Genomic DNA, 223026 nt, shown 5'->3' with positions numbered 1-223026 from the left:
TCCCAGGTACCGGATGCCGTAGCGCATCACCGGCTGCCCGTCCGCGTCCAGCGCCGGGATGCCGTTGTGCGTGGCCGCCTCATAGACCTCCGGATCGACCGGGAGCGTCAGCAACTCGCCGATCCGCCAGGGAGCGCACGCCAGGAGCTGCACGACCCGGAGCAGCAGAAGATCCCGATTGGAGAGGTCCGCAGTCGGGATCGAGCCGAGGGCCGCCAGGGCGGCCTCGCTCGGCAGCTTCGTGTCGCGGGCCGCTTCCGCCTCCGGAGAGATCCTGGTCTTTTGGTCCTCGTGGGCGAAGGGGTTGGCGAAGTCGATGCGCCTGCCGGCAATCCCGCGATCGCTGACGAACTTCGCAATACGGGCGAGGTAGACGCCGATCCGATAGGGAACAGTGCCTTCGGCCACGTCCCGCCTCGCGAGTTCCGCCGCCCGACGGAAATCCTCGGGCTCCAGCAGACATGGGTCTCGCGCCTTGTCCGCCAGGGCGGCGTAGAGGTAGCGGCCGGCACGGATGGCGTTGCCGTGCCCGCTCATGTTCAACTGTGGGCTGGCGGCCTCATAGAGCCGCACGTACGCCTTGATGAACCCGGCGAACGGTTCGAGCATCGGCTCGGCCACGAACGCTGCGTTCCGCCCCTTCATCGAGCTCGCGGTGAACCAGAGGGTCGTCGTGGTGCTCGCGCTCCCGCCGCTCCTCCGCGTGCCTCCGGCCCCGACCGGCCAGCCGGTGGCATCGAAGTCCAGGTCGGTCCCGAAGGCGTGGCTCCTCCGAGCCGCATCGACCATGCGACGGTAGTTCTCGTCCGGCGTGCGGCTCCAGAACGGGACGATCTCGGCGTCGCTCATGAGGGACTTCCGATCTCCTTCGCCCGCTCGGCTTGGATCAGGGCGCATCGATGGACGACGTCGGCGACCGCGAGGATCAGGTCGTCGTTGAGGGCGATCATCCTGGGACCGAGACCGGCGGCCTGCCGCTCGGCGCGTTCGGCCGCGAGCGAGCGCAGGACGTGCTCGTGGGGAGCGTCGATCCAGGGCTGGAAATGGACGCAGACGTAGCAGGCTCGCGGCGCGGCGAGGCCGCAGAAGGCGAAGTTTCCGCAGGTGCCGACCCCCTGGAGGTCGGCGTCGGGGCCGTCGGCATGGAAGATGCGACTGGCCCGGTCCCCACCTCTCGTGGCCTCGTGTTCGCCCGCGACGAGCTTGCCCATGAAGGCCTGCGCGAGCGGTGCAAGATCGAGCGCGACGGCGGCATCGAGCTTCTCGACGATGTCGCCTTTGAGGTTCACGTAGCTCTGCACCGACTGCAGATCGGTGTGGTCGAGCAGGTCGGCGACGGCTCGGGGTGAGGCGCCCTCGCGCAGGAGACGGGTGGCGAAGAGGTAGCGGAAGCGGCGGGGCGTCATGCGCAGAGGTTCGCCGGTGCGGGGCGAGCGCACGTCCAGTGCAGCGACGGTTTCCGTGACGATCAAGCTGATCTCGCCAGCGGTCGGATGCATCGCGTAGGTGCGGCGGACTCCGTCCAGAAGCTCCGCCCGCGGCTTGCGTCGTGGGAACATCGGCAGGGCGAAATCGGGGGCGGGCCAGCCGAGCCGGGCGCGTGCGTCTGCATTCGCCTGGAGTACCTTCCGGACGACCCCGAGTGCCCGCGCGTCGAGCTTGCGGCTACGGAACTGGGTCCGGACGTCGGCGTCGCGCTTCTTCATCCGCGGTATGCGCAGTTCGGCCAGACCGTCGTCCCGGACGACGAGGTCCTCCTCCCGGAGCAGTGCCAGCTGCCGCGGGTTCGCGCCGAACAGGATGCAGAGCCAGACGATCGCGAGGCTCGAAGCCGGCAGGGTGTCCCGCTCCAGGGCCGCCCTCAGCGCGTTCAGCAGCAGCGTGGTCTCGACGTCGTCCAGCGGACCCTTGTCCGGATCCCGCGACCGGACGGCGGCTGCGGCGGGTCCGGTCTTGATCACGGTGTTGCGCAGGTCGATGGCGGCCTGCCTGTCGAAGGCCGGGCAGCGGGTCGAGCACCACGCGAACCATGCGCGCATGTGCACGAGCCTGAGCTTGTGCCAGCGCTCCTCGTCCCGCGCCTGGAAGAACGCCTGTGCGTCCAGCGTGCTGGCGGAATCGCGGGCGTTGGCGAGGCACTGTTCGGCGAAGACGGAAAGCCGGCCCGCGACCTTGATCGTATCGAATGCGTTCCGGACGTGGCTGGGCGACCTGGAGCAGATCAGCGAGACGACGTAGTCGGCGGTGGCTTCGAGGATCGTCGACGAGGGGATGGAGATCTTCGACCAGTCGAGCACGATGCGGGCGGTCGCCTCGTGGATGTGCCAGAGGGGTCCGGAACAGTCGACCTGATGTCCAGCCAGATCGACGATCCCATGGCGCGGCCTCGGGAGGAGCGTCGCCTCCCGATCCTCCGGGGCCTGCGGAAGCGCGGCGGTGGCGGTCATGAGCGCGACGATCCGGAGAAGCTGAGTTCCTGAAGCTTGTGCAGGTAGGCCGCGCCCTGCTCGCGGATGTGGCGCTGGGTGTAGTGCTCGCCCTGGTTCGAGGTCTTCGACCAGCCCATCAGGAAGCGCCTGGTCTGCGCCTCGATGCCCGGCCGCAGCTCCTCCGCTTCGGCAAGCTCGGAGAAGCGGTCGTTCCAGGTGTGTCGCAGGAGATGGGGGACGAGGCCGTCGGGGACGTCGGGAGCCGTCCTCAGCTTCCGGAAGATCGCGTGGATGGTCTCCTCCGCGATCGGCAGGCCTCGCTCCGACACGAACACGTAGGGGTTCCGCTTCGAACCGGGATAGACCCTCGGATCGAGCCGCTCCTTCGTCAGCCAGTTGTTGAGCGCGTACGCCGAAGCGCGAGAGAGGGGCAGCGTCCTCGCCGCGGTCTTCGTCTTCGCCTTCCTGCGCCGGGTGTCGTCCGGGTCGTTGTCCCGCCGATGGACCGTGACGACGGGCTGCGATCCCGACAGCATCAGGTCGTGCCTCTTGATGCCGCGCAGTTCGCCGAGGCGGATCCCCAGCTCGTAGAGCAGGAACACGATGAGGAAGTTGCGCTGCTGGTGCCTCGCCTCGAACGGGTTGCCGGCCGCCCCGGGGAGGATCGCCTCCAGGATCGCGACGGTCTCGGCATCGTCGAAGCCCTCGCGCGACACGGTGCCGGCGGAAGGTAGGAGTTCGGTCATCTGCGTGACGAACGCGTCGAGACGCATGGCGCCCTCGACGTACATCGGAGTTCCGCGGACCAGCCGCTGCAGCGCATGGCCGCCGCACCAGCGGACGTAGGCGGCGACGGCCCGGCATCTCCCGATCCAGGCCCGATTGCAGATGACGCGGACGGTGCCGTGTCTGGGACGTCTGCGACCGTTCCGAACGGCGACGTCCTCGCGCAGCCATTGCCGGATAGCGACGACCTCGTCGGTTCCGAGGAACTCCAGGGAGCGGACCCTGTCGGCGAGATCAACGCCGGCTGCGTCGGCCCAGGCATGGGCCTGAACGATCGCGGCAGCGGCGTGCCTCTGCGTCGCGAAGGCGCGTCCGCCGTCGCGCAGGACGACCGACAGGTAGAGGTTGGGCCACCAGACCGGTGCCGCGTCCGCATCGAGCACGACGGCGACATCCTCGCCCCAGCTCATGCGCTGCTGGGTCGAGCGCCAAGGGCGAGGCTCGCGCGGGCCTGCAAGAGTGACGGCACCATCCATGCCGACCACGGTGTACGCGGGACGGGCGGGAGGCAACCGATGGGCGCAGTTTACGTCAAGCGTGCGTAACCAACTGCATATAAAGAGAAAATAGCGACAGTTTACGAGACCGTGTGACGACGGCGTCGGGCCCGCCGCCTGCGCGTACCGGGAGCGGCCAGGTGGTGCCAAGTTGCGGGACGTAACCGGCATTCGGTCGGGAAGTCATTGTCGCGTATGAACAATGCGCGGCAGTTTACGAGACGGGTCGGCGTATGCGTCGCGCCTTCCGTCATCCTCGAGCCGCCTCGCCTCCGGCCAGCAACAGTTTACGCGCCGGAGGGATGGAAATCCTCGCAAGCATCTGACGAAACTCGGGAAGCCCCGCCAGTTCACGCGGAGCGCCGGAGGACGGGCGCCGCGCGCGGCGCCCGTCCTCCGGCGCTCGACAGCCCGTCCGCAGTTTACGCGATGCCGCCGGCATCCAGGCATCAACATACTGAAAAACCTGATTAATTCCTCGCAGTTTACGCAATGCAACACATTACGGTCGACCAAAGGGGTTTCGACAAAAGTTTACGCCGGCCGAAAGGGGAAATTTCCCTTTCCGAACCGGCGCTTGAAGTATTCAGTTTACATATTAAAGTAGATTACGGTCTACCAGCGGTAGATCAGGCTGCCGATGACCGTCGCGGGCGCGCCGCGGTAGCAGAACCCGGCCTGGCAGGTCGTGTAGCTGCGGTCGAAGATGTTGGACGCGTTGATCTGCGCGCGGAAGCCCCTGTACTTCGGGTCGAGGGCCGCGAAATCGTAGGCGACCAGCGCGTCGAACAGGGTCACGGTCGGGTTGCGGACGGTGTTCTCGTCGTCGGCGAAGCTCGTCCCGGCGTAGCGGATGCCGCCGCCCAGTTGCAGGCCGGCCAGCGGCGAGCCGGGCGCGAACTGATAGGTCCCGAAGGCGGTGAAGCTGTCGCCCGGGATCCCCGAGAGGGCGTTGCCGTCGATCGGCCGCCCGGTGACCAGGGAGGTCTGGCGCAGATAGCGAAGGTTGAGGTGGGTGTAGGACAGCGTCAGGTTGGTTCCCGGCGCGAAGTTCGCCGTCAGCTCGGCCTCGAACCCTTTCGACTCGACCGACCCGGTCGCGACCTGATTGGCGATGTTGTTGGGATCCTGCCGCAGGAGCGACGATTGCACGATGTCGAACCCTGAGAACGACGTCGTGATGTTGGTGTTCGGGATGGCCGCCTTCACGCCGGCCTCGATCTGGTCGCCGGTCGCGGCCTTGAACGGGTTCCCGTTCACGTCGACGCCGACCTGCGGCGTGAAGGTCGTAGCGTAGCTGGCGTAGGGCACCAGGAAGTCGGTGAGCAGGTAATTCAGGCCGATGCGGCCCGAGAAGGCCCGATCGGTCTGGTCGGCGACCGTGCCGGCCGTCCGGTCGCTCGTGTTCTGGAAGACCCAGTCGTGCCGGCCGGTGAGGGTCAGCACGAAGCGCCCGAGCTTGGCCTGATCCTGCAGGTAGGCGCCGATTTGATCCTGCGCCTGGCTCTGAAAGTTCGTGTAGCGCGGCCGGGCGATGACCTGCTGCCCGTAGTTCAAGGTCAGGAGGTTGAGGTCCGGCGCGGCCCCGAAACCGAAGGCGCGCGTGTAGTCGTAATGGGCGTAATCGACCCCGCCGATCAGGGTGTGCTGGATCGGACCGGTGGTGAAGCGGCCCTCGAGCTGGTTGTCGAGGGAGATCTGGCCCAGCGTATCCAGGTAGGCGCCGGCCGTCCGCGCGCCCAGGGTCCGGGCCGGGTTCAGCCCCGTGATCGAGGTGTAATCGTAATCCGCGCGGACGTCGTAGTAGCGAAAGTTCTGGCGGAAGATCAGATCCGGCGAGAACCTGTGCTCGAAGGCGTAGCCGACGCGATACTGCTGCTGCTTGTACTGGTTGAGCGCCGGATCGCCGGAGTAGAAATTGGTCACCCGGAAGCCCGGATCGTTGTAGAAGAAGGACGTTCCCGGCAGGCGCGACTCGAAATACTCGCTGAGGAAGGTGAAGCTGGTGTCGGAATCCGGGCGCCACGTGAAGGACGGGGCGATGAAGGTGCGGTCGTCGTCTCCGCCGGGCAGGTAGGTGTTGGACTGGCGCTTCACGCCGGTCACGCGGTAGGCCATCGTCCCGTCGGTGCCCGCCACCGGGCCGCCGATGTCGAAATTGCCTTGGAAGCGGTCGTAGTTGCCGGCCTGAAACTGCACCTCTCCGAAGGGTACGAAGACCGGGCGCTTCGAGGTCGAGTCGACGATGCCGCCGGGCGAGCCGAGACCGTAGAGGCCCGAGGCCGGCCCCCTCAGGATGGTGACCGCGTCCAGCCCGTAGGGCTCGCTGCGCGGGATCGTCAGGCCGACGGCATTGAGGCGCAGGCCGTCGCGGAAGATGCCGTTGTAGGTCGCGCTGAAGCCGCGGATGTAGAAGGCATCGTAGCGGGGATCGAAGCCGAACACGCTGCTCGACACGCCCGGCGTGTAGGCGATCGCTTGGGCCAGATCCTGCACGTTGCGGTCGTTGAGCTGCTCCCGGGTGACCACCGAGACCGATTGCGGGGTCTCGAGCAGGGGCGTGTTGGTCTTGGTCGCCGCGGGGCTCACGCGCGCCACGTAGCCGGTGGCGCCGGAGGGGCCGCCGCCGCCGCCGCTGGTGGCCGCGCCGCCGCCGTCGCCGCGGCTGACATTGCCGCCGCCGCCGACGCCCGTCGGGGCCGCGGCGGCCGGGCGGGCGGCCTCCACGGAGATCTCGTCGAGCTGGACGGCGGCGCCCTGCGCGGCGGCCGCCGGGACCAGGGCGACGGTGGTCAGTGCGGTGGTGGCGAGGAGCAGACCGGACGGAGCGGAACGAAACGACATCGGGAACCCACGAACGCGCCTCTACACGGCGCCCGGGGCTCCCGTACCATCGATCACGGCCGCTCGATCAAGCCGAAAACGTGTTGTAAATCACACACTTGGAAGCGTTCAAATCTACAATCGTTCGCGCCTAGAACTCGAGCGGGGGCTCCCGCAGGGCGGTCGCCTCCCGGGTGCAGGCGGCCTGATCGGGAACCGTCCCGGGGCTGGCGAGGGCGCCGCGAAGCTCGGCGCGGGCCTTGTCGAGATCGGCGCGGAAGGCCGCGTCGCCCATCAGGGCGGCGAAGACCGCGGTGCCGGTCAGGCGTCCCGCGGCCACGTCGCTGAGCCAGTGCACGCCGCAGACGATCCGGCTCTCGCCGTAGGCCCGGCCGCGGGCCAGGATCGGGGTCGCCTTCTCGGGCACCAGGGACGCGAGGATCAGCGCGTAGGCCCAGCCCTGCGTGGCGTGGCCCGACGGGTAGCTGAAGCTGTCGGCCAGGGCCTGGCTGCGCTGCACGCAGATCGGCGCCTCGTTGCCGACGAACGGGCGGAGGCGCCGGTAATGGACCTTGGGTCCCCGCGTCGCCCGGGCGAGATCGAGGCGGGCGCGCTCCAGGAGGTTGATCACCGCCGGCACCCGCGCCTGATCGATCCGGGTGCCGAGCACGCAGGCGAAGTTCTCCAGGACGGCGGCGGCGCCCTCGGATACGTCGTTGGCGGCCAGCTCCCAGCGCGGCGACCCCTTGAGGGCGCGGGTGCTGTTGAAGGCCGCCCGGTCGGCCTTGTCGAGGGGCGCGTCGTGGGCCGGCGGGGAGGGCAGGAACTGGACGGCGTCCGGCACCGCCGCGTCGGCCAAGTAGGGCTTCACGGCCGGCTTGCCGGGCTTCAGCGTGTCGGCGCCGAGGGACGGGGCCGCGGGCGTTGACGGGGGGGCCGAGGAGGCAGGGCGGGGGGAATCCTCGGCGCGGGCCGCGACGGCCAGGAGGAGGGCGAGGGCGGCCGGGGCGAGGAGGGGCAGGGACGGCGTGCGCAGCATCGGATCCGGGACTCTCTCGGATGGAATCTGCGGGGCGCGCCCGCTGCCGGAGGAACGGCTCAGCCGGCCCGTTCAGTCCCTGCACAGGCGGCCCGATCTGTCCAGCGTGCGGCGGCCGAGGCGCCTTATGAACCGCTGCATGTTGTAGGTGCGCATTCCGATCGGCGCGCGGTGCGAAGCGTCGTCAGAGCATGGCGATGCCCGGGGAAACGCACGTCGACAACCTCCGATGCAAGCCCGAGGCAAGTTTGCTCGGCAACACTGACCGGTAGATGTTCTATCGCGGGCAGCGCAAAGCGGCACTCTGATGATTGACACCCAGAAGGAGGATCACCGCCGCGAAGAACTTGGGTCCCTCTACGTCATCACGGCGCATGAATTCAATCATGTCGCGAGATCGACGCCGATAGACAGGAAGTTTTTCGACAGAGACCTCCCCGCGAAATTCTATTTCGTCGATAAAACCGGCGCGCCACGCGATTTTCGGAGCGCGTACATCGAGGAACGCATCCTCAATCCCAGCATCATTGACGCCGGGAGCAGATTTATCGCGGAATGGTCGTTCCTTCTCACTGAATTCGAGAAGCCTTTCGCGCAGTATCCGTTCTTCGTCGTGTCGTCACGGTTCTTCGAGAAGAATCTGTCCCTACCCCTGGAGCTTCAGACGTTGCTGGCGTTCGCCTTCCCGTGCCTGAAGTGTTACGGATGGGGATATCTACCTTCGTACGATCGAAAGGCCAATTTTCAAGATCTCCAATTCTACAAGGAAGTTGGCTATCTCGGCATCAAGGATGAGGGAATCGCTTTTCTCGACGGGCTGTACGGCGTGCGCTTCGTCGATCAGTACCGCATGATTTCCGACTTTTTCTGCAACTATATCGGCTTCCAATCGCGTGAACATCTTATCGAGTACGTCAAATTCTATCTTCCATTGATACGAAGATTTTTTGACGCAGACTGGAACATCGTTCGACAGCCCGAACTCTACGTGCGCAGAACAGGGACGTATCGGAACGAGAAGCCATTCACCTTCCTTCTGGAAATGGCGTCCCATCTGTTCTTCTACAAGAATAATCTGAGGTTCTGTGGCGTCAGCTACGACGGCATTCACGAAGTCGACGAGCGCGAAACGATCATGAGGCCGATCATAACGTGGGATCAGGCGGGATGACCGGCTAGAACCTTTCCGGGAGCCCTCGAACGGATTCAGCCTTCCCGGATCGCGGCGGCCACGGCGTCCGGATGCTCCTCGTGCGGGCTGAGAGCGCCGGGGATCGCGGCGCCGGTCACGCGGCCGCCGGCGACGAGGGCGTCCATCTCGGCGCCCGAGCGCCGCGGGGCGCCCGCGGGGCGCAGCACCAGGGTCGGCGGCAGGCCGTCGCCGAACAGGGCCAGGAAGGCGTCGCGGCTGCCCACCGGGTCGAGGCCGCCGGTGACGAAGGCGGCGGTGCCGAAGCGGCCGTTGCGCTGGCGGGTGATGGCGTGCTTGTCGCGGACCACCGCCGGGGTGACCCGGGCCGCGTCGCCGTAGACGTGGGCGCGCATCATCCGGCCGATGATCGGCGGGCTGATGTTGATCCGGTAGAGTGCCTCGCCGAGGAGTGGGGTCTCCACGGCCCGTCGGATGCGCGGGAACCAGTGCGCCCGCCCCGGCATCGCGGTGGGCAGCGGTCCCCGCCAGGTCGGGGCCACCAGGACCAGCCGCCCGAAGGCCCGCGGGTGGCGCCGCGCCGCCGCCACGAGGTAGCCGGCGGCGTGGCCGGCCGCGACGCCGAGGGCGTAGGGGCCGGGCGCGGCCGCCAGCAGGGCGTCCAGGAAGGCGTGGAAGGTCGCCGGGGCGAGGGGCACCCGCGCCCGCGGCCGGGCGCCGAAGCCCGGCCAGTCGGGGACGAGGCAGCGGTACTCCGTCCCGAGGCGGCCGGCGAGGCCGCGCATCTCGGCCCGCGCCGAGATGGTCGACAGGGCCGGGAGCAGGAGCGCGTCCGGCCCCGCCCCGATCCGGTCGCAGGGGGTCGGCACCGTCCGGCCCGCCACCGTCAGGGTCAGCTCGGACGTCTCCATCGCGCTCCCGCCAGGTCCCGGATGAATCAGGTGCGCAGCAGCTCGTTGATGGCGGTCTTGGACCGCGTGCCGGCATCGACGCGCTTGACGATCACCGCGCAGTAGAGGCCCGGGCCCGGCGTGCCGTCCGGCAGCGCCTTGCCGGGCATCGTGCCCGAGACGACCACCGAGTAGGGCGGCACCCGGCCGTACATGACCTCGCCGGTGGTCCGGTCGACGATCTTGGTGGAGGCGCCGATATAGACGCCCATGGACAGGACGCTGCCCTGGCCGACGATGACGCCCTCCGCCACCTCGGCGCGGGCGCCGATGAAGCAGTCGTCCTCGATGATCACCGGATTGGCCTGGAGCGGCTCCAGGACGCCCGCGATACCGGCGCCGCCCGAGATGTGGCAGTTCTTCCCGACCTGCGCGCAGGAGCCGATCGTCACCCAGGTGTCGACCATCGTGCCCTCGCCGACATGGGCGCCGAGATTGACGAAGCTCGGCATCAGCACGGCGCCGGGGGCGATGTAGGAGCCGCGGCGGACGAAGCAGCCCGGCACGGCGCGCAGGCCCGCGGCGCGGAACTCGGCCTCGCCCCAGCCGGCGAATTTCGACGCGACCTTGTCCCACCAGGGCGCGCCGCCGGGGCCGCCCTCGATCGTCGCCATGTCGTTGAGGCGGAAGGAGAGCAGCACCGCCTTCTTCAGCCACTGGTTCACCACCCAGTCGTGGTTGCCCGACTTCTCGGCGACGCGGGCCTTACCCGAATCGAGCAGCTCCAGGGCCGCTTCGACCGCCTCGCGCACCGCGCCCTTGGTGGCGGTCGACACGTTGGCGCGGTCGTCCCAGGCGGCTTCGATGGTCTGGGCGAGATCGGAATGGGCGAGATCGGAATGGGGCTTGCCGGCCTGGGACATGGGACGGGTCAGAACTCTTGCGGCGGGAGCCCGTGCTTACAAGCGGCCACCGGAGCTGTCACCTGAGGAGATGCCGTCGATGACCTCGAGCAGTTCGCGCACCTGATCGAGATCGGTCACCAGCCCGGCGAGGTCGTCCGCCAGGGTGTCGTGGACGGCCCGCGCGGCGGCGGGGAACTCCTCCAGCACGCGGCGCATCAGCATCGGGGTGATCCGCATCACCGCGGCGCTCCCCTCGGCCCGGGCCTCGGTCGGGCGCGTCCCGCGCACGAACAGGGCGAGCTGGCCGATCAGGGCCGAGCGCCCGGCCCGCACCGGCTCGGCCGTCGGAACCCGGGGCTCCAGGCGGATCGTGCCCGCCATCACCACGAAGCCGCCGTCGGCCGGATCGCCGCGGGCGAAGAGCAGGTCGCCGTCCGCGAGGTCGCGCCGCTCGGCCGCGAAGGTCAGCAGGCGCAGGGCGTCCCGGTCGAGGAAGCCGAACAGCGGCGCGGCCGCGAGGATCGCGATATCGTCGTCGAGCCCCAAGAACGCCTCACCACCCTGCGCATACGCGAACCCGCCGGATCGCCTACACGTAAAGCTTCAATTCGTCAGGGCAGCAACTTGTATCCGCCGCCCTCGGTCACGAGGATCGCGGCGGTGGCGGGGTTCGGCTCGATCTTCTGGCGCAGCCGGTAGATATGCGTCTCCAGCGTGTGCGTGGTCACCTGGGCGTTGTAGCCCCAGACCTCGGCCAGCAGGGTGTCGCGGTTCACCACGGCCCGGCCCGCCCGGTAGAGGAAGCGCAGGATCGCGGTCTCCTTCTCGGTGAGCTTCAGCTTGGAGCCGCGCTCGCCGACGAGCAGCTTGGCACCCGGGCGGAACGTGTACGGGCCGATCTGGAAGACCGCGTCCTCGGAGGCCTCGTGGCTGCGCAGGTGGGCGCGGATCCGGGCCAGCAGGATGCCGAACTTGAACGGCTTGGTGACGTAGTCGTTGGCGCCGGCCTCCAGCCCCTCGACGTGGTCCGCCTCGGAATCCTGGGCGGTCAGCATGATCACCGGGCCGCGGAAGCCGGCGGCGCGCATCCGGCGCACGGCCTCGCGCCCGTCGAGGTCGGGCAAACCGACATCCATGACGGCGAGGTCGATCCGCTCCGCGGCGACCCGCCGGATCGCGTCGGTGGCGTTGGCCTCGGTGAAGACTGTGAACTCGTCGCAGAGATCGAGCTGCTCGGTCAGGGTATCGCGCAGGACCGCGTCGTCGTCGCAGATCAGCAGGCGGTAGACATTCGGCATCGTCCGGGCCCCAATGCGTGCTGCGGGAGGGGCGAGGGCCGCCTGCCGGGTGCAGCATGCGATGATGTCAGATCTCGGCAGGATCGCGCGACGACCCTACCCAGGCTTGTGTTTCCGCATCCTTTCGCCGCCGTGACAAGCGCCCCGGCGAACGGGCTGCGGGATCGGGGGCGCGCCGCTCCGGGACCACGGCGGCGGTCCCCGCGGCGCGGCGGGGGGCTGGCGCGCTCCCGAATCCCGGCTCGGCGGCCCGGGTTCAACCGAGAGATAGAGCATCCTTTGTGGCCGGAAGTTGCCTTGTGCGCAATTTTTCACCGGTTCGAAGTACCGATCCCGGGCATAAGGCCCCGGGACCGGGCGGATTCGGGAGGACGGAGATGCGGCGGCCGAGCAGGGGACCCATCCGCCTGACCCTGGGGGAGATCCGCGTCCGCGCCCTCGTCGGGGACCGGCGGCGCGGGCAGCTCCTCGTCGGCCCGGCGGTGATTCCCTGCGCCCTCGGGGCGGGCGGGATCGTCGGCGACAAGCGCGAGGGCGACGGCGGCTCGCCGCGCGGGCGCTTCCGCCTGCGCGGCGGCGCGTACCGGCCCGACCACCTCGCGGTCCGGCCGCGCACGCTGCTGCCCCTGCGGGCGACCCGCCCCGACGACGGCTGGTGCGACGAGAGCCGGGACCGCCGCTACAACCGGCCGATCCGCCTGCCGGCCCCGGGGATCAGCGCCGAATCGATGTGGCGGGGCGACGGGCTCTACGACGTGGTGATCGACCTCGACTACAACCGCGCCCCGATCCGGAAGGGGCGGGGCTCGGCGATCTTCCTGCACATCGCCCGGGACGGCTACCGCCCCACGGAGGGCTGCGTCGCCCTGGCCCGGGCCGATCTCCTGCGCCTGCTCGGGCGCCTCGGGCCGCGGACGCACCTGCGGATCGGCTGAGGCCCGGGCCCAGGTTGAGGCCCGGGCCCAGCGTCAGGCCTTCCGGGTCCGGGCCCCGAAGATCGCGGTCCCGACCCGGACATGGGTGGCGCCGAGCTGGATCGCCGCCGGGAAGTCCGCGCTCATGCCCATGGAGAGGATCGGCAGGTTGTGCTCGTGGGCGAGCCGGGCCAGCAGGGCGAAATGGGCCGAGGGCGGGTCGTCCGCGGGCGGGATGCACATCAGGCCCTGGATCGCCAGCCCGTGGGTCTCCCGGCACTCCGAGAGGAGGGTGGCGAGCTGGTCCGGGAGCACGCCGCCCTTCTGCGGCTCCGCGCCGGTGTTGACCTGGATGAGCAGCTTCGGGGTCCGGCCGGACCGCTCGATCTCCTTGGCCAGGGCCGCCGCGAGCGACAGCCGGTCGAGGGAGTGGATGACGTCGAACAGGGCGACCGCCTCCCGGGCCTTGTTGGATTGCAGCGGCCCGACGAGGTGCAGCTCCACGTCCGGGAAGCGGTGGCGGAGGGCCGGCCACTTCGCGGTGGATTCCTGGACGTAGTTCTCGCCGAAGACGCGATGGCCGGCCTTCAGCGCCGGCAGGATGCCCTCGGCCGGGACGGTCTTGGAGACCGCCACGAGTTGCACTTCGGCCGGGTCGCGCTCCGAATCCTCAGCCGCGCGGGCGATGGCGGCGCGCACCTCGGCGAGCCCGGCCGCGACATCGGCCTGACCGACGGGAAGCTTGTCCGTCCTCTGTCCCATCCCGTCGGTCGGAGGGGCGTTCGTGCCGGTCGTCGCGTCGTCCATGGCGTGCCTGTCCTGTCGCTGCCGGGCGTCGGTCTGCGTGGTATGAGCCTCGGCGCGCGTCGTCGTCGCGCCTGATCCCCGCCGACCTATGCGTTCGCGCGCCCCGCGCAAGCCCGAATCGCGCGCCGCGTTGACCGGCTGCGGCGCAGATATGCTATCGCGGCGCGACCGTGCCGTGGTCATCCTTCGGAATGACCGACGAGCCCCTGACGCAGCCGGATCCATGACCGCCAGCACCGCCCCCCAGCCCGTCGAGCGCTACAACGCCAAGGATGCCGAGCCGCGCTGGCAGGAGGCCTGGGCCGAGAAGCGGCTGTTCGAGACCGACAATGCCGACGGCCGCCCGAAATACTACGTGCTCGAGATGTTCCCCTACCCGTCGGGGCGCATCCACATGGGCCACGTCCGCAACTACGCGATGGGCGACGTGGTCGCCCGCTACAAGCGCGCCCGCGGCTTCAACGTGCTGCACCCGATGGGCTGGGACGCCTTCGGCCTGCCGGCCGAGAACGCCGCCATGGAGCGCAAGGTCAACCCACGGGACTGGACCTACGCCAACATCGCGTCGATGCGCGACCAGCTGAAGGCCATGGGCCTGTCGCTCGACTGGAGCCGGGAGATCGCGACCTGCGATCCCGACTACTACAAGCACCAGCAGCGCATGTTCCTGGACTTCCTGGCCAAGGGCCTCGTCACCCGCCGCACCGCGAAGGTGAACTGGGACCCGGTGGACCACACGGTGCTGGCCAACGAGCAGGTGATCGACGGCCGCGGCTGGCGCTCCGGCGCCCTGGTGGAGCAGCGCGAGCTGACCCAGTGGTTCTTCAAGATCACCGACTTCGCCGAGGACCTGCTGACCGCCCTGGACGGGCTGGACCGCTGGCCCGAGAAGGTCCGGCTGATGCAGAAGAACTGGATCGGCCGCTCGGAGGGCCTGGAGGTTCAGTTCGCCCTGGCCCGGCCGGTGGCCGGCGCGCCCGAATCCGTGACCGTCTACACGACCCGGCCCGACACGCTGTTCGGCGCCAAGTTCCTGGCGATCGCCGCCGACCATCCCCTGGCCGCCGCTCTGGCCGAGGGTCGGCCGGAGCTGCAGACCTTCATCGAGGAGTGCCGCCGCACCGGCACCGCCCAGGCCGCGATCGACACCGCCGAGAAGCACGGCTTCGACACCGGCCTGACCGTCCGCCATCCCCTGGACCCGTCCTGGGAGCTGCCGGTCTACGTGGCGAACTTCGTGCTCATGGAGTACGGCACCGGCGCGGTGTTCGGCTGCCCGGCGCACGATCAGCGCGACCTCGATTTCGCCAACAAGTACGGGCTCGGCAACACGCCCGTGGTCTGCCCGGAAGGGCAGGACCCGGCGAGCTTCGTGATCACCGACACCGCCTATGTCGAGGACGGGCGGATGATCAACTCGCGCTTCCTCGACGGGATGCGCACGGACGAGGCCTTCGAGGCCGTGGCCCGGCGCCTCGAAGGGGAGGGGGTCGCCCGGCGCAAGGTCCAGTTCCGCCTGCGCGACTGGGGCGTCTCCCGGCAGCGCTACTGGGGCTGCCCGATCCCGATCATCCACTGCGACAGCTGCGGCCCGGTCCCGGTGCCGGTGGCTGACCTGCCGGTGAAGCTCCCCGAGGAGGTGTCGTTCGATCAGCCCGGCAACCCGCTGGAGCGCGACGCGGCGTGGCGGAACGTGCCCTGCCCGCATTGCGGCGCGCCGGCCCGGCGCGAGACCGACACGATGGACACGTTCGTCGACTCGTCCTGGTACTACGCGCGCTTCACCGCGCCCTGGCTGGCGGACGCGCCCACCGACCGGGCCGTGGTCGACCGCTGGCTGGCGGTGGACCAGTATATCGGCGGCATCGAGCACGCGATCCTGCACCTGCTCTACGCCCGGTTCTTCATGCGGGCGATGCGCGAGACCGGCTGGGCCGGCGTGGCCGAGCCGTTCGCCGGCCTGTTCACGCAGGGCATGGTCGTCCACGAGACCTACAAGGACGCGGCCGGCGCCTGGGTGCCCCCGGCCGAGATCCGCTTCGCCACCGAGGAGGGCGAGCGCCGCGCGTTTCACGTGAAAACTCAGGCGCCGATCGCGATCGGCCCGATCGAGAAGATGTCGAAGTCGAAGAAGAACGTGGTCGACCCCGACGACATCATCGCGAGCTACGGGGCCGACACGGCGCGCTGGTTCATGCTGTCCGACTCGCCGCCCGAGCGCGACGTGATCTGGACCGAGGAGGGCGTGCAGGGCGCTGCCCGGTTCGTCCAGAAGGTCTGGCGGCTGGTGAACGCGGCCGGGCAGGCGGCGGGCGACGGCGCCGCGGACCTGACCCTGCGCAAGGCCGCCCACCGGGCGCTCGCCTCCGTGCAGGACGATATCGAGCGGCTGCGCTTCAACCGCTGCGTCGCCCACATCTACACCCTGGCCAACGCCCTGGAGGACGGCCTGCGCGGGCCGGTCTCGGCCGGTGCCGCCCAGGAGGCGGCCGGCATCCTGGTGCAGCTCATCGCCCCGATGATGCCGCACCTCGCCGAGGAGTGCTGGTCCGTCCTCGGCCGCGGCGGCCTCGTCGCCCAGGCGCCCTGGCCCGAGACCGAGGCGGGGCTCTTGGTCGAGGACGAGATCACCCTGCCGGTTCAGATCAACGGCAAGAAGCGCGCGGACGTGACCGTGCCGCGGGACGCCGACGCCAAGGCCGTGGAGGCCGCGACCCTGGCACTGGAGGCCGTCCAGAAGGTGCTGGAGGGCAAGGCGCCGCGGAAGGTGATCGTGGTGCCGGGGCGGATCGTGAACCTGGTGGTGTGATCCGGCGTCCGGTTGATGGCATCGATCTGACCGTCTTTGCGAGCGGATCGAAGCAACCCAGCGGCACGACGCCCACCGAGGTCGCGCTACCCTGGGTCACTTCGCTTCGCTCGTGATGACGGAGCGCGTGACGCCGGCCGAGAGCCTCCTCGGGACATGGAGAGAACCCCGGATCGTGAGGTTCCGCTCGATCCTCTGTCCGTCCGTAGATCCGATCGTGAGGTGCCTGCCCCGGCAGGCCTCGAATGAGGGATCCAGTCGGCCGCACGAGCCCTGAAAGGGCTCCTTCGAGGCTCCTTCGAAGCTCCTTCGAAGCTCCTTCGAGGCGCCTTCCGCTCGCACCTCAGGACGAGGTGTGCGGGTTCGATGGCCGCCGATAACTCATGGCGCCGCCAGATCCGGATCCTGTCCGCTGGCCTCCAGACCGCGCCGCACCAGCCCGTCCCGCTTCGCCCGCGCGACGAAATCCGCGAGATACGCGGCGCCGGCCGGATGCCCGACCGGCGTTCCCATCGCCTGCGGGATCTCCATGAAGTGCCCCGGCAGCAGCCGCACCTCCGGGTGCGCCGCCGCGTAGGCGGCGAGGGGCTGGTGGACGCCAGCCGCGACGTCGAGCCCGTCCCGGGCGAAGGCCGTGACCGCCTCGGCCGAGGTCGGGGCCCGCACCAGGGTCGCGTGCTGGAGGGCGCGGGTCAGATACAGGTCGTAGGCGCTCCCGCGCCCGACCGACACGCGCACGCCGTCGCGGTCCACCGCCTCCAGGGACCGGATCGGCGAGGCGGCCGGCACGAGGTAGCTGCCGGCGATCAGCACGTAGGGCTCCGTGAAGGCGATCCCCTCGGCCCGCTTCGGGTCAATCGCCAGGAAGCAGATGTCCCAGGTCCCGGAGCCCGCCGAGCCCGAGACCGCGCCGGCTCCCGGGAAGGTCACGAACGCCACCGGCACGCCGAGTCGGGCCGCCAGCGCCCGCGCGAGGTCGACCGAGACCCCCGCGGGCCCGTCCGGTCCGGCCTGCGCCAGCACCGGGTTGCCGAGGTTGATCGCCGCCCGCAGCGTGCCGGTGGGGGCGAGGTCGTGCAGGACCGTCGGATCGGGCGCCATCGGTTTCGTCTCCGCGTGGACGGCGGCGGGGAGGAGCATGAGGAGGAGGGCCGCGCGGATCCGCATGATGGTCGCTCCCTCTCAGGCGCGCCGCGCCGGACCGGTCGACGCGGGGGCGCCGTCCCGGGCGGGACGGCGGCGCCGGCGGGCCAACATGTTGAGGCCCTCGACGCCGGCCGAGAAGGCCATCGCGGTGTAGATGTAGCCCTTCGGCACGTGCGCGCCGAACCCCTCGGCGATCAGCGTCATGCCGATCATGATCAGGAAGCCGAGGGCCAGCATCACCACGGTGGGGTTCCGGGCGATGAAGGCCGAGAGCGGCTCGGCGGCGACCAGCATCACCACCACGGCGACCACCACCGCCACCATCATCACCGGCACGTGCTCGGTCATGCCGACGGCGGTGATGATCGAGTCGATGGAGAAGACGAGGTCGAGGAGCAGGATCTGGCCGATCGCCGCGCCGAAGCCGATCGTACCCCCGGTCACGCCCGGGATCTCGGGCTCCGGATCCACCGTGTGGTGAATCTCCTTGGTCGCCTTCCAGAGCAGGAACAGGCCGCCGCCGATCAGGATCATGTCGCGCCAGGAGAAGTCCTGGCCCAGCACCGAGAAGACCGGCTCGGTCAGGTGCACGATGAACGCCACCGTGCCGAGCAGCCCCAGCCGCAGGATCAGCGCCAGCCCGATCCCGATGCGCCGCGCCCGCGTCTGATGCTCGGGCGGCAGCTTGTTGGTCAGGATCGAGATGAAGATCAGGTTGTCGATGCCGAGCACCACCTCCATCACCACGAGCGTGGCGAGGGCAGCCCAGACGGCGGGCTGACTGGCGAGCTGGAGCAGATCGGTCACGGGCGCGGTGCCTCGCTGGTCGGAAACAGGCGGCTCCCGAGGGCCGTCAGGTCGAAGGGGGCCGGTCCGCGCACCGGTTCGGGCGCCAGGACCTGCAGGATCTTCGGGAAGACCTTGAAATGGGCGGGCGTGCGCGTGGTCAGCTCGCCGTCGGTGTTCACCGGCCGAGGCCTGCGGGTCGAGAGCCGGATCTCCTGGGTGTGGAACGCCCGCACGTCGGCGGCCCGCCCGTGCGTGCCCCGCCGCAGGGCGGGCAGCAGCGCGAGGAGCCGCCACCAGTGCTTGATCTCCAGGCTGTAGAAATCGAGCTTGCCGTCGTCGACCGCGGCACTCTCCTCCACGGTCATGCCGCCGCCGTAGTGGCGCCCGTTGCCGACCGAGACCTGGATCGTGGTGACCTTCTCCACCACGCCGTCGTGCTCGATCGTCACCGTGAAGGGCCGGACCCGGCGCAAGACTCGGACGGCCGCCACCGCGTAGCCGAGGACGCCCCAGGTCTTCTTCGATTCGGACGTCAGCTCGCCCGCGAGCTCCGCCGAGAAGCCGATGCTCGCCACGTTGAAGTAGTAGTGGCCGTTGACCCAGCCGAGATCCACCGGCCGCGCCTGCGCGGTCGGGATGAAACGGGCCGCCGCCAGGGGGTCGAGCGGCAAGTTGAGGGAGCGGGCGAGGTCGTTCGCCGTGCCGAGCGGCAGGATCGCGAAGGGCAGGCCGCTCGCCACCAGCGCGGGCGCGGCGTAGTTCATGGTGCCGTCGCCGCCGCCCAGGATCACGAGATCGACCGCGCCGGCCCGCTCGCGGATCACGTCGCGGCAATCGGCTTCCGGCGGCGGCTCCTCCGGCTCGATGCCGCCCGCCCGCAGGATCTCCCGCACCTCGTCGAGATCCAGGGCGCCGTTGCGCGCCTTGGCGTTGCAGAGCAGCAGGGCCCGGCGCGGCTGCGTGCTCATCGCGCGCTCCAGGGAAGCGGGCCGGAGGGCGACTCGGTCTCAGGTCGGGCCAAGGGAGCCTCGGTGCACGGGGGAGCGGGCAGTCTGGAACGCGGTAGGGGAACCCGGGACCGGCCAAAGGCCAAGTCTGTCCCCGACTTGGTACCCAAACGCACGAACGCAACCCCATCATCCCCGCAATTCCGGGCTGGTCGCCGTCGCGGAGTTCGGCAGGATGTGGGCGCGCCCGAGCCCTTCGTGGAACCCCCGACCCACGCGGGCGCGTTCTCCATGATGCCCGCCCCGGCCGCCAGGAAGGCACCGATGTCCGCCACACGTCCCGTCCGTCCCCAGGCCCTCGCCCTCGGCATGCTCCTGCCGTTCACCCTCGCGGGCGGTGCCGCCGCCCAGAGCGCCTGGGTCGACCCGCCGCCCCGGGCCGCCGCGCAGGCGCAGGGTTCCGCGCAGGGTCCGGGGAAGGAATCGGCGCAGGAGGCGGCGAAGGACGCGGCGAAAGCGCCGGTGCGCGCCACCGAGCCGGTCCGGCAGGCCGCCAGACCCGAGCCGGGCGAGGACGCCCTGCCGAAGGCGGCGGCCACGCGGGCGCCGGGCCCGAAGCGGGCGGCCGCCCTGGAGCGTCCGCCGGTCCGGGAACACCTGCACCACCCCGCGCGCCATCCGCACCGGCTCGCCGAGACGCCGGCCGCGACCGCCCCGGCGCCGGGCGCGTCGGCGGAGCGCGTGGCCGCCGCCCGGGCGTTGACGACGAGCTATCTCGCCACCGTCTCGGGTCCAAGCGACACCATGGTCGGGGCCGCGACCCAGTACTACGCGACCCGCGTGCGCTTCTACGGGCGGCCGATCACCACGGCGGCCCTGGTCGCCGAGAAACGCAGCTTCGTCCAGCGCTGGCCCGAGCGGCGCTACGAGCCGCGGGCGATGCGCGCCGCCTGCGACACCGAGACCTGCACGATCCGCACGATCGTCGATTTCCGCACCGCCAATCCGGGCCGGGGCGCCGTGTCCAGCGGCGAGGCCGAGTTGGTCTTGGAGGTGGGTTTCGCCGGGACGCGGCCCTACATCCTCGGCGAGACCGGTCGCGTCCTGCGGCGGAGCATCCAGGCTGGAACCCTGGCCGCCTCGCCCGGCAAGGCGTAAGAGCCGCGCGTCGCGGTCGGCCACCCCGCGGCGGGCACGGGCTCGCGCGGGGTGTGCGGCGGCCCTACAAGAACGCCTGCAAGGGCGGCTAAAAGGGCGCCCGCGAGGGAAGCGTGCGGCGGGGCGCGTCGCGGGATCGGTCCTGCGGGTGGGGCGCCCGCGGGCGCCCTTCGTCGGGAGGCGCGATCGAGCTTCCTTCGCGCCGCGCGTCGGTGATGCCGGGATCGGGTGAATGACGTCTTCAACGGTGGTGGAGCAACAGGAGACGGAGCCGGCCCGGCCGGTTCTCGACAGTCCCGGCCGCCTCGCCCTGCGCGAGACGATCCGGGCCGAGATCGCGCGCGCGCGTCCGCGCCCCGTCGCGGTCCGGACCCTGGAGCTCCTGGCCGAGGCCGCCTGCGCCCCGGACGAGCCCGGGACCGGCCTCCGCGTCCTCGACCGCCACGGGGCCGCGCGGCGGCGGGAGGGCACCTCCGAGCCGATGACCCTCGCGGACCTCGTCGCGGAGCTGCGCGCGCGCCATCCCGCCCTGTTCCTGCCGCCGGAGCCCGAGCCCGAACCGGCCCCGGCGACCACCGAGGAGGCCCGGGACTCGTCCCTGCTGAGCGGCGCCTACGAGATGAAGGCCGCGACCGCCCGCTTCGTCGGGACCCAGTCCGAGCGAGCGCGCTCCCTGGCGGAGCGCTCCTCCGAGCAGGGCCGCGTGCTGGCGCAGACCGCCGCCGGCCGGTTCGCCAGCCTGCGGACGAACCTGCGCGGACGCTTCGCCCGCCCGCCCGTCGACGCGGAGGCCGGGCCGGCCGCGGGCGCGGATCCGGCGGCGGCCTGGAACAGCGGTCCCGGACGGTTCGGCGAGACGCTGCGCGACGGCCTCGGCCACGTGCGCGACCGCCTCAGCCTCGGCGGGGGCGGGATCGATGACGGCGCGCGCCGGCAGCGTCGGCTGCTCCTCGGCGCCGTCGCCGGCACCCTGGTGGCGGTGCTCGCCGCGGGGCTCGTGCTGGACCGCTCCGCGCCGGAATCCGGGCGCCCCGCCGCCCCGACCGCTTCCCGCACGGATTCCCGCGCGGAAACCCCGAGCGGCGCCGCGCCGAACGCGCGGCCTGCAGGTCCCCCGGCCTCGGCCCCCGACACAGTGACGCCGCCCCCCGAGACAGGCGGCGATCCCGAGCCCGACGCGCCGCTGCCGCCGAACGCCGTGACCGGACAGGCCCAGGTGATCGATACCGCGACCCTCAAGGTCGGCGGCAAGGTCGTGCATCTGTTCGGCGTCGAGTGGGTGCGGGGCGGCCAGGCGGAGGAGCTGGCCCGGTACATCGGCAACCGGTCGGTGACCTGCCAGCCCGCCCCCGGCAGCGCGAACATGAACTGCATCGTGGACGGGCGCGATCTCTCCGAGGTGGTGCTGTTCAACGGCGGCGGCCGCGCCGCCCCGGAGGCGAGCCCCGAACTGGTCGCGGCCGAGGACCACGCCCGGAGCGAGCGGCTCGGGGTCTGGAAGCGCTAGCCGGATGCCGGCCGAACCGTTCGGCACGACGGCGCACGGCCGACCGGTCGGCCGCCACACCCTGAGCCGGGGCAGCCTGCGCGTCGCCGTCATCGAGTACGGCGCGGCCGTCACGGCGATCGAGGTGCCCGACCGCACCGGCCGTCCGGCCAACGTCGTGCTCGGCCTCGACACCCTGGCGGGCTACGAGACCGTGAGCCCGAGCTTCGGCGCGATCGTCGGGCGCTACGCGAACCGCATCGCGGGCGGGCGCTTCAGCCTCGACGGGCACGACTACCGGCTGCCGGTGAACGAGCCCCCCAACACCCTCCACGGTGGCCCGGAGAATTTCGGCCGGCGCCTGTGGCGGGCGGAACTCAGCGACGCGACGCGCCTCGTCCTGAGCCGCCGCTCGCCGGACGGGGAGGAGGGGTTTCCGGGCACTCTCGACGTCCGCGTCACCTACAGCCTGCCCGCGGAGGGCGTGCTGCGCGTGGACTACGCCGCGGTGACCGACCGGCCCACGGTTCTGAACCTCACGAACCACAGCTACTTCAACCTCGCCGGCGAGGGGGCAGGCAGCGTCCTCGGCCACGTCGTGCAGGTCGAGGCGGACGCCTTCGCGCCGACCGACGCGACCCAGATCCCCACCGGCGCGCTGCTGCCGGTCGCCGGGACGCCGTTCGATTTCCGCGCGCCGCGGGCCCTGGAGGCGCGGATCCGCGCCGGGGACACACAGCTCACCTACGCCAAGGGCTACGACCACACCTTCGCGCTGCGCGGGGCCGCCGGGACGCTGCGGCCGGCCGCCGCCTGCGTCGATCCCGGCAGCGGGCGGCGGCTCGACGTCTGGACCACGCAGCCGGCGCTGCAGCTCTACAGCGGCAACACCCTCGACGGGCGCCTGATCGGCCCGTCCGGGCGGATCTACCGGTCGGGCGACGGCGTCTGCTTCGAGACGCAGGGCTTTCCGGACGCGCCGAACCAGCGCGGCTTCCCCTCTGCGGTCCTGCGGCCGGGCGAGACCTTCGCGGCCGCCACGGAGTTCCGGTTCTCGGTCGTGTGATGGTCGTGTGACGGCCGCGGCGCGCTCAGGCCGCCGCGCGATCGAGCGCCCGGGGCGCCGGGATCGCGGCGGCCGGCGCGGCGGGATCGGGACGCCGCGCCTCGCCGAGCGCCAGGAGGGCGGCCTTCACGGCGTCGAGTCGCGACGGCTCTCCCTCGGCCATCCCCTCGGCGGCGGCGACCTCCTTCAGGTACTCGTCCCAGGCCCAGCGCCGCAGGATCTCCCGCTTGCAGCTCGGGAGCAGCCGGGGATGATCGCGCAACGCGGCCGGGGTGTCGAACACCGCGGCCGGGTTGACCAGGGCGCGCTCCAGGTCGGGCAGGCGCGCGGCCGCCGGGCCGGGCGGGATGGCGTGTCCGATTCCGATCGTCCCATCTTGCATGGTTGCCTCCCTGGAGGAGCGCGCTCAGCCGCCGAAGAGGCCGAGGTGCGCCGCCGATTGGACGGCGAAGCTCGCCGCGAAGGACAGCAGGGCCGCGTCCCAGGCGGTCAGGTGCCGGGCGTTGGCCGGCGGACCGGCCCGCGTGATCGCCCGGCCGAGCCACGCGAAGCCCGACAGGCTCAGCAGGGCCGCCAGCACCCAGGGCAGGGCGGGCGCCGGGCAGGGCGCCGCCAGGGCGAGGCACAGGGCCACGGACAGGAGCCAGCGGCCGAGCACCGTGCCGTCGGTGCTCCGCGCCGGCCCTCGGCGCCGGCCACGCCGCGACCGGGGCAGGAGCCCGTGCCCACCCCGCAGGTCGAAGGTTGCCATCGCGCGCCTCCCCGGCTCAGTTCAGCAGGGGCTCCGGTCCGGCCGGACCGCGCTCCCAGCGCCGGAAGAGCGCCGCGGGGACGGGGGGCTCGGGCGGCGGGGCTGCGGGCGGTGCCGAACCCTCATCGAGCGCCTGGAGCGCCTCCAGGATCGCGCTCAGCGGCACGGGCTCGGCCCGGCAGCCCGGCAGGCAGCGCAGCGTCGGGCAGGACTCGACCGCGCGGGCGTCGGAGGCCCAGGAGGCCAGGATCGCCCGCTTCTCGGCCCGCGATAGGCCGGGATAGCGCAGCACCTCCCGGGGATGCCGGAAGACGTCGCCCGGCGCCACGAAGGCCTCGAACGGCTCGACCGCCTGCGGCCTCAGGCTGGCGGCCGCCACCGGACCGACGCGCCCGATCTCGGGACGGAGCGCGGGATGGACGGGGCTGGTATCGATCGGCTGCATGCGACCCTCCTCATCGTGAGCAAAGGCTGGGGCGGCCGGCACGCCCGATCGGGCCGCGCCGGCCGTCGCGTCATGCGTTCGGGTCCGCGACCGCGCAGGCGGTCACCCCCAGGGTCGGCCCAGGGCCCGGCTCAGTGCTTGGCGGCCGGCGCGCCGGTGCCGTTGATGGCGATGCGCCGGCGGCGCTCCGGCGCCTCGGCCGCGCGCGGCAGCGTCACCGTGAGGACGCCGTTGCGGAACGTCGCCTCGGCCTTGTCCTCCTCCACCGGCACGGGCAGGGCGATCGACCGCTCGAAGCGGCCGTAGCTGCGCTCGGAATAGCCGCGGCCCGTGTCGGTGGTCTCCGCGCGCTTCTCGCCCTTCAGGGTCAAGACGCCGTCCGCGATGAGCAGCTCGACGTCCTTCTCGTCGAGGCCGGGAAGCTCGGCGGAGACGCGCAGCGCGCCGTCCGCCTCCGCCAGCTCGACATGGGGCCAGCCGAAGCCGCGGCCCGCGAGGCTCGGCATCCCGCCGAACCCGCCGAACACGTCGTCGAACAGGCGGTTCATCTCCCGGTGCAGCGTCAGGAAGGGGCTGGCCGGCTCCTGCGACAGGGCGGCCGGCGCCGGGGCGGGGGTGCGGTTCCAGGGAATCAGATCTCTCACGCTCATGATCCTCGCTCCATCGAATGCGGTGCAGTCGTGGGAACGGGCCCGCGGGTCCGCGGACCCGTGAGGGATGTCATCCGTGTCGACAGGGGTGCCCGGGCGCGCCGCCCGGGGCACCGGATCAGGCCGCCATTCAGGCCGCCATTCAGGCTGCCATTCAGGCTGCCATTCAGGCCGCCTTGGCCTCGCGGGCGATCTGCGCCGGGGCGTTGTCCTGGCCGGACGCGGCCGTCGTGCCGCCGATGGCGATGCGGCGGGGCTTCAGCGCCTCCGGCACCTCGCGCTTCAGCGCGACGGTGAGCAGGCCGTTCTCCAGCGACGCGCCCACGACCTTCACGTGCTCGGCCAGATTGAACGTCTGGCGGAACGTGCGGGCCGCGATGCCGCGGTAGAGATAGTGCTTCTCACCCTCCTGGGCGGCCTTCTGACCCGAGACGAGGAGCGTGGTGTCCTGCTGGGTCAGCTCGATCTCGTCGGGCGTGAAGCCCGCGACCGCCATGGTGATGCGGTACTGGTCCTCGGCCACCTTCTCGATGTTGTAGGGCGGCCAGGCGGCCGACGGCTCGACGCGGTCGGCCTGGTTGATCAGCTCGAACAGGCGGTCGAACCCGATGGACGACCGGAACAGGGGCGAAACGTCGTACGTCCTCATAACCACATCCTCCGACGAGCAACGTGACTACAAGCAGCGCCGGACACCGTGCCCGGCGCCCTCAGAGCGAGCCCATTTCCAGGCCTCGCACGCGCGTAACGTGCGGGCGAAGGGTCGGTTCCGTGCCGCGCGAAATTTTTCGGGTTGGGCGGGGGCTGGCCGAATACGGTGATCCGATCCGCGCGGCCTCTCCCGCTGAGCTGCCGGCTGCACGCGCTCGCGGTCTCTCTGTCCCTGAGATCGAGAGCGCGGGTCCCCTCTCCCGTGCGGGAGAGGGTGGGGGTAAGGGACGCGAAGCTTCAGAAGACGGCGCGCCCCGTCCGCGCGTCAAACGCGTGCCCTGTCCGGAGACTTCCCATGCCTCCCCCCAACACTCTCCCGCTCGGGAGAGGGGGCGCGTCGTGCTCCGTTGCAGGGCGCACCGCGAACACGCGTCGGCCGCACGAGGGAGGGGGTGCCGCGGACGCGGCAGGCCTCGCTCTCAGCCGACCGCCTCCTCCACGAGGATCTCGCGCTTGCCGGCGTGGTTGGCCGGGCCGACGATGCCCTCGATCTCCATCCGCTCCATGATGGAGGCGGCGCGGTTGTAGCCGATCTGCAGCCGGCGCTGGATGTAGCTCGTCGACGCCTTCTGGTCGCGCAACACGACCTGCACGGCCTGGTCGTAGAGGTCGCCGCCAGCCTCGCCGAAGGAGCCCTGGTCGAACACGGCGCCGTCGAGTTCGAGTTCCGCGGCGCCGGCCTTGCCCTTGCCGCCGCCCTTCTCGGTCGCGCCCTCCTCGTCGTCGGCGGTGACGGCGTCGAGGTAGCTGGGGCGGCCCTGGCGCTTGAGGTGGGCGACCACGCTCTCGACCTCGCTGTCCGAGCAGAACGGCCCGTGCACCCGCGTCGTGCGCCCGCCCCCGGCCATGAACAGCATGTCGCCCTGGCCCAGAAGCTGCTCGGCGCCCATCTCGCCCAGGATCGTGCGGCTGTCGATCTTGCTCGTCACCTGGAAGCTGATCCGGGTCGGGAAGTTCGCCTTGATCGTCCCGGTGATCACGTCCACCGACGGGCGCTGGGTCGCCATGATCAGGTGGATGCCCGCCGCGCGCGCCATCTGCGCCAGGCGCTGGATCGCCCCCTCGATGTCCTTGCCGGCCACCATCATCAGGTCGGCCATCTCGTCGACCACGATCACGATGTACGGCAGCGGCGCCAGGTCCATCGCCTCGTCCTCGTACACCGCCTCGCCGGTGTGGCGGTCGAAGCCGGTCTGCACGGTCCGGGTCAGCACCTCGCCGCGCGCCGCCGCCTCGGCGACCCGGGCGTTGTAGCCGTCGATGCTCCGGACGGCGATCTTGGCCATCTTCTTGTAGCGCTCCTCCATCTCGCGCACGGCCCACTTGAGGGCGATGACCGCCTTCTTGGGGTCGGTGACGACCGGGGAGAGCAGATGCGGGATGCCGTCGTAGACCGACAGCTCCAGCATCTTCGGGTCGACCATGATCAGGCGGCACTCCTCGGGCTTGAGCCGGTAGAGCAGCGACAGGATCATGGTGTTGATCGCCACCGACTTGCCCGAGCCGGTGGTGCCGGCGACCAGGAGGTGCGGCATGCGCGCGAGGTCGGCAATGATCGGCTCGCCGCCGATGTTCTTGCCTAAGCACAGCGCCAGCTTGTGCTTGCTCTCGGCGAAGTCGGTCGAGGCCAGGAGCTCGCGCAGGTAGACCGTCTCGCGCTTGGCGTTCGGCAGCTCGATGCCGATGGCGTTCCGGCCGGGGACGACCGCGACGCGGGCCGAGACCGCCGACATCGACCGGGCGATGTCGTCGGCGAGCGCGATCACGCGGCTGGACTTGGTGCCGGGGGCGGGCTCGAGCTCGTAGAGGGTGACGACCGGGCCCGGCCGCACCGCCAGGATGTCGCCGCGCACGCCGAAATCGCCGAGGGTCGCCTCCAGCAGCGTGGCGTTCTGCTCCAGGGCATCGGCCGAGATCAGGCTCGCCTGGGACGGGCCGCGGGGGGCCGCCAGCAGGTCGAGGGCGGGCAGGGCGTAATCCTCGGGACGGACGGGCGGCGCGGGCGCGCGCCGTGCCGGCACGGGCGCTGCGGGCGGCGGCGCCACCCGGGACGCGGTCGGCTCGGCCCGCGGCGGGACCGGGCGCTGCGGCGCCTCGAAAGCCTCCGGATCGTCCTCCGCGTCGGCCGGCGGCGCGGCGCGGCGGCCCGGCGCCGCGGGGGCGTCCTCGGACGCGTCGAAGACGGGCTCGCGCCGGCTCGCGCCGGCCTGCCGGCCCTCGGGCAGGTGCTCGGCCCAGGGGAGATCGGCGTCCGTGAAGGCGCGGCGGGCCGCGAGGGCGGGCGATGCGCCGTCGATCGGCTCGGCCCGGCCGGCGCGCCACGCGGCGATCCGGTCGGCCGCGGCGCCGCGCAGGCCCATCAGCCCCTGCGCCAGGGCGCCGACACCCACGAGGCCGAGGCTCGGCTCGTCGGAATCCTCGCGCTCGTCGCGGCCCGAATCCCGGCCCCGCGCCGGCGCGCGCCGGACGGGGTAGGGATCGTCGTGCAGGCTGTCCTCCTCGACGGCGCCGAACCGGCAGGCGCCGGTCAGGCTGAGGATCGCCACGGCGGCGTAGCCGAAGCCGACGAGGTGGGCCGCCGCCGACGAGACCGCGCCGACGATCACCCGCGCCATCGACAGCAGGCCGTCGCCGGCCACGCCGCCGAGGCCGGTGGGCAGCGGCCAGCGGGTCGTCGGCGGGAGCGCGCTCGCCACCGCGCTCGCGGCGCAGAAGCCGATGATCCAGAGGGCGATGCGCAGCCCGCCCTCGGGCAGGTTGCGCTCCCGCATCAGCCGGATGCCCCAGAGCACCGGCGGCAGCACGAAGGCCAGGGAACCCAGGCCCAGGATCTGCATGGCGAGGTCGGCCACGACGGCGCCCGGCTGGCCGAGGACGTTGTGGGCGGCGTGGTCGGTGGCGTGGTTGAGGCTCGGGTCGTCGATCGACCACGTGGCCAGGGCCACGGTCAGCGCGACCGCGCCGGTGAACAGCACGAAGCCGCCGAGCTCCGTCAGGCGCTTGCCCAGGAAGGGGCGAACGCTGTCGACGAAAGTCTCGTAGGGCGATGCGGGACGGCGAAGCGAGCGCATGCGGGACCGGACGCAGGACGGGGACTTACCCCCGAGGCTAGGCACGACCCCCTTAACGACCTGCTAAGGTTGAGGAAGGCTCACCGGCGCCCGGCCGCGCATCCCCAGGCTGTCGCCGTCCGCGCCCACGGGTGCAAAATCCGCCCCACTGTGGCACAGGAGCGGCCATGAACATCGACGGCCAGCCCTACCGCACGATCTTCCCGGACCCGGACGGCCTCAGCGTCCAGGTGATCGACCAGACCCGCCTGCCCTTCGCGTTCGAGCTGAAGCGCCTCGCCACGCTGGAGGACGCCGCGGTGGCGATCCGCACGATGATCGTGCGGGGCGCGCCGTTGATCGGCGTCACGGCCGCCTACGGGCTGGCGCTCGCCATGCGCGCCGACGCGTCCCACGACGGGATCGACCGGGCGGTGGCGACCCTCGCGGCGACGCGGCCGACCGCGATCAACCTGCGCTGGGCGCTGGACCGGGTCTCCACCAACCTGCGCCAGGTCGCGCCGGACGAGCGCTTCGCCCGCGCCTTCGCGGAGGCCGGCCGCATCGCCGAGGAAGACGTGGCGAGCTGCCGCTCGATCGGCGCCCACGGCGGCCAGATCATCGCCGACCTCCACGCGGCAAGGGGCGGCGACCGGCCGGTCACGGTCCTGACCCACTGCAATGCCGGCTGGCTGGCGACAGTGGACTGGGGCACGGCGCTCGCGCCGATCTACGCCGCCCACGAGCGGGGCGTGCCGGTCCACGTCCTGGTCGACGAGACCCGGCCGCGCAGCCAGGGTGCCGCGCTCACGGCCTTCGAGCTGAACGGCCACGGCGTGCCGCACACGGTCATCGCCGACAATGCCGGGGGCCACCTCATGCAGCACGGCGGCGTCGATCTCTGCATCGTCGGCTCGGACCGGACCACGGCGAGCGGCGACGTCTGCAACAAGATCGGCACCTACCTGAAGGCGCTGGCGGCCCACGACAACGGCGTGCCGTTCTACGCCGCCCTGCCGTTCTCGACCATCGACTGGACCCTCGACGACGGGGTGAAGGAGATCCCGATCGAGGAGCGCGACGGGCGCGAGGTCACCCACATGACCGGCCGGCTGCCCGACGGCGGCTTCGCCACGATCGAGGTCGTCTCCCCCGGCAGCCCGGTGGCCAACCCCGCCTTCGACGTGACGCCGTCGCGCCTCGTGACCGGGATCATCACCGAGCGCGGCATCTGCGCGGCGAGCCGCGAGGGCCTGTACGAGCTCTACCCGGAGCGCCGCCGGGCGGCGTGAGGCCGGATTCTCCCGCAGCCGCGGCCGCCCGGCGCAGTATCCGGGTCTTCCCGAACGCGGTGTGACCGAAAAGGCAGCCTCGGGGGCAATTCGCGCCCCGTATCCGCGCGGCCGCTTTCGCGGCTCGACGGTGTTCGGCAGAACGGATGCCGGAGCGTCGTGGGGAAGAACAAATCTCGACGGCGGATGGACTGATCATCCCAGTCCGATCTCGACACCTTCGAGGTGGCCGCGATGGCGAAATTTCATTTCGTCGAGGATTACGAGGCGTACGTCCGCCAACTGATGCGCGACTTGCCCCTGGATGAGGCGATGAGCGTGGCGGTGGGCGGCGACTACGACCGCATCGGCGCGATCGAGTGCGAGATCCTCCAGCATTTCGGGCTCCGGGACGGCCAGTCGGTGGTCGATTTCGGGTGCGGCTCCGGGCGCCTGGCGGTGCATCTCGCCCGCACCGCGAGCGTCGCGTATCTGGGCCTCGACGTCGTCCAGGACCTGCTGGACTACGCGAAGCGCCGCTGTCCCAGGGACTACCGCTTCGCCCGGAACACGGCGCTGTCGCTGCCGGTCGCCGACGGCAGCGTCGACCTCGTCTCGGCCTTCAGCGTGTTCACGCATCTCCTGCACACGGAGTGCTACATCTACCTGGAGGAGATGCACCGCGCCCTCAGGCCCGGGGGCCGCGTCGTGGCCTCGTTCCTCGAGTTCAGCATGGCCTCGCACTGGGGCGTCTTCACCAAGACGGTCGGCGAGCAGCGCACCAGCACGGTGCCGCACCTCAACACGTTCATCGAGCGCAGCGTCTGGCAGACCTGGGCTGACCATATCGGCTTCGACAGCGTGACGTTCCTCGACGGCACGGCGGCGCCGTGGCCGTCGGGCGTGTATCTGGGTCAGTCCCTCGCGGTGCTCGGCAAGGCGCCGGCCTGAGGCCCGCTCACGGCTCCCACTGGTGGAAGACCGCGCTGTCGAAGGCGAAGACCGCCTCGCCGCGCTGGTTCACCCCGGTGTTGCGCGCGAAGGCCAAGCCCCAGCCCGGCCGCGACGCCGAGGCACGCTTGTCGGTGAGCTTGGCGCTGAACCGGACCGTGTCGCCCGCGTAGACCGGCTTCAGCCAGCGCAGGTTCTTGAACCCGGGGGAGGGGCCCGCCTCCGGGACCGGCCCGCGGGTGGCCGTGTAGGCGGCGTCCCGGGCGCGGGTCGTGAGCATCCGGTTCATGTAGGCGGCGGTCGTGTGCCAGCCGGAGGCGCAGAGGCCGCCGAAATGGCTGCGCTTGGCCGCGTCGTGGTCGAGGTGGAAGGCCTGCGGGTCGTAGGCCCGCGCGAAGGCCACGATCGCCTCGGCGCTGAACGGGTAGGCGCCCAGCTCCCGCACGGCGCCGATCTCGGCGTCCCGCAGGAACGGCAGGATCTCGGCATCCTCCGGCTCGGTGACCGGCCCCGGCACGCCGATCTCCACGGGACGCGGGGGCAGGGGATCGGTGCCGCGGCGGGCCAGCATGAAGGTGAAGCGCTGGGTCAGGACCGTCTCGCCGCGCTGGTTGGCGAGGGCGACCTCGGCGGTCAGGAAGCCGAGGCCCGGCTTCGAGGCCGAGTCGCGCAGGCCCGCGACCCGGAAGGTCAGCGTCAGCGCGTCCCCCGGCAGGATCGGCGCGAGCCACCGCAGCTCGTCGATGCCGGGCGCGCCCAGCGACGAGCCGCCCCGGAACGGCCCCTGCTGGAGCAGGCGCATGCCCAGGGCCGCCGTGTGCCAGCCCGAGCCGATCAGCCGGCCCGCGAAGGTCGTCTCCGCCGCCGCCTCGTCGAGGTGAAAGGGCTGAAAGTCGAAATCCTTCGCGAAGCCCACGATGTCGTCGCGGGTCACCGTCAGCGGCTCCCCGACGATCACGTCGCCGACGGAGAAGTCTTCCAGGGCGGGATCGGGCATGGCGGGCTCGTCACGTTGATCAGTGGGGCAGGCGATCGGGATCGCCGTCTTTGCGAGCGGAGCGAAGCGATCCAGGCGGCGCCGCGCTCACCGGGGTCGCGCTGCCCTGGGTCGCGTCGCTGCGCGCGCGATGACGGGGTGAGGCCGACCTCAGTTGGCGAAGCGGAAGTGCAGCACGTCGCCGTCCTGCACCACGTAATCCTTGCCCTCCAGCCGGAGCTTGCCGGCGTCCCGGGCCCCGGCCTCGCCGTTGAGCGCCGTGTAGTCCTTGAACGCGATGGTCTCGGCCCGGATGAAGCCCTTCTCGAAATCCGAGTGGATCACCCCGGCCGCGCCCGGCGCTCGGGTGCCCTTGGTGATCGTCCAGGCGCGGGCCTCCTTGGGGCCGACCGTGAAGTAGGTGACGAGGCCGAGCAGGTCGTAGCCGGCGCGGATCACCCGGTTCAGGCCCGGCTCGGCGAGGCCCACCGCCTCCAGGAACTCGGCCTGGTCGGCCTCCGGCATCACGGCGATCTCGCTCTCGATCTTGGCCGAGACCACCACCGCCACGGCGCCCTCCGCCTTGGCGCGGGCGAAGACCGCGTCCGAGTAGGCGTTGCCCTTGTCGGCGTCGCCCTCGTCGACGTTGCAGACGTAGAGGACGGGCTTGGCCGTCATCAGGCCGAGCGACTGGAACAGCTTCTCCTCGTCGGGCTTGCGCTCCACGAGGCGGGCGGGCTTGCCGTCGCGCAGCAGCGGCAGGGCGCGGTTGACGAGGTCGAGGGTCTCCTTGGCCTCCTTGTCGGCGCCCTTGGCCTTCTTCTCCAGCGCCTGGGCGCGGCGCTCCAGGCTGTCGAGGTCGGCGAGCATCAGCTCGGTCTCGATGGTCTCGATGTCGGCGGCCGGATCGACCTTGCCCTCCACGTGGGTGACGTCGCCGTCCGTGAAGCAGCGGACCACGTGGGCGATGGCGTCGACCTCGCGGATATTGGCCAGGAACTGGTTGCCCAGGCCCTCGCCCTTGGAGGCGCCGCGCACGAGGCCGGCGATGTCCACGAAGGTCAGCCGCGTCGGGATGATCTCCTTCGAGGAGGCGATCCGGGCGAGGTCATTCAGCCGCGGATCCGGCACCGCCACCTCGCCGACATTCGGCTCGATGGTGCAGAACGGGTAGTTCGCCGCCTGGGCGGCCGCCGTCTGCGTCAGCGCGTTGAAGAGGGTCGACTTGCCGACGTTCGGCAGGCCGACGATGCCGCATTTGAAGCCCATGGGTCAGTTCCGTCGCAGCGCGTCGTCGGGCGACGCGCGGAATGGGTTGATGAGAATCGGGCCCGCGAACACGACGCCGCGCGCCCCGTCCTCGGTCGAGCGCGCGCGACACCGACGCGCCGGGCCGCGGCGGCCGGGAGGCAATCGAACCGCCGACAGCCGGGCGCGACGCGCACCGCCTTCATCGGACCCTCTCGCCCGCCCCGATATCCCGTCCCCGTGTGGGCGTGTCAATTTCTGGCGCCCAGCGTCTTCACGTCGTCCCAGCCGCGGCCGGCCATGGCGAGGTGGACCTTGTTCTGGAAGCTCGCGTCCTCGCCGGCGGCGAGCAGGGCGGCGTGGTCGGCCACCGCCCGGCAGAGATCCTCGACCCAGGGCAGCTCGGCCTTGCCGAAATCGTTGAGCACGTAGGCATGGACCAGCGCCTTGTCGCCGGGATGGCCGATGCCGAGCCGCACCCGGCGGTAATCGTTGCCGCACTGCGCGGTGATCGAGCGCAGGCCGTTATGGCCGGCATTGCCGCCGCCGAGCTTCACCCGGAGCTTGGCGGGCGCGAGGTCGAGCTCGTCGTGCAGCACGATCACGTCGGCCAGCGGGATCTTGTAGAAGCGCTGCGCCTCCGAGACCGCGCGGCCGGACTCGTTCATGAAGGTCGAGGGCTTCAGCAGGATCGCCCGCTCGGTGCCCAGCACCACCTCGGCGGCCTCGCCCTGGAACCGGTGGCGGAACGGGCTCGCCCGGTGCTGTCGGGCGATCGCGTCGACGGCGAGGAAGCCGATATTGTGGCGGTTGCCCGCGTAGCGCGCGCCCGGGTTTCCGAGGCCGACGATCAGCCGCATGGTCTGCATCCCTCTCAGGCCGCGGTCTGTGCCACGCTTCGGCGCGGGACGCATCCCCGGCCGTGCCCGGACCCGTCGCGCGCCTTCCGGCCCGCGCCGCGTCTCCCCGTGCGCCAGCGCACGGCGGCGGTCGAACCCGGGGCAGAGTATCTCCGTTGAGAGGTCACATTCGGCCAAGCAAAGCCGGAGCGATCAAGACCGCCGCCCAGCGCATCGCGACGACGATCTTCCTCACTCGACACGGTTGACCGGATGACTTCCCGCTGAAGTCATACGAAGACACTCGGAGATCATCATGACCGTTCGCATGCTCGCCGCCGCCGCCCTGGTCGCCGCGGTCGCCACGCCCGCCCTCGCACAGGGCCTGGACTCAAAGCACTCGCCCTACCCGGCCTCGGCCTATTCGGGCTGGGTCGGCAACGCTCCCGTCCTGTACCGGGACGCCGCCGGCCCGGCCCGGCCGACCGCCTACCGCTACAGCGGCCCGCATGCCGGCGGCCCGGCCAACGCCCTGCCGCGGTTCTGACGGGGGGCCGTCCGTCAGGACGGCAGGACGGGCTGACCGGCCCGCGCCGCGGTCCCGTCGCTCGAAGCCGGGGCCCCGCCATCGTCTCCCGTCGCGGCCCGGATCTCCCCGGGCCGCAGGGTCCCGACCAGAAGATCGACCTGACTGACGAGGCGCACGAGCGACTGTCCGCGATCCAGCGCCGGCCGCTCGGGCACGGGCCTGTCGGCGCCCAGGGCCGCCAGGGTCGCGGTGATCCAGGCTCGCCAGGGCTCCGCCTCGGGGGCGGCCGCCTCCGGGGCGTGCCGCAGGACGATCAGCCGGGCGCTGATCCGGCGCAGGGTCGCGTCGGCCACCAGGGCGGATTCCACCTCCGGGTGGCTGCCGGCCCGGGGCTGCTGCAGGGCGCGGGAGAGCGCCGCCTCCAGATCGTTGAGGGCGAGGCCGGCCTCGCGGCTCTGCGCCGCGATCGCGGTCTCGCGGCCCTCGCCGGGCGGCGCGCGCAGCACCGCCTCGGCGAGCCCGGCCTGGGCCTTCAGCGCCCGGCGCAGCTCCTGCCGGACCTGATCGGGCTCCCAGATCGGCCAGAGCACGAGGCAGCTCGCCACCGCGATCACGCCGCCCAGCACCGTGAAGCCGCCCCGCATGGCGACGATCTCCCAGGAGCTGTGGCCGGGCTCCAGCAACTCGACGAGCAGCACCACGAGGGGCGTCAGGCAGGTGACGAAGAACCCGTACGAGATCTGGCGCGCCGCGAAGCCGACGATGCTGAGCACGAGGATGAGCCCGGCCTCCGCCAGCGGGCTCGTGGCGTAGTAGGCGAGCACGGCCCCCACGAGGCCGCCCAGCACCGTGCCGCCGATCCGCTCCAGGGCCCGCTGCCACGTCGCCGCGTAGAAGGGCTGCATGGTGAGCACCACGGTCATCACCAGCCAGTGCGTGAAGGCGCCCGCGTAGGTCAGGGTGGCGGCGAGCGCCGGCGCCGCGACCGCGCTCGCCCGCAGGGCGTGCCGCAGGTTGGGCGAGGCCAGGGTGAAGTTCTGCGCCAGCGGCCCGACGTAGCGGGTCCAGCGGTCGAGGCTGCCGCCCTCCGTGATCGTGCCGCCGGGCCGGTAGCCCTCCGGCGTCGACAGCTTGGCGCCGAGCCGCACGCGCCCGGCGATCCGGTCGGCGAGGCGGGCCAGGGTCGGGTCCTCCGACAGGCCGTCGGCCACCCGGGCGATGGAGTGCTCCAGGCGGCCGAGGTCGAGGTTGACGTCGTCGCGGATCGCCCGGGCGATGGTCACCAGCAGGGGGCGCAGGCGCCGCAGGAAGACCTTGGCGAGCGCCCGGCGGCGCGCGTCGGGCCGGCTGTCGATCAACTCGCCCACGGCGATCAGCGCGGCGAAGATCTGCTCGGCGCTCTCCAGGCGCAGCAGGGCCTGGGCGGTGCGGTCCGAGACCCGCTCGCGGGAGCGGGCGAGGTCGAGGATCATGGTCCGCGCGGTCTCGATGCTCGCCCGCACGCCGCGGCGGTGGCCCCGCGCGTGGCCGTCGAAGGCGGCCGTGTCGGGCTCCGGCAGGGCGACGAGCCGCTCGAGGTCGCCGCAGAGCCGGGCGAGATTGTGCCAGACCTCCGCCACCGCCCGGTGGGCCGGTCGGTACGGGTGCAGCCGCCAGATGACCAGGGCCAGGAAGGTCGCCCAGAGACCGCCGGCCGCGAACATCGCCGCGGTGACGGCCGCCTGCGCGACGTCGAGCGGCCGGTCGAGAGCGATGCACAGCACCACCACGAGCACGTTGCCGGCCGACTGGGCCTGCACGCTCCAGACGCGCGCGTACGAGCAGGCGAAGATCAGCGCGCAGGCGACCGGGACGACCACCGGCAGGCCGAGGGGCTGGATCAGGCCGAGGCCGGCCCAGAGCAGGCCGCCGAGGAACGAGAAGGCGGTGAGGACGCGCAGGCGCGCCCGCATCGGGCCGCCGTTGTCGCAGAAGCAGGCGAGGTTGGCGGCGAGCGCCATGGTCAGCAGCGGCGACCACTGGATCCAGATGTTGAGGAGGATGACGACGCCGAACGCGAAGGCGGCGCGCACGCCCTCCACGAGCCGCACGTTCCGGAGATCGAGGCCCGTGGGCAGGCGCCGCAGATCGCCGCCCGGCCGGCTCAGGCTGCCCCGGCCGGCGGCGAGGCGGCGGCGCCGAAGACGTCCGGGGGGCGAGGCTGTGGGACTCGGCGCGGTCAAGCTCGGTCTCCCGACGGGGGCGCGGCGCCCCGGCATGAACCGCGCTCCGGCCTGACCGGATCCGCGGCGGCGCGCAACCCCGGCCCGCTCCCGGCGCCAGATCGCTAAGGCGCGTCCGGCGCATCGCCGCTGGGCAGTCTCTCCATCCTCGGCCCGATCCGGGACGCCGCGCCGGTCCTCGGCCCGCGCGCTTGACCCTCGGGCGAGCCCGTGGCTTCTGGGGCCGCCTGGCCCCGACTCCGTAGCTCAGCTGGATAGAGCAGCCGCCTTCTAAGCGGCAGGTCGTAGGTTCGAGCCCTACCGGGGTCGCCAGGTCATTCCGCGTGGCCCTGTCATCAGGCCCTACGGCGCGGCCGGCGCGGCGGGGTTCGCCGCCTCCTGCCGGTCCGGCAGGCTCCGCTTCCAGCGTGCCCGCAGGACGGCGGGCCGGAGGCCGTGCCGCTCCTCCAGGAACTCGGCGTCCGTGATCCGGTCCGTGCGGAAGTGCCGGAACGCCCCGCGCAGCTCGCACCAGCCGGCCACCATCCGGGCCTGATCGAAGAACCCGACGATCACCGGCCAGATCACGCGCCGGCTCGGATCGCCGCGGACGTCGCGGTACTGGATGCGGATCTTGCGGCCCTCGCGGATCCAGGTCCGCGCGCGGGCGACGTCGATCCCGTCCGCGGCCTGCGCGAAGGCCGTCGGCGTGCCGATCGACGGATCGGCGATGAGCGGGCGCAGGCGCTCGGGGACCACGGCGGTGATCTTGGCGATGAGATCGCGCGCCGCCTTGGCGAGGACCGGCTCGCCCCGTCCCGCGACCCACTGCGCGCCGAGGACGGCCGCCTCGATCTCGTCGGGCGTCAGCATCAGCGGCGGCATGTCGAACGCCTCGCCGAGCACGTAGCCGAGCCCGGCCTCACCCTGGATCGGCACGCGCTGGCCGACGAGGTCGGCGACGTCGCGGTAGACCGTGCGGACCGAGACCTCCAGCTCTCGGGCGATCTCGGCGGCCGTCACCGGGCGCGGCGAGCGGCGCAGGATCTGGATGATCTGAAACAGCCTGTCCGCACGCCGCATCCACCGACTCCTGCTGACAGAATGCTGTCAGCAGGGCGTCCCTACAAGTCCTCCCGCCACGGCCATCCCGCGCGCCGTGCCGACAGGAACCGCGCCATGATCACCCTGTACCACGCCCCGCAATCGCGCTCCTCGCGCATCGTCTGGCTCTTGGAGGAGATGGGAGTTCCCTACACCATCGCGCCGGTCTCGATCTTCCGGCCGATGACGGGCGAGGGCGTGCCGGACGCCACCAATCCGCATCCCGACAAGCGCGTCCCGGCCGTCCTGCACGCGGGCGGTCTGGTCACCGAGTCCCAGGCCATCGTGCTCTACCTGGCGGAGACGTTCCCCGAAGCCGGGCTGGCGCCTGCGGTGGGCGCCCCCGAGCGCGGCGCGTACCTGACGTGGCTGGCTTGGTACGTCGCCGAGTTCGAGCCCGCGCTGTTCGCCGGCCTGACGGGCGAGCTCGCGGGATCACCGCAGAAGCGCCGGAACCACGCGGCGGTGGTCGACCGCCTGGAAGCCGCCCTGGCGCGCGGCCCCTACGTGATGGGCGCGCGGTTCTCCGGCGCCGACATCCTGATCGGCAGCGCCCTGGGCTTCGGCCGCGCGGCCTTCCCGCCGAGCGCGGCCCTCGATGCCTATCTGGACCGCTGCCGGGCGCGCCCGGCCGCCCTGCGCGCCGCGGCGAAGGACGGCGCGTCGGGGCCGCAAGCCGCCTAGCGCCGACGGGGCGCCGCTCGCGATTCCCGGGCGGCCGGGAGCGGCCCGCGCGCGGCGATTCCGAGCGGCTCCGGCGACCGCAGGTGTTCCGGGACACGCCGGGCCCGAAAGCTTGGGCGTACATCGGGATCACACCGCGAACACAGTCGCGAACCCGATGGAGACGACGATGACCTGGACCAACCGCATCGCCTTGGTGGCGACCCTGATCGCCGGCGCGGTCGCGCTCGTGACCTACGCGCAGGCCCTCAGCCTGCCGGCCCATTTCGCGTGAGCGAGACGGCCCCGGCGGCACGTCCGCTGACCGTCGCCGCCTGAACGCGCGCCGAACGGTTCCGCGGTGCAGCGTGACTCTTCGCACCGCACGCGCCCGGCCGATCCGGTATCGTCATTGCAGACGAACCGACCGGGTCCGGCTGAGGACCCGCCGCTTGATGAAAGGAGTGCACGACATGGTCCTGAAGGGCTTCTCCTACGCGATGATCGGCGCTTTCCTGGGCGGCCTCGCGATGACGGTGACCGGCTCGGCCGGGGTGCTGATGGGCTTCTGAGCCGCGGCGGCCCTCGGGGCCGCCCGGGCAACGGACTGCCCGAACGGACGGCGTGAGCGGCGGGGCGAGAGCCCCGCCGTTCCCGTATGCGGGGATCGGAGCCGCCGATCCCGGCCGCTCCGCCCCGGTCAGGCCGTTTCCTTGCGGGTGACGACGAGCGCCCAGATCGTCGCCGGGATCCATCCGATGATCGTCAGGTGGAGGATGATGCAGAGGATGCCTTGGAACACCTTTCCGCGCAGGAACATGGCGAGCCACGGCGCGAGAAAGCAGATGAGGATCATGATCATGGGGGCAACGGGTCTCCGCGTTCGTGAGCGAACACGGATCGCGGCGGCTGGTTCCGGACGGCCGAGCTTCCGCCGCGGCCCGGCCTAGGCGTCGGACCGCGCGCTCAGATACGCCCTGAGACGCGAGGCCCGACCGGAGCCGTCGATGCACTCGATCCCGCCGCCCGTGTTCAGCGTGTGGAGGCAGCTGCCGGGCCAGGCCGGGCCGGGCTCGATCCGGTCGAGGATGGTCTGGGCGAACCCCTCCGGGTCGAGCCGGTCGATGCGCGCCAGCGACAGGGCGCGTCCGTAACCGTGGGCGCAATCCTGGACCGGCCGGATCAGGACCCCGTCGCGCGCGACGATCCGGCCCGCGGGCCGGGCGAAGGACGGGTCGACCAGCACGGGATTGGCCGGATGCGGCGCGTACGGCCCCCGGAAGTCGGGCGCGGACCAGAGATACAGCGCGTCGTGGTGGCAGCCCGATCCGGGCGGGGCGCCGACGGGCGCGTCCCGGACGGTGGCGAACATCCACCAGCGGCCGCCGTGCTCGAGGAGCGTCGCGTCGCTCGCGACCACGCCGGAGAGGAGCGTCGCCTCTTTCACCCAGCCGCCCGGATAGCGGGTCGCCCGGTAGAGATCGACCGTGCCGGCCGCGGAACTCTCCGGCACCATCCAGACGGAGCCCGCGCGCGCGAACACGAACGGGTAGGAGAGGTGGTGCGGCTCCTCCAGCACCGGGACGGGCGGCCCCTCGGGCCCGTCCGGCCCGAAGCGGACCGCCGAGATGATCGCCTTGCCGGTCGCGTGCGGGAACTCCTCCACGAAGACGTGGGTCGTCCCGTCGACCGCGAGGGGGAACGGGTCGGCGTAGAAGCGCCGCCCGTCGTCGGGCAGCACCTGCCAGCCCTCCGCGGGATGGCGGCCCAGCGCGACGAGGTCCGGCCCGCGGAGGGTCCGCCACCCGGTGCGCCAGTGTGGGGCGTGGTAGCACAGCCTGTACAGGCGGCCGACGAGGCTCCGGGCGACGAGCCGCGCCGGCCGGGACGCCAGGATCCGCGCCGGACGGGCGGGCGCGGCCGCGGCGGGCGTCGCCGCGAAGGCGCGGCCGTCCGACCGAGCCCGCAGGGCGGCGACGACGAGCGTCGCCGTGCGCGACAGGGCATCCTCGAACGAGACGGCGATGGAACCCCGGTAGTCCGAGCCGAGGCGACCCGCGGCGACGACGGTGCCGCCTTCGAGGAGGTCGAGATGCGGGACCCGGCCGGCGAGCAGGCTCGCGAGCAGGCCGGTCTCGCCGAGGCCGCCGTCGTAGGCCACGCGCCAGACCGGGCAGGAGGCGGCCGCGTCGCCGCACAGGTCGAGCACGAGGTCCGGGGTCCCGGGACGGGTCCAGGCCGCGAGATCGGCGGGCGGCACGGGCCGCGACCCGTTCGGCGCCAGCCGGAAGATCAGGGCTTCCAGGCGGAACAGCAGATCGGCCTGTGCCGGCCACCCGTCCGGACCGGGCGCGGCGTCGACGCTCACCGCCGCGATGCCCGGCAGGCCGGACAGCCGGTCCAGCAGCGCGACGTGCCAGCGCCGCGGGTTCGCGCCGTCGAGGCGAACTCTCACATGCATGGCGCCCCGGTTCCCATCGCGCGGTCGTCGCGACGACGACTGTCGAGTCCATCTATTTTCCCGTTGGTAACAGGAGTCATAACTTCGGATCGAGGCCCGGGACGCGCGGGTGATCGGACCCTCGATCGGGATCCGCGGGATGAAAACCTGTCTCGCGGCGGCGGGGGCGTTCCGGCACCTTGCCGGGTTGCCCAGGCCGGTGTCGGGATCCCGCGAGAGCGATCGGGATCGCCGACGCGCCGTCCGGCAACCGACCGGCACCGGGTGTGGCGTGCCCGTCACACCCGGTGCCAACCCGACATCTCGATGCAACCAAAACGCTGCCGCGTTGTTGTCGCGCTCACCCGCGTAATGCGCGCTGTATTTCCGCGCTTCGTCGCGTCTTGAAGGATGCTTTACTCTGGCATTTCGGGCCTTCGACAGGCGGTGTGACCTCAAAACTACAGCCATTTCCCCCGGTGATCGGTAGCCACACCGCCAGATCACACATTCGGGGAACCGACATGACCAAGCTCCTGGCCTCGCTGGCCGCCTTCACGGCCCTCACCGCCGCCGCCTCGGCCGCCGACCTTCCGCGCCGCGCCGCCCCGCCGCCGGTGTTCACCCCCGTCCCGGTCTTCACCTGGACCGGCGCCTACTTCGGTATCAACGCCGGCTACGCCTTCGACGCCAGCGACCGCAACACCGGCAACACCTTCGCCGTCCCCTTCCCCTACGCCGCCCCCGGCACCGTCGCCTCCTTCCGCAACCGCAGCCAGGACGGCTTCTCCGGTGGTGGCCAGATCGGCTACAACTGGCAGATCACCCCCGGCTCCGGCCTCGTGATCGGTGTCGAGGCCGACGCCCAGTACCTCGACTTCGGCCGTAACCGGAACAGCGCCTTCATCTCCGGCGCGCTGGCCCCCGGCTACTACGTCACCGACCCGCGCGGCCTCTCCAGCCTCGACTTCTTCGGCACCGTCCGCGGTCGCCTCGGCTACGCCTTCGACCGCACCCTCGTGTACGGCACCGGCGGCTTCGCCTACGGCTCCGGCAGCGCCGACCGCTCCTTCGGCGGCTATGCCGGTAACGACAGCTTCCGCACCGGCTACGCGGTCGGCGGCGGCATCGAGTACGCCCTGCCCACCGACTCGTTCCTGAACTTCTTCCGCTCCTCGGCCGTGACGCTCAAGGTCGAAGGCCTGTACGTCAACCTCGACCGCAACACCCGCAACCAGGGCGCGTTCGTCATCAACGCCGCCAACAACTTCCCGGTCGTCTACAGCGGCATCGGTCGCCGCTCCGACGAGTTCGCCGTCGTCCGCGCTGGCCTGAACTACAAGTTCGGCTCCTACTGAGATCGACCAGCGACGGTCGGGTGCGACGCTCGCATCCCGACCGTCGCACCCGACCCGACACGCGAAGGGGCCGCTTCCCACAGGAGGCGGCCCCTTCGCCGTTCGGGCGGGCCGAACGCGGCCCGCCGTCCTCGCGAGCGCGGCGGCGCGGAAGCTCGACGGCCGGCCGACGATGCGGCCGGCTCGGGATCGAGCCTCAGCCGATCGCCCAGAAGAGCGGCAGGGCGCCCGCCAGGAAAAGCGCGGAGGAGATGAGCACGGCGACGCGCTCGCGATGGCGGAGGATGAGGGCGTGGGGCTGGGCGAACATGGGATGGCGGAGCTGAGGGAGCCGGATCGGAGGTGCGCGGTCACGCTGGCATCCGAACCTTGACGGATCGGGGGCAGGTCGCGTCATCCACAGGCGGTCGTCGGCGGGTGTCGCGGCCGTGCCACAGAGGCCGGCGGCAGGGCCGCCGCTCGGCGCTCCGCACCGGTACCGCGACGGGCGTCCGGGCGTTCGGGCCGTCGCCGGATCGCCGGGGCGTCGCGGCGCGCCTCAGGCGACAGCCGAGTCGGGGCGGCCGGGCGGCACGAACGTTTCGGACGCGTCGATCTGCGCGGCGAACCGCTCGATCGGCTGCGGACTGCTGATCAGGTAGCCCTGGACCTCGTCGCAGGCCTCCGCGGCCAGGAAGCGCATCTGCGCCTCCGTCTCGACGCCCTCCGCCACGACGCTCATCCCGAGGCTGCGGCCGAGCCCCAGAACCGCCCGCACGATCACCGCCGCCTGCGGACTGACCTCGACATGGCCCACGAAGGACCGGTCGATCTTGATCTTGTCGAAGGGGAAGGCCTGCAGCGTCGCGAGGGACGAGTAGCCGGTGCCGAAATCGTCCATCGCGATGGACACGCCGAAGGCCTTCAGCCGGCGCAGGATGCCGAGCGCCCGCGCCATGTCGTTGATGATCAGGGTCTCGGTGATCTCGAGTTCGAGCCGCGTCGGCGCGAGGCCCGTCTCGGTCAGGATGGCCAGCACGCGCTCGGGCAGATCCGCCTGCTGGAACTGGCGCGGCGACAGGTTCACCGCCACCTTCAGCGGGTGCGCCCAGCGGGCCGCCTCGCGGCAGGCGGCCCGGAGCACCCACTCGCCGAGCGGCAGGATCAGCCCGCTCTCCTCCGCCAGGGGGATGAAGGCGTTCGGCGGCACGAGGCCGCGGGTCGGATGCTCCCAGCGCACGAGCGCCTCGAACCCGAGCAGCCGGCCGGTGGCGGTGCTCACCTGCGGTTGATAGTGCAGGATGAGCTCGTCGCCCTCGATCGCTTGGCGCAGGTCGCGCTCCAGATCGCGCCGGGCCGCCTCGGCCGCGTCCATCGCGGGCTCGAACACCCGGTGGGTGTTCCGCCCCTCGGTCTTCGCCCGGTACAGGGCGAGGTCGGCCCGGCGGACCAACGTCTCGCTGTCGAAGCCGTGGCCGGGTGCCCGGGCGATGCCGACGCTCAGGCCCACCTTCAGCCGCCGCTTGCCGAAGGGGATCGGCGCCTGGACGGCCGCGATCAGGCGCGCCGCCAGGGCCTCCGCGCGGGCAGGGTCGTCCGCATCGGCCACCAGCACGGCGAACTCGTCGCCGCTGAAGCGCGCCACCATGTCGTCGGCCCGCAGCACCGCGCGGATGCGATGGGCCACCGCCCGGAGCAGGAAGTCCCCGGCCGCGTGGCCGAGGCTGTCGTTGACGGCCTTGAAGCGGTCGAGGTCGAGGCACAGCACCGCGCAGGTGCCGCCGTTCAGATGCAGGTCGGCGAGCCGGATCTCGAGCCGCTCGTAGAACAGGGCGCGGTTGGGCAGGTCGGTGAGGCCGTCGTGGCGCGCCATGTGGGCGACCTGCCCCTCGGCGGCCTTGCGGGCGCTGATGTCGATCTGGGTGCCGATGAAGCGCACCGCGCGGCCGTCGGCGGCGCGCGCCACCACCTTGCCGCGCGTCATCATCCAGGCCCAGGAGCCGTCCTTGCGGCGCATGCGATGCTCGGACATGTAGGTCGGCGCCCGCCCGCTCAGGTGCTCGATCAGGGCCCGCTCGGCCGCGCCCGCATCCTCCGGGTGGAGCAGGGCCCGCCACGTCCGCGCGTGGCTCGCCAGTTCGCCGGGCTCGTAGCCCAGGACCCCCCACCAGCGGTCGGAGGACCACGCCTCCCCGGTCGTGAGGTCGCAGTCCCAGAGCCCGTCGCTGCCCGCATCCTGCGCCAGGGCGAGGCGGGTCTCGCTGACCTGCAGCGTCTCCTCGGCCCGCTTGCGCGCGGTGATGTCCGTGAAGGTCCGCACCGCACCGCCGTCGGGCAGCGGCACGGTGCGGATCTCCAGCACGGTGCCGTCGGGGCGCTCGCGCTCGTAGGTGTGGGCGCGGCACTCCAGGCCGCCCGCGGCCACCCAGCGCTGCAGGGTCTCGCTCGCCTTCCCGAACTCGCCGCGCGCGATCTGGTATTGCCGCACCGCCTCGAAGGTCGGGCGGGACCGCATCAGGTCCGGCGGCAGGTCGAGCAGCGCGAGGGCGCGGGCATTACAGACCTGAACGACGCCGGCGGCGTCGATCATCATCAGTCCCTGATCCATCGTGTCGAGAACGGTGTCGAGGAGCTTCGCCTTCTCCCGCAGCGCGACCGTCCCACTGTTCATACCCGGGGATCCCAATCGTCCGCCTGGGCGAACATTCTGCTGGACGGTGCGAGGTCCCACCGGCGCGGACGGTACCATCGGGGAGCTTTCCGGATTCTTTCCGGAGGCCCGCTTTCAATCGCTGCGTGCACTTCCGGGCGGTTAGCCGGGACGAGGCCGGGACCCGGATTCCCGAGGCGCCTTGCCGGGCCTTGCCGGGCCGCCCGCGGAGCCCTCTGATAGGCGGCGCGCAGCGGGGAGCGGGCCATGGCCGTGAGGCGGATCGTCACCAACATCCGGACCACGCAGGTCGAGGCGGCGCGGTCCTTCTACGCGGAGGTGCTCGGCCTGGAGGTGGTCATGGATCACGGCTGGATCCTGACCTTCGCGGCCCCCGGAATGTCGGCGACGCCGCAGATCAGCGTGGCCAGCGCGGGCGGCTCGGGCACGCCGGTTCCCGACATCTCGATCGAGGTCGACGACCTGGCGGACGTCCTCGCCCGCGTGAGGCGGGCCGGCTTGCCCGTGCTGTACGGCCCGGCCCGGGAGCCCTGGGGCGTGGAGCGGTTCTACGTCCGCGACCCGTTCGACCGGCTGGTCAACATCGTCGCCCATCGTGCGTGAAGCCGCGCGAGGCCGTCCGTGAGGCCGGGCCGGCCGCTCACTCGGCCTCGTCCCGGACCAGGGAGATGCAGGTCCGCACCATCTCCTCGAGCCGCAGGTCCTTGGTGTCCCCGATATTGGCGGTCTCCTCCAGACAGCGCATGAAGTACGCTGCGTCCAGCTTGGGCGACAGCGTGTGGAAGGCCCGGCCCATCCGGGTCGAGAAATCGATCTTGTCGGTCGCGCTCGCCCGCGGCCACAGCGAGGCCTTGTCGTCCACGGTCAGGCGGGCGGCCTCCGCCGGCAGAGTCGCGCAGGCCAGAGTCACTAAGACGATTATAAGCTTGGTCTGCATTGTAAATCTCCGATCCAGCGGCATAGAACTGCGCGACTCTTCGCAGCGGTGACGGTCGACGGACGCGCTGCTCCTGCGACTGGATGGGAGAAGCGATGCGCGCGATCCGTCTTTCCGGCCCGATCTCGGCCGGCCTCCTGGGTCTTCTGACGGCCCAGGCCCACGCTCAGGCGCAGCCCCCCGCACAGCCCATCCCGCAACACCCGATCCAGTCCCAGGGACAGCCCCCGATGCAGGCGCAGGACCCGGCGTCCGCCGATCCGCGGCGCAATCAGGCGGCGAAGCTCGCGGGGCTCGCCGGTTTCGTGAACCTCGAATGCCCCGGCCTGCGCAGCGATCCGGCGCGCCTCAAGCAGACCGTCGAGGCCCTGGGCGTCGACGCGGCGAGCCTGGAGACCGGCGACCTGCACCTGACCGCGACCCGCTACATCGCGGCCTACCAGAAGGACGTCGCGGCCAATTGCCGGAAGGCCGAGGCGACGTTCGGGCCGCAGGGATCGATCGTTCCCGGCCTGATCGTGCCGCGGTAGCCCCGGCCCGCTGACGGCGGTCGTCGTCACACCGGGCGCCCGTCCCGCGACAGGGCGATGCGCAGGAGGTCGGCTAGGCTGCCGGCGCCGAGCTTCTGCTTCATGCCCGAGACGACGGCCGACACGCTCCGGTGGCTCATCGACAGGCTGTCGGCGATCGCCTCGTTGGACTTGCCCGCCCCCAGCAGCGACAGCACCTGAACCTCCCGCGCGGTCAGGCGTGCCAGGGGCGATTCCAGGAGCCCGGCATTCAGCATCGCGATCTTGGTCGCGACCTCGTGCGGCAGGTAGCTGTGCCCGGCCGACACGGTCGCCAGCGCCTCGTGGAAGCGCGTCACCGCCGTGTCCTTCAGGACGAAGCCGTGCGCCCCGCCCTCGATGGCCCGGGCGACGATCACCGGATCGTCGTGCATGCTGAAGGCGAGGATCCGGGTCGCCGGCTCGAGGGCCCGCACCCGGCGGATCAGCGACAGGCCCGACAGCCCCTGGTCGCGGAAGCCCAGGTCGGTCACCACCAGCCCGGGCCGGTGGCGGTGGAAGGTGCGGTAGCCCGACACCACGTCCGCGGCCTCGTGGACCGCCCGGACGCCGGCATCCTCGGCGAGATGGCGGAAGCCGCGCCGCACGACCGGGTGGTCGTCGACGATCAGCACCGCGTCGAGAACCCGCGGGCCGTCCCGCCCCGCCGGACGGTCGGCCGAGGCCCGGGCGGCGCTCACGGCGTCCCCTCGCCGACCGGGTGCGGGCCGGCGAGGCGCGCCAGCGCGGCCGCGTGGTCGGCCCCCTGCATCCGGGCGTTGTAGTAGTGCTGGCAAATCTCGCCGTAGAGGCTCTTGCGGCGGCCGCGCTCCGCCGCGATGCCGCCGAGACCGTCGAGGATCGCGCCGTAGCCCTCGCCGATGCCGGCCTCGGCCAGCATCTGGCCGAGCTGGACGGTGCGGTTGGCGATCATGCGCGGGTCCTCGATGAAGCCGTCGCGGGCTCCGGCCAGCGCCGTCGCCATCGCGCGCACGCGGGGATCGTCGGCCGGCAGGGCCTTGCCGGCCTCGCGGCCCGCGAGCCAGCGGGCCGGGTCGGTCCCGTCGGTCGGCGCGAGCCAGGCCGGCAGGGTGCCCTCGGCGGTGGTGGCCACCACCGCGCCGGCCTCGTCGGCGCGCTCGTCCGCCCCGCGGTCGCAGGCGCCGAGGGCCAGCAGGGCCAGCCCGGACGTGATCCCGATGCGGCCGGCACGGCTCATCGCGCGGGCTCCCCCGCCAGGACCGTGCGCGGGCCCTCCGCCACCTTGATGCGCGCCGTCTCGCGCCACGTGGCGAGATCGATCACCGAGACGTCGTCCGAGAACCAGTTCGCCACGTAGGCAAGCGGACCGGCCACCGCGATGCCCTCGGGATAGGGGCCCACCGCCACGGTGGCGACGATCTCGAGCCGGGCCGCGTCGATCACCGTCACGGCGGCGGCGTGCTGGTTGGTGACCAGGATGCGGCTGCCGTCCGCGGTAACCGCCACGCCGTAGGGCATCCGGCCGGCCGGAACCGTGGCGCGGGCCCGCAGCGTCGCCGTGTCGATCACCGTGAGGTCGCCGCTGCGCACGTTGGCGACGTAGAGGCTCGCCTCGTCCGGTGCGAGCGCCAGGGCGAAGGGCGCCTCGCCGGTCGGGACCACGGCCACGCGGGCCATCGTCCCGGTGTCGATGACGCTGACCTGACGGCTCTCGCGGTCGGCGACGTAGAGCCGCCCGCGCCGGTCGAGGACGAGATGGGCCGGGTCGCGGCCCACCGCCGCGGCGCCCTCGACGGCGCCGGTCGCCGCGGAGATCCGCAGGACGCGGTCGCCCGACCAGTCGCCGACGTACAGGTGCGCCCCGTCCGGGCTCGCCGCGAGGCCGAAGGCCTGGCCGGGGACGGGCAGGCGGCGGGGCGGCGCGCCGGGCGCGACGACGGTGACGGCGCGCCCGTCCGGGTGGGTCAGATAGAGGCGGCCGGCCCGGTCGGTCGCCGCCGCCACCGGCGCCGGTCCGAGCGGGATCCGCCCGGCCACTTTCCCGGCCTCGATCCGCGCCAGCTCGGCCCCCTGCTGGCTGACGACCCAGACCGGGTCGCCGGCCGCGGACGCGTCACTGGTCCCAGCGCCGGTCCCGGCCGCGACCGCGACCGCGACCGCGAGCGTCGCGATCAGCCACAGGTGGCGCATGCGGGGCCTCAATGGGTCGTCCGGCCCTCGACGGCCGCCTTCAGGCCCTTGAGCCCGTCCGCGAAGTAGCGGTTCATCGCCGTGCGCCCGGCCTCGTCGCTGAGAGTCTCCGGCGGCTCGTTGCCGGTGTCGCCCCGGTAGAAGCGGCCGATCCACGACACCTTGGAGCCGGTCCCGTCCGGGGTCACGGTGAGCGTCGCCGAGTAGGAGGAGACGGGGAGCGCCTTCAGGTCCGGGTCGGACATCCGGTACGAGTAGGTCCGGCCGTCGGCCAGCCACTCGTCCAGCCCCTCGACCAGGGTGCCGCCGGCCTTGAGGGTCACCCGGCGGGTCGTGCCCTCGACGTTGCCGCCACTGGCCTCGGCCTTGGCCACGTCCGGGTGCCAGCGCCCGATGCCGCCGAAATCGCCCACCACCTTCCAGACCGCCTCCGGGGGCGCCTGGATGGTGATCGACTGGTCGATCTTCTGCGGCGTCGGCCCGTGGGCCAGCGCCGCGCCGGCGAGGCCGACGACGGCGAGGGCCGCGGCGAGGGCCGGAAAGAGGGCGAGGGGCATCCGCATGGTCAGGTCCTGATCGCTCCGGTTGGAGCAGGGGTTGGAGCAGGGGTTGGAGCAGAGTGGCCCGCGCGCCCGCGGAGCGCGCGAAGGGCGCGGGCGAGGGGCCCCGCCAGGAGGGCCAGGAGCGTCAGAGCCAGGGCCGCCGCCAGGAGGGCGGGCCGCGGGTCGAGGCGGCCGGGCAGCGGGCGCGGCGTCGCCGCGGCGCGCAGAGGGGCGGCGAGACCGCCCGGGCCGTCGAGATGGACGTAGCCGAGGCCGGTCTCGGCGGCGAGGCGCTTCAGGTAGGGCTCGCGGACCGACGAGAGGTGCTCGGTGCCGTGGGCGGCCTGGGCCCCGAAGGGGGCGTTGCGCGGGTTGTAGCCCTCGCGGGATTCCGCGTCCGCCGGGGGCGGCCCGGAGCGGTTCTCCTGCTGGACGTCGCTCTCGCCGAGGAAACCCGTCTCGCGCCCGCGATCGTCGAAGCGCGGGATCGGCGACAGGCCGTAGCCGCCCGCGCCGACGATCAGCCCGCGCACCGCGCCGGGCCTGCCGTCGAAGGTCGGGCCGCCGGAGGCGGGCAGCGGCGGCGTCTCCTGGCCGTCGGTGAGGAACAGGAGGTCGGCGTCGATCTCCCCCGCCATGGCGATCGACCGGAACAGGCCCGCCGCGATGCGGCTGTCCCCCTCCCAGGCCATGCGCGGGTCGAGGGCCGCGATGGCGCCGTCCAGCGGCGCGAAGTCGGCGCAGACCTCGACCGGCGTGAACAGCAGGAACGGCCGCCGGTCGGTGAACAGGCCGAGCGCCACCCGCGAGCCGCAGGGGAGGTCGGGCAGCGTCGCCCGCAGCGCCGCCTTGACGGTCTCGAGCCGGCTCACCGACCCGCCGGCGGCGGGATAGTCGCGCACCGCCATGCTGCCGGTGATGTCGACCACCGCCAGCACCGACACGCCGGTGCGGGTGACCGGGATCGGCGGGGCGACCAGGGCCGCCAGCGCCAGCGCGAGGGCGGCCGCCAGGGCGCGGAACCGCCCGTCGCGCAGGTTGCGGGCGACAAGAGGGGGCAGGACCGAGGGCAGCCCGGGGGGAAGGACGCGCCGCGGGCTCACGGGCCGCCCCGCGGCTGGCCGGGGATGTCGGTCCAGATCTTCTTCGGCTCGGCGCGGAGCTCGTCCCCGGTCTTGCGGTCGAATTCCGGGTAGTCGCGCACGAGGCGCGAGGCGACGTCGAGGTTGTACTTGGCGTCCCAGAACTCGGGCCGGGCCTGGAGGGCGCGGCGGTAATCCTGCCGCGCCAGCGTCACCTGGGGCGCGGCCTTGTCGAGGTCGCCGCGGCCGATCAGCGCGAAGGCCTGCCGCATCCGCGCGTTGCCGATGACGTACCGCGCCCGGGCCGCCTCCCGCACCGCGCCGGCGCGGTCGAGGGCGTCGAGGAGGGGCTCGGTCTCGCCGAGACGGTCCCGGGCGGCGAGGAAGCCGATCCGCGCCGCCAGGAGGGCGGGCCGCGCATCCGGCTTGACCGGCCGGTCGCGGCCCGCCTCCAGGGCGGCGATCCGGTCGTCGTCGCGCGCGGCGCTCCAGCCCGAGACGGCGAACCACAGGGCGGCGGCCGCGAGGACCAGCGGCAGCGCGACCAGCAGGGCCGGCCGGACCCGGCGCCACGCCGCGGCCAAGCCGAGGCGGGGGCGGGCGGTGCGGCGCGGGGCCGGGCCGTCGAGGAGGGCGCCGGCGCTCATGCCGCCCTCCGCGCCGCCGCGCCCGCGGTCTCGGTCTTGGTCGCGGCCTCCGTCGCAGTCTCCGCATCCGCCGGTGCCGCCGCGAGGTCCACCTCCGCGAGCTTGGCCAGGACCAGCAGCGCGAGGCCCAGGGCAGCGAGCGCGGCGGCGAGCCCGGTCAGGTCCCGGCGCGGGCGCTCCTCGACGTAGGGGATCGGGTCCCGCTCCAGGGCCTCGATCTGCCGGATGGCGGCGGCCACCGCCTCGGCGCCCTCGGCCTCGAAGGCGCGGTAGGGCACGCCGAGGCTCTTGAAGAACAGGTCGAGATGGCGCTCCGGCGCGGCCTGGGGCGTGTCCTCGCCGGCCGGCCGGTCGGCGATGCCGGGCGATCCCTGGGTGCGCAGGAACAGCCAGTACAGGTTCGGCCGGATCCGCGCGACCGCGGCGCGCAGCTGGTCCTGGATGCGCGGGTCGATCACCGCCGCGCCGTCGGAGACCAGCAGGAGCACCCGCGAGGCGCCGACATCGATTCCGAACTGCGACAGGGCCATGCCGAGTCCCCGGCCGATATTGGTGTAGTCGAGGCCGGGCCGGTCGATGGCGGCGATCGCCGCCCGCACGGCGTCGTGGCGGTCGGTCATCGGCATGACCAGCATCGGCGCGGTGGAGAAGGCCGTCACGGCGAACAGATCGTGCGCCCGGGCGCCGACGAAATCGGCCAGCAGGCGCCGGGAGGCCGCGGCCTTCGATTCCTCGGCGCCGGAGGGCTGCCGGCCCGCGAAGGTCTCGTTCATGCTGCCTGAGCGGTCGATCAGCAGCGAGACCTGCGCGCCGATGCCGAGGCGCTCGATCCGCGCGCCCGTCCGGTAAGGGCCCGCCAGGGCCACGATCAGGCCGGCGATGGCCAGGACGCCGGCGAGCGTCAGCGCCCGGCCGAGCCAGGCCGAGAGGGGGTCGGCCGGGGCGGCGGCGACCGCCGGCACGGCCGTCCGGCGCAGGGCCGAGCGGGCCAGCGGCAGCAGCGCCAGCGGCAGCAGCCATAGGACCCAGGGATCGGTCGCGCCGAGGCGGGCGAGGAGATCGGTCACGGCCTCACGCGCTCCGCTCCGCCGCCGAGAGGCGCGCCAGGAGCGCCTCGGCCTCGGCGCGGGGCCAGGCCGCGCGCGCGGCCGGCAGCCGGCCGCCGAAGAAGGCGAGGCGCGAGGCCTCGAAGAAGCGCGCGAGCCCCGCCGCCTGGTCCCGGAAGGCCCCGTGCCGGGCGAGGAAGGCGCCGAGATCGTCGGCCAGCACCCGCCTCCCGTCGGTCAGGTCGAGGCCCCGGTGCAGGGCCAGCAGCGCCGCCCGGTAGGCCTGATCGGGCCCGGCCCCCGCCCGCTGCCGCCGGAGCGCGCGCAGAGCCGCCGCGAAGGGCCGGCCCCGCCGCTGCCGGAACGGTCCCCAGGCCCGATCGTGCGCCAGCGCCAGCGCGGCGAGGCCCGCGAGGGCGCCGAGACCCGCCGCCGCCGCGACGTCCGGCCCGGGATCGACCCGCCCGCTCCGGCCGTCCGGGCGCAGGTACTCGGCCGGATCCTCGCGCCGCTGCGGCTGCACCTCGCGCAGGGGCGAGACGCCGAGGCTCCAGCCCGGCACCTGGACAGCCGCGGTGGTGCGCCCGGTCGCCGCCTCGCTCGCCAGCGTCAGGGGGAAGCCCGGCACCTCCAGGGTGCGGGCGTCGAGGGCGGCGTAGAAGCTCTGGTAGGTGAGGCGCAGGCGCACCCGCCGGCCGCCGGCCGCCGGGGCCTCGTCGACCGCGACGGCGCGCAGGTCGAGCCAGTAGGTCACCGGACCGGGCCGGGGCAGGGTCGCGCGCTGCAGCCGGAAGTCGGGATCGGCCAGGATCTCCACCTGCGCCTCGACCAGGTCGCCCAGGAAGATCCCGAAGGGCCGGGGGCTGCGCACCTCGACGGAGCGCACCTGCGCGGCGGCCGGGCCGGCCGTCAGGGCGAGCGGCGCGGCCAGGATGCCGGCCAGGACACCGGCGAGGACGCCGGCGCGGAGGTTGGCGAAGAGGCCGGCGAAGAGGCCGGCCGGCAGGAGGGCGGGACCGCGCGCGCCCATGCTCAGGTCGTCATCAGGTGGCGGGTCAGCGCCTGGGCGTCGAAGCGTCCGGCGAGCCGGAAGACCCGGCGCGCGAAGGGCGCGGCGGCGCGCTCCAGGGCGGCGACCCGGTCCCGCTCCCGGGCGATCCAGGCCCGGCGCAGGCTCGGGCGCAGCAGGACCACGCGGCGGCCGCCGCCCTCGAGATCGTCGATTTCGACGAGGCCGAAGGCCGGCAGCGCCTCCGCCTCGGCGGGGTCGGCGAGCAGGATCGGCACCGTGTCGTGCGGCGCCAGCGCGGCGAAGACCCGGGCGATCAGGGCCTCCGGCCAGCGGAAGTCGGAGGCGAGGAAGACGAGCTTCGGCCGCCCGGCGAGCCGCCGCGCGGCCTCGAGCATGCCGGCGCAGCCGCGACCCGCGCGGGGCGCGCCCGCGACCCGCTCGGCGGCGGCGACGGCCGCGCCCCGGTGGCGGGTGGCGGGGAGGGTGAGGTCGTCGCGCAGGGTCTCGTCGCAGCCGATCAGGCCGAACCCGTCGCTGATCCGGGTCGCCGACACGGCCAGCGCCCGGCAGAGATCGCCCGTGAGCCGCGCCCGGTCGGCCGTGCCGGAAAAGCCCATCGAGGCCGAGAGATCGACCAGGACCCAGGTCTCGACCGCGGTCCGCGCCTCGAAGCGGCGGACATGCACGCCCTCGAACGGGTCGCGCAGCGTCGCGCGCAGGTCGATGCGGCGGGCATCCGGCAGTTGCAGGAACGGCACCTGATCGCGGAACGGGCCGGCGCCGCCGGCGTCGCGCCCCCGGTGGAGGCCGGCCCGGCTGCCGCGCGGCCGCCAGCGCGGCAGGTAGACGATGTCGGCCGTGCGCGGGTCGCTCACGGCGCCGGCACCGTCTCGAACGCGGCCCGGCACAGGGCGGGCACGATCGCGCCGCGCTGCAATTCGTGGACGGGCTCGAGGAAGACCCGGTGGGCCATCACCTCGGTGAAGACCGCCCGCACGTCCTCCGGCACCAGCCACTCGCGGCCCTCCAGCCACGCCCGCACCCGGGCGGCGCGCACCAGGAAGGCGACGCCGCGCGGCGAGGCGCCGCCCTGCACCAGGGTGGCGGTGTCGAGGCCCGGGAGCCGGATCCCGGCCTCCGCGGGGCGGACCAGCGCGTCCCAGAGGGCCACCACGTAGGCCTCGATCGACGGCTCCGCGCGGACGGCGTGCTGGATCGCGGCCGCGATGCCGCCGATCCGGGCGTGGTCGAGCACGCCCTCGGCGACCGCGCCGACGAGGGCGTCGGTGTCGTGGAAGCGCGGGTCGAAGACCAGGCTCCGGCGCACCGCCGCGTCCCGGGGCGCCTCCAGCCCGATCTCCATCAGGAAGCGGTCGCGGGCCGCGGCCGGGAGCTCGAAGGTCTCCTCCCGCTCGACGCGGTTGCGGTCGGCGAAGACCTGCAGGTTCGGGAACGCGTAGGTGCGGCCGAAGGCCTGGACGCTGCGCTCGGCCATCAGCCGGAGCAGCAGGGCGTGGACCTGCGGCCGCGCCCGGTTGATCTCGTTGAAGAAGAACACCGAGAGATCCTCGGCCCGGGCCAGGACCGGGCCGGGATCGACCCGCGGCCGGCCGTCGGGGCCGAGATAGGTGTGGTAGATCAGGTCGGTCGGCATCATGTCGACCGTGCCCTCGACGCGCTCGTAGGCCCCGCCCAGCGCCCGGGCCACCGCCCGCAGCAGGGTGGTCTTGCCGACGCCGACATCGCCCTCGAGCATCACGTGGCCGCGGGCGAAGATCGCGATCGTCACGAGGCGGATCGCCCGCTCCTGGCCGACCACCGCCTTGGCGACCTCCGCCTCGAAGCGGGCCGCCGCCGCCCGCCAGTCGGTGAGCATCGTGTCTCCGGAACGGAGGGTGTTCATGAGGCGGTGCCTGCGCGTGTCGATGCGGCGTGCGCTGCCGAGCGTCGCTGTGGGCCGGCGCCGCGGCGCGGGCCGGCCCCAGGACGGTCGGATCGGTCGCGATCAGTTCGAAGAGATCTTGGCGACGTCGTACTCGAACTTGCCGGTCTTCTTGGCGTTCTCGATCCGCTTCCTGTTGCGCTCCTCCATCTGCTTGATGGATTCGGCCTGCTTGCTGACCTCCTTCGGGTCGTGCTTGGGATCGTACTTGGTCCCGGCGACCTTCTCGGGGAAGCCGGGCTTCGGCTGCCAGCAATTGCCCGGCGCCTTGCAGGTCTGACCGTCGTAGGCCAGCGCCGGCACCGCGAAGGCCGCCCCCGCGATCAGCATCGCCGCCGTGATCACTGTGCGCATCGTAGATTCCTCCGTCTCTTCCTGGGGCGGCCGGTCGGGCCGCCGGTTCGCCCCGTCTTGCGCGGGGCGCGACTTGCCGAGAACGGCTAGTCCAGCGGCTTGCACTGGCCGGGCACGTCCTTGGCAAAGGTCTCGCCCTCCTTGAAGGGCTTGTAGGTCTTCTTCTGCTCGTCGGTGAGCCACTCGGCATCCTTCACCGGGCCCGTGTAGAGATGACGGATCCAGGCGATGACCTGCAGCATCTCGTCGGGATTGAGATCCTCGTTGTGCGGTCCCATCATGCCGTTGGCACCGCCCCAGAGGGTCGCGAACAGGCCGACATCGGTCGTGTTCGCCGGGTAGGTCCAGTAATCGTCGTTGAGGCCGGGCCCGACCTTGCCCTCGCCGAGATGGCCGTGACAGCCGGAGCACGAGGTCAGGAACAGGCTCTCGCCGTTGCGCAGGCAGGACTTGTCGTCGATGTAGAGGTTCTTGCCGGTCTGGAAGAAGGTCTTGACCGCCTGCGTGTCCCGCCCGCCCGGCTTGCCCTCGGCCGTGTCCATCGCCTCGCCGGTGATGGTGTTGCGGAAGACGATGCCGGTCTGCGGGCCGGACTGGGGCTGCGCGCGGGCCGCGGCGGGCATCGCCACGGCGAGGGTGAGAAGGGCGACGCGGGCCGAACGTACGATGTGCATCTGTTGAGCGGGTCCTGATGTCCTGATCGATGGCCCGGACGCGCCGGGCCGGTCTCGGTGGGGCGGTCTCGGTGGGGTGGTCTCGGTGGGGCGGCCTCAGTTCGAGGCGACGACCGGCACACCGTCCTGTTTGAGGATCGCCGCGATGGCGGGCCGGGCCTTCTCGATCCCGGCGTCGAGGGCCTTGCGCAGGGCCTCGTCGTCCTTGCGCACGCCCATCGACTGGTCGAAGACCTGCGGGACCTTGCGGCCGTCGCTGCCGACCGTGTCGGCCGGGACCAGCGTCATGCGCAGCGGCGTCGGGGAATCCTTGACGTAGCGGGCCACGTCCGGGCCGAAAGCGACGCCGACATCGGCCTTGTCGTTGGCGACCTCGCTGACGATGCGGGCCGGGTCGATCTGGGTGTACTGGTTGCGCGGCGAGCGGAAGTTCACCAGCGAGTAGAGGTAGGCCATGTCCTCCTCGTAGCGGCCGATATCCTTGAGCATCGCCTCGCCGGGGGAGCCGAACGGCACCACCATGTGGTCGAGGGTCTTGAGCCGCGGGTCGGACCAGGACTTCACGTCGAGATCCTTGTCGGCGCGGGTGATGAAGACGTAGCCGCTCCGGTAGTACGGCCGGGTGGTCAGCACCCGCGGGTCGTCGCTGTCGAGGCCGACGACCACGTCGCAGGTCCGCTTCTCCAGGCCGTCGCGGACGAGGTAGATCGCGGGCTTCTCGAGCCAGACGAAGACGGGCTTCTTCCCCATCGCCTCGGCGACGGCGACCGCGACGCGGTTCTCGAGCCCGGAGCCGTCCTTCATCGAGAGGGGCGGCTGCTTCTCGGAGGCGCAGATCCGCAGGGTCGCGGGGTCGGCCGGCGGGGCGGCCGGGGCCTTGCCGGGATCCGACTGGATGGCCTGGGCCTCGGATTCCTGGGCCGCCACCGGCCCGGCGGCCAGGGTGGCGAGCGTCAGGACGGCGGCGAAGCGGGCCGCCAGGATGCGTGCGCGCGGGCGCGGCATGGACGTTGATCCCTGTTGTCGAAGCGTTTCTTGATGGCATGTCCGGATGGCGTGTCCGGAGGGACAGGCGGGGCGCCAGAGGGCCTCGCCTGTCGGGATCTGATCCCAGCACCCCGCCGGCCGAGGGGCCGACGGGATGCAGGCGGCGGTTACTGGGGGGCCTTACTTGGCGGCGTGCTGCGCGTACTCGCCGACGTTCGGGTCGTCGTACGGGCCCTTGCCGTCCAGCGAGAACACCATCACGCCGCCGCCCATCTGGGTGTAGTTGGCGAGCTTCTTGAAGGCGCCCACGGCGCCGAGACCGGCGGTCGGGTCGGCGAGGTCGAACACCAGGCCCACGCCCGGCCAGCCGCCGACGCCGTAGTAGATGGCGACGTACTGGGTGCCCTTGTGGGTGTAGGTGATCGGGTAGCCGATGGCGCCCGACGGCAGCTTGAACTTCCAGAGGAGGTCGCCGTTGTCGGAGTCGCGCGCCTTGATGAAGCCGTCCAGCGTCCCGTAGAGGACGAGGTCGCCCGCGGTGGCGGTGGTGCCGCCCCAGACCGCGAAGCGCTCCATCTTCTCCCAGTTGAACTTGCCGGTGATGGCGTTGTAGCTCTTGATCTGGCCGAGACCCTCGTAGTTCTGCCGGTCACCCTTCGGGCCCGGATACATGTTCAGCGTCGCACCGACGAAGAACTGACCCGCCCGGTAGGGCAGCATGAAGGGCTCCCAATCCATGCAGATGTGGTTGATGCCCATGTAGAAGGCTTGCCGCTTCGGGTCGTAGGAATCGTGGCCCTGGTTGTGGTAGCCCATCGCCGAGGGGCAGATGTCCTTGGCGAGGTGGTCCATCCGGGTGCCGTATTCCGGATCGCGCACCGGCGTGCCGGTCTTCAGGTCCACCGACTTGAACACGTTGACGGTGTCGTCGATCTTGTTGGCCGAGACCAGCGTGCCGTCCGTCCGGTCGAGGGTGTAGACGATGCCGTTGCGGTCCGGGTGGGTGAGGAGCTTCCTCATCTTCCCGTCCTTGTCCTTCTGGTCGGACAGCATCATCACGTTAACGCCGGCATAGTCCCACTCGTCGTGGGGCGTCTTCTGGTAGCCGAACTTCGCCTCGCCGGTGTCGGCGTCGCGGCCGAAGATCGTCATCGTCCACTTGTTGTCGCCGGGACGCATGGTCTCGTTCCACGGCGCCGGGTTGCCGGTGCCGAAATAGATCAGGTTGGTGCCCGGATCGTAGGCGTACCAGCCCCAGTTGGTGCCGCCGCCGATCTTCCAGGCGTCGCCCTCCCAGGTCGAGGTGCCGAGGCCCTTCTGGCCGTAATGGGCGTTGTGGATGTTGAAGTCCTTGGCGAGCAGCAGGTCCTCGTCCGGGCCGGTGGCGTAGGCGCGCCAGACCTGCGCGCCGGTCTTGACGTCGTAGGCGGTGAGGTAGCCGCGCACGCCGAGCTCGGCGCCCGAGGAGCCGATGATCACCTTGTCCTTCACCACGTAGGGGGCGATCGTGAGGGTCGAGCCGACCTTGATGTCGGAGTTCTCGACCTTCCACACCGTCTCGCCGGTCTGGGCGTTGAGGGCGGCGACGTTGCCGTCGAGCTGGGTCTTGAGGATCAGCGCCGGGGTCTTGCCGTCGCCGGGCCAGTAGGCGAGGCCGCGGTTCACGAGATCGCAGCAGGCCACCGAGCGCGCGGCCGGGTTCTGCTTGGGCTTGTCCTGCCAGAGGATCTTGCCCGGATCGTCGAGGCCGAGGGCGAAGGTGTTGTTGGGGAACGAGGTGTGGATGTACATGACGCCGTCGACGACGAGCGGCGCGCCCTCGTGGCCGTTGAGCAGGCCGGTGGAGAACGTCCAGGACGGCTTGAGCTGCTTGACGTTGCTCTTGTTGATCTGCGTCAGGTCGCTGTAATTGTTCGAATCGTAGTTCTTACCGGGCATCACCCAGTTCTCGTCGCTCTTCGATTTCTCGACGAGCTTGTCGTTGGCCTGCGCCACGCCCGCCATGGCGACCGGCGCGAGCGCCATGATCGCCAATGCCGAGACGGAATTCCGGAGCCTGATCATCCTGCGTCTCCTCGCCGGACTGCCACGCCGTTTGGCCTCGCAGTCATCGTGGTGTTGATTCGATGGCGACACGACTTTCACCGACAAATCCGCCTCCAGCGTCGCGATAACCGGGCCATTTCCAGTATTCGCTGAGCTTATGAAAGACTTATTATCGTTGTGCGCCACTTGATTATTCGCACGGCTTGTAATGCGTGTCTTTGCAAAACGAAACATTTCTTTTCGGGATGATTTGGCAACTGAACACCGGAGATCTGGCAAGATCACGGAGACCTTGACCGAGAGCCGGCCGCCATCCCAGACAGGTGGGCCAGACAGGTGGGAACGATACGCGGGCGTGCGGGCCCGGAGCCGTCCGCCGACCCGTCCCGGGAGGACGCCATGGGTCATGTCACGGGCTGCGCGGCCCGCTCTCCGGCGCTGGCCGCCTGCTGGGCGGCTCTCGCCCTGGCGCCTGCGGCTCTGGCACCCGCGACCTTGGCGCCTGCGGCCCTGGCGGCCGGGACCGGCGGGGAACGCCGTCTCGCGGCGCTCTACCAGCAGGACGGGCGGCGCGAGCTGACGGGGGCCGACCTGGAGCGCTTTCCCGGCGCGGGCGTCCTGTGGTGCCGTCGCCCGGACGGGATTCCCCAGAAGGCCGCCGCCGCGTGGCTGATCGGGAGCCGGTCCCTCGTGCTGATGAACGCGCACAATTTCCGCAATCGACAACTGGAGGTTACTCGAAACGTCGCCGACTGCTACTTTCAGATAGCAGGTCGGAACTACGCCTTCGTGCCCGAGATCCTGGAACTCGGCGTCGAGCCCGAGGCGCGGCGCCTGCACATCACCGACGACTGGGCGCTGCTGCGCCTCGCCGAGCCGGCCGAGGCGCGGCCGCAGCCGATCCCGGACCCGCCCACCCTTCCGACCGGCGACCTGACGCTCCCGGTGACGATGGTCTCACCGGCCGGGCACGAGAACTACCGGGGGCAGAGCAGCCGGGAATCCTGCGCCGTCCGGCGGATCGATCCGCCGAGCGAGGGAGCGATCCGCCGCGCTCGCCACGATTGCAACGACGGCTACGGCGGATCGGGCTCGGGCCTGTTCGACGCGGAGGGCCATCTCATCGCGATGCAGAGCGCGTCGCTCTCGATGAACCAGCGCCACGCCTTCGACATCGAGTTCCACTACGGCTCGGCCCTGCTGATCGAGGGCCGGCTCCACGAGGCCCTCGAGGCTCAGGCCCGCGCGACCCGGGACCGCTAGGGCGGGCCGCCCCCGGGTGTCCGCGGCGCCTCCCCGGGAATCCGGTAAGCTCCCGGTAAGCAAGGCGGCGGTTTCCGCCCCGGCGCCGGGGGAAGCGCTCGACGGCGCCGCGGCGGCAAGCCAAAACTTAACGTTGAACCTCGAATCTGGTCCCGCGAGGGAGCCGGTATGCCCGCTGTCGGAACGTTCAGGGTCTGCGCGCCGGGACGGCCGCCGTTCGCGGCGGCCGTGGCAGAGGGCGTGGCCGAGGCGGTCGCGCTGCCATCCGTGCTCGTCACGATGCTGGGCAGCCTGATCGAGGCCTGGCCCCGGCAGATCTACACACAACCCCTGGTGACCACCCGCTTCCTCGGCCAGCGGACCACCTACGTCTGCGATCCCGGTCACATCCGCGGCCTGATGGTCGACCAGGCCGAGGCGCTGGAGCGGGAGCCGTTCATGCTCCGGGCGCTGGCCCCGGCCCTCGGGGCGGGGGTCCTCACCGCGGACGGGGACCACTGGCGGCGTCAGCGCAGGACCGCGACCCCGATGTTCCGCCCGGACCGGGTCCGGAGCTTCGTGCCGGCCATGGCCCGGGCCGCCGCGGCGACGCGGGCGCGCTGGCGCGACGCCGATCCCGCCGGGAGCGAGCGGGACATCCTGCGCGAGATGATGCGCACGACGTTCGACGTCATCGTCGCCACGATGGTGTCGGGCGATCCCCACCTGGAGGTGGGGCCCTTCGGGGCCGCGATGGACGCCTATCTCGGCCAGACCAGCTGGAAGATCGCCCTGGAGATGCTGCGGGCGCCGGCCTGGGTCCCGCATCCGGGGTCCCGGGCCGGGGCGGAGGCGGTGCGCTACCTGCGCGGCGAGGTCGCCCGCACGATCGCGCGCCGCCGGGCCCGCGGCGAGCCCGGCTCCGACCTCCTCGGCCTCCTGCTGCAGGCGCGGGACCCGGAGACCGGCGCGCCGCTCACGGAGGCGAGCCTCGTCGACAACCTGCTGACCTTCGTGTCCGCCGGCCACGAGACCACCGCCCTGGCGCTGGCCTGGACCTTCCGGGTCCTGGCCGAGCACCCGGAGGTGGAGGAGCGCGTCGTCGCCGAGATGGCGCGCCTCGGCGCCGATCCCGAGTCCGATCCCGGTTCCGTGGACCGGCTCCCCTACACGCGTCAGGTGCTCCTCGAGGTGATGCGCCTCTATCCGGCGGCCCCGCTGATCGTGCGGCGGACGCGGGCCCCGGTCCGGCTCGGGGACACGGTCGTGCCGGCCGGGCAGTCGGTCCACGTGCCGGTCTACGCCCTGCACCGGCACGCGCTGCTCTGGGACAGGCCGGAGGCGTTCGACCCGGGCCGCTTCGCGCCGGAGCGGGCCGCCGCGCGCGACCGCTACGCCTACCTGCCGTTCGGCGCCGGCCCGCGGGTCTGCATCGGCATGGGCCTCGCCCTGACCGAGTGCCTCGTCGTCCTGGCGACGCTGCTGCCCGCCTTCCGCCTCCGGCCGGTGACGGCCGAGATGCCGGCGGCGCAGTTCCGCGTGACCCTGCGGCCCAGGGGCGGCCTGACCATGAGGGTCGCGCCCCGCCACGGGGCCGGGCAGGGGGACGGGCACGGGGCCGAGCAGGGGGCCGCCCATGCCGCCTGAGATGTCGCCCGAGGTGTCGCCCGAGATCTCCGCGGGCGCGACCGGGCCGGGCGCGCGGCGGGGGACCTGGCCGGACCGCCGGCCGGGATCGCTGCTCGGCCGCCTCTTCGGTCCCGACGTCGACGACGCGCTGCCGAGCCGCTACCGCCTGCAGGTGCGGGCGGGGCTCCTCGACGAGACGCTGAAGCTCGCCACCTACTCGGCGGTGACGCACCTTATCATCGCGCTGGCCGTCGCGTACTTCTTCTGGGGTTCGGCCTCGCACACCTACCTCCTCGGCCTGCTCGCCGTGGTCGCGGTGCTGATCACGGCGGCGACCTACGCGACCTGGCTCTACTGGCGCACCCACGGCGACACCGCCTCGGCGCACACCGTCCGGTGGGGCTGCCGGATCTCCGCCGGCCTCGCCTTCGCCCTGGGCCTCGCCTGGGCGACCCTGCCGGTCGTGCTGTTCGCCCCCTCCGGCGGCGACGCGCGGCTGCTCGTCGTCGCCATCGTGGCCGGCCTGATCTCGGACGCCTACGTGGTCGGCCCGCTCCTGTCGGTCTCGTACCTGTTCGCGGTCCCGGTCATCGTCGGCAGCTTCGTCGGGCTGGCCCGGTCCGGGGAGCCGGTCGCGCTCAGCATCGGCTTCCTGCTCGCCGTCTACGCGATCTTCGTGGTGACGAGCGTGAGCCGCATGAGCCGCCTGTCGCGCCAGCGCATCCTCGACCGCGTGCGGGTCGAGGACCAGAGCGAGACGATCGGGCTGCTACTCAACGCCTTCGAGGCGAATGCCAGCGACTGGCTGTGGGAGACGGACGGGACCGGACGGTTCCAGCACGTCTCCACCCGGATGGCGGACGTGCTGGCCTGCCCGGTGCAGAGGCTCCAGCACGCCTCGTTCCCGGCGCTGCTCGCCGGTCGGGCGGAGGCGCCCCCCGAGGCCGACCAGAGCGCCGACCTCGTGGACCGTCTCCGGCGGGGCGTCGCCTTCCACCAGCACCTGATCGCCGTCGACACGCCGGCCGGCCGGCGCTGGCTCCGGCTGAGCGGCAAGCCGTTCCTCGACCAGAAGGGGCGCTTCGCGGGGTTCCGGGGCGTCGGCTCCGACGTGACCGAGGCCCGCCGGGCGGAGGCGCACATCGCCTATCTGGCCACCCGGGACCCGATGACCGGCCTGTCGAACCGGGTCATGTTCCACGACGTCGCGTCCGAGGCCTGCGCGGCCGCCGCGCAGAACGCGCCGCAGAACGCGCGACCGGCCCCGGACACGACGGTCAGCCTGCTCTACCTCGACCTCGACGGCTTCAAGACCGTCAACGACAGCATCGGCCACGCCGCGGGCGACGCCCTGCTGGGGCAGGTCGCCGATCGCCTGCGCGCCCTGCTCCCGGCCGACGCGCAGGCGTTCCGTCTCGGGGGCGACGAGTTCGCGATCCTGCAGCGCGGCCGGGACGGCGCGGCCGCGCAGGCCCTGGCCGAGGCCACGATCGCGACCCTGCGCGAGCCCTACCTCATCGACGGCGTCCGGGCGGAGATCGGCGTCAGCGTCGGGATCGCCTGCGCCCCCGCGGACGCGACCGAGCCCGAGGACCTGCTCCGGAAGGCGGATCTCGCGCTCTACAGCGCCAAGCAGGGCGGCAAGGGGCGCTGGCGGGGCTTCGACCGCGACCTGGACGTGCGCGTCCAGCGCCGGCACGAACTCGACGAGGCGATGCGCCAGGCCCTCGCCGACGGCGAGATGGCGCTGCACTACCAGCCTTTGGTCAGCCTGCAGGACGGCCAAGTGGTCGGCTGCGAGGCGCTGCTCCGCTGGACCCGGCCCGGTCTCGGCCCCGTCTCGCCCGCCGAGCTGATCCCGATCGCCGAGGGAACGGGCTTCATCCTCGCGATCGGGCGCTGGGCCCTGCGGCGGGCCTGCGCGGAGGCGCTGACCTGGCCGGTGCGCCTGCGCGTCGCCGTCAACATCTCGTCGGTCCATTTCCGCCGGCCCGACTTCTTCGCCGACGTCGCGGCGGTGCTGGGCGAGACCGGCCTCGCGGCGGACCGCCTGGAGATCGAGATCACCGAGTCGATCTTCCTGGCCAACACGCCGCACGTGCTGGACAATCTCCGCTCCCTGCGGGCGCTCGGCGTGCGGATCGCCCTCGACGATTTCGGGACGGGCTACTCCTCGCTGAGCTACCTGACGCAGTTCCCGGTCGACAAGATCAAGATCGACCGCGCCTTCGTGCGCGACCTGAGCAGCCGCCCCGAATGCCTGACGGTGATCGAGGCGATCATGGTCATCGCCCGCGACCTGCGCATCGACGTCACCGTGGAGGGCGTCGAGACCGAGCAGCAGGCCGAGCTGCTCCGGCTGCGGCGCTGCAACAGCGCGCAGGGCTTCCTGTACAGCCCGGCCCGGCCGCCCGAGGAGATCCCCGGCCTGATCGAGAGCCTGCCCCGGCGGGCGCTCCCGACGGAGCGGGCGGTCCGCGCGGTCGCCTGAGGGCGGGCGAACCCGGATCCGGGTTGCCACGCGGGCCGGAACGGCTCTAGCGGGAGACGACCACGCGGAACCGGGACACAGGCGCGCCATGCCCAAGGTCGTCATCAGCGAGTTCATGGACGAGGCCGCGATCGCGGCCGAGCTCGCCGGCCTCGACGTGCAGTACGATCCCGGCCTCGTCGACCGGCCCGGAGACCTCGCCGCCGCCGTGGCCCAAGCCGACGCCCTGATCGTGCGCAACCGGACGCAGGTGCGCGGCGCGCTGCTCGACGCCGCCCGCGACCTCAAGGTCGTCGGACGCCTCGGCGTCGGCCTCGACAACATCGACGTCCCGGCCTGCCGGGCGCGCGGCATCGCGGTCTACCCGGCCACCGGCGCCAACGACGGCGCGGTCGCCGAGTACGTGGTCGCCACCGCGATGCTGCTCCTGCGCGGCGCCTACGGGGCCACGGCCCGCGTGGCGGCCGGCACGTGGCCGCGCAACGCCCTGATGGGCCGCGAGATCGCCGGCAAGCGCCTCGGCCTCGTCGGCTTCGGGTCGATCGCCCGCGAGACCGCCCGGAGGGCGGCGGCCCTCGGCATGACGGTCGCCGCCCACGACCCCTTCGTGGACGCGGGCGACCCGGCCTGGAACCCGGCCACCGGACCCGTGCAGCGGCAGGCGCTCGACGCGCTGATCGCGCAGAGCGACGTGCTCTCGCTGCACGTGCCGCTCACCGATCAGACCCGCGGGCTGATCGACGCGGCGGCGCTAGAGCGTTTTCGGTTTGGGCTGAGTCGGCTTGGTGGGGTTCACGCGGCGCTGGGAGGCTGATTCACTCAGGCCGGTCGACAGCCGGAGTGATGCATGGGCCGCCCCTACAGCTTGGACCTGCGCGAGCGGGTGGTGACCGCGGCTGCGGCGACCTCGCGCCGTCAGGCGGCCGCCCGCTTCGGGGTCGGCCAAGCAACCGCGATCCGCTGGATGGCGGCGCTCGCCGCGACTGGGACGGTGGCCGCCCGGCCGCAGGGGCGTGCCCGCCGCTCCAAGCTCGACCCGTACGAGACGTTCCTGCGTACGCTGATCGACGAGACGGTCGACATCACCCTGGAGGAGATGCGCGCCCGGTTGCAGGACGAGCATGGCCTCACCGTCGGGCTCGGCACGTTGTGGGCCTTCCTCGACGCGCGCGACCTGACGTACAAAAAAAGACGGCCCACGCCGCAGAGCAGGATCGGCCGGACGTGAAGGCCGCCCGGGAAGCGTGGTTCGAGAGCCAGCCCGATCTCGACCCGGACCGGCTGGTGTTCCTCGACGAGACGTGGACCGCCACCAACATGGCCCGCACCCGCGGGCGCTGTCCCCGCGGCCAGCGGCTGCGCTCCCCCGTCCCGCACGGTCATTGGAAGACCACGACCCTGGTGGCGGGCCTGCGCCTGTCCGGGATCGCCGCGCCGTTCGTGCTCGACGGGCCGATCAACCGCGACGCCTTCCAAGTCTACGTCGATCAGGTCCTGGTGCCCGAACTCGCACCCGGGGACATCGTGATCATGGACAATCTCGGCAGCCACAAAGGCCCGGCCGTGCGCGCGGCGATCGAGGCGGCGGGCGCGCGGCTCCTGTTCCTCCCGCCCTACTCGCCGGACTTCAATCCGATCGAGATGGCGTTCTCGAAGTTGAAGGCGGGGCTGCGCAAGGCCGCGGCGCGCACGCGCGAAGGGCTCTGGACCACAATCGGGCGGCTCGTCGATGCCGTTACGCCCGACGAGGCCGCAAACTTCTTCGTCGCGGCAGGATACGACCCCGATTAAACCGAAACCGCTCTAGCGCGGATGCCTGCGGGCGCGATCCTGATCAACGCGGCAAGGGGCGGGGTGGTGGACGAGGCGGCCGTGGCGCAAGCCCTGCGGTCCGGCCATCTCGGCGGCGCGGCGCTGGACGTGTTCGACCAGGAGCCCCTCGACGCGGCGGCGGGCGCCGTCTTCGCCAACGTGCCGAACCTGATCCTCACGCCGCACATCGCCGGGGTGACCCAGGAATCGAACGTGCGCGTCTCCGCCGTCACGGCCGCGGCCGTCCGCCGCCACCTCACGAGGGACTGAACCGGGAGAGCCCGCGCGCGGCTGCACATCGACGGCAACCTGCGCGCCGCGCGGGTCGCCTTCGACGGGCTCGACCGGGAGGCTCAGCGCAGGGCGAGCACCTGGGCGGCGTGCGAGGCGACGGCCTGCACGGCCGGGAGATCGTAGGCGTAGACGCGGCCGGCCAGGATCGCGAGCGCCAGCGTCCAGAACACCGCACCGCCGACGCGCCGCGCCGTGCGGTCGCCGGTCGAGGTGGCCGGGCAGGCGCCGGCGACGCCGTCGGCGACGGGCTCGCCGAACGGATCGAAGGCCGGCGACTGGTTTTCAGAGGCGCTGCGCATGGTGCCGAATGTCGCGCTCGGCAGGTCCGTTCGCAATGGACACGTCTTTCGAATTTCGCTGCGCACGGAGATGCTTGTTCTCCATTCGATCCCCACGACAGGCAGGTTCTTCTCAGAGGGCCGGTTCGACCGCCGGGAACGCGATATCTTCTTCCCGGCGGGGGCCGGGACCGCCCGCTCCCGGGGCGGCGGGCGTGTGGTAGGCCATGCGCTCGCGGCGCCCCCGCAGGGGCTCGCGGCTGACTTCGCGCCACGCCTCGGCCGGCGCCCCCGCGGCCCGCCGCGCGGCCTCCGAGACCAGGATCGGGACGCCGTGGAGCTTGGTCGCCTGCTCGAGGCGGGCGGCGACGTTGACGGCGTCGCCCAGCACGGTGAACTCGTAGCGCGCCTCCTCGCCGATGATCCCGCAGAACACCTCGCCGTAATGGACGCCGACACCGATGCGCACGGCCTGCGCGGGTGCGGCCCTGTCGGTCCAGCGGGCGATCACCGCGACGAGGTCCTGCGCGAAGGCGAGGGCGCGGGCCGCGTCGTCGGGCCGGGGCTCGGGCAGGCCGAACACCACCAGGGCGCCGTCGCCGATGAACTTGTCGACCACGCCGCCCCGCAGGCGGGCGAGGCGCGTCACCCGCCGCCGGAAGGCGGACAGGAACTCGGAGAGCCGGTGCGGATCCAGGCTCTCGGCCAGGGTGGTCGAGCCGCGCATGTCGACGAACACGATGGCGGCCTGCTGGCGGCGGCCTGCCTTCAGGCTCCCGTCGCCGTCGGCGAGCCGCAGGACCAGCTCCTGCGGCAGGAACCGCGACAGCCGGTTGCGCCGGGTCGCCTCCCGCAGGGCCGACACGGCGAACAGCACGAACAGCACCGCCAGGGCCCCGACCATGACCCAGATGGCCAGGGCGATCCGCGACACCGTCGCCTGCCGCCGCTCCATCCGCCGCGCCTCGTGCGCCTCCATGCGGCGCACCCGGTCGCGGATCGCGTCCATCACCTGCTTGCCGCGCCCGTCCGCCACGGAGGCGCGGGCCGCCGCGCCGTCGCCGGCGCGCATGAGGGCGACGCTGGCGCCGAGTTCGTCGAGCTTCCGGCGGATCAGCCCGGCCAGGGTGTCGAGGTCGCCCCGCTGGTCGGGATCGTCCTGGACGAGGTCGCGCAGGAGATCGAGCTGCTGGTCGACGTTCAGCCGCCCCTCGGTGAAGGGCAGCAGGAAGGCCTCGTCGCCGGTGAGCAGGTAGCCGCGCTGGCCGGTCTCGGCGTCCTGCACCGCCGACAGGACCCGGGCGAGGCGCCCGTCCACCGCCACGGTGTGGCGCACGGCGTCGACGCCGCGCTGCTGGTACACGAAGGCGCCGAGCGCGATGGCGGTCATCACCAGGATCGTGGCGAACCCCACCGTCATCCAGGTCACGGTGCGCGAGCGCAGGGATCGCTGCACCCGCGCCCCCACGCGCGCGCCGACACGCGCCCTGACCGAGGCGGCGTCCGGCGCGGCGTCGCTCCGGTCCGATTCTGTTGCGGTGGCGGGCGCGGTGGCGGGCGCGGGCGCTGGGACGGACATGTCAGGCCCCGCCCGCGCCGTGCAGCCGGACGGGCCGCCCGGTCCGCCCCCCGTCCTCGGCCGCCCGCGCCCGGCAATCCGCGATGGTCGCCCGCGCCGTGTCGATCGCGACGGACGCCGCCGACATGGTGCGGGTGTCCGGCTCCCGCTCGCGGGCGTAGCGGACGACGTCCATGGCCAGCGCGTCGACCTCGACGGTGAGCGCCTCGATCGCCGCCGGGTCGCGCAGCGCCCTTGCCTGCCCGGCGATCTCGAGGAGCCGGTCCATGATCTCGTCGATCCGCTCGCGGCGCAGGCTGGCGAGGCGCTGCCGGATCCAGGCCAGCACCGAGACGAGGCCACCCGCCAGCGCGCCGAGGAGGTAGAGCGTGTCGCCGTAGCGCTCGATGAAGCCGTGCTGGTCGCGCTCGTAATAGTCGATCGCCCCCGGATGGATCGGGATGCGGGCGCTGGTGGCCGCCACGGTCGTGTCGTAGGCCGGGGCCTGGACGTACTCGGCGGCGTCCGTCGCCAGGGCGGCGGCGCCGCGCTTCTCGAAGAGCTGCTGGGTCACGTCGGCCGCCACGACGCGGCTCAGGGAGGCCCGGGCCATCAGCCGGTACGAGGCGCCCACCGTCTTCACGTCGTCGGCCGGCAGCTTCGGGCGGCCGCCGAACAGGCCGCCCGGGACGGTGACCGCCTGGAGCCGCGGGAAGCGCTCGATCACCGCGCCGTCATCCTCCACGGCGACGAACGCCACCTTGCCGCCGCGGGCGACACCCTGCACGGCCGAGACCAGGGCCAGCGCCTTCGGCGCCGAGGGCGCGATGATGCTGACGAAGGCGTCGATCCGCTTCTCGCGGAAGGCGCCGGCCACCGCCTCCTGGTCGACCGGGACCAGGAGGACCGTCGAGTCCCGGGCCGGGCCGGCGGCCTCCTCCAGGGTGAGCCCGTAATAGCCGAGGAGATTCCGGAGCAGCCAGAGATCGGCGTCCCGGTGCGCCGCGATGCCGAGCCGCTTGCCGGCGAGCTTCGGGAAGCTCGTGATCCCAGCCTGCTCGGGCGAGGCGATGACCATCGCCTGGTCGCGCAGGATCGCCAGGGTGAGGCCGTTCGTCGGCAGCAGCACGTCGGGGCGGACCACCGCGAGGTCGGCGCGCCCGTCCTGCAGGGCGGCGGCGCTCTCGCGCACGTCGTCGAAGGACAGGATCTTCAGCCGGACATTCTCGTGCGCGGCCTCGAGCGCGTCCGCGTAGGCCTTGATCAGGCCGGGCTCGGTCCCGTCCCGGGGGGCGACCGCGATGGTGAGCACCGTCGCCTGGAGCAGGTACCACGCCGCAACCCCGCCCGCGCCCAGGAGGGCGGCCCCGGCCAGGAGCAGGGTCTCCCGGCGCAGGATCCAGGCGGGGAGGGTCCACATCGCCCCGGCCGCTCAGAACAGCGAGATCAGCACGATGCCGCCGACCATCAGGGCGGCGCCGATCAGGCGCGGCGGGCCGGCCTTGACCCGCTTCATGCCGAACCAGCCGAAATGATCGAGCGCCACCGAAGTCAGGAGGTTGGCGGTGATGAGCAGGCCGTTGAAGGCGCCGGCCCCGACCTTGTCGACGAAGAGCAGCCCGGCGAAGACCGCGACCGCCCCGGTGAGGCCGGCGAGGGGCATCCACCAGCGGACGCCCGCGACGTCGTCGCGGGTCGGCAGCGGCGACGGCCGCAGCAGGAACATCAGCGCGAACACGAACACGACCGGCACGAACGACACCGTCGCGGCGAGCCAGGGATTCTCCAGGGCCCCGCGGAGCTGCGCGTTCCAGACCACGCCGATCGCCATCAGGGCGCCGGCCACGAGGATGAACGGGTAGAGCAGCTTGCCGCCGACCCCCGAGCCGCCGCCGTCGCTCTTGCCGCCCGAGCGCGCGATGAAGGTGACGCCCACCGCCATCAGCAGGCCGCCGAGCCAGGGCATCGGCTTGAAGCCCGCCGCCTGCAGGCCGAACAGGCCGAGCGCGTCCATCGCCAGGGAGGTGAGGATGTTGGCGGTGAGCGTCAGGCCGTTGAACGGCCCGGCGCCGACCTTGTCGATGAAGGCGAGGCCGCCGAACACCGCCACCGCGCCGGCCAGGCCCCCCAGCGGCGCGTACCAGGGCATCTTGCCCAGGGAGTCGAGGCTCGGGAGCGGCGTCGGCATCGTGAGGAACAGGGTCGTGAACACGAAGACGATCGGCAGGAACGACACCGTCGCGGCGAGCCACGGATTGACCATGCGGCCGCGCAGCTGCGCGTTCATGGCGTTGCCGATCGCCTGCAGCGCGCCCGCCACCAGGATGAAGGGATAGAGGAGGGCAGCCGTCACGCGCGCGGACCTTCGGGTTCTCGGGGAAGGGTCAGACGAGGAGCAGGCCGGCGAGCGCCAGCGCGAGGGCCGGCGGCATCACCAGCAGGCCGAGCTTCAGGAAGGTCCAGGCGCCGACATCCTGGCCCTCGCGGCGGATGGCGGTGAGCCAGAGGATCGTGGCGAGGGAGCCCGTCACCGACAGGTTCGGCCCGAGATCGACGCCGATCAGGATCGCGCCCGCCACCTTCTCGGGCACGTGGGCGGTCTGGACGGCGGCGCCCGCGATCAGCCCGGCCGGCAGGTTGTTGACGAGGTTGCACAGCACCGCGACGAGGCCGCCCGCCCCCCAGGCGGTGGCCTCCGGGGCGGCGTGGGCGTAGCCCTTGAGGAGGTCCGCCAGCATCGCCAGGACGCCGGTCTTCTCCAGGGCCTCCACGAGGACGAACAGCCCGGCCACCAGCGGCAGCACGCTCCACGACACGTCCTTGGCCACCTCGACGAGGCCGCCGCGCTTGAGGAGCAGCACGACGATCGTGGTGGCGAGCCCGGCCACGAAGGTCGGCAGGCCGAGGTCGAGGCCGAGCGCGGAAGCCGCGATCAGCACGCCGCCGGTCGCCACGATGCCGATCCCCGCCACGAGGCCGGTGCGGGAGAGCGGCTGTGCCTCGACGTCGGTGGCGACCTCCTGCCCGCGCAGGGCCTTGGCCTGGGTCAGCCGCAGCACCGCGTAGGTCGTCGCGATGGCCAGCAGCGAGGGCAGGGCGAACAGGCCGAGCCAGCGCACCAGCGGCGGCATGTGCTCGGCGAAGACCACGAGGTTGGCCGGGTTCGAGATCGGCAGCACGAAGCTCGCCGCGTTGGCGATGAAGGCGCAGATGAACAGGTAGGGGAGGGGGTTCTCCACCTTGGCGGCCTTGGTGGCCGCGTAGACGGCGGGTGTCAGCACCACCGCGCAGGCGTCGTTGGACAGGAACACCGTGACGACGGTGCCGACGAGGTACACGAGGGTGAACAGCCGGGTCGCCGAGCCCCTGGCGGCGCGCACGGCGATCGAGGCAAGCCAGTCGAACAGGCCCTCCTTCCGGGCCACCTCCGACATCAGCATCATGCCGACGAGGAACAGGTAGACGTCGGTCCCCTTCAGCACGCCGTCCCAGGCGGTGGCGGGGGCGAGCAGGCCGAGGGCCACGAGGGCGCCGGCCCCGAGCACAGCCCAGATCGCCTCCGGCCACGCGAACGGCCGCAGGATGACGCCGAGGGTCGCGAGGGCGGCGATCGTCCAGGTCGCGATGTTGGGGGTCAGCGTCAGCGCGCCCATCGGTTGCGGTGGTCCTCTGGTGGGGTGGATCGTGCGGTGCGGTGTGCCGCGATTCGGGCGGGACCGGCTACCAGTGCCGGCCGTTGCGGTTCGGACCGAGCTGGTCGCCCCGGAGCCCCTTCTCGGGCCAGGCCGGCAGGCGGAACGCGTCGCTGCCGGGGCGCTCGTGCGCGGGCGGCGGCACGAAGCTCCGGTCCACGGGCTCGATCACCTCGGTGTCGGTGTGGCCGGTGCCGTCCGCGACCGTGATGGCGAGGCGGCGCGCGCCGTCCCGCCAGGGGATGCGGGCGTGGACCGTCCGGGGGCCGTCCGGCACCATGGGGTGGGCCGGGCCGCCGTCGACGCGCAGGTGACAGCGCCACGTGTCCTGCGGCCGGTCCGACAGCACGAGGGCGCGCACCGAGACCGTGCCGTCGGCGGCGTCGAGGGGCGCCGTGGCGAGGCGCCGGTCGGCCGGGCTCGTGACCATCACGAAGGGCAGCGCCCGGTCGAGGGGCTTGAACCGCCAGCTCGCGACCGGCCCGTCGATCGCCGCGACCGCGTAGCCGACCGAGCCGTCCTCGTTCTGGCCGACCGAGCGGGCCGCGGCGTAGAGGGTGCGCCCGTCCGGGGCGAGCTCGTTGTAGTGGGTGTGGCCCATCTCGACGAGGCGGACGCCGTAGTGGCGGATCAGGCCGGCGAGTGCCGCCCGCTCGTCGGGCACGCAGAGGTCGTCCGGGTAGGTGTGGGCGAAGACCGCGCAGGGCTGGCCCTCCCGCTCGGCCCGGGCCAGCTCCTCGCCGAGCCACGCGAGCTGGTGGGGGCCGAGGCGGAAATCGAGGCCGAAGCCCTTCTGGCCGTAGCCGGGGCTGACCATGTCGAGGAACAGGCAGCGCACGCCCGCCCAGGTCTCGGCGAAGTAGTAGTGCGTCACGGAGACGGAGTCGCGCGGGCGCGGCAGGTCGTGGCGCCGCGCCGCGTGGCCGCCGCCGCGCGGGCTGCCCGCCACCGCGGCGAACAGGGCGTCGAAATCCGCCATCGTGCCGTGCTGGCGGTCGTGGTCGCCGGCGATCAGGCGCACCGGCAGGTCCGGGTGCCGGTCCAGGGCCTCGCGCAGGACAGCGTACTGCTCCGCCCGCCCGTCCTCGGCGAGGTCGCCGGGGATGTAGACGAAGTCGAGGAGACCGTGTCGGTGCAGCCCCGCCACCTCGGCGAGCATCGCCCGCAGGTCGGCGGCGTGGGGGTCGGAGCCCCGCTCGAGATGCAGGTCGCCGACATGCGCGAAGGCGAACACGCCGTGGCTCGCCGTCATGGCGCGCCCGCGCGCCGTCTGTGGTTTCCCTGAGCCATCGTGCCCCCCGGACAGGCCCGTCCGCCCCGGCCGGGAGATCGGCCGCGGTGGTCGCGACCGGCCCGACGTTTCGGAGCCGGCGGGGTTCCGGCCCGGGGGGGAGACGCGCGCCGGTGGGGCCCTACATTTTCGTGAGCGCGGGCCCGATCCGTGCCCGGCGCCGCGAAGTGTCGTGAAAACAGACACTCGCTGTCCTCTCAGCCGACAGATCCGGGCGATGTCGGCCCAAGGTCAGCCCGGGGTCAGCCCGGGGTCAGCCCGGGGTCAGCCCGGGGTCAGCCCGGGGTCAGCCCGGGGTCAGCCAATGACTCCGCCGGCCGGCGGGCCTGTCGGCGCGCCTCAGTGCACGCGCCGGAACAGGTCCGGCAGGTAGCGTTCCAGGGTCTCGTGTCCCTCGAACTGCACGTCCACGGTGGCGGCCGCGCCCCACGGGCGGTGGAGCCCCACGACCCGGCCGCGGGCATGGCGCCAGATCCCGAGGATCTCGGCGAGGTCGAGCCGGTCGAACACCACCTCGTCGCCCGGGGCGAGGGCCGGCGCGGCGACGCCGGACCAGGCCTCGGGGACCGGGCGGCGGGGCATCTCCGCGACCCGGGAAGGCTCATCCCCCGGATCGAGGATGGGGGAGAAGGTTTCGTTCGCGGAGTGCTCGCGGAAGAGCATGATCTTCACTAAGCCGTTGCGATGACTGGATAATCGCAGGTTCAATCCGATCCGACAAGGCTTGTTCCGGCGCTCCCCCCGCCGGACCGACCTGTATTCGGCGCCCGGTCCGGGCGACCGGGATCCGCCCGGGCGCCGCGCCCCGTCCCCGGGGCCGGACCGCGCGCGCGGGGACGGAGCGGGGCCGGAGAGGAGTTCCGCGGGGGCGCAGCATGCGCCTCTCCGGTTCAGGGGTATCGGGAGATCGTTCGTGTCGTCGAACGACGATCTTTAGAATTTCGGGGCGGGCCGCGCTGATCTAAACCTGACGCGAGACAATCATCCACGTGAGACGGCGCCTGTCGACTTGATGGATCGTGTCCGCATGCCTTCGGATGCGGAGCGAACCATCGCGGCCCGGCAGCCGGACTTGCCCCCGTCCATCCCGATCAGAGTTCCCGCCCGATGAAGTTCCTGCGTCTCCTCGCCGTCGCGGCGCTCAGCCTCGGGGCCCTTCCGGCCGGGGCGGAGACCCTCCGGGTCGGCGTCGTGCCGGGCGCCTACGGCGACGCCGTCACGGTCGCGGCCCGGGAGGCCAAGGCCGAGGGCCTCGACGTCAAGGTGGTCGAGTTCAGCGACTGGACGACGCCCAACGTCGCCCTCGACGCCGGCGACATCGACGTGAACTTCTTCCAGCACCGCCCCTTCATGGAGAATGCCGCCAAGCAGAAGGGCTACGCGTTCGACATCGTCGGGCTCGGGATCCTGTCCAATATCGGCCTGTACTCCCTGAAGCATAAGAGCTTCGACCAGATCCCGGCGGGCGGCACGGTGGCGATCGCCAACGACCCGGTGAACCAGGGCCGCGGCCTGCTGCTCCTCCAGAAGGCCGGGCTGATCACGCTGAGGGACGGTGTCGGCTTCCTCGGCACCCTCGACGACATCGTCGAGAACCCGAAGACGCTGCGGTTCACCGAGGTCGAGGGGCCGCAGCTCGCGCGGATCACCGGCGACGTCGACCTCGCCCTGGGCTACCCGCACTTCATCGTGGCGGCCGGCAGTTTCGACCCGACCAGCGGATTGATCTATTCCGGTATCGAGGACCGGCGCTTCGCCGTGAGCTTCGTCACCAAGGCCGCCCGCAAGGAGGACCCCGTGATCCGGAAATTCGTGACGCTCTTCCAGAACTCGGAGGCCGTGAAACAGCAGATCCGCAAGTCCTTCGCCAACAGCGACAAGCTCTACCTGCTGGCGTGGCAGAACTGATGGTCGGCCTGATCTTCGACAGCCTGCGCGATCCGGGCACGCCGGCCGCGGCCGGGCGGACGGGCCCGGGCGCCGCGACCGCCGCCCGGGCCCCGGTCGCCGCGCCCGGCAGCGAGCCCGGCCGGGAGACCGGAACGGTGCGGTTCGAGTCCGTCTCGAAGACCTACCGCTCGGCCGCCGGACCGGTGCAGGCGCTCGACCGGGTGGACCTCGCGATCCCCGCCGGGGCGATCTTCGGCATCATCGGCCGCTCGGGGGCGGGCAAGTCGAGCCTCCTGCGCACGGTCAACCGGCTGGAGGCGCCGAGTTCGGGCCGGGTCCTGGTCGACGGCGCCCCGATCGACGCCCTCGACACCGACGGGCTCGTCGCCCTGCGCCGGCGCATCGGCATGATCTTCCAGCACTTCAACCTGCTGGCGGCCAAGACCGTCCGGCAGAACGTGGCGCTGCCGCTCACGGTCGCGGGCGTCCCGCGGCACGCGATCGGCCCGCGGGTCGCGGAGGCCCTGCGCCTCGTCGGCCTGGAGGACAAGGCCGACACCTACCCGTCGCGGCTCTCCGGGGGCCAGAAGCAGCGGGTCGGCATCGCCCGGGCGCTCGTGAGCGATCCGGAGATCCTGCTCTGCGACGAGGCGACCTCCGCCCTCGACCCGGAGACGACGCTGGCGATCCTCGACCTGCTGCGCGACATCAACCGGCGGCTCGGGATCACCATCATCCTGATCACCCACGAGATGAGCGTGATCCGCGAGATCTGCAGCGACGTGGTGGTGCTGGAGGGCGGCCGGGTCGTCGAGACCGGGCCGGTCTGGCGCGTGTTCGGGGCGCCCGAGCACCCGACCACCCGGGCGCTGCTCGAACCCCTGACCCGCGGGCTGCCGCCGGATCTGGCGGCCCGGCTGCAGCCGCGGCCCGCGCCGGGCGGCTGGGCGATCCTGCGGATCACCTGCTCGGGCCGGGCCGCGCCGGATCTGTCGGGCCTCGCGGGGGCCGGGGCGCCGGTGCGCCTGCTCCAGGCGGGCATCGAGCGGATCCAGGGCCACGCGGTCGGCCGGATGCTGGTGGCCGTCCCGGCCGAGGATCCGGGCGCGGAGGCGCGGCTGCGGACGCTCGGCGGCGACGTGGAGCGGGTCGGCTACGTCCCCGCCGACCCGGCGGAGGGGTGAGACGATGCGGGACCGCTCCTCCCCCGATACCCCGACCGCTGCACCGCCGCCCCTGCACCCCGAACCCGGAGGCCCGCCATGTCGCCGCAGATGATCGAACGCCTCTGGCAGGCCTTCCTCGACACCGCGCTCATGGTCGGAGTCTCGGCCGGGATCGCCGTGGTCGCCGGCATTCCCCTGGCGCTGTTCCTCGTCACCTCCGGGCCCGGCGGCATCTTCGCGGCGCCGACGGCCCACCGGGTGGTCGGGACCGTGGTCAACGGCTTCCGGGCCGTGCCCTTCATCGTGCTGCTGGTGGCGCTGATCCCGTTCACCCGGCTGGTGGCCGGCACCACGATCGGCGTCTGGGCGGCGATCGTGCCGCTCTCGGTGAGCGCGACCCCGTTCTTCGCCCGGATCGCCGAGGTCTCGCTGCGGGAGGTGGATGCGGGCCTGATCGAGGCCGCCCAGTCCATCGGCTGCCGGCGCCGGCACATCCTCGCCCACGTGCTCCTGCCCGAGGCGCTGCCGGGCATCGTGGCCGGCTTCACCATCACGGTGGTGGCGATGATCGGCGCCTCCGCGATGGCCGGCGCGGTGGGCGCGGGCGGGCTCGGGGACGTCGCCATCCGGTACGGCTACCAGCGCTTCGACACCACCGTGATGGTGGTGGTGATCGCGATCCTGATCGCCCTCGTGTGCGCGGTCCAGTTCGCGGGCGACACCGCGGTGCGGCGGCTCCGGGCCCGCTGAGCGAAACCGTCCGACCTGGGCGATCCGACCGGGAGCCCGCACCGATGGATCGTCCCCGGTCGACGACCTCGACATCGCCGTTCGCGCGCGCGGAGCGAAGCGATCCAGGCCGCGCCGCGTCTTCCAACCCGGCGCGGCCCCGGGGCGCTTCGCAGCGCTCGCGATGACGGCGGGACGTCCCAACCCGAGCGGTCAACCGGAAACCGTATGAGCCTGCACCTGGACGATCCCGTCACCGACCCGGTCGAAGATCGGCTGCCGCCGCCGCCGGCGCCGCCGCACCGGATCCGCTCGGACGCCGAGGCGATCGCGGCCGCGCGGGCCGTGGCCCGGATCTTCGCGGCGGGCGCGGCCGAGCGCGACCGCGACCGACGCCTGCCCTGGGCGGAGATCGCGGCCTTCACGGAGAGCGGGCTCGGCGGCATCACGGTGCCGCGCGAACACGGCGGCGCCGAGGTCTCGCACGCGACGCTCGCGGAGGTCTTCGCGATCCTCGCCGCCGCCGACGGCTCGGCGGCGCAGATCCCCCAGAACCAGTTCGGCGTCCTTGCGCTGGTCGCGGCCGCCGCCAGCCCCGCCCAGCAGGCGCGGATCTACCGGGACGTGCTCGCCGGCCACCGGATCGGCAATGCCGGCCCCGCCCGCAACGGCAAGGCGATCACCGGCGTGGACACGCGGCTGACCGCCGGACCGGAGGGCCCGCGGCTCAGCGGCACGCGCTTCTACTCCACGGGCGCGCTCTTCGCCCACTGGATCCCGACGCGCGCGGTCGGCCCCGACGGCGGGCCGCTCCTGGTCTTCGTGCGCCGGGACGCCCCCGGCGTGCGGGTGGTGGACGACTGGCAGGGCTTCGGCCAGCGCACCACGGCGAGCGGCAGCGTGATCTTCGCGCAGGCCCCGGTCGAGGCGGAGCTGACGATCGACCTCGCGCCCCTGGCCGGGCGCCCGGGCCTGTTCGGGCCGGTCTCGCAGCTGATCCACGCGGCGATCGACGCCGGGCTCGCCCGGGGCGCGGCCGCCGCCGCCCTCGACTTCCTGCGCACCCGGACCCGGCCCTATCCCTTCACCGCCGAGACCGTCGCGGAGGATCCCCACATCCTCGGCGAGGTCGGGCGGCTCACCGTCGACCTGCACGCCGCCGAGGAGGTCCTGGCCCGGGCCGGACGGGCGCTCGACCGGATCGCCGCGGCCCCCGTCACCGCTGAGAGCGCGGCCGAGGCATCGGTGGCGGTGGCGCAGGCCAAGATCCTCACCACCGAGGCGGCCCTGGAGGCCTCCGAGCGGCTGCTCGAGCTCGCCGGCGCCTCGGCGACCCGCGACGGGTACAATCTCGGCCGGTACTGGCGCGACGCCCGGGTCCACACCCTGCACGACCCCGTGCGGTGGAAGTACCACCTCCTCGGGAACCACGCCCTGAACGGCGTGCTGCCCGCCCGGCACCAGTGGAACTGAGGACCGGGCGATGCCGCTCCAGCCCCACGAGACCGCCTTCACGCAGGCACCCGCGCCGCCGCACCCGGTGCCGGTCCTTCCGGACGCCGCCGCGGCGCTCGCCGTCGCCGGCCGGCTGGCGGAGGCCTTCGCCGAGGCCGCCGCCGAGCGCGACCTGGAGCGCCGCCTGCCAATCGCCGAGATCGCGCGCTTCACCGAATCCGGCCTGTGGGCGATCACGGTGCCGAGGGAATACGGCGGCCCCGGCCTCGACAGCGCCACGGTCGCCCAGGTGATCGCCCGGATCGCCGCGGCGGACGGCTCCCTCGGCCAGATCCCGCAGAACCATTTCTACGCCCTGGAGGTGCTCCGCAACGGCGGCACCGAGGCCCAGAAGCGCGCCCTCTACGGCCGCGTCCTGGCGGGCGAGCGCTTCGGCAACGCGCTCGCCGAGACCGGCGCGCGCGACCACACCCGCCGCACCCGCCTCGTGCGCGACCCGGCTGGCTGGACTGTCGAGGGCCGCAAAGACTACTGCACCGGCTCGCTCTACGCCCACCGCATCCCCACCCTGGCCAATGCCGAGGAGGACGGCCGGGCGGTCGCCTACCTCGTCTTCGTCCCCCGGGACGCGCCGGGCGTGACCCTGGTCGACGACTGGGACGGGTTCGGGCAGCGGCTCACCGGGTCGGGCTCGGTCCTGTTCGACCGCGTCGCCGTGGAGCCCGACTGGGTGGTGCCGTTCCAGGCCTCGCTGGAGCGGCCCACCGCCCTCGGCCCCTTCGCGCAGATCCTGCACGCTGGGATCGATCTCGGCATCGGCGCGGGCGCCTTCGCGGCGACCTTGCCCTTCGTGCGCGACCGCGCCCGGCCGTGGATCGATTCCGGGGTCGCGCGGGCGAGCGAGGATCCCCTGACCCTCCACGCGCTGGGCGACGTCCAGGTGCGCCTCGCGGCGGCCGACGCCCTGCTGGCGCGGGCCGGCCGCTTCGTCGACGCCGCGCAGGAGGCCCCCGACGCCGACAGCGTCGCGGCGGCCTCCGTGGCGGTGGCGGAGGCCCGGGCGGCGAGCCACCGGGCCGGGCTGCTCGCGGCCAACAAGCTCGTCGAGCTCGGCGGCACCTCGGCCACCGACCGGGCCGAGGCGCTCGACCGTTACTGGCGCGACGTCCGCACCCACACCCTGCACGATCCGGTGCGCTGGAAGTACCACTGGATCGGCGCCTACCACCTCGACGGCCGGCAGCCGCCCCGGCACGGAGCGCTCTGATGGCCCTCGGAAAGAAGCAGATCCTGCTGAACGCCTTCAACATGACCTGCGCGGGCCACATCAACCACGGGCTCTGGACCCACCCGCGCGACCGCTCGGCCGATTACAACACGCTGTCCTACTGGACCGAGCAGGCGAGGCTCCTGGAGCGCGGCCTGTTCGACGGCCTGTTCATCGCCGACATCATCGGCGTCTACGACGTCTACGGCGGCGGCATCGACGTGACCGCCCGGGAGGCCGTGCAGCTCCCGGTCAACGACCCGACCGTGATGATCTCCGCCATGGCGGCGGTGACCGAGCATCTCGGCTTCGGGGTGACGATCAACGTCCACCAGGAGGCGCCCTACACCTTCGCCCGGCGCCTCTCGACCCTCGACCACCTGACGGGCGGCCGGATCGGCTGGAACGTCGTCACCGGCTACCTCGACAGCGCCCACCGCGCCCAGAGCGGCGGCGCGCTGCCGGCGCACGACCGGCGCTACGACTACGCCGACGAGTACCTAGAGGTGCTCTACCGGCTCTGGGAGGGCAGCTGGGACGACGCGGCCGTGCGCCGCGACCGGGCGGCCCGGGTGTTCAGCGATCCCGCCCATATCCGCAAGGTCGTCCACCGGGGCGAGTTCTTCGCGGTCGAGGGCTACCACCTGTCGGAGCCGTCGCGCCAGCGCACGCCGGTGCTCTACCAGGCCGGCGCCTCGGGCCGCGGCCGCGCCTTCGCGGGCCGCCACGCCGAGTGCGTGTTCATCTCGGCCCGCGACCCGGCCGCCGCCCGCGAATCCGTCCGCGCCATCCGGGCCGAGGCGGTCGCGGCCGGCCGGGAACCCGACGACGTGAAGGTGTTCGTCGGCCTCGCGGTGATCCCCGGGCGGACCCGGGCGGAGGCCGAGGCCAAGCGGGACGAGTACCTGTCCTACGCGAGCCCGGAGGCGGGGCTCGCGCATTTCTCCGCCTCCACGGGGATCGACTTCGCCCGCTACGGCCTGGACGAGCCGATCCCCTACGCGCCGGGCAACGCCATCCAGTCGGCCACCGCGGCGGCGGCCAGGCGCGGGCTGACGAAGCGCGACCTCCTCGCCGAATTGCAGCTCGGCGGCCGCTACGCGGTGCTCACCGGCGACGCCGTGACGATCGCCGACGAACTCCAGGCCTGGATCACGGAGGGCGAGGTCGACGGGTTCAACCTCAGCCGGATCGTCGTGCCGGAGAGTTTCTCCGACTTCATCGACCTCGTGATCCCGGAACTGCAGGATCGCGGCCTCTACAAGACCGCCTACGCCGAGGGCTCGCTGCGGGCGAAGCTGTTCGGCCAGGGGGACCGGCTGCCCGCCCGCCACCCGGCCGAGGCCTATCGCGGCGCGCCTCGGCGGCCCTGATCAGCGACCCTGGGACTCGCCGCTCTCGGAGCCGAACCAGCGGCCGTAGATCTCGTCGTAGCGGCCATCCTCCCGCAGGCCCAGCAGGGCCTGGTTGACGCGCTTGCGCCGGGGATCGTTGGCCGGGAACAGGATGCCGTAGGATTGCCGGTTGAACGCGGTGCCGACCAGGCGCAGGGCGTCGTGGCCGGGCCGGGTCGCGTAGTAGCTGAGCGCGGGGGCATCGTAGACCACCGCCGCGACCGTGCCGGCCCGCAGCGCCGCGCAGGCCTCCTCCAGGGTCGCGAAGCCCACCGGCGTGGCGAAATGGTCCGCCAGGTAGGCGACCGAGGTGGTGTTGGCGACCGTGCCCACCCGCTTGCCCGGCAGGTCCTGCGGGCCGTTGATCGCGCCGCGCAGGCGCTCCACGGTCGCCGTGCTGGTCAGGCCCGCGGTGAACCACGCCACCAGGGCGATGCAGGTGAACAGCCAGAGCACCGTGACGGCCCGCGCCAGCGGGCTGCGCGGCATCTCCTCCGCCTGGGCGGCGAGGCTGCTCAGGGCCCACCAGACGACGTGGGCGAAGCCGCGCGCCGGTCCCGAGCGCGCCGCCATGCCGCCGGGGTGGCGCCGCTCGAGCCACCAGACCAGGGCCGCCACCGCCAGGATCAGGGCGGCGAGCCCCAGCAAGACCTGCAGGAAGGCGGCGTCGCTCAGGAGCGCCCGGAGAGCCCGCGCGGTGGCCGAGCCGGTCGCGTCCGGCTCCGACCGGACGGCGATGCGCAGGCCGGTCTCCAGCATCGTGACGGAGAAGTCGAAACGCCGCTCGCGCTCCGCGGTGATCGACACCGCCGCGATGGCGAGGTCCGCGCGCCCGTCCGAGACCGCCACGAACAGCGCCGGCAGGTCGTCGACGCGCAGGTAGGCCGTCCGGACGCCGAGATCCCGCGCGAGGGCGTTCCAGAGATCGATGCTGAACCCGCGCAGCCGGCCGTCCTCGTCCATGACCAGGGGCGGCACCGGATGGGTCGCGACCCGCCACGTCTCGGGCTCGCCGGTGCGGAGGGCGGGCGCCGCCTCCCGGGTCTCGGCCTGGACGGGGCCCGCGGCGAAGGGCGCGGCGGCCGCGAAGCACAGGCAGAGGGCCAGGCAGAGGGACAGTGCCCCGGCGCGCAGCCGGCCGGCGGACCGGCGCGGCACGTCAGAGGCTCTCGATCCAGTTGCGCAGGACGGCGCCGGGCGCGGGTTCGGGGCCGGTCTCCAGGCGCTGGGACGCGTCGCTCGGGATGAAGCCGAACCGGCGCTTGAACGCCCGCCGGAAGGTCCGCTCGTCCGAGAAGCCGACCGCGAAGGCGACCTGCGAGATGCGCAGGGGTTTGGGGGCATCGTCGCGCACGAGCATCCGCATCGCCGCCATGAGGCGGCGGTCGCGGATATACGCCACGATGCCGTTGGGGGCGAACAGCCGGTACAGGGTCGAGCGCGACAGGCCGAGCCGGGTCGCGATCAGGGCGGGCGTCAGCTTCGGGTTGCCGAGTTCCGCCTCGACGAGGCGGCGGACCCGGATCCGGATGTCCTGGTGCTGGGAGGGGCGCCCCTCCTCCTGCCCGCGCAGCCAGCTGGCGCAGAGCTGGGTGATCGCCGCCGAGGCCGCCAGGGCCTCGCGGCGGTCGAGGAGGTCGCCGCAGGCGACGACGTTGGCGACGAAATTATGGACCAGCCGCCCGAACGGGTCGCCGTCGTGGTCGAGGGGGCGCCCGTGCAGGGCGTCGGGGTGGCAGCCCTGCTTCTCCAGCAAGGCGCGGGGGATCACGACGTTCGTGGCGTCGACGGCGCCCGCCACGATGCGCACGGGCTGGGCGAGGTCGAAGACGATGCACTGCACCTCGTTCACGGAGCCGGTGCCCTGATCGGTCTCCACGCGGCTCTGCCCCCGCCGGTAGAATTGCAGCAGGATGTGGTCGAGGCCTTGCTGGCCGATCATCTCCCGCGTCCGCACGAGGGTGTGGGCCGGCGCCACCACGTCGCCGACCAGTAGGTCGCCGAGATGGTAGCTGCGCATCGCGATCGGGACGGTCAGGTCGGTCTCCGGGCGGAAGCTCACGTCGAAGATGGGCGCGAGATGGTCCTGCCACGCCCGCCCCAGCGCCGCGGGATCCCCGGGCGGCTCGAACCGCAGGCAGGCGACCTCGCCGCCCGGAGCCTCGCCCCCGGCCGGCGCCGCGTCCGGGTCGTGGTTTCTCTCCTCGGAAGACATACGTAGAGCCTGACACCTGCTGTTCGCGCGACCGATGAAGAACGGGGGCCTGTCCCAAGGTGACGCGTGGCAACGCGGTCCGGTCGTCCCGCACGTTAGCCGCGTCCACCCGGACAGTCCTCCTGTCTCCCGCCGACCCGAGCGGCTGTACACTGTCGTTTGCCCGGGCGGCGTGCGATTCGACGCGGGGGCCGCCGGATCGGGGCGCCGCGCGCGGCAGCGTCGGACCACCATGACACGCGAGCCGCGGAATGGTTCCTTCCGTCCCAGAAAGGGGGATTGCCGTTTCAGACTGTCGCGCGCGGCGCCGAGTGTGGCCGCAATGTGATAGTTCGTTAAAGCCGCATTTCCTACCCCCCCGTACACAGTTTGCGACAGGCATGACGGGGGTCAGTCCGGTGGTCCAACAGTATAGCGATGTAGAGCGTGTGACCGGATCCTGTGATCCGAGCCGGGGCGCGCGCGCCGGAACCCGGCGGCGCGGCCCCGTACGGCTCGGATTGCTGGTCGGCAGCTCGCTCGCCACCCTCACGCTGGCTCTCGGACCTGTTGCGGCGCAGACCGTGCCGGCGCGCTCGCCTTCGACGTTCGATGCTTTTGGCGTTCCCCTGACCGCGGCGCAGTTCGACACGCCCGAATACAGAGCCGACTGGGGCTTGTCTGCGATTAATGCCGCCACCGCTTACGCCCGAGGCTTCACCGGTCTAGGCGTATTGGTTGCCGTGATTGACTCCGGGATCGACCCCACGAATCCAGAATTCCGAGGACGGATCTCTCAGCAATCAAGAAATTTTATTCCCGGACTAAATCAAACTATTATATTCGATACGGACACTGCATCCAGTCATGGAACCCATGTGGCTGGTACAATTGCGGCTGCCCGTGATGGCGTCGGGATGATGGGGGTCGGTTTCGACAGCAAAATATTGGCGTTATTCAATTTACGCAATACAATCTCTGCAGTGGAGGCAGCAACTCAAAGCGGCGCCCGGGTCTTGAATGGCAGCTATGGACCGACGACCTCTTCTCCGATTGTCGATGGATTTTTGAATCCTAACTATAGAAGAATGTCAATTCAAGAATTCGAGATATCAGATGAGAGAGAGGCCAGTGCGCTCCTTAGGGCCGCACAGTCAGACATGCTCATGGTCTTAGCCGCAGGCAACGATCGAAGAAGTCAACCCGATGTAACTCAAAACCCGAGCGGCGCCGCATTCTATCCATTCATCAAGCCAGCGAATGCGAATAGCGGTCTCTACCAATTTTATACCACCTACGGGACTGACCCTAATGGCGATCCCAGCCCCGACTATGCGCCGACCGGCCCCGTCGACCAAAGCAAAATCGATTTTTCGAAGCTGGACGGCTTTATCGTTTCAGTAGTCGCAGTCAACGAAAATAAGAAGATCGCCAATTTCAGCAACTGGTGCGGTGTTACGGCAGCGTGGTGCATCGCGGCACCGGGCGTCAATATCTATTCAACCGTGCAGGTCGGACAGGGCTACAGCGGCTTCGACGCCAACAACAATAAAATTCTCAATGGTTCAAACTATGGGCCTCTGCAAGGCACCTCAATGGCCGCGCCGCACGTGGCCGGTGCTGCGGCCGTATTGCGTCAGGCGTTCCCGTTCCTGACGGCGCCGCAGATCGCCCAGACCATGTTCACAACCGCCACCCATCTCGGTGACGGGCCCGCCAACGCCCCGAACGCCATCTACGGCTGGGGCCTGCTCAACCTCGGCAAGGCCATCGACGGCCCGGGTCAGTTCACCTCCACTTGGACGGTCAACACCACCTACAATGGCCAAGCCTATTACGGCCGCTTCGCCAACGACATCTCGGGCGTCGGCGGTCTGATCAAGGTTGGTCTCGGCACACTCGAACTCGCCGGTACCAACACCTATGCCGGCGGCACCGCCGTCCTCGGCGGTATCCTGGCCGTCTCCCGCGACGCCAATCTCGGCGCCGCCGGCACCGGCCTGACCCTCGGCGGCGGCACCCTCGAGGTCCTGGCCGACGGCTTCGTCACCGCCCGCCCGATCACGCTGGCCGACCCCGGCACCCTGCAGATCGACCTCGGCACCGCCACCTTCGCGGGGCCGATCGACGACGGCAGCCAGCCCGGCGTGCTCGTCAAGACCGGCCCCGGCACCGCCGTGCTCTCGGCCGCCAACACGTTCACGGGCGGCGCCCTGGTCGGCACCGGCACCCTGGCCCTGACCGCCACCGGCAGCCTCACCGCGCCCGTTCTCGTCGGCTCGGCGGCGAGCTTCCTCAATGCCGGCCTCGTCTCCGGCAACGTCGGCAACTTCGGCGTCCTCGCCAACAGCGGCACCATCACGGGCGGCCTCGCCAATGCCGGTCTGGCCCTCAACACCGGCACCGTCGCGGGCGGGCTGGCCAATGCCGGTCTGGCCCTCAACACCGGCACCATCGGCGGCGGCGCGGCCAACAGCGGCAGCCTGATCAACGCCGGCACCGTCGCGGGCGGACTGACCAACACCGGCACCGCCCTCAACGCCGGCACCATCGGCGGTGGCGTCATCAGCAGCGGCATCCTGAGCAACAGCGGCGCCATCGGCGGCGGCGTCGCCAACACCGGCCTCCTCGCCACCAGCGGCACGATCAGCGGCGGCCTGACCAATGCCGGCACCGTGCTCGCCAGCGCCGGCCGCATCGACGGGCCCATCGCCAACAATGCCGGCCTGCTCGCCGTCTCCGGATCCGTGGCCGGCACCGGCCCCTTCGCCAACGCCGCCGGCGCGACGCTCGCCGTCACCACGGGCGGCAGCTACAGCCTCGCCGGCCCCCTCGCCAATGCCGGCCTCGTCGCCGTCGCCCAGAGCGCCAGCCTCACCGCCTCCGGCGGCCTCAGCAATGCCGGCCTCGTCGCCAGCGACGGCACCCTCACCGCCGACCTGACCAACACCGGCGTCGCCCGCCTGTCCGGGCAGTTCAACGGCACGCTCACCAACACCGGCCTCGTGCAGATCACCGGCCCGCTCGCCGGGCTCACCGGCCTGACCAACACCGGCGCCCTCGACCTCGGCGGCACCGCCCTCACGCTCACCGACCTCGCCGGCCCGGCCTCCGCCGTCCTGGGCAACGGCGCCCTCACGGTCTCCAGTGCGGCCGCCTCCACCTACGCCGGCGCCATCCTGGAGACCGCGAGCCCGACCAGCCTGACCAAGGCCGGCCCCGGCACGCTCCTGCTCACCGGCCCCGGCCTCTTCTCCGGCCCGACCACAATCCAGGCCGGCACGCTGTCGCTCAACGGCTTCTGGACCTCGCCGGTCACGGTCGCGGCCAATGGCACCCTGCGCGGCATCGGCACCGTCGCGGCCCCGGTCACGGTCGCGGGCGCCCTGCGGCCGGGCAACTCCCCCGGCACGCTCACCGTGCTCGGCCCGGTGGCGTTCGCCCCCGGCAGCAGCCTCGGCCTCGACATCGACGGACCGGGCACCGGCACCGGCGCGGGCAGCTACGCCCGCCTCCTGGCGCTCGGCCCGACCGGTACGGTCTCGGCCAACGGCACCCTGGTGCCGGAACTGCGCGGCATCACCGGCAACGCCACGAACAGCTTCACCCCCGCGCTCGGCCAGCGCTTCGGCGTGCTCACCGCGCAGGCCGGGCTGTCGGGCTCGTTCAGCGGGCTCGCCCAGCCGGCGGCGGGCCTGCCGGCGGCCACGCGCCTCGACGCGCTCTACGCCGCCACCGGCCTCGACCTCGTGGTCACGCCCGCCGCCTACGGCAACCTCGCCGGCCTCGGCCTCGCCCAGACCGGCAACGCCCGGGCCGTGGGCGCGGCCCTCGACCTCGCCCGCCCGGCCGCCGGCACGCGGCCGGACGCGGCGCGGGCGCGGGTGTTCGACCCGCTCTACGCGGCCGGCCCGGCGACGCTGCCGGGCGGCCTGGCGAGCCTGTCGGGCCAGAGCTACGGCGACGCGGTGATGACCGACCTCGCCGCGCGCCGTCTGCTCTCCGACACGATCGACCGGCACCAGCGCGGGCTGGGCGGGGGCGCGGGCGCGTTCAGCGCGGGCGATCCGGGCCCGGGCCCGAACCGCACGGCGCTGCAGGTGCGCGGCGGCGCCGGGGCGGCGGCGGCGCCGCTTGGGGTGGGCGAGGGCCGGGTCTGGGCCGACGCGCTGTACGGGTTCGGCGCGCGCGCCGGCGACCGGGCGGCCACGGGCGCCGGGTTCGACGCGGGCGGGCTGCTGATGGGCGTCGACCGTCAGGTCGGGGCGGACACGCAGGTCGGCGGTGCGTTCAGCTACCTGCGCGCGGGCGGCACGTCGCGGGGCGCGGGGCTGGGGCGGTTCACCACTGACAGCTACGGCGGCACGCTCTACGCGAGCACGCGGCTCGGCGCCGTGGTGCTGCGGGGCACGGCGGGCGTGTCGTACGCGGACGGCCGGGTGGACCGGACGGTGGCGCTGGGCGCGGCGGTGTCGCAGGCGAGCGGGGTGTCGTCGGGCTGGAACGGCGGGGTGTCGGGCTTTGCCGGGTACGCGCTGGCGACCGGCCTGCCGGTCGAGGTCGTGCCGGAGGTGGGCTTCAGCTACGACCGGCTGACGCGGGGCCGTGTGTCCGAGCGGGGCGGTCTGGTCGGGCAGGGCTTCGGCGGGCAGGGCTTCGCGGTGGCCGACCTCGACGCGGCGCGCAGCCTGGTCGGCGGGCGGGTGACGAGTTGGGCGTTGGCGGGCATTCCGGACCTGCGGCTGGAGGGTCGGGCGTACTGGGCGCACGAGCTGGCCGACACGGCGGCGGTGGTTCGCTCGAGCCTGTTCGGGGCGGGGTTCGCGGGCCGGACGAGCGCGCTGGGCCAGGACGGCGCGGTGCTGGGGGTGAGCCTGACGGGGGCGGTCGCCGAGGGCGTGCGGCTGTCGGTGGGCTACACCGGCGACGTCCGCCCGGGCGCCACCGCCCAGGTGTTCACCGCCGGCCTCCAGGCCGCGTGGTGAGGGGCGCCGCCTTTACTTGGCCGGCGCCGTGGTCCGGAGGCGCGCATGCGCGGGAGAGACGGCCCGAATAAGCCACCGCCCGAGCCCGCACCGGCAGCCCGCCGGCGCGGCTTCTTCCGGCGCGTGCTCGACGGTCTCGAAGCCGTCGAGCTGCTGGTCCAGGCGGGCCGGCTGGTCTGGTGGCTCCTGAGAGGCCTGTGGCTGGCCGCAGGCGCGATCGTGCGCCTCTTCGGGGATCGCTGACGTGCGGCGCCGGCAGCGGCGCGGGAATCGATGCCCGCGCGGATGTTTCACGGGAAACATCCGCCGCGGCGCCGCGGCCCGCGCCACCGACAGCCGGGTAATGTCAGCCGAACAGCGCCCGCGCTACGACCTGCGGGTCGATCGGCTTCTGGCAGAGGGCGACGGCGCCGTGGAGCGACGGCACGGCGACCGGATCGTAGCCGGTCGCGAACAGGAAGGGCACGCCGCGCGCGTGCAGCGCGTCGGCCACCGGATAGACCAGCTCGTCCTGCAGGTTGATGTCGAGGACCGCGGCGTCGATCTCGGTCGTGCCGGCGATCAGCGCCAGCGCCTCGCCGACGCTCGCGACCGGACCCAGCACCTGAGCGCCGCCTTCCTCGAAGCCGGACTTGAGATCGACGGCGATGAAGTAGTCGTCCTCGACGAGCAGGACCCGCCTGCCGGCCAGCGCGCGTGGTTTCGAGGTCATGTGGGGTTGCCTGCGGCCTCTCCCTCGGGGAGCGGGATGTTGATCGAGCAATGTAGCGCCGTGGCGCCGAGTTCGTAGCTGGTCGTCGCCTTCAGGGCGTAGGGCAGGGCGTGCTCGATCAGTTCCCGACCGTAGCCGCCCCGCGGCGCCGCGTCCGCCAGCTCCGGTCCGCGAACGAGACCCTCCTCCACCCATTCCACCAGCAGCCGGCCGCCGCCGTCGTCCGCCCGGTAGGTCCGCCACGTCACGCTCAGGCGTCCCTGCGTGGTGGTGAGCGCGCCGTATTTCAGCGCGTTGGTGGCGAGCTCGTGCAGGGCCAGCGCGAAGGTCTGCACCGTCGCCTTGCGCAGCCGCACCACGGGCCCGTGCAGCCGGATGCGCGCCGGCATGGCCGGGGCGTCGAGGGCGGCGAGTTCCGTCTCGATCAGGGAGCGGAGCGTGATCGGTTCCTGATCGGAGCGCGAGAGGAGGCCCTGGACCCGCGAGAGGGCGGACAGGCGATCGTTGAACCGCTGCCGGAACGTCTCGCCGGGCCCGGTCTGGGCCATGGTCTGCTTGGCGATGGAGCGCACGACGCCGAGGAGGTTCCGGGTCCGGTGCTGCAGCTCGGCGACCATGACCTGCTGCCGCTCCTGGAGCTGGCGCAGATCGTCGATGTCGGTCGAGGTGCCGAGCCACTCGACGATCCGGCCCTGCGCGTCGCGGACCGGCGCGGCGCGGGTCTGGAACCAGCAGAACCGGTCCTCGGCGGCGTTGCGGAGCCGGTGCTCGAAGGAGAGGTGGCCGCTTACCGGCGCGTCGCGCCACGCGGCCGCGGCGACCGCCTCATCGTCCGGATGGACCGCCGCCAGCCAGCCCCAGCCCAGGCTCGTCGCGTCGGTCTGCCCGGTATAGGCGTGCCATTGCGGGCTCGACCAGATGCAGGCCCCGTCGATCGCGGCGCGCCAGACGAGCTGGGGGATGCCCTGGGCGAGGGTGCGGAACAGCTCCTCGCTCGCGCGCAGGCGGCGCTCGGCCAGAACCCGCTCGGTGCTCTCGACCACGATGGCGATGACCCCGGCCGGGCGCCCGTCCTCCCCGAAGACCGGCGAGTAGTCGAGATTCATCCAGACCGGCTCGGGCCGGCCGTAGCGGTGCAGGGTCAGTTGCTGGTCCTTGTACGACAGCGTCCCGCCGGCGAGGCCGACGCGCATGACGTTGTCGTTGAAGTCGGCGACCTCCGGCCAGCCCTCGCGCACCTTCGAGCCGAGGAGCTCGGGATGGCGGCCGCCCGCGAAGCCCGAATAGGCGTCGTTGTAGATCATGATGCCGTCCTCGCCCCAGAGCAGCACGATCGGCACCGGCGATTGCAGCAGCGTGCTGACCGCGAAGACCAGGCTCTGCGGCCAGTCGGCGATGGGACCCAGCGGCGTCCTCGCCCAGTCGAAGCTCCGGACGAGGTCGGCGAGCTCGCTGCAGCCGGCCGAGAAGATGCGGGCCTCGCTCATGCGGTGACCGACTCGTGAGACTCCGGCTCGGGCGAGCGCAGAGGGTGGAAGCCCGGTCCGCGACCGGTCGGGTCGGCCGGCCCGGCGTGCGGGTCACGCCGACGCTACTACACCGCTCCTCTGCCCGGTAGGGGCGCCGCCGGCTCCGGCCCGGTCGCGTCGTCGGGCCGGCAGACGGGTTCTAGCCGCGGCCCGCGGGCTCCGGGAAGCGCCGGGCGAACCAGTCGCGCAGGATCTGCCGCTCGTAGTAGAGGCCGCCGGTGGAGAAGCGGGGATTGGACGTCAGCAGGAAGTTGATGTCCGTCACCGTGTCCGCGCCCTGTGACACGGTGCGGCCGCCGCGACGCAGGCTGTAGGCGAGGCGGATCCGCGGCGGCGTGGCGTCCGTCACGACCCGCAGGCCGGTCGGGGTCGCGAAGCCGGGCCGGTCGAAGCCCGCCAGATCGACGTCGAGCACCGTGATGTCGAGACGCTCGTCGGGGCGGAGCCGCGCCGTGCCGAGATCCGTGAAGATCCGGGTCAGCTCGGCCAGGGTGACCCGGAGCGGCTGCCCGGAGCCGAAGCGGTTCTCGGCATCGGTGAACCGCTCCGGCGCGGCGTAGCGCACGGCCACCTGCGCCTGTGCCGCCGGCTGTGCCCGGGCGGGGGCCGCGGACGACCCGATCACCGAGAGCGCGGCCGCGGCCGCGAGCGCGGCCGATCTTCCGGCGAGACGCGTGCGCATACCGAACTCCTCTCCGCGTGTGGCGGCCTGACCGGGGCAGGCCTGCCGGGAAGAACCGCCCGAATGGGGCCCGGTATCCAGTGCCCCGCGCGGATGTCCGGCTGCGACCGAATGGCGCCCGACCGTCCATAGTCTCGCCGTGATCCGGGCGCCTCGTAGCGCTCCCGGCCCGAGGGGCGAGCCGGTCATGGGAGTCCGACGCGCATGATGAACTCTGTTCTCGCGCTTCTCACCGTCGTGGCGGTGCTGGTGGTCACGGCGCTGATCAAGCTGCCGCTCCTGCCGTTCCGCCTGGTCGGCCGCCTTCTGCGGAGCCGCCCGGCGGCGGCCTGACTCGCGCCGCTCAGGCCGCCGCGTCGATGACGAACTCCATCCCGCGACCCGGCCCCTGATCGGAATAGTCGACGAGCGCCAGACCGCGCTCGGCCAGGGTCGCCTCGACGGTGTCCCGCTCCCGGCGCACCATCTGACCCACCGCCAACGGGGTCAGCCGGGGGCTCGCGCGCCGCAAGCGGTCGACGCCGATATGGGCCGGCGTGCCCGCGTCCTCGGCGATCCGGGCCAGGGCCAGACCCAGGTCGCGCGCCTTGGTCTCGGCGGCGGATCTCGGCTTGAACGCCATCTGCTTCTCCTTCTGCTCGGCCACCCGTCTCAGGCGGCCCGCCTGTCGACGCACACATCCGGGAAGGCCCGGATCCAGACCCGACGGCCCTTGGCGTCGTAGACCTCGACCTGCCAGCCCGACCAGTCGAACCGCTCCACGACCCGCTCCATCAGCGCGAGCGCGACCCGATCGGCGTGGGCCCGCACCTGCGCCGCGTTCGGAAACCGGCTGCCGCGCAGGTCGGTCACCAGCTCGTGGCCGTCCGTGCAGTGGAAGCGGTAAAGCCGCGTCGGCATTGCGCTTCCCTCGATCAATCCACAGCACTCCACCGCGATCCGGGAACGGGGCGCATCCGCGGTTGAACCCACCGCGCCGATGCGCTTTGTTCGTGATATGTTCTATACGGATTCGGACGGCGATGCACCCAGATCCCGAGGCGGCCCCTGCGGAGATTCGTCTCAGGGAGGCCGAGACGATCGCCGTGGCCTATCACAGGGCGGCGAAGGGTGACGCGTGGGCCGCGCTCGTCGCGGCCATCGCGGACGCTCTGGTCGATCTCGACGCGCTGGAGCGGCGCCTCGCCCGGCAGGGCGGGCTGATATCGCCGGGCTACGCCCGCGGCCGCACCGGGGCGGGCGGGGTCCGGGAGAAGCGCCGCGCCGGCCCGGAGGGTTGACCGCCCGGCGATACCCGCGCGGTCGGCCGGGCAGCCGGCGGTCTCGCCGCCCGGGCGGCGACGCGCCTGTCGGGGATCAGTGGTCCGTGCCGCCGCGCCGCGCCATGGCGCCGGGCTGGCCGAGGCCGATCGCCTTGGCGAGGGCGGAGCGCTGCTCGGCGTAACCGGGGGCGACCATCGGATAGTCGGTCGGCAGGCCGTAGCTGTCGCGGTAGCTGCGCGGATCCAGGCCGTGGCTGGCCAAGTGGCGCTTCAGCGTCTTGTAGAGCTTGCCGTCGATGAAGCTGACGATCCCGTCGTGCCGGACCGACTTGCGGATCTGGGCCGCGCTCGGCTTCTCGACCTCGGCCTGCGGGGCCGCGCCGGCCTGCGCCGCCGGCGTCCCGGCGACGAGTCCGCTGATCGCGCCGTGCACCCGTGCGATCAGGGCCGGCAGTTCCGCGGCCGGCACCGGATTGTTCGACACGTAGGCGGCCACAAGCTCGGCGGTCATCACGGCCAAGGTGTTGGATGTCTCATCGAAGGTCTCATTCATGATCGGACTTCCAGCGAGCGATTTACGTTCCCACGGTTTGGGCGCGGCAAGGGTTTAAACAGCGTAAATATAGAACGAAGACTCGATGAATATCTCTAGATTTTCTCGCGCCGTGCGGAGGCCGACGGGTGCGCCGTTCGTTGCACGTCTGCATCGACCGCAGAGGATCTCGGCGCGTCCGGACGGGGGTGACCCGGCTGACCGCGCGACAGCCTCGAACGACGCCGATCAGCGCCGCCGAACGACCCCGCGCGCCCGCAGGCGACTTCGACGGGCGACCCGCGCGCGCCGGCACAGGCAAAGCGCCGCGCCTTGAGGGCGATGGACGGATGAAGGGGGTTCGCGCGCCTCAGCCGGCGCCGTACCCGCCCTTCCGGTTGTCGGACTGCGGCGCGGGCGGTCGGGTGTCGTAGCCGCCGCTCTCCGGCGCCGCGTCGGAGCCGGGATCGACGGGGCCCGGGGCGTTGGGACCGCTGCCGCCGGCCGCCGGGTCGGCCCGCTTCTCCGGGGCTGCCGGCCGGCCCGGCGGGACGGTCCCCAGGGCCTCGCGTGCGGCGTCGACATCCTGTCCCATCCGTCCCTCCCTGCGGTCCTTCGTGTAGGGCCAAGGCGGGAGGTCGCCGCATGTTCCCGGCGCGGTCGCCGGGACCGGCGTGCCGGGCGATGCGTCAGCGCGGCCTCATTTCCGCTCGCCGGTGGGGTTGGGCGTCGCGGACGTGTCCGGCGCGACCGCCGGATTGACGGGCGTGACCTTCGACCACGTGGCCGCGATCGCCACGATGGCGAGCAGCAGGACGATGAAGATGCCGATGAGGGTGAGGCGCTTCATGTGGCGGGTCTGGGTCTTCCGTGCGAGGGCCTGAGGGCGGGGAACGGCCGGGACGGCCGATCGATCCCGGCCAGAACGGGATCCTGCGGCCGCGGACCCGCGCGGCCGCGACCGTCACGATCCCGCCGGGCGCGGCCGCGCCAGGGCGGTGGCCGCGTGCCGGGCCAGATCCTCGAGCCGGCGGACCGTCGCGTCGTCCGGGATGACCGAGGCGCACCAGTAGGCGCCCAGTGCGGCGACGGGCTCGGGCGAGCCGATCGGAACCATCACGAGGCTGCGCATCGAGGTCAGGCGGTAGAGGGCGAGCGGCACCCGGGGATCGCACTCGATGTCCGGGATCACGATGGTCGCGTCGTCGAGCATCGCGCGGCCCGAGATGCACGCCGTCAGCGGGAACCTGCGGCCGCGCCACAGAGGCTCGATGGCGTCCTCGGCGGCGTAGAAGGAGGCGTCGCCCTCGCGCAGAACCACCGCGATCCCGTCGGAGCCCGCGATCTCCCGCGCGGTCTCGCGCAGGATCGCGACCGTGTCCTCCAGGGACCGGGCGGTCGCCAGGCGGTGGGCGGCCCGAACCAGACCCGAGGCGGGATCCAGGGAGAGTTCATCCATGTGGGACGCGGCCGCGAGCACTCCGATCGATCGGGCAACGACCCATGCGGTGCCACTGTACAAGTCTGTCGGGCACCGGCGCGGTGGGCAACAACCTGGATCAAGCGTTTCGCCGACGGAATCGGGCGCGCGGAGATGTGCGGTCGCAGCGTGCGCATATTGGTCGTCGCGGCGGACCTCCGCGACAGAAGTCGCGAAATAGTTCCGCGACACCGGATCACGACGCCGCGATGATGTGCTCCAGCGCACCTTTCGGTCCACCGGCTCCGGACCCCCGCCGGCGCTGTTGCAACAATGCACTATCGCGCCCGCACATCCTGACGTCCTGTCCGCCCCGCACACATCCCGTCCAACGGGAGACAGAGGACCAGATGATCAAGAAGCTTCTGCTCGCGAGCGCCGCCACGGCTCTCCTGACCGGCGCCGCCTCGGCCGCCGACCTGCCGCGCCGCGCCGCCCCGCCGCCGGTGTTCACCCCCGTCCCGGTCTTCACCTGGACCGGCGCCTACTTCGGTATCAACGCCGGCTACGCCTTCGACGCCAGCGACCGCAACACCGGCAACACCTTCGCCGTCCCCTTCCCCTACGCCGCCCCCGGCACCGTCGCCTCCTTCCGCAACCGCAGCCAGGACGGCTTCTCCGGCGGTGGCCAGATCGGCTACAACTGGCAGATCACCCCCGGCTCCGGCCTCGTGATCGGTGTCGAGGCCGACGCCCAGTACCTCGACTTCGGCCGTAACCGGAACAACGCCTTCGTCTCCGGCGCGCTGGCCCCCGGCTACTACGTCACCGACCCGCGCGGCCTCTCCAGCCTCGACTTCTTCGGCACCGTCCGCGGTCGCCTCGGCTACGCCTTCGACCGCACCCTCGTGTACGGCACCGGCGGCTTCGCCTACGGCTCGGGCAGCGCCGACCGCTCCTTCGGCGGCTACGCCGGCAACGACAGCTTCCGCACCGGCTGGGCCGTCGGCGGCGGCATCGAGTACGCCCTGCCCACCGACTCGTTCCTGAACTTCTTCCGCTCGAGCGCCGTGACGCTCAAGGTCGAAGGCCTGTACGTCAACCTCGACCGCAACACCCGCAACCAGGGCGCGTTCGTCATCAACGCCGCCAACAACTTCCCGGTCGTCTACAGCGGCATCGGCCGCCGCTCCGACGAGTTCGCCGTCGTCCGCGCCGGCCTGAACTACAAGTTCGGCTCCTACTGAGATCGACCAGCGACGGTCGGGGTGCGACGCTCGCACCCCGACCGTCGCACCCGACCCGAAACGCGAAGGGGCCGCTTCCCACAGGAGGCGGCCCCTTCGCCGTTCAGGCGGCCCGAATCCGGCCCGGCCTCGACCCGGCCTCGACCCGGACTTGACCCGGACTTGACCCGGCGCCGCCTCAGTAGCCCTTCCAGAGGCCGGGTGTGGCCAGCTCGAGCAGGTGCCCGTCCGGGTCGCGGAAGTAGACGCTGACGCCCCCCCGCGGCCAGCGGGTGCGGCCCTCGACGGCCACGCCGGCGGCCGCGAGATGGTCCTCCCAGGGCGCGAGGGCGTCGGTGTCGATCGAGAACGCGATATGGGCCGGGCCGCGGCCGTCATGGGGCGGTATGAGACCGCCCGGCGTCTCGATCGGCTGCAGGGACCCGCCTTCCGGAAAGAGCAGGAGGACGCCGCGGCCGCCGACGTCGAAGGCGCGCATGCGGAAGTCGGTGAAGAGGCAGCGCAACCCCATCGTGTCGCGATAGAAGGCCTCGGCGCGGTCGAGGTCCGCGACGTACAGCGCCGTCTCCAAGATGGCGTTGAGCTCGGGCACGGCGATCTCCTGGCGGCGGCGCGGTCACGGCCCGCGGGACCCCGTCCGGTCCGGGCCGGTCCAGTCCGGGCCGGCGCAGCGCCGGGCGGCGGCCGCACCGGGCCAACCGGCCGGTCCCGGACTCGGTTCGCCGCGGGCTCAGACGGCCGACGGCCGCGGCGCGCCCGAGTCGGGGCGCGGGGCGCGGCCCGGCACCAGCGACAGGGCGGCCGAGAGCAGGGCGAAGACCACGAGCGGCAGGAGGCTCAGGGTGAAGCTGCCGGTCCCGTCCTTGATCGCGCCGATCAGGTAGGGGCCGAGGAAGCCGCCGAGATTGCCGACCGCGTTGATGGCCGCGATGCTCGCCGCCGCCGTGGCGGGCGGCATCTGCTCGGTCGCGAGCGCCCAGAACGGGCCCTTGAGCATGTAGACGCCCATGGCAGCGATCGTCAGCGCCGCCACGACCGGGCCGAGCCCCGACAGGACCGTGCCGCCCGCGAGCCCCAGCGCCAGGATCAGGAACGAGAGCGCGAGGTGCCAGCGCCGCTCGGCGGTCCGGTCGCTGTGCCGGCCCCAGAGGACCATCGCCAGGGACGCGAAGCCGTACGGGATGCTGTTCAGGAGCCCGGTCTCGACGTTGCCGAGGCCGAAGCTCTTGACGATCTGCGGCGTCCAGAACGACAGCCCGTAGCTGCTCGCCGTCGAGCCGAAATAGATCGCGGCGAAGAGGGCGAGCCGCCGGTCGCGCAGGATGTCCCAGAGCGGCGGCTTCGCGGGCTGGCCGCTGCGGGTGTTGCGCGCCGCCTCGGCCCGGAGCTGCCGCTCCAGCCAGTCCCGCTCGGCCACCGGCAGCCACGCCGCGTCCCGCGGGCCGTCCGGCAGGAGCCACAGGACCGCGACGGCCAGGAACACCGCCGGCAGGCCCTCGAGGATGAACAGCCACTGCCAGCCGGCGAGGCCGAACCCCGTCACGTTGAGCAGCGCGCCGGAGATCGGCGAGCCCAGGAACGACGAGATCGGGATCGAGATCATGAAGACCCCGATGATCCGCGCCCGGTAGGCGGAGGGGAACCAGTAGGTGAGGTAGAGGATCACGCCGGGGAAGAAGCCGGCCTCGGCGAGCCCCAGCAGGAAGCGCAGGCCGATGAACGACCACGGCCCCTGCACCAGGGCCATGGCGGCGGAGATGAGCCCCCAGGTCGCCATGATCCGGGCGATCCACAGCCGCGCCCCGAAGCGCTCCAGCATCAGGTTGCTGGGGATCTCCATCAGGAAGTAGCCGAGGAAGAAGATGCCGGCGCCCCAGCCGAACACGGTCGCCGAGAGGCCGACATCGTGGTTCATCTGGATCGCCGCGAAGCCGACATTCACGCGGTCCAGGAAGGAGACGAAGTAGGCGAGGATCAGGAACGGCACGAGCCGCCAGCCGATCCTGCGCATCGCCGAGCGTTCCAGGGCGGCCTCGTCCGGGGAGCCTGTCGCCAAGCCTGTCATCGAGCGTGTCCTCGTCGCGTCATGGAATCCGCGCGGCGTCGAGGGCGTCGATGCACCGCCGCGATGGCGGTGAGACGGATATCTCGGGCTTCCTCGCGGGCCGGTCATCTCTGGCGGTGACCTGTGCCGAATCTGCTTACCCCGTTCCCGATGCGGCTGGGAAGCGCTCGCGCGGCTTCAATCGATCGGACTTGTTGGAGGGAACGGCGTATTCGTGTGGCAGGATACCGTTGAACTACGCCGTGCCGGCGACACAGTAGGCTCGTGCAGCGGGGCTGTAGGGGTGCCGATGGCCTGTTCGTCTTTGCGAGCGCAGCGAAGCAACCCAGGGATGCGAGACATCGGTCAAGCTTGGCGCAGCTGGATTGCTTCGCTGCGCTCGCAAAGGCACGGAGCCAGTTCTGCGCGATCTCTGTCGCCGGACCGCGACCCTCTCCGCGTTCGGGTACCCGGAAAAGGCGCGCACGCACGGACCTGGAGCCGCTGAACCCGCGCCCACGTCCCGAGGTCTTGAAAGAGGGCGACCCTTGCGCCTCAGCCCTTCTTGACGTTCCAGAACACCGGCACGCCGTCGAGGACGCCGGTCAGGGACGGCTTGTACGAGGTCTGGTTGAAGTACTGCCCGAGGGGCAGGTAGGGCAGGTCGGCGAAGGCCTGCTGCTGGAGCTCGCCCGCGAGCCGCTTGCGCGCGGCGGTGTCCGGGGCGTCCAGCCACTGGTCCCGCAGCGCCTCGATCCTCGCGCTGGTGGGCCAGCCGATCGCGGCGCTCTGTCCGGTCCCGCGCAGGAAGGCGCTGACCGCGGGATTCGCCTGGTCGAGCCCCGCCCAGAAGGTGCAGAAGGCGCTCCAGCCGCCCTGGGCGACCGGCTCCTTCTTGGCGCGCCGCTGCACCACCGAGCCCCAGTCCATGACCTGATAGTCGACGTTGAAGCCGGCGCGCGTGAGCATGTCGGCCGCCACGTCGGCGAGCGCCTTCAGGCTCGGGAAGTCCGAGGCGCCCATCAGCACCACCTTCTCGCCCTTGTAGCCGGCCGCCGCCAGCGCCGCCTTGGCGCCCGCGTAGTCGCGCTTGCTGGTCAGGGCGTCGAGGCCGACGTCGCTCGCCATGGGCAGGCCCGGGCAGAAGAAGCCGGTCGGCACGTGAATCAGCTTGGGATCGGTGCCGGTCACCGCCTGCATGAAGTCGGTCTGGTCGACGACCTTCAGCAGCACCTGCCGAATCGCCGGATTGTCGAAGGGCGGCTGGAGCTGGTTCATCCGCAGGCAGCCGATCAGGCCGGTCGGGTCGGTGATCCGCGTCGTCAGCCCGCGGAGGGTGGGCACGAGGTCGGCCGGCGGCTGCTCCCACCAGTCCATCTCGCCCGTCTGCATGGCCGAGGCGGCGGTGGCCTGATCGGGGATGACGTTCCACTCGACCCGGTCGACGTGGACGCGCTTCGGGCCCGAGGTCCATTGCGGCTCGCCGCCCTCGCGGGGGACGTAGCCGGCAAAGCGCTCGTAGACCACCCGGGCGCCGACCACGCGCTCGTCCGCCTTGAAGCGGAACGGGCCGCTGCCGACCATCTCGGTCACCTGCGTGAACGGGTCGGTCTTGGCGAGACGCTCCGGCATGATGGCGCAGATCGAGGAGCCGACCTTGCCGAGCGCGTCCGGCAGGAGCGCGAAGGGCTTCTTCAGGCGGAACTGGATCGTCCGGTCATCCGAGGCCGAGAGCTCGTCCGTGTAGGCCATGAGCGTCTGGCCCATGGCGTCGCGCTTGCCCCAGCGCGCGACGCTCGCCACGCAGTCGCGGGCCAGGACCGGGCTGCCGTCGTGGAAGGTCAGCCCGGGCCGCAGGGTGAGGCGCCACAGCGTGCCGTCGTTCTCCACCGTGTGGCCCGCCACCATCTGCGGCTGGGCGGCGTAGGCGGCATCGGTGCCGTAGAGCGTGTCGAAGACGGCGAGCCCGTGATTCCGGGTGACGTAGGCGGTCGTCCAGATCGGATCGAGCACCGTCAGGTCGGCCTGCGGGATGAACTTGAGCGTCCGGGCGGCACTGCCCTGCGCCAGCGCCGGGGTCGCGAGGGCGGCCCCCGACAGGGCCATGAAGGATCGTCTGTTCAGCATGCCGACTCGCCCGAGCGTTGCAATCCCGCTCAGGTTAGCACGCGGCGGGCCAAGCGCATCACAAGTGCATCACGGGCGCACCGGTCAGCGCACCGGTCAGCGTGCCGGTCAGCGTGCGGCCGCCAGATCCTGCACGAGGGTCAGGATGCGGCGGCGGATCTCGGGATCGTCGATGCGCCGGTAGGCATGCAGCAGGGCGTCGGCCTCGTCGGCACGCCCGCCCGCGACGCCGGCGCCCCGCTCCGCGCTCAGTGGGCCGTACAGGGAGGTGGCCGGAACCTGCAGCGCGTCGGCGATCCGCTGCAGCAGCCGCCCGGCACCCGGCGCGTGCGGCGGTGCGGAGCGCTCGAACAGGTCGTCCTCGGGCGCCGCAGCCCCGGAGGATCCGCTCCGGACAGGTGACTTCGATCCCATCGGCGGTCAGGCTCTGGCGCGCGGGCTGGCTCGAGCATTCATAATACAGAAGACCGGCAGGACGCGAGTGGCCAGCACGCAACAGTTGCATGAATGCGTCAAAGAAGTCTTGAGGTTGCAGCTACCGAACCCGTAGATCGACCGGACCGGAGCCGCACACGTACACCGCCATGCCCAAGACCAACGCGTCCGTCGGTCAGACCTGTCCCGAAGCCTTCCAGATCGCGCTCGATTCCGCCGACATGATCGGGCACTGGGCGTGGGACCCCGCGACGGACCAGGTGCGGGTCGACGCCCTGGTGGCCCTCCTGTTCAAGGTCGATCCGACCGCGGCGGAATCCGGCATCCCGCTGGCCGTCTACGAGGAGGCCATCCACGTCGACGACCGCGACCGGGTCGACACCCTGATCCGCCGCAGCGTCGCGGCGGGGAGTTCCTACGTCGCCGAGTACCGGGTGATCTCCGTCGACGGCCGGATGCGCTGGGTCCTGGCGCGCGGCCGCTTCACCAGCGACCGTCGCGGCCGGCCGACGGGCGGGCGCGGGATCCTCGTGGACATCACGGCGCTGCGCGCGCGCGAGGCGATCGGCGGCGCGACCGCGCCCGACCTCGGCGACACGCCCCTGGACCGGGCGGTCGAGCACGCCCTCGCCGCGCAGGACGCCGTCGCGGCGCTGGGCGATCCGGCCCTGAAGGCCGAGGCGGACGCGCTGCTGATGGCGCTGGGGCGACGGCTGGCCCGGCGGCAGGTCGCGGAACGGCGCCGCCGCCGCCTGAACTGAAGCGTGACGGCAGCGGCGCGGCGGCAACCACTAAATCCCGCCGCTAATTGTGCGCCTTGTTCGTGCAAAGCGGGGATGAACAAGCTTTCGTCAAGATAACGACTTTATTGGCCGCGAGCAGGTGCGGGACCGGCAGCGGCGTTGCCGGAGCCCCGTTCTCACCCGAGCGCGTCGCGCGCGCCGTTGCCGTCCGGACCCGGCGGGTCCGGCTTCCCGGGATCGTCGTCATGCACTTCACCGTCACCGCACGCCTGTCCGCGCGCCGGTTCGCCTACCAGCACGCCTCGGTCCTGACCGCCCTGGATCAGGGCATGAGCCTGATCGCGGCCGGCATGGCCGAGGTGACGATCACGGACGGCAGCGGCGAGGCGCGGACGCCGGCCGCGCTGTACCAGTCCCTGTTCGGGGCGCCCGGTCCCCTGCGGCGCCGCCCGGCGCAGGCGCAGGCCGCCTGATCCCGGACGACCCGATCGCGCGCGACGTCCGCCCCGCAACAGATCGTCCCGCAGCGGATCGCCCCCTCGCCGGGCGGCGACGGGGCAGTGTCCGCAGGTGCTCGGGCGATCACGCTTTCGGTTTCACGACCCGAGGCCTGGAAACGACCGCGGCCCATCTCGACTAAAGAGAAATTTGACCAGTACGACGTCGTCTTTCTGGACAACGGCCGAGATCAGGCTTAACCTCGGTGTGTTCGTGCCGCCGACATGCGCGCTCGAATGCTTCCAAGGATCATCTTACATGAAGCGCCGCAGCGCGCGACCGTTCATGGTCGAAGTCAAGCAGACCCGTTCGGCCCGCACAACGCTGACTGCCACCGAGGCGCGGCCGCGCCCGGACAAGATCCTGTGGCCGGAACTGGCGCAGGCCGCCCTCGCGCCGCCCGCACCCGCGCCCGCCCCTCAGGCGGCACCGGCGCCGCGCCCGGAACGGAAGGTGCCGGACGCACCGGTGCGCCGCGTCCTGCCGAGCCTCATGCCGATGTTCGAGGCCCCGGCCGAGCCGGTCCTCGAAGCCGCCGACGAGGCCGCGACGGACCCCGCCGCCGAGACCGTCCCGGCGCCGCGGGCGCGGCGCGGGCGGCCGCGGGCGGCCGCGCGGGACGCGCTCCCGCAGGTGCAGACGGTGCCGTCGCGCCCGGCCGCGCCGACCGCCCCGCCGCCGGCCCCGCCCGTCGACGAGGCGCCCGCCCGCGTCCCGCCGCCGGCCGCGTCCGGTCCCACGTCGGGTCCCACGTCGGGTCAGGGCCCGTCGCCCCGGTCGACGGCAGGGCGGCGGACGAACGAGCTGCGGCTCGGCGAGCGCTGGAAGCGGCGCCTGCCGCACTTCATGCGCTGATCCCGCGCCGACGGCCCGGCCGCGCCCTCGCGGCCGGCCGCGTCAGGTGAAGAACGGCCTGAAGTTCTCGAGCCATCCGCGCAGCCAGGCCTCGCAGCCCTGCCGGGCGCCCTCGGCGTCCTGGCCGTGCCCCCAGATGTCCTCGGCCAGCGGGCTCCACCAGGTCCAGAACCGGCTCGATCCGTCGTAGGCGCAGATCCCCACGACGACCGTCCCGACCCGGCCGACGAAGCGCGGGAGCGGCACGCCGGCGGTCTCGTCCTGCGTCCAGGTAATCAGGGTCCGGGGCATGCCGTGAGAACGGTGGCCGCCCCGGGATGTTCACGGACCCGGATGTTCGAGATGTTCGACCGGACGGATCCGCCCGGCGCGTCGGGAACCTAGGCCGCCCACCGCTTCGGCACCGATCCCGCGGCCAGCCGCGAGTTGCGGTAGCGCGCGTCGTCGGTGACCTCGCGCTCGACCCAGGGAGGGAGCACCACCGGCTGGTCCTCGCGCTCCAGTTCGATCTCGGCCAGGATCAGGCCCGCGAGGTTCCCGCCGAACACGTCGACGTCCCAGACCGCCCCGGCATGCGCGACCCGGTAGCGGGTCTTCTCGAGCCGCCGGCCGGGCGGCACGGTGGCGAGGAGCGCCGCGCCGTCCTCCGGCGCGATGGCGAACTCGATCTCGTCCCGGCTGGCGCCGCGGCGCGGGCTCTTCCACGTGATCAGCGCGCGCTCACCGGCCCGGCGGATCCGGATCGTGTTGGCCGCGTCGGTGAAGAGGTATCCCTGAACCAGGGGCGTCCCCGCCCGGCACAGCGCCAGAACCGACGGGTTCGCGATGAACTTGCGCTCGATCTCGACAGCCATGCCGCGCCTCGTGGACGTTTGACGCGTCAGCCTTCGCCGACAAGCCGGCCCGCGACAAGCCGCCTGGCGGGGATGAGCACAGCGTTACAGGCATGGCTCGGTGCCAATGCGCGCGGGCTGCAATGGGATCGTGTTAAACTTATGTAAAAGCGTGAGGAGGCCGTCGATTGCAGAAGCATCATCAGAAATCCCGCCCTTCTCCGTCCGCGAGGTCAGCGCTGAAGACGGCATCCAAGCGGCCGAACTTGAAGAAGCTGCTCCGCAAGGCGCAGGTCAAACCGCTCAAGCAGGTGGCGGCCCTGCCGTTCCGCGTCGGCGCCGACGGCCGGATCGAGGTCCTGCTGATCACCTCGCGCGATACCGGGCGCTGGATCATCCCGAAGGGCTGGCCGATGACCGGCCGCAAGGCCCATCAGGCCGCCGCGCGGGAGGCCTACGAGGAAGCGGGGCTCGAGGGGCAGATCGCCGCGAACCCGGTCGGACGGTACCATTACCAGAAGCGCTTCGATCACGGCCGCGCCTTCCCCTGCATGGTGCGCGTCTACCCGCTGCGGGTCGAGGCCCAGCACGAGCGCTGGCCGGAACAGGCCCAGCGCACCCTGCAATGGTTCGCGCCCGAGGAGGCGGCGCGCCTCGTCCACGAGGACGAGCTCCAGGAACTCCTGACGGATTTCGCGGCGCGGCCGATCGAGATCCGCGGCGACGGGCGCGGCTGACGGGCGCCGCGACGGGCACGGGCGGGCGGACCGCCGCCGCGCCCGAACATACAACTCCTGATCTGCGGCCTGACCGGCGCGCGGCGGCGCCCGGAAGAGCCTCGTCCGCATGGCGGATCGGACCTGTGTCCGGGCGGAATGCAACTTCTGATTAGTATCCGCGGGTTAAGGTTCCCGCCGTCGCAGAAGGGCGGGGCACCTCGATGTATCGCGCGTTCGCTTGCCTGACCGAGGAACATACCGGCTGGGTGGTCGCCCTGGCCGCCTGCGTGTGCTGGATCTCCTGCGCGGTCGCCCTCAAGCTCGAGCAGCGCGTCCAGGTCCGCGCCGACGGGCACGGGCCGGTCTGGCTCCTGGCCTCGGGCTTCTCGATCGGGGCCGGGATCTGGAGCACCCACTTCATCGGCATGCTGGGCTACGATCCCGGCGTGGTGCTGGGCTACGAGCCGCGCACGACCCTGCTCTCGCTGATCGTCGCGATCGCGGCCGCCACCGTGGCCTTCCTGTTCGCCCGGGCCACGCCGTCGCGCTGGGCCGGGGCGGGGGCGGGCCTCGTGCTCGGGATCGGCATCGCCTGCATGCACTTCCTCGGCATCGCCGGCGTGCGGCTGCCGGGGCACTTCACCTGGGACCCCGCCATGGCCGCCACGGCGATCGCGGCGGGCTGCGGGCTCGCGGCCGCCGGCATGGCCATCCATGTCGGCAGCGCGGGCGCGCGGGCCCGGCTCGCGGCCGCGACCGTCCTGACCCTCGCCATCGCGATCCTGCACTTCCTCGCCATGGCGGCCGCCCGCGTGGTGCCGGACCCGGCCCTGGCGGTCCCGCAGCTCGGCCTCGCCCGGGGCGTCCTGGCCGGCGGCATCGCCGGCGTGATGGCGGTGATCCTGGCCTTCGCGGCGCTGACGCTGATGCTGGACCACCTGCGCCGGATCAACGTCGCCCTGGCCCGGCAGGGCCGCATGCTGCGGGAGAAGACCCTGCTGCTCGACGCCACCCTCGACAGCATGGACCAGGGCCTCATCATGGTCGACGCCGGCGGCGTGGTCCGGGTCTGCAACGAGCGGGCGCTGGCGCTCCTCGACCTGCCCCGGGCGATGATGCAGGCGCGGCCGAGCTACCGGGCGGTGCTGCGCCACGAGGCGAGCCGCCGCGAGCGCCGGCGCCCGGACCGCTCGATCCGGACTTGGATCGAGCGCGGCGAGGCCGGGCAGACGCAGGTTCACGAGCGGGCGCGGCCCAACGGCCTCGTGCTCGAGATCCGCACCGTGCCCCTGGCGGATGGCGGCTTCGTGCGGACCTTCACCGACATCACCAAGCGGAAGGCCGCGGAGGCCGAGGTGGCGCGCCTCGCCCGCCACGACGTCCTCACCGGCCTGCCGAACCGGGCGCTGTTCCACGAGACCCTCGCGCGCAGCCTCGTCGACATCGTCCAGCGCGGCGGCGCCTGCGCGGTCCTGTACCTCGACCTCGACGGCTTCAAGAGCGTGAACGACAGCCTCGGCCACCAGGCCGGGGACGAGCTCCTCCGGCGCGTGTCGGCCGGCCTGCGGGGTATCGCGGGGGACGGGGCGGTGGCCCGGCTCGGGGGCGACGAGTTCGCCGTGCTCTCCGCCGGCGGCGCGGCCGAGGCCGAGGTCCTGGCCGAGCGCCTCATCGCGCTGTTCCACAGCCCGTTCAGCGTGGGCGGGCACCGGGTCGGCGTCGGCCTGAGTGTCGGCATCGCGCTGGCCCCCGAGCACGGGACGGATGCCGAGCCGCTGTACCGCCGCGCCGACCTCGCCCTCTACCGGGCCAAGGCCGAGGGCCGCGGCACGTACCGGATCTTCACCCCCGCCATGGACGAGGAGGCCGAGGAGCGGCGGGTGCTCGAGCGCGACCTGCGCCAGGCCCTCGACGACAACACCCTGAGCCTGCACTACCAGCCGCAGGTGGAGGGCCACACGGGGGCGCTCGTCGGGTTCGAGGCGCTCCTGCGCTGGACCCACCCGGTCCGCGGCAGCGTGTCGCCCAACGTGTTCGTGCCCCTGGCCGAGGAGACCGGCCTGATCGTGGCGCTCGGCGACTGGGTGCTGCGCGAGGCCTGCCGCGAGGCGGTCCAGTGGGCGCAGCCCCTGAAGGTCGCCGTCAACCTCTCGCCCCGCCAGTTCCAGAAGCCCGGCCTGCCCGAGACCGTCCTGGCGATCCTGGCCGAGACCGGTCTCTCGCCGGACCGCCTGGAGCTGGAGGTCACCGAGAGCATCATCATCAACGACATGGCGCGGGCCGTGGGCATCCTCCGCCGCCTGAAGAGCTACGGCATCCGGATCAGCATGGACGATTTCGGGACCGGCTACGCGTCGCTCGCGACCCTCCAGGCCTTCCCGTTCGACAAGCTGAAGATCGACCGCTCCTTCGTGGCGCAGCTCGGGACCGGGCCGCAGGCCGCCGTGATCGTCCGGGCCGTGCTCAGCCTCGGCCGCAGCCTCGGCATGGGCGTCGTCGCGGAGGGCGTCGAGACCCACGCCCAGATGAAGTTCCTGACCGAGGAGGCCTGCGGCGAGATGCAGGGCTTCCTGTTCGGCAGGCCGCGCCCGATCACCGACTACGCCGCCGCGGTCGGCGGTCCCGCCGGCCCCGCCGAGGAATCCGCCCGGGCCGAGCCGGGCCTCGCCGCGGTCGGCTGAGCGGGATCGCCGATCCGCCGCCGGGAACCCGCCCGATCGCTCCGACGTTGGCCCCGCAGATTGGATCACTTCTAAGGTCCAAGCTCTCGTCCCCCGCCGGGACGGCCCCCGGGCCGCCGGCCTCACAGGAGCCCGACCATGAACGCCAAGTGCGAGACCTGCCGGTTCTTCGACGAGCACAAGGGCAACGGCGCCGTCGCGCAGAACGATGCCGGCCTGTGCCGCTTCAACCCGCCGGTCAGCCAGCCCGCGCCCGAGTCCAAGGGTCTCTGGCCGGTGGTCGCCGCCCAGGACTGGTGCGGCCACTACACCGCCGAGATGACCGCGGCCGAGTAGGCGCGTCCGCGGCGCGACGATCGGGGCCGGCCTTCGGGTCGGCCCTTTCGTTTGGGCGGGTCCCGGCGCGGCCCGCCGCAACTTTCGCGTCCCCGGCCGCGCCGCCCCCCTGACCATCGCGGGAACGGGCTCTACCTTGGAGCCGATCCAGGGTGCCGCCGCTTTGCGGGATGTCTTGCCGGGATGTTCCGCCCGCGGGCCCCGGCGACCGGGATCCCGTCCGCGCCTTCGTGATCTGAACCGGAGAGAGACTTGATGGTGAGCGCCGAAACCGTGCCCCAGGACCCGGGCGCCAGACCTGCGCGGACCGACGCACCGGTCCTCGCCGCCGTCACGTTCACGGTGAACGGCGAGCGGCGCACGCTCGAACTCGACACCCGCACCAGCCTGCTCGACGCCGCGCGCGAGCACCTGCACCTGACCGGGTCCAAGAAGGGCTGCGATCACGGCCAGTGCGGCGCCTGCACGATGATCGTCGACGGGCGGCGCATCAACGCCTGCCTGACGCTGGCGATCATGCACCAGGGCGCCGAGATCGTGACCGTCGAGGGCCTGGGGCAGCCCGACAGCCTGCACCCGATGCAGGCGGCCTTCGTCAAGCACGACGGCTACCAGTGCGGCTACTGCACGCCGGGCCAGATCTGCTCGGGCGTGGCCGTCCTGGAGGAGATCCGGGCCGGCATCCCGAGCCACGTCACGGCGGATCTCGGCGCCGCGCCGCAGGTGACCGAGACCGAGATCCGCGAGCGGATGAGCGGCAACCTCTGCCGCTGCGGCGCCTATTCCAACATCGTCGAGGCGATCACCGAAGTCGCCGGGAGCCGCGCATGAAGTCCTTCACGTACGAGCGCCCGGGCACGCCCGCCGCGGCCGCCGCCGCCGTCGCCGCCACGCCCGACGCCAAGTTCATCGCCGGCGGCACCAACCTGCTCGACCTGATGAAGCTGCAGATCGAGACCCCGCGCCACCTCGTGGACGTGAACGGCCTCGGCCTCGACGCGGTCGAGCCGACCGAGGAGGGCGGCCTGCGCATCGGTGCCCTGGTGCGCAACACCGATCTCGCGGCCCATCCGCGGGTGCGCGCGGATTACGGGGTCCTCGCCCGCGCGCTGCTCGCCGGCGCCTCCGGCCAGCTGCGCAACAAGGCGACCACCGCCGGCAACCTGCTGCAGCGGACCCGCTGCCCGTACTTCTACGACACCGCCCAGCCCTGCAATAAGCGCCAGCCGGGCTCCGGCTGTTCGGCGCTCGACGGCGTGAGCCGCCAGCTGGCGGTGATCGGTGCCAGCGAGGCCTGCATCGCCACGCATCCGGGCGACATGGCGGTGGCCATGCGCGTCCTCGACGCCACCGTGGAGACGATCGACGCCGGGGGCGCCGCGCGGAAGATCCCGATCGCCGAGTTCCACCGCCTGCCGGGCGACGACCCGTCGCGCGACACGAACCTCGAGCCCGGCGAGCTCATCACCGCGGTGACGCTGCCGAAGCCCGTTCCCGGCACGCACATCTACCGCAAGGTCCGCGACCGCGCCTCCTACGCCTACGCGCTGGTCTCGGTGGCGGCGATCCTGGGCAAGGACGGCTCCGGCCACGTCGCCTTCGGGGGCGTCGCCCACAAGCCCTGGCGGGTCGAGGCGGCCGAGGCCGATCTCCCGAAGGGCGCCCGGGCCGTGACCGACCGGGTCTTCGCCGACGCCAAGCCCACCCACGAGAACGCCTACAAGCTGAAGCTCGCCGAGCGGACCCTCGGCGCCGCGCTCAACCAAGCGAGGGCCTGAGCCATGAAGTTCGACACCGCCGCGGGCCCGAACCCGATCGACCGCCTCAAGGTCGTCGGCCTGCCCACCGACCGCATCGACGGCAAGTACAAGACCACCGGCACCGCGCCCTACGCGTACGAGCGCCACGACGCGGCCCCCGACGCCGCCTACGGCTACGTGCTGGGCTCCGCCATCGCCAAGGGCCGGGTGCGCAGCATCGACACGGCCTCGGCCCGGCAGGCGCCCGGCGTCATCGGGATCGTCACCACCCTCGACACGCCGCGGATCGAGCGCGGCGTGATGAACGTCGCCTACCTGTTCGGCGGCGACGTGATCCAGCACTACCATCAGGCGATCGCCGTCGTGGTGGCCGAGACCTTCGAGCAGGCCCGGGCGGCCGCCTTCCTGGTGACGGTCGATTACGCCCCAGAGGCCGGTGCGTTCGACCTCGCCGCCGCGGCGAAGACCGCCGAGCCGGTCCCGGCCGACAGCGGCGAGGGCAGCGGCGGCAACGGCGAGGAGCGGACCGGCGACTTCGAGGGCGCCTTCGCGCAGGCCCCCGTGACGCTCGACGCGACCTACACGACGTCCGACGAGAGCCACGCCATGATGGAGCCGCACGCCACGACGGCGGCCTGGGACGGCGACCGGGTCACGCTCTGGACCGCAAACCAGATGATCGGCTGGGGCCACGGCAGCCTCGCCAAGATGCTCGGCCTGCCGAAGGACAAGGTCCGGCTCGACGCGCCCTATGTCGGCGGCGGCTTCGGCGGCAAGCTGTTCGTGCGCGCCGACGCGGTGCTGGCGGCGCTCGCCGCGAAGGCCACCGGGCGGCCGGTCAAGGTGGCGCTGACCCGCCCGCTGATCGCCAACAACACCACGCACCGCCCGGCCACGATCCAGCGGGTCCGGATCGGCGCCCAGCGGGACGGCACCATCACGGCGATCGCGCACGAGAGCGTCTCGGGCAACCTGCCGGAGGGCGATCCCGAGACGGCCGTGAACCAGACCAAGTACCTCTACGCGGGGGCGAACCGCCTGACCGCCATGAAGCTCGCCCGGCTCGACCTGCCCGAGGGCAACGCCATGCGCGCCCCCGGCGAGGCCCCGGGCCTCGCGGTGCTGGAGGTCGCCATGGACGAGATGGCCGAGAAGCTCGGCCTCGACCCGGTGGAGTTCCGCATCCGCAACGACACGCAGGTCGTCCCGACCCAGCCGGACCTGCGCTACTCCCACCGCGACCTCGTCGGCTGCCTCAAGCTCGGCGCCGAGCGGTTCGGCTGGGCCAAGCGCAACCCGAAGCCCGGACAGGTCCGGGAGGGGCATTGGCTCGTCGGGCACGGCATGGCGGCGGCGTTCCGCGACAACATGGTGCTGAAGTCGGGCGCCCGGGTGCGGCTCTCCGCCGACGGCACGGTCACGGTCGAGACCGACATGACCGATATCGGCACCGGCAGCTACACGATCATCGCGCAGACCGCCGCCGAGATGATGGGCGTGCCCCTCGACCGGGTCGTGGCGCGGCTCGGCGACTCGGACTTCCCGGTCTCGTCGGGTTCGGGCGGCCAGTTCGGCGCCAACTCGTCGACCGCGGGCGTCTACGCGGCCTGCGTGAAGCTGCGGGAGGCGGTCGCGCAGAAGCTCGGCTTCAACGCCACCGACGCGGTGTTCGAGGAGGGCGAGGTTCGCGCCGGCAACCGCGCCATCCCGCTCGCCCGGGCCGCCGCCGACGGCGAGCTCGTGGCCGAGGACGCGATCGAGTTCGGTGAGTTCTCGAAGACCCAGCAGGTCTCGACCTTCGGCGCCCACTTCGTCGAGGTCGCGGTGGATGCCTATACGGCGGAGGTCCGGGTGCGGCGGATGCTGGCGATCTGCGCGGCGGGGCGCATCCTCAACCCGAAATCCGCCCGCAGCCAGGTGATCGGCGGGATGGTGATGGGCACCGGGGCGGCCCTGATGGAGGAATTGGCCGTCGACACCAAGCGCGGCTTCTTCGCCAACCACGACCTCGCCGGCTACGAGGTGCCGGTCCACGCCGACATCCCGCACCAGGAGGTGATCTTCCTCGACGAGGTCGACCCGATGTCCTCGCCCATGAAGGCCAAGGGCGTGGGCGAGCTCGGCATCTCGGGGGTCGGCGCCGCGGTCGCGAACGCGATCTACAACGCCACCGGCATCCGCGTGCGCGACTACCCGATCACCCTCGACAAGCTCCTCGACCGCATGCCGGACGCGGCCTGACAGGGGTGCGGGGACGTCCTGCCGGGCGTCCCCTACGGGTCCACGACGTGGAAGCTGGCCCGGGCCCGCATCACGAGGCGACCGTCCTCGTCGTAGGCGCTGGCGGTGAAGTCGTTCACCCCGGTCTCCTCGCCCTCGTCGTGCAGGAGCGCCGTCAGGGTCCGGCGCAGCAGGTCCCGCAGGGCGGCCCGGTCCGGGAGGACCGTGCCCTCGTCGTCCCGGACGGCGACGTGGTCGGCGGTGTCGATGAAGTAGCGCGGCATGGGTGTCTCCAGGATCGGGATGACCGGGACGGGAGCGCCCGAAAGCCTCGCCGGCGGCCGATCAGGGATACGGATCGGGTCGGCGGCCGCACTCATCTGGGTTTGAAAGACCGGGCTCATCGTCCGGGCGCGAAGGCGCGCGGGCTCGAACGGAAGAGGGGCCGCGGATCCCCCGGCCCCTCGCTCCGTTGTTCCGTCGTTCCCCCCGGACGGGATCAGTACTTCCGGATGATCGGCTCCGGCGCCATCGGGACCGGATCCGCCCCGAACCGGTAGGTCAGGCCGGCGTAGATCGAGAGCGGCTGCGCCAGGGTCGTGGTCCGCGGGTCGTTGATCGACAGGTTGCCGGCGACCGCGCCCGTCTCGGCGAAGGTGCCGAACGTGGCGTAGCGGTTGTTGGTCAGGTTGGTGACCAGTCCGAAGATCTCCAGGTTCTTGCTGACCTGATACTTCGTCGTCAGGTTCATCACGTAGTAGGCCGGCAGCTTGCGGTTGAGGTTCGATTCGTCGCCGCGGTAGTAGGACGACGAGAAGGCCGAGACGTTGAGGCCGAAGCGCCAGTTCGGGGTGATGCTGTACTCGAAGCCCGCCTTGATCTGGTGATCGGGGATCAGCGGGATCTTGTCGCCCGGCCGGACGCGGATGCCGCCGTTCGGGATCACGTCGCCGCCCACGGCGCCGCCGGCCGCGCCGGTGCTCGCCAGGGGGTTGTTGGGCGACGAGAGGGTCGCGTTGAACTGGAAGGTCGCGTCGACCAGGGCGTAGTTGGCGTAGACCAGCAGGTCGGGCGTGACCGCGTACTCGGCGCCGACCTCGATGCCCTGGCGCCGGGTCGCCGGGACGTTGATGTAGTAGGCGCGGGCGGCGTTGCCCGCGACGGCGACCTGGTAGAGGTCGTTGCTCAGGTCGGTGCGGTAGACGCCGGCCTTGTAGGTGAGGGCGCCGCCCGACAGGAAGGCCGGGATCACGCCGCGGAAGCCGGCCTCGTAAGTCCGGCCGGTGACCTGCTTGAGCGGCGGATCGGCCACGAGCGAGTTCGGCAGCAGGCACGGCTGGGTCGGGCTGGAGCAGGACAGCTCCAGCGGGGTCGGGGCGCGGTTCGATTCCGAGTAGCCGCCGTAGAGGTTCAGCGCCGGATCGAACTGGTAGGTCAGGCCCGCGAGCGGGTTGACCTTGGTGTACTCGTGCACGCCGGTCACGTCCGGCGAGAACCCGGTCTGGTCCCGGGTCTGGATGCGGGCGTAGTTGAGCCGGAAGCCGCCGGTCAGCGACAGCCGGTCGGTCACGTCCAGCGTGTCGGTGGCGTAGAGGCCGAGATACAGGGTCGAGCCGCTGACGTTGCCCGGCGCGAGGCCGATCGCCCCCAGCGTGCGGATGTCCGGCGTGCCGAGGCCCGGGATCGTGCCGTAGTACGGGTTGTTCGGGTCGACGGTGATCGACAGGTTCGGGTTGATCACGCCCAGCTGGCTCGCCGACTTGAACGAGAAATTCGAGGCGTCGACGCTGCCGCCGACCACGAAGGCGTTGTTCAGGCCGAAGATCCGGTCGCGGTTGGCGGCCTGGAGCGAGCCGCCGTAGGATTCGGCCTCCGTCCGGGTCGTGTCGATCGTGCCGTACGGGATGTTCCGGACGAACGGGATCGTCTGGTTGTTCAGGCCGAGGATCGCGAACTGGTTGGCGTAGGCCCGGCGCGCCGCCACTTGGCTGGTGGGCGGCGCGTTCACGTTGAACGCGTCGTCCTGGTAGCAGAGCGAGCCCCGGAAGCTGCTGCGGCTGCTGCAGTTCTCGAAGTTGCCCTGGTTGCCGTCGACGTAGAACTCGCTGAAGCGCCGGTAATAGGCGTTGCCGGCGAGGTCCCAGGTCGGCGAGAGGTCGACCCGGCCGGTCAGCTGGAGCGTGCCCACCTGCGTCGTCTGGGTCTGCGGGTAGGTGAAGATCGCCCGCGGGTCGAGATGGGTGAAGTCCACCGGCGTGGCGGCGGCGGCGCCGTAGAAGCTGCGGGCGGCGAGCCCGATCAGGTGGAACTCCGAATCCTGCGAGCGGTAGCCGAGATCCGCGTAGAGGCGGCCGATCGTGCTCGGGTTCTGGTAGCGCCAGCCGCGGTCGTTCAGGCCGTCGCCGGTGAAGTAGAAGCTCCAGGGACCGGAGATCTTGCCGTACTCCAGGTAGCCGGCGGTGCGCGCGTCCGAGCCGCCCCAGGCCGAGATCTCGGTGCCCTGCCAGGTGAAACCGTTCTTCATCTGGATGTTGACCGCGCCGCCGATGGCGTTGAGGCCGAAGACCGGGTTGCCGGTGACCACGTCGATGCGCTGGATCGCCTGCGGCGGGATCAGGTCGAAATTGACGACGTCGCCGAAGGCCTCGTTGATCCGCACGCCGTTCTGGTAGACGGCGAGCCCCTGCGGCACGCCCTGCACCGACGAGGCCGTGAAGCCGCGGTAGCTGAGATCGACCCGGTTCGAATTGCCCTGCGAGTCGTTGAGGTTCACCCCGGGCGTGCGCCGCGCCAGCGTGGCGATCACGTTGTCGGAGCCCTGATCGACCTCGATCTGCCGGGCCGTGACGGTCTCGACGGTGCTGGGGATCTTGTTGAGCGGCTGCTCGGAGCCGCGCAGCCGCACCCCGGCGGCCGGGGCCGGCAAGGTCGGCGCGGCCTGGGCGAGCGTATCGAGATTCTGGACGCCGCTGGAATTGCCGCCGCCCGCACCCACCGGCGACGTCGAGACGACGCTGATCTCGCCGAGGGTGACGGATTGTTGAGCCTGCGCGACACCCGGCAACAGAGCCACGGACGCGATCAAGCTGCCTCGCAGGGCCCGCATATCTTCCCCCAACCTGGATTCGAAGGCACGCGCCGCTTCGCGTCGGCTGCGTGCGCCTCACTGATCTCGGGTCGGGTCGCGACCTCAATTCACATTCTGTTTAATCCCTGCGGGGGACGACTTGCGGGCTCGAATGATCGGGCCTGTGGCGCAAAGACAACAAAAGAGGAAGATGGCGGCAAGTCTTCGGGATTATTATGAAGGACATCGCGGGATAATTGCGCAATCGGGCCGGTCCTCCGGGGCGGCGTCCGAGGCCGCGCGCCGGGTCGTCAGGACCGGTCCCGGCTCTCACGGCGGCGGCAGGCGGACGGCGACCTCGTTCCGGCGCAGGAACGGGATCGCGAAGGGCGGGTCGTAGCCCATGACGAAGGGCGCGCCCGCCGGTGCGCGGCCGGCCGCCGCCAGGACGGCGGCGAGGATGCCCGCCTGCGCGGCCCGCGCCTCCGGGGTGAGGCGGCCGGAGAAGCGCAGGGCCGCGACCCGCTCGGCCGGGACCTCGACCAGCCGGACCCCCGGCTCGGTCGGGGCCGGCGCCCCGGCCGCCGCCACCGCGCGGGGCAGGAAGAACCGCATCGTGCCGGTGCCGTCCCGCTCCACCGGGACGGTCATGGCGATGTGCTGGGCGATGCGCTGGCCGCCGCTCTCGACCGGCGCCGTCATGGCGATGCGGTCCCCGGCCCGGTTGGCGCCGGTGATGTAGCGGAACAGCCGCCCGAAGGCGTCGCCGTCGCCCTGGCCGCGCGCGTCGGTCTCGACCGCGAGGCGCGGCGCATAGGACCGGATCTCGACCCCGCGGTCGAGGCGCTCGACGACCGCGTAGGCGGGCTGCTCGTAGAGCGCCCGCACGCCGAAGGTCCCGAGCACCGCCTCCGCCAGGGTGACGAGCGCGTACATGACCCTGTCCATAGGACCTCCGGGGGCGGGCGCGGCGTCTCCCGCGCGCGGAACCTCCCGCGGGAACATGGCGCCGGGAGAGCCCGTCGCCGCCCGGCTGCGGCGTCAGGCCTCTGTCAGGTCTCTGTCAGGTCTCCGCTGGTCCCGGCAGCGCCCCGCCGCGTCAGGGCTGCCCGCCCTGCTGCCCGCCCCTCGGCCGCCTCCGCCGCGCGCCGACGACCTTGCGCAGCACGCGCGAGACCTGGTCGGCGGAGTAGGGCTTGGGCAGCAGCTCGAAGTCGCGGATCCCCTCCTGGGCGAGGGCGTGGCTGTAGCCGGAGGCCAGAACCACCGGCAGGTGCGGCATCCGCTGCCGGAGGAGCCGGGCCAGCGCGATCCCGCCCATGCCGGGCATGACCACGTCGGAGAACACGGCGTCGAAGGCCGCGCCGTCGGCCCCGAGCTGGTCCAGCGCCTCCTCGGCGTTGGTCGCCCAGGTCGTCGCGTAGCCGAGATCCTCCAGGATCTGCGTGGCGAAGCGGCCGACCTCGATGTTGTCCTCCACCACCAGAACCCGCTGCCCCGCGCCGCCGGGGTCGAGGGCGGCGGCCTCCGCGGCGGCGGCGCAGGACGCCTCGGGCTCGACCTGCGGCAGGTAGAGCGTGAAGGTGGCGCCGCGGCCGGGCGCGCTCTCGACCGCGACGTCGCCGCCGGACTGCTTGGCGAAGCCGAAGACCTGGGACAGGCCGAGTCCGGTGCCCTTGCCCACCTCCTTGGTGGTGAAGAACGGCTCGAACACCCGCGCCAGCACGTCCGGCGCGATGCCGGTGCCGGTGTCGACGAGGTCGATCGCCGCGAACGGGCCGGGCGCGCCGGCATGGCCGCGGATCGGCGGCAGCGCCGCGCCGCAGCGCAGGCGCAGGGTCAGCGTTCCGGCGCCGTCCATGGCGTCCCGGGCGTTCACCGCCATGTTGACCAGCGCGGTCTCGAACTGGCTGAGATCGACCCGGATGAAGCAGGGCCGCTCCGGCAGCTCGGTCACGACCGCGATGCGGGCGCCCGTGACCGTGTCGAGGAGGTCGGCCACGCCGCGCAGCCGCGCGCCGACGTCGAGGATCTCGGGCTTCAGCGCCTGTCGCCGCGCGAAGGCGAGGAGCTGGCCGGTGAGCTTCGCCGCGCGGTCCACCGTCTCCGAGACGGCGTTGAGGTAGCGGGACCGGCGCTCCTCCGCCAGGTCCGGCCGGCGGAGGAAGTCGACCGACGAGCGGATGATCGTCAGGAGGTTGTTGAAGTCGTGGGCGACGCCGCCGGTGAGCTGGCCCACCGCCTCCAGCTTCTGCGACTGCCGCAGCGCCTCCTCGGCGTGCCGGAGCGCCTCGGCCTGGGCCTTCTCGGCGGTGACGTCGCGGCCGTAGGCGTAGACCTGCGCGCCCTCGACGGAGGTGCGCCACGAGATCAGCCGCAGGGTGCCGTCCCTGTGCCGGTAGCGGTTCTCGAAATCGGTCAGGTCGCGTGCCGCGGCGGCCGCTTCGAGCGCCTCCTGGGTCGCGCCCGCATCCTCGGGCCAGATGAAGTCCAGGAAGCTGCGCCCCACCACCGCGGCGGGCTCGTGCCCCAGGATCGTCTGCCAGGCCGGATTGACCGCGCGGAAGATGCCGTCGGCCCCGACCACGGCCAGCAGGTCGCGCGAGTTGCGCCAGACCCGGTCGTGCTCGGCCGTGCGCTCGGCCACGCGCTGCTCCAGGGTCAGGTTGAAGCGCACGAGCTCGGCCATGAGCCGCTTCTGGTCGTCGATGTCGGTGCTGGTGCCGACCCAGCGGGTGACCGCGCCGTCGGCGCCCAGGACCGGCTGCGCCCGGGCCAGGAACCAGCGATACGCGCCGTCGGCGCGGCGCAGGCGGTACTCGGACTGGTAGTCGGCCCGCGACCGGACGGCCGCCCGCCATTCCTCGTCGACCCGGTCCTGATCGTCGGGATGGATGATCCCCCGCCAGCCCGCGCCGTCGAGGGTGCCGGGCTCCCGGCCCGCGTAGGCGTAGACGCGCGCGTTGAACCAGTTCGCCGCCCCGGCCGCGTCGGTCGCCCAGACGAAGTTCGGCAGCACCTGCGACAGGACCCGGAACTGCGCCTCGCTGGCGCGCAGGGCTTCCTCGGCCTGCTTGCGGGCGGTGATGTCGATCGCCGTGCCGATCACCCGCACGCAGCGCGCGCCCTCGAAGATCCCGCGCCCCTTGGCGGCGACCCAGCGCACGACGCCGTCCTCCTTGCCGACGGTGCGGTACTCCACGTCGTAGACGGCGCGCCGTGCGGGATCGAGGGCGGAGGCGTAGGCCGCGCTCGTGGCCGCCCGGTCCTCGGGATGCAGGCCGGCGTAGTAATCGGCCATCGTGACCGGCACGTCGGCCGAGATGCCGAACATCGCCTTGACCCGCGCGGGCCAGAACAGGGTGTCGGCGACGACGTCGACGTCCCAGAGGCCGATCTCGGCCGCCTCGGTCGCGAGCCGCAGGCGCCGCTCGCTCTCCCGCAGCTGCTCCTCGGTCCGGCGGCGCACCGTGTCGTCGAGATGCAGCCCGTCCCAGACCAGCGTGTCGCCGACGCGGCGGGGGGCCGAGACGATGCGCGTCCAGACGTGGGTGCCGTCCGGCCGGCGCATGGGCGCCGCGACGTCGAAATGCGCGAGGTCGCGGATCGCGGCGGCCTCCGCCTCGGCGACGGCGGCGCGGTATTCCGGCAGGATCAGGTCGTAGGCGACCGCCGGGTCGGCGAGCACGTCCCCGGCCGCCAGGCCGGTCATGCGCTCGAAGCCCTGCGACACGTAGAGGAAGCGCCGGTCGGCGCCGTCGGGGGCCATGGCGAGCTGGTAGACGTAGCCGCCCGGGAGGTGGTCGGCGAGGGCCCGGATCCGGGCCTCCGCCTCGCGCAGGCGCGCCTCGGCCTGGACGCGGCCGGTCGTCTCCGTGCAGGCGCAGTGCAGGCCGGCGACCCGGCCCGCCTCGTCGCGCACCGGCGCGTACGAGACGGTGAACCAGGTCGGCTCGTCGTAGCCGTGCCGGTTCATGGTCAGCGGCATGTTCTCGGACCACGTCGCCGCGCCGGCGAGCGCCCGGTCGATCAGGGGGCCGATCTCCGGCCAGATCTCCTTCCAGACGTCGCGGAAGCGCGCGCCGAGCGCCGCGGGATGCCTGTCGCCCAGGATCTCCGCGTAGGCGTCGTTGTAGAGGAAGACGAGGTCGGGCCCGAACGCCACGAACATCGGGAACCGCGATCCCAGGATCAGGCTCAGGGTCGCCCGCAGGCAGGGCGCCCAGCTGTCCGGCGGGCCGAGCGGCGAGCCGGACCAGTCGTGGGCGCGGATCCGGGCGCCCATCGCGCCGCCCTCCGCGAGGAAGGCCGGGGGCGCGGTCCCGACGGTCTCAGGCATCGGACCAGGCGCGTGACTCGGACATGGGGCGAGGAACCGGTGGGACAGGACAGCGCCATCGGTGCCCCAGCGGGCGGGTTCGCGCAACCGCGTCGGCGCGCACGCGCCGCCCGGGACGCCGTGCGGGGCCCGCACGCCGTGTGGAGAACGCCCGGGAGAGCCCCAGAGACGCCAGCGCGACGCCAGCGCGACGTCCCTCAGGCGCTCCTGTCGCGGCCCGAGATCAGGCGGAGCTGCGCGGTCGGGCGGGCCGCCAGGGCGGCGGCGACCTTGCCCTCGAGCTCCCCGACGCGGAACGGCTTCAGCACGATCGCGTCGGCGCCGACGGCGCCGGCCTCGGTCAGGGCGGTGGTGTCGGCGAAGCCGGTGACGAACAGGACCGGCAGCGCCGGCCAGCGCTTCCGGACCTCCAGGGCCGTCTCGGCCCCGTTCATGCCCGGCATGGCGAAGTCCATCACGACGAGGTCGACGCCCGGATCCGCCTCCAGGGCGGCCAGGGCCTGGAGGCCCGAGGCCGCCTCGCGCACCGCGTAGCCGGCTTCGATCAGGCGGGTCGTCGTCACCTCGCGCACCTCGGCGTCGTCGTCGACCACGAGGAGTCGGGGGCCGCTCCCGGGCGGGTGCGTCCGCGCCGCCTCGGCCGCGGCCGGCAGGCGGGGCACGGCGCCCTCGGGCTCCGCGGCCCGGGGCAGGTAGACCTTGATCGAGGTGCCCTCGCCCGCGACCGTGTCGATCCGGATGCCGCCGCCGGACTGCTTGACGAAGCCGTAGACCTGGGCGAGCCCGAGACCCGACCCCTTGCCGACCTCCTTGGTGGTGAAGAACGGCTCGAACACCCGGGCCAGCACGTCCGGCGTCATTCCGGTGCCGGTGTCGCTCACCGCCACCATGACGTAGGCGCCGGGCGCCGGCTGCTCGGGCCGCGTCGGCGCCCCGGTGACGCTGACATTGGCGGTCTCGATGGCGAGCCGGCCGCCCACCGCCATCGCGTCGCGGGCGTTGATGGCGAGGTTCAGGATCACGAGTTCGATCTGGGTGGCGTCGACCAGGGCCGGCCACAAGTCGGGCTGAAGGGTCGTCTCGATCCGGACCGCGCCGCCGATCGAGCTCTGCAGCAGGTCGCGCATCGACGCGACCGTCTGGTTGAGGCTGACCGGCGTCGGCTCCAGGCGCTGGCGCCGGGAGAAGGCGAGGAGCTGCGCGGTGAGCCGGGCGCCGCGCTCGGCGGCCCCGCGCATCATGGCGAGGCGGCGCTTCGAGCGGGTGTCGGAGACGACCCTCTCGAGGAACTCGATGTTGCCGGCGATCACCGTCAGCAGGTTGTTGAAGTCGTGCGCGACGCCGCTCGTGAGCTGGCCGACCGCGTCCAGGCGCTGGGCGAGCCGCAGGGCGTCCTCCGCCCGCTCCCGCTCGACGATCTGGGCCTGGAGGGCCTCGTTCGCCGCGGCGAGCTCCCGGGTCCGCTCGGCGATGCGCACCTCCAGCGTCTCGTTGAGCGCCTGCAGGGCGGCCTCGGCCTCGCGCTTGTCGGCGCGGGCCCGCGCCTCGGCGAGCGCCCGGACGATCGTGCGCGGCATGCGGTCGAGGCGCTGCTTGACGACGTAGTCGGTGGCGCCGTTCTTCAGGGCCTCGACCGCGACGTCCTCGCCGAGCGTGCCCGAGCAGAAGATGAACGGCGTGTCGGGGCACTGCGCCCGGGCGATGCCGAGGGCGCTCACGCCGTCGAAGGTCGGCAGGACGTAGTCCGCCAGGATCAGGTCGTGCCGGCCGGCGACCGCCGCGCGGGCGAAGGCGTCGCGGGTCATCACCCGCTCGATCGCGACCGGGTGCCCGAGGGTCTCCAGCTCGGCCTCGATCAGTTCGGCGTCGAGGTCGCTGTCCTCCAGGTGGAGGACCCGCAGCGGCCCCGCGGAAGGTCCGATCACGCGTTCGATGGCCAGCCTCCCCGGTACGGCGGCGGCTCGTTGAGGAGGGCCCAGAACACGCCGATCTCCTTGATCGCCGCGAAGAATTCCTCGAAGGCGACCGGCTTCACCACGAAGGCGTTCACCCCGAGATCGTAGGAGCGCACGAGGTCGGTCTCCTCGCGGGACGAGGTCAGCATCACCACCGGCACCTGGCGGGTGACCGGGTCGCCCTTGATCTTGGCGAGCACCTCCAGGCCGTCGACCTTGGGCAGCTTCAGGTCGAGCAGGACCACCGCGGGGTCCTGGGCCTGCCGCTTCTCGTGCGCGCCCCGCCGGTAGATGAAGTCGAGGGCCTCGGCGCCGTCGCGGCAGATGACGATCTCGTTGGCGAGCTGGCTCGATTCGAGCGCCGCCAGCGTCAGCTCGATGTCGTTCGGGTTGTCCTCGACCAGGAGGATGGGCTTCAGTCCCGCCATCAGTGCGCCTCCTCCCGGATGGGCAGGGTGAAGTAGAAGGTGGCGCCCGCGCCGAGCCTGCCCTCGGCCCAGGTCCGGCCGCCGTGGCGCTCGACGATGCGCCGGACATTGGCGAGGCCGATCCCCGTGCCCTCGAACTCCTCGACCCGGTGCAGCCGCTGGAACACGCCGAACAGCTTGTCGACGTAGGCCATGTCGAACCCGGCGCCGTTGTCGCGCACGTAGTAGACCGCCTCGCCCTCCCGGGGCGGGAGGCTGCCCATCGCGATCACCGCCTCCGGGGTGCCGCGGGTGTACTTCACGGCGTTCGACAGCAGGTTCTCGATGACGAGCCGCAGCATCACCGGGTCGGCATAGGCGCGGCCCAGGGGCGCGATCTCCCAGCGGAGGGTCCGGTCGGGGGTGACGTCGCGCAGGACCTTCCGGCGGACCTCCTCGACCAGGGCGTTCATGTCGCCCCAGACCTTGTTGAGGGCGTGCCGGCCCATCTGCGAGAAGCTCAGCAGGCTGTCGACCAGGGTGCCGGCCGAGAAGGCCGCCTCGATGATCGTCTCCACGTAGTGCCGGCCCTTGTCGGAGAGCTGGGCGCCCTCGCGGGTCTTGAGCAGGTTCGCGTAGCCGACGATGTGGCGGAACGGCGCGCGCAGGTCGTGGCTGACCGAGTACGAGAACGCCTCCAGCTCCTTGTTCGAGCGCTGCAGCTCCTCGCTCATGGCGGCGAGCTCCTCGGCCCGGCGGAGCACGATGCCGAGCACCGAGGCGCGCAGGTCCTTGGCGGCCTCCACCTCCGGGTCGGACCAGGGCAGGGAGCGGCCCTGCACGGTCTCCTTCCAGATCTCGAACGACTTGCGCGGGTGCAGCCGGTCCGGGCCGCCCTCCGGGTCGGGCCGGACGGCCTTCACGGGGTTGCCGCCCCACTTCACCGTCCGCACGACCTCGGGCCTGAACCAGAGGATGTAGCTCGCGTACTTCTTCGAGACCGAGATCGCCAGGAGGCCGCTCGCCCGGTCGGCGAAGGCGGCGGCGGCCGGGAACGCCTCCGACAGGGCCTCGGAGACGAAGACCTCCTCGGCATCCTCGCGCTCGGACAGCCACCGATAGAGGGCGCGGACCTCGCGCTCGGTCGGCGTCGCCCCGAGCAGCCGGCAGCGGTCGGCCGTCACCACCGCGGCGCCGGTCGCGTCCACCAGGGCCAGGACGTCGTCGGGGTGGTTGAGCAGGCCGTCGACGAAGCTGTCCTCCTCGGCCATGAACGCGAGGAGGCGCGCCTGCACGGCGCCCAGCGCCAGCCGCTTCTCAGACTGGGCGCCGCGCTCGCGGGCCGAGAGCTGCAGGGCGAAGATCTGGGTGAGCACGTCGCAGGCGTTGCGCGCCTGGAGGGGCACGCGCCTGGGCGCGCGGTTGTGGCAGGAGATCAGGCCCCAGAGGGCGCCGTCGACGAGGATCGACACCGACATGGACGCCATCGTGCCCATGTTGCGCATGTACTCGACATGCACCGGCGAGACCGAGCGCAGCACCGACTGGCTGAGGTCCAGCGGCCGGCCGGAGGGCGTGGTGGCCGGCCGGATCGGCACGGGGACGTAGCCGGCATCCGGGATGATGCGCAGCCGGTTCCGGCGGTAGAGCTCGCGCGCCTGGGCCGGGATGTCGGAGGCGGGGAAGCGCAGGTCGAGGTAGGAGGGCAGGACGCCGTTGCCGGCCTCCGCCAGCACCGTGCCGTGCCAGTCGCGGTCGAACCGGTAGACCAGGGCCCGGTCGAGGCCGGTGATCTGGCGGATGTCCTCGGCGACGAACTGGCAGAGGTCCTCGACGGTGCGGGCGGTCTGCAGGCGCTCGACGAAGGCCCGCAGGCGCGGGGTGAGCACGTCGACGCCGATCTCGGCCGCGGCCGCGTCGATCTCCTCCAGCTCCAGCACGACGAGTTCGTCGACCCGGTGGGCCGCGACCTCGTAGGCCTGGCGCCCGCCGGCGGTCTCCAGCGTCACCGTCCGGAGATAGAGGGCGCCGTCCTGGGGCTCCGCCGCCTCCAGGTGGTGGCGGACGACGGCCGCGAGGTCGGGCAGGGCCGCGTCGAGGACGGTGCCGACGGAGGCCGCCGCGGGGGCGTTGGCGCTCGCCTGGACGATGGTGAGGGACCGGGCCTCGAGGCCGAGCAGGAACCCGTGCGGCTGGACGCTGCCGACGATGTGGATGGGCTCGCGGTCGCACGCGGTCAGGTCGAGACGCTGGGCCGCGCCGCTTCGAAGGTTCAAGCCGGGATTCGCCCCCTCACCGGGTCGGCCACAAAATTTAACGCCTGTTAACAGCCGGACCGGGCGGCTCCTATAGGCTTAAAGCACTGGTAAGGACGGCGCGCCCCGTCCGCGCCGCGTCCCCGCGCGCGGTCGCGGCCGGGCTCAGAGGGCCGGAGCCGTTTCATCCGCTCCCCGCGCGCGACGCCAGGTCGCACGGCGGGGCTCCGGCGGTCCCGCGGGGCGCCGAGCCTTCTGAAGGGGTGGTGGACGCCCGGAACCCGCTCCGGCGGTCCGGTAACCGGCGGCGAGGGACGCCGCGCCGTCAGCCGCGCCCCAGCGCGTAGAATTCCGGGTTGGGCCGCATGTTGCTGACGTTCGCCAGCCGGTTCGACAGGCCGAAGAAGGCCGCGATGGCGGCGATGTCCCAGGCATCCGCGTCGTCGAAGCCGTGGGCCCTGAGCGCCGCGAACGCGGCCTCCCCGACCTGGTGGGCGGACTGGCTGACCAGCATGGCGAAGTCGAGCATCGCCTTCTGCCGGTCGGTGATGTCGGCCTTGCGGTAGTTGATCGCCACTTGGTCGGCGATCAGCGGATCCTTGGCGCGGATCCGGAGGATCGCCCCGTGGGCGATCACGCAGTACTGGCACTGGTTGATGGCCGAGGTCGCCACCACGATCATCTCGCGCTCGGCCTTGGTCAGGTTGCCCGGCCTGTCCATGAGCGCGTCGTGGTAGGCGAAGAACGCCCGGAACTCGTCCGGACGGTGGGCGAGCACCAGGAACACGTTCGGGATGAAGCCGGACTTCTCCTGCACCGCCTCGATCCGCGCGCGGATGTCGTCCGGCAGCGTCTCCAGGCGGGGGATCGGGAAGCGGCCGATCGGGGCGTCTTCGGCTGGCACGGGGCGCTCCTCGCAGATCGTCGCGGATCGAGCCGGCGCCCGGGGCCGCCGGCCATCCCGGGCAGCCGATAGACCGAACGGTCGCGGCGGCGCAATCGCGCGTGGCCGCCGACGGCGGTGTCTTCTCACAGCCTCGACCTGACGCCTCGACCTGACATGGCCCTCTCGGTCGGCCTCAACTCTGCCCGAAAGCTTCCATTCGGTCCGTCCGAGATTCGGCGGTGCGCGTGCGGGCGCGCCGCGGGGAGGATGGTGTGCCGCGACCGATGACGCCTTCGCCGAAGCGCTCACCGCCCTGGGGCGGCGGATCGAGGCCCGTCTCCCACCGGGACCGACGGTTGCCGAGCCCGCTCCGCGACTGAGCCGGAGGCGTGACCGGATCGTCCGAGACCCGCCCGCCGATCGCTGACCGGCGACGCGCCGGTTCTCACCCCGCCCCGCACCGACGGATCCAACCCGCGAGCCCGACAGCCGTGCGAATCCCATCCACGACCCGCATCCCGCGCCTGACCCTACTCCTGCCGGTGATCCTGTCGGTGATCCTGTCGGCGGCTCTGTCGTCGGCCCTGCCGCGTCCGGCCCGGGCCGACGACAGCGTCGCGACCCTCGCGACCGGCGGTCTCGTCCTGGAGAAGACGGACCGGATCGCCCTCGTCTCCGAGGACCTCTTCCTGTCCGAGAAGGCGGTGCGGATCGTCTACCGCTTCCGCAACCTGACCGACCGGGACGTCGAGACGACGATCGCGTTCCCGATGCCCGACATCTCCGGGGGTCCCGACGCGATGCTGAGCATCGCCGACCCGAAGCACGACAACTTCCTCCGCTTCACCACCGAGGTCGACGGCCGGCCGGTCGACTCGCAGGTCGAGCAGCGCGCCTTCGTCACGCCGGCCGGCAAGCCGGAGGTCGAGGTGACCGGGCGGCTGCGGAGCCTCGGCATCCCCCTCGTCCCGACGGTCGAGGCGACCGAGACCGCGCTGGCCGCCCTCGGCGCGGATCAGCGCCGCGGCCTCGTGGCGGACGGCCTCCTGGAGCCCCAGGACATGGGCAAGGGCACGACGAGCCTGTTCCCGGTCTGGACCTTGCGGTCGAAGTTCTGGCGCCGGCAGGTCTTCCCGGCGGGCCGCGACGTCGTCGTCCGGCAGAGCTACGTTCCGGGCGTCGGCGGCCTCTCCAGCCTGTCGTTCGGGACCCCGACCGAGGGCGCCGACGAGAAGGCCGAGTACGCGCGGAAATACTGCACGGACGCGGCCTTCCTGAAGGCGGCCCAGGGGCTCGCCCGCAGGATCGCGGCGGCGGGCGGGCAGGGGGTGCAGGCCTTCGAGCAGTACCTGTCCTACGTGATCACCTCCGGCGGCAACTGGGCCGGGCCGATCGGCACGTTCAAGCTGACCGTGGACAAGGGCGATCCGACGACGCTCGTGTCGTTCTGCGCCACCGGACTCCGCAAGACCGGCCCGACGACCTTCGAGAGCGTCGTGACGGATTACGTGCCTCGGCGCGACATCGACATCCTGATGCTCAAGACCACGACGGGCCGATGAGCGGCGGCGCGCCATCCTGCCCGGATCCGGAAGGCCCGACGGCCGATCGCGTCCAGACCGCCACAGAAGGGATATCCGTGCGTAGCCAAGCCCGTCCGGCGCGCCTGAGCCCGCGATCGTTCCCCCGATCGATCCTCCGATCCGGTCTCGTCGGCGCAGTCTGTGCGCTCGGCACCGTCGGCGCCCGGGCGGCGCCGGATTGCGCCGGGATCCGGGACAGGGTCGAGACGCTGATCTGTGCCGACCCCGCCCTGACGCGGCTGGACGAGGAACTCAGGCGCCTGTTCGACCGGATCGTGGGCGAGACGCGCGGGGTCGACGGCGAGACCGGCCAGGCGATCGACACCTTCGGCGAGGACCACGCGCGCTGGCGCGCGCGGGTCCGCGATGCCTGCCCGGACACGGCCTGCCTGACGCGGGCCTACACCGCGCGGATCGCGCAGGTCCGGCGCGACTGGGGCCGGGCGCTGCCGGACACGCCGGCGCTGCGCCACGTGGTCAACGCCCGTTTCGGCTTCTCCGTCGACGTGCCCGCCGACCTCGTCGCGGAGCCGCCGCCGGACAACGGCGACGGGCAGGCCTTCCGCTCGGCCGACGGCCACCTGCACCTGACGGTGTCGGGCCTGAACGACGTGCTCGACCAGGATCTCGACGCCGTCGTGGCCGCGGACCGGAAGACCTGCCTGCGGCAGCCGCCGGAATACGCGGCGCGCAAGCCCGGCTGGATCGTGCTCTCCTGCACGACGGCGGCCGGGATCCTGTATCGGAAGACCCTGCTGGCGGGCGGCCGCGGCGGCGCCTTCGTCACCCTGCGCGTCCGCTACCCCGCGGCCGAGCAGGCGCGCTGGCAGGCGGCCGTCACCGCGGCCGCGACCTCGCTGCGGCTGACGGAACCGGGCCGGAGCGCCCGCTGACGGGGGCCCGGACACCCCCGGACGCCCCCGGACGCCCCCGGTCACCGCGAGAAGGTCGTGGCCGTCTGCGCGGTCGACACCATCATGTTGTAGTCGTTCACGATCCAGGTCACGTCGCGCCCGGCGCCGCGCCGGGCGTCGCCCCTGGCCTTGGCGAGCTTGTCGTCGAACTCGCGCAGCTTGCCCAGGAGCGCGCGCGGCCGGCTCTCGAACACGTGGAAGGAGTTCGGGTTGGCGGCGCTGTACCCGTCCATGTCCTTCACGGCGACGGCGTAGCGCCCGAGCGCGGCGTCGAAGGCCGCCATGTCGACGACCGGCTTGGCGTCGGTGGGCAGCAGGTCCATGACCTTGCGGCAGGCGGTCATCACGTTCGCGACGTGCCAGCGCGCCTTGCGGCCCTCCCGCGCCTCGAGGGCGGCGAGTTCCAGCGCGTCGCTCTTCTCCTTCTCGACCCGCAGCGCGGCGTCGACCTTGGCGCGCGCCGCCAGGAAGGCCGGCCCCGCGACGGCGAGCTTGGCGTGAAGCGCCTTGCCCTGCTCCATCTTGTCCGCGCGGTAATCCTGCCGCTCGTAGTAGCCCTCCGCCTCGGTGACCGTCGGGGCGAGCGCCTGATAGGCGGCGATGTAGGTCTTCACGGCGCCGTCGAGGTCCGGCATCGCGGGCGGCTGCGCCGTCGCGGCCTCCGCCTTCGCGATCTCGCCGCGCACGTCGTAGAGCCCGTAGAGGCCGTAGATGATCCGCTCGCGGCCGGTCGGACCGGTCTTCATGTTGACCCAGCTCTGATAGCGGCCGAGCGATTCCTGCGCCCGCAGGGTCCGGTTGAGGAGCCCGACATAGGCGTTGAGCTTGCGGATCGTCTCCTGAGCCGGATCGCTCTCGGGCTTGGTCGCTGGCCCCGCCGGTGCCGGGGCGGGGGCCTGCGCATGGGCCGGGGCGGCGGCGAGCAGCGCCGTCAGCATCAACCAAGTCGTCGTTCTCAGGCTCGTCGCTCTCATGGGCGCTGGGGATCCTCCGGATGGTTCTGCCCCTGTAGCCGGCGTTCCGCGCGAAGACCAGATGCGGGATCGGGTCGATCGCGCCCAATAGATCTCTCGGGATCGACAGCGGCGCGTCTATCGGGGCGTTCGACGATCACATCCCCGATCATCGTCACGGGGACGATGATCTCGCGGGGCGTCGGAGCGCGAGGCCGTGAAGTCCATCGCGGGTGCCCGGAGCGTCTTCCCGGGCCTGCGGCGCGATCCGCCTCGTCCCGCGGCGGCGGATCGGGTAGAGCATCGGCCGATGCTCGATGGCCATCCCCGCATCCTGGCTGACCTGCGCGCCCGGCTGGCCGAGCCGCACCGGGTCTATCACGGCCAGGCGCATATCGACGCGCTGCTGGAAGCGTTCCGCGCCCGCCGCGGGACGGTCCGGGATCCCGACGCGGTGGAACTGGCGATCTGGTTCCACGACGCCGTCTACCGGCCGGGCGCCGCGGACAACGAGCGCCGCAGTGCCGCGCTTCTGCGGGCGCTGCCGGAGGGCGCGGTCCCGGCGCCCACGCTGGCGGCGGCCGAGACGATGATCCTGGCGACCGAGCGGCACGCCGTCCCGGACGGTCTCCCGGCCGCGCTCGCCGCGGACGTCGCGCTCTTCCTCGACCTGGACATGGCGATCCTGGGGGCGGCGCCCGCCGCCTACGACGGCTACGCCGCCGGCGTGGCGCGGGAATTCGTCCCGGTCGTGGGCGCGGCCGCCTACCGGCAGGGGCGCGCGGCCTTCCTGCGGGGGGCCCTCGCATCCGGCCGGCCGCTGTTCGTCACCGTCCGGGCCCGGGCGGAGCTGGAGGGGCCGGCGCGGTCGAACATGCGGCGGGAGCTCGCGGCGCTGGGCCGGTGAGCCGCGGCGGCGCGGGACCAGGTCACGGGTCAATGAGGTGCGGCACGAACCGGGCCCGGTCGGTCGTGATGAGGCCGTCCGACTCGCGCAGGCACAGGCCGGCGGGCCGGTCGCCGACCATCCAGCTGCCGACCAGCGCGCGGCGGCCCGCGAAATCGGGCAGCTCCGCCAGGGCCTGCCGCACGTAGCCCTCGCCGCCGTAGGGCCCCTCGTCGCGCGCCGCGACGGCGCCGTCGCGCACGATCAGCACGTTGGCGCCCTCGCGCCCGTAGAGGGGCTTCTTCACGAAGCTCCGGCCCAGCGCGGCCTTGGCCGGATCCTCCTCGAAATAGGTCGGCAGCAGGTTGGGATGGCCCGGCGCCATCGCCCAGAGATGCGCCAGCAGCCCCTTGTTGGAGAGCACCGCCTTCCAGGGCGGCTCCAGGAACCGGGTCGTGGCCGCGCCGACCGCGCGGCCGAACGGGTCGGCGAACATCCACTCCCACGGGTAGAGCTTGAACAGGCAGCCGATCGGGGCGCCGGCCGCGTCCACGAAGCGCCCGTCCGCGTCGAGCCCGATCGCCTCGACCGGCAGGAAGGGGGCGGCGCGGCCGGCCTGGAGCGCGCAGTCCTGGAGATAGGCCAGCGTGCCGCGATCCTCCGGCGCGTCGGCGAAGCCCGCGAAGGCGACGCCCTCCGGGGGTGCCACCGCGGCGAGGCGCGCCACCAGCGCCTCGTGCAGGGTGTTGAACTGGTCGGCGCCGGCGGGGAGGCGCCCCCGCGCCAGCCCGTCCTCCAGCCACAGCCACTGGAAGACCGCGCTCTCGTAGAGGGCGGTGGGCGTGTCGGCGTTGTACTCGAGGAGCTTGGCCGGCCCGTCGCCCCCGTAGCTGAAGTCGAAGCGCCCGTAGAGGCCGGGATCGCGCCGGTCCCAGCTCGCCCGGATCGCGTCCCAGGCGTGCTCCGGGATCCGCAGCGAGCGGAGGATCGCCGCGTCCCGGACCGCCCGGTCCACGAAGGCGAGGCAGAGCTCGTGCAGCGCGGCGCTCGGCGCCTCGATGGCGTCCTCGATCTCCGCGAGGCCGAAGGCGTAGTAGGCGCTCTCGTCCCAGTAGGGGGCGCCGTCGAACGTGTGGAAGGTGAAGCCGGCCCGCGCGGCGTGGAGCCGCCAGTCGGGCCGCTCCGGGATCGGCACGCGGCGCATCAGCCGCCCCCGGATCCGCCCGCGCGGCCGCCCGAGCCTCCGGAGAACGCCGTCGCCCGCCCGGTGCCGCCGAAGCCGCCGCGGCTGATCGTGCGCGGGGTCGCGCTCGTGGTGCGGGCGACCGAGGCGGGGACGTGGACCCGCGAGGCGCCGCCCGCGTAGGCGACCCGGCCGCCCGCACCGGTGCAGTAGCCGCCCCCGTGCCCGGCCGTCGCGGTCCCGGCCTCGCCGCGCTCCTCCTCGGGCGCGTGCGGGTAGAGCGGCTGGACCGGCAGGTCCTGCGCGTCCGTGCGCCCCATCATGAAGGCGGCCATCACCGGCAGGTAGCGGCCGCGCGCGGCCTCCGTGACCTGCGCGCCCGGCGTGCAGCCGCCGGTCCCGTGGTGGCGCTGGCAATCGGCCTCGGTCTCGTAGCGCGGGGCCGTCGCCGCGTAGGTCTCCTGCGCGGTCTTGTAGGCGGCGATGCAGGCCTCGGCGCCGCGCAGCTGCTGGGCGATGCAGGCGCCGAGCGTCCCGTAGACGAGCGCCTCCTCCTCCCGCTGGGACGGGTCGAGGCCGCCGAGCGTCAGGGCGGCCGCGCCGGCGCCCGCGACCAGGACCAGCGACACGGCGGCCGAGCGCTTGGAGCGGCGGGCGGCGGCGAAGCCGGTCCCGGGCCCGCCGGCGGCGACGTCGTCCGCGTCGGGAGCGGGCGCGGTCTCCGTCACCGGCCCCTCAATAGGTCATCGAGGCGGCGTTCACGACGCCGCCCGCCAGCGAGGCCGCGCCGAGGAGGATCGCGGCGGCGGCGCGGTCCTCCTCGATGCGCCGCGACAGGTCGGGCACCGCGAGGCGCACGAGCCAGTAGATCCCGATCTGGATCACGAGGGCGATCAGCCCCCAGATCAGGCAGTCGAGCAGGGACCGCGCGTTGTAGATCGCCACCGCCAGCGGCAGGGTGAAGCCGACCAGGCTTCCGCCCAGGGAGACGGCGGCGGCCGTCACGTCCCGGCGGATCAGCGCGAGTTCGTTGTGCGCGGTGGCGAGGGTGTAGATCAGCAGGTAGAGGCCGATCAGCCCGGTCGCGGTGCCGAGATAGAGCAGGAAGTCGGGCAGTCCGGAGACGAGGGTCACGCAAGACCCGCCGTCTCGCCGGTCCCGATCGTCGCGAGCACCCCGTCCGGACAGGTCTCCCGGGCGGATCGCCCGACAAGCGAAGCGGATGTCGGGGCTGATTGCTGCGCGCGGGACCGATTCACACGCGCGAATCCACGCAATTTCCCGCGCGGTGTCAAGCTTGTCGCGGATTTCAGAGGGTTAGACTGGCGGCAATACGCGAACGGCCCGCCCGCGCCCGCGCGTCGGGCGCTACCAGACCAGCCGCTCGATCACCGCGTCCGGATGGACCGCCTGCCGGCCGAGCCAGTCCGCGACGTCGCCCAGCCGGTGATGCGCGGCCGTGACGCCGAGTTCCTCCGCGTGGATGCCGCGGGCCACCAGCAGGCTGGCTATGCCGAAGCCGCGGGCGCCGGCGATGTCGGTGCGGATCGCGTCGCCGATCGCCAGGACCCGCGCCGGATCGACCGGGGCCCCGGTGAGCGCTGCCCCCTTGGCGAGCGCCGCCTCGTAGACCGGGCGGTGCGGCTTGCCGGCGTAGACCACGGGGCCGCCGATCTCCGCGTAGGCCGCCGCGAGCAGGCCCGCGCAGGGGATCAGGCGGTTGCCGCTCTCCACGACGAGGTCGGGATTGGCGCAGATCATCGTCAGCCCGCGGGCCGCCAGGCGCTCCAGCTCCGGCCGGTAATCGTCGGGGGTCTCGCTGCGGTCGTCGAACAGGCCGGTGCAGACGACGAGGTCGGCCTCCGGCTCCGGGACGAGGCTGAGGTCGAGCCCCTGGAAGATGCCGAGGTCGCGCTCCGGCCCGAGATGCCGGATCCGGGCACCCGGGCGCGCGGCGATCAGGTCGTGTGTGAGGTCGCCCGAGGTCAGGATCGCGTCGTAGGCCTCCCGCGGCACGCCGAACCGGTCGAGGATGCGGCCGACGCCGTCGCCGGGCCGGGGCGCGTTCGAGACGAGGACGACCCGGCGCGGCCGCGCGCCCGGGAGGCCGCGGAAGCGGATCAGCGCCTCGCCGGCGGCCGTGTGGGCCGTCTGGCCGTCGTGCAGCACGCCCCAGACGTCGCAGAGGATCAGGTCGTACCGGTCGGCGACCTCGGCGAGGCCCTGGAGGGTCGGGATCGGCGCGGGGGTGGTGCTCATGGGAGGTCCTGGATTCAAAAGGTCCGGGACCTTTTGTGGGAGCAGGGCAGCGCCCTGCGATACAGCAGGGCCGCGTCCTGACAACCCGCCAGCGCGCGCGGCCCTCCGGAAACCCCTTACGGGCGCCCCGCCGGTCCCAGCCGGTGCTCGGCGAAGAAGTCGAGCATCGCCCGGGACGCGTCGGGCCCCTCGGGATCCGTGTAGCTGCCGTCGGGGCGGCCCCCGGACCAGGCGTGGCCGGCGCCGCGCACCCGCCAATCCTCGACCACGACCCGGCCCGCCTCGTCCCGGTAGCGGGTGCGGGTGAAGGGGTGGCCGCGGCCCTCGAAGGTCTCCGACCGCGGCGTCAGCCCGGCGACCTTGGCCTGGGCCAGCACCTGGTCGGCGTTGCGCACGCTCACCGTGCCGTCGTCCTCGCCGTGGAAGATGATCGTCGGGACGCGGGTCGCGGGCGCCGGGGTGCCGAAGGCGGTCGGGGCGCCGAGGCCCGGGGCGCCGACCTGCATGGCCATCAGCGCCGAGCCGAGGTCCCGGGCGCAGCCGGCCGCGAGGCCCGAATGCACGCCGACGGCGGCGTAGAGATCCGGGTAGGCGCGGGCGATGTTGAGGGCGGCGGCGCCGCCGGCCGACAGGCCGGCGATGTAGACCCGGGCCGGGTCGATCGGGTGCTCCGCCATGATCGCGCGGGTGAGGCCCGCGATGATCGCCGGCTCGCCCGCGCCGCGGCCCTGGTCCCGGGGCTCGTACCAGTTCCAGCAGCGCTGGGCGTGGGCTTGGCGGCTCTGGGCCGGGTAGGCCACGAACACGCCGGCGCGCTCGGCGAGGGTGTTCATGCCGGTGCCGGCGGCGAAATCGTCCGGGTTCTGCGTGCAGCCGTGCAGCATCACGATCAGCGGCGCCGCCCGGTCCGGGTGGCTCGGGATGAACAGCTTGTACTCGCGGGTGCCGGCGGGCTCGGCATGGGTCAGGGACACGAAGCGGCCCCCGGTCCCGCCCGCCCGGTCGGCGGGCGGCGGGGCCGGCGACCGGAGCGGGTTGCCCAGGCCCTTCAGCACCGGCGCGAGCCCGCGCACGACCTGCCCCACCACCTCGCGCATCCGCGTCCCGGACTCCGCCGCGGGACTGCGCGTCTCGGCGGAAGGCGCGTCGCGGCGCGCGGGAGGCTGCGGCGCGGCCGGCGGATCGGCGGGCGGAGCCTTCTGCCCCCCGAGGCTGCGCTGGATGAGGGCGGTCGCCTCCTCGAGCCGGCCGAGGCCGGTCAGGCGGGTGGCCTCGATCATGTCGGCGAAGGGTGACGGGCCGGTCTTGTCGTCGCGCTGTCCGTCGCGACTGCCGAAATCCTCGGTCATGCGTGCGCGCCTCACTGCCTCAGCATCTCCGTCACGGCCGGATCCGGCGCGCCCGTGCCTCCCCCGAGGGAGCGCACCGGCACCGCGCGGGCCAGCCTCCGTCACCCCGCGAGAGGCTCCGTCGACGGCGTTTTGTGCATTGCAATAAACGCCCCTGTGCGATGCGGCAACAGCCGGCGGCGCGCGGCAGGCGTGCGGATCGGAGAGCGGGACGGACCGGCGATCAGGCCGGATCGTCCGCCCCGATATACTCGGCCCAGATCGCGGCAGGACCGAGGCTCGCGCGGAAGCTATCGTGCCGGGCGCGCTCTGCATCCGTGAGGCGAGACCGGTAGGGGCGGGGCGCCGCCGGAGCCGCCGACGCCAGGGCCGCCGAGCCGGCCACCGGGGCGGCCGTCGCGGCCTCCAGGAGGCCGAGGCTGGTCTGCTTGCCGCCGAGCAGCTCGACGTAGACCTCGGCCAGGATCTGCGCGTCGAGGAGTGCCCCGTGCTTGGTGCGCCGGGTGTTGTCGATGCCGTAGCGGCTGCAGAGGGCGTCGAGGTTGTTGGCCGCGCCCGGGTGCTTGCGCCGGGCCATCGGCAGGGTGTCGACGACGTCCTCCAGCTGGATCGGCGGCGGGGCGTTCGCGCCGAGCCGGGCGTATTCCATGTTGAGGAAGCCGACGTCGAAGGGCGCGTTGTGGATCACGAGCCGCCCGTCGGCCAGGAAGGCCAGCAACTCGCCGGCGATCTCGGCGAAGAGCGGCTTGTCGGCGAGGAACGCGTCGGACAGGCCGTGGACGTTGAAGGCGCCCTCGGAGACCGGCCGCTGCGGGTTGCAGTAGCGGTGGAAGGTCCGGCCGGTGGGGATGTGGTTGAGGAGCTCCACCGCGCCGATCTCGATCAGCCGGTCGCCTCCCTTCGCCTCCGTGCCGGTGGTCTCGGTGTCGAGGACGATCTCGCGCAGCATGGGTCTCGCGACTCGCGGGGGGGTGGGGGCGGACCCTAGCGGGATAAGCCCGAGCGGTTAACCCGCCCTGCACGGCCGTCCCCGTCCATCACCGTCGACCAACCGTCGAGCGCCTCGCCCTACCGAGAGGTGTTGCGGTAGACGCAGACGGGTCCCCGGTCCTCGTAGCCGCCCGGGCAGGCGGTGACGCAGGCGCCGGCCGCGACCTTCTTCGGCGGCGGGCAGTTGGCGGCGTACTGGGCCTGCGCGGGCCCGGCCGCCAGCAGCGCGAGAAGGGTTGCGGCCCGGATGCCGCCCGACCGAATGCGATCAATCCCGCCCCAGCGCCGCGCCATCACGTCCATCCTGCCGTCCGTATTCCCCCCGGAACACAACCGCAGATATTCAATCCGCCGGGCGTGTCATCCGTCGCCGCGGTGCGGCGGCGCACGGTGCGCCGTCAGTCGCTCGACGATCCGCGCGACCGCGGCCTCGGCGGCGGCGAAACCCCGGCCCGTGTCGATGACGAAATCTGCCCGGGCGCGCTTCTCGGCGTCGGGCATCTGCTTGGCCAGGATCGCCGCGAAGGCCGCCTCGGTCATGCCGGGACGCGCGAGCACCCGGTCGCGCTGGATCTCGGGCGGGGCGCTCACCACCGCGACCGCGTCGCAGCGGCCCTCGCCGCCGGTCTCGTAGAGGAGCGGGACGTCGAGGACGACCAGCGGCGCCGCCGCGTGCCGCGCCAGGAAGTTCGTGCTGGCCGCCCGGACCAGGGGATGGACGATGGCCTCCAGCGCCGCCATCCGGTCGGGCGCGTCGAGCACCGCGGCGCGCAGCCGCGCCCGGTCGACGCCGCCGTCGTCGCCGAGCACGCCGGGAAAGGCCGCGCCGATCGCCGCGGCGGCCGCGCCGCCCGGCCCGTAGAGGGCGTGGACGGCGGCGTCGGCGTCGTGGACCGGGACGCCGCGCTCCGCGAACATCCGGGCCGTGGCCGACTTGCCCATGCCGATCGAGCCGGTGAGCCCGAGGATAACGGGTCCGGATCCGGCCTTCGGGGTCATCCGGCGAGGTCCGCCACGATCCGGTCGCGCAGCTCAGGGGTGACGGCGGGGCGCGGGCCGAACCACGCCGCGAAGCCCGGCACCGCCTGGTGCAGCAGCATGCCGAGCCCGTCCACGGCGGCGAGCCCCCGCCGCCGCGCCGCCGCCAGGAGCTCGGTCTCCAGGGGCGCGTAGACGATGTCGGCCACGGCCGCGTCCGCCGGCAGGGTCGACAGGTCGACGGCCAGCGGCGGCTGGCCCTTCATGCCCAGGGACGTGGTGTTGACGAGGAGGCCTGTCCCGGGAAGCGCCGCCGGCAGGTCGTCCCAGGCGAGCGCCGCCCCGACGCCCGGCGCGAGGGCCGCCACCGCCTCGGCCCGGGCCGCGGTGCGGTTGGCGACCCAGACGCACCGCAGGCCGCGCTCGGCGAGCCCGACCACGATCGCCCGCGCCGCGCCGCCGGCGCCGAGCACCAGGGCGGTGCCGCCCGCCCGGTCCGGCCAGGCCGCGCCCAGGCTGTGGTCGAGATGGGCGCAGAAGCCCGGCGCGTCGGTGTTGTCGCCGCGGATCCGCCCGTCCGGCCCGACCACCAGGGTGTTGACCGCGCCGATGGTTTTCGCCCGCGGCGTGAGCGTGTCCACCAGCGCGAAGGCCGCCTCCTTGTGGGGGATGGTGACGTTGCCGCCCCGGTAGCCGGACGCGGGCAGGGCGCGGATGAAGTCCGGAAAGGCCTCCGGGGCCACGTCGAGCCGCTCGTAGGAGCCCGGGATCCCGTGCACGGCGAGCCAGTGGCCGTGGATCAGCGGCGAGCGCGAGTGGGCGATCGGGTGGCCGACCACGAAGGCGCGGGGCTGGGCGCCGCTCACGCCGCGCAATCCTGCGCGAGGCGGCAGGCCGGGCCGCCGGCCTCCTCGACCTGGAGGGTGGCGTGGCCGATGCCGAACCGGTCGCGCAGGCCCTCGGCGGTCTCGGCGAGGAAGCCGTTGCCGGGCTGGCGGTGGGCCTGATGCCCCTCCTGCATCACGAGATGGACCGTCAGGGCGACGCTGGTGGTGCTCATGGGCCAGATATGCAGGTCGTGGAGGCCGGCGACGCCCGGCCGCTCGAGGAGGAAGCCGGTCACCGCGTCCGGGGAGATCTCCGGCGGCACGGCGTCGAGGGACATGGCCACGCTGTCGCGCAGCAGGCCCCAGGTCGCCCAGACCACCAGGGCGGCGATGACGAGGCTGACCGCCGGGTCGAGCCAGGCGAGGCCGGTGAGCTGGATCACGAGGCCCGCCACCACGACCCCGGCCGAGACGGCGGCGTCGGCCACCATGTGGAGGAACGCGCCGCGGACGTTGATGTCGCCCTTGGCGCCGCTGGCGAAGAGCCACGCGGTCAGGCCGTTGACCAGGATTCCCACCGCCGCCACCACCATCACGGTCGTGCCCGCGACGGGCTCCGGGTGGACCAGCCGGACCAGCGCCTCCCAGATCACCGCCCCCATGGCGATGAGCAGGAACACGGCGTTGAACAGGGCGGCCAGGATCGAGGAGCCGCGGTAGCCGTAGGTGAAGCGCGCGCTGGCGCGGCGGCGCACCAGGATCGCGGCGATCCAGGCCGCCGCGAGGCCCAGCACATCCGAGAGGTTGTGGCCGGCATCGGCCACCAGCGACATGGAGTTGCTGAGGTAGCCGTAGGCCGCCTCGATCACCACGAAGGCGGTGTTGAGCACGATGCCGATGGCGAAGGCCGTGCCGAAATCCTTCGGCGCGTGCGCGTGGCCGCCGAGGCCGCCATGGGCATGACCGCCCTGGGCGTGGCCGCCGTGCGAATGGTCGTGTCCCGCCAAGGCGGTACTCCCTCAGAAAGCCAGAAGCCCGGCGGCGCGCAGCCGCGCGAGGAGCGGCAGAAGCGGCAGGCCCAGCACGGTGCTGTGATCGCCCGCGACCGATTCGAACAGGTGGATCCCCGGCCCCTCGAGCTGGTAGCCGCCGACGCTCGCCCGCACGCGCTCCGCGCCGGCGCAGTCCACATAGGCCGCGATCGCCCTTTCATCGAGGGGGCGCAGGGTCAGCCGCGCGGTCTCCACGAAGGCGTCCTCGACCGCCCCGGCCAGGACCACGGCGGAATGAAGCGCGTGGGTGCGGCCGGACAGACGGGCGAGCTGCGCCCGGGCCGACGCGCCGTCGGCCGGCTTGTGGAACACGGTGCCGTCGAGGTCGAGCACCTGGTCGGCGCCGAGGACGAGCCGCCCGGGATGGCGCGCCGCCACCGACTCGGCCTTGGCGCGGGCGAGGTGCAGGGCGAGGTCGGGCGGGGACAGGCCGGCGCTCGCCGCCTCGAGGGCGCGCTCGTCGACGTCCGGGGCGGAGGTCTCGACCGGCAGGGCGGCGCTCTCCAGGAGGAGGCGCCGGGTCGGGCTGGTCGAGGCGAGGAGGAGCGGATCCGGACCGGTCCAGGGCGAGCGGGGCATCGCGCCAGTGTCACGGATCCGGGGATCGGTGCAAGCCGGCTGCGACGAGCCCCGCCGCCGGGATGGACCGGCCGGCGGGGCTGTCGCGGGGCCGATACGCTACCTGGCGCCCGGATGGAACCTTGGCAGAGGCCGGTTAGGAGACGGTCAACGGCCCGATCGGGCCGGAATCGCGTTTCGTGCCGCCGCGGGACAGGCGTCCCGCACGGCGGGCGCGACCCCCGTCCCATCCGCTCCCCGATCCTGAGGGACCGGAGCGCAGGGACGTGACCCAGGCCAGCGCGCGGCTTGCCGCCGCGGCGCTGCCTGGATCGCTCCGCTCGCGGGGACGGCGGCGATGCCCGCGGCCGGGGACGGCCTCAGGTGTTCATCGAGTCGAAGAAGTCGCCGTTGCTCTTGGTCTGGCGCAGCTTGTCGAGCAGGAACTCGATCGCGTCGGTGACGCCCATCGGGTTGAGGATGCGGCGCAGCACGTAGGTCTTCTTGAGCGAATCCGGCGGGACCAGCAGCTCCTCCTTGCGGGTGCCCGAGCGGGTGATGTCGATCGCCGGGAAGATGCGCTTGTCGGAGACCTTGCGGTCCAGGATGATCTCGGAATTGCCGGTGCCCTTGAACTCCTCGAAGATCACCTCGTCCATGCGCGAGCCGGTGTCGATCAGCGCTGTGGCGATGATCGAGAGCGAGCCGCCCTCCTCGATGTTGCGGGCGGCGCCGAAGAAGCGCTTGGGCCGCTGCAGGGCGTTGGCGTCGACGCCGCCGGTCAGCACCTTGCCGGAGGACGGCACCACGGTGTTGTAGGCGCGGCCGAGGCGCGTGATGGAATCCAGCAGGATCACCACGTCGCGCCCGTGCTCCACGAGGCGCTTGGCCTTCTCGATCACCATCTCGGCGACCTGCACGTGGCGGGTGGCCGGCTCGTCGAAGGTCGAGGCGATGACCTCGCCCTTCACCGAGCGCTGCATGTCGGTGACCTCCTCGGGCCGCTCGTCGATGAGCAGCACGATCAGGTAGCACTCGGGGTGGTTGAGGGTGATCGACTGCGCGATGTTCTGCATCAGCACGGTCTTACCCGTGCGCGGCGGCGCCACGATCAGGGCGCGCTGGCCCTTGCCGATCGGCGCCACGATGTCGATGATCCGCGGCGAGAAATCCTTCTTGGTCGGGTTGTCCAGCTCGAGCTTGAACCGCTTCGTCGGGAAGAGCGGCGTCAGGTTGTCGAAGTGGACCTTGTGCTTGATCTTCTCCGGATTCTCGAAGTTGATCGTGTTGACCTTCAGGAGCGCGAAGTAGCGCTCGCCGTCCTTGGGGCCGCGGATCGGGCCCTCGACGGTGTCGCCGGTCCGCAGGCCGAAGCGGCGGATCTGGGTCGGCGAGATGTAGATGTCGTCCGGGCCGGGCAGGTAGTTCGAGTCGGAGGAGCGCAGGAAGCCGAAGCCGTCCTGCAGCACCTCGACGGTGCCCGAGCCGATGATCTCGACCTCCTTGGCAGCGAGCTGCTTCAGGATGGCGAACATCAGCTCCTGCTTGCGCATGGTCGAGGCGTTCTCGACCTCGACCTCCTCGGCGAAGGCCGTCAGGTCGGTCGGCGTCTTCGACTTGAGGTCCTGGAGCTTGACCTCGCGGACGCCCTCGAGGGCGGCGGGCATGGTCGGCGCGTCGGCCGGCTCCGCGGTCTCGATATCGTCGGCGAGGGCGTCGGGATTTGGCGTCATGGGGGTATCTTGCAACCGACGGAGGTGGTGGGAGGGCCGGTTCAGTGCCAGGTGCCCGGGGGATGGGCACCGGAGAGCGGGCCGCGCTGCGGCGAGGGGCCCGGGGTCAGGTTGGCGAAACCGATGAGGCAGGACCCTCGCGGCTCACGGGCGCGCTGCGGCGCAGACCTTGTGATGAGGGCCCCACACAGATAACGCCTTTCTCGCCCGCACTCAAGGGCCCGGACATTGGCCCGGGACGCCGACGGGGACGCGGGCGACCGGGTGACGCGTTTACGGACCGGCGGGGCCTCGCCGGAGCGCCGCGGCGGCGCTACACGGACCGCGTCGAACCGGGCCCGGACCCGGGTTTCGGAACCCGGCCGGTGCGCGGCCGTTCCCTGTCCCGGTGCTGCGGCGCAGCAGACCGTCGAATCGAGAGTTCCCCCAGACCGCCATGCGCGACGATGCCACCGGACGCACCCTCACCACGCACGAGCCGCGCCGGATCCCCTGGCTCGAGATCGTCTTCGGCTTCGGCCCGATGCTGCCGATCGCCGTCGGCGCCGCCGTGGCATGGTGGCTGAACGGCAAACCCCTCGACTACCTCGTGGCGCTGTTCACCCTGCTCTACGCCGCCTCGATCCTGCTGTTCCTGGCCGGCGTGCGCCGCGGCGTCAGCTTCCGGACCGAGGGCGGCCCGCAGGTGTCGCAGATCGTCACCATGCTGGTCCTCTACGGCCTCGGGCTGGGCAGCCTGTTCGCGGCGGTGATGGGCAAGGCGGTGCCGGCCCTCGCGATGCTGATCCTCGGCTACGCGGCCATCGGGATCCTCGACCCGATCGCGGCGCGCGCCGGCGAGGTGCCCCTGTCGCATGCCCGTCTGCGCCCGCTGCAGATGCCGATCGCCGTGGTGAGTCTCGCGGCGCTGCTCTGGCTCAAGCTGACGGCGCCGTACTGAGGTCTTTGGTCCGGGTGAACCGCGCCCTGTGCCGGACCGGGGGAGCGAAGCGGAACCCGATCCGGGAAGAGGCGCACGGGCGCGCGCGGAGTTCCGGCAGGGTTCCGCTTCACCGCTCCGGTCGATGCGCCCTTTCCGTCATCACGAGCGCAGCGACGTGACCCAGGGTGGCGCGACCTCGACAAGCGTGGCGCTGCCTGGATCGCTCGCTCCGCCCGCAAGGACGACATTGCTGGATGATCGGGCTGGATGATCGGGCGGCCAGAGCGCCCACGAACCGAATTCCCCTTTCGCCCGGCATGCTCTAGAGCCCGGCCGCAGGATCTCCGCCCGCCGGAGACGATCGAAGATTCGATGCGGGACCCGGATTCCGGGTCCGCGAGAGCGAATGCGCCCATGTCCAAGCCCGAGACCCCGAAGGCCGAGAAGGCCGAGACCCTGAAGCCCCGCCTGCCGCGCGGCTTCGTCGACCGCCGCGCCGGCGAGATCGCCGCGCAGGGGCGGATGCTGGAGACGATCCGCAGGAGCTTCGAGCTCTACGGGTTCGAGGCCCTGGAGACGCCGTTCGTCGAGTACACCGAGGCCCTGGGCAAGTTCCTGCCCGACCTCGACCGTCCGAACGCCGGCGTGTTCTCGTTTCAGGACGACGACGAGGCGTGGCTGTCGCTCCGCTACGACCTGACCGCGCCGCTGGCCCGGTTCGTGGCCGAGAACTACGACGGGCTGCCCAAGCCCTATCGCAGCTACCGGGCCGGCTACGTGTTCCGCAACGAGAAGCCGGGGCCGGGCCGCTTCCGCCAGTTCATGCAGTTCGACGCCGACATCGTCGGGGCCGGCAGCGTCGCGGCCGATGCCGAGACCTGCATGCTGATGGCCGACACGCTGAACCGCCTCGGGCTCGGCGGCCAGTACGTGGTCAAGGTCAACAACCGGAAGGTGCTCGACGGCGTCATGGAGGCGATCGGGCTCGCCGGCCTCGACAAGGCCGGCCAGCGCCTCACCGTGCTGCGGGCGATCGACAAGCTCGACCGGCTCGGCGTCGACGGGGTGCGCGACCTGCTCGGCGGCGGCCGCAAGGACGAGAGCGGCGACTTCACCAAGGGCGCGGGCCTCGACGCCACGGCGATCGGCCGGATCCTCGCCTACGTGTCGTTCCAGGCCGATGCCGGCGACGGCGCCGACAAGGTGGCGTTCTGGGAGAAGTTCTTCGCCGGCTGGCACGAGGCGGTCGGCGATTCGGAGACCGGCCGCGAGGGCATCGCCGAGCTGCACGCGATCATGCGCCTCTGCGCCGCCGCCGGCTACGGCCACGACGTGATCCGGGCCGATCCGAGCGTGGTGCGCGGCCTCGAGTACTATACCGGCCCGGTCTACGAGGCCGAGCTGACCTTCCCGGTCACCAACGAGGACGGCCAGACCGTGCGCTTCGGCTCGGTGGCGGGCGGCGGGCGCTACGACGGCCTCGTCGGGCGGTTCCGGGCCGAGCCGGTCCCGGCCACCGGCTTCTCGATCGGCGTCTCGCGGCTGTTCTCGGCGCTCCAGCTCGTGGGCAGCCCCCTGATCGCCGGCGCCGAGGCCCCCGGGCCGGTGGTGGTGCTGGTCCTCGACCGGGAGAACATGGCCGATTACCAGCGGCTCGTCGCGCTCCTGCGCGCCGACGGCATCCGGGCCGAGCTCTACCTCGGCGCCGCCGGCATGAAGGCGCAGATGAAGTACGCCGACCGCCGCCGCGCGCCCGTGGCGGTGATCCAGGGCTCGAACGAGCGCCTGGCCGGCGAGGTCCAGATCAAGGACCTGATCGAGGGCGCCCGGGCGGCCGAGTCCATCGCCAGCAACGCCGAGTGGAAGGCCGCGCGGCCCGCGCAATTCTCGTGTCCCGAGGCCGACCTGGTGGCGCAGGTCCGCGCCGTGCTGGCCCGGCATTTTCCGTCAACGGAGATCTGAGACACTCGCGCATCGAACCGCAAGTCGAACCGCACGTCGAACGCAGAGGCTCCGGCGGCGTTGTCGTCGGTCGGTGCCGCGGAGATGTCGGGATGCGCGCGAAGATCCTCGTCCTGTCCTTCGGCCTGGTCTGCGCCGGCGCGGGACCCGCCTGGGCCGCCCGGCCGGTCCTCGGCCGGCTGCCCAGCGCCGTCGCGCAGGCCACGCCCGGGACCGGCAGCGCGCCGATCCTGAGCGCCGGGATGGCGGGGGCGCCCGCCCTGACCGTGCTGGCCCGCCGCAAGCCGGTCCGGCGCCCGCGCGGCGCGCGCCTCGGCAGCCTCCGGCCGCTCTGAGCCGCTCTGAGCCGCTCTGAGCCGGTCCGGTCACTGACGCCGTAGCGGAATCCGGCCGCGGCGCGGGGTCTGCGCAGTCCTGCGCGGCGCGCCGGCCCCACGCTTCCCGGGTGCGTGTCGCCAAGTCCGGTCGCGGTTGCTACAGAGCGCCCGCGAGGTGGATTGCCCCGCGAGGTGGATCGCGATGACACGACCGGAGGCGGGCGAGACGGGGGCGGGGGACGCGGCGCGCGCGCGGCTCTCCGCGCATCTGGCGGCGGCGGGCTACCGGCCGGTGACGCCGCCGGTGCTGCAGCCGCTGGAGCCGTTCCTCGAACTCTCGGGCGAGGATATCCGCCGGCGGATCTTCGTCACCCAGGATGCGGGCGGCGCCGAGCTGTGCCTGCGGCCCGAATTCACCATCCCGGTCTGCCGCCTGCACCGGGCGGAGGCCGACGGGCAGGCGGCCGATTACAGCTATTGCGGCCCGGTCTTCCGGCTCGCCGCCGACGAGCCCGACGAGTTCTTCCAGGCCGGGATCGAGTCGATCGGGCGGACCGACACGCCGGCGGCCGACGCCGAGGTGCTGGGCCTCGCGCTGGAGGGCCTCGCCCTGTTCGGCCGGACCGACCCGGCGGTGCGGCTCGGCGATATGGGCCTGACCGTGGCGCTCCTCGACGGGCTCGCGGTCCCGCCCGCCGCCAAGCGCCGGACGCTCCGGGCGCTGGCCGCCGGGCGCTCGCTGGACGCCGTCACCAACGGCGCCGAGGGCACTCGTCCCGAGGATCCCCACGCGGGCCTGCTCGCGGCGATCCAGGGCCAGGACCCGCGGGGCGTGCGCGCCTTCGTGGAGGACGTGCTGGCGATCGCCGGGATCTCGGCGGTGGGCGGGCGCAGCGCCGGCGAGATCGCCGAGCGCTTCCTCGCCAAGGCCGCCGCGCAGGCCCATGGCGGCGCCGGGCTCAACACCGAGAACCGCGCGCTCCTCGACCGCTACCGGGCGATCGCCGGCCATCCGGACGCCGCCGCCCGCGACCTGCGGGCGCTCGTCGCCGACGCGGGCCTGCGGCACGACGCCCTCGCGGCCGCCCTCGACCTGTTCGAGGAGCGCACCGGCTTCATCGCGGCCCGCGGCCTGCCGATCGAGCGCTTCCGCTTCCAGGGCGGCTTCGCCCGCAACCTCGACTACTACACCGGCTTCATCTTCGAGGTGACCGAGCGGGACGGCCCGACCCTGGTCGGCGGCGGCCGCTACGACGGCCTGCTCGGCCATCTCGGCAGCCCGGAGCCGTTGCCGGCGGTGGGATGCACCTTCTGGATCGAGCGCGTGGCGGGAGCCGGCCGATGAGTGCCTCGGACGCGGCCGCCATGCCGCTGATCCTCGCCGTCCCGTCCAAGGGCCGCCTGCAGGAGAATGCCAGCGCGTTCTTCGGCCGGGCCGGGCTGAAGCTCGCTCAAGGCGCGGGCGCCCGCGACTACCGGGGCAAGCTCATCGGCGTGCCCGACGTCGAGGTGCGCTACCTCTCGGCCTCCGAAATCGCCGCGCAGCTCGCCTCGGGCGCCGCCCATCTCGGCGTCACCGGCGAGGACCTGATCCGCGAGACCCTGCCGGACGTGCGCGACCAGGTCGAGCTGCTGACGCCGCTCGGCTTCGGCAACGCCACCGTGGTGGTGGCCGTGCCCCAGGCCTGGATCGACGTGCGCGACATGTCCGACCTCGACGAGGTCGCGGCCGGCATGCGGACCCGCCACGGCCGGCGCCTGCGGGTCGCCACCAAGTACGTGAACCTGACCCGCCGGTTCTTCGCCGAGAAGGGCGTCGCCGATTACCGGATCGTCGAGAGCCTGGGCGCCACCGAGGGGGCGCCGGCGGCGGGCTCGGCCGAGATCGTGGTCGACATCACCACCACGGGGGCGACGCTCTCGGCCAACGCCCTGAAGGTGCTGGACGACGGCATCATCCTGCGCTCGGAGGCGAACCTCGTCGCCTCGCTGAAGGCCCCCTGGGGCGAGGGCCAGCGGGCCGCGCTCCGCACGGTGCTCGGCCGCATCGCCGCCGAGGAGCGCGCCCGGACCACCCGCGAGGTGCGCGCCGCCCTGCCGGAGAGCGGCACGATCGACCTCGCCACGATCGCGGGCCTGCACGAGGCCGAATTGCCCTACGGCGCGCCGCGGGGGCCGGAGGGCGAGATCGTCCTGCGCTGCCGGGAGGCCGCGGTGTTCGAGCTCGCCGGCGCCCTGGTCGAGGCCGGCGCGCGGGCCGTCACGGTGCGGCGGGTCGACTACGCCTTCGCGGCCGAGAACCCGCTGGCGGAGCGGCTCCTGGCGCGGCTCTGAGACCGCCGCGCGATGGAGCCGAGATGGAGCTGAAATGGCTCGAGGACTTCCTGAGCCTCGCGCGCACCGGCAGCTTCTCGCGCTCGGCGGTCGAGCGCCACGTCACCCAGCCGGCCTTCGGCCGCCGCATCCGGGCGCTCGAAGGCTGGCTCGGCGTCGCGCTGGTCGACCGCAGCACCTACCCGACGGCCCTGACGCCGGAGGGCCGGCTGTTCCTGGAGACCGCCGAGGAGACCGTGCGGCGGCTCCACGGCAGCCGCGACGCGCTCCGCGCCCGGATCCGGCCGCCGCCGCGGACCGTTTCGGTGGCGGCGCTCCACACCCTGGCGCTGACCGTCTTCCCGGGCTGGTTCCGCGACGTCGAGGCCCGCACCGGGCCGCTCGGCAGCCGGCTCCTGCCGGACGATTTCCACGCCTGCGTGCAGGCGCTGGCCGAGGGCGGCTACGACCTGCTGCTGACCTACCACCATCCCCTGGTGCCGATCCCCCTCGACCCGGCCGCCTTCCCGCACTTGTCCATCGGCCGGGACAGCCTCGTGCCGGTGCACCGGCCGGGGCCGGCCGCGGACCGGCCCGGGCTCGGCTATCCCCGGGACTCGTTCCTGGGCCGGGTCGCGGCGCTCGCCGGTGACGGGGCGGCGGCCGCCCACGTCAACGAGAACGCCATGGCGGAGGCCCTGAAGTTCATGGTCCTCGCGGGCCACGGCCGCGCGTGGCTGCCCGAGAGCCTCGTCGCCCGCGAGCTCGCCGACGGCAGCCTCGTGGCGGCCGGGCCGGGCACGCCGCTGGAGATCCGGCTCTACCGCAGGGCCGGTCGCGGCGGCGCGGTCGCGGCGGTCTGGGCCGCGGCCGCCGCCCTGGCGGCCGGACCCTAGGCGTCGCCGCGCGCCCGGTGCCGGATCGGCATGGCCGGTGCCGACACGGCATTGGATTCCCGCCCCGCCGCCGCCCATCACGGCGGCCGCGACGGTCGGAGGCGGCGATGCTCGGTGTACTCGGCGGGATGGGCCCGATGGCCACGGTGGATTTCCTGGCCAAGCTCGTGCGGGCGACGCCCGCCGGGCGCGATCAGGACCACATCCCGACCCTGGTCTGCTCGGCCGTCGACATCCCCGACCGCGCCGACGCGATCCTGGGCGCCGGCCCGGACCCGCTGCCGGCGCTCCGCGCCGCCCTGGCGCGGCTCGAGGCCGGGGGCGCCACCCGGATCGCGATCCCCTGCAACACCGCCCATCACTGGCACGCGGCGCTGCAGGCCGCGACCGCCCTGCCGATCCTCCACATCGTCGACGCGGTGGCCAAGACCCTGGCCGAGACCCTGGCCGAGACCCTGGCGCGGACCGGGAGCGGCGGCCGGATCGGCCTGCTCGCCACCGACGGCACCCTGCGGTCCGGGCTCTACCCGGAGCGGCTGGCGCGGCACGGGCTCGCGTGCCGCGCACCCGATGAGGCGGGTCAGGCCGCGGTGTCGGCGGCGATCCGGCTGGTGAAGGCGCACCGGGTGGCCGAGGCGACGCCGCTGCTGGAGGCGCAGGTCCGGGCGCTGGCCGAGGCCGGCTGCGACCGGGTGGTGATGGCCTGCACGGAGATCCCGCTCGCGCTCGCCGGGAGCGACCCGTCGGGCCTGCTGGTCGACGCCACCGAGGCGCTGGCGCGCGCCTGCGTGGCGGCGTGCCGGCCGGATTGCCGCGTCGACGCCGCGGCCCTGCCGCGCGCGGCCTGAGCGCGGGACCTCACGGGCCCTGCTTGGCGAATTCCGCCAGGACCCCGCGCAGGACCTTCAGCCGGGCGTCGTAGGCGGCCGTCAGGCAGCCGACGTCGCCGCCGCAGGCGCGACGCTCCGTCAGCCACGCCTCCTGGTCGTCGCGCAGCTTGGCCTGGCCGCCCATCGGAAGCACGCTCTTCAGGATCTCGAACCGGGTCGCCATCTCGACGTCCCGGTCGTTGAGGGGGAGATGGGCGCAGATCGCCTTCTCGTCGGGGGCCTCGGCCCTGTCGCACGGGAAGCTCGCGGCCCGGGCGGGGGACGCGGTGATCGCGCCCGCGACCGGGCCCGCGAGGGCGGCCAGCGCGAGGGCGAGGACGAGAGGCTTCGACATGGCCTCCCAACGGGCCGGCCGCGGAAAGGCTCCGGCCGGGATCACAGGATCGCGGGATCGCGGGATCAGAGGCCCGGCTTGACGATCGCCAGGATGACGATGCCGATCATCAGCAGCGTCGGCACCTCGTTGAGCACCCGGTAGAACTTGTGCCCACGGGTGTTCCGGTCGGCGGCGAAATCCTTGACCATCCGGGCGAGCCAGCCGTGGATGCCCGACATCGCGAGCACCAGCGCGAACTTCGCCTGCAGCCAGACGCTCGCGTAGAAGCCGCTCATCCAGGCGAGCGCCAGCCCGAACACCCAGGTGGCGATCATGGCGGGGTTCATGATCGCCTTGAGCAGGCGGCGCTCCATCACCTTGAAGGTCGCGGACTGCGCCTCCGCGCCGGGCGGAAGGCTCGCGTGGTAGACGAACAGCCGGGGCAGGTAGAGCATCCCGGCCATCCAGGCGATCAGGCTGATGACGTGGAGGGCCTTGATCCAGTCGTACAGCACGCGCGGCCTCAGCCCTGGCCGCGCAGCCGCGCGAGCATCCGCTCGACATGGGCCACCGGCGTCTGCGGCGTGATGCCGTGGCCGAGGTTGAAGATGTGCGGCTGGCCGGCGGTCGCCGCGAGCACCGCGTCCACCGCCGCGTCGAGGGCCGCGCCGCCCGCGATCAGCGTGTCGGGATGCAGGTTGCCCTGCGTGACCGTCGCGGCCGGCACCGTGTCCCGCAGGGCCTTCAGGTCCACGCCCCAGTCGACGCCGACGGCGTCGGCGCCGGTCTCCGGCACCACCCGGGCGTGGCCGTCGAGGCCCGAGCCGCGGGCGAACACGATGATCTTCGCCCCCGGCACCCGGGCGCGGACGCCCGCCACCATGCGGGCGATCGGCCGCAGCGACCAGCGGGTGAGGGCATCGGAGGCAGGTGCGCCCGGCAAGGCGCTCTCGGCGACGTCGCCGACCGGCTCGACGGTGCCGCCGGAGCCCGAGGCCGTCCCCGGCACGGCGCGCGGCAGGGTGCCGGCGTGGGACTCGAAGATCTGCACCGCGTCGGCGCCGGCCTCGAGCTGGCGCACGAGGTACTCGGTCTGCACGGCGACGAGGCGGTCGATCAGGGTGTCGACCAGGGCGGTGTCGCCCTCGGCGAGCGCCCGCGCGGGGGCGAGGTCCGGCGTGCCGCGGCCGCCGATCATGTAGCTCGCCACCGTCCAGGGCGCGCCGCAGAAGCCGAGCAGCGTGGTCTCGCCCGGCAATTCGGCCCGCAGCCGCGTCACCGTCTCGAAGACGGGCGCGAGATGGGTCATGATCGCCGGGTCGCCGGCCTCCCGCAGGCGCGCGAACGCGTCCCGACCGTCGAGCGGGTCGAGGCGCGGTCCCTCGCCCTCCACGAAGCGCACGTCCTGGCCGAGCGCGTGGGGGACGACCAGGATGTCGGAGAACAGGATCGCCGCGTCGAAGCCGAAGCGCCGGATCGGCTGGAGCGTCACCTCGACGGCGAAGTCCGGGCTGTAGCAGAGGTCGAGGAACGAGCCGGCCTCGGCCCGGGTCGCCCGGTATTCCGGCAGGTAGCGCCCGGCCTGGCGCATCATCCAGGCGGGGGGCGGCCCGATCGCCTCGCCCTCGAGGACCCGCAGCACCTTGCGCTCGGACGTCGTCCCCGACGTCGTCTGCCCGGGCTCGCGCTCCGTCCCCGTCATGGTCGCTCCCATCCCGTATCCCTCACCCCGCATGCCCGTCGGCGGGCGTCCTGTCGAGTCGAGGCGCGCCGATCCCCACACAGGCCCCTTCGAAAAGATAAGAGAGAATCTTGGAGTCTGTTTTTTCTTCTGGGGGGCCGAATCTCGGGGGCACAAAAGCGTCCACAGGCGGTCCCCGCCGCCGCGCCGTTAACGGGGCTTTAAAGGATTTCCGCCAACTTGCGAGAACCGGATGGTCCGACAGCGCCTTGGCAACGCCGAGTCGTGTACGGGCGCCGGATTCGCGGCCGATTCGTCCAGAGAGCCGGATTCGGCGCGTCCCGATCATCTGCCTGTGAACGGCGGAGTCGACAGCGCGCACCGGGATCGCCCTGGACCGGCCCGGCGGGGCATCCTATCCACACTCATCGACTCCCCTGGCGGCCGGCGGTGGACAACGTGGGCGCCGCGCGAGGCGACCGCAAAGTCGGCTGCGAGGTCGACCGCAGAGGCGATCGGAATGGGCCGCAGCTACTTCCACCTCCACCTCGTCTCCGACTCCACGGGCGAGACGCTGATCAATGTCGGGCGCGCGGCCGCCGCCCAGTACGAGGGCGTGTCGGCGATCGAGCACGTCTACCCGCTGGTGCGCTCGGCCGCGCAGCTCGACCGGGTGATCTCGGAGATCCGGGCCGCGCCGGGCCTCGTCCTCTACACGCTGGTGGGGGGCGACCTCGGCGAGCGGCTGGAGGAGGTCGCCCGGGAGACCGGCTCGCCGTGCCTGTCGGTGCTGCGGCCGGTCCACGACCTGCTGCGCGCGTATCTCGGCGCCGAGACCACGGCGCGGCCCGGCGCCCAGCACATGCTGAACGCCGAGTACTTCAAGCGCATCGACGCGATGAACTTCACGCTGGCCCACGACGACGGCAACCTGCCGGACAATCTGGAGGAGGCCGACGTGATCCTGCTCGGCGTCAGCCGGACATCGAAGACGCCGACCTCGATCTACCTCGCCAATCGAGGCCTCAAGACCACCAACCTGCCGCTGGTGCCGGGCATGCCGCTGCCGCCGGCGATCGAGCGGGCCCGCAAGCCTCTCGTGGTCGGCCTGTTCGCGTCGCCGGAGCGCATCGTGCAGATCCGGCAGAACCGGCTGTCGAGCCTCAACGCCGACGAATCGTCCCTCTACGTCGACCGCTCGGCGGTGGCGGACGAGATCACCATGTCCCGCCGGCTGTTCACCAAGAACCGCTGGCCGACGATCGACGTCACCCGCCGGTCCATCGAGGAGACCGCCGCGGCGATCGTCGACCTCTACCGCGACCACCGGCTGAAGTTCATCGCCGACTGAGGCGGGGCCTCCGAAGGGCCGAGCCCTTCGGCGGGGTCCGGCCGTCCCCCCGAGGACGGGGGCGGGCCGGCGGATGCAGGCGGCGCGCGGATCGGTTCGCGCCGCCGCTGGCGTCAGCGCGCGGAGGCGAAGTGGCTGCGCTGCTCGATCTGGGCCGCGTAGAAGTCCTCGACGACCTCGCGGACCACCTCGGCCAGCTCGTCGCCCCGGTGCTCGTCGAGCTGGATGTCGCTGCCAACCGTCCGGCCGATGGAGCAGCTCGCCGCCCCCGGCACGAGGCGCTCGTTGTAGCGCTGGTTCAGGCCCGAGACCGAGATGTAGTTGCTGCCGCCGAGTTCCGGACCGTACTTGATCTTGATCTTCTGCTCGGACTCGGTGCCGCGCAGCTGCGCGCACAGGCTGATGAAGTTGTCCTGATCGATCTTCGCCTCGAGGCCGGTGATGCTGCCGTGGACGTTGTCCTCCTCGTTGAGGACCTCGGCCATCAGGTTCAGCACGCCCATGACGGGCTGGAGCGCCCGGGACCCGTCCTCGAGCAGCTTCCGCCGGAAGTCGTTGCTGCGCTCGTCGGCCGCCTGCAGCCGCGCGCGAAACCTGTCCTTGACCTCGTTGGCGCGTGCCATCGCGCTCCTCCCTGGTGGTTCACCCGATGCTTTACCGCTCGGATAACCGAAACCTACGAGGCCAATTCAGATGACGCAAGATAGTGCAAAATATTGATGCCTGCTCAGAACGTGAGCCGTTGCACAGGAATAATACTTGCTCATGAACTGTGCAACGGCGGCAGCTCCGGGAGGTGCGCTTACTTCAGGAGCTGAAGGAGGCTGCGCCCCGCCGGAGTCTTGAGCTCCTCGGCGTCGAGGGTGCCGTCGTTGTCGGGATCGGCCGCCTTGAAGCGCTGCGCGACCAGGGCGAGGTATTCCTTGCGGTCGAGGGTGCCGTCGGAATCGGTGTCGGCGGCCTTCAGGTCCTTCTTGCTGAGCCGGCCCTTCAGCTCCCTGGCGTCGACGGTGCCGTCCTTGTCGGTCTCGGCGGCGTCGAAGACCTTGCCGGCGGCGGCCTGGGCCTCGGCCAGGTCGATCGTGCCGTCGTGGTCGGTGTCGACCATCTTCAGCGCGCGCTCGGTGCCGGAGGACCGGGCGAGGGCCGCCGACGGCAGCGCGGCCGGCAGGACCAGGAGGGTCACGAGGGCGGTGGCGAGGGCGACGGTCGGGGCGCCCATGGTCGGGCGGCGCGTGGCGGCGCGGGCGGATCGGTGCGGGGTCGCGGGCATGGGGCTCTCCGGTGCCGGTCGGTTCCGGCAGCCCAAATCCCGGTCCCGGCTTGCGTTCCCGCGCCCGCCTTCACGAGATGCGGAGCCGCGCCGCGCTCAGCGGATCGGGCCGTCGAGCGGTGCGAGCCGGTCCGCCGCGGCGGGCGCGGCTCCGCCCGGCGCGGCGCGCGACAGGGCTTGGGCCAGGGCCCGGAGATCCGGGACGGGCGCGCCCGCCGCGCCGAAGACCGCCCGGTCGAGGGCCGCGAAGGCGGCCGCGAGGTCGGGCCGCGCCCGCCAGGTCCGGGCGAGGTCGGGGGCGTCCCGCTGGGCCGCGTCGAGGGCCGCGCGGAACCCGGCCGGGTCGCCGGCCCGGGCCGCCGCGCGTAAGGAGCGCCGCGCCGCGCCGGAGAGGCGCAGGCGCGGCCGCCCGAGGCCGAAGCCGATCAGCGCGAGGCCCAGCCCGAAGGCGGCGAGCGCCGAGGCGGCGACGACGAGGGGCGAGGGGATCGCGGGGGGCGCCCGCTCGGTCTCGCGGTCGGGCAGGCCGCCGCCGATCTGCCGGGCCGGGATCTCGGTCTCGCGCATCGTGCGGGTGTTGGTGTCGAACCACGGGATCGCGATGGCGTCGAGGGGGATGATCTCCGGCACGCCGGGCTTCACGTCCCACTGGTAGGTGGCCCGCGCCACGGGTCCCGAGGGCGTCAGCAGCGTCTCGCGGGTGACGGGGCCCGCGAAGGTGATGATGCCGCGGGTGCGCATGACCGGCCGGGGCGGCAGGCCTTCGGCGACCATGCCCTGGGCCTCCAGGGTGACGATCCGGCGGGTGGTCTCGCCGACCTTGATGGTCTCCGGGTCCGGGCTCCAGGAATCGGTGATCGCCACGTCCTTGGCGGGCAGCCACCAGGGCTCCTTGGCGTCGGGGCCGCCGGTGGGCTCGGTCCAGGGTGCGACCGGGAAGGGGATCGGCTTCGAGCGGACCTCGACGACCCGCCGCTCGCCGACATCGTTGACGGTGAGCTTGTGGACGAACGGCTCGATGGTGAACTGGCCGGCATGGTGCGGGAAGACCGCCACGGTGCGGTCGAACGCGATGGCGCTCTGGCCGTCGGGGAGCTTGGTCCGGCTCCAGTGGTCGCGGCCGAGCTGCGTCCACGAGAAGTTCGCGAGAGAGGGCTGCACCACCTCCTCGAGCAGGATCGGCTGCTTGTAGACCCCGTGGATCTTCAGCAGCACCATCTCGCGGGGGAAGGGGGCGCTGTTGCCGTTGAGCTCCGCGGTCACCGTCAGCGTGAGGTCGCCCGGCTCGATCTCGGCCCGGGCGGGCAGGGGGGCGAGGAAGGGCGCGAGGAGGATGAGGGCACAGGTCAGGGCGCGGGTCAGGGCGCGCCGCTCGGAAACGCCGAAAACACTTACCACGGGTTGCTCCCGGCGGGGATCGCGGTGCCGGCCTCGACCCGGCGGGTCTGCTCGGCGCGCAGGCGCAGCTTGAGATAGCGGCCGGGATCGTCCGGCAGGGTCTGGAGCCAGAGCCGGTCCGGGCGGATCTCGTGGGCCTCGAAGCTCTTGGTCACCCGGCGGACCTCGCGCTCGGGCGCCTCGGCCACCATGGCTGAGCCGCCGCCGGTCCGGCCGCGGCCGGCGGCGTCGCCGGCCGAGCCCCGGGCCTGGCCCTTGCCGGCGTCGATCGACTGCTGCTCGGCCTTGCCGCGGCGGGCGACCTTGCTGTTGCCGGGCAGCGACGCGCTGGCGTTCGATTCCTTGTTGCCGGCGAGACCCTCGCCGCTGGAGGCGGCATTGATGTCGTTGTTCTGGTCCTGGTTGGCGGTGTTGTTGTAGCGGGCGCCGTACTGGGCGGTGCCGTTGGCGATGCCGCCGCCGGGCCCGCGGTCGATCACCTCGGCCCGCATCCGGGCGATCAGCGAGCGGTTGGCCTGGGCGTCGGCGTCGCGGGGGTTGAAGCGCAGGGCCTCGTCGTAGGCCGCGAGCGCCCCGTCAAGGTCGCCGGCCCTGGCCAGAGCGTTGCCGAGATTGTAGCTCGCCCGCCGCCCGCCGGCACGGAACAGCGCGACCGCCTCCTCGTAGCGGCCGGCCTCGTAGAGCGCGGCGGCGCGCCAGGCCGGATCGACGAACACGTCCGCGGCGAGGCCCGGCAGGCCGAGACCCATCAGCAGCCGCCCGAAGCCGGTGCGGGGCTGCGAGACCGCGAGCAGCGCCAGGAGGCCGATCCCGGCGAGGGCGAGGCCGGCGATCCGGGCGAGCCGCCGCCAGCGCGGCGGCAGGCCGGCCCGGAGCGGGGCGGCGAGGCCGGTCTCGGGAAGGGTCAGCCGCATCACGCGCTCCTGCGGAACAGCAGCAGCGCCGGCAGCGCCGCCAGCAGCAGCAGCCAGCGCCCGAGATCCGCGTAGGCCAGGACGCCGTAGCCGCCCGCCGCGAGGTGCTGGGCGAGGCCGACCCCGACCGCGTCGAGCACCGGGCCCGGGGTCGCGATGTCGGCGGCCGTGCCGCCGCCGGCCCGGGCGAGGGCGTCGAGGGCGGTCCGGTCGGGCTTCGGCGCGCCGGGCGGCAGCGGCTTGTCGGCCGGGACGTAGAGGGCCTGGAGCCGCCAGCCGTGCTCGGCGATGGCGCGGGCCTCGCGGGTGGCGGCCTCGCCGATGCCGTCGCCGTCGCTGATCAGCACCACGTCGGCCGCCACCACGTTGGCCTCCGCGAGGGTGCGGCGGGCCAGCGCCAGCCCGCGCTCGGGGTGCGAGCCGCGGTCCGGCACCGTGTCGGCGTCGAGGGCGAACAGGGTGGTGCCGAGGCTGTCGCGGTCCGTGGTCGGGGAGGCGGCGAGGTAGGCGTCGCCCGCGTAGACCACGAGGGCGACCGCCTGGGTGCCGGCGGCCTCCGCCACGGCGGCGGCGGCCTGCCGGACGCCCTGGAGGTTGCCGCCCTCGGTGACCGAGCGCGACAGGTCGACGACGAGCACGGTCTCGTCGAGGTTGCGGAAGGTCCGCCCGTCCGCCCGCTCCACCGCGGGGCCGGTCAGCGCCAGGGCGATCAGCCCGGCCGCCAGCGCGGCGGCGAGGTTCGCCTGCCGCCGGCCGCCGAGGACCGCGCCGGCCCGGGCGAGATGGGCCATCAGCGCCGGGTCGACGGCCCGGGCCCAATCGCCCAGCGGCGCCGAGCGCCACGCGGCGCGAAGGGCCAGCAGGACCACGACCGGGATCGCCAGGAACCACCAGGGGCGCAGGAGGGCGACGGCGTCGAGGGCGCTCATCGGGCGGACCCTCCGACCCGCATTCCCGCCCCCGAGGCCGGCGCCGCGCCCCGGCACCGCGGGACGCGGGGGAGGGTCGGGGGCGCGGGGTATCGAACCATCACGCGCCCCTCCGGCTGGCCAGCAGGAGCGCGGCGCTGAGGAAAGCCAGGGCGGCCGGCCAGGGCCAGAGGTCCCGGCGGAGCGGCAGGGGCGGGGCGAGGGCGCGGCCGCCCTCCAGCCGGTCGATGGCGTCGGCGACCCGGACCAGATCCTCGGTGGTGCGCACCCGGAACGCCTCGCCGCCGCTCGCCCGCGCCATGTCGCGCAGGGTCTCGGTGTCGACCACGTCCTGCTCGCCGTCGGCGTCGGCCATGTCGCGGGGCCCCAGGGCGATCGTGTAGACCTTGATGCCGAGTTCCTTGGCGAGCTCCGCCACGTCCTTGGGGGCGGTCTGGCCGGCATTGTTGGCGCCGTCCGACAGCAGGATCACGGCCTTCGCGGCCTTCTCGCCCGGCCTGGCCCCGGCGGCGTCGCCCCCGGCGTCCCGCGGGTCCAGCCGGCGCAGGGCGAGCCCGAGGCCGTCGCCGATCCCGGTGGAGCGGCCGCTGATGCCGATCGTGGCCTCGTCCAGCGCCCGGGCGACCGCCGCGGTGTCGAAGCTCGGCGCCGCCGCCACGTAGGCCTGGTCGGCGAAGATCACGAGGCCGATCCGGTCTCCGGCCCGGCGCCGGATGAAATCGGTGCCGACACGCTTGACCGCGGTGAGCCGGTTCACGGTCTCGCCGTCGAGGGCGAAGTCGCGCCGCTCCATCGAGCCCGACAGGTCCATGGCGATCATGATCTCGCGGCCCGAGGCCGGGAGGGCGGCCGCCGGCATGACGAGGCGCGGGCCCGACAGCGCCGCCACCAGGGCGATCCACAGCGTCCAGGTGAGCAGGGCCCGCCGGCGCCCGCGGGCCGCGCGGTCGGCGCCGGCGCGCGCGCCGGCCACCAGGGTCGCGGGCACGCGCAGGGCGCCGCTGCCGCCCTCCGGCTCCGCCGGGATCAGGCGCGCGGCCAGCAGCGGCAGGGGCAGCGCCAGCAGCGCCCAGGGCGCGGCGAGGTCGAAGGCCGACAGGAGCGCGCTGAGCCACGCGGGCAGGAATCCGCTCATGCCCGCAGCCGCCCGATCAGGCGGGCGAGCTCGGCGTCCAGGGCCTCGAGGTCGGGATCCTGTCGCCGGTACAGCCCGTCGGCGAGCACCCGGCCGGCGCCCCGGGTGAAGAAGTCGGTCCGGAACAGCCCGTCCAGCCGGGCCGCCCAGTCCGGGCCCGTCGCCCGGGTCCCGGTCCCTGCCTCGGCCTCGCCGGACCGGTCGAGAGACCGGTCGAGTCTGCGCAGCAGCCGGGCCTGGGCGACGAGGCGCGCCTCCGGGTCGAGGCCCCGGCTCCGGGCGAGCTCGGCGAGCGCCGCCCGGCGCAGGGTGGCCCGCGCCCGGCCGCGCCCGTAGCGCACGAGCCCCACCAGCAAGGCTGCGAGGAAGCCCAGGGCGGCCGCCGCCACGACCTCGCCCTGCACGGCGCCGGCGGCGCCTCCGGGCAGGTGCAGGCCCCGGAGCTGGTCGAGGGACAGGGGGATCTCGGCGGGCGCGACGGGATTCATCGGGTCGCGCCGCGGATCAGGTCGCCGGGGATCGCGCCGCCGGGTCCGGCCTCACAGCACGGCATCGAGGCGCTCCATGAGCGGCGCGTAGGCCTCCGGGCCGGTCTCGACGTCGAGGCGCACGCCCGCGATGCCGCGGCGGGCGTAGTCGGCGAGCCGGGCCTCGGCGGACGCGTCCGCCTGTCCTCCCGCGGTCGGCAGCGCGGTCCCGCGGCGGCCGTCCGCGAGGGCGAAGGGGTAGTAGCCCGGCGGCCGGGCGCGCTCGAAGGCGTCGCTCACCAGGATCAGCCGGATGGCGATCCGCTCGGCGAGCAGGGTCAGGAGCTCGTCGAAGCCCGGCCCGGGATCGTCCAGGGCGCTGGCGATGACGAGGTGGCCGCCGGCCGGCAGCAGGCTGCGGGCGAGGGCGAGCGTCGCCTCCAGCGGCGGCTCCGCGCGGGTCGGCGCGCCGGACCCGGCCGCCAGCGCGTCGGCATGGGCCTGGGCGAGGGCGCCGGTGACCGCGATCATGGCGCGCTCGCCGCCCGCCGGCCGCAGCACGGTCGGCGCCCCGGCCGCGGCGACCGCGAGGCCGACCCGGCCGCCGTCGGCGGCGACCCGCCAGCCGAGCAGCGCCAGGGCCTCGGCGCCCGCCACCGAGCGCAGGGCCCGGCGGGTGCCGAACAGCATCTCGGGCCGGAAATCGGCGAGCAGCACCACGGCGCGGTCGCGCTCGTCGTGGTGGGTGCGGACGTGCAGCTGCCCGGTGCGGGCCGTGGCGTTGCGGTCGATGAAGCGGCGGTCGTCGCCCTCGGACCAGAGGCGGACGTCCTCCGGCTCCGAGCCGCGCCCGCGGCGCCGGGTGACGATGCCGCCCGGCAGGCCCGCGAGCGTCCGGGTGGCGGGCGCGGAGCCCCGCCGGGCGAGGTGGCGCAGGCCCATCAGGGCCTCGCCCGAGAGGTGGATTCCGTGCCCGGCCCGATCTGGCCCCGCCCCCTGGGCGAGGAAGGGAGGCCCGGCCGTCGGGCCGACCGCCCCCGCGGCCGGGGGAGGGGATCTGCGCCGCGCCTGCCCGAACCCGAACACCGTCAGAGCGCCCGCACCCGCTGCACCAGCTCGCCGACGAGGCCGCGCGCCGTCCGGCCCTCGGCGGCCGCCCGCCAGGTCAGGCCGATCCGGTGGGAGAGGGCGTCGCGGGCCAGCTCCGCGACGTCCTCGGGCGTGACGTGGTCGCGCCCCCGCAGCCAAGCCCGGGCCTTGCCGGCCATCATCAGCGCCAGGGTGCCGCGCGGGGAGGCCGGGTGCTCGATCATGGCGCGCAGGTCCGGGGCGGCCGCGTCGGTGCGGGTCGCCGCCACCAGCCGGACGAGGTAGTCCTTGAGGGCCGGCGACACGTAGGTGGCGAGCGCCGCCTCTCGGGCGGCGCGCACGTCCGCCAGCGACAGCCGCACGGTCATCGCGTCGACGTGGTGGGTGATCTCGCCCTCCACGAGGTCGAGGATCGCCCGCTCGGTGGTCTCGTCGGGCATGTCGACCACGACGTGGAGGAGGAAGCGGTCGAGCTGCGCCTCCGGCAGCGGGAAGGTGCCGGCATGCTCGATCGGGTTCTGGGTCGCCACGACCATGAACGGGTCGGACAGGCGATGCGTCGTCCCCGAGACCGTCACCTGCCCCTCGGCCATCGATTCGAGCAGCGCCGACTGCACCTTCGGGGGGGCGCGGTTGACCTCGTCCACCAGCACGAGGGCGTGGAACAGCGGCCCGGGCAGGAACTCGAAGGTGCCGCTGTCCTGACGCCAGACGGTGGTGCCGGTGAGGTCGGCCGGCATCAGGTCCGGGGTGCACTGGATGCGCGCGAAGGAACCGTCGAGGCCGTCGGCGAGGCGCTTGACCGCGCGGGTCTTGGCGAGCCCCGGCGCGCCCTCGATCAGCAGGTGCCCTCCGGTGAGGAGCCCGATCAACAGGCGCTCCACGAGGCCGGCGCTGCCGATCAGGCCGCGCTCCAGCCCCTCACGCAGCGCCATGACGCGGCCGTGCAGGGCGGCGTCGGGCGTGCTGCTGGACCCTTTGTCGGGTGCGGTGTCGGGCCTGCGTTCGGCGAGGGCGCCGCTCGTGGCGCCGCTCATGCGGAGAACGATCCGGTGCGGAGCGGATCCGCCCGTCGGGCCATGTCCCGGGCCATGTTCCGGGCCTTGTCCTGGGCCGTGTGCTGCATCCTGCACGTCTCCTCGGCCGGGTCCCGGATTCTTAAGGGATCCTCAGGCTCTTGCCGGTGTGCCCGCTGCCCGGTGCGGCCGTCAATCCCGCTTCGGACACGCTTTCCGATCCCGCCCGGGCCATGGTGTCACGGTTCCGTCACCTCTCCGCTCCCATGAGACGCCGGATGACCAGCTACGCCGCCCTCCCCGAAGAACTGAAATCCGCGATCGGCCTGCTCGTGGCCTTCGTGCTGGGCACGATCATCGGGGCCGAGCGGCAGTACCGGCAGCGCACCGCGGGCCTGCGCACGGCGGTGCTGGTCGCGGTCGGGGCGAGCGCCTTCGTGGATCTCGGCATGCGCCTGACCGGTCCGGACGGGGGCGTCCGGACCGTGGCCTACGTGATCTCCGGCATCGGCTTCCTCGGCGCCGGCGTGATCATGAAGGAGGGGATGAACGTCCGCGGCCTCAACACGGCCGCGACCCTGTGGTGCTCGGCCGCGGTCGGGGCCTTCTGCGGCGCCGACCTGCCCCTGGAGGCGGTGTTCGTGATGGTGACGGTGCTCGCCTGCAACACCGCGCTCCGGCCGCTGGTGAACGCCATCAACCGCGCGCCGATCCGCGAATCCGCTACCGAGGCGACCTACGAGGTCCAGGTCACCACGGCGCCCGGCGAGGCCGGGCCGGCGCAGGACCTGCTGGTGGAGCGCCTTGAGGCGGCGAACTACCCGGTCGGCAGCGTCGAGATCGAGGAGCGCGGCGAGAGCGCGGTCGACGTGGTGGCGACGCTCACGGCCAGCGCCGTCAAGGCGGAGGAACTCGACGCCGTGACCAACGAGCTGGCCCGCATGCCCGGCATCCGCCACGCCACGTGGTCGGTGCAGACCGCCGACTGAGCGCGGCGCGCGGGCGGGGCGGCGATCCCGAGGGCCGCCCTCCGGCGGTGAGCCGGGGCGTCAGCGACGGGGGTCGAGGGGCCGGCTGCGGCGCTCGATCACCACGGTCGGGCGCGTGCGGCGCTCCACCACCACGGTGCGCGGGGCCCGGCTCGGGCTCGCCTGGGTCAGGATCCGCTCGGGCATGCGCTCCGGCTTGGCCTTCTTGGCCGCCAGGACGTGGGGGCGGACCTCGTCGGCCGGCAGGCCCATCAGGCCGGCGGCGATCTCGACCTGCTGCTCCACGTCGTCCGCGAGGTCCTGCGCGGCGGCGACCGCCTCGCTCACGGTGGGCGGCTCGCGGCGGACGCGGATCGGTGGCAGGTCGGCGAAGCTCTTCTGCGTCTTCTTCACGGGGCGACTCGCGGTCTTCATGCACCAGACATAGCGCCTTCCGGGCAGGTTGTGCAGTGCATCAAAAACGTGTGATGGGCGCCTCGCGCACATGTCTCGCCGGCGGGTGACGCAGAGGGGACGCGCGGATGATGCGCAGGTGACCCGGATGTGATGCCGGCTGCCGCGCGCTTGGGCAGCCCCGGACCGCTTCGGGCACCCGGTGCCCGATCTGCCGAACTTTCGGGCGACCCCGCGGGCCAGTGCCGGCTGCTCCGGTCCGGAGACGCGCCTCCGTGCGTCATAGCGGCGCAGTCCGGCGGGCCCGCGCTTACCCGCGCTTCAACTCAGCATGGTAGGGTCCGCGGATGACCGAGAGCCTCGATCCCCGGCTGACCCCGGCCCGGCCGCACGTCGCCGATCTCCGCTTGCGGGACCGCGTCGCGGCGGCGCGCTACGTTGCCGGCACGCCGCGGCGGGTGACATCGCCGTCGGCGCCGCTGCGCCGCGCGCCCGCCGCCGACGCGGTGCTCGACACCGAGGCGCTGCTCGGCGACGCGGTCGATCTCTACGACACGGCGGACGGCTTCGCCTTCGTGCAGCTCGCCCGCGACGGCTACGTCGGCTACCTGCCGGCCGACAGCCTCGGTCCGGCCGATCCGGAGCCGACGCACCGCGTCACGGCCCTGCGCACCTTCCTGTATCCCGAGCCGGACCTGAAGCGGCCGGTCCTCGGCCATCTCAGCCTCGGCGCACGCCTCGCCGCGACGGGGGAGGCGGGCGCCTACCTGGAGACGCCGGGCGGCTACGTGTTCGCCCGCCACTGCGCGCCCGTCGACGCGCGCGAGCCGGACTACGCCGCGACGGCCGCGCGGCTCGCCGGGACCCCCTATCTCTGGGGCGGCCGCACCAGCCTCGGGCTCGACTGCTCCGGCCTCGTGCAGCTCTGCCTCGACGCGGCGGGGCTGCCCTGCCCGCGCGACGCCGACATGCAGGAGCGGGCCCTCGGGCAGGCGCTGACGTTCGACCCCGCGCGCCCGGAGGTCGCGGGCCTGCGCCGGGGCGACTTCGTCTTCTGGCGCGGCCATGTCGGGCTGATGGTCGATCCCGAGACGCTGATCCACGCCAACGGCCACCACATGGCGGTCGCCGCGGAGCCGCTCGCCGGGGCGGTCGCCCGCATCGCGGCGCACAGCTTCGGCGCCGTGACGGGGATCCGGCGGCTCTGAGGGAGCCGGCGCGGGTCCCATTCCCGCGGCAATCGTGCTACAGAGGGGCCACGGAGCGGTTCCGCTTCCCTCTTCCCGCCCGGTTCCTGGGCTAGTCCTGTTGACAGGACAGCCCCGCCCTCGCCACATCCCCCGCATGACCGCCGATATCGCGACCCCCGAGCCCGTCCCGGGCACCGCCGGCAAGCCGCCGCTGGAGATCCTGCTCTGCGCCCCGCGCGGCTTCTGCGCCGGCGTGGTGCGGGCCATCGACGTCGTGGAGCGGGCGCTCGCCATCTACGGGCCGCCCGTCTACGTCCGCCACGAGATCGTGCACAACAAGTACGTCGTGGAGAGCCTGAAGCGGAAGGGCGCCGTTTTCGTCCGCGAGCTCGACGAGGTGCCGGACGGCGGCGCCCCGGTGATCTTCTCCGCCCACGGCGTGGCCAAGACCGTCCCGGCCAACGCTGATTCGCGCGGGCTGACGACGATCGACGCCACCTGCCCGCTGGTGACCAAGGTCCACCGCGAGGCCGAGATCCACCACAAGCGCGGCCGCCACGTCCTGCTGGTCGGCCATTCCGGCCATCCCGAGGTGGTGGGCACGATGGGCCAGCTGCCCAAGGGCTCGATCACCCTCGTGGAGGATCTCGAGCAGATCGCCGCCCTGACCCCGGACAATCCCGACAACCTCGCCTGGGTCACCCAGACGACCCTGTCGGTCGACGACACCCGGCACATCGTCGACGCCCTGAAGAAGAAGTTCCCGAACATCACCGGGCCGCACAAGGACGACATCTGCTACGCCACCACCAACCGCCAGGAGGCGGTGAAGCAGGTGGCGCCGCTGGTCGACGCCCTGATCGTGGTCGGCTCGTCGAACTCGTCGAACTCGCAGCGCCTGCGCGAGGTCGCCGAGCGCGTCGGCTGCCCGATCACCCGCCTCGTGCTCCGCGCCGAGGAGATCGACTGGCCGGCCTTCGAGGGCATCCGCAAGCTCGGCCTCACGGCCGGCGCCTCGGCCCCCGAGGTCCTGGTCGAGGAGATCATCGACGCCTTCGCGGCCCGCTACGACGTGATGGTCGACACGGTCTCGACCGTGATCGAGGACATGGTCTTCCCGCTGCCGCGGGAGTTGCGCAGCGAGGCCGCCGAGTAGGCGGTCCGGTCCGACAGCGCCGACGCCCCGGGCTCGGGGCGCGCGGCAGGCTTTATGCGGGGGCGCTTCGGCGCCCCTTGCCGTATCGAACTTCCGACATCAGAGCGCAGACACGTGGCCGTCTACACCGAGGTATCCGACGCGGCGCTCGCCGAGTTCCTGTCCGCCTACGCGATCGGCAGCCTGCTCTCCTTCAAGGGCATCGCGGAGGGCGTCGAGAACTCGAACTTCTTCCTGCACACGACCGAGGGCGCCTACATCCTGACGCTCTACGAGAAGCGCGTCCGGGAACAGGACCTGCCGTTCTTCATCGGGCTGATGGAGCACCTCTCGGCCCGCGGCCTCGCCTGCCCGCAGCCTGTGCGCGACCGGGCTGGCCAGGCCCTCGGCCAGCTCTGCGGCCGGCCCGCCGCCATCGTGAGCTTCCTGGAGGGGGTCTCGGTCAAGGCGCCGGGCGTCGAGCATTGCCGGGAACTCGGCCGGGCCCTCGCGGAGCTGCACGCCGCCGGCCGGGACTTCCCGATGGTGCGGGACAACAATCTCTCGGTGTCCGCGTGGCGCCCGCTCTTCGCGCAGGCCGAGGCCCAGGCCGATTCGGTCGAGCCCGGCCTCGCGGCGCGCACCCGGTCGGACCTCGCCGTCCTGGAGGCGCACTGGCCCCGGGACCTGCCGGGCGGCGTGATCCACGCGGACCTGTTCACCGACAACGTCTTCTTCATCGGCGACGCGCTGTCGGGCCTGATCGACTTCTACTTCGCCTGCACGGACGCCTTCGCGTACGACCTCGCGGTCTGCCTGAACGCGTGGTGCTTCGACCCCGACGGCACCTTCCACCGCGACATGGCCGCCGCGCTGATCGCCGGCTACGAGGCCGTGCGGCCCCTGGAGGCCGCCGAGGTCGCGGCCCTGCCGATCCTGTGCCGGGGCGCCGCGCTCCGCTTCATGCTCACCCGGCTGGTCGACTGGCTGAACGTGCCCCCGGGCGCCCTGGTGAAGCCGAAGGACCCGCGGGAATTCGATCGCCGGCTCACCTTTCACCGCCAGGCGCGGGACGCCCGCGATTACGGCCGGGCGGGCTGAGACGCGGATGAGCCGGCGACCCGCTGGACAACCGGGTCGATCCATCCGCCACGACCGGTTTGACAGGGCCGAACCCCGTCACCGCGAGCGCAGCGCCGTGGCCCAAGGTGGCGCGACGCTCGTCGCCGTGGCGCTGCCCTGGATCGCTTCGCTGCACGCGCACTGACGGCTGGGGCGCAGGGGGCGGCAGGCGGCCGCACCGCTTCGGGAAGGGGAGGCGCGAAACCGCCGACCCTCGCGTTCGAACGAATCGTCGGGCCGCTCAGTCGGTCTCGCCGTCCAGACCCAGCCAGTGGCGGCCGTCGCGGGCGAGCAGTGCGTCGGCCTCCGTCGGGCCGGCGCTGCCCGCGGGGTAGAAGTTCACCTCCGCCTGCGGCCAGCCCTTGAGCAGGGGATCGACCGCGGCCCAGCCGGCCTCGATGTTGTCGGCGCGCTGGAACAGCGTCGCGTCGCCGGTCATGCAATCGTAGAGCAGCGTCTCGTAGCCGACATTCGGCCGGTCGGCGAAGAAGTCCTTGTAGCGGAAGCCGGAGCGCACCCGGCCGATCTTCATCTGCGGCCCCGGCACCTTGACGTTGAACTCGGTGCTGACGCCGTGATCGGGATCGATCTGGATCCGCATCACGGTGGGCGCGAGGTCGGCCGTGGGCGTGTCCTCGAACATCTTGAACGGCGCCGGCTTGAACAGCACGGCGATCTCGGTGCGCCGCCCGGTCATGCGCTTGCCGGTGCGGACGTAGAACGGCACCCCGGCCCAGCGCCAGTTCTCGATGTTGAGCTTCAGGGCGATGTAGGTCTCGGTGACCGAGTCCTTCGCCACGTGCGGCTCGTCCCGGTAGGCGGGCACGTCGCGCCCCTCCGATGTGCCGGCCGTGTACTGGCCGCGCACCGCGTCCTCGGGCGGGATCGGCTTCACGGCCTCGGCGAGCTTGGCCTTCTCGGTGCGCACGGCCTCCGCGTCGAAGGAGTTCGGCGGCTCCATGGCGACCATGCAGAGCAGCTGGAACATGTGGTTCGGCACCATGTCGCGCAGCGCCCCGGTCGGCTCGTAGAAGCCGCCCCGCTCCTCGACGCCCACGGTCTCGGCCGCCGTGATCTGGATGCTGTCGATGTATTCCCGCCGCCAGACCGGCTCCAGCAGGCCGTTGGCGAAGCGGAACGCCATGATCGACTGCACGGTCTCCTTACCCAGGAAGTGGTCGATCCGGTAGAACTGGCTCTCGTCGCCCTGGCGGAGGATGCGGGTGTTCAGCTCCCGGGCCGAGGCGAGATCGGAGCCGAACGGCTTCTCGATGACCACGCGGCGGAAGGTGTCGCCCTCCTGCTTGAGCAGGCCGGCCTGGCCGAGCCCGTCCACGATCGTCCCGAAGAAGCGCGCCGCCACCGCGCAGTAGAACACCGCGCTGCCGGTGACCCGCTGCTTCACGGCCGCGAAGGTCTCGGGCTTCTCGAAATCGCCCTTGAGGTAGTGGAGCCGGTCCCGGATGAAGCCCCAGCTCTTCGGGTCGATATGGTCGGCGTGGAACTCCGAGGTCGGGTCCTTGCTGAACGCCTCCAGGGTCTGCGTGAGGTTCTCGCGCAGGGACTCGTCGGTGCCGTCGCTGTGGTCGACACCCAGGATCGAGAAGCCCTCGGACAGCAGGCCGGCGCCGGCGAGGTTGTAGAGCGAGGGCATCAGCAGGCGCTTGGTGAGGTCGCCGCCGGCCCCGAAGATCACCAGCGTGCAGGGCGGCGCCGGCTGCGTGCCGCAGGCTGCCGTGTCCTTGAGGGCTGTCGTCGGCTCGGCCATCCCTGACTCCCGTGTGGCTGCACTGCACCAAACCGGCCTGACAACCCGCCGCGGCGAGGCCCGTTCCGGTACCCGCTGGGCTATGCTGCGCCGAGGTTAGGATCAAGGAACCCCGCATGCATACCCATTCCCTCGAGCCCTGGGCCCACAGCCACGTCTTCCTGGGCGACCGGCACGATCGCCACGCCCGCCGGACCTGGGCGGTGGTCGCGCTCACGGCCGTCACGATGGTGGCTGAGATCGCCGGCGGCACGTGGCTCGGCTCGATGGCGCTGGTCGCCGACGGCTGGCACATGTCGACCCACGCGGCGGCCCTGGGCATCGCGGCGCTCGCCTACCACTTCGCCCGCCGCCACGCGGACGATCCCCGCTTCAGCTTCGGCACCGGCAAGTTCGGCGACCTCGCGGCCTTCGCCAGCGCGCTGCTGCTCGGCCTGATCGCCCTGCTGATCGGCGCCGAGAGCCTCGACCGGCTGCTGCATCCGGTGGCGATCGGCTTCGGTCAGGCGATCCCGATCGCCGTGCTGGGGCTCGCCGTGAACCTCGCGAGCGTCTGGCTGCTGCACGACGACCACGACGATCACGGCCACGACGACCACGCTCACCATCACGGAGGCCACGCGCACGGAGGTCACGCGCACGCGGGCCACGCGCATGGCGGCCACGGCGGCCACGACACGAACTTCCGGGCCGCCTACGTCCACGTCCTGGCCGACACGCTGACGTCGGTCCTGGCCATCGTGGCGCTGCTCGGTGGGCGCTATCTCGGCCTCGCCTGGCTCGACCCGGCCATGGGCCTCGTCGGCACCGCCGTGATCCTGGCGTGGTCGTGGAGCCTGCTGCGGACGGCCGCCCTCGTGCTCCTCGACGCACGGCCCTCGCCGGCGGCCACCCGGGAGATCCGGGAGCGCCTGGAGATCGGCGGCGACCGGGTCAGCGACCTGCATCTCTGGCAGATCGGGCCGGGCCACCGGGCCGCCGTGATCGCCCTCGTCAGCGACGATCCGCAACCGCCCGCCCACTACAAGGCGCGCCTCGCCGGGGTGAAGGGCCTGAGCCACGTCACCGTCGAGGTCCAGCCCTGCGGGGGGCACGCGGCGGCGGCCTGAAGGTCCCGCGCGGGCGCTCGGCCCGGCGGCCGCTACTCGTCGGGGCGGACCGCCTGGCCGCCCCGGTCGATCGGAAGGCTCGGGCCCTTCAGCTCGGAATCGCTCGGCAGGGCGCGCACGTCCCAGCCGCCGCCGAGCGCCCGGATCAGCGTGACCGCCGCGGTGAAGCGGTTCAGTCGCACCTGAAGGGCGTTGACCTCGTTGTTCACGAGCAGGTTCTGCGCGGTCACCACCGTGGTGAAGTTCTGGGTGCCGGCCCGGTACTCGTTGAGGGTGATCTCCACGGCCTTGCGCGACAGGTCCACGGCGGTGTCCTGCGCCCCCTGCTGCTGGCCGAGGATGCGCAAAGCCGCCATCTGGTTCTCGACCTCCGCGAAGGCGGCCAGCACCACCTGCCGGTAATTGGCCACCGCCGCGTCGTAGCCGGCCTCGGCCGAGCGCAGCGCCGCGGTGCGGGCGCCGCCGTCGAACAGCACCTCGCTGCCGGAGGCCGCCACCGACCAGACCTGGTTGGCCGCCGAGAGCAGGCCGTTGCGGGTCGCCCCCGAGATGCCGCCCTGGGCCGAGATCGTCACGGTCGGGAAGAAGGCCGCCACCGCCACGCCGATGCGCTCGCTCTGCGCCTGGACGAGGCGCTCGGCCTGGGCCACGTCGGGCCGCCGCTCCAGCAGGTCGCCGGGGATGCCCACCGGCACGCCCGGCGGGCTGCGCCCGATGCCGGATACCGGGATCGACACCTCGGAGGGCGGCCGCCCGATCAGGGTGGCGATGGCGTTGACGAACTGCACCCGGGTCAGGCGCACCGCGATGGCCTGGGCCTGGATGGTCTGGACCTGGGTCTGCGCGGTGATCACGTCGGAGCGCGCCGCGACCCCGGCGGCGTACTGGTTCTCGGTGATCGCCAAGGTCCTCTTGAAGTTCTCGACGTTCTCGTCGAGCACCTTCTGGAGGGAATCGGCGTAGCGCACCGTCAGGTAGTCGGCCGCGATCTCCGCCTGGATGCTCAGGCGGGTCAGCGCGATCGTGGCGGCGTCGGACTGCGCCAGGGCCGCCTCGCTCTCGATGGTGCGGCGCGTGCCGCCGAACAGGTCGAGCTCCCAGCTCGCCTGGCCCAGCAGCGCCACGTTGGTGCGCGTGGCGGTGCCGCTGCCGGTCCGGGTGATGCTCGGCGCGCCGATCACCGTCGGGTACAGGGCCGCCTGCGCGGAGGCGACGAGCGCCCGCGCCTGCCGGTAATTCGCCACCGCCTGCCGGAGGGACTGGTTGTCGACGTCGACGAGGCGGATCAGCCGGTCGAGGGTCGGGTCCTTGAACACCCGCCACCAGTCGCCGCGCTCGACCGCGTCGCTCGGCCGGGCCTCGCGCCAGCCCTTCTTCCGCGCCGCGACGTAGGCCGGGCTGTCCTCCCGGACACCGCCCTGCTTGTAGGCCAGCGGCGTCTCCACGGAGGGTCGGGTGTAGTCCGGGCCGACCACGCAGCCGGCGAGGAGCGGGGCGGCGAGGAGCAGGGATGCGAGGGTGCGGAGCCGGTGATGGGTAAAAAGCGCACCGCCCACCCTGAACCGCATCCTGAGGTGCCGGAGCGTAGCGGAGGCCTCGAAGGAGCCCTCCAGGAATCGCGCGCCTGGCTGGAGCCCTCCTTCGAGGCTGCTGTGCAGCACCTCAGGATGAGGAGGTGGGTTGGAGGAACCCCCGCGCGCGATCGCGGCCGCCGCTGTTTCACGTGAAACCTTAACCATCACTCTCCGGCCGGCAGCGCCGCTTCTCCGCTCCGCCCGCCGCGCCTGCGCCGGTTGAGCACCCTGTGCCGGAGGCGATCGAGGGTGAGGTAGACGACAGGGGTGGTGTAGAGGGTCAGGATCTGGCTCACAATCAGCCCGCCGACGATGGCGATGCCCAGCGGGCGGCGCAGCTCCGCGCCCTCGCCGTTGGCCAGGATCAGCGGCACGGCGCCGAGCATGGCGGCCAGCGTCGTCATCATGATCGGCCGGAAGCGCAGGAGACAGGCCTCGCGGATCGCGTCCACGGGATTCGAGGCCCGGGTCCGCTCCGCGTCGATCGCCACGTCGATCATCATGATCGCGTTCTTCTTCACGATGCCGATGAGCAGGAACACGGCGATCAGCGCGATGATGGTGAAGTCGGTGCCCGTCACCAGCAGGGCCAGCACCGCGCCGACGCCGGCCGAGGGCAGGGTCGAGAGGATCGTCAGCGGGTGCACGAAGCTCTCGTAGAGGATTCCCAGCACCGCGTAGACCGCCAGGATCGCCGCCAGGATCAGCAGCGGCTGGCGCGACGCGGAGGCGACGTAGTTCTTGGCCGCGCCGGCATACTCGCCGTGGATCGTGGCGGGCAGCTGCAGGGAGGCCATGGCCCGGTCGATGGCGTCCGTGGCGTCCGACAGGCTCTTGCCCGGGGCGAGGTTGAACGAGATCGTGGTCGCCACGAACAGGCCCTGGTGGCTCACCTGCACGGGGGCACTGCCGGGCTCGATCCGCGCGAAGGCCGAGAGCGGCACCATCGTCTCCTTGGCGGCGGAGACCGGCGCGCTCGACGAGGCGCCGCCCTTGCTCGCCGCGATGGCGTTGGCGGAGGCGTTGCGGGCCGAGTCGGACGCGATGGCGGCGGCGTTCGAGGCGGTGTCGGCCGTGCTGGCGGAAGCGGCGGCGGCCGCCGCCGCGACGGCGCCCGCGGTGCCCGAGCCGCCGACGGCGCCGGAGCCCGTGGCGACGCCGGTCGCGGCGCTCGCCGACGACCCGCTGCCCGGGCTGCTGGTGCCGGTCGCCGCGTTGGTGTTGACGGTCCCGCCCGCCGCCACCGTGCCGGCGACCGCGTTGGTGGTGGCCGAGCCCGGCGCGTTGCCGCCCGAGGTCGAGACGTAGATCTGCTTGAGCGTCTCCGGCGTTTCCAGGTAGCGCGGCGCGATCTCCATCACGACGTGGTACTGGTTCAGCGGGTTGTAGATCGTCGAGACCTGGCGCTGGCCGAAGGCGTCGTAGAGGGTGTTGTCGATCTTGTTCGGCGTGATGCCGTAGCGGAACGCGGTCGCCCGGTCGATCACGACCCGGCTCTCCAACCCGCCCTCCTGCTGGTCCGAGGTCACGTCCGCGAAGGTCGGGTCCTTCTGCAGGGCCGCCACCAGCTTCGGGGCGGCGGCGAACAGCTCCTCGGCCGTGTCGCCCTGGAGGGTGTACTGGTACTGGGCGAAGCTCTGGCGGCCGCCCATTTGCAGGTCCTGGCGGGGGAAGACGTAGAGGCGCGCGCCCGCGACCTGCGCGAGCTTCGGCCGCAGCCGCGCCATCACGGCCGAGATCGGCGCCCGCTCGTTGAGCGGCTTCAGGCCGACGAAGACGTTGGCCGAGTTGGTGCCGCGGCCGCCCGTGAAGCCGACGACGCTCTCGACCGCCGGATCCGCCCCGACGATCGCGGTCGCCTGCGTGAGCTTCTTCTCCATCGACTGGAACGAGATGCGCTGGTCGGCCTGGATGCCGCCCATCATCTGCCCGGTATCCTGCTCGGGGAAGAACCCCTTCGGGACGATGATGTAGAGGTAGACGTTGAGCCCGACCGTGGCGAGCAGGCTCAGCAGGACGAGGCGCGGATGGGCGAGCGCCACCTCCAGCGTCCGCGCGTAGGCCCCGAGCAGCCGGGCGAAGCCGCCCTCCAGAATCCGGATCAGCAGGTTCGGCCGGCGGCCGGCCGGCGGTTCGCCATTGGGACCATGCCCCTCGGCCCGGAGCAGCCGGGCACACATCATCGGCGTGGTCGTGAGCGAGAGCACCAAGGAAATCAGGATCGACAGCGACAGGGTCACCGAAAATTCCTGGAAGATGCGGCCGACGAGGCCGCCCATCAGCAGGATCGGCAGGAACACCGCGATGAGTGACAGGCTCATCGAGATCACCGTGAATCCGACCTCCCGCGCGCCGATCAGCGCCGCCTGGAGCCGGGGCTTGCCCTCCTCGATGTGCCGCTGGACGTTCTCCAGCACCACGATGGCGTCGTCGACCACGAAGCCGGTGCCGATGATCAGCGCGGTCAGCGACAGGATGTTGAGCGAGTAGCCGAGCAGATACATCGCCGAGAAGGTGCCGACGATCGAGATCGGCACGGCGACCGCCGGGATCAGCGTGGCCCGCCAGGAGCGCAGGAAGCCGTACACCACCAGGATGACGAGGCCGACCGCCACCAGCAGCGTCTCCTCGGTGGCCGCGAGGGAGGCGCGGATCGTGGCGCTGCGATCGCCGGTGAGCTTGATGTCGATGCCGCCGGGCAGGGAGGCGGTGATCTGCGGCAGCGCCTCCTTCACGGCGTTGATGGTCTCGACCACGTTGGCGCCGGGCTGCTTGTAGACGAACAGCAGCACGCCCGGCTTGCCGTTGACGATGCCGAGGTTGCGCTTGTCCTCGACCCCGTCGAGCACCTGCCCGACATCGGTGAGCTTCACCGCGGCGCCGTTGCGGTAGGCCACGATGATGTCGCGGTAATCGGCGGCCTTGCGGCCCTGGTCGTTGGCGTAGAGCTGGTAGCGGCGGTCGCCCGCGTCGATCTCGCCCTTGGGCGAGTTCGCGTTCGCGGAGGCGAGCGCGGCCCGGATGCCCTCGAGGCCGATGCCGTAGTTGAACAGGGCCGTGGGATCGAGCTCGACCCGCACCGCCGGCAGGGACGAGCCGCCGATATCGACGTTGCCGACGCCCGGCAGCTGCGACAGCTTCTGCTGCACCACGGTGGCGGCGGAATCGTAGACCTGGCCGCGGGTCAGCGTCTCCGAGGTCATGCCGAGGATGATGATCGGCGTGTCGGCGGGGTTGAACTTCCGGTAGGTCGGGTTCTGCCGGAGCGACGCGGGCAGGTCGGCGCGCGCCGCGTTGATGGCGGCCTGGACGTCGCGGGCCGCGCCGTCGATGTCGCGGTTGAGGCCGAACAGCAGCACGATCCGGGTCGAGCCGAGGGAGTTCGTGGACGTCATCTCGTTGACGTCCGCGATGGCGCCGAGCCGCCGCTCCAGGGGCGCCGCCACGGTGGTGGCCATGGTGTCGGGCGAGGCGCCGGCCATCTGGGCCTGGACGAGGATCACCGGGAAGTCGATCTGCGGCAGCGGCGCCACCGGCAGCTTCAGGAAGGCGAACAGCCCGGCGAGCAGCACGCCGATCGTGAGCAGCGTGGTCGCCACCGGCCGCCGGATGAACGGCTCGGAGATGTTCACGGCAGCGCCTCGCCGGGCGCGAGATCCGGCCCCCGCCGCCCCGAGATCCGCCGCTCCAGCCGGTCGAAGGCCAGGTAGATCACCGGCGTGGTGAACAGCGTCAGCACCTGGCTGACGATCAGGCCGCCCGCGATGCAGATGCCGAGCGGCTGGCGCAGCTCGGAGCCGACGCCGGTGCCGAGGATCAGCGGCACCGCCGCGAAGAGCGCCGCCAGCGTCGTCATCAGAATCGGCCGGAAGCGCAGCAGGCAGGCCTGGAAGATCGCCTCGCGGGGCTCGAGCCCGTCCTCGCGCTCCGCCTGGAGCGCGAAGTCGATCATCATGATGGCGTTCTTCTTCACGATGCCGATCAGCAGCACGATGCCGATCACCGCGATGATGTCGAGCGACAGGCCGAACAGCATCAGGCCGAGCAGCGCCCCGATCCCCGCCGACGGCAGGGTCGAGAGGATCGTGATCGGGTGGATGAAGCTCTCGTAGAGCACGCCCAGCACGATGTAGACGGTCACGATCGCCGCCAGGACCAGGAACAGCTCGTTGCCGAGCGCCGACTGGAAGGCGAAGACCGAGCCCTGCGGCACCACCCGGAACGAGGGCGGCAGGCCGATCTCGGCCTTGACCTTGTCGATCGCCTCGACCGCCTGCCCCAGCGCCGCGCCGGGGGCGAGGTTGAACGAAACGGTGGTGGCCGGGAACTGGCCGAGATGAGAGATCAGCAGCGGCGCCCGCCGCTCGCTGATCCGCGCGACCGCCGAGAGCGGCACCTGCCCGTTGGTCGCCGTGGAGGAGGGCAGGTAGATCGCGTCGAGGCTGCGGAGCGTCGTGTGCAGCTTCGGGTCGGCCTCCAGGATCACCCGGTACTGGTTGGACTGGGTGAAGATCGTCGAGATGATCCGCTGGCCGAAGGCGTCGTAGAGGGCGTTGTCGATCGTCGCCGGGGTGATGCCGTAGCGGCCGGCGGTCGGCCGGTCGATGGTCACGTAGGCGGCGAGCCCCTGGCCCTGGTGGTCGCTCGCCACGTCGGTGACCACGGGCGACTTCGCCAGCGCCTCGGTGAAGCGCGGCACCCAGGTCTCGAAATCGTCGATGTTCGGGCTCTCCAGGATCACTTGGTACTGGGTCGCCGAGACCGCGGTGTCGATGGTCAGGTCCTGGACCGGCTGCATGTAGAGCCGCATGCCGGGCTGGTTGGCCGCCGCCGCCGAGATCCGCCGGATGATCGCGCTGGCCGTCGCGGTGCGCGCGTCCCGGGGCTTCAGGTTGATCAGCATCCGGCCGGAATTGAGCGTGACATTCTGGCCGTCGACCCCGATGAACGACGACAGGCTCGCCACGTCCGGGTCCTTGAGGACGATCTCGGCCATCCGCTGCTGGCGCTCGGCCATGGCGGCGTAGGAGACCGACTGGTCGGCCTGGGTGATGCCCTGGATGACGCCCGTGTCCTGCACGGGGAAGAAGCCCTTCGGGATCACCGCGAACAGGTAGATCGTGAGCCCGAGCGTGCCGAGCGCCACCAGCAGGGTCAGGCCCTGGTGGTTCAGGACGACCCGCAGGGAGCGGCCGTAGGACTCGATCGTGCCGTCGATGGCGCGCCGGCCCAGGCGGGAGAGGACGCCCTCCCGGCGGCGGTGGCCGGCTTCCGGGACGTGCTTCAGGAGCCGCGCGCACAGCATCGGCACCAGCGTCAGCGAGACCACCGCCGAGATGATGATCGTGGCCGCCAGCGTGATGGCGAATTCGTGGAACAGCCGCCCGACCACGTCGCCCATGAACAGGAGCGGGATCAGCACGGCGATCAGCGAGACGGTCAGCGAGATGATGGTGAAGCCGATCTCGCGGGAGCCCTTGAGCGCCGCCTCTAGGGGCGAGTCGCCGGCCTCCACGTGCCGGGCGATGTTCTCGATCACCACGATGGCGTCGTCGACCACGAAGCCGGTGGCGATGGTGAGCGCCATCAGCGACAGGTTGTCGAGGGAGAAGCCGTAGAGGTCCATGACCGACAGGGCGCCGACCAGCGACAGCGGCACCGACAGGCTCGGGATCAGGGTCGCCGACAGGCTGCGCAGGAACAGGAAGATCACCAGCACCACGAGCGCGATGGCGAGGCCGAGCTCGAACTGCACGTCCTCCACGGAGGCGCGGATCGTGGTGGTCCGGTCGGTGAGCGGCGCCACCGCGACGGCGGCCGGCAGGCTCGCCTGGAGCTGCGGCAGCAGCGACTTGATCTTGTCGACGGTCGCGATGACGTTGGCGCCGGGCTGGCGCTGGATGTTCAGGATCACCGCCGGCGTCGCGTCCGCCCAGGCGCCGAGCTTGGTGTTCTCCGGCCCCTCGACCACGTCGGCCACCTCCGAGAGCATCACCGGGGCGCCGTTGCGGTAGGCGATGATCGCCGCGTCGTAGGCCTTCGGGTCGCGGATCTGGTCGTTGGCGTTGATCGCGTAGGACTGCTTCGGCCCGTCGATCGTGCCCTTCGGCGTGTTGACGTTGAGGTTGGTGATGGTGGTGCGCAGGTCGTCGATGTTGAGCCCGTAGGCGGCGAGCGCCCGCGCGTTGAACCGCACCCGCACGGCCGGGCGCTGGCCGCCCGAGATGCTCACGAGGCCGACGCCCGCCACCTGGCTGATCTTCTGCGCGAGGCGCGACTCGGCGAGGTCGCGCACCTGGGTAAGCGGCAGGGTCTTGGAGGTGAGCGCCAGCGTCAGGATCGGCGCGTCGGCCGGGTTGACCTTGGCGTAGATCGGCGGCGCCGGCAGGTCGGAGGGCAGGAGGTTGCCGGCGGCGTTGATCGCCGCCTGGACCTGCTGCTCGGCGATGTCCAGCGGCAGGTCCAGGCTGAACTGCAGGGTGATGACCGAGGCGCCCGCCGAGGATTGCGAGGTCATCTGGTTGAGGTTGGCGAGCTGGCCGAACTGCCGCTCCAGCGGCGCCGTCACCGAGGAGGTCATCACCTCGGGGCTGGCGCCGGGATAGAAGGTCTGGACCTGGATCGTCGGGTAATCGACCGCCGGCAGCGCCGAGACCGGCAGGTTCAGGTACGACACACCGCCGACGATCAGGATCGCCAGCATCAGCAGCGTCGTGGCCACCGGTCGCAGGATGAACAGGCGGGACGGGTTCATGACGCGCTCCCGTTATCCCTTCCCCCGCGGAGGGGGGAGAGGCAGCGTCGCGCCAGAGCCGTCCTCACTGCGCCTGACGGCGCCGGTGCCGACGACCGCCCTCCGCTGTCCCTTGGGAATCCGCCGCCGCGTCGGGCTTCACATCCCCTTTGCCGTCCTGCTTCGCCGCCGCGGCCTTGCCGTCGCCGGCGGCCGCCGGCGCGCCCTCGGTGATGCGCACCGGCGCGCCGTCCTTCAGCCGGTCGGTGCCGTCCGTGACGACGCGGTCGCCCGGGTTCAGCCCGGAGACCACCACCGTGTGGGTCCCGTCAGTCTCGCCGGTCTTGATCGGCCGGACCGTGACCTTGCTGTCCCCGTCCATCAGGTAGACGTAGGTGCCGGGCGTGCCCTGGAGCAGGCTGGAATTCGGCACCAGCGTCGCGCCCCGCACCGTGTCGACGGTCAGCTTGGCGTTGACGAACTGGTTCGGGAACAGCTCCTCGTCGGAATTGTCGAACAGCGCGCGCAGCTTCACCGTGCCGGTGGTCGTGTCGATCTGGTTGTCGACCGTGTCGAGGCGGCCGGTGGCGATCTCGTGGGCGTCGCCGCGGTCGTAGGCCCGCACGGTGAGCTTCGCGCCCGCCCGCACCTGCCGCATCACCCGCGACACGTCGTCCTCCGGCAGGGTGAACACCACCGAGATCGGGTGGAGCTGGGTCACCACCACGATCGCCGTGGAGGCGGCCGAGATGTAGTTGCCCTGGTCGACCTGGCGCAGGCCGACGCGGCCGTCCACCGGCGAGACGATGTGCGTGTAGGCGATGTTGAGCTTCTGCTGGTCGACGAGCGCTTGGTCGGCCGCGACCGTGCCCTCGTTCTGCTTCACCAGGGCGGCCTGCGTGTCGACGTTCTGCTTCGAGATCGAGTCCTGCCGGTTCAGCGTCTGGTAGCGCTGCAGGTCGAGCTTCGAGTTCTGGAGCAGCGCCTGGTCGCGGGCGAGCTGGCCCTGGTACTGCGCGAGCAGCGCCTCGTAGGGGCGGGAATCGATCCGGGCGAGCTCGTCGCCCGCCTTCACGGTCTGGCCCTCCCGGAACTGCACCTGCGTGAGGTAGCCGCTGATCTGCGACTTCACCGTCACGGTGGCGAGCGGCGTCACGGTGCCGAGGCCCTGCAGCACCACCGGCATGTCGCCGGTCGTGGCGCTGGCGATGCCCACCGCCTGCGGCATGTCGGCCCCGCCGCGCCGGCCGCCGTGGCCGCCGGTGTGATGCGCCGTCGCCGGCTCGGCGCCCTTGCCGGTGCGCGCCTCGTACCAGCGGTGGCCGATCGCCCCGGCGCCGGCGAGCAGCACCAGGAACACGAGCCAGCGGATCGGGCGGAAGCGCCGCGTCCGGACCTCGCGCGCGGGCGCCTCGCCGGGCTGGTAGGCGCGGGCCGTGTCGGTCCGGATCGGTGAACTCTCGTTCATGCCTGACTAGAGCACAGGACGGTCGTCTGCGCGACCGGCGGCACCCTATCCCTCGCTGTCCAAGCCCCCATGCCGCCCCCGGAACGCCGCGTCCCGGAAGCCCGTCCTGAAGCCGCCCGGTCCCGCGGGACCCGACGGCTCCGATCCCGTGTACGGGAGCGTAAGCCCATAAAGCTGTCCGGGCCCCGAACGGCTCCTTACCGCGGCGTCATGGACATCCGCTGCCGCGCCGCTCGCGCACCTCGCGGCGCCCTCCACCGGTGCCCGGCCAATGCGCCGTCACTAGGGCGGCGACGTTTCACTCGTGTTGCTGGGGCCCGCCGGACGCGTCCGGTACCGCATAAGCGCGCAGCACCGCCCGGAACGCGGGATCGACCGGGGTGACGGCCACGGCGCGGCGCAGGCCGAGTCCGAGGCCGCCGACCAGCAGCGCCAGCACCAGGCAGCCGAGGAACGCGCGTGAGGAGGGCCGCATCGTCGTATCCGGTGGCCGACCCGGCGAGCGGGGCGTGAGCGGGTGCGGCCGCGTCCGGACATGCCGAAAGGGCCATCGACCCGCAAGTCGATGGCCCTTCTGGGGACCGGAGCGGCGCCCCGCTGACGGAGCGAGGGGGCGAAGCTCCGTCGGCGTGTGCGCCGCTCCGGCCGTGATCTGAACCTAAGAGACGGGTGATGAATGTCAACATTCGTCAGCAGGCCCCGGCGCGCCGGAGACCGGGTCTGTGCGACCGCGCACATTCCGCAACGCGCGACGGCCATGTTACAGGCCGGCGATGCCGAGACCCGCCATGCCGACTCTCTCGATGCCCGGCGCCGCGTGCCGTACCCCGTGCCGCGCCGCATGAGGTCCGCCGTCATCAACTCCGTCTTCGACGCGCTGCCCACGACCGTGTTCGAGACCATGTCGCGTCTCGCGCGGGTCCACGGTGCGATCAATCTCGGCCAGGGATTCCCGGACGATGCCGGGCCGGCGGATGTCCGCGAGCGGGGCGCGCGGGCGCTCCTGGACGGCTGGAACCAGTACCCGCCGATGATGGGCCTGCCGGCCCTGCGCGAGGCGGTCGCCGCCCATTACGCGCAGCACCAGGGCCTCGTCCTCGACCCGGAGACCGAGGTGATGGTCACCTCCGGGGCGACCGAGGCCCTGGCCGGCGCGCTCCTGGCGCTGATCGAGCCCGGCGACGAGGTCGTGCTGTTCGCGCCCATGTACGACGCCTACCTGCCCCTGGTCCGGCGGGCAGGCGGCGTGCCGCGGATCGTGGCGCTCCGGCCCCCGGACTTCCGCCTCGACGAGGCCGCGCTCGCGGAGGCTTTCGGGGCGCGGACCCGGGTCGTGGTGCTGAACAACCCCCTCAACCCGAGCGCCACCCTGTTCGCGCCCGAGGACCTCGACCTGCTCGCCCGCTACTGCCAGCGCTTCGACGTGACCGCCCTCTGCGACGAGGTCTGGGAGCACGTGGTGTTCGACGGCGCGCGCCACCGGCCGCTGATGGCGCTGCCCGGGATGCGGGAGCGGACCGTCAAGATCGGCTCGGCCGGCAAGATCTTCTCCCTCACCGGCTGGAAGGTCGGCTTCGTGATGGCCGATGCCCGGCTGATGCGCGGGCTCGCCAAGGCGCACCAGTTCCTGACCTTCACGACGCCCCCGAACCTCCAGGAGGCGGTGGCCTATGGGCTGGGCAAGCCGGCCCCGTGGTTCGAGGCGATGCGGGGCGGCTACGCCCGGTCCCGCGACCGGCTCGCGGACGGCCTGCGCGGCCTCGGCTTCACCGTGCTGCCGGCCCGGGCCACGTGGTTTCTCAACATCGACATCGCCGCCCGCGGCCACGCCGACGACGTGGCCTTCTGCGAGGCCCTGGTCACCCGTCACGGCGTCGCGGCGATCCCCGTGAGCGCCTTCTACCCGGACGCCTCCGTGCGCGGCCTCGTCCGGCTCTGCTTCGCCAAGGACGACGCGACCCTGGATGCGGCGCTCGACCGCATGCGCGGGCTCCCGGGGGCCGGGGCATGAGGGTCGGCTCGAGGGACGGCATGACGGGCATCACGACGGGCAGTACGGCGGGCCACGCGCGCCGAGCGGGCGCTGTCCTTGCGGGGATCCAGGCGGGGGGCCACATCGTTGGGGACGATGGCTTCCCGACGGATCCCGACCATGGACTTCACCCAGGCTGCCCAGGCCGGGCGTTTCGCCCGTGCCGAGACCTTCCCCGGGGGCGAGACCCGCGCCGGCCCCCGGCCCCCCTACCTGTCGGCGGATCTCGGACGGGAGGCGAGCCTCGCCCGGCTGGAGACGCTGGCCCACCTGATGGACACCGCCTTCGTCATCCCGGGCATCAACCGGCGGGTCGGGTTCGACGCGCTGATCGGCCTCGTGCCGGTGATCGGCGACTTGGCCGGCATGGTGATCTCGTCCTTCATCGTCTACGAGGCGAAGCGCCTCGGGGCGCCGCGCTGGCTGGTGGCCCGGATGGGCCTGAACGTGGCCTTCGACGGGCTGATCGGCGCCGTGCCGGTGGCGGGCGACTTGTTCGACGCCGCCTTCAAGGCCAACCGCCGCAACGTCCGGCTACTGCGCCGCTGGCTGGAGCGCAGCGGCAACCTGCGTCCCACCGAGATCGACGGCACCGCGACCCGGCTCGACGGCTGAGCGTTCCCGGCCTCCGTCCCGCGGCCGACCGGTCGCGGGGCCGCCCGGATATCGGGGCGGCCGACGCGCGCGCGATGCGGCTCGAGAGGCAGCACGGATGAACGAGGTCACGCGTCCCGGCGACAGCGAGGTCGTGCCCGCGCCGATGCCCGGTGCCCAGCCGCTGGTCCTGCGGCCGGACGAGGGCGCGCCGCCGCCGGTCCTGCCCGGGGCCGCCGGCCGGCGCGCCCGGCTGTCGCCGCTCAACCGGCGCCGCCTCGACAATTTCCGCCGCAACCGGCTCGGCTACGGATCGTTCGTGATCTTCACGGTCCTGTTCGTGCTCAGCCTGTTCGCGGAGTTCATCGCCAACGACCGCCCGATCGTGATGTCCTACAAGGGCGAGTGGCTGGTCCCGGTCCTGGTCGACTATCCGGAGGAGAAGTTCGGCGGCTTCCTCGCCACGACCGACTACCGCTCCCCCGAGATCCGCCGGGAGATCGCGGCGAACGGCTGGGCGCTTTGGTCGCCGATCCCGTACGCGTACGACACGATCAACGAGGACCTGCCGACGCCGTCGCCGTCGCCGCCGACCTGGATGCTCACGGACGCGCAGTGCAAGCCCGTCGCCGAGAAGCTCGGCGGCTCGACCTGCGCGGACATTCCCTGGCACTGGCTCGGCACCGACAACACCACGCGGGACGTGCTGGCGCGGGTGATCTACGGCTTCCGCATCTCGGTCCTGTTCGGTCTGATCCTGGCCGCGGTCTCGTCGGTGATCGGGGTCATCGCGGGGGCCGTGCAGGGCTATTTCGGCGGCTGGGTCGATCTCGCCTTCCAGCGCTTCATCGAGGTCTGGGGCGGCATCCCGACCCTCTACCTGATCATCATCATCTCGGCCTTCATCGCCCCGGGCTTCTTCGTCCTGCTCGGGATCATGCTGCTGTTCTCCTGGGTCGCGCTGGTGAGCGTGGTGCGTGCCGAGTTCCTGCGGGCGCGGAACTTCGAGTATGTCCGGGCGGCCCGGGCGCTGGGGCTGTCGAATATCCGGATCATGACGGTCCACCTGCTGCCGAACGCCATGGTGGCGACGCTGACCTTCCTGCCGTTCATCCTGAACGGCTCGATCACCACCCTGACCTCGCTCGACTTCCTCGGCTTCGGCCTGCCGCCGGGCTCGCCGTCCCTCGGAGAGCTTCTCGCGCAGGGCAAGGACAATCTGACCGCGCCGTGGCTTGGATTGACCGGTTTCCTGGTCATCGCCGTGATGTTGAGCCTGCTCGTCTTCGCCGGCGAGGCCGTGCGGGACGCCTTCGATCCGCGCAAGACTTTCGCCTGAGGCTGCGCGGGTTGCGAAAATGACGCAGGGCCTCGCCCCGCGCTCGCACAACTGTACGAAGATTGCGCATTGTGCCCGCACGACCGGGCGGCAATCGTATACGACCGTCTAGAGCCGGCCCCTGACCCGGGGGTAAAGGTCTCTGCCGGCTGCGAAAACCCGCTTCGAGGAAGCGACTAGCATTCGCCGGGCGGACACCGATAAAGCCTCTCAGAAGTGTCCATTAAGTGGCGCCAATGCAACCATACCCTGTAAGCCTCGCCGCGTGATGCAGAGTTAGACTTCGGTCTCATCACAGATAATTGTATGGCGCGGCTTGCATTTTTCGGACGCTGACTTAACTCGCGAAAAGTGGGGATCCCATCAGGCATTTGTGCCGAGGAACGAGAGAATGTCAGAAGCTGCGCCGACATCGCAATTGGATTTCATCGAGCGGACCGTGGACGTCGTCGCGGCCTACGTTTCCAACAACTCGCTGCCCTCGGCCGAATTGCCGGCCCTGATCGCGAGCATCCACGAGGCGCTGAACACGATCGGGGCCGGCCCCGTCGCTCCGGCGACCGAGAGCGTCGAGCGGCCGACGCCCGCCCAGATCCGCAAGTCGATCCGCCCCGACGGGCTGGTCAGCTTCATCGACGGGAAGTCGTACAAGACGCTGAAGCGTCACCTGACCAAGCACGGTCTCGATCCGCAGACCTACCGCGAGCGCTACGGCCTGCCAGCCGATTACCCGACCACTTCGGCGAACTACTCGGCGCAGCGCTCGGCGCTCGCCAAGAGCCTCGGCCTCGGCCAGCCGGGCCGGTCCCCGGCGTCCGACAAGGCCGCCGCCGAGGAGGAGGCTGCCGCCCCCGCCTCCGCCCCTGCCTCCGGTCGCCGCAAGACCGCCGCGACCAAGACCCGGGCGAGCCGCAAGGTCGAGGCCGCCTGAGCGCGGCCGCGAGGCCCGGACGGGGGCGGGCGATCGGAGACGATCGCACCCGCACCGGTCCGGACTTGTTCGCCAGACCTCTTGGCCGGGCTCTCGGCCAAGCTCTCGGCCGGACCCCGCGCGCGGCGCGGCTCAGGCCGCGAGGCGCCCGTCCAGCGGGAACACCTTGGCGGGGTTCAGCATCCAGTCCGGATCGAACACCGCCTTGACCCGCATCTGCTGCTCGAGATCGACCTGGTCGTACTGGAAGCGCATCAACTCGCGCTTCTCGATGCCGACCCCGTGCTCGCCGGTGAGGCAGCCGCCGACCTCGACGCAGAGCTTCAGGATCTCGTCGCCCGCGGCCTCGGCCTTCTGCAATTCGCCGGGCGTGTTAATGTCGAACAAGATCAGCGGGTGCAGGTTGCCGTCGCCCGCGTGGAACACGTTGGCGACGCGCAGGCCCTTCTCGGCGCAGATGGCGCCGATCCGCTCCAGCACCGGCCCGAGCTGGCCGGTGGGGATCGTCCCGTCCATGCAGATGTAGTCGGAGATCCGGCCGGTCGCCCCGAAGGCCGACTTGCGGCCCTTCCAGATCGCGGCCGATTCCGCCTCCGAGCGCGAGACGCGCAGGCTGGTCGGGCGGAAATCCCGGGCGATCGTCTCGATCCGCGCCAGCATCGCGTCGCACTCGGCGTCCGAGCCCTCGACCTCGATGATCAGCATCGCCTCGGCGTCGCGCGGGTAGCCGGCCTGGGCGAAGTCCTCGGTGATGAGGATCGCCTCGCGGTCCATGTACTCGATCGCCACCGGGATGATCCCGGCCGCGATAATCGCCGCGACGCAGTCGCCCGCATCCTCGACCTTCGAGAAGCCGACCAGCACCGGGCGCGCGCCCTCGGCGGCGCGCAGGATCCGCACGGTCGCCTCGGTGACGATGCCGAGCTGCCCCTCCGAGCCGCAGACGAGGCCGAGCAGGTCGTAGCCGCCGCTGTCGAGGTGCTGGCCGCCGATCTCCACCACGGTGCCGTCGTTGAGCACCAGGGTGACGCCGAGCAGGTTGTTGGTGGTCACGCCGTATTTCAGGCAGTGCGCGCCGCCCGAATTCATCGCGATGTTGCCGGCGATCGTGCAGGCGAGCTGGCTCGACGGGTCGGGGGCGTAGAAGAAGCCCTCGTGGCTGACCGCCCCGGAGATCGCCAGATTGGTGATGCCGCTCTGCACCCGGGCGGTGCGGTTGGCGAAGTCCATGTCGAGGACCTGGGTCATCTTGCCGACGCCGAGGATGATCGCGTCGGCCTGCGCGATGGCGCCGCCCGCGAGCGACGTGCCGGCGCCCCGGGGCACGACCCGCACGCCGTTGGCGTGGCAGTAGGCCATCACGGCGGCGACCTCCGCGGTGGTGGAGGGCAGCACCACGGCGAGCGGCATCTGCCGGTAGGCGGTGAGCCCGTCGGTCTCGAAGGCCCGGCGCTCGTCCTCGCTGACCACCAGCGCCTCCGGCGCGACCAGGGGCGCGAGGCCGGCCAGGATCGCCTCGCGGCGGGCGAGGATCGCGGGATCGGGGTCGGGGAAGCGGATGGTCATGGGGCTCTTGCCCTCCTGGGGCCCGCGGCGCGGGACGGCGCGCGGGATGGCGTGCCGGGAGCATGGACCCCGGCGGCCGCGCCTTCAACCGGCGTGCGGCGCTGCGTCGTCCCCGCGTCACATTTCAACCACGACGGCTGCCTAGCGTCGCCGGAGACGCCTCGCTGCGCCGCTCCCCGATTCCGGCCCCCGGTGCCGGATCCGGTCGACGGGTCAAGAACGGACACGATGAACGCTCCCGCCTCCAGCGCCCTGCGCGACGACCGCTACGACGCGCCGTCGGCGCATCTCGCCACCACCCGCGACCTCGGGATCCGCAGCCTCCAACTCGGCATCGCGGCCCTGCAGGAGGCGAGCGTCGCCTTCCAGGGCCGGCTCGGCGCGGCCTTCGAGGAGGCGGTGCAGACCATCCTGCAGAGCAAGGGCCGCGTCATCGTCAGCGGCATCGGCAAGAGCGGGCATGTCGGGCGCAAGATCGCCGCGACGCTGGCCTCCACCGGCACGCACGCCTTCTTCGTCCACCCGACCGAGGCGAGCCACGGCGATCTCGGGATGATCGCCCGGGACGACGTCATCATCGCGCTGTCGTGGTCGGGGGAGACCGCGGAACTGTCCGACCTCGTCGGCTTCAGCCGCCGGTTCTCGATCCCTCTGGTGGCGATTACCCGCAACGGCGAGAGCACCCTGGGCAAGGCCGCCGACGTGCTGCTGGAACTGCCCCGCGTGCGGGAATCCTGCCCGCACGACCTCGCGCCGACCTCCTCCAGCCTGATCCAGCTGGCGCTGGGCGACGCCCTGGCGGTGGCGCTCCTGGAGCGGCGCGGCTTCACCTCGGCGCGCTTCCACACCCTGCATCCGGGCGGCACCCTCGCGGCCCGCCTCAGGACCGTGCAGCAGGTGATGCACGGGCCCCAGGACATGCCGCTGGTGCACGAGACCGCCCTCATGTCCGAGGTGATGATCGAGATCGCGGCGCGGCGCTACGGCTGCGTCGGCGTCACGGACGCGGCCGGCCGCCTCGTCGGCATCGTCACGGACGGCGACCTGCGCCGCCACATGGGTCCGGCGCTCCTCGACACGCCGGTCTCGACCGTCATGACCCGCGACCCGGTGACCGTGGAGCCGCACAAGCTGGCTCAGGCCGCGCTGGAGCTGATGAACCGCCGGCTGATCACGGCGGTCTTCGCCGTCACCGACGGCCGGCCTGTCGGCATCGTGCACGTCCACGACCTGCTGCGCGTCGGCATCGCCTGAGGCCGTCCGGACCCGGCAGGTCCGATCCGCGCCCGCATCCCGCGAGGCCTCGCCGCCTCACGACGGGGCGCAGGGTGCGGCGGCCGGGCGCCCCTCACAGCCGTGCCAGCAGCTCCGTCTTCTTGGTCGCGAACTCCGCGTCGGTGAGCACGCCGCGCGCGTGCAGGTCGGCCAGCCGCTCGATGGTCGCGAGGATCGCGTCCGGAGACGACCGGTCCGGGGCCGCCGAAGGGGCAGCCGCAGCGGCCGGCGAAGCGGCGGGGGCGGCCTTCGCCGGGATCTCGGCCGGGTCCGCTCGGCCCGGATCCACCTGGCCCGGATCCGCTTGGCGCGGCGCCGCGACCTCTGCCTCGATCCGGCGGAGGCGGTCGAGGGCGACGGCCCCGGCCGGTCCCGTGAAGCCGAAGCTGCCGTTCGCCTGCGACACGCCGGTGATGCGGTGCTCGCCGGTATCGTACAGCGCGACCCCGGACCCCGCGTCGACGGCGAGCCGCCTGCTGTCCGGGAAATAGGCGTAGCGCAGCCCGTTCTGCGCGCCGGTGCTGGCCGGATCCCCGAGGCCGGCCGGCCACCACTCGCCGCCGCCGCGCCGCGCCGCGGGCGCGGCCTCCGAGAAGCCCCCCGCGGGGAGCGCCCCGGCCAGCTCGGTGCAGAGCGCGTCGACCCGCGCCTTCAGCGCGTCGTCGAACATCCGGCCGACCATCACCATCCCGCCGGAAAACCACTGCCCCATCCCGCCGAGATCGGGATGGTCGAACTGCGCCATCGTGCCGTGGCCACGCTCGAGGGCCCGGACCAGGTGGCGCACCGCGTCCGTGCTGACCCCGTGGCGGTCGGCGACGGTCTGCAGCCCGGGGACGGGGTCGAACGGCCCGTCGTCCCGGAACGGGTCGGACGCGGCGGTGTCGGACGGATCCATGAGCCAGCTCCCGAAGCGTCGGAGGGCGGACAGGAGGCGCGCGGCGGCGGCCCCCTGCCGGCCCGGGTCGAGCCCGTGGGCCTGCGCCCACGGACCTGCGACGGCGTCGCGATGCGGAGCCAATCCCCGGCCGTCCGAGCGGGTTCCGGCCCGTCTCAGCCGGCGGCCTGCGGGAACGGTCCCGCGATGGTGAAGTCGGTGATCGGCCGGCGGCCGTTCGGGGTCTCGCGGGGCCGCTGCTCCTCGGTGAGGTCCGCCTCGGGCGTCTTGCGGCCGACCGCGAAGGCGGCCTCGATCCGGTGGTTCTCGGGCAGACGCAGCACCGCGGGCGCGCGGACGTGGTCGAACCCGACCATGCCGTGGGCGTGCCAGCCCTGGTGGATCGCCTGGAGCTGGAAGGCCAGCGAGGCGGTGCCGGCGTCGAAGGAGTGGCTGTAGGAGGGCTTCAGCTCGTCGCCGACCTTCATGAGTCCGTTCGAGACCAGGAACAGGATCGCGCCGGTGCCGGACACCCATTTCTGATTGCCGGGCACCAGCAGGTCGAAGAACGTGTCCCAGTGGGCGTCGCCCCGGAGCGCGTAGAGGAAGCGCCAGGGCTGCGAGTTGTAGGCGGAGGGCGACCAGCGCGCCGCCTCGATCATCCGCATCAGCTCGGATTCGGGCACGGCCTCGCCCGTGAAGGCGCGGGGCGAGTGCCGCTTCACGAAGACCGGATCGATGTCGTGGTCGGCGCGGCGGGGCGGGGGCAGGCTCAAGGGATTCGTCTCCGATAGGCGCGAGCGCCCGGGCGGCCGAGCTTGCCCGAAAGGCCGGGCTGGAGGCAAACGCGGGATCGCCCCGGCCGCCGTGACGGTCGCGAAGGGCTCGAGCGTTTGCCCGGCGGGATCTTCGGAGCGCTGCCGTCTTTGCGAGCGGAGCGAAGCAATCCAGGCAGCGCCACGACTGTCGATGTCGCGTTACCCTGGGTCACTTCGCTACGCTCGTGAAGACGATGCAGGCCGCCCGATGGCCGCGGCCGCTCCGGTGACGATCTCGGCCCCCGTCACGCCACGCTGCGCTCGATCTCCTCCTCGTCGCAGATCACGCCGGCATTGCCCTCGAACTCGGCCGCGAGGTCGACGGGGGCGTGGGTCGGCGCCGGCGAGACCCGGTCGCGGGCGAAGGTCGCCAGGAACAGGCGCATGACGTGGCGCACGCCCGCGTCGTTGATGGTGCGCTGGTCCTCGTTGTAGTAGCGCCCGGCATTCACGTTGCTCGTGACGATGTCGTAGGCGGGGAAGTAGACCGCCCGCGGGTCGCCGCGGCCGACCACCTCGCCGGCCGCCACCCGCAGCACCGACTTGGAGTAGCTGTTCGACTCCATCACGTGCCGGTCCATGTAGGTGGCGATCATCGGCACCGGCGAGACCGTGAAGATCACCCGCGCCTTCGGGTTCACGCTCCAGAGCCGGTCGAGGAAGCCGTTGAGGTCACCGAGCACCTCGCCCGCGCCGGCATTCACGCACTCGTAGAGCGCGGGGTCGAACGTGCCACCCGCGACACCGGGGGCGAGCGGCAGCGCCGCGCCGTCGGCCCGCCAGCGCCAGCCCTCGGTGAGGCCGAGCGTCAGCACGAACACGTCGAGCGTCTCGAACAGACGGCGCACCTCGGCGAGGTGCGCGTCGCGCGCCGCGACCACCTCGGCCTCGCTGGCGAAGCCCGCCGGCTCGACGGTCGGGCGGAACGGGTCGACGTAGCGACCGTCGTCGCGCAGCCACGCCTTCAGTTCCGGCTCGAACGTGCCGTAGGCCCGGTCGAACAGCTGCACGAACTGGCGCGTGTAGTAGAGGTTGCCGTAGCGCGCCGAGAACGTGCCGAACTGGCGGGCATTGGCCTCCTCGGCGCTCATGCCGGGGGTCGGCGGCTCGGTCAGGTAGTAGTTGAACCCGGCGCCGCGCACCGCCTCGGCCACCCGCTGGGCGAAGCACGAGCCGCCGGTGGCGACCTTGTCGGTCGGCCCGATCACGAACGTGTCCTTCGGGTGCGGATTGACCGCGAAGGGCGGCACGTTGGTGACGACCTTGCGCCAGAATCGCTCGGCCGGTAGACCCGTATACGGATTCAACGCCATCTTCGAACCCTCTTCTTCACGACGGCGGCAGGCCCTCGGGGGCGCTGTTCCGTCCGCTGACACCGGCACGCGACGTGGCCCTGAACGACCTGCCCCGGCGCGCCCGCAGCGCGTTCACCCGCTCGGCGACCGATTGGACGCCTACCCGTTGGGCCCCCACCTGGGCGACACCATGGCGGAACCGCGCCCGCACCGCCACGACCCGTGACGGGCCGAGCATCGCGGTGCTGGGCAATTGCCAGGCCCGGGGCATCGCCCGGGCCATGCGCCTGCTCGCGCCGAAGAGCCCGGTCCGCTACCTGCCCATGGGCTCGCTGAAGCGCGACCACGGCCATGTCGACGGCTTGATCCGGACCCTGCGCGCCCACGACCACGTCTTCTCGCAGGCCTTCCCGGCCGGGCTGATCCCCGGCGGCGACGCCGCCACTGTGCGCGCGGCCGACCCGCGGCTCAAGCTGTTCCCGTCGATCGTGTTCTCGGCCTTCCACCCGGACATGGTCTATGTCGGGCAGGCCTCGGACCTCGCCGCGCTGAAGCTGACGCCGTCGCCGCTGGGCCAGTACCACTCGGCGATCGTCGTCACCGCCCACCGGCTCGGGCTCGATGCCGGCCGCACGGCCGCCCTGTTCCGCGAGGACGTGTTCGCCCGCCTGGGCTACCTCGACCACTGGGACCCGGCGGTGCGCGAACTCGTCGGCGCGGCCGACGCCCTGGGTTTCGGGCTGGAGCGCGAGGTGACCCGCTGGGCGCGCCGCGGCGCCTTCATGCACCTGATGAACCATCCCAAGGTCCACGTCCTCGGCGACATCGCGAGGCGGCTGCTGCAGGAGAACGGGCTCACGCCCGAGCCCGTGGAGATCGAGGATTACCTCGGCGACGAGCTGGCCCAGGACGTGGTCTGGCCGATCTACCCGCCCATCGCTGAGCATTTCGGCCTGACCGGCTCGTACCTGTTCAAGACCAAGCCGCGGGGCGACGACTTCCCGGTGCTCTACGACCTGCCGGGCTTCGTCGCGGCGAGCTTCGCCCTCTACGACGCGATGCCCCCCGGGGATCTCGCCTGCCCGCGGGTCGAGGCGTGGCTCGCCGCGCCGGAGATCGTCGCGCTGTTCCGGGGCGGCTAGAGGCCGCCTCCGGGCGCCGCGGCGTCCCGGGTCGCTTCGCGGCGCGCGCGACGACGGTCCCGCTCGGAAGGGTCCGTGCTCAGCCCGCCGCGCAGAGCCGGCTGTCGGAGCCGGCCTCGCCCAGACCCTCGACCATCATCCGGACCAGGCGGTTGACCTCCTGCATCTGGAAGGGCTTGCGCAGGAACAGGCTGCCCGGCACGCCGCTGCGGCCGTGCGTGTCGGTCGAGGTGTAGACCACCGGCCGGTCCGGATGGATCGCCCGGAAGGCGTGGGCCACCGTCCAGCCGTCGATCAGTCCGGGCAGGTGGATGTCGGTGAACAGCCAGTCGATCGCCGCGCCCCGGTCGCGCAGGACGGTCAGCGCGGCCTCGCCCGTCGAGGCTTCGATCACCCGGATGCCGTGCGTCTCGCACAGGCTCGCGACGATCTCGAGGAGCAGGTAGCTGTCCTCGACGATGAGGACGCTCTGGGCGGGGCGCATGCGGGAGGTCCGGTCTTCGGCCCGCCGATAAGGGACCGATAGGGTTGAGGATCTCTTAAAGCCCGGCCCGCAACCGTTACCGGCGGGACGCGCGGCGCCTGTTGCAGCGCCGCAACCGGGGCGGCCGAAATGGCGCGTCGCGGCCCGCCGCCCCGCCGCCGCCGCATTCCGGGCGCGTCCGGGTGCGTCAGCGCACGCCGTCGATCGGTGCGGACCGTCACCACGCCCCCGCGCCGCCCGGCGGAACCGTCGCTTAACCAACCCCGCCTACCAACGGCGCCAGGATTACGCGGACCCGCCTCGAAGACCAGCAGCCGGCCTTCGGCACCGCTCGAGGAGTTTTTCAGACCATGCCCCAGCGTTTCCGCGCCGCCGCCCTCGGCCTCGCACTCGTGGCCGCCCTCGGCCTGGGCGCCTGCAGCAACGACAAGGACCTCGCCGACGCCTCCGCCTTCGGGGCGGGCGCCGCCACACCGGGCAGCGCGCAGGACTTCGTCGTCAATATCGGCGACCGGGTCTTCTTCGAGTCGGACTCGACCGACCTGACGCCGACTGCGACCGCGACTCTCGACAAGCAGGCCGCGTGGCTGCAGCGCTACCCGCGCTACACCTTCATCATCGAGGGCCACGCCGACGAGCGCGGCACTCGCGAGTACAACTTCTCCCTCGGCGCCCGCCGGGCCCAGGCGGTGAACGACTACCTCGCCACCCGCGGCATCGCGGCGAGCCGGATGCGGACCGTGTCGTACGGCAAGGAGCGGCCGGTGGCGGTGTGCAACGACATCTCCTGCTGGTCGCAGAACCGCCGCGCGGTGATCGTCCTCGACCGCGGCGCCGGCGCGTAGGCCGCCGCGCGAACGAGTCCGGAGGCGGCATGCGGCCGCCTCCGCGCCGCAGTTTTGCCGCGGTGCGGCGCATCTGTTAGGGCCTCGCGCCGACACCGGACCGCAGCCGAACCATGCCCGCCCACCTTCGCACCCGCCTCGCCCTCGCCACCGCCCTCGGTGCCGCGCTCCTCGGCCACCCGGCCGCCGCGCAGGACGCCTCGGAACTGGTGGTGCGCCTCGGCCGCATCGAGAACCAGTCCCGGATGATGGCGGGACAGATCGAGACCCTCCAGTACGAGAACCGCCAGCTCAAGGAGCAGCTGCGCAAGTTCCAGGAGGACGTCGAGTACCGCCTGAACGAGGGCAAGGGCGGCAAACCCTCGGCCGCGCCCGCGCCGTCGGGGCCCGTCAACGGCGGCAATCCGGGCGCCGGCCGCCCCGGGAAGCGCGGCGACGCCTTCGACCCGTCGCAGGCCCCCGGCGCCCCGGGCGCCCCGATGCAGCTCGGCAGCACGCAGCCCTCCGCGCCGCTGCCGCCCCGCGAGGCCGAGGAGGCCGCCGAGGCGGCGCCCCGGCCGCAGCGCCTGCCCCAGGGCGCGCTCAACGAGTCCGGCGAGGACGACGCGGAGGCCGGGACCTCCGGCTACGACGAGCCCGTGGACCTGCGGCCGCTGGCCCGCACCGGGGCGATCCCGGCGCGGCCCGCCGAGAGCGTGGCGGCGACCCGGACCGGCGATCCGGCCGCCGATTTCGACGCCGCGGTCGAGCTGTACCGCGCCAAGCAGTACGAGCAGGCCGAGATGGGCCTGCGCCAGTTCATCCAGTCGCACCCGCGCGACAACCGGGTCGCCGGCGCGACCTACTGGCTCGGCGAGAGCTACCTCGCCCGCGGCCGCAACCGCGAGGCCGCCGAGCAGTTCCTGAAGGTCTCCACCGACTACGCCCGCTCCGCCCAGGCCCCCGACGCCATGCTGAAGCTCGGCGTCACGCTCAACGCGCTCGGCGCCCGCGAGCAGGCCTGCGCGACCCTGGCCGAGCTGGACCGGAAGTTCCCGAATGCCGGCACCGGCGTCCGCCAGGGCGTCGCCCGCGAGCAGAAGCGCGCCCGCTGCGGCGCCTGAGCGTCTCGGGCGCTCTGAGCGACTTGGGAGACTCGGGCGACCCGGGCGACCCGGTCCTCGGCGCCCTCCGCCCCTGGCTCGACCGGGCCGCGCGCGGCGGGCGGGGCGTGCTCCTCGCCGTCTCGGGCGGTCCCGATTCGAGCGCCCTGATGCACGCCGCCGCGCGCCTGCGCGACGCGACCGGCGCGTCCCTGCGCGTGGCGACCGTCGATCACGGCCTGCGGTCGGAATCCGGCGCGGAGGCCGAGGGCGTCGGCCGCGCCGCCCGGGCGCTCGGCCTGCCCCACGCGACCCTGCCCTGGGCGGGCGCGAAGCCCGGCACCGGCCTGCAGGACGCGGCCCGCACCGCCCGCTACGCACTCCTCGCCGCCCATGCCGGGGCGGTCGGCGCCGGGCTCGTGCTGACGGGCCACACGCGGGATGACCAGGCCGAGACGGTGCTGATCCGGCTCGCGGCCGGCAGCGGCCCCGCGGGGCTCGCCGGCATGCGCGCCGAGCGGGACCTCGGTCCCGGCCTCGCCCTCGGGCGCCCGTTCCTGTACCTGCCGAAGGCGAGCCTGGAGGCGTGGTGCGCGGCGCGCGGCATCGGGTATCTGCGCGATCCCGCCAACGGCGATCCGCGCTTCGCCCGCGGCCGCCTGCGCGCGGCCTGGCCGGCCCTGGAGCGCGAGGGCCTGACCCGGGCGCGCCTCGCCCGGCTCGCCGAGCGCGCCGCCCGCGACGAGGCCGCACTCCGGGGCGCGGCCGAGCAGGCCCTCGACGGGGCGCTCCGGCCCGGGTCGGAGACGGGCGCGGGCCTGCGCCTCGACGGGCGCGCCCTGGCGGCCCTGCCGGACGCCGTGGCCCTGCGCTGCCTGGATCTCGCCCTGGCCCGGGCCGGCGCGGCGCCGCGCCGACTCGCGCGCCTCGAGACCCTCGTCCTCGAATCGCTCCTGCCGGCCCTGCGCCGCCGGGAGCCGGTCCGCCGCACCCTGGCGGGGTTCCTCGTCAACGTCGACGCGGGCGGGGGCGTGAGCCTCGTCCCGGCTCCGCCACGCCGGCACGGGCCCGCAGGTGCTGCCCTCGCCGCAGGGTCTCCCGACTTACTTGGCAAGGGGGAGCCCCCCGCCTACATTGGCGGGGTGTGCACGGATGGATCGGAATAGCCGCGTGGCGGGTCCGTCCTGGGGGTCGCACGCGCCAGGGATTGATCGATGAACCCGAATTTTCGCAACTTTGCCTTGTGGGTCGTCATCTTCCTGCTGGTGCTGGCCCTCGTCACCCTGTTCCAGAACCCGGGTCACCGGGGCGGCGGCAGCGAGATCGCCTACAGCCAGCTCCTGAACGACGCCGATGCCGGCAAGATCCAGTCGGTGGTGATCTCCGGGCAGGACGTGTCCGGCACCTACGTGGGTGGCGGCAACTTCACGAGCTACGCGCCCAACGATCCGAGCCTGGTCTCCAAGCTCCAGGGCAAGGGCGTGCAGATCACCGCCCGCCCGCCGTCCGACAACACTCCGTGGTTCATCCAGCTGCTAGTGAGCTGGCTGCCGATCCTCGTCTTCATCGGCGCCTGGATCTTCCTCTCGCGCCAGATGCAGTCCGGCGCCGGCCGCGCCATGGGCTTCGGCAAGTCGAAGGCCAAGCTCCTGAACGAGGCCCACGGCCGCGTGTCGTTCGATGACGTCGCCGGCGTCGAGGAGGCGAAGGAGGATCTCCAAGAGATCGTCGAGTTCCTGCGCGACCCGCAGAAGTTCCAGCGGCTCGGCGGCCGGATCCCGCGCGGCGTGCTGCTCGTCGGCCCGCCCGGCACCGGTAAGACCCTGATCGCCCGGGCGGTCGCGGGCGAGGCCAACGTGCCGTTCTTCACCATCTCGGGTTCCGACTTCGTCGAGATGTTCGTGGGCGTCGGCGCCAGCCGCGTGCGCGACATGTTCGAGCAGGCCAAGAAGAACGCGCCCTGCATCATCTTCATCGACGAGATCGACGCGGTCGGCCGCCACCGCGGCGCCGGCCTCGGCGGCGGCAACGACGAGCGCGAGCAGACCCTCAACCAGCTCCTCGTGGAGATGGACGGATTCGAGGCCAACGAGGGCGTCATCATCATCGCGGCGACCAACCGCCCCGACGTGCTCGACCCGGCCCTGCTGCGGCCCGGCCGCTTCGACCGCCAGATCATGGTGCCGAACCCGGACGTCACCGGCCGCGAGCGCATCCTGCGCGTCCACGTCCGCAAGGTGCCGCTGGCCCCCGACGTCGACCTCAAGACCATCGCGCGCGGCACCCCGGGCTTCTCGGGCGCCGACCTGATGAACCTCGTCAACGAATCGGCGCTCCTCGCCGCTCGACGCGGAAAACGCATCGTGACGATGCACGAGTTCGAGGACGCCAAGGACAAGGTCATGATGGGCGCCGAGCGGCGCACCCTCGTGATGACCGAGGACGAGAAGCGGCTCACCGCCTACCACGAGGGCGGCCACGCCATCGTGGCGCTGAACGTCCCGGCCACCGACCCGGTGCACAAGGCGACCATCATCCCGCGCGGTCGGGCGCTGGGCATGGTCATGCAGCTGCCCGAGCGCGACAAGCTCTCCATGAGCTTCGAGCAGATGACCTCGCGGCTGGCGATCATGATGGGCGGCCGCATCGCCGAGGAGATGATCTTCGGGCGCGAGAAGGTGACCTCGGGCGCGCAGTCCGACATCGAGCAGGCAACGCGGCTCGCCAAGATGATGGTGACCCGCTGGGGCTTCAGCCCCGAGCTCGGCACCGTCGCGTACGGCGACAACAACGACGAGGTCTTCCTCGGCATGTCGATGGGCCGGCAGCAATCGGTCTCGGAATCGACCGCCCAGAAGATCGACGCCGAGGTTCGCCGCCTCGTGGAGACCGGCCTGGAGGAGGCGCGCCGCATCCTGGCCGAGCACAAGGACGACCTGGAGGCGCTGGCGCAGGGGCTCCTCGAGTACGAGACCCTCTCGGGCGAGGAGATCCGCAACCTGCTCAAGGGCCAGCCCCCGATCCGCGACGGCGGCGACGTGCCGCCGACCCCGGCCCGGGGCTCCTCGGTCCCCTCGGCGGGCCGCGGCCGGCCGAAGGAGAGCGACGGCGGCCTGGAGCCGCAGCCGCAGGCCTGAGGTCGCGGAATCGGACGAGCGAAGGGGGCGCCGCGAGGCGCCCTTTTTCGTTCCGTGCGGCCTCCTTCGACGCGCGTGCGGATTCGGCGCGCTTTCAGGACGCTGTCAGGACCGCGCGCGGGGCCGCGTCGCGCTCCCTCATCAGCGGCGGCGTTCGCCGGCGACGCGTGATCGTCGCCGCGTCTCCCGTGACAAACCGGCCCTCCTGTCGGCGGATCGCGCGCGTCAGCTTGGCCGGAGGCTCGGCGGACTCCGCCGAATCGGAAACACAGGTCCCTTCCACAGGCCGCCGCGAAACCCCCGATGCCGGTCTCGACCTATCTCGTCGTCGCCCTCGGCGCCGTCGTCGCCGGCTTCGTCCAGGGCCTGTCGGGCTTCGGCTTCGGCCTCACGGCCCTGTCGTTCTGGGCCTGGGTGATCGACCCGCAGCTCGCCGCCGTGCTGGCCGTCTCCGGCGCCTTCACGGGCCAGGTCATCGCGGCGGTCTCGGTCCGGCGCGGGTTCGAGACTGGGCGCCTCGCGCCCTTCGTCCTCGGCGGCCTCGCCGGCATCCCCCTCGGCGTCCTGCTGCTGCCGCGGCTCGACGCCGACTGGTTCAAGACGCTCCTCGGCCTGCTGCTGATCGTCTGGTGCCCGGCCATGCTGTTCGCCCGGAACCTGCCGCGGATCGCGGCCGGCGGCCGGCTCGCCGACGCCGCGGTGGGCCTCGGCGGCGGGATGATGGGCGGGCTCGGCGGCTTCACGGGCGTGCTGCCGACCCTCTGGTGCACCCTGCGCCGCTACGAGCGCGACGTGCAGCGCTCGGTGATCCAGAACTTCAACCTCGCGATGCTCAGCGTCACCCTGGCGACCTACCTCGCCGCGGGGCTCGTCACCCGGGCGACGCTGCCGATCCTGGCGGTGGTCCTGCCGGCGATGCTGGTCCCGACGCTGCTCGGCACCCGGATCTATCTCGGCCTCAGCGAGGTCGCTTTCCGCCGGCTCGTGCTCGGCCTGCTGACCCTCTCGGGCCTCGCGCTGGTCTCGGCCTCGGCGCCGCGGCTCCTGCAGCGCGCCGGGCGCCCCATTTCGACCGCCTTTGTCGGGGAGCACCCCGTTGACTCTGCCGGCCGGTGAGCCGCCGGCGGGCGCGATAATCTGCTAAGCTGTGCCGGGTCCGCGAGACCGGGCGCCGGAGACGTGATGGTGCGCAAGTATTTCGGAACCGACGGCATCCGGGGCCGGGCCAACGGCGTGATCACGCCGGAGCTCGCCCTCAAGGTCGGTCAGGCCGCCGGCCTCGTGTTCCAGCGCGGCGACCACCGCCACCGGGTGGTGATCGGCAAGGACACCCGCCTCTCGGGCTACATGATCGAGACCGCGCTCGTCGCCGGCTTCACCTCGGTGGGCATGGACGTGCTCCTGCTCGGGCCGGTGCCGACGCCGGCCGTGGCGATGCTGACCCGCTCGATGCGGGCCGATCTCGGCGTGATGATCTCGGCCTCGCACAACCCGTTCGAGGACAACGGCATCAAGCTGTTCGGGCCCGACGGCTTCAAGCTCAACGACGCGATCGAGCACGAGATCGAGGGGCTGATCGACGCCGACATGCACAAGCGCCTCTCCGGCTCGAACGACCTCGGCCGGGCCAAGCGCATCGAGAGCGTGCACGCCCGCTACATCGAGTTCGCCAAGCGGACCCTGCCGCGGCAGGTGACGCTGGACGGGCTGCGGGTCGTGGTCGACTGCGCCAACGGCGCGGCCTACCGGGTCGCTCCCGAGACCCTGTGGGAACTCGGCGCCGAGGTGATCGCCATCGGCACCGAGCCGGACGGGTTCAACATCAACCGGGATGTCGGCTCGACCGCGCCCGCGGCCCTGATCGACATGGTGCGCGAGCGCCGGGCCGATATCGGCATCGCGCTGGACGGCGACGCCGACCGGGTGCTGATCGTGGACGAGAAGGGCCAGGTGGTCGACGGCGACCAGCTCATGGCCGTCGTGGCGCGCTCCTGGAAGGAGGACGAGCGCCTGACGCAGCCGGGCGTGGTGGCGACGATCATGTCGAATCTCGGCCTGGAGCGCTTCCTCGGCGGGCTCGGCCTGACCCTGGCCCGCACGGCGGTGGGGGACCGCTACGTCCTCGAGCACATGCGGGCGCACGGCTACAACCTCGGCGGCGAGCAGTCCGGCCACATCATCATGTCGGACTACACGACCACCGGCGACGGCCTCGTGGCCGCCCTGCAGCTGCTGAGCGTGGTGCAGCGGCAGAACCGGCCCGTGAGCGAGGTCTGCCACTGCTTCGACCCGCTGCCGCAGATCCTCAAGAACGTCCGCTACCGGAGCGGCGAGCCCCTGCGCGAGGACAGCGTGGTCAGCGCCATCGAGCACGCCCGCGAGCGGCTCGGCAATGCCGGCCGCCTCGTGATCCGCCCGTCGGGCACCGAGCCGGTGATCCGCGTCATGGCCGAGGGCGACGACCGCGGCCTCGTCAACGCGGTGGTCGACGAGGTGGTCGACGCCGTCACCCGCGCGGCGGCCTGAGGCCGGAGCCCCGGAGGGGCGCGGCTCGACTCCGGAGGGGGCAGCCCGAGTCAGCCCAGATCGGCGTAGGCGGCGCGCAGCTCCGCGGGTGCGGTCATCCGCCACGCCGCCAGCAGCGCCGCCCGCAGAATCTCCTCCGCGCACGGGTCGAGGTCGAGATTGGTCCAGCCCCGCCGCCCCCAGGCGCCGTCGAGCGGCGCGAACAGGTCCGGCTCGGCCTCGCAGAGGGCGGCCTGATCGGCGGGCGCGAGGCGCAGCACGACCCGCGCCTCCTCGACCCAGAGGGTCGCGAAGACCCGGCCGCCGACCCGGAAATCCGGATTGCCGCTGTGGGCGCCCGCCACCGCCTCGGGCAGCATCAGCGCCAGGAGGCGCACGTCGTCGGGTCCCATGAGGCTTCACTCCCCGCGCCGCCCGGGCGCCCGGGCGATCATGATCGGGTCGCCCATGCGGCCCTGCCTCGACAGAAGAACTGCGCCGACCCCGGCGGCGCGACGCGGCGGAAACAAGCAAGTCTCGCCCGGATACCCGCTTCGACAGTTCGGCAACGGATGCGCAAGCCTAACATTTAACGTTAAGCCGGATTTAAGACGTTCCTTCCATCCTGCCCTCGTACCCCGGGACCGCGCGCCGCGCGTCCGGCTCACGAGTCCAGTGAAGGAATCCTCATGGCCCGCTCCAAGCTGAACGCTTTGGTGCGTAGCCTGACGCTCGCGGCGAGCGTCGGTGCGCCCTGCCTCGCCGCGGCCGCGGATCTGATGCTCCCACCGCCCCCGCCCCCGCCGCCCCCGCCGATCGAGGTCGGCGGCGGCTGGTACCTGCGCGGCGACGTGGGCGCGAGCATCTACACCCGTCCGCGCTACAGCGACGCCTACGACTACACCGGCTACGCCGAGTCCAACCGCGCCTTCGGCAACGCGGTCGGCGGCGGCGGTTTCGCGGGCGTCGGCGTCGGCTACCAGTTCACCCCGTTCCTGCGCGGCGACATCACCGGTGAGTACCGCTACTCCACCGGCCTGCGCGGCAGCGAGTACTACAAGGGTCCGGATTTCGACAACGGGCTCGGCTCGTACGGCGTGAACAAGTCGAGCGGCAACTTCGACTCCGCGGTGGTGCTGGCCAACGCCTATTTCGACCTCGGCACGTGGTACGGCATCACGCCGTTCATCGGCGGCGGCGTCGGCTACGCGTTCAACCACGTCTCGAGCTACTCGACCAACCAGCAGTTCACCAGCCCGACCTACGCGTACGATTACACCAATGCCGGCTGCGGCTGCATCCCGTACGCCCCGGTCTACGACCCGAACGGCAATCCGGTCTACAACACCAACAGCGGCAGCAAGTTCTACAAGGACAAGACCAGCGGCAGCTTCGCCTGGGCGCTCCACGCCGGTCTCGCCTACAACGTGACCGACGCGCTGAAGATCGAACTCGCCTACCGCTACCTGAACCTCGGCAAGGCCGAGACCGGCCCGGGCTTCGTCCCGTGCTGCACCGGCAGCCTGCAGGCGATCAAGATCAAGGACATCGAGGCGCACGACGTGAAGATCGGCCTGCGCTACTACCTCGGCGGCTTCGTGGCGGCCCCGCTGCCGCCCTTGATGCCGGAGCCCATCCCCGGCCCGCTGGTGCGCAAGTACTGATCGCGCCTCGACCGCGATCCCCTTGACGGACGACGACGGCGCGGAGGGTCTCCGCGCCGTCTCGCGTTTCGGCGCCCCGTCGCGACAGGTCCGGTTCTCGGCCTGTCCTCAGCCCGTCCTTGCCCGACCCAATAACCGCCACGACGTCCCGGGACTGGCATCCCCGGATCGGGACTGACCTATCGCAGTCGAGCAACGGAGAATTAAGGTTACCGGTGTATCACCGTGTCGAGGCTCGATCCGCCGTCCGTCTCTTCCGTCCCAGGACGATCCCGATGCGTACCGTCACTTTCCCGCTGCTGGCGGTTCTCGGTCTCTGCGGCGTGAACACCGCGCGCGCCGCGGATCTGGATTACGATTACCTGCGCGGCGCGGATTACGACCCGGTCCCGGCCCCGGTGGTCGACTGGAGCGGCGTGTATGTCGGCGGCCACGGCGGCTTCACGTCGGGCGGCCTGTCGCAGCGCAACGCGATGCAGTCCACGCTGGCGAATTACTTCGGCTATCGCGACATCGAGACTGAATTCAGCGTCTCTAAAATTCTGTCATTGCCGGGCACGCGAACCCACGGGGCGAGCTTCGGTGCCTTCGCCGGATACAACGTGCAATTCGACGATATCGTCCTCGGCATCGAGGCCGACTACACGCACACGGATCAGAGAAGCTGGTCGACCAACCGCATCGGTCGTAACGTGACGACCGCCGGAGGTGTCTCCGAAGACGTGAATCTGTCCGGAACCTCGAACACGCGGATCGAGGATTACGGTACCATCCGGGGCCGGGCCGGCTACGCGTTCGGCAATCTGCTCCCCTACGTCACCGCCGGCGCCGCGATCGGCCGCGTGACTATCAACGACACCGTGGCGGTTCAGAATTACGGCTACAGCGCCACCACCTACGCGGCGAACCAGGCCCTGACCACTGGGCAGCCCGTGGCCGTCTACAATCACGGCTACGCGAGCTTCAATCCGAACTTCCCGCTCAACAACTCGACGCCGACCGGGCAGGGCGTCCAGACCGTCCCGTACGCGCCGACGACGCTGACCGCGAATGCCCGGACCAAGACCATCGGCGGCGTCGCCCTCGGCTTCGGCCTGGAATACGCTATCACGCCGAACATCCTGGTGCGCGGCGAGTACCAGTACGTGCGGTTCCAGGACTTCAACGGTCACAAGGCGGAGCTGAATACCGTCCGCGGCGGTGCGGCCCTCAAGTTCTGATCATTCCCCCGCGCCGGCCGGATCCTGACAATGACTGACCGTCCCTCGAGGCTGTGGCCCCTGGCGTCGCGCACCGCGTTGCTCGCTGGTCTCGTGCTCGCCCACGGACCGGCCTTCGCGGAGCGCCGCGGGGCGCATCACCCGACGCGCCGGATCGTCCGGGTGAGGCCGGTGCCGGCCGTTCCCGCCGTCCCCCCGCCCGTGCTGGTGCGGGGCTACCTGCCGCGCAACCACAACGTCCCGATGTACAACGAGCCGCCCCGCCGCGAGCCGGCCTGGTGAGGCCTCCGCTCAGCTGTCAGCTCTCCAGCTCGCTGTCCCAGTACAGGTAGTCGAGCCAGGTGTGATGGTACTGACGGTGGTCGAACTCGGGCTGCCGGTGGTGCAGCTCGTAGCGCGTCGGCCGCCGCGGCTCGGTCATCAGCGGCATGTCCGCCTCGTCCGGCGTGCGGTTGGCCTTGCGCAGGTTGCAGGGCGAGCAGGCCGCCACGACGTTCTCCCAGCTCGACAGGCCGCCCCGGGAGCGCGGCACCACGTGGTCGAAGGTCAGGCCGCCCGAGGGCAGCCGCAGGCCGCAATACTGGCAGCTGAAACCGTCGCGCAGGTAGATGTTGTAGCGGGTGAAGGCCGGGCTGCGGGCCAGCGCCACGTAGTTCTTCAGCGCCACGACGCTCGGCACCCGCAGGGCGCGCGAGGGCGAGCGCGCCTCGACGTCGTAGCTCGCCACCAGGGTGACGCGGTCGAGGAACAGGGCCGTGAAGGCGTCCTTCCACGACCAGAGGGAGAGCGGATTGTACGAGAGCGGCCGATAATCCGCGTTGAGGACGAGGGTTTGGAGATCCATCATCGGCGCGACTCTTCGGACTAGCTCTGGCGCGTGGGACGCGCGGGACCATGCCGCCGCCCCGCCGGCCCGTCCGAACCGGCCCGGGGCCGATACAGGACGGGCCGGCGCGCGGAGCGACGGCTTGACGGGAGAGACGGAGGGAACAACAGGGCGGCGGGCCGGCGCGCGGGGGCGCCGGTCGATGCGGTAGCATCCGGAACGCGGCCGGGCCGGGCCGGTATCGCCACCGGCCGCGCCCTTTCGCGTAGCAACGAAAAGGCCCTGTCCATCAGGTGTTCATCTAATCCCAGCGTGACACCCTTGTGAAGCTTTTCCGGATGAGCCCCGGGGACGCACCCACAGCGGGCTCGCGGGGGTGGGACCCGGCGCGGGATCCGGCCCGGGGTGGGCAGCGGCACGGTTTCGCCCTATTGCTCGCCCAGAGCGCCCGGCCGCCAGGAGGCCCGCCCGGTCCCCGATCGCCGCCGATTCGCCGATGCCGGACTCCGGCCGGCCGCCGCGCGCCCGACGAGAGGTTGCTCATGCATCGTATCCCAGCGCGGACCCGGAAGCCGGAGGGCGCGCCGCGCCCGTCCCGCGCACTCGCCCTGCTCGCCGCGCTGGTGTTCGCAACCCCGGCGGCCCTGACCCTGCCGGCCTTCGCCCAGGATCCGGCGCCCGCCGCCAAGTCTTCCGATCAGAAGCCCGCTGATCACAAGTCCGCCGACACCAAGGCCGCGCCCGACGCCAAGCCCGCGGACGGCAGGGCGCCCGACGCGAAGGCGCCCGACGCGAAGCCCGCGCCCCCGCCGGCCGCCAAGGCCGAGGTTCCCGAGCAGTTCAAGAAGGTCCGAGCCAAGCTCGACGCCGCCAAGACCGAGCTCGACGCCCGCGAGAAGCAGCTCGGCCACACGGAGCTGACGGTGGCCGACCTCACCGCCATCCGCGACAGCGCCGTGACGGTCACCGACGAGATCCGCACCCTGGTCACCCGGCTCGACGCGCCGCTGGAGGCCGCGCGCGAGCGCCTGGCTCAGCTCGGGCCGAAACCCAAGGATACCCAGGAGAGCGCCGACGTCGCCGCCGAGCGCGCCGAGCGCGAGGCCGCCGTCACCCGCATCGACGAGACCCAGCGCCTCGCCCGCTCCCTGGTGGTGCAGGGCGACCAGATCGTCGACCGTGTCTCGAATCGCCGCCGCGAATCGTTCACCCGCGACCTGCTCCAGCGCTCCCAGCCGCTGGTCGGCCCCGGTCTCTGGACCAAGGTGATGGGCGACGTCCCCAGGGACACGCGCGCCCTGCAGAGCGCCGTGTCGGATATCGGGCTGCTGTTTTCCCGCAACGGCAACCTCGCCAACCTGCTGTTCCTGGGGCTCGCCTTCGGGATCTCGGTGGCGCTGTATTTCGGCCGGCGCAACATCGCCCCCAAGGGCGCCCGCCGGGATGCCACCAAGACCGACCCGTCGCGGCGCGCCGTGATGCTCGCCGCCTGGCGGGTGATCCTGCTCGGCACGGTGCCGGCGGTGGCCGGATCCTACGCGGTCTACTACGCCCTCGATTCCACCAACCTGCTGCCGTCCCGGCTCCTGCCGGTCGCCGCCGCGATCCTCGGAGGGCTGGCCTTCATCGCCTTCGTGGAGGCCCTGTGCGACGGGCTGCTCAGCCCCGAGAAGCCGGCCTGGCGGCCCGCCCCGGTGAGCGACGCGGCGGCCACGCGCCTGACCCGGCTCGCCGTCGGCATCGCCACGGTGATCACCGTGGTGAAGTCCGTCGAGGCCCTGAATTCCGGGATCTCGGCGGCCCTGCCGATCTCCATCGCCACGCGGGGCATCGGGGCGGTCGCCACCGCGCTGATCCTCGCGGTCGGCCTCCACCGCTTCGCCGACACCGAGCAGGAGGAGGAGGCCTGCTTCGGCCCCTACGTGCCGACCAAGACCACGACGGGCATCGGCGGACCGGCGCGGCTCCTGGGCTGGGCCGCGGTGGCGCTGATCGGGCTCGGCGCGCTGGTGGGCTACGTGGCCTTCGCGGCCTTCCTGATCGACCAGCTGATCTGGGACGCGGCCGTCCTCGTGCTGCTCTACCTGCTGGTCCAGAGCGTCGATATCTTCGTCGGCCGCGCCCTCAGCGACGAGACGCGGCTCGCCACCACGCTCCAGGCCAATACCGGCCTGCGCAAGCGCTCGCTCAACCAGATCTCGGTCCTGACGACCGGCGCGACCCGGCTCATCCTGTTCCTGGCGGCGGCGGTCCTCGTGCTGGCGCCCTGGGGGCTCGATTCCACCGACATCGTCTCGTCGGTCCGGCAGGCCTTCTTCGGCTTCAAGGTCGGCGACGTCACGATCTCGCTCTCGAGCATCGCCTTCGGGATCGGCATCCTGGTGGTCGGCGTGTTCATCACCCGCGGGGTGCAGCGCTGGCTGGAGAACACCTACCTGCCGGCCACCGACCTCGACGCGGGCCTGCGCAACTCGATCACCACGGTGGCGGGCTATTGCGGCTTCCTGATCGCGCTGGCGCTCGCCTTCTCGTATCTCGGCCTGAGCCTGGAGAAGCTCACCATCGTGGCCGGCGCCCTGTCGGTCGGTATCGGTTTCGGCCTCCAGTCGATCGTCAACAATTTCGTCTCCGGCCTGCTGCTCCTGTGGGAGCGCCCGATCCGGGTCGGCGACCAGGTGGTGATCGGCGATTCCGAGGGCATCGTGAAGCGGATCTCGGTGCGCTCCACCGAGATCCAGACCTTCGACCGCTCGGCCGTGATCGTGCCGAACTCGAACCTGATTTCCGGGGTGGTGAAGAACCGGGTGCGGGGCGACCGGACCGGGCGCGTCAGCATCACGGTCAGCGTCCTGCGCAACCAGGACCCGGTGCGCGCCGCCGAGATGATCACGGCCTGCGCGCAGAGCCACTCCGACATCCTGAAGGAGCCCCCGCCCCGGGTGGTGTTCAAGAAGATCGGCGACCCGTTCCTGGAATTCGAGCTGCTCGTCTGGATCGTGGACGTGAGCCTCGGCCAGAAGGTGGTGACCGACCTGAACTTCTCGGTGTTCGCGACCCTCTCGGAGGCGGGCTTCATCCCGCCGCTCGGGCCCGGCTCCAGCATCGTCACCGTGCAGGGCCTCGACACGATGCAGAGCGCCATGGGCGAGATCGCCAGCCGCTTCATCCAGCCGGCCGCGGTTCCCGAAGGCGGCGAATCAGCCCGCCCCCAGCGCGACCGCGGGCTGCGCAGCGCCGGTGCCTGACCGGCCGCCGCCGAGGGCGATCCGGACGGCGTTCCCGCCCGCGTCCTTGGCGGCGTAGAGCGCCGCGTCCGCCCGGTCGAACAGCCGGGCGCGGCCCCCGCGCCCGCTGGACATCCCCGCGGCGTCTCCCACCGCGATCCCCACGGAGGCGCCGATCTGCAACTCCCGGCCGCGATATGGGATCGGCCGGCTCAGGGCGGCGACGACGCGCCGGCCGCGCTCCACCAGCGCGAGCGGGTCGACGGGCGCCCGCAGAAGCACGGCGAACTCGTCGCCGCCGATGCGGGCCACGAGGGCCGCGTCCCGGCAGACGGCGGCGAGCCGCGCGGCCGAGCGCCGGAGGCACAGGTCGCCGGCCGCGTGGCCGTGGACGTCGTTGACCGGCTTGAACCCGTCGAGGTCGATCAGCAGCAGGGCGGCGAGGGGATCCGGACCGGCGCCGTCCGTCCCGGCCTCGAACCGCGCTTCGAATCCGCGGCGGTTCGCCAGCCCGGTGAGCGGGTCGCGCTCGGCGCGCCGGCTCAGCTCGGCCAGCCGGGCGATCTCCTCCGTCACGTCCTGCTTGGTTCCGAACAGGCGGGCGGGGCGCCCGTCCTCGGCCTCGACCGCGGCGCGGATCCGGATCCAGCGCCGCCGGCCCCCGGCCTGGATCTCGGCGTCGAGCACGAAGGCGCCGCTCCCGGCGATCGCCCGGTGCCGGAGCGCCTCCAGCAGGCGCCGCGAGGTCGGCTCGTAGAGGTCCAGGATCCGAGGCCGATGCAGCGCTGCGCCACGGGGGACGCCGAACAGGTCGTGGACGCCCCTGGACCAGTCGAGGGCGCCGTCGCGCAGGCGGCAGGACCAGAGGCCCATCCCGGCGGCCGCCAGGGCACGCTCCTGCCGCGCCAGCAGGCCGGCCTGCTGGCGGAGGATCGTCCGCTGGAGGGCGCGCGCGGCCGCGGCCTCCAACGCCGCCTCAGACGCTGCCGACGGGTCCGCGCACCCGCCGACGGGTCGGTCGCGGGGTGGATCCACCGGGGTCAGGGAACGCGCGGTCGTCATCGGTGTGCAATTTTAGACGGAGGGCCTTTGAGGAAGCCCTAACTGTCCGATGCGCGGCCGAGCGGCAGCCCCTATATGGCGGCTGGGCGGTGGGGCCGTCGCAGGGATGAGTGAAACGTGACGAGACGCGATCGGGACGGTCGACATGCGGGGCGCGGGCTCGCCCGGATCAGGACCGGGGCCCGGATGGTCGGTCCGGCCGCGCTGGCGGCGGCGCTTCTCGGCGGCTGCGCCGCCCAGCCGCCGAGCAGCGCCGGGCTGCCGAGCATCTACCTGCCGCTCGCCAGCAACAGCGCGCATGTCGACGTCGAGGCGGCCCGCGACATGATCTCGTCCTACCGCCGCAACCGCGGCGCGCCGCCGCTGACGGTCGATCCCGAACTGCAGCGCCTCGCCGAGGCCGAGGCGGCCGCCATGGCGCTCGCCGACCGGCCGAGCCGGGCCCAGACCGTCAAGGCCGCCGTCGAGCGGCTCGGCTACGCGAGCGTCAACGCCAACCTCTCGGCGGGCTACCACACCCTGGCCGAGGCCTTCTCGGGCTGGCGCGAGAGCCCGCCCCACGACGCCACCATGCTGGCGCCCGGGGCGACCCGGATGGGGATCGCCACTGCCTACGCCCCGGGCTCGAAGTACAAGGTCTACTGGGCGCTGCTCACCGCGAAGTAGCGGCACCCCGCCGGTCGGCCGGCATGGAGGGGGCCTCGCCGGCGGGAGGCGAATCGGTCATCCGGACAGCCGGACGCCGCCGATCATGAACGCCGCGTCGACGCCGCCGAGCCGTCGGGCACCGCCCGCGCGCCCCGGGCGCGGCGGCTCCGCGCTAAGCTTCGGGAAACTTTGCTGAAGCAACCGTAAAGGCGACTGTTTCGAACCTGTATCGGCCCGTCATCGCCCGTTCAGGCAGGCGCTGGCATACCCGTTTCGTACGAGGGGTTTGACGCGGATCCGGCACGCATGCCGGCCGCGCGGACCTCCTCGGTGAAGGCGTGAGACCCGGGTCACACGGGCCGCGCCAGGGGTGGCGGAGCGGTACGATGGTTCGTCTGTACGGGCGGGTCCTGGGATTTCTGAAGGCGGAGCGGCGGCTGGCGATAGGCCTGGCCGTCACCAACGTGGTCCTGGCGATCGCGGCCTTCGCCGAGCCCCTGCTGATGGGCCGGATCATCGACCAGCTGACCCATCTCAAGCGCGGCGGCGACGCCATGGGCACGATGCTGCCCCTGCTCGCCGCCTGGGTGGCGTTCGGCTTCTTCACCATCGCGGCGGGCGTGTTCATCGCGCTCCACTCCGACCGGCTCGCGCACCGCAACCGGCTGTCGTCGATGGCGAGCTACTTCGAGCACGTCCTCGACCTGCCGCTCGCCTTCCACTCGGCCAACCATTCCGGCCGCGTCCTGAAGGCGATGCTGGAGGGCACGAACGGCATGGCGTGGCTGTGGCTCGGCTTCTTCCGCGATCACCTCGTCGCCCTGGTCTCGCTCGGCGTGCTCCTGCCGATGACCCTGTTCATCAACTGGCAGCTCGGCGCGATCCTGGTGGTGCTGGTGCTGGCCTTCACGGCGCTCACCACCTTCGTGATGCGCCGGACCGAGGCGCTCCAGGGCCAGGTCGAGGAATTCAACTCGGGGCTGGCCGCCCACGCCTCGGACGCCCTCGGCAACGTCGCGGTGATCCAGTCCTTCACCCGCGCCAAGGCCGAGAAGGAGGCGATGCGCGGCATCATCACCAACCTGCTCGCCGCTCAGATCCCGGTCCTGTCCTGGTGGGCGCTCGCCAACGTGGCGACCCGCGCCTCCGCGACCATCACCATGACGGCGATCTTCGTCACCGGCATCTGGCTCTACCAGGCCGGCACCACCACGGTGGGCGAGGTCGTGGCCTTCATGAGCCTCGCCACCGCCTTCGTGGCCCGGCTCGACCACGTGGTCGGCTTCGTCAACGGCCTGTTCCAGCAGGCGCCGAAGATCGCCGAGTTCTTCGAGATCTACGACACCGTCCCGGCGGTGGCCGACCGGCCGCACGCCCGGCAGGTCGCCCGCTTCGAGGGCGCGGTCAGCTTCGAGGACGTCGCCTTCTCGTACGACGGAAGGCGCCAGGCGCTCGACGGGGTCTCGTTCACCGCCAAGCCCGGCGAGACGATCGCGCTGGTCGGGACCACCGGCTCGGGCAAGTCGACGACGCTCGGCCTCCTGCACCGCAGCTTCGACCCGGCCTCCGGCGCGATCCGGATCGACGGCATGGACATCCGCGACGTCGGCCTCGCCTCGCTGCGCCACAACATCGGCGTGGTGTTCCAGGAGCCCATGCTGTTCGCCCGCTCGATCCGCGAGAACCTGCAGGTCGGCTGCCCCGACGCCACCGACGCCGAGATGCTCGACGCGCTGGAGCGCGCCCAGGCCAGCGCCTTCATGGCGCGCCAGGCCGACGGGCTCGACACGGTGATCGGCGAGCGCGGCCGGTCGCTCTCGGGCGGCGAGCGCCAGCGGCTGTCGATCGCCCGGGCCCTCCTGAAGAACCCGCCGATCCTGATCCTCGACGAGGCGACCTCGGCGCTGGACGCCGCCACCGAGCGCAAGCTCCAGGGCGCCTTGGAGACCGTGATGGAGGGGCGGACCACCTTCGTCATCGCCCACCGCCTCGCGACGATCCGCGACGCCGACCGCATCCTGGTGTTCCACGAGGGCCGGATCGTCGAGGCCGGCACCTTCGACGACCTGGTCGCGCAGGACGGCAGGTTCGCCGAGCTCGCCCGGGCGCAGTTCATGGCGGCCCAGGCGGAGGAAGACGAGGGGCTGGCGCTGGCGGCGTGAGGCGCCGCCGGGCGCACCGCGTCGTCGGGTCCGGGCGCGAACCCCTCTCCCGCGCGGGAGACGGTGGGGTGCGACCGGGACGCTCCGGGATCAGGCGCCCGGTCCCGGGGCGCCCGTCCCGGACCTGCGGCCCTCCATCTCGGCCCGGCGCGCCAGCATCTTCGCCTGCAGGCGGGCGCGGCGGGCGGCGATCACCGTGCCGTTGATCTCGCCGCCGAACAGGAACATGGCGGCGAGCCAGTAGAGGAAGACCAGGAACACCATCGCGGTGGCCAGCCCCCCGTAGGTCGACGCGTAGGCGTTGGAGAATCGGTCGAGGTAGTAGCCGAAGCCGAGGCCGGCGAAGAACCACAGGAGCAGCGTCACCCCGATCCCCGGCAGCACCGACAGGATCGAGCGCCGCCCGGCCGCGACGAACTTGTGGGCGATGACCAGCACGACGGCGAGCAGCAGGGCCGTGACGCCGATCCGCCCGATCGCCACCGTGAGGCTCAGGGGCTCCAGGCCCGGCGCCACCAGGACGACGTTGCGCCAGATCAGCGGCCCCAGCACCACGAGCAGCGCGAAGGCCAGCATCGCGAAGGCGCCGCAGATCACGTAGCCGATCGATTCGAGGCGGGTCAGCCACCAGGGCCGGCTCTCGCGCAGGCCGTAGGCCCGGTTCAACCCGACCCGCAGGCTCTCGACGCCCGAGGAGGAGAAGTACAGGGCGAACAGCGCGCCGAGCGTCAGCACGCCGCTGCGCTGCTCGGTGAGCACCCGGTGCACCTCGCCGACGATCGGCTTGGCGATCTCCCGCGGCCACGCGTCGAAGATCAGCACCCCGGCCTCGTCGGCCAGCGACTGGGTGCCGAACAGGCCGGCGAGCGCCGCCAGCAGGATCAGGAACGGGAACAGCGAGGTCAGGCTGGAGAGGGCGATGTGGCTCGCGATCGCCCAGCCGTCATGGGAGACGAAGCGCTGCGCGGCGACGCCCATGACCTGTAATCCGCTGCGGAGGGGTTTCACGGGTGTCCAACGATCCTCGATCGCGCGATCCTCGGGGCGGCCCTCTCCGGGAGAGGTCCGCCGATGAACGGCGCCGGCACCCGCGCGTCAACGCCGCCGGCGCGCTCCGGTCCCGATCGGCGGCCGGTGACGCGTCCGCGCCACGCCGCCGGCCGGTCGGGACCGCGCCCCGCCCGGGCGGCGAGATCACCGTTGCGCCGGGCGCGCCGGCATGCTCCGTCCGGCGGCCATGCCTACGCTCTCCCGTCCGTCGACGCTCGCGTCCGGCGCTCTCCCGGCGCTGTTCATCCCGATCTGGGCCACGGGCTTCATCTCGGCCCGGGCGGTCGTGCCGCACGTCGATCCGCTGGCCTTCACCGCAATCCGCTTCACGGCCGTCGCCCTGGTGCTGGCCCTGATCGCCGCGGCCGCCCGGGTGCGCTGGCCGGCGGACCGGGCGGGGTGGCGCGACCCGGTCGTCGCGGGCTTCCTGATGCAGGGCGTCTACCTGTCGGGCGTCTTCTGGGCGGTGAGCCACGGGCTGCCGGCCGGCATCGCGGCGCTCGTCGGCAGCCTCCAGCCGCTGCTCACCGCGCTCCTGGCGCAGCCGCTGCTGGGCGAGCGCGTCAGCGGCCGGCGGGCGCTCGGGATCCTCATGGGCTTTGTCGGCACCGGCCTCGTGCTCGCCCCGAAGCTCGGCGCCACGGACCCGTCCGGGATCCCGCCGGCGGCGCTGGCCGTCAGCCTCCTGGGGGTGCTGGCGCTGACCCTCGGCACGCTCTGGCAGAAGCGCACCGGCGGCCAGGTCGATCTCCTGGCCGGCGCGACCCTCCAGTTCGTCGGCGGCATGGCCTGCGCCATCCCGCTGGCGCTCGCCTTCGGCGGCGGCGCGTTCGATCCGGCGCCGGCCCTGTGGCTCGGCCTCGGCTGGGCGGTCCTGGTCAACTCGGTCGCCGGGATCCTGCTGCTGCTGGTGCTGATCCGGCGGGGCGCGGTGGCGGGCGTCGCCGCCCTGTTCTTCCTCGTGCCGCCGGTCGCGGCCGTCCTCGGCTACCTGCTGTTCGGCGAGGTGCTGACCCCCGTGCAGGGCGCCGGCATGGCGCTTGCCGCCCTCGGCGTGGCGGTGGCGAGCCGCGGCTGAGATGGCCGCGGGCGGTCGCCGCCGAGGCCGCGACCCCTGCGACGGAAGGCGCGGAAACCCTTCGCGCCCTCGCGGTTTGGTGCGCGCGGGCCGGATCGGCCCGGGCCGGCAGCGCGCGAGGCGAGGATGAACCAGGACAAGCCCCGCGAGATCCGCCTCGCCCTCGACGCGATCCCTCTCGGCGGCAAGGCCGAGGGCAAGGGCGAGGGGGCCGCGGGCGACGACGCGGTGCTGTTCGTGCGCGACGCCGACGGGGTGCGCGCCTTCCAGGCGAAGTGCCCGCATCTCGGCGCGCCGCTGGCCAAGGGCGAGATCTGCGGCGGCCGGCTCTACTGCCCCTGGCACAAGGCGGCCTTCGCGGTCGCCGACGGCGGCGTGGAGGAGCCGCCGGCGCTGGAGGCGCTGACTCGCTATCCCGTCCGGATCGAGGGCGGCGAGGCGGTGGCGACGCTGACGCCCGAGCCGGCCCCGAGGCGAGAGGCCGAGACCCCGGTCGGGACGGTCCTGATCGTCGGCACCGGTGCGGCCGCCGCCGCCTGCGTCACCACGCTCCGGCGCGAGGGCTTCGCGGGGGCGATCACCCTGGTCGGCCGCGAGGGCCACCCGCCCTACGACCGGACGAAGCTGTCCAAGCAGTTCCTGGCCAAGCCCACCCCGGCCGAGAAGACCCTGCTGGAGCCGGATTTCGCCGCCGCCCACCGGGTCGAGCGGGTCGAGGCCGAGGCGACCCGGATCGACCCGGCCGGCCGCAGCGTCGCGCTGGCGGACGGGCGCACACTCACCGGCGACGCGCTGCTGATCGCCACCGGCAGCCGCGCCGTGGTGCCGGACTTTGAGGGAAGGGATCTCGACGGCGTCATGACCCTGCGCAGCCTCGACGACGCGGTGCGCCTCAGCGCCGCGGCGGAACGGGCGACGCGCGTGGTGGTGATCGGCGCGGGCTTCATCGGCCTGGAGGCCGCGGCCTTCCTGACCAAGCGCGGCCTGTCGGTGACGGTCCTGTCCCGGGAGGAGGTCCCCTTCGCCAAGCGCTTCGGCGAGGCCGTGGGCGCGGCGCTGAAGCGCTACCACGCCGGCAACGGCGTGACCTTCGTGACCGGCACGGTCGCGCGGATCGCCGGCACCGGCTCCGTCGAGGCCGTCGAGACCGAGGACGGCGCGCGGCTTCCGGCCGACCTCGTGCTGATCGGCGCCGGCGCCGCGCCGGAGACCGGGATCGTCGCCGGGGTGGAGCCGGACGAGTCCGGCGGCCTCCCGGTCGGCGCCGACCTGAAGCTCGCCGACAACGTCTGGGTCGCGGGCGACATCGCGGCCTTCCCGGAGCGCGGCAGCGGCGTCACGGCGCGGATCGAGCACTGGCGGCTGGCGCAGCAGCACGGCACGCACGTCGCCCGGGCGATGCTCGGCGCCACCGGCGCCTTCGCGGGGGCGCCGTTCTTCTGGAGCAACCAGGGCGACAAGCGCCTGGATTACGGCGGCTACGCGCCGGATTTCGAGCGGATCATCCTGCAGGGCGACCCGGCGGCGCTCGACTTCATCGCCTACTACGTCCGCGACAACCGCGCGGTGGCCGCCTGCAGCATCGGCCGCAACCCCGCCTTCACGGCGTTCCTCCACCTGCTGGGCGAGGGCCGCGTGCCCGCCCCCGACCGGATCGAGGCCGGTGCGGATCTCGCCGGGCTGGTGTGACGGCGCGGCGAGCTCGGCGCGACATCGGCGCCACGTCGGGGCGGCCGGACCGAGGGAACAAGGTCGGGCGGTCCATCTTTCGGTAGACGCCGCCCGCCGTCTCGTGAGCCGGGCCCGCACGGGAGGCCCCATGAACCAGATCATCGTCGTCGCCCTCATCTGCGCCGCCTCCGTCCAGGCCCCGGACTGCTCGCGCGAGACCGCTATCGACGTGGTGACGGGCCCGGCCCACACGCTCCAGGAATGCCTCGTCCAGGGTCCGGTCCTGGCGGCCAATGCCGGCTTCAAGGGCGAGGACGGGTCCTACCTGAAGACTCGGTGCGAGCAGAGGCGCTGAGCCGGGGCCGTCCGGCGAGCAGGTTTCGGTAGGCTGAAGGCACGATCATCAGTGTCCGGAGCGTCGCGCGTCGCCGCGCCGGTCAGGCCTTGACTTCGCAGGGCTGCGCGCCGGCCCGCCAGCCCCGGTATTCAACTTCAGTTCAAGGCGAGACAAACGAAATCTGCTTCGGCTCCGGACCGCGGCAGGTTAAAAGACCCGATCCAAGAAGACGCCACGCGAGCAGAGAACCATGTCCGCATCCCCCGCCATCCAGACCGAGCCGCAGGATCTCGTGGCCCTCACCAAGGCCGCCGGTGAGAGCGCGAAGGCGCTGGCCGCCGAGGCCACGCGCCGGGTCCGCACGCGGATCCTCGGGACGGACGGGCGGATCGACGCGGCCAAGCTCGAGGGCCAGCAGCACGCCGCCCACGGGCTCGCGTGGCTCGCGACCTACGCGGAGGCGGTGAACGAGCTCGGCGGCTACGCCGAGCGCCTGCAAGGGGAGGGCCGGTTCGGCGAGACCGAGGCGCTCCTCGTCCGGATCGGCGCCGGCGAGTATCTCGACCAGCTGTTCTCCGGCATCCCGATGAGCCAGGGCGAGATGGTCCGCGTCATCGGGTCGCTCGGCCTCTCCGCCAAGGAGGTGGCCCCGTACCGCACGGACGCGGTCGAGACTCTGATCGCCGAGGGCAACACCCCCGAGAACCGCGCCGCCCTGGTGGCGCTGATGCGCGACGGCGGCGGCTCGGCGACCGTCGGCGCCTCGGGCCTCGACGAGGACATGGAGGCGATCCGCTCCGAGATGCGCCGCTTCGGCAAGGCCGAGGTGGTCGATCAGGCGCACGAGTGGCACCTGAAGAACGCCTACATCCCGATGGAGATCGTGCAGAAGATGGCCGAACTCGGCGTCTTCGGCCTGACGATCCCCGAGGAGTACGGCGGCATGGGCCTGCCGAAGACCGCCATGTGCGTGGTCTCGGAGGAGCTGTCCCGCGCCTATATCGGCGTCGGCTCGCTGGGCACCCGCTCGGAGATCGCCGCGGAGCTGATCCTGTGCGGCGGCACCGAGGAGCAGAAGCAGCGCTTCCTGCCGAAGATCGCCTCCGGCGACATCCTGCCCACCGCCGTCTTCACCGAGCCGAACACCGGTTCCGACCTCGCGAGCCTGCGCACCCGCGCGGTGAAGGAGGGCGACGTCTGGAAGATCACCGGCAACAAGACCTGGATCACCCACCCGGTCCGCGCCGACATCATGACGGTGCTGGTGCGCACCAAGCCCGAGGAGAAGGGCCACAAGGGCCTCTCCATGCTGATCGCCGAGAAGCCCCGCGGCACGGATGAGGATCCCTTCCCGGTCCAGGGCCTGTCGGGCGGCGAGATCGAGGTGCTCGGCTACCGCGGCATGAAGGAGTACGAGCTCGCCTTCGAGGGCTTCGAGGTGCCGGGCGGCAACCTGCTCGGCGAGGTCGAGGGCAAGGGCTTCGCCCAGCTGATGCAGACCTTCGAGTCGGCCCGCATCCAGACCGCGGCCCGCGCCATCGGCGTCGCCCAGTCGGCGCTCGACGTCGGCCTGCGCTACGCCGAGGAGCGGGTCCAGTTCGGCAAGGCGCTGGTGAACTTCCCGCGGGTGGCCGACAAGCTCGCCATGATGGCGGTGGAGATCAACATCGCCCGCCAGCTCACCTACTTCTCGGCCCGCGAGAAGGACGAGGGCAAGCGCTGCGACCTGGAGGCCGGGATGGCGAAGCTGCTCGGCGCCCGCGTCGCCTGGGCGGCGGCCGACAACGCCCTCCAGATCCACGGCGGCAACGGCTTCGCGCTCGAGTACCCGGTGAGCCGGATCCTGTGCGACGCGCGCATCCTCTCGATCTTCGAGGGCGCTGCGGAGATCCAGGCGCAGGTGATCGCCCGCCGGCTGCTCGAGTCTGCCTGAAATCCTGGCTAGAACTGGGGAATAGTACGTATCATGGGATTATAAGTCGGCATATGAACCCGGCTTAAACGAAGTCCCTGCTTCCTGGCGCCCGGTGAACAACTGGGGCGGCTCGGTGAGCGCGCAGCACGACGACGGACAGACGGGCAAGAACCTCCTCCGGCACTGGCAGGATTGCCGGACGCCGGGGGCGCCGATCCCGTCCTACGAGGCCGTCGTGCTCGGGAGCCTCGGCCGCCTCGCCGACCGGGCTGCCCTGGTGACGACCCGCGACGGGCGGGCCGCCCGGATCCTCTGGGCGGGCCAGGTCTTCGGCGCCTGGCTCGCGCAGGGTGCCGAAGGCGCGGAGGGCCCGTTGTCCGGGATCGTCCCGGCCGAGATCATCCCGACGGAGACCCTCCCAGTCGACGCGCTCCCGATCGAGCTGCGCGAGCCCGTCGACGAGATGGTCGCGGCCGCCCTCACGTCCGGCCAGCCCGCCTACGCCCGGTGCGATCGCCTCGCTGCCGGGGTGGTGACGTCGACCCGCCTCGTCGGCGTGCCCCTGGGCAACCGCTGGGGCGAGCCGTTCGTGCTGGTCGGGTTCGACGGGGCGAGCGTCCGGACCGAGCTGGTCCAGGCGATGTTCACCGCCACCGACCAGGGCATCCTGGCCCTCAGCACGGTCCGGGACGCGGCCGGCCGGCCGGTCGATTTCAAGATCGTCGCCCTCAACCGCGGGGCCGAGCGCCTGCTGGAGCGCCCCGCCGCCGCCCTTCAGTGGCAGCGCGTGGGCCAGCTCTTCCCGGGGGCCGTCACCGCGCGGACGATCGCGACGCTCGCCGCCATGGTCGAGCGGGGCGGGCGCGCGGCCTTCGAGCTGAGCCGTCCCCGCTCAGACGGCGGCACGCTCTACCTCAAGGTCGAGGCGGGCTGCGTCGGCGATCTCGTCTCGGTCACGATGACGGATGTCGGCGACATCAAGGCCCGGGAGGCCTCGTTCCGGCTCCTGTTCGAGAACAACCCGGTGCCGATGTGGGTCGTGGCCGACGCGCGCGACCGGTTCCTGGCGGTCAACGACGCGGCCATCGCCCATTACGGCTACAGCCGCGAGCAGTTCCTGGAGCGGGCGCCGGCCGATCTCGCCATGGCCGCCGACGCGGCGCCGGCACCCGGCCTGCCGCCCACCGGCACCCTCCACCGCCGCGCCGACGGCTCCGCGATCGAGGTGTCCCTGTTCCAGCGGGCGATGCCGTTCGAGGGGCGGCAGGCGGTGCTCGAGGCCGCCATCGACATGACCGAGCGGCGCCGGGCCGAGGCCCGCATCGCCCACATGGCCCATCACGACGCACTCACCGGGCTGCCGAACCGCGTGCTGTTCCGGGACCGCCTCGCCGAGGCGATCGCCCGCCACGCCCGGGACGGCGAGGCGGCGGTGCTGCTCTGCCTCGACCTCGACAAGTTCAAGATCGTCAACGACACGCTGGGCCACCCGGTCGGCGACGCGCTGCTGCGCGAGGCGGCCGAGCGGATCGCCGGCTGCCTGCGCGAGGACGACCTCGTGGCCCGGCTCGGCGGCGACGAGTTCGCCATCCTGGTGCGCGGGCCGGACCTCCCGGCGCTGGCCGACGGGCTGGTCGCGCGGGTGATCGCCGAGCTCGGCCGCCCCTTCCGGCTGGACGGCCAGGATTGCCACATCGGCACCAGCATCGGCGTCGCCTGCCTGCCCCGGGACGGCACTGATCCCGAGACGCTGATGAAGAATGCCGACCTCGCCCTCTACCGGGCGAAGGCCGAGGGCGGCGGCACCTTCCGGTGCTTCGAGCCGGAGATGGATGCCTGGGTGCAGGCGCGGCGGCGGCGCGAGAACGAGCTGCGCGAGGCTTTCGCCCGCGGCCAGTTCTCGCTGGTCTACCAGCCGCTGATGGATGCCCGCGCCGGTCGGATCCTCGCCTTCGAGGCGCTGCTGCGCTGGCACCACCCGGAGCACGGCCCGGTCTCTCCGGCCGAGTTCGTGCCGCTCGCCGAGGAGACCGGCCTGATCGTGCCGATCGGCGCCTGGGTGATGCAGACCGCCTTCGCCGAGGCGGCGACCTGGCCGGAGGCGATCCGGCTCGCCGTGAACCTCTCCCCGATCCAGTTCCGCAACCGCGACTTGGTCGAGACCGTGCGCGGGGCGCTCGCCGCCGCGGGGCTCGACCCGCGGCGCCTCGAGCTGGAGATCACCGAATCGGTCCTGCTCGTCGACAGCGCCGCCAACCTCGCGACGCTGCACGCGCTGCGGGCCATGGGCATCCGGATCGCGATGGACGATTTCGGCACCGGCTATTCCAGCCTCGGCTACCTGCGCAGCTTCCCGTTCGACAAGATCAAGCTCGACCGCTCCTTCGTGAGCCAGGTCGGCGAGAACACCCACTGCACGGCGATCGTGCGCGCGGTGGCGAGCCTGGGCACCAGCCTCGGCATCGCCACCACCGCCGAGGGCGTCGAGACCGCCGAGCAGCTCGCGATGCTCCGCGCCGAGGGCTACGACGAGGTGCAGGGCTTCCTGTTCAGCCGCGCGGTCCCGGGCCCCGAGGCCCGCCGCCTGATCGAGCGCGCGCGGGAGGCGGTCCCGGACGACCGGGCGGCCTGATCCGCCCGGCCCGCGCGGGACCTACTTGGTGACCTTCACCGAGACCGGGTCGCTCGACGGGAAGGTCTCCTCCAGGGCGTCGTCCAGGCGCTCATTCAGCTTCTCCTGCTTGTTGTCGGGGTTCTTGGCGTCGCCCGGCTTGGCGCTGCCCTGCTGGAAGCCCGGCTTGGTCTCGTTCGGCTTGTGGGTCTCGGCCATGTCGCTCGCTCGTCCGTGACGGAGGCACGCAAGGGTGCCGGTGGGCATCAACGCGAGGGAGGGCGGGTGTTTCCGATCTTTCGGGCCTGATCGGTGCGCCCCGTCATCGCGCGCGCAGCGGAGCGACGCAGAACCGCGCCGCGTGCCGAGGCGACCCGCTGCCCTGGATTGCTCCGCCGCGCTCGCGAGGACGTGCGCACCGGAATCGTCCTCAGGCGGTCGCCAGCGGCCGCCCGAGCGGGCCGTGGGCCGGCACGCGGGCCGCGGCCTCGCGCAGGACCGTCCCGTAGACGGCCTCGAGACGGTCGAGATGGGTGTCCAGGGTCAGGGGCGCGGCCCAGTAGCGCTCGTGCGCGGCCCGGCCCATCCGGGCGGCGAGGCCGTCGTCGGTCAGGCGGCGCAGGTGCGCGGCGAGGTCGTCCGGGTCGCCCGAGCGGAACCAGAATCCGGTCTCGCCGTCGGCCACGGCCTCGCGGCCCGCGCAGGCGTCGCTCACGATCACCGGCGCGCCGCAGGCCAGCGCCTCGTAGACGGTGAGCGGCTGGCCCTCGTACCAGACGCTCGGGAAGACCAGCGCCCGGGCCCGCCGCATCAGCGCCTGCACGGCCGCGGCGTCGCGCCAGCCGAGCATCACCGCCTCGGGATAGCGCGCGGCGAGGTCGGCCCGTTCGGGGCCGTCGCCCACGAAGGCCGCCCGCACGCCCGCCCGGCGGGCCGCCTCGGCGAAGATCGGCGCGCCCTTCTCGGTGGAGATCCGCCCGACGAACAAGAAGTCGCCCGGCGGCCCGTCGTGGACCGGCGCCGGCGCCACCGCGATGGGGTTGTCGACCCGGTGGAAGGCGGTGCCGCGGGGCAGGAGCGGCCGCACGACGCTCTCCTGCAGGTCGCTGATCGTGATGACGTGGGCGAACAGCTCCGGCAGCCGGGCCACGTGGGCGAGGCCGGCGTGGCGGACCATCCGGGCCACCTTGCGCGGGTAGCTGCGCGCGTCGCAGTTCGCCACGATGCAGGCGGGCGACATCGGGGTGCGGTGGCAGATCCGCTGCGCCGGGTAGGCGTAGAAGCCGCCGGTAGGGCAGACGAGGAAGAACTCGTGCATCGTGTAGAGGCAGGGCAGCCCCGAGGCCCGGAGCGCGGTGCCGATCGACGGCGACAGCGCCTTGGCGAAGGCGTGGACGTGGACCAGCGTGTCGCGGGGATCGCAGGCGGCGAGTTCCGCCGCCAGGGCGCGGCAGGCCGGCCCGTTCCAGATCGCCTGGGCCGCGAAGGCGAGCTTGCTGCGCGCCGTGGTGACGTCGTCCTGGTCCAGGCAGACCACCCGGACGCCGGCCGGATCGAGCCGCGGGTCCACCGGGCCGACCGCGGCGAACAGGCTGACGCGGACCCCCCGGGCGGCGAGCCCCAGGGCGGATTCGATGGCGACCTTGGCCTGGCCGCCGTTGATCGCGGCGTGGTCTGCGACGAGGACGACGTGCACGTCAGGACTTCCGCCGCTGCGATCCGGGACCGACAGCTGTATCCGGCCGCGGTTGATCGCCCGTAAACCGGTCTGCCCCATCCTCCCGGCGCGCGAGAGCGATCGATCCCCGGGAGGGTTCACCGTGCACGTCGTGATCCTGGCCGAGTTCGCGGCCGCCAGCGGCGGCGCCGAGAAGGTCGCGCTCGAATCGGCCCGCGGGCTCGCCGAGGCCGGCCTCGCCGTCACCTACATCCAGGCGATCCCGGGGCCCGTCGACCCGCTCCTCGACCATGCCGGCATCCGCCGGATCGACCTCGGCCTGCCCGACATCTGGTCGCTCGGCGCCGCGCGGGCCGTGGCCGCCGGGATCTGGCACGCGGCCGCCGCCCGCCGGCTCGCCGCCGCCCTCGCCGGCCTCGCGGCGCCGCCGGACTGCATCCACCTGCACCAGTGGACCCGGACCCTGTCGCCGGCGATCGTCCCGGTCCTGTCGGAGACCGGGGTGCCGCTGGTCGTCACGCTGCACGACTACGCCCTGGCCTGCCCGAACGGCGTCTACTACCGTTTCGACCGGGCCGAGCCCTGCGGGCTCGCGCCCCTGTCGGCCGCCTGCCTGGCGGCGCCCTGCGACCCGCGCAGCCGGGTGCACAAGGCCGTGCGCGTCGCCCGCGCCGCGGCGCTGCGTCAGGTCGTCGGCCGGGCCAGCCGGCGCCGCCCGCTCCACGTCGTCCATGTCTGCGACGCCAGCCGCCAGCGGCTCGGCGCCCTCCTCGGCGGCTACGCCCTAGCGCATCACAGGATCGACAATCCCGTCCGGCTCCCGGAGGGGCCGGCGGCCGAGCCCGCCCGCGGCGACGCCGTCGCCTATGTGGGGCGCCTCACCCGGGAGAAGGGCGCCGACCTCGTGGCCGACGCCGCCCGCGCCGCCGGGCTCCCGGCCCTGTTCATCGGCGCCGGGCCCCTGGAGGCGGAGCTGCGCGCCCGGGACGGCGTCGAGGTGATCGGCTGGCAGCGGCCCGAGGCGGTCTGGGCGACGCTCCGGGCCCGCGCCCGGGCGCTCGCCGCGCCCTCCCGCTGGTACGAGACCGGGCCGCTCACGGTCTACGAGGCGCTGGCGGCCGGCATTCCGGTCGTGGCTTCCGACCGCTCCGGCGCAGCCGAGAAGGTCCGGCACGGCCGGACCGGCTTCGTGGTCGCGCCGGAGATCGCGCCCCTCGCCGAGGCGTTCGCGGCGCTCCGGGACGACGCCCTGGCGGCCGCCCTCGGGGCCGAGGCGCGCGGCCTCTTCCGGGTGGCCCCGATGGGTCTGGCGGCGCACACGGCGGCGCTCCGCGCGCTCTACGCCGGCCTGGCCGAATCGGCGGCCGGTGCGATGCAGCATCCACCCGCGCTCGCCCTGGAGCAACGGTCCTGACTCGTCCGATGCGCTTGGTATACCAGAAGAATTCACGATCCGTTCGCGCCCCTATGGACAGGGAGATAGTTTTTTGCCAATCGGACTTTCGCCGGGATCAGCAATCTTAGCCGCCTGAGTCAATGGTGTAGCTTGCTCGCAACCTGCTATCGGGCCGCGGCACCGTGCCGATGACTTCGTGACATCATCGGATCGGAACTTTATCGGGCCTCCGGATCCGTGAGTGCGCCCCGAACCTGCACTTGACTTCTTGTTGCAGTGCAACATATAGAGGGGCGTCAACGCGGACGCATGCGGCGTCCCGCTCCAAGGATGATGCTGGAGACATCGATGCAGACCCCGAACTTCGAGATCCCGACCGAGATGCGCGACTTCGCCGACAAGAGCGTCGATCAGGCCCGGACCGCCGTCGGCACCATGATGGCGAACGCCGTGAAGGCCGCCGAGCAGGTCCAGGCCTCGGGCCAGACCTTCCAGTCGACCCTCAGCGCCGCGGTCGCGAAGGGGTTCGATCACGCGCAGGCCAACGCCAACGCGACCTTCGACTTCGCCCAGAAGCTGGTGCGCACGAAGGATCTCCGCGAGGCGTTCGAGCTCCAGTCCGAGTTCGTCCGCAGCCAGTTCGCCGCGCTCCAGGCCCAGGCCAAGGATTACGGCACCCTGGCGCAGAACGCCGCCGCCCGCTGAGGCCGGCCGCCCCGGTCCGCGATCGGGGCACGAAGACCGGGATCTGGCAGGGCCGTCCAGGCCCGCCGGATCCCCCGCTCTGACGCCCGGGCGTCACGGGCCCGGCGCCGACACCGCCGGCGAGCCGGCCGCGCACGACCTCCGGCCGCCGCTCCGTCGAGACGGGCCGACGCCGACAGGAGGAGATCGCGCGATGGGAAAGCCGCGTCGACCGAGGAGCCGTCCCGCCGGGACGCCCCAGCCGTTGCAGGACGCGCCGGCCACCCCCGAGATCCAGGCCACGGACGCACCGATCGCGGCGGATGACCCCGCTCGGGCGCCTGACCATTCGCCTGACCACTCCGCCGAGGCCGCCCGGACCGGCGCCGAGACGGTGGACGCGGCAACCGGTGGGGCGTCCGAAGCCGCAGCCGAGACCGCGCCCGACGGCGCGGTGGACGTCCCGTCCGACCCGGTGGCCACAGCCGCCGCGACGACGTCCGAAGCCGAGTTCGAAGCCGACTCCGGAGACGAGGCGGTGATCGACATCGCCCCCCCGCCGGTGCCGGGCGCGGGTCCGGGACTCGCCGCGGTCGCGAACCGAATCAGCTTCACCCCCGACCGCCTCGACGTCGTCGAGATCGGCTCTATCATCGCCCGCTACGTGCGCGGCGAGGGCGAGGCGGCCGTCGCGCATCTGCGGGCGCTCTCGGGTGCCCGTTCACCGGCCGACGTCATCCGCCTGCAGGTCGGCGAGGTCCAGCGGGCCGCCGACGCGTCCCTGACCTGCTGGGTCACGGTGGTCGGGCAGGCGAGCCGGGTCGTCGCGTACCGCTGAGGCGCGGCGCCCGGGCGGCCGGGACTTGTCGCATCCCGGCCACAAGGCCGGCCCGATCGAACCCGCGGCGGCAACGGCCCGTTAACCAAGCCGGTCCCATGCCTTAACGGAGGGCACGGGAGACGACACCGGACCGATGCCGAACTGCGCGCGCCTGATCCGTTCCGCATGGCTCCGCCTCGCCGTCGCGCTGCTGCCGGCGCTGACGGGGATGCCGGCTGCCGCGCAGAACGGCGAGAAGCCGGCCGTCGCCATCGGGGCCGACGTCGCGAGCCAGGCCGGCACCACGCGCCTCACCCTGACGCTGTCCCGGGCCGTCGAGGCCCGCGGCTTCGTCATGGAGCGGCCCGACCGGGCGGTGATCGACCTGCCCGAGGTCAACTTCCAGCTCGATTCCGGGACCGGCAGCCGCCGCGACGGCCTCGTGCAGAGCTTCCGCTACGGCCTGTTCGCGCCCGGGCGGTCCCGCATCGTGATCGACCTCACCGCGCCCGCCATCGTCGGGAAGATCGAGACCGCGACGCGGCCGCGCGACGGCGCGGTGCTGCTCACGATCCCGCTGCAGCGCGCCGACCGCGACGCGTTCCGCAAGGCCGCCGCCACCGCCGATCCCGCCCCCGCCCAGGCCCGCGCCGCGGCGCCGGAGCCCGCCGACCAGCGGCCGCTGATCATGGTCGATGCCGGCCACGGCGGCACCGATCCCGGCGCCATCGCGGTGGGCGGCGTGTTCGAGAAGGACATCGTGTTCGGCTTCGCCCAGGCCCTCGTGGCGAGGCTGGAGGCGGGCGGCCGCTACCGGGTCCGCATGACCCGCGACCGCGACGTGTTCGTGCCGCTGGCCGAGCGGGTGCGCCTCGCCCGCGACGCCAGGGCCGATTTGTTCGTGTCGATCCACGCGGACTCGATCTCGGCGGCGCCCCAGGTGAGCGGCGCCACGATCTACACCAATTCCGAGAAGGCCACGGACGCCGAATCCGCCAAGCTCGCCGAGCGCGAGAACCGGGCGGATTCCGCCGCGGGCGTCGACGCCGCCGAGGCGCCGCCGGACATCGCCGACATTCTGCAGGAGCTGACCCTGCGCGAGACGCGGGGCTTCTCGTCGGGCTTCGCCCGCACGCTGATGGGCCAGCTCGCCCCCGTGATGAAGATGAGCGCCAAGCCCCACCGCGAGGCGCGCTTCGTGGTGCTGCGCTCCCCCGACGTGCCGAGCGTGCTCGTGGAGCTCGGCTACCTCTCCAGCAAGCGCGACCTGGAGATGCTGCAATCGCCGGAGTGGCGGGCCGACGTCACCGGCTCCATGGCCAAGGCGATCGACCAGTTCTTCACCAACCGCGCCACGCTCGGCCGGCCGGCCCCGACGCGCCGCGCGGCCGCCGCCGCCCCAGTTTCACCATAGATAGAGTGTCGATACGGGACGTCCGACGCCCCGTCGCACGGCCGCCGAAACCGGCATTCCGAGGGGGTCTCACGGGACCGTCCGGGGGCCGGCCGCGCAGCGCGCGGGGTGCACGCGCCGGATGAGCCGATTCCGGCATTCGGCCGGGCCAGCGACGAGCGGAACACCGGATGCGTCTGATCCTCCGTTTCTTTGGGATCCTGTTCAGCGCCGCCGCGGTGCTGTTCGTGGTCGGCGCGGCGGTGGGCGGTTACTTCTACTGGAAGTACAGCCAGGACCTGCCCGACCACGCCGCGCTCTCCAATTACGAGCCGCCGGTGATGACCCGCGTCCACGCGGCGGACGGCTCGCTGCTGGCCGAGTACGCCCGCGAGCGCCGGCTGTACCTGCCGATCCAGGCGATGCCGAAGATCGTCGTCGCGGCCTTCCTGTCGGCCGAGGACAAGAACTTCTACAAGCACGGCGGCATCGACCCCGAGGGGATCGTGCGCGCCTTCCTGACCAACGCCAAGTCGGGCAAGCGGCAGGGCGCCTCGACCATCACCCAGCAGGTCGCCAAGAACTTCCTGCTCTCCTCCGAGCAGACCTACGACCGCAAGATCAAGGAGGCGCTGCTGGCGCTCCGGATCGAGGCGGCCTACTCGAAGGACAAGATCCTCGAGCTCTACCTCAACGAGATCTTCCTCGGCACGATCGTGCCCGGCCGCAACCTGCACGGCGTCGCGGCGGCCGCGCTCGACTATTTCGGCAAGTCGGTCCACGAGCTGACCATCAACGAGGCGGCCTACCTCGCCGCCCTGCCGAAGGGGCCGAACAACTACCACCCCTACCGCAAGACCCAGGCGGCCCTCGACCGCCGCAACGAGATCATCCGCCTGATGGCGGAGAACGGCTACATCACCCGGGAGGAGGCGGATTCCGCCAAGAAGATGCCGCTCGGCGTCAACCCGCGCGTCGCCTTCCCGAACGCCGCCAACGCCAACTACTTCACCGAGGAGGTCCGCCGCGAGATCTCCGAGCGCTACGGCGAGAAGAAGCTCTACGAGGGCGGCCTCTCGGTGCGCACGACCCTCGACCCGAAGATGCAGGCCTGGGCCCGCAAGGCGCTGGTCGACGGCCTCGTGCGCTACGACCAGGCCCATGGCTGGCGCGGTCCGGTCACCAAGGTCGACCTGACCGGGCGCGACTGGGGCATGGCGGCGGCCGAGGTTCCGGCGCTCGGCGACGTGGCGCCCTGGCGGCTCGCCGTGGTGCTGGGCAACGGCGGCGGCGGCGTGCAGATCGGCCTGCAGCCCCGGCGCGAGGCCTCCGGCCAGGTCGGCAAGGACCGCGAGACCGGCGTGATCGTCCCCGAGGGCATGCGCTGGGCCGGCCGCGCCAACCTCCAGCCCGGCGACATGGTCTATGTCGAGGCGATGGACGGCGGCCGCGGCCAGTTCCGCCTGCGCCAGAAGCCCGAGGTCTCCGGCGCCATCGTGGCCATGGACCCGAACACGGGCCGCGTGCACGCGATGGTCGGCGGCTTCTCGTACGACGAGTCCGAGTTCAACCGCGCCACCCAGGCGATGCGCCAGCCCGGCTCCTCGTTCAAGCCGATCGTCTACTCGGCGGCGCTGGACAACGGCTACACCCCCGCCTCGATCATCCAGGACACTCCGATCACCATCGAGGCCGGCCCCGGCCAGGAGGCCTGGACGCCCTCGAACTACGACGGCAAGTCGGGCGGCCCGCACACCCTGCGCTACGGCATCGAGCACTCGAAGAACCTGATGACGGTCCGGCTCGCCAAGGATGTCGGCATGCCGCTCATCGCCGAGTACGCCCGCCGCTTCGGCGTCTACGACGACATGCTGCCGGTGCTGCCCATGTCGCTCGGCGCGGGCGAGACCACGGTCATGCGCATGGTCACCGCCTACTCGATGCTGGCCAACGGCGGCCGGCGCATCCGGCCGACCCTGATCGACCGGATCCAGGACCGCATCGGCGAGACGATCTACCGGCACGACAACCGCAAGTGCATCGGCTGCGACGCCGAGAAGTGGTCGGGCCAGGACGAGCCGAAGCTGGTGGACGATTCAGAGCAGGTGCTCGACCCGCTGACCGCCTACCAGATGGTCTCGATCATGGAGGGCGTGGTCCAGCGCGGCACCGCCACGATCCTGAAGCAGATCGGCAAGCCGCTCGCCGGCAAGACCGGCACGACGAACGACGCCAAGGACGCGTGGTTCGTGGGCTTCTCGCCGGACCTGGCGGTCGGCATCTATATCGGCTTCGACAAGCCCCGCTCGCTCGGCGACCGCGCCACCGGCGGCGGCCTGGCGGCGCCGATCGCCCTGGAGTTCCTGAAGACGGC

The 223026-nt window shown here is 72.5% G+C and carries 198 protein-coding genes, 1 tRNA gene and 2 pseudogenes (2 of these 201 cut by a window edge); 84 read left to right on the top strand and 117 right to left on the bottom strand.

Annotated elements, in window-relative coordinates; genetic code table 11:
• The 5 genes from ACX9MN_RS26665 to ACX9MN_RS26645 form a co-directional block, all read right to left on the bottom strand.
• Positions 1 to 849 carry the 5' end (the start) of a hypothetical protein gene (locus tag ACX9MN_RS26665; RefSeq protein ID WP_489725902.1) on the bottom strand. 1170 nt of this gene lie to the left of the window's left edge, so only the first 849 of its 2019 coding nucleotides appear in the window; its start codon is at positions 847 to 849; its stop codon lies beyond the left edge, outside the window.
• Entirely contained in the window at positions 846 to 2447 is a 1602-nt protein-coding gene (locus ACX9MN_RS26660; RefSeq protein WP_489725901.1) for a tyrosine-type recombinase/integrase, read from the bottom strand. Before ACX9MN_RS26660 ends, ACX9MN_RS26665 begins: the two co-directional genes overlap by 4 nt.
• A complete protein-coding gene (locus ACX9MN_RS26655; protein WP_489725900.1) occupies positions 2444 to 3625 on the bottom strand; it encodes a tyrosine-type recombinase/integrase in 1182 nt (393 codons plus the stop codon). Before ACX9MN_RS26655 ends, ACX9MN_RS26660 begins: the two co-directional genes overlap by 4 nt.
• A gap of 702 nt (positions 3626 to 4327) precedes the next feature.
• Positions 4328 to 6556, bottom strand: a complete 2229-nt coding sequence (locus ACX9MN_RS26650) for a TonB-dependent siderophore receptor (RefSeq protein WP_489725899.1) — start codon at positions 6554 to 6556, stop codon at positions 4328 to 4330.
• A 130-nt stretch (positions 6557 to 6686) separates the two neighbouring features.
• The gene (locus tag ACX9MN_RS26645) at positions 6687 to 7574 is read right to left on the bottom strand and encodes an acid phosphatase (protein ID WP_489725898.1); all 888 of its coding nucleotides are present in this window, start codon (positions 7572 to 7574) and stop codon (positions 6687 to 6689) included.
• 307 nt (positions 7575 to 7881) lie between these two features.
• Here ACX9MN_RS26645 and ACX9MN_RS26640 point away from each other — a divergent pair, with 307 nt between their 5' ends.
• Entirely contained in the window at positions 7882 to 8745 is an 864-nt protein-coding gene (locus ACX9MN_RS26640; RefSeq protein WP_447682449.1) for a hypothetical protein, read from the top strand.
• A 35-nt stretch (positions 8746 to 8780) separates the two neighbouring features.
• Here ACX9MN_RS26640 and ACX9MN_RS26635 read toward each other — a convergent pair whose 3' ends face one another.
• The 4 genes from ACX9MN_RS26635 to ACX9MN_RS26620 all read right to left on the bottom strand — a co-directional run bounded on the left by ACX9MN_RS26635 (position 8781) and on the right by ACX9MN_RS26620 (position 11817).
• Positions 8781 to 9635: an alpha/beta fold hydrolase gene (locus ACX9MN_RS26635; RefSeq protein WP_489725897.1), complete on the bottom strand. Its 855-nt coding sequence runs from the start codon at positions 9633 to 9635 to the stop codon at positions 8781 to 8783.
• A gap of 26 nt (positions 9636 to 9661) precedes the next feature.
• Positions 9662 to 10537: a 2,3,4,5-tetrahydropyridine-2,6-dicarboxylate N-succinyltransferase gene (gene dapD, locus ACX9MN_RS26630; RefSeq protein WP_020094284.1), complete on the bottom strand. Its 876-nt coding sequence runs from the start codon at positions 10535 to 10537 to the stop codon at positions 9662 to 9664.
• Between the two features lie 36 nt (positions 10538 to 10573).
• A complete protein-coding gene (locus ACX9MN_RS26625) occupies positions 10574 to 11065 on the bottom strand; it encodes a cyclic nucleotide-binding domain-containing protein (protein WP_020094283.1) in 492 nt (163 codons plus the stop codon).
• A gap of 65 nt (positions 11066 to 11130) precedes the next feature.
• Entirely contained in the window at positions 11131 to 11817 is a 687-nt protein-coding gene (locus ACX9MN_RS26620; RefSeq protein WP_020094282.1) for a response regulator transcription factor, read from the bottom strand.
• Positions 11818 to 12194: 377 nt separating this feature from the next.
• On the opposite strand from ACX9MN_RS26620, the gene ACX9MN_RS26615 reads away from it, so the two are divergent.
• A complete protein-coding gene (locus tag ACX9MN_RS26615; RefSeq protein WP_489725896.1) occupies positions 12195 to 12752 on the top strand; it encodes a L,D-transpeptidase family protein in 558 nt (185 codons plus the stop codon).
• Between the two features lie 33 nt (positions 12753 to 12785).
• Here ACX9MN_RS26615 and ACX9MN_RS26610 read toward each other — a convergent pair whose 3' ends face one another.
• Complete coding sequence (locus ACX9MN_RS26610; RefSeq protein WP_170855234.1) at positions 12786 to 13493, bottom strand: YggS family pyridoxal phosphate-dependent enzyme; 708 nt, start codon at positions 13491 to 13493, stop codon at positions 12786 to 12788.
• Between the two features lie 268 nt (positions 13494 to 13761).
• Here ACX9MN_RS26610 and leuS point away from each other — a divergent pair, with 268 nt between their 5' ends.
• Positions 13762 to 16347, top strand: a complete 2586-nt coding sequence (leuS, locus tag ACX9MN_RS26605; protein WP_489725895.1) for a leucine--tRNA ligase — start codon at positions 13762 to 13764, stop codon at positions 16345 to 16347.
• A 381-nt stretch (positions 16348 to 16728) separates the two neighbouring features.
• On the opposite strand, the gene ACX9MN_RS26600 is transcribed toward leuS, so the two are convergent.
• Genes ACX9MN_RS26600 through ACX9MN_RS26590 form a run of 3 tightly spaced genes read right to left on the bottom strand, consistent with a single transcriptional unit; the run spans position 16729 to position 19250 of the window.
• Positions 16729 to 17514: an ABC transporter substrate-binding protein gene (locus ACX9MN_RS26600; protein WP_489725894.1), complete on the bottom strand. Its 786-nt coding sequence runs from the start codon at positions 17512 to 17514 to the stop codon at positions 16729 to 16731.
• Positions 17515 to 17529: 15 nt separating this feature from the next.
• The gene (locus ACX9MN_RS26595; RefSeq protein ID WP_489725893.1) at positions 17530 to 18300 is read right to left on the bottom strand and encodes a TerC family protein; all 771 of its coding nucleotides are present in this window, start codon (positions 18298 to 18300) and stop codon (positions 17530 to 17532) included.
• Positions 18297 to 19250 (bottom strand): lipid kinase, encoded by a 954-nt coding sequence (locus ACX9MN_RS26590; RefSeq protein ID WP_447700708.1) that lies wholly within the window; start codon positions 19248 to 19250, stop codon positions 18297 to 18299. Before ACX9MN_RS26590 ends, ACX9MN_RS26595 begins: the two co-directional genes overlap by 4 nt.
• 303 nt (positions 19251 to 19553) lie before the next feature.
• On the opposite strand from ACX9MN_RS26590, the gene ACX9MN_RS26585 reads away from it, so the two are divergent.
• The 3 genes from ACX9MN_RS26585 (at position 19554) to ACX9MN_RS26575 (ending at position 22939) form a co-directional block, all read left to right on the top strand.
• The gene (locus ACX9MN_RS26585) at positions 19554 to 20387 is read left to right on the top strand and encodes a hypothetical protein (protein WP_482961248.1); all 834 of its coding nucleotides are present in this window, start codon (positions 19554 to 19556) and stop codon (positions 20385 to 20387) included.
• Positions 20388 to 20619: 232 nt separating this feature from the next.
• Positions 20620 to 21894 carry a nuclease gene (locus ACX9MN_RS26580; protein ID WP_132369102.1) on the top strand — a complete coding sequence of 425 codons (1275 nt, stop codon included), beginning with the start codon at positions 20620 to 20622 and terminating at the stop codon, positions 21892 to 21894.
• Between the two features lie 4 nt (positions 21895 to 21898).
• Positions 21899 to 22939 (top strand): aldose epimerase family protein, encoded by a 1041-nt coding sequence (locus ACX9MN_RS26575; RefSeq protein WP_489725892.1) that lies wholly within the window; start codon positions 21899 to 21901, stop codon positions 22937 to 22939.
• A 25-nt stretch (positions 22940 to 22964) separates the two neighbouring features.
• On the opposite strand, the gene ACX9MN_RS26570 is transcribed toward ACX9MN_RS26575, so the two are convergent.
• From ACX9MN_RS26570 to ACX9MN_RS26545, 6 genes are all read right to left on the bottom strand, one after another.
• Positions 22965 to 23321 (bottom strand): hypothetical protein, encoded by a 357-nt coding sequence (locus ACX9MN_RS26570; protein ID WP_489725891.1) that lies wholly within the window; start codon positions 23319 to 23321, stop codon positions 22965 to 22967.
• Between the two features lie 24 nt (positions 23322 to 23345).
• The gene (locus ACX9MN_RS26565) at positions 23346 to 23690 is read right to left on the bottom strand and encodes a hypothetical protein (protein ID WP_489725890.1); all 345 of its coding nucleotides are present in this window, start codon (positions 23688 to 23690) and stop codon (positions 23346 to 23348) included.
• 16 nt (positions 23691 to 23706) lie between these two features.
• Positions 23707 to 24135, bottom strand: a complete 429-nt coding sequence (locus ACX9MN_RS26560) for a hypothetical protein (protein ID WP_489725889.1) — start codon at positions 24133 to 24135, stop codon at positions 23707 to 23709.
• A 131-nt stretch (positions 24136 to 24266) separates the two neighbouring features.
• Positions 24267 to 24785 (bottom strand): Hsp20/alpha crystallin family protein, encoded by a 519-nt coding sequence (locus ACX9MN_RS26555; protein ID WP_056533551.1) that lies wholly within the window; start codon positions 24783 to 24785, stop codon positions 24267 to 24269.
• Positions 24786 to 24951: 166 nt separating this feature from the next.
• On the bottom strand, positions 24952 to 25434 hold the full coding sequence (locus ACX9MN_RS26550) for an Hsp20 family protein (protein WP_020094268.1): 483 nt from the start codon (positions 25432 to 25434) through the stop codon (positions 24952 to 24954).
• A 481-nt stretch (positions 25435 to 25915) separates the two neighbouring features.
• Complete coding sequence (locus ACX9MN_RS26545) at positions 25916 to 28567, bottom strand: DNA translocase FtsK (RefSeq protein WP_489725888.1); 2652 nt, start codon at positions 28565 to 28567, stop codon at positions 25916 to 25918.
• Positions 28568 to 28734: 167 nt separating this feature from the next.
• On the opposite strand from ACX9MN_RS26545, the gene mtnA reads away from it, so the two are divergent.
• Complete coding sequence (mtnA, locus tag ACX9MN_RS26540) at positions 28735 to 29838, top strand: S-methyl-5-thioribose-1-phosphate isomerase (RefSeq protein ID WP_091980801.1); 1104 nt, start codon at positions 28735 to 28737, stop codon at positions 29836 to 29838.
• Positions 29839 to 30072: 234 nt separating this feature from the next.
• Positions 30073 to 30768, top strand: coding sequence for a class I SAM-dependent methyltransferase (locus ACX9MN_RS26535; protein WP_091682754.1), 696 nt, complete (start codon positions 30073 to 30075; stop codon positions 30766 to 30768).
• A 7-nt stretch (positions 30769 to 30775) separates the two neighbouring features.
• On the opposite strand, the gene ACX9MN_RS26530 is transcribed toward ACX9MN_RS26535, so the two are convergent.
• From ACX9MN_RS26530 to pth, 3 genes are all read right to left on the bottom strand, one after another.
• Positions 30776 to 31765 carry a MaoC/PaaZ C-terminal domain-containing protein gene (locus ACX9MN_RS26530; protein ID WP_489725887.1) on the bottom strand — a complete coding sequence of 330 codons (990 nt, stop codon included), beginning with the start codon at positions 31763 to 31765 and terminating at the stop codon, positions 30776 to 30778.
• A 150-nt stretch (positions 31766 to 31915) separates the two neighbouring features.
• Complete coding sequence (ychF, locus tag ACX9MN_RS26525; protein ID WP_020094263.1) at positions 31916 to 33013, bottom strand: redox-regulated ATPase YchF; 1098 nt, start codon at positions 33011 to 33013, stop codon at positions 31916 to 31918.
• A 230-nt stretch (positions 33014 to 33243) separates the two neighbouring features.
• Positions 33244 to 33852 carry an aminoacyl-tRNA hydrolase gene (gene pth / locus ACX9MN_RS26520; protein WP_091682753.1) on the bottom strand — a complete coding sequence of 203 codons (609 nt, stop codon included), beginning with the start codon at positions 33850 to 33852 and terminating at the stop codon, positions 33244 to 33246.
• 295 nt (positions 33853 to 34147) lie between these two features.
• On the opposite strand from pth, the gene ACX9MN_RS26515 reads away from it, so the two are divergent.
• Positions 34148 to 34378: a hypothetical protein gene (locus tag ACX9MN_RS26515; RefSeq protein ID WP_100253187.1), complete on the top strand. Its 231-nt coding sequence runs from the start codon at positions 34148 to 34150 to the stop codon at positions 34376 to 34378.
• 14 nt (positions 34379 to 34392) lie between these two features.
• Here ACX9MN_RS26515 and ACX9MN_RS26510 read toward each other — a convergent pair whose 3' ends face one another.
• On the bottom strand, positions 34393 to 36618 hold the full coding sequence (locus ACX9MN_RS26510; RefSeq protein ID WP_489725886.1) for an FUSC family protein: 2226 nt from the start codon (positions 36616 to 36618) through the stop codon (positions 34393 to 34395).
• A 199-nt stretch (positions 36619 to 36817) separates the two neighbouring features.
• Here ACX9MN_RS26510 and ACX9MN_RS26505 point away from each other — a divergent pair.
• Positions 36818 to 36894: transfer RNA gene (locus tag ACX9MN_RS26505), tRNA-Arg, on the top strand.
• Between the two features lie 30 nt (positions 36895 to 36924).
• Here the strand turns inward: ACX9MN_RS26505 and ACX9MN_RS26500 are convergent.
• Positions 36925 to 37644, bottom strand: a complete 720-nt coding sequence (locus ACX9MN_RS26500) for a helix-turn-helix transcriptional regulator (protein ID WP_091682662.1) — start codon at positions 37642 to 37644, stop codon at positions 36925 to 36927.
• Positions 37645 to 37740: 96 nt separating this feature from the next.
• Here ACX9MN_RS26500 and ACX9MN_RS26495 point away from each other — a divergent pair, with 96 nt between their 5' ends.
• Positions 37741 to 38349, top strand: coding sequence for a glutathione S-transferase family protein (locus tag ACX9MN_RS26495; protein WP_234081573.1), 609 nt, complete (start codon positions 37741 to 37743; stop codon positions 38347 to 38349).
• Positions 38350 to 39028: 679 nt separating this feature from the next.
• On the opposite strand, the gene ACX9MN_RS26490 is transcribed toward ACX9MN_RS26495, so the two are convergent.
• Positions 39029 to 39190, bottom strand: coding sequence for a YqaE/Pmp3 family membrane protein (locus ACX9MN_RS26490; RefSeq protein WP_020096541.1), 162 nt, complete (start codon positions 39188 to 39190; stop codon positions 39029 to 39031).
• An 84-nt stretch (positions 39191 to 39274) separates the two neighbouring features.
• The gene (locus ACX9MN_RS26485) at positions 39275 to 40789 is read right to left on the bottom strand and encodes a glucosamine inositolphosphorylceramide transferase family protein (RefSeq protein WP_234081574.1); all 1515 of its coding nucleotides are present in this window, start codon (positions 40787 to 40789) and stop codon (positions 39275 to 39277) included.
• A 503-nt stretch (positions 40790 to 41292) separates the two neighbouring features.
• On the opposite strand from ACX9MN_RS26485, the gene ACX9MN_RS26480 reads away from it, so the two are divergent.
• Positions 41293 to 42126, top strand: coding sequence for an outer membrane protein (locus ACX9MN_RS26480; protein ID WP_489725885.1), 834 nt, complete (start codon positions 41293 to 41295; stop codon positions 42124 to 42126).
• Between the two features lie 538 nt (positions 42127 to 42664).
• On the opposite strand, the gene ACX9MN_RS26475 is transcribed toward ACX9MN_RS26480, so the two are convergent.
• Complete coding sequence (locus tag ACX9MN_RS26475) at positions 42665 to 44776, bottom strand: putative bifunctional diguanylate cyclase/phosphodiesterase (protein ID WP_100253594.1); 2112 nt, start codon at positions 44774 to 44776, stop codon at positions 42665 to 42667.
• Between the two features lie 246 nt (positions 44777 to 45022).
• Here ACX9MN_RS26475 and ACX9MN_RS26470 point away from each other — a divergent pair, with 246 nt between their 5' ends.
• Positions 45023 to 45379 (top strand): VOC family protein, encoded by a 357-nt coding sequence (locus ACX9MN_RS26470; RefSeq protein WP_489725884.1) that lies wholly within the window; start codon positions 45023 to 45025, stop codon positions 45377 to 45379.
• Between the two features lie 37 nt (positions 45380 to 45416).
• Here the strand turns inward: ACX9MN_RS26470 and ACX9MN_RS26465 are convergent, their stop codons facing one another.
• Positions 45417 to 45713: a hypothetical protein gene (locus tag ACX9MN_RS26465; RefSeq protein ID WP_244540914.1), complete on the bottom strand. Its 297-nt coding sequence runs from the start codon at positions 45711 to 45713 to the stop codon at positions 45417 to 45419.
• 95 nt (positions 45714 to 45808) lie between these two features.
• Here ACX9MN_RS26465 and ACX9MN_RS26460 point away from each other — a divergent pair, with 95 nt between their 5' ends.
• Positions 45809 to 46243, top strand: coding sequence for a hypothetical protein (locus ACX9MN_RS26460; RefSeq protein WP_489725883.1), 435 nt, complete (start codon positions 45809 to 45811; stop codon positions 46241 to 46243).
• 26 nt (positions 46244 to 46269) lie between these two features.
• Here the strand turns inward: ACX9MN_RS26460 and ACX9MN_RS26455 are convergent, their stop codons facing one another.
• The 14 genes from ACX9MN_RS26455 to ACX9MN_RS26390 form a co-directional block, all read right to left on the bottom strand.
• Positions 46270 to 46962 (bottom strand): response regulator transcription factor, encoded by a 693-nt coding sequence (locus ACX9MN_RS26455; RefSeq protein ID WP_020096040.1) that lies wholly within the window; start codon positions 46960 to 46962, stop codon positions 46270 to 46272.
• Positions 46959 to 47480 carry an MxaH protein gene (locus ACX9MN_RS26450; protein ID WP_489725882.1) on the bottom strand — a complete coding sequence of 174 codons (522 nt, stop codon included), beginning with the start codon at positions 47478 to 47480 and terminating at the stop codon, positions 46959 to 46961. Before ACX9MN_RS26450 ends, ACX9MN_RS26455 begins: the two co-directional genes overlap by 4 nt.
• A complete protein-coding gene (locus tag ACX9MN_RS26445; protein WP_489725881.1) occupies positions 47477 to 48433 on the bottom strand; it encodes a YncE family protein in 957 nt (318 codons plus the stop codon). The genes ACX9MN_RS26450 and ACX9MN_RS26445 overlap by 4 nt, the downstream gene beginning before the upstream one ends.
• An 8-nt stretch (positions 48434 to 48441) precedes the next feature.
• On the bottom strand, positions 48442 to 48996 hold the full coding sequence (locus ACX9MN_RS26440; RefSeq protein ID WP_020096037.1) for an SRPBCC family protein: 555 nt from the start codon (positions 48994 to 48996) through the stop codon (positions 48442 to 48444).
• 2 nt (positions 48997 to 48998) lie between these two features.
• The gene (locus tag ACX9MN_RS26435) at positions 48999 to 50078 is read right to left on the bottom strand and encodes a vWA domain-containing protein (protein ID WP_020096036.1); all 1080 of its coding nucleotides are present in this window, start codon (positions 50076 to 50078) and stop codon (positions 48999 to 49001) included.
• Complete coding sequence (locus ACX9MN_RS26430; protein ID WP_020096035.1) at positions 50075 to 50704, bottom strand: hypothetical protein; 630 nt, start codon at positions 50702 to 50704, stop codon at positions 50075 to 50077. The genes ACX9MN_RS26435 and ACX9MN_RS26430 overlap by 4 nt, the downstream gene beginning before the upstream one ends.
• Positions 50701 to 51771, bottom strand: a complete 1071-nt coding sequence (locus tag ACX9MN_RS26425) for a vWA domain-containing protein (protein WP_020096034.1) — start codon at positions 51769 to 51771, stop codon at positions 50701 to 50703. The genes ACX9MN_RS26430 and ACX9MN_RS26425 overlap by 4 nt, the downstream gene beginning before the upstream one ends.
• 4 nt (positions 51772 to 51775) lie before the next feature.
• Positions 51776 to 52780: a nonribosomal peptide synthetase MxaA gene (locus ACX9MN_RS26420; RefSeq protein ID WP_489725880.1), complete on the bottom strand. Its 1005-nt coding sequence runs from the start codon at positions 52778 to 52780 to the stop codon at positions 51776 to 51778.
• Between the two features lie 2 nt (positions 52781 to 52782).
• Positions 52783 to 53637 (bottom strand): DUF58 domain-containing protein, encoded by an 855-nt coding sequence (locus ACX9MN_RS26415; RefSeq protein WP_489725879.1) that lies wholly within the window; start codon positions 53635 to 53637, stop codon positions 52783 to 52785.
• Positions 53634 to 54665 (bottom strand): AAA family ATPase, encoded by a 1032-nt coding sequence (locus ACX9MN_RS26410; RefSeq protein WP_091683313.1) that lies wholly within the window; start codon positions 54663 to 54665, stop codon positions 53634 to 53636. The genes ACX9MN_RS26415 and ACX9MN_RS26410 overlap by 4 nt, the downstream gene beginning before the upstream one ends.
• A gap of 102 nt (positions 54666 to 54767) precedes the next feature.
• The gene (locus ACX9MN_RS26405) at positions 54768 to 55058 is read right to left on the bottom strand and encodes a methanol dehydrogenase [cytochrome c] subunit (protein WP_012321128.1); all 291 of its coding nucleotides are present in this window, start codon (positions 55056 to 55058) and stop codon (positions 54768 to 54770) included.
• A gap of 86 nt (positions 55059 to 55144) precedes the next feature.
• Positions 55145 to 55732: a cytochrome c(L), periplasmic gene (gene moxG / locus ACX9MN_RS26400; protein WP_020096029.1), complete on the bottom strand. Its 588-nt coding sequence runs from the start codon at positions 55730 to 55732 to the stop codon at positions 55145 to 55147.
• 96 nt (positions 55733 to 55828) lie between these two features.
• Positions 55829 to 56737: a methanol oxidation system protein MoxJ gene (moxJ, locus tag ACX9MN_RS26395; RefSeq protein WP_056529785.1), complete on the bottom strand. Its 909-nt coding sequence runs from the start codon at positions 56735 to 56737 to the stop codon at positions 55829 to 55831.
• Between the two features lie 162 nt (positions 56738 to 56899).
• Positions 56900 to 58783 (bottom strand): methanol/ethanol family PQQ-dependent dehydrogenase, encoded by a 1884-nt coding sequence (locus tag ACX9MN_RS26390; protein WP_026605374.1) that lies wholly within the window; start codon positions 58781 to 58783, stop codon positions 56900 to 56902.
• Between the two features lie 381 nt (positions 58784 to 59164).
• Here ACX9MN_RS26390 and ACX9MN_RS26385 point away from each other — a divergent pair, with 381 nt between their 5' ends.
• The 6 genes and pseudogenes from ACX9MN_RS26385 to ACX9MN_RS26360 all read left to right on the top strand — a co-directional run.
• Positions 59165 to 60028, top strand: a complete 864-nt coding sequence (locus ACX9MN_RS26385; protein ID WP_331297497.1) for a S1 family peptidase — start codon at positions 59165 to 59167, stop codon at positions 60026 to 60028.
• 168 nt (positions 60029 to 60196) lie between these two features.
• Positions 60197 to 61654 carry a cytochrome P450 gene (locus ACX9MN_RS26380; RefSeq protein WP_489725878.1) on the top strand — a complete coding sequence of 486 codons (1458 nt, stop codon included), beginning with the start codon at positions 60197 to 60199 and terminating at the stop codon, positions 61652 to 61654.
• Positions 61644 to 64127, top strand: a complete 2484-nt coding sequence (locus ACX9MN_RS26375; RefSeq protein ID WP_489725877.1) for a putative bifunctional diguanylate cyclase/phosphodiesterase — start codon at positions 61644 to 61646, stop codon at positions 64125 to 64127. The genes ACX9MN_RS26380 and ACX9MN_RS26375 overlap by 11 nt, the downstream gene beginning before the upstream one ends.
• 88 nt (positions 64128 to 64215) lie before the next feature.
• A pseudogene (locus tag ACX9MN_RS26370) lies at positions 64216 to 64938 on the top strand (NAD(P)-dependent oxidoreductase); the annotation flags it as partial.
• 36 nt (positions 64939 to 64974) lie between these two features.
• Positions 64975 to 65918, top strand: a protein-coding gene (locus ACX9MN_RS26365; RefSeq protein WP_100250497.1) for an IS630 family transposase whose coding sequence is annotated in 2 segments (ribosomal slippage) — positions 64975 to 65311 and positions 65311 to 65918 — 945 coding nt in all. Because the reading frame shifts where the segments join, the coding sequence is not laid out codon by codon here.
• Between the two features lie 9 nt (positions 65919 to 65927).
• Positions 65928 to 66209 (top strand): annotated as a pseudogene (locus tag ACX9MN_RS26360) (NAD(P)-dependent oxidoreductase); the annotation flags it as partial.
• A gap of 83 nt (positions 66210 to 66292) precedes the next feature.
• On the opposite strand, the gene ACX9MN_RS26355 reads toward ACX9MN_RS26360, so the two are convergent.
• The 7 genes from ACX9MN_RS26355 to ACX9MN_RS26325 form a co-directional block, all read right to left on the bottom strand.
• Complete coding sequence (locus ACX9MN_RS26355; RefSeq protein ID WP_020096021.1) at positions 66293 to 66532, bottom strand: hypothetical protein; 240 nt, start codon at positions 66530 to 66532, stop codon at positions 66293 to 66295.
• Positions 66533 to 66644: 112 nt separating this feature from the next.
• Positions 66645 to 68090 carry an adenylate/guanylate cyclase domain-containing protein gene (locus ACX9MN_RS26350; protein ID WP_489725876.1) on the bottom strand — a complete coding sequence of 482 codons (1446 nt, stop codon included), beginning with the start codon at positions 68088 to 68090 and terminating at the stop codon, positions 66645 to 66647.
• Between the two features lies 1 nt (position 68091).
• On the bottom strand, positions 68092 to 69489 hold the full coding sequence (locus tag ACX9MN_RS26345) for a TAXI family TRAP transporter solute-binding subunit (RefSeq protein WP_489725875.1): 1398 nt from the start codon (positions 69487 to 69489) through the stop codon (positions 68092 to 68094).
• Between the two features lie 12 nt (positions 69490 to 69501).
• Positions 69502 to 70422, bottom strand: coding sequence for a DMT family transporter (locus ACX9MN_RS26340; protein ID WP_020096018.1), 921 nt, complete (start codon positions 70420 to 70422; stop codon positions 69502 to 69504).
• Between the two features lie 31 nt (positions 70423 to 70453).
• Positions 70454 to 71722, bottom strand: a complete 1269-nt coding sequence (locus ACX9MN_RS26335; protein WP_489725874.1) for an arsenic transporter — start codon at positions 71720 to 71722, stop codon at positions 70454 to 70456.
• 67 nt (positions 71723 to 71789) lie between these two features.
• Positions 71790 to 73013, bottom strand: coding sequence for a metallophosphoesterase family protein (locus ACX9MN_RS26330; protein ID WP_489725873.1), 1224 nt, complete (start codon positions 73011 to 73013; stop codon positions 71790 to 71792).
• A gap of 378 nt (positions 73014 to 73391) precedes the next feature.
• Entirely contained in the window at positions 73392 to 73634 is a 243-nt protein-coding gene (locus tag ACX9MN_RS26325) for a hypothetical protein (protein ID WP_100253618.1), read from the bottom strand.
• A gap of 525 nt (positions 73635 to 74159) precedes the next feature.
• On the opposite strand from ACX9MN_RS26325, the gene ACX9MN_RS26320 reads away from it, so the two are divergent.
• The 6 genes from ACX9MN_RS26320 to ACX9MN_RS26295 all read left to right on the top strand — a co-directional run bounded on the left by ACX9MN_RS26320 (position 74160) and on the right by ACX9MN_RS26295 (position 80932).
• Positions 74160 to 74960 carry a MetQ/NlpA family ABC transporter substrate-binding protein gene (locus ACX9MN_RS26320; protein WP_234081592.1) on the top strand — a complete coding sequence of 267 codons (801 nt, stop codon included), beginning with the start codon at positions 74160 to 74162 and terminating at the stop codon, positions 74958 to 74960.
• Positions 74960 to 76126: a methionine ABC transporter ATP-binding protein gene (locus tag ACX9MN_RS26315; protein WP_489726359.1), complete on the top strand. Its 1167-nt coding sequence runs from the start codon at positions 74960 to 74962 to the stop codon at positions 76124 to 76126. The genes ACX9MN_RS26320 and ACX9MN_RS26315 overlap by 1 nt, the downstream gene beginning before the upstream one ends.
• Before the next feature lie 78 nt (positions 76127 to 76204).
• The gene (locus tag ACX9MN_RS26310) at positions 76205 to 76858 is read left to right on the top strand and encodes a methionine ABC transporter permease (protein ID WP_020096012.1); all 654 of its coding nucleotides are present in this window, start codon (positions 76205 to 76207) and stop codon (positions 76856 to 76858) included.
• A 207-nt stretch (positions 76859 to 77065) separates the two neighbouring features.
• A complete protein-coding gene (locus tag ACX9MN_RS26305; RefSeq protein ID WP_489725872.1) occupies positions 77066 to 78310 on the top strand; it encodes an SfnB family sulfur acquisition oxidoreductase in 1245 nt (414 codons plus the stop codon).
• 10 nt (positions 78311 to 78320) lie between these two features.
• Positions 78321 to 79559 (top strand): SfnB family sulfur acquisition oxidoreductase, encoded by a 1239-nt coding sequence (locus ACX9MN_RS26300; RefSeq protein ID WP_489725871.1) that lies wholly within the window; start codon positions 78321 to 78323, stop codon positions 79557 to 79559.
• The gene (locus ACX9MN_RS26295; protein WP_489725870.1) at positions 79559 to 80932 is read left to right on the top strand and encodes an LLM class flavin-dependent oxidoreductase; all 1374 of its coding nucleotides are present in this window, start codon (positions 79559 to 79561) and stop codon (positions 80930 to 80932) included. Before ACX9MN_RS26300 ends, ACX9MN_RS26295 begins: the two co-directional genes overlap by 1 nt.
• Here the strand turns inward: ACX9MN_RS26295 and ACX9MN_RS26290 are convergent, their stop codons facing one another.
• Both ACX9MN_RS26290 and ACX9MN_RS26285 read right to left on the bottom strand, forming a co-directional pair.
• A complete protein-coding gene (locus ACX9MN_RS26290; RefSeq protein ID WP_489725869.1) occupies positions 80933 to 82111 on the bottom strand; it encodes a transporter substrate-binding domain-containing protein in 1179 nt (392 codons plus the stop codon). It lies immediately after the preceding gene.
• Position 82112: 1 nt separating this feature from the next.
• The gene (locus ACX9MN_RS26285) at positions 82113 to 83168 is read right to left on the bottom strand and encodes a helix-turn-helix domain-containing protein (RefSeq protein ID WP_489725868.1); all 1056 of its coding nucleotides are present in this window, start codon (positions 83166 to 83168) and stop codon (positions 82113 to 82115) included.
• A gap of 380 nt (positions 83169 to 83548) precedes the next feature.
• On the opposite strand from ACX9MN_RS26285, the gene ACX9MN_RS26280 reads away from it, so the two are divergent.
• Positions 83549 to 88132 carry a S8 family serine peptidase gene (locus tag ACX9MN_RS26280; RefSeq protein ID WP_489725867.1) on the top strand — a complete coding sequence of 1528 codons (4584 nt, stop codon included), beginning with the start codon at positions 83549 to 83551 and terminating at the stop codon, positions 88130 to 88132.
• Positions 88133 to 88177: 45 nt separating this feature from the next.
• Complete coding sequence (locus ACX9MN_RS26275) at positions 88178 to 88375, top strand: hypothetical protein (protein ID WP_489725866.1); 198 nt, start codon at positions 88178 to 88180, stop codon at positions 88373 to 88375.
• A 103-nt stretch (positions 88376 to 88478) separates the two neighbouring features.
• Here ACX9MN_RS26275 and ACX9MN_RS26270 read toward each other — a convergent pair whose 3' ends face one another.
• From ACX9MN_RS26270 to ACX9MN_RS26260, 3 genes are all read right to left on the bottom strand, one after another.
• Positions 88479 to 88844: a response regulator gene (locus ACX9MN_RS26270; RefSeq protein WP_042672258.1), complete on the bottom strand. Its 366-nt coding sequence runs from the start codon at positions 88842 to 88844 to the stop codon at positions 88479 to 88481.
• Entirely contained in the window at positions 88841 to 90331 is a 1491-nt protein-coding gene (locus ACX9MN_RS26265; RefSeq protein ID WP_489725865.1) for a sensor histidine kinase, read from the bottom strand. Before ACX9MN_RS26265 ends, ACX9MN_RS26270 begins: the two co-directional genes overlap by 4 nt.
• Positions 90332 to 90512: 181 nt before the next feature.
• Positions 90513 to 91055, bottom strand: coding sequence for a DUF3016 domain-containing protein (locus ACX9MN_RS26260; RefSeq protein ID WP_020096524.1), 543 nt, complete (start codon positions 91053 to 91055; stop codon positions 90513 to 90515).
• A gap of 204 nt (positions 91056 to 91259) precedes the next feature.
• Here ACX9MN_RS26260 and ACX9MN_RS26255 point away from each other — a divergent pair, with 204 nt between their 5' ends.
• Positions 91260 to 91388 carry a hypothetical protein gene (locus tag ACX9MN_RS26255; RefSeq protein ID WP_020096525.1) on the top strand — a complete coding sequence of 43 codons (129 nt, stop codon included), beginning with the start codon at positions 91260 to 91262 and terminating at the stop codon, positions 91386 to 91388.
• A gap of 10 nt (positions 91389 to 91398) precedes the next feature.
• Here the strand turns inward: ACX9MN_RS26255 and ACX9MN_RS26250 are convergent, their stop codons facing one another.
• Together ACX9MN_RS26250 and ACX9MN_RS26245 are read right to left on the bottom strand one after the other, a co-directional pair.
• Entirely contained in the window at positions 91399 to 91677 is a 279-nt protein-coding gene (locus ACX9MN_RS26250) for a hypothetical protein (protein ID WP_026605481.1), read from the bottom strand.
• A 29-nt stretch (positions 91678 to 91706) separates the two neighbouring features.
• Positions 91707 to 91955, bottom strand: coding sequence for a DUF6894 family protein (locus tag ACX9MN_RS26245; protein WP_020096527.1), 249 nt, complete (start codon positions 91953 to 91955; stop codon positions 91707 to 91709).
• A 122-nt stretch (positions 91956 to 92077) separates the two neighbouring features.
• On the opposite strand from ACX9MN_RS26245, the gene ACX9MN_RS26240 reads away from it, so the two are divergent.
• Complete coding sequence (locus ACX9MN_RS26240) at positions 92078 to 92335, top strand: hypothetical protein (RefSeq protein ID WP_489725864.1); 258 nt, start codon at positions 92078 to 92080, stop codon at positions 92333 to 92335.
• 76 nt (positions 92336 to 92411) lie between these two features.
• On the opposite strand, the gene ACX9MN_RS26235 is transcribed toward ACX9MN_RS26240, so the two are convergent.
• The 4 genes from ACX9MN_RS26235 to ACX9MN_RS26220 all read right to left on the bottom strand — a co-directional run bounded on the left by ACX9MN_RS26235 (position 92412) and on the right by ACX9MN_RS26220 (position 94308).
• On the bottom strand, positions 92412 to 92870 hold the full coding sequence (locus tag ACX9MN_RS26235; RefSeq protein WP_020096529.1) for a Ros/MucR family transcriptional regulator: 459 nt from the start codon (positions 92868 to 92870) through the stop codon (positions 92412 to 92414).
• Between the two features lie 349 nt (positions 92871 to 93219).
• Entirely contained in the window at positions 93220 to 93444 is a 225-nt protein-coding gene (locus tag ACX9MN_RS26230) for a hypothetical protein (RefSeq protein ID WP_489725863.1), read from the bottom strand.
• 105 nt (positions 93445 to 93549) lie between these two features.
• Complete coding sequence (locus ACX9MN_RS26225; RefSeq protein WP_020096531.1) at positions 93550 to 93699, bottom strand: hypothetical protein; 150 nt, start codon at positions 93697 to 93699, stop codon at positions 93550 to 93552.
• A gap of 114 nt (positions 93700 to 93813) precedes the next feature.
• Entirely contained in the window at positions 93814 to 94308 is a 495-nt protein-coding gene (locus tag ACX9MN_RS26220; protein ID WP_091684063.1) for a GAF domain-containing protein, read from the bottom strand.
• A gap of 371 nt (positions 94309 to 94679) precedes the next feature.
• Here ACX9MN_RS26220 and ACX9MN_RS26215 point away from each other — a divergent pair, with 371 nt between their 5' ends.
• Positions 94680 to 95516 carry an outer membrane protein gene (locus tag ACX9MN_RS26215; RefSeq protein WP_205833912.1) on the top strand — a complete coding sequence of 279 codons (837 nt, stop codon included), beginning with the start codon at positions 94680 to 94682 and terminating at the stop codon, positions 95514 to 95516.
• A gap of 178 nt (positions 95517 to 95694) precedes the next feature.
• Here the strand turns inward: ACX9MN_RS26215 and ACX9MN_RS26210 are convergent, their stop codons facing one another.
• From ACX9MN_RS26210 to ACX9MN_RS26195, 4 genes are all read right to left on the bottom strand, one after another.
• On the bottom strand, positions 95695 to 96108 hold the full coding sequence (locus ACX9MN_RS26210; RefSeq protein WP_489725862.1) for a VOC family protein: 414 nt from the start codon (positions 96106 to 96108) through the stop codon (positions 95695 to 95697).
• Positions 96109 to 96246: 138 nt separating this feature from the next.
• On the bottom strand, positions 96247 to 97581 hold the full coding sequence (locus ACX9MN_RS26205) for an MFS transporter (protein WP_132368609.1): 1335 nt from the start codon (positions 97579 to 97581) through the stop codon (positions 96247 to 96249).
• Positions 97582 to 98115: 534 nt separating this feature from the next.
• Positions 98116 to 99687: an ABC transporter substrate-binding protein gene (locus ACX9MN_RS26200; RefSeq protein ID WP_489725861.1), complete on the bottom strand. Its 1572-nt coding sequence runs from the start codon at positions 99685 to 99687 to the stop codon at positions 98116 to 98118.
• Positions 99688 to 99795: 108 nt separating this feature from the next.
• Complete coding sequence (locus ACX9MN_RS26195) at positions 99796 to 100101, bottom strand: hypothetical protein (RefSeq protein WP_489725860.1); 306 nt, start codon at positions 100099 to 100101, stop codon at positions 99796 to 99798.
• 170 nt (positions 100102 to 100271) lie between these two features.
• On the opposite strand from ACX9MN_RS26195, the gene ACX9MN_RS26190 reads away from it, so the two are divergent.
• The 3 genes from ACX9MN_RS26190 (at position 100272) to ACX9MN_RS26180 (ending at position 102218) form a co-directional block, all read left to right on the top strand.
• The gene (locus ACX9MN_RS26190) at positions 100272 to 100883 is read left to right on the top strand and encodes a PAS domain-containing protein (protein ID WP_489725859.1); all 612 of its coding nucleotides are present in this window, start codon (positions 100272 to 100274) and stop codon (positions 100881 to 100883) included.
• 227 nt (positions 100884 to 101110) lie between these two features.
• A complete protein-coding gene (locus tag ACX9MN_RS26185; protein ID WP_020094088.1) occupies positions 101111 to 101338 on the top strand; it encodes a hypothetical protein in 228 nt (75 codons plus the stop codon).
• Positions 101339 to 101621: 283 nt separating this feature from the next.
• Positions 101622 to 102218, top strand: a complete 597-nt coding sequence (locus ACX9MN_RS26180) for a hypothetical protein (protein ID WP_489725858.1) — start codon at positions 101622 to 101624, stop codon at positions 102216 to 102218.
• A gap of 42 nt (positions 102219 to 102260) precedes the next feature.
• Here the strand turns inward: ACX9MN_RS26180 and ACX9MN_RS26175 are convergent, their stop codons facing one another.
• Positions 102261 to 102509, bottom strand: a complete 249-nt coding sequence (locus ACX9MN_RS26175) for a hypothetical protein (protein WP_020094086.1) — start codon at positions 102507 to 102509, stop codon at positions 102261 to 102263.
• 89 nt (positions 102510 to 102598) lie between these two features.
• A complete protein-coding gene (locus ACX9MN_RS26170; RefSeq protein ID WP_489725857.1) occupies positions 102599 to 103072 on the bottom strand; it encodes a CYTH domain-containing protein in 474 nt (157 codons plus the stop codon).
• 245 nt (positions 103073 to 103317) lie between these two features.
• On the opposite strand from ACX9MN_RS26170, the gene ACX9MN_RS26165 reads away from it, so the two are divergent.
• From ACX9MN_RS26165 to paoC, 6 genes are all read left to right on the top strand, one after another.
• Positions 103318 to 103788 (top strand): NUDIX hydrolase, encoded by a 471-nt coding sequence (locus ACX9MN_RS26165; RefSeq protein ID WP_020094084.1) that lies wholly within the window; start codon positions 103318 to 103320, stop codon positions 103786 to 103788.
• Positions 103789 to 103991: 203 nt separating this feature from the next.
• The gene (locus ACX9MN_RS26160) at positions 103992 to 106451 is read left to right on the top strand and encodes a bifunctional diguanylate cyclase/phosphodiesterase (RefSeq protein WP_489725856.1); all 2460 of its coding nucleotides are present in this window, start codon (positions 103992 to 103994) and stop codon (positions 106449 to 106451) included.
• A 138-nt stretch (positions 106452 to 106589) separates the two neighbouring features.
• Positions 106590 to 106787, top strand: coding sequence for a hypothetical protein (locus tag ACX9MN_RS26155; protein WP_012321181.1), 198 nt, complete (start codon positions 106590 to 106592; stop codon positions 106785 to 106787).
• A gap of 255 nt (positions 106788 to 107042) precedes the next feature.
• Positions 107043 to 107618: an aldehyde dehydrogenase iron-sulfur subunit PaoA gene (gene paoA / locus ACX9MN_RS26150; RefSeq protein ID WP_020094082.1), complete on the top strand. Its 576-nt coding sequence runs from the start codon at positions 107043 to 107045 to the stop codon at positions 107616 to 107618.
• Positions 107615 to 108565: an FAD binding domain-containing protein gene (locus ACX9MN_RS26145; protein WP_489725855.1), complete on the top strand. Its 951-nt coding sequence runs from the start codon at positions 107615 to 107617 to the stop codon at positions 108563 to 108565. Before paoA ends, ACX9MN_RS26145 begins: the two co-directional genes overlap by 4 nt.
• Positions 108566 to 108568: 3 nt before the next feature.
• A complete protein-coding gene (paoC, locus tag ACX9MN_RS26140) occupies positions 108569 to 110788 on the top strand; it encodes an aldehyde oxidoreductase molybdenum-binding subunit PaoC (protein ID WP_489725854.1) in 2220 nt (739 codons plus the stop codon).
• Between the two features lie 32 nt (positions 110789 to 110820).
• On the opposite strand, the gene ACX9MN_RS26135 is transcribed toward paoC, so the two are convergent.
• The 8 genes from ACX9MN_RS26135 to ACX9MN_RS26100 form a co-directional block, all read right to left on the bottom strand.
• Positions 110821 to 111051: a DUF6894 family protein gene (locus ACX9MN_RS26135; protein WP_056533591.1), complete on the bottom strand. Its 231-nt coding sequence runs from the start codon at positions 111049 to 111051 to the stop codon at positions 110821 to 110823.
• Between the two features lie 215 nt (positions 111052 to 111266).
• The gene (locus tag ACX9MN_RS26130; RefSeq protein ID WP_489725853.1) at positions 111267 to 113873 is read right to left on the bottom strand and encodes a TonB-dependent receptor; all 2607 of its coding nucleotides are present in this window, start codon (positions 113871 to 113873) and stop codon (positions 111267 to 111269) included.
• A gap of 291 nt (positions 113874 to 114164) precedes the next feature.
• Positions 114165 to 114782 carry an SOUL family heme-binding protein gene (locus ACX9MN_RS26125; RefSeq protein ID WP_489725852.1) on the bottom strand — a complete coding sequence of 206 codons (618 nt, stop codon included), beginning with the start codon at positions 114780 to 114782 and terminating at the stop codon, positions 114165 to 114167.
• Between the two features lie 151 nt (positions 114783 to 114933).
• Positions 114934 to 118173, bottom strand: coding sequence for a PAS domain-containing protein (locus ACX9MN_RS26120; RefSeq protein ID WP_489725851.1), 3240 nt, complete (start codon positions 118171 to 118173; stop codon positions 114934 to 114936).
• Positions 118174 to 118370: 197 nt separating this feature from the next.
• Positions 118371 to 120098 carry a hybrid sensor histidine kinase/response regulator gene (locus ACX9MN_RS26115; protein WP_489725850.1) on the bottom strand — a complete coding sequence of 576 codons (1728 nt, stop codon included), beginning with the start codon at positions 120096 to 120098 and terminating at the stop codon, positions 118371 to 118373.
• Positions 120095 to 120556, bottom strand: a complete 462-nt coding sequence (locus tag ACX9MN_RS26110; RefSeq protein WP_020094074.1) for a response regulator — start codon at positions 120554 to 120556, stop codon at positions 120095 to 120097. The genes ACX9MN_RS26115 and ACX9MN_RS26110 overlap by 4 nt, the downstream gene beginning before the upstream one ends.
• Positions 120556 to 122811, bottom strand: a complete 2256-nt coding sequence (locus ACX9MN_RS26105) for an ATP-binding protein (protein ID WP_091680919.1) — start codon at positions 122809 to 122811, stop codon at positions 120556 to 120558. The genes ACX9MN_RS26110 and ACX9MN_RS26105 overlap by 1 nt, the downstream gene beginning before the upstream one ends.
• A gap of 304 nt (positions 122812 to 123115) precedes the next feature.
• Positions 123116 to 123694, bottom strand: coding sequence for a peroxidase-related enzyme (locus ACX9MN_RS26100; protein WP_020094072.1), 579 nt, complete (start codon positions 123692 to 123694; stop codon positions 123116 to 123118).
• A gap of 473 nt (positions 123695 to 124167) precedes the next feature.
• Between ACX9MN_RS26100 and ACX9MN_RS26095 the strand changes: the two genes are divergently transcribed.
• Positions 124168 to 125238 (top strand): DUF4424 domain-containing protein, encoded by a 1071-nt coding sequence (locus ACX9MN_RS26095; protein WP_489725849.1) that lies wholly within the window; start codon positions 124168 to 124170, stop codon positions 125236 to 125238.
• A gap of 77 nt (positions 125239 to 125315) precedes the next feature.
• Positions 125316 to 126152: a lysozyme inhibitor LprI family protein gene (locus tag ACX9MN_RS26090; RefSeq protein ID WP_489725848.1), complete on the top strand. Its 837-nt coding sequence runs from the start codon at positions 125316 to 125318 to the stop codon at positions 126150 to 126152.
• 41 nt (positions 126153 to 126193) lie between these two features.
• Here ACX9MN_RS26090 and ACX9MN_RS26085 read toward each other — a convergent pair whose 3' ends face one another.
• The gene (locus ACX9MN_RS26085) at positions 126194 to 127147 is read right to left on the bottom strand and encodes a YiiG family protein (protein WP_489725847.1); all 954 of its coding nucleotides are present in this window, start codon (positions 127145 to 127147) and stop codon (positions 126194 to 126196) included.
• A gap of 289 nt (positions 127148 to 127436) precedes the next feature.
• Between ACX9MN_RS26085 and ACX9MN_RS26080 the strand changes: the two genes are divergently transcribed.
• Positions 127437 to 128033: an HD domain-containing protein gene (locus tag ACX9MN_RS26080; protein ID WP_091978935.1), complete on the top strand. Its 597-nt coding sequence runs from the start codon at positions 127437 to 127439 to the stop codon at positions 128031 to 128033.
• 22 nt (positions 128034 to 128055) lie between these two features.
• Here the strand turns inward: ACX9MN_RS26080 and ACX9MN_RS26075 are convergent, their stop codons facing one another.
• The 12 genes from ACX9MN_RS26075 to rho all read right to left on the bottom strand — a co-directional run bounded on the left by ACX9MN_RS26075 (position 128056) and on the right by rho (position 138941).
• Complete coding sequence (locus ACX9MN_RS26075) at positions 128056 to 129216, bottom strand: glutathionylspermidine synthase family protein (protein WP_489725846.1); 1161 nt, start codon at positions 129214 to 129216, stop codon at positions 128056 to 128058.
• The gene (locus ACX9MN_RS26070) at positions 129216 to 129923 is read right to left on the bottom strand and encodes a DUF1190 domain-containing protein (RefSeq protein WP_489725845.1); all 708 of its coding nucleotides are present in this window, start codon (positions 129921 to 129923) and stop codon (positions 129216 to 129218) included. The genes ACX9MN_RS26075 and ACX9MN_RS26070 overlap by 1 nt, the downstream gene beginning before the upstream one ends.
• A 7-nt stretch (positions 129924 to 129930) precedes the next feature.
• A complete protein-coding gene (locus ACX9MN_RS26065) occupies positions 129931 to 130329 on the bottom strand; it encodes a DUF350 domain-containing protein (protein ID WP_489725844.1) in 399 nt (132 codons plus the stop codon).
• A gap of 234 nt (positions 130330 to 130563) precedes the next feature.
• Positions 130564 to 131454: a TIGR01459 family HAD-type hydrolase gene (locus ACX9MN_RS26060; protein WP_489725843.1), complete on the bottom strand. Its 891-nt coding sequence runs from the start codon at positions 131452 to 131454 to the stop codon at positions 130564 to 130566.
• Positions 131455 to 131570: 116 nt separating this feature from the next.
• Complete coding sequence (locus tag ACX9MN_RS26055; RefSeq protein WP_056533617.1) at positions 131571 to 132803, bottom strand: extracellular catalytic domain type 1 short-chain-length polyhydroxyalkanoate depolymerase; 1233 nt, start codon at positions 132801 to 132803, stop codon at positions 131571 to 131573.
• A gap of 223 nt (positions 132804 to 133026) precedes the next feature.
• On the bottom strand, positions 133027 to 133752 hold the full coding sequence (dnaQ, locus tag ACX9MN_RS26050) for a DNA polymerase III subunit epsilon (protein ID WP_447682129.1): 726 nt from the start codon (positions 133750 to 133752) through the stop codon (positions 133027 to 133029).
• A 119-nt stretch (positions 133753 to 133871) separates the two neighbouring features.
• The gene (locus ACX9MN_RS26045; protein ID WP_489725842.1) at positions 133872 to 134096 is read right to left on the bottom strand and encodes a hypothetical protein; all 225 of its coding nucleotides are present in this window, start codon (positions 134094 to 134096) and stop codon (positions 133872 to 133874) included.
• Positions 134097 to 134153: 57 nt separating this feature from the next.
• Positions 134154 to 134792, bottom strand: coding sequence for a dephospho-CoA kinase (coaE, locus tag ACX9MN_RS26040; RefSeq protein ID WP_489725841.1), 639 nt, complete (start codon positions 134790 to 134792; stop codon positions 134154 to 134156).
• On the bottom strand, positions 134789 to 135637 hold the full coding sequence (locus ACX9MN_RS26035) for a shikimate dehydrogenase (protein ID WP_489725840.1): 849 nt from the start codon (positions 135635 to 135637) through the stop codon (positions 134789 to 134791). Before ACX9MN_RS26035 ends, coaE begins: the two co-directional genes overlap by 4 nt.
• The gene (locus tag ACX9MN_RS26030) at positions 135634 to 136605 is read right to left on the bottom strand and encodes a cation diffusion facilitator family transporter (protein ID WP_489725839.1); all 972 of its coding nucleotides are present in this window, start codon (positions 136603 to 136605) and stop codon (positions 135634 to 135636) included. Before ACX9MN_RS26030 ends, ACX9MN_RS26035 begins: the two co-directional genes overlap by 4 nt.
• 12 nt (positions 136606 to 136617) lie before the next feature.
• On the bottom strand, positions 136618 to 137229 hold the full coding sequence (locus tag ACX9MN_RS26025; protein WP_489725838.1) for a Maf family protein: 612 nt from the start codon (positions 137227 to 137229) through the stop codon (positions 136618 to 136620).
• Positions 137230 to 137588: 359 nt separating this feature from the next.
• Positions 137589 to 138941, bottom strand: coding sequence for a transcription termination factor Rho (gene rho, locus ACX9MN_RS26020; RefSeq protein ID WP_056533627.1), 1353 nt, complete (start codon positions 138939 to 138941; stop codon positions 137589 to 137591).
• Positions 138942 to 139377: 436 nt separating this feature from the next.
• Between rho and ACX9MN_RS26015 the strand changes: the two genes are divergently transcribed.
• The 7 genes from ACX9MN_RS26015 to cuyB all read left to right on the top strand — a co-directional run bounded on the left by ACX9MN_RS26015 (position 139378) and on the right by cuyB (position 146199).
• Complete coding sequence (locus ACX9MN_RS26015; protein WP_091978948.1) at positions 139378 to 139881, top strand: DUF3429 domain-containing protein; 504 nt, start codon at positions 139378 to 139380, stop codon at positions 139879 to 139881.
• 396 nt (positions 139882 to 140277) lie between these two features.
• Positions 140278 to 141825 (top strand): histidine--tRNA ligase, encoded by a 1548-nt coding sequence (gene hisS, locus ACX9MN_RS26010; protein ID WP_489725837.1) that lies wholly within the window; start codon positions 140278 to 140280, stop codon positions 141823 to 141825.
• A 92-nt stretch (positions 141826 to 141917) separates the two neighbouring features.
• Positions 141918 to 142160 carry a hypothetical protein gene (locus ACX9MN_RS26005; RefSeq protein ID WP_091926955.1) on the top strand — a complete coding sequence of 81 codons (243 nt, stop codon included), beginning with the start codon at positions 141918 to 141920 and terminating at the stop codon, positions 142158 to 142160.
• Between the two features lie 184 nt (positions 142161 to 142344).
• The gene (locus tag ACX9MN_RS26000; RefSeq protein WP_489725836.1) at positions 142345 to 143487 is read left to right on the top strand and encodes an ATP phosphoribosyltransferase regulatory subunit; all 1143 of its coding nucleotides are present in this window, start codon (positions 142345 to 142347) and stop codon (positions 143485 to 143487) included.
• Positions 143484 to 144476, top strand: a complete 993-nt coding sequence (gene hisG / locus ACX9MN_RS25995; protein ID WP_091680945.1) for an ATP phosphoribosyltransferase — start codon at positions 143484 to 143486, stop codon at positions 144474 to 144476. Before ACX9MN_RS26000 ends, hisG begins: the two co-directional genes overlap by 4 nt.
• Before the next feature lie 23 nt (positions 144477 to 144499).
• Positions 144500 to 145351 carry a LysR family transcriptional regulator gene (locus tag ACX9MN_RS25990; RefSeq protein WP_489725835.1) on the top strand — a complete coding sequence of 284 codons (852 nt, stop codon included), beginning with the start codon at positions 144500 to 144502 and terminating at the stop codon, positions 145349 to 145351.
• Between the two features lie 107 nt (positions 145352 to 145458).
• The gene (gene cuyB / locus ACX9MN_RS25985) at positions 145459 to 146199 is read left to right on the top strand and encodes a cysteate racemase (RefSeq protein ID WP_489725834.1); all 741 of its coding nucleotides are present in this window, start codon (positions 145459 to 145461) and stop codon (positions 146197 to 146199) included.
• 10 nt (positions 146200 to 146209) lie between these two features.
• On the opposite strand, the gene ACX9MN_RS25980 is transcribed toward cuyB, so the two are convergent.
• The 3 genes from ACX9MN_RS25980 to ACX9MN_RS25970 form a co-directional block, all read right to left on the bottom strand.
• Positions 146210 to 146575 carry a lysozyme inhibitor LprI family protein gene (locus tag ACX9MN_RS25980; protein WP_020094049.1) on the bottom strand — a complete coding sequence of 122 codons (366 nt, stop codon included), beginning with the start codon at positions 146573 to 146575 and terminating at the stop codon, positions 146210 to 146212.
• A gap of 65 nt (positions 146576 to 146640) precedes the next feature.
• Positions 146641 to 147072 (bottom strand): protoporphyrinogen oxidase HemJ, encoded by a 432-nt coding sequence (hemJ, locus tag ACX9MN_RS25975; RefSeq protein WP_020094048.1) that lies wholly within the window; start codon positions 147070 to 147072, stop codon positions 146641 to 146643.
• Positions 147073 to 147080: 8 nt separating this feature from the next.
• Entirely contained in the window at positions 147081 to 148259 is a 1179-nt protein-coding gene (locus ACX9MN_RS25970; RefSeq protein ID WP_489725833.1) for a uroporphyrinogen decarboxylase, read from the bottom strand.
• Positions 148260 to 148758: 499 nt separating this feature from the next.
• Here ACX9MN_RS25970 and ACX9MN_RS25965 point away from each other — a divergent pair, with 499 nt between their 5' ends.
• Positions 148759 to 149589, top strand: a complete 831-nt coding sequence (locus tag ACX9MN_RS25965; protein ID WP_020094046.1) for a pyruvate, water dikinase regulatory protein — start codon at positions 148759 to 148761, stop codon at positions 149587 to 149589.
• Positions 149590 to 149702: 113 nt separating this feature from the next.
• Here ACX9MN_RS25965 and ACX9MN_RS25960 read toward each other — a convergent pair whose 3' ends face one another.
• The 9 genes from ACX9MN_RS25960 to ACX9MN_RS25920 form a co-directional block, all read right to left on the bottom strand.
• On the bottom strand, positions 149703 to 150212 hold the full coding sequence (locus ACX9MN_RS25960) for a hypothetical protein (protein WP_020094045.1): 510 nt from the start codon (positions 150210 to 150212) through the stop codon (positions 149703 to 149705).
• Between the two features lie 179 nt (positions 150213 to 150391).
• Positions 150392 to 150862 carry a lanmodulin LanM gene (gene lanM, locus ACX9MN_RS25955; protein WP_170855175.1) on the bottom strand — a complete coding sequence of 157 codons (471 nt, stop codon included), beginning with the start codon at positions 150860 to 150862 and terminating at the stop codon, positions 150392 to 150394.
• Between the two features lie 96 nt (positions 150863 to 150958).
• Positions 150959 to 152260: a hypothetical protein gene (locus tag ACX9MN_RS25950; protein ID WP_489725832.1), complete on the bottom strand. Its 1302-nt coding sequence runs from the start codon at positions 152258 to 152260 to the stop codon at positions 150959 to 150961.
• Entirely contained in the window at positions 152254 to 153174 is a 921-nt protein-coding gene (locus ACX9MN_RS25945) for a tetratricopeptide repeat protein (RefSeq protein ID WP_042672380.1), read from the bottom strand. The genes ACX9MN_RS25950 and ACX9MN_RS25945 overlap by 7 nt, the downstream gene beginning before the upstream one ends.
• Entirely contained in the window at positions 153174 to 154103 is a 930-nt protein-coding gene (locus tag ACX9MN_RS25940) for a VWA domain-containing protein (protein WP_091680954.1), read from the bottom strand. Before ACX9MN_RS25940 ends, ACX9MN_RS25945 begins: the two co-directional genes overlap by 1 nt.
• A gap of 100 nt (positions 154104 to 154203) precedes the next feature.
• Positions 154204 to 155238, bottom strand: coding sequence for a VWA domain-containing protein (locus ACX9MN_RS25935; RefSeq protein WP_020094040.1), 1035 nt, complete (start codon positions 155236 to 155238; stop codon positions 154204 to 154206).
• On the bottom strand, positions 155235 to 155726 hold the full coding sequence (locus tag ACX9MN_RS25930; protein ID WP_489725831.1) for a DUF4381 family protein: 492 nt from the start codon (positions 155724 to 155726) through the stop codon (positions 155235 to 155237). The genes ACX9MN_RS25935 and ACX9MN_RS25930 overlap by 4 nt, the downstream gene beginning before the upstream one ends.
• Before the next feature lie 51 nt (positions 155727 to 155777).
• Complete coding sequence (locus tag ACX9MN_RS25925; RefSeq protein ID WP_489725830.1) at positions 155778 to 156647, bottom strand: DUF58 domain-containing protein; 870 nt, start codon at positions 156645 to 156647, stop codon at positions 155778 to 155780.
• A 146-nt stretch (positions 156648 to 156793) separates the two neighbouring features.
• Positions 156794 to 157831, bottom strand: coding sequence for an AAA family ATPase (locus ACX9MN_RS25920; RefSeq protein ID WP_020094037.1), 1038 nt, complete (start codon positions 157829 to 157831; stop codon positions 156794 to 156796).
• 257 nt (positions 157832 to 158088) lie between these two features.
• Here ACX9MN_RS25920 and ACX9MN_RS25915 point away from each other — a divergent pair, with 257 nt between their 5' ends.
• Positions 158089 to 158799: an MgtC/SapB family protein gene (locus tag ACX9MN_RS25915; RefSeq protein WP_056533658.1), complete on the top strand. Its 711-nt coding sequence runs from the start codon at positions 158089 to 158091 to the stop codon at positions 158797 to 158799.
• Between the two features lie 60 nt (positions 158800 to 158859).
• Here the strand turns inward: ACX9MN_RS25915 and ACX9MN_RS25910 are convergent, their stop codons facing one another.
• Entirely contained in the window at positions 158860 to 159192 is a 333-nt protein-coding gene (locus ACX9MN_RS25910) for a hypothetical protein (protein WP_244526967.1), read from the bottom strand.
• A gap of 347 nt (positions 159193 to 159539) precedes the next feature.
• Here ACX9MN_RS25910 and ACX9MN_RS25905 point away from each other — a divergent pair, with 347 nt between their 5' ends.
• From ACX9MN_RS25905 to ACX9MN_RS25895, 3 genes are all read left to right on the top strand, one after another.
• Positions 159540 to 160400: a C40 family peptidase gene (locus tag ACX9MN_RS25905; protein ID WP_489725829.1), complete on the top strand. Its 861-nt coding sequence runs from the start codon at positions 159540 to 159542 to the stop codon at positions 160398 to 160400.
• 136 nt (positions 160401 to 160536) lie between these two features.
• A complete protein-coding gene (gene ispH, locus ACX9MN_RS25900; protein ID WP_091926965.1) occupies positions 160537 to 161538 on the top strand; it encodes a 4-hydroxy-3-methylbut-2-enyl diphosphate reductase in 1002 nt (333 codons plus the stop codon).
• A 114-nt stretch (positions 161539 to 161652) separates the two neighbouring features.
• Positions 161653 to 162618, top strand: a complete 966-nt coding sequence (locus ACX9MN_RS25895; RefSeq protein ID WP_020094031.1) for a homoserine kinase — start codon at positions 161653 to 161655, stop codon at positions 162616 to 162618.
• Positions 162619 to 162880: 262 nt separating this feature from the next.
• Here the strand turns inward: ACX9MN_RS25895 and zwf are convergent, their stop codons facing one another.
• Positions 162881 to 164407 (bottom strand): glucose-6-phosphate dehydrogenase, encoded by a 1527-nt coding sequence (zwf, locus tag ACX9MN_RS25890; protein ID WP_489725828.1) that lies wholly within the window; start codon positions 164405 to 164407, stop codon positions 162881 to 162883.
• A gap of 116 nt (positions 164408 to 164523) precedes the next feature.
• Between zwf and dmeF the strand changes: the two genes are divergently transcribed.
• Positions 164524 to 165516, top strand: a complete 993-nt coding sequence (dmeF, locus tag ACX9MN_RS25885; protein ID WP_489725827.1) for a CDF family Co(II)/Ni(II) efflux transporter DmeF — start codon at positions 164524 to 164526, stop codon at positions 165514 to 165516.
• Positions 165517 to 165548: 32 nt separating this feature from the next.
• On the opposite strand, the gene ACX9MN_RS25880 is transcribed toward dmeF, so the two are convergent.
• The 5 genes from ACX9MN_RS25880 to ACX9MN_RS25860 all read right to left on the bottom strand — a co-directional run bounded on the left by ACX9MN_RS25880 (position 165549) and on the right by ACX9MN_RS25860 (position 175766).
• Complete coding sequence (locus ACX9MN_RS25880) at positions 165549 to 167084, bottom strand: efflux transporter outer membrane subunit (RefSeq protein ID WP_489725826.1); 1536 nt, start codon at positions 167082 to 167084, stop codon at positions 165549 to 165551.
• A gap of 170 nt (positions 167085 to 167254) precedes the next feature.
• Positions 167255 to 170722 (bottom strand): efflux RND transporter permease subunit, encoded by a 3468-nt coding sequence (locus tag ACX9MN_RS25875; RefSeq protein ID WP_489725825.1) that lies wholly within the window; start codon positions 170720 to 170722, stop codon positions 167255 to 167257.
• Complete coding sequence (locus tag ACX9MN_RS25870; protein ID WP_489725824.1) at positions 170719 to 173844, bottom strand: MdtB/MuxB family multidrug efflux RND transporter permease subunit; 3126 nt, start codon at positions 173842 to 173844, stop codon at positions 170719 to 170721. Before ACX9MN_RS25870 ends, ACX9MN_RS25875 begins: the two co-directional genes overlap by 4 nt.
• Positions 173845 to 173908: 64 nt before the next feature.
• The gene (locus tag ACX9MN_RS25865; RefSeq protein ID WP_489725823.1) at positions 173909 to 175291 is read right to left on the bottom strand and encodes an MdtA/MuxA family multidrug efflux RND transporter periplasmic adaptor subunit; all 1383 of its coding nucleotides are present in this window, start codon (positions 175289 to 175291) and stop codon (positions 173909 to 173911) included.
• 298 nt (positions 175292 to 175589) lie between these two features.
• The gene (locus ACX9MN_RS25860; protein ID WP_165923183.1) at positions 175590 to 175766 is read right to left on the bottom strand and encodes a hypothetical protein; all 177 of its coding nucleotides are present in this window, start codon (positions 175764 to 175766) and stop codon (positions 175590 to 175592) included.
• 366 nt (positions 175767 to 176132) lie between these two features.
• Here ACX9MN_RS25860 and ACX9MN_RS25855 point away from each other — a divergent pair, with 366 nt between their 5' ends.
• The 4 genes from ACX9MN_RS25855 (at position 176133) to ACX9MN_RS25840 (ending at position 180187) form a co-directional block, all read left to right on the top strand.
• Positions 176133 to 177302, top strand: a complete 1170-nt coding sequence (locus ACX9MN_RS25855; protein ID WP_489725822.1) for an aminotransferase — start codon at positions 176133 to 176135, stop codon at positions 177300 to 177302.
• 141 nt (positions 177303 to 177443) lie between these two features.
• A complete protein-coding gene (locus ACX9MN_RS25850) occupies positions 177444 to 177938 on the top strand; it encodes a DUF4112 domain-containing protein (RefSeq protein ID WP_056533673.1) in 495 nt (164 codons plus the stop codon).
• 97 nt (positions 177939 to 178035) lie between these two features.
• Positions 178036 to 179256 (top strand): ABC transporter permease, encoded by a 1221-nt coding sequence (locus ACX9MN_RS25845; RefSeq protein ID WP_489725821.1) that lies wholly within the window; start codon positions 178036 to 178038, stop codon positions 179254 to 179256.
• Between the two features lie 391 nt (positions 179257 to 179647).
• The gene (locus ACX9MN_RS25840; protein WP_091926972.1) at positions 179648 to 180187 is read left to right on the top strand and encodes a Ros/MucR family transcriptional regulator; all 540 of its coding nucleotides are present in this window, start codon (positions 179648 to 179650) and stop codon (positions 180185 to 180187) included.
• A gap of 132 nt (positions 180188 to 180319) precedes the next feature.
• On the opposite strand, the gene ACX9MN_RS25835 is transcribed toward ACX9MN_RS25840, so the two are convergent.
• Positions 180320 to 181753: an FAD-linked oxidase C-terminal domain-containing protein gene (locus tag ACX9MN_RS25835; RefSeq protein ID WP_020094019.1), complete on the bottom strand. Its 1434-nt coding sequence runs from the start codon at positions 181751 to 181753 to the stop codon at positions 180320 to 180322.
• A 228-nt stretch (positions 181754 to 181981) separates the two neighbouring features.
• On the opposite strand from ACX9MN_RS25835, the gene ACX9MN_RS25830 reads away from it, so the two are divergent.
• Positions 181982 to 183007, top strand: coding sequence for a KpsF/GutQ family sugar-phosphate isomerase (locus ACX9MN_RS25830; protein WP_489725820.1), 1026 nt, complete (start codon positions 181982 to 181984; stop codon positions 183005 to 183007).
• 94 nt (positions 183008 to 183101) lie between these two features.
• Here ACX9MN_RS25830 and ACX9MN_RS25825 read toward each other — a convergent pair whose 3' ends face one another.
• From ACX9MN_RS25825 to ACX9MN_RS25815, 3 genes are all read right to left on the bottom strand, one after another.
• Entirely contained in the window at positions 183102 to 183926 is an 825-nt protein-coding gene (locus tag ACX9MN_RS25825; RefSeq protein ID WP_489725819.1) for an SHOCT domain-containing protein, read from the bottom strand.
• 155 nt (positions 183927 to 184081) lie between these two features.
• Entirely contained in the window at positions 184082 to 184681 is a 600-nt protein-coding gene (locus tag ACX9MN_RS25820; protein ID WP_020094016.1) for a nitroreductase family protein, read from the bottom strand.
• Positions 184682 to 184968: 287 nt separating this feature from the next.
• A complete protein-coding gene (locus tag ACX9MN_RS25815) occupies positions 184969 to 186036 on the bottom strand; it encodes a GSCFA domain-containing protein (RefSeq protein ID WP_042675851.1) in 1068 nt (355 codons plus the stop codon).
• 74 nt (positions 186037 to 186110) lie between these two features.
• On the opposite strand from ACX9MN_RS25815, the gene ACX9MN_RS25810 reads away from it, so the two are divergent.
• Complete coding sequence (locus ACX9MN_RS25810) at positions 186111 to 187160, top strand: WcbI family polysaccharide biosynthesis putative acetyltransferase (protein ID WP_042675849.1); 1050 nt, start codon at positions 186111 to 186113, stop codon at positions 187158 to 187160.
• A 79-nt stretch (positions 187161 to 187239) separates the two neighbouring features.
• On the opposite strand, the gene ACX9MN_RS25805 is transcribed toward ACX9MN_RS25810, so the two are convergent.
• Entirely contained in the window at positions 187240 to 187644 is a 405-nt protein-coding gene (locus ACX9MN_RS25805; RefSeq protein ID WP_056533685.1) for a response regulator, read from the bottom strand.
• Positions 187645 to 187994: 350 nt separating this feature from the next.
• On the opposite strand from ACX9MN_RS25805, the gene pal reads away from it, so the two are divergent.
• From pal to glmM, 6 genes are all read left to right on the top strand, one after another.
• A complete protein-coding gene (gene pal / locus ACX9MN_RS25800; protein ID WP_012321252.1) occupies positions 187995 to 188489 on the top strand; it encodes a peptidoglycan-associated lipoprotein Pal in 495 nt (164 codons plus the stop codon).
• A 113-nt stretch (positions 188490 to 188602) separates the two neighbouring features.
• Complete coding sequence (gene ybgF / locus ACX9MN_RS25795; RefSeq protein WP_489725818.1) at positions 188603 to 189592, top strand: tol-pal system protein YbgF; 990 nt, start codon at positions 188603 to 188605, stop codon at positions 189590 to 189592.
• Between the two features lie 107 nt (positions 189593 to 189699).
• Positions 189700 to 190737, top strand: a complete 1038-nt coding sequence (gene tilS / locus ACX9MN_RS25790; protein ID WP_489726358.1) for a tRNA lysidine(34) synthetase TilS — start codon at positions 189700 to 189702, stop codon at positions 190735 to 190737.
• Between the two features lie 48 nt (positions 190738 to 190785).
• The gene (gene ftsH / locus ACX9MN_RS25785) at positions 190786 to 192708 is read left to right on the top strand and encodes an ATP-dependent zinc metalloprotease FtsH (RefSeq protein WP_012321255.1); all 1923 of its coding nucleotides are present in this window, start codon (positions 190786 to 190788) and stop codon (positions 192706 to 192708) included.
• A gap of 303 nt (positions 192709 to 193011) precedes the next feature.
• On the top strand, positions 193012 to 193824 hold the full coding sequence (locus tag ACX9MN_RS25780) for a sulfite exporter TauE/SafE family protein (RefSeq protein ID WP_489725817.1): 813 nt from the start codon (positions 193012 to 193014) through the stop codon (positions 193822 to 193824).
• Between the two features lie 69 nt (positions 193825 to 193893).
• The gene (gene glmM / locus ACX9MN_RS25775; RefSeq protein ID WP_026605059.1) at positions 193894 to 195234 is read left to right on the top strand and encodes a phosphoglucosamine mutase; all 1341 of its coding nucleotides are present in this window, start codon (positions 193894 to 193896) and stop codon (positions 195232 to 195234) included.
• A gap of 50 nt (positions 195235 to 195284) precedes the next feature.
• On the opposite strand, the gene ACX9MN_RS25770 is transcribed toward glmM, so the two are convergent.
• Positions 195285 to 195626 carry an MmcQ/YjbR family DNA-binding protein gene (locus ACX9MN_RS25770; RefSeq protein WP_489725816.1) on the bottom strand — a complete coding sequence of 114 codons (342 nt, stop codon included), beginning with the start codon at positions 195624 to 195626 and terminating at the stop codon, positions 195285 to 195287.
• A gap of 276 nt (positions 195627 to 195902) precedes the next feature.
• On the opposite strand from ACX9MN_RS25770, the gene ACX9MN_RS25765 reads away from it, so the two are divergent.
• From ACX9MN_RS25765 to ACX9MN_RS25755, 3 genes are all read left to right on the top strand, one after another.
• Entirely contained in the window at positions 195903 to 196877 is a 975-nt protein-coding gene (locus ACX9MN_RS25765; protein WP_091978982.1) for an outer membrane protein, read from the top strand.
• Between the two features lie 275 nt (positions 196878 to 197152).
• Positions 197153 to 198097 (top strand): outer membrane protein, encoded by a 945-nt coding sequence (locus ACX9MN_RS25760; protein WP_489725815.1) that lies wholly within the window; start codon positions 197153 to 197155, stop codon positions 198095 to 198097.
• Positions 198098 to 198127: 30 nt separating this feature from the next.
• On the top strand, positions 198128 to 198379 hold the full coding sequence (locus tag ACX9MN_RS25755) for a hypothetical protein (protein ID WP_331297560.1): 252 nt from the start codon (positions 198128 to 198130) through the stop codon (positions 198377 to 198379).
• Between the two features lie 16 nt (positions 198380 to 198395).
• On the opposite strand, the gene ACX9MN_RS25750 is transcribed toward ACX9MN_RS25755, so the two are convergent.
• A complete protein-coding gene (locus ACX9MN_RS25750) occupies positions 198396 to 198944 on the bottom strand; it encodes an HNH endonuclease (RefSeq protein WP_020094004.1) in 549 nt (182 codons plus the stop codon).
• A 521-nt stretch (positions 198945 to 199465) separates the two neighbouring features.
• Between ACX9MN_RS25750 and ACX9MN_RS25745 the strand changes: the two genes are divergently transcribed.
• Positions 199466 to 202168, top strand: coding sequence for a DUF3772 domain-containing protein (locus ACX9MN_RS25745; RefSeq protein WP_489725814.1), 2703 nt, complete (start codon positions 199466 to 199468; stop codon positions 202166 to 202168).
• Here the strand turns inward: ACX9MN_RS25745 and ACX9MN_RS25740 are convergent.
• The gene (locus ACX9MN_RS25740) at positions 202121 to 203116 is read right to left on the bottom strand and encodes a diguanylate cyclase domain-containing protein (RefSeq protein WP_489725813.1); all 996 of its coding nucleotides are present in this window, start codon (positions 203114 to 203116) and stop codon (positions 202121 to 202123) included. The two genes, ACX9MN_RS25745 and ACX9MN_RS25740, sit on opposite strands and share 48 nt — an antisense overlap.
• 279 nt (positions 203117 to 203395) lie before the next feature.
• Here ACX9MN_RS25740 and ACX9MN_RS25735 point away from each other — a divergent pair, with 279 nt between their 5' ends.
• Entirely contained in the window at positions 203396 to 203875 is a 480-nt protein-coding gene (locus ACX9MN_RS25735) for a CAP domain-containing protein (protein WP_331297563.1), read from the top strand.
• A 368-nt stretch (positions 203876 to 204243) separates the two neighbouring features.
• Entirely contained in the window at positions 204244 to 206019 is a 1776-nt protein-coding gene (locus tag ACX9MN_RS25730) for a glucan ABC transporter ATP-binding protein/ permease (RefSeq protein ID WP_489725812.1), read from the top strand.
• Positions 206020 to 206109: 90 nt separating this feature from the next.
• Here ACX9MN_RS25730 and ACX9MN_RS25725 read toward each other — a convergent pair whose 3' ends face one another.
• On the bottom strand, positions 206110 to 206997 hold the full coding sequence (locus tag ACX9MN_RS25725; RefSeq protein WP_020093999.1) for a YihY/virulence factor BrkB family protein: 888 nt from the start codon (positions 206995 to 206997) through the stop codon (positions 206110 to 206112).
• A gap of 241 nt (positions 206998 to 207238) precedes the next feature.
• On the opposite strand from ACX9MN_RS25725, the gene ACX9MN_RS25720 reads away from it, so the two are divergent.
• From ACX9MN_RS25720 to ACX9MN_RS25700, 5 genes are all read left to right on the top strand, one after another.
• Positions 207239 to 208147 carry a DMT family transporter gene (locus ACX9MN_RS25720; protein ID WP_100252508.1) on the top strand — a complete coding sequence of 303 codons (909 nt, stop codon included), beginning with the start codon at positions 207239 to 207241 and terminating at the stop codon, positions 208145 to 208147.
• A gap of 126 nt (positions 208148 to 208273) precedes the next feature.
• Positions 208274 to 209836 (top strand): FAD-dependent oxidoreductase, encoded by a 1563-nt coding sequence (locus ACX9MN_RS25715; RefSeq protein WP_489725811.1) that lies wholly within the window; start codon positions 208274 to 208276, stop codon positions 209834 to 209836.
• A 130-nt stretch (positions 209837 to 209966) separates the two neighbouring features.
• Positions 209967 to 210173, top strand: coding sequence for a hypothetical protein (locus tag ACX9MN_RS25710; protein ID WP_012321270.1), 207 nt, complete (start codon positions 209967 to 209969; stop codon positions 210171 to 210173).
• 232 nt (positions 210174 to 210405) lie between these two features.
• Positions 210406 to 212088 (top strand): acyl-CoA dehydrogenase family protein, encoded by a 1683-nt coding sequence (locus ACX9MN_RS25705; protein ID WP_489725810.1) that lies wholly within the window; start codon positions 210406 to 210408, stop codon positions 212086 to 212088.
• A 94-nt stretch (positions 212089 to 212182) separates the two neighbouring features.
• A complete protein-coding gene (locus tag ACX9MN_RS25700) occupies positions 212183 to 214702 on the top strand; it encodes a putative bifunctional diguanylate cyclase/phosphodiesterase (protein WP_489725809.1) in 2520 nt (839 codons plus the stop codon).
• A 21-nt stretch (positions 214703 to 214723) separates the two neighbouring features.
• On the opposite strand, the gene ACX9MN_RS25695 is transcribed toward ACX9MN_RS25700, so the two are convergent.
• Positions 214724 to 214900, bottom strand: a complete 177-nt coding sequence (locus tag ACX9MN_RS25695; RefSeq protein ID WP_165923182.1) for a hypothetical protein — start codon at positions 214898 to 214900, stop codon at positions 214724 to 214726.
• A gap of 211 nt (positions 214901 to 215111) precedes the next feature.
• Positions 215112 to 216377 (bottom strand): glycosyltransferase family 4 protein, encoded by a 1266-nt coding sequence (locus ACX9MN_RS25690; RefSeq protein ID WP_489725808.1) that lies wholly within the window; start codon positions 216375 to 216377, stop codon positions 215112 to 215114.
• Positions 216378 to 216501: 124 nt separating this feature from the next.
• Between ACX9MN_RS25690 and ACX9MN_RS25685 the strand changes: the two genes are divergently transcribed.
• The 5 genes from ACX9MN_RS25685 to ACX9MN_RS25665 all read left to right on the top strand — a co-directional run.
• Positions 216502 to 217773, top strand: a complete 1272-nt coding sequence (locus ACX9MN_RS25685; RefSeq protein ID WP_489725807.1) for a glycosyltransferase — start codon at positions 216502 to 216504, stop codon at positions 217771 to 217773.
• Between the two features lie 330 nt (positions 217774 to 218103).
• Positions 218104 to 218460 (top strand): phasin, encoded by a 357-nt coding sequence (locus tag ACX9MN_RS25680; protein WP_026605054.1) that lies wholly within the window; start codon positions 218104 to 218106, stop codon positions 218458 to 218460.
• A 244-nt stretch (positions 218461 to 218704) separates the two neighbouring features.
• Entirely contained in the window at positions 218705 to 219277 is a 573-nt protein-coding gene (locus ACX9MN_RS25675; protein ID WP_489725806.1) for a hypothetical protein, read from the top strand.
• A 136-nt stretch (positions 219278 to 219413) separates the two neighbouring features.
• The gene (locus tag ACX9MN_RS25670) at positions 219414 to 220673 is read left to right on the top strand and encodes an N-acetylmuramoyl-L-alanine amidase (RefSeq protein WP_020093989.1); all 1260 of its coding nucleotides are present in this window, start codon (positions 219414 to 219416) and stop codon (positions 220671 to 220673) included.
• Positions 220674 to 220843: 170 nt separating this feature from the next.
• A protein-coding gene (locus ACX9MN_RS25665; protein WP_489725805.1) for a penicillin-binding protein 1A crosses the window boundary here: on the top strand, positions 220844 to 223026 show its 5' portion. The gene runs 253 nt beyond the window's last position; the window shows 2183 of its 2436 coding nt (coding positions 1-2183); the start codon lies at positions 220844 to 220846; the stop codon falls past the right edge of the window.

This window comes from Methylobacterium sp. 1A (genome assembly GCF_058072805.1).
The sequence above is the reverse complement of the archived record's forward strand: the minus strand, read 5'-3'. Positions and strand labels throughout refer to the sequence as shown.

What these genes read in the sequence shown, in the direction of transcription:
- ACX9MN_RS26215 (WP_205833912.1), top strand. Translation starts at nt 94,680, where the DNA reads ATGATCAAGAAGCTTCTGCTCGCGAGCGCCGCCACGGCTCTCCTGACC.
- ACX9MN_RS26190 (WP_489725859.1), top strand. Translation starts at nt 100,272, where the DNA reads ATGCCCAAGACCAACGCGTCCGTCGGTCAGACCTGTCCCGAAGCCTTC.
- ACX9MN_RS26380 (WP_489725878.1), top strand. Translation starts at nt 60,197, where the DNA reads ATGCCCGCTGTCGGAACGTTCAGGGTCTGCGCGCCGGGACGGCCGCCG.
- ACX9MN_RS25830 (WP_489725820.1), top strand. Translation starts at nt 181,982, where the DNA reads ATGAACGCTCCCGCCTCCAGCGCCCTGCGCGACGACCGCTACGACGCG.
- ACX9MN_RS26590 (WP_447700708.1), bottom strand. Translation starts at nt 19,250, where the DNA reads ATGAGCACGCAGCCGCGCCGGGCCCTGCTGCTCTGCAACGCCAAGGCG.
- ACX9MN_RS26575 (WP_489725892.1), top strand. Translation starts at nt 21,899, where the DNA reads ATGCCGGCCGAACCGTTCGGCACGACGGCGCACGGCCGACCGGTCGGC.
- ACX9MN_RS26225 (WP_020096531.1), bottom strand. Translation starts at nt 93,699, where the DNA reads ATGAAGCGCCTCACCCTCATCGGCATCTTCATCGTCCTGCTGCTCGCC.
- ACX9MN_RS26375 (WP_489725877.1), top strand. Translation starts at nt 61,644, where the DNA reads ATGCCGCCTGAGATGTCGCCCGAGGTGTCGCCCGAGATCTCCGCGGGC.
- coaE (WP_489725841.1), bottom strand. Translation starts at nt 134,792, where the DNA reads ATGACCCCGAAGGCCGGATCCGGACCCGTTATCCTCGGGCTCACCGGC.
- ACX9MN_RS26450 (WP_489725882.1), bottom strand. Translation starts at nt 47,480, where the DNA reads ATGAGCCGTGCCGGCCGCATCGGGATCACGTCCGGGCTGGCCCTGCTG.
- ACX9MN_RS26295 (WP_489725870.1), top strand. Translation starts at nt 79,559, where the DNA reads ATGGCCCTCGGAAAGAAGCAGATCCTGCTGAACGCCTTCAACATGACC.
- ftsH (WP_012321255.1), top strand. Translation starts at nt 190,786, where the DNA reads ATGAACCCGAATTTTCGCAACTTTGCCTTGTGGGTCGTCATCTTCCTG.
- ACX9MN_RS26005 (WP_091926955.1), top strand. Translation starts at nt 141,918, where the DNA reads ATGCGCGCGAAGATCCTCGTCCTGTCCTTCGGCCTGGTCTGCGCCGGC.
- ACX9MN_RS25915 (WP_056533658.1), top strand. Translation starts at nt 158,089, where the DNA reads ATGACCAGCTACGCCGCCCTCCCCGAAGAACTGAAATCCGCGATCGGC.
- ACX9MN_RS26085 (WP_489725847.1), bottom strand. Translation starts at nt 127,147, where the DNA reads ATGAGAGCGACGAGCCTGAGAACGACGACTTGGTTGATGCTGACGGCG.
- ACX9MN_RS26600 (WP_489725894.1), bottom strand. Translation starts at nt 17,514, where the DNA reads ATGCGGATCCGCGCGGCCCTCCTCCTCATGCTCCTCCCCGCCGCCGTC.
- ACX9MN_RS26660 (WP_489725901.1), bottom strand. Translation starts at nt 2,447, where the DNA reads ATGACCGCCACCGCCGCGCTTCCGCAGGCCCCGGAGGATCGGGAGGCG.
- ACX9MN_RS25715 (WP_489725811.1), top strand. Translation starts at nt 208,274, where the DNA reads ATGAACCAGGACAAGCCCCGCGAGATCCGCCTCGCCCTCGACGCGATC.
- ACX9MN_RS25745 (WP_489725814.1), top strand. Translation starts at nt 199,466, where the DNA reads ATGCATCGTATCCCAGCGCGGACCCGGAAGCCGGAGGGCGCGCCGCGC.
- ybgF (WP_489725818.1), top strand. Translation starts at nt 188,603, where the DNA reads ATGCCCGCCCACCTTCGCACCCGCCTCGCCCTCGCCACCGCCCTCGGT.
- ACX9MN_RS26650 (WP_489725899.1), bottom strand. Translation starts at nt 6,556, where the DNA reads ATGTCGTTTCGTTCCGCTCCGTCCGGTCTGCTCCTCGCCACCACCGCA.
- ACX9MN_RS26195 (WP_489725860.1), bottom strand. Translation starts at nt 100,101, where the DNA reads ATGGGATCGAAGTCACCTGTCCGGAGCGGATCCTCCGGGGCTGCGGCG.
- ACX9MN_RS26160 (WP_489725856.1), top strand. Translation starts at nt 103,992, where the DNA reads ATGTATCGCGCGTTCGCTTGCCTGACCGAGGAACATACCGGCTGGGTG.
- ACX9MN_RS26255 (WP_020096525.1), top strand. Translation starts at nt 91,260, where the DNA reads ATGATGAACTCTGTTCTCGCGCTTCTCACCGTCGTGGCGGTGCTGGTG.
- ACX9MN_RS26015 (WP_091978948.1), top strand. Translation starts at nt 139,378, where the DNA reads ATGCGCGACGATGCCACCGGACGCACCCTCACCACGCACGAGCCGCGC.
- ACX9MN_RS26335 (WP_489725874.1), bottom strand. Translation starts at nt 71,722, where the DNA reads ATGGGCGCGCTGACGCTGACCCCCAACATCGCGACCTGGACGATCGCC.
- ACX9MN_RS26550 (WP_020094268.1), bottom strand. Translation starts at nt 25,434, where the DNA reads ATGAGGACGTACGACGTTTCGCCCCTGTTCCGGTCGTCCATCGGGTTC.
- ACX9MN_RS25930 (WP_489725831.1), bottom strand. Translation starts at nt 155,726, where the DNA reads ATGAATCCCGTCGCGCCCGCCGAGATCCCCCTGTCCCTCGACCAGCTC.
- ACX9MN_RS26240 (WP_489725864.1), top strand. Translation starts at nt 92,078, where the DNA reads ATGCACCCAGATCCCGAGGCGGCCCCTGCGGAGATTCGTCTCAGGGAG.
- cuyB (WP_489725834.1), top strand. Translation starts at nt 145,459, where the DNA reads ATGCTCGGTGTACTCGGCGGGATGGGCCCGATGGCCACGGTGGATTTC.
- ACX9MN_RS26460 (WP_489725883.1), top strand. Translation starts at nt 45,809, where the DNA reads ATGCGCGCGATCCGTCTTTCCGGCCCGATCTCGGCCGGCCTCCTGGGT.
- ACX9MN_RS26555 (WP_056533551.1), bottom strand. Translation starts at nt 24,785, where the DNA reads ATGAGCGTGAGAGATCTGATTCCCTGGAACCGCACCCCCGCCCCGGCG.
- ACX9MN_RS25965 (WP_020094046.1), top strand. Translation starts at nt 148,759, where the DNA reads ATGGGCCGCAGCTACTTCCACCTCCACCTCGTCTCCGACTCCACGGGC.
- pth (WP_091682753.1), bottom strand. Translation starts at nt 33,852, where the DNA reads ATGCGGCTGATCGTCGGCCTCGGAAACCCGGGCGCGCGCTACGCGGGC.
- ACX9MN_RS26490 (WP_020096541.1), bottom strand. Translation starts at nt 39,190, where the DNA reads ATGATCATGATCCTCATCTGCTTTCTCGCGCCGTGGCTCGCCATGTTC.
- ACX9MN_RS25935 (WP_020094040.1), bottom strand. Translation starts at nt 155,238, where the DNA reads ATGAGCGGATTCCTGCCCGCGTGGCTCAGCGCGCTCCTGTCGGCCTTC.
- ACX9MN_RS26185 (WP_020094088.1), top strand. Translation starts at nt 101,111, where the DNA reads ATGCACTTCACCGTCACCGCACGCCTGTCCGCGCGCCGGTTCGCCTAC.
- ACX9MN_RS26110 (WP_020094074.1), bottom strand. Translation starts at nt 120,556, where the DNA reads ATGGCGGGACTGAAGCCCATCCTCCTGGTCGAGGACAACCCGAACGAC.
- ACX9MN_RS26080 (WP_091978935.1), top strand. Translation starts at nt 127,437, where the DNA reads ATGCTCGATGGCCATCCCCGCATCCTGGCTGACCTGCGCGCCCGGCTG.
- ACX9MN_RS25735 (WP_331297563.1), top strand. Translation starts at nt 203,396, where the DNA reads ATGGTCGGTCCGGCCGCGCTGGCGGCGGCGCTTCTCGGCGGCTGCGCC.
- ACX9MN_RS26300 (WP_489725871.1), top strand. Translation starts at nt 78,321, where the DNA reads ATGCCGCTCCAGCCCCACGAGACCGCCTTCACGCAGGCACCCGCGCCG.
- ACX9MN_RS26075 (WP_489725846.1), bottom strand. Translation starts at nt 129,216, where the DNA reads ATGCGCCGCGTGCCGATCCCGGAGCGGCCCGACTGGCGGCTCCACGCC.
- paoA (WP_020094082.1), top strand. Translation starts at nt 107,043, where the DNA reads ATGGTGAGCGCCGAAACCGTGCCCCAGGACCCGGGCGCCAGACCTGCG.
- ACX9MN_RS26355 (WP_020096021.1), bottom strand. Translation starts at nt 66,532, where the DNA reads ATGCGCAGCGCCTCTGAAAACCAGTCGCCGGCCTTCGATCCGTTCGGC.
- ACX9MN_RS26315 (WP_489726359.1), top strand. Translation starts at nt 74,960, where the DNA reads ATGGTCGGCCTGATCTTCGACAGCCTGCGCGATCCGGGCACGCCGGCC.
- ACX9MN_RS26580 (WP_132369102.1), top strand. Translation starts at nt 20,620, where the DNA reads ATGACGTCTTCAACGGTGGTGGAGCAACAGGAGACGGAGCCGGCCCGG.
- ACX9MN_RS25765 (WP_091978982.1), top strand. Translation starts at nt 195,903, where the DNA reads ATGGCCCGCTCCAAGCTGAACGCTTTGGTGCGTAGCCTGACGCTCGCG.
- ACX9MN_RS26485 (WP_234081574.1), bottom strand. Translation starts at nt 40,789, where the DNA reads ATGCATGTGAGAGTTCGCCTCGACGGCGCGAACCCGCGGCGCTGGCAC.
- ACX9MN_RS26155 (WP_012321181.1), top strand. Translation starts at nt 106,590, where the DNA reads ATGAACGCCAAGTGCGAGACCTGCCGGTTCTTCGACGAGCACAAGGGC.
- ACX9MN_RS26280 (WP_489725867.1), top strand. Translation starts at nt 83,549, where the DNA reads ATGACGGGGGTCAGTCCGGTGGTCCAACAGTATAGCGATGTAGAGCGT.
- lanM (WP_170855175.1), bottom strand. Translation starts at nt 150,862, where the DNA reads ATGCCCGCGACCCCGCACCGATCCGCCCGCGCCGCCACGCGCCGCCCG.
- ACX9MN_RS25710 (WP_012321270.1), top strand. Translation starts at nt 209,967, where the DNA reads ATGAACCAGATCATCGTCGTCGCCCTCATCTGCGCCGCCTCCGTCCAG.
- pal (WP_012321252.1), top strand. Translation starts at nt 187,995, where the DNA reads ATGCCCCAGCGTTTCCGCGCCGCCGCCCTCGGCCTCGCACTCGTGGCC.
- ACX9MN_RS26470 (WP_489725884.1), top strand. Translation starts at nt 45,023, where the DNA reads ATGGCCGTGAGGCGGATCGTCACCAACATCCGGACCACGCAGGTCGAG.
- ychF (WP_020094263.1), bottom strand. Translation starts at nt 33,013, where the DNA reads ATGGGCTTCAAATGCGGCATCGTCGGCCTGCCGAACGTCGGCAAGTCG.
- ACX9MN_RS25980 (WP_020094049.1), bottom strand. Translation starts at nt 146,575, where the DNA reads ATGTCGAAGCCTCTCGTCCTCGCCCTCGCGCTGGCCGCCCTCGCGGGC.
- ACX9MN_RS25925 (WP_489725830.1), bottom strand. Translation starts at nt 156,647, where the DNA reads ATGGGCCTGCGCCACCTCGCCCGGCGGGGCTCCGCGCCCGCCACCCGG.
- ACX9MN_RS25750 (WP_020094004.1), bottom strand. Translation starts at nt 198,944, where the DNA reads ATGATGGATCTCCAAACCCTCGTCCTCAACGCGGATTATCGGCCGCTC.
- ACX9MN_RS26325 (WP_100253618.1), bottom strand. Translation starts at nt 73,634, where the DNA reads ATGCCCCGCCGCCCGGTCCCCGAGGCCTGGTCCGGCGTCGCCGCGCCG.
- ACX9MN_RS26145 (WP_489725855.1), top strand. Translation starts at nt 107,615, where the DNA reads ATGAAGTCCTTCACGTACGAGCGCCCGGGCACGCCCGCCGCGGCCGCC.
- ACX9MN_RS25835 (WP_020094019.1), bottom strand. Translation starts at nt 181,753, where the DNA reads ATGACCATCCGCTTCCCCGACCCCGATCCCGCGATCCTCGCCCGCCGC.
- ACX9MN_RS26330 (WP_489725873.1), bottom strand. Translation starts at nt 73,013, where the DNA reads ATGACGGCGAGCCACGGCGTGTTCGCCTTCGCGCATGTCGGCGACCTG.
- ACX9MN_RS26465 (WP_244540914.1), bottom strand. Translation starts at nt 45,713, where the DNA reads ATGCAGACCAAGCTTATAATCGTCTTAGTGACTCTGGCCTGCGCGACT.
- ACX9MN_RS26515 (WP_100253187.1), top strand. Translation starts at nt 34,148, where the DNA reads ATGACCGTTCGCATGCTCGCCGCCGCCGCCCTGGTCGCCGCGGTCGCC.
- ACX9MN_RS25705 (WP_489725810.1), top strand. Translation starts at nt 210,406, where the DNA reads ATGTCCGCATCCCCCGCCATCCAGACCGAGCCGCAGGATCTCGTGGCC.
- ACX9MN_RS26640 (WP_447682449.1), top strand. Translation starts at nt 7,882, where the DNA reads ATGATTGACACCCAGAAGGAGGATCACCGCCGCGAAGAACTTGGGTCC.
- ACX9MN_RS25780 (WP_489725817.1), top strand. Translation starts at nt 193,012, where the DNA reads ATGCCGGTCTCGACCTATCTCGTCGTCGCCCTCGGCGCCGTCGTCGCC.
- ACX9MN_RS25850 (WP_056533673.1), top strand. Translation starts at nt 177,444, where the DNA reads ATGGACTTCACCCAGGCTGCCCAGGCCGGGCGTTTCGCCCGTGCCGAG.
- ACX9MN_RS26635 (WP_489725897.1), bottom strand. Translation starts at nt 9,635, where the DNA reads ATGGAGACGTCCGAGCTGACCCTGACGGTGGCGGGCCGGACGGTGCCG.
- ACX9MN_RS26420 (WP_489725880.1), bottom strand. Translation starts at nt 52,780, where the DNA reads ATGGGCGCGCGCGGTCCCGCCCTCCTGCCGGCCGGCCTCTTCGCCGGC.
- ACX9MN_RS26385 (WP_331297497.1), top strand. Translation starts at nt 59,165, where the DNA reads ATGGGTCATGTCACGGGCTGCGCGGCCCGCTCTCCGGCGCTGGCCGCC.
- ACX9MN_RS26615 (WP_489725896.1), top strand. Translation starts at nt 12,195, where the DNA reads ATGCGGCGGCCGAGCAGGGGACCCATCCGCCTGACCCTGGGGGAGATC.
- ACX9MN_RS25730 (WP_489725812.1), top strand. Translation starts at nt 204,244, where the DNA reads ATGGTTCGTCTGTACGGGCGGGTCCTGGGATTTCTGAAGGCGGAGCGG.
- ACX9MN_RS26125 (WP_489725852.1), bottom strand. Translation starts at nt 114,782, where the DNA reads ATGGACAGGGTCATGTACGCGCTCGTCACCCTGGCGGAGGCGGTGCTC.
- ACX9MN_RS25845 (WP_489725821.1), top strand. Translation starts at nt 178,036, where the DNA reads ATGAACGAGGTCACGCGTCCCGGCGACAGCGAGGTCGTGCCCGCGCCG.
- ACX9MN_RS26480 (WP_489725885.1), top strand. Translation starts at nt 41,293, where the DNA reads ATGACCAAGCTCCTGGCCTCGCTGGCCGCCTTCACGGCCCTCACCGCC.
- ACX9MN_RS25695 (WP_165923182.1), bottom strand. Translation starts at nt 214,900, where the DNA reads ATGGCCGAGACCCACAAGCCGAACGAGACCAAGCCGGGCTTCCAGCAG.
- moxJ (WP_056529785.1), bottom strand. Translation starts at nt 56,737, where the DNA reads ATGCCGCGCCCGCGCGCACGCATCCTGGCGGCCCGCTTCGCCGCCGTC.
- ACX9MN_RS25880 (WP_489725826.1), bottom strand. Translation starts at nt 167,084, where the DNA reads ATGCGGTTCAGGGTGGGCGGTGCGCTTTTTACCCATCACCGGCTCCGC.
- ACX9MN_RS26000 (WP_489725836.1), top strand. Translation starts at nt 142,345, where the DNA reads ATGACACGACCGGAGGCGGGCGAGACGGGGGCGGGGGACGCGGCGCGC.
- ACX9MN_RS25945 (WP_042672380.1), bottom strand. Translation starts at nt 153,174, where the DNA reads ATGCGGCTGACCCTTCCCGAGACCGGCCTCGCCGCCCCGCTCCGGGCC.
- ACX9MN_RS26565 (WP_489725890.1), bottom strand. Translation starts at nt 23,690, where the DNA reads ATGGCAACCTTCGACCTGCGGGGTGGGCACGGGCTCCTGCCCCGGTCG.
- ACX9MN_RS25970 (WP_489725833.1), bottom strand. Translation starts at nt 148,259, where the DNA reads ATGACGGGGACGGAGCGCGAGCCCGGGCAGACGACGTCGGGGACGACG.
- ACX9MN_RS26275 (WP_489725866.1), top strand. Translation starts at nt 88,178, where the DNA reads ATGCGCGGGAGAGACGGCCCGAATAAGCCACCGCCCGAGCCCGCACCG.
- moxG (WP_020096029.1), bottom strand. Translation starts at nt 55,732, where the DNA reads ATGCACATCGTACGTTCGGCCCGCGTCGCCCTTCTCACCCTCGCCGTG.
- ACX9MN_RS26585 (WP_482961248.1), top strand. Translation starts at nt 19,554, where the DNA reads ATGTCCGCCACACGTCCCGTCCGTCCCCAGGCCCTCGCCCTCGGCATG.
- ACX9MN_RS26135 (WP_056533591.1), bottom strand. Translation starts at nt 111,051, where the DNA reads ATGCCGCGCTACTTCATCGACACCGCCGACCACGTCGCCGTCCGGGAC.
- leuS (WP_489725895.1), top strand. Translation starts at nt 13,762, where the DNA reads ATGACCGCCAGCACCGCCCCCCAGCCCGTCGAGCGCTACAACGCCAAG.
- ACX9MN_RS26220 (WP_091684063.1), bottom strand. Translation starts at nt 94,308, where the DNA reads ATGGATGAACTCTCCCTGGATCCCGCCTCGGGTCTGGTTCGGGCCGCC.
- ACX9MN_RS25770 (WP_489725816.1), bottom strand. Translation starts at nt 195,626, where the DNA reads ATGGGACCCGACGACGTGCGCCTCCTGGCGCTGATGCTGCCCGAGGCG.
- ACX9MN_RS25720 (WP_100252508.1), top strand. Translation starts at nt 207,239, where the DNA reads ATGCTCCGTCCGGCGGCCATGCCTACGCTCTCCCGTCCGTCGACGCTC.
- ACX9MN_RS25805 (WP_056533685.1), bottom strand. Translation starts at nt 187,644, where the DNA reads ATGCGCCCCGCCCAGAGCGTCCTCATCGTCGAGGACAGCTACCTGCTC.
- ACX9MN_RS25940 (WP_091680954.1), bottom strand. Translation starts at nt 154,103, where the DNA reads ATGAGCGCCCTCGACGCCGTCGCCCTCCTGCGCCCCTGGTGGTTCCTG.
- ACX9MN_RS26475 (WP_100253594.1), bottom strand. Translation starts at nt 44,776, where the DNA reads ATGAACAGTGGGACGGTCGCGCTGCGGGAGAAGGCGAAGCTCCTCGAC.
- ACX9MN_RS25725 (WP_020093999.1), bottom strand. Translation starts at nt 206,997, where the DNA reads ATGGGCGTCGCCGCGCAGCGCTTCGTCTCCCATGACGGCTGGGCGATC.
- ACX9MN_RS26230 (WP_489725863.1), bottom strand. Translation starts at nt 93,444, where the DNA reads ATGGGACAGGATGTCGACGCCGCACGCGAGGCCCTGGGGACCGTCCCG.
- ACX9MN_RS25825 (WP_489725819.1), bottom strand. Translation starts at nt 183,926, where the DNA reads ATGGATCCGTCCGACACCGCCGCGTCCGACCCGTTCCGGGACGACGGG.
- ACX9MN_RS26250 (WP_026605481.1), bottom strand. Translation starts at nt 91,677, where the DNA reads ATGGCGTTCAAGCCGAGATCCGCCGCCGAGACCAAGGCGCGCGACCTG.
- ACX9MN_RS26130 (WP_489725853.1), bottom strand. Translation starts at nt 113,873, where the DNA reads ATGCGGGCCCTGCGAGGCAGCTTGATCGCGTCCGTGGCTCTGTTGCCG.
- dapD (WP_020094284.1), bottom strand. Translation starts at nt 10,537, where the DNA reads ATGTCCCAGGCCGGCAAGCCCCATTCCGATCTCGCCCATTCCGATCTC.
- ACX9MN_RS26445 (WP_489725881.1), bottom strand. Translation starts at nt 48,433, where the DNA reads ATGCGCCACCTGTGGCTGATCGCGACGCTCGCGGTCGCGGTCGCGGTC.
- ACX9MN_RS26205 (WP_132368609.1), bottom strand. Translation starts at nt 97,581, where the DNA reads ATGACAGGCTTGGCGACAGGCTCCCCGGACGAGGCCGCCCTGGAACGC.
- ACX9MN_RS26410 (WP_091683313.1), bottom strand. Translation starts at nt 54,665, where the DNA reads ATGAACACCCTCCGTTCCGGAGACACGATGCTCACCGACTGGCGGGCG.
- paoC (WP_489725854.1), top strand. Translation starts at nt 108,569, where the DNA reads ATGAAGTTCGACACCGCCGCGGGCCCGAACCCGATCGACCGCCTCAAG.
- ACX9MN_RS26430 (WP_020096035.1), bottom strand. Translation starts at nt 50,704, where the DNA reads ATGAGCGCCGGCGCCCTCCTCGACGGCCCGGCCCCGCGCCGCACCGCC.
- ACX9MN_RS25755 (WP_331297560.1), top strand. Translation starts at nt 198,128, where the DNA reads ATGACTGACCGTCCCTCGAGGCTGTGGCCCCTGGCGTCGCGCACCGCG.
- ACX9MN_RS25680 (WP_026605054.1), top strand. Translation starts at nt 218,104, where the DNA reads ATGCAGACCCCGAACTTCGAGATCCCGACCGAGATGCGCGACTTCGCC.
- ispH (WP_091926965.1), top strand. Translation starts at nt 160,537, where the DNA reads ATGACCGCCGATATCGCGACCCCCGAGCCCGTCCCGGGCACCGCCGGC.
- zwf (WP_489725828.1), bottom strand. Translation starts at nt 164,407, where the DNA reads ATGGCCGAGCCGACGACAGCCCTCAAGGACACGGCAGCCTGCGGCACG.
- ACX9MN_RS26610 (WP_170855234.1), bottom strand. Translation starts at nt 13,493, where the DNA reads ATGGGACAGAGGACGGACAAGCTTCCCGTCGGTCAGGCCGATGTCGCG.
- ACX9MN_RS26345 (WP_489725875.1), bottom strand. Translation starts at nt 69,489, where the DNA reads ATGTGGACCCTCCCCGCCTGGATCCTGCGCCGGGAGACCCTGCTCCTG.
- ACX9MN_RS25760 (WP_489725815.1), top strand. Translation starts at nt 197,153, where the DNA reads ATGCGTACCGTCACTTTCCCGCTGCTGGCGGTTCTCGGTCTCTGCGGC.
- ACX9MN_RS26655 (WP_489725900.1), bottom strand. Translation starts at nt 3,625, where the DNA reads ATGAGCTGGGGCGAGGATGTCGCCGTCGTGCTCGATGCGGACGCGGCA.
- hisS (WP_489725837.1), top strand. Translation starts at nt 140,278, where the DNA reads ATGTCCAAGCCCGAGACCCCGAAGGCCGAGAAGGCCGAGACCCTGAAG.
- ACX9MN_RS26260 (WP_020096524.1), bottom strand. Translation starts at nt 91,055, where the DNA reads ATGCGCACGCGTCTCGCCGGAAGATCGGCCGCGCTCGCGGCCGCGGCC.
- ACX9MN_RS25670 (WP_020093989.1), top strand. Translation starts at nt 219,414, where the DNA reads ATGCCGAACTGCGCGCGCCTGATCCGTTCCGCATGGCTCCGCCTCGCC.
- ACX9MN_RS25870 (WP_489725824.1), bottom strand. Translation starts at nt 173,844, where the DNA reads ATGAACCCGTCCCGCCTGTTCATCCTGCGACCGGTGGCCACGACGCTG.
- ACX9MN_RS26245 (WP_020096527.1), bottom strand. Translation starts at nt 91,955, where the DNA reads ATGCCGACGCGGCTTTACCGCTTCCACTGCACGGACGGCCACGAGCTG.
- dnaQ (WP_447682129.1), bottom strand. Translation starts at nt 133,752, where the DNA reads ATGCTGCGCGAGATCGTCCTCGACACCGAGACCACCGGCACGGAGGCG.
- ACX9MN_RS25860 (WP_165923183.1), bottom strand. Translation starts at nt 175,766, where the DNA reads ATGCGGCCCTCCTCACGCGCGTTCCTCGGCTGCCTGGTGCTGGCGCTG.
- ACX9MN_RS26055 (WP_056533617.1), bottom strand. Translation starts at nt 132,803, where the DNA reads ATGACCGAGGATTTCGGCAGTCGCGACGGACAGCGCGACGACAAGACC.
- ACX9MN_RS26570 (WP_489725891.1), bottom strand. Translation starts at nt 23,321, where the DNA reads ATGCAAGATGGGACGATCGGAATCGGACACGCCATCCCGCCCGGCCCG.
- ACX9MN_RS26560 (WP_489725889.1), bottom strand. Translation starts at nt 24,135, where the DNA reads ATGCAGCCGATCGATACCAGCCCCGTCCATCCCGCGCTCCGTCCCGAG.
- ACX9MN_RS26510 (WP_489725886.1), bottom strand. Translation starts at nt 36,618, where the DNA reads ATGCCGGGGCGCCGCGCCCCCGTCGGGAGACCGAGCTTGACCGCGCCG.
- mtnA (WP_091980801.1), top strand. Translation starts at nt 28,735, where the DNA reads ATGAACATCGACGGCCAGCCCTACCGCACGATCTTCCCGGACCCGGAC.
- ACX9MN_RS26440 (WP_020096037.1), bottom strand. Translation starts at nt 48,996, where the DNA reads ATGCGGATGCCCCTCGCCCTCTTTCCGGCCCTCGCCGCGGCCCTCGCC.
- ACX9MN_RS26285 (WP_489725868.1), bottom strand. Translation starts at nt 83,168, where the DNA reads ATGTCTTCCGAGGAGAGAAACCACGACCCGGACGCGGCGCCGGCCGGG.
- ACX9MN_RS26390 (WP_026605374.1), bottom strand. Translation starts at nt 58,783, where the DNA reads ATGATCAGGCTCCGGAATTCCGTCTCGGCATTGGCGATCATGGCGCTC.
- rho (WP_056533627.1), bottom strand. Translation starts at nt 138,941, where the DNA reads ATGACGCCAAATCCCGACGCCCTCGCCGACGATATCGAGACCGCGGAG.
- ACX9MN_RS26320 (WP_234081592.1), top strand. Translation starts at nt 74,160, where the DNA reads ATGAAGTTCCTGCGTCTCCTCGCCGTCGCGGCGCTCAGCCTCGGGGCC.
- hisG (WP_091680945.1), top strand. Translation starts at nt 143,484, where the DNA reads ATGAGTGCCTCGGACGCGGCCGCCATGCCGCTGATCCTCGCCGTCCCG.
- ACX9MN_RS26545 (WP_489725888.1), bottom strand. Translation starts at nt 28,567, where the DNA reads ATGCGCTCGCTTCGCCGTCCCGCATCGCCCTACGAGACTTTCGTCGAC.
- ACX9MN_RS26060 (WP_489725843.1), bottom strand. Translation starts at nt 131,454, where the DNA reads ATGAGCACCACCCCCGCGCCGATCCCGACCCTCCAGGGCCTCGCCGAG.
- ACX9MN_RS25905 (WP_489725829.1), top strand. Translation starts at nt 159,540, where the DNA reads ATGACCGAGAGCCTCGATCCCCGGCTGACCCCGGCCCGGCCGCACGTC.
- ACX9MN_RS26265 (WP_489725865.1), bottom strand. Translation starts at nt 90,331, where the DNA reads ATGAGCGAGGCCCGCATCTTCTCGGCCGGCTGCAGCGAGCTCGCCGAC.
- ACX9MN_RS26305 (WP_489725872.1), top strand. Translation starts at nt 77,066, where the DNA reads ATGAGCCTGCACCTGGACGATCCCGTCACCGACCCGGTCGAAGATCGG.
- dmeF (WP_489725827.1), top strand. Translation starts at nt 164,524, where the DNA reads ATGCATACCCATTCCCTCGAGCCCTGGGCCCACAGCCACGTCTTCCTG.
- ACX9MN_RS26175 (WP_020094086.1), bottom strand. Translation starts at nt 102,509, where the DNA reads ATGCCCCGGACCCTGATTACCTGGACGCAGGACGAGACCGCCGGCGTG.
- ACX9MN_RS25855 (WP_489725822.1), top strand. Translation starts at nt 176,133, where the DNA reads ATGAGGTCCGCCGTCATCAACTCCGTCTTCGACGCGCTGCCCACGACC.
- ACX9MN_RS26200 (WP_489725861.1), bottom strand. Translation starts at nt 99,687, where the DNA reads ATGCTGAACAGACGATCCTTCATGGCCCTGTCGGGGGCCGCCCTCGCG.
- ACX9MN_RS26495 (WP_234081573.1), top strand. Translation starts at nt 37,741, where the DNA reads ATGATCACCCTGTACCACGCCCCGCAATCGCGCTCCTCGCGCATCGTC.
- ACX9MN_RS26270 (WP_042672258.1), bottom strand. Translation starts at nt 88,844, where the DNA reads ATGACCTCGAAACCACGCGCGCTGGCCGGCAGGCGGGTCCTGCTCGTC.
- ACX9MN_RS25990 (WP_489725835.1), top strand. Translation starts at nt 144,500, where the DNA reads ATGGAGCTGAAATGGCTCGAGGACTTCCTGAGCCTCGCGCGCACCGGC.
- ACX9MN_RS26645 (WP_489725898.1), bottom strand. Translation starts at nt 7,574, where the DNA reads ATGCTGCGCACGCCGTCCCTGCCCCTCCTCGCCCCGGCCGCCCTCGCC.
- ACX9MN_RS26120 (WP_489725851.1), bottom strand. Translation starts at nt 118,173, where the DNA reads ATGCCTGAGACCGTCGGGACCGCGCCCCCGGCCTTCCTCGCGGAGGGC.
- ACX9MN_RS25865 (WP_489725823.1), bottom strand. Translation starts at nt 175,291, where the DNA reads ATGAACGAGAGTTCACCGATCCGGACCGACACGGCCCGCGCCTACCAG.
- ACX9MN_RS25815 (WP_042675851.1), bottom strand. Translation starts at nt 186,036, where the DNA reads ATGGCGTTGAATCCGTATACGGGTCTACCGGCCGAGCGATTCTGGCGC.
- ACX9MN_RS26180 (WP_489725858.1), top strand. Translation starts at nt 101,622, where the DNA reads ATGAAGCGCCGCAGCGCGCGACCGTTCATGGTCGAAGTCAAGCAGACC.
- ACX9MN_RS26170 (WP_489725857.1), bottom strand. Translation starts at nt 103,072, where the DNA reads ATGGCTGTCGAGATCGAGCGCAAGTTCATCGCGAACCCGTCGGTTCTG.
- ACX9MN_RS26620 (WP_020094282.1), bottom strand. Translation starts at nt 11,817, where the DNA reads ATGCCGAATGTCTACCGCCTGCTGATCTGCGACGACGACGCGGTCCTG.
- ACX9MN_RS26530 (WP_489725887.1), bottom strand. Translation starts at nt 31,765, where the DNA reads ATGCCCGATCCCGCCCTGGAAGACTTCTCCGTCGGCGACGTGATCGTC.
- ACX9MN_RS26025 (WP_489725838.1), bottom strand. Translation starts at nt 137,229, where the DNA reads ATGCCCCGCTCGCCCTGGACCGGTCCGGATCCGCTCCTCCTCGCCTCG.
- ACX9MN_RS26500 (WP_091682662.1), bottom strand. Translation starts at nt 37,644, where the DNA reads ATGCGGCGTGCGGACAGGCTGTTTCAGATCATCCAGATCCTGCGCCGC.
- ACX9MN_RS26045 (WP_489725842.1), bottom strand. Translation starts at nt 134,096, where the DNA reads ATGGACGTGATGGCGCGGCGCTGGGGCGGGATTGATCGCATTCGGTCG.
- ACX9MN_RS26235 (WP_020096529.1), bottom strand. Translation starts at nt 92,870, where the DNA reads ATGAATGAGACCTTCGATGAGACATCCAACACCTTGGCCGTGATGACC.
- ACX9MN_RS26310 (WP_020096012.1), top strand. Translation starts at nt 76,205, where the DNA reads ATGTCGCCGCAGATGATCGAACGCCTCTGGCAGGCCTTCCTCGACACC.
- ACX9MN_RS25960 (WP_020094045.1), bottom strand. Translation starts at nt 150,212, where the DNA reads ATGGCACGCGCCAACGAGGTCAAGGACAGGTTTCGCGCGCGGCTGCAG.
- ACX9MN_RS26535 (WP_091682754.1), top strand. Translation starts at nt 30,073, where the DNA reads ATGGCGAAATTTCATTTCGTCGAGGATTACGAGGCGTACGTCCGCCAA.
- ACX9MN_RS26405 (WP_012321128.1), bottom strand. Translation starts at nt 55,058, where the DNA reads ATGCGCACAGTGATCACGGCGGCGATGCTGATCGCGGGGGCGGCCTTC.
- ACX9MN_RS26350 (WP_489725876.1), bottom strand. Translation starts at nt 68,090, where the DNA reads ATGTCCGTCCCAGCGCCCGCGCCCGCCACCGCGCCCGCCACCGCAACA.
- ACX9MN_RS25840 (WP_091926972.1), top strand. Translation starts at nt 179,648, where the DNA reads ATGTCAGAAGCTGCGCCGACATCGCAATTGGATTTCATCGAGCGGACC.
- ACX9MN_RS25920 (WP_020094037.1), bottom strand. Translation starts at nt 157,831, where the DNA reads ATGAGCGGCGCCACGAGCGGCGCCCTCGCCGAACGCAGGCCCGACACC.